Source organism: Amycolatopsis sp. FBCC-B4732 (genome assembly GCF_023008405.1).
Taxonomy (GTDB): domain Bacteria; phylum Actinomycetota; class Actinomycetes; order Mycobacteriales; family Pseudonocardiaceae; genus Amycolatopsis; species Amycolatopsis pretoriensis_A.
Window position 1 is genome coordinate 1,548,102 of the sequence record NZ_CP095376.1, and the last position, 229,737, is coordinate 1,777,838.

The 229,737-nt window shown below is 69.0% G+C and carries 199 protein-coding genes, 1 tRNA gene and 2 pseudogenes (2 of these 202 running past the window's edge); 108 read left to right on the plus strand and 94 right to left on the minus strand.

What is annotated here, in order from left to right; all coding sequences use genetic code 11:
* Positions 1 to 64, minus strand: the 5' portion of a protein-coding gene (locus MUY14_RS06375) for an ABC transporter substrate-binding protein (protein WP_247021773.1). The gene continues 1,223 nt to the left of window position 1, outside the view; only the first 64 of its 1,287 coding nucleotides appear in the window; the start codon lies at positions 62 to 64; its stop codon lies off the left edge, out of view.
* Positions 65 to 193: 129 nt separating this feature from the next.
* Between MUY14_RS06375 and MUY14_RS06380 the strand changes: the two genes are divergently transcribed.
* Positions 194 to 1,216 (plus strand): LacI family DNA-binding transcriptional regulator, encoded by a 1,023-nt coding sequence (locus MUY14_RS06380; protein WP_247021775.1) that lies wholly within the window; start codon positions 194 to 196, stop codon positions 1,214 to 1,216.
* A gap of 102 nt (positions 1,217 to 1,318) precedes the next feature.
* Positions 1,319 to 1,687, plus strand: coding sequence for a DUF742 domain-containing protein (locus MUY14_RS06385; protein ID WP_247021777.1), 369 nt, complete (start codon positions 1,319 to 1,321; stop codon positions 1,685 to 1,687).
* 8 nt (positions 1,688 to 1,695) lie between these two features.
* On the opposite strand, the gene MUY14_RS06390 is transcribed toward MUY14_RS06385, so the two are convergent.
* Entirely contained in the window at positions 1,696 to 2,526 is an 831-nt protein-coding gene (locus MUY14_RS06390; protein ID WP_247021779.1) for an alpha/beta fold hydrolase, read from the minus strand.
* Positions 2,527 to 2,566: 40 nt separating this feature from the next.
* Positions 2,567 to 3,172: a TetR/AcrR family transcriptional regulator gene (locus MUY14_RS06395; RefSeq protein ID WP_247021781.1), complete on the minus strand. Its 606-nt coding sequence runs from the start codon at positions 3,170 to 3,172 to the stop codon at positions 2,567 to 2,569.
* 32 nt (positions 3,173 to 3,204) lie between these two features.
* Between MUY14_RS06395 and MUY14_RS06400 the strand changes: the two genes are divergently transcribed.
* The 8 genes from MUY14_RS06400 to MUY14_RS06435 all read left to right on the plus strand — a co-directional run bounded on the left by MUY14_RS06400 (position 3,205) and on the right by MUY14_RS06435 (position 12,494).
* Positions 3,205 to 4,068, plus strand: coding sequence for an SDR family NAD(P)-dependent oxidoreductase (locus MUY14_RS06400; protein WP_247021783.1), 864 nt, complete (start codon positions 3,205 to 3,207; stop codon positions 4,066 to 4,068).
* Between the two features lie 106 nt (positions 4,069 to 4,174).
* Entirely contained in the window at positions 4,175 to 5,503 is a 1,329-nt protein-coding gene (locus MUY14_RS06405; protein WP_247021785.1) for a cytosine permease, read from the plus strand.
* An 11-nt stretch (positions 5,504 to 5,514) separates the two neighbouring features.
* Entirely contained in the window at positions 5,515 to 7,056 is a 1,542-nt protein-coding gene (locus MUY14_RS06410) for a hydantoinase/oxoprolinase family protein (protein WP_247021787.1), read from the plus strand.
* Complete coding sequence (locus tag MUY14_RS06415; RefSeq protein WP_247021789.1) at positions 7,056 to 8,126, plus strand: DUF917 domain-containing protein; 1,071 nt, start codon at positions 7,056 to 7,058, stop codon at positions 8,124 to 8,126. The genes MUY14_RS06410 and MUY14_RS06415 overlap by 1 nt, the downstream gene beginning before the upstream one ends.
* Entirely contained in the window at positions 8,123 to 9,217 is a 1,095-nt protein-coding gene (locus tag MUY14_RS06420; RefSeq protein ID WP_247021791.1) for a DUF917 domain-containing protein, read from the plus strand. The genes MUY14_RS06415 and MUY14_RS06420 overlap by 4 nt, the downstream gene beginning before the upstream one ends.
* Positions 9,214 to 9,924, plus strand: a complete 711-nt coding sequence (locus tag MUY14_RS06425; RefSeq protein WP_247021792.1) for an SDR family oxidoreductase — start codon at positions 9,214 to 9,216, stop codon at positions 9,922 to 9,924. The genes MUY14_RS06420 and MUY14_RS06425 overlap by 4 nt, the downstream gene beginning before the upstream one ends.
* A gap of 21 nt (positions 9,925 to 9,945) precedes the next feature.
* The gene (locus MUY14_RS06430; protein WP_247021794.1) at positions 9,946 to 11,016 is read left to right on the plus strand and encodes a DUF917 domain-containing protein; all 1,071 of its coding nucleotides are present in this window, start codon (positions 9,946 to 9,948) and stop codon (positions 11,014 to 11,016) included.
* A complete protein-coding gene (locus tag MUY14_RS06435; protein ID WP_247021796.1) occupies positions 11,013 to 12,494 on the plus strand; it encodes a helix-turn-helix domain-containing protein in 1,482 nt (493 codons plus the stop codon). Before MUY14_RS06430 ends, MUY14_RS06435 begins: the two co-directional genes overlap by 4 nt.
* Here MUY14_RS06435 and MUY14_RS46785 read toward each other — a convergent pair whose 3' ends face one another.
* From MUY14_RS46785 to MUY14_RS06460, 3 genes are read right to left on the minus strand one after another with little or no spacing between them, the layout of a single operon-like run.
* Positions 12,495 to 14,210: a WXG100 family type VII secretion target gene (locus MUY14_RS46785; RefSeq protein ID WP_281506262.1), complete on the minus strand. Its 1,716-nt coding sequence runs from the start codon at positions 14,208 to 14,210 to the stop codon at positions 12,495 to 12,497.
* The gene (locus tag MUY14_RS06455; RefSeq protein ID WP_247021799.1) at positions 14,210 to 14,524 is read right to left on the minus strand and encodes a hypothetical protein; all 315 of its coding nucleotides are present in this window, start codon (positions 14,522 to 14,524) and stop codon (positions 14,210 to 14,212) included. Before MUY14_RS06455 ends, MUY14_RS46785 begins: the two co-directional genes overlap by 1 nt.
* A complete protein-coding gene (locus MUY14_RS06460) occupies positions 14,521 to 15,036 on the minus strand; it encodes a YbaB/EbfC family nucleoid-associated protein (RefSeq protein WP_247021801.1) in 516 nt (171 codons plus the stop codon). Before MUY14_RS06460 ends, MUY14_RS06455 begins: the two co-directional genes overlap by 4 nt.
* Positions 15,037 to 15,213: 177 nt before the next feature.
* Here MUY14_RS06460 and MUY14_RS06465 point away from each other — a divergent pair, with 177 nt between their 5' ends.
* Entirely contained in the window at positions 15,214 to 16,224 is a 1,011-nt protein-coding gene (locus tag MUY14_RS06465; RefSeq protein WP_247021803.1) for an aldo/keto reductase, read from the plus strand.
* 55 nt (positions 16,225 to 16,279) lie between these two features.
* On the opposite strand, the gene MUY14_RS06470 is transcribed toward MUY14_RS06465, so the two are convergent.
* Positions 16,280 to 16,747, minus strand: a complete 468-nt coding sequence (locus MUY14_RS06470) for a hypothetical protein (protein WP_247021805.1) — start codon at positions 16,745 to 16,747, stop codon at positions 16,280 to 16,282.
* A gap of 101 nt (positions 16,748 to 16,848) precedes the next feature.
* Here MUY14_RS06470 and MUY14_RS06475 point away from each other — a divergent pair, with 101 nt between their 5' ends.
* The 3 genes from MUY14_RS06475 (at position 16,849) to MUY14_RS06485 (ending at position 19,326) form a co-directional block, all read left to right on the plus strand.
* Positions 16,849 to 17,538, plus strand: coding sequence for a response regulator transcription factor (locus MUY14_RS06475; RefSeq protein WP_247021807.1), 690 nt, complete (start codon positions 16,849 to 16,851; stop codon positions 17,536 to 17,538).
* Positions 17,535 to 18,806 (plus strand): HAMP domain-containing sensor histidine kinase, encoded by a 1,272-nt coding sequence (locus MUY14_RS06480; protein WP_247021809.1) that lies wholly within the window; start codon positions 17,535 to 17,537, stop codon positions 18,804 to 18,806. The genes MUY14_RS06475 and MUY14_RS06480 overlap by 4 nt, the downstream gene beginning before the upstream one ends.
* A gap of 73 nt (positions 18,807 to 18,879) precedes the next feature.
* Positions 18,880 to 19,326, plus strand: a complete 447-nt coding sequence (locus MUY14_RS06485; RefSeq protein ID WP_247021811.1) for a hypothetical protein — start codon at positions 18,880 to 18,882, stop codon at positions 19,324 to 19,326.
* Between the two features lie 112 nt (positions 19,327 to 19,438).
* Here the strand turns inward: MUY14_RS06485 and MUY14_RS06490 are convergent, their stop codons facing one another.
* Positions 19,439 to 22,714, minus strand: coding sequence for a glucodextranase DOMON-like domain-containing protein (locus tag MUY14_RS06490; protein WP_247021813.1), 3,276 nt, complete (start codon positions 22,712 to 22,714; stop codon positions 19,439 to 19,441).
* Positions 22,715 to 22,838: 124 nt separating this feature from the next.
* Between MUY14_RS06490 and MUY14_RS06495 the strand changes: the two genes are divergently transcribed.
* Positions 22,839 to 23,249: an ATP-binding protein gene (locus MUY14_RS06495; RefSeq protein ID WP_247021815.1), complete on the plus strand. Its 411-nt coding sequence runs from the start codon at positions 22,839 to 22,841 to the stop codon at positions 23,247 to 23,249.
* A 3-nt stretch (positions 23,250 to 23,252) separates the two neighbouring features.
* On the opposite strand, the gene MUY14_RS06500 is transcribed toward MUY14_RS06495, so the two are convergent.
* The 6 genes from MUY14_RS06500 to MUY14_RS06525 all read right to left on the minus strand — a co-directional run bounded on the left by MUY14_RS06500 (position 23,253) and on the right by MUY14_RS06525 (position 31,110).
* Positions 23,253 to 23,975, minus strand: a complete 723-nt coding sequence (locus tag MUY14_RS06500) for a GAF and ANTAR domain-containing protein (protein WP_247021817.1) — start codon at positions 23,973 to 23,975, stop codon at positions 23,253 to 23,255.
* Between the two features lie 292 nt (positions 23,976 to 24,267).
* Positions 24,268 to 24,570, minus strand: coding sequence for an STAS domain-containing protein (locus MUY14_RS06505; RefSeq protein WP_247021819.1), 303 nt, complete (start codon positions 24,568 to 24,570; stop codon positions 24,268 to 24,270).
* Positions 24,567 to 28,637 carry a SpoIIE family protein phosphatase gene (locus MUY14_RS06510; RefSeq protein WP_247021821.1) on the minus strand — a complete coding sequence of 1,357 codons (4,071 nt, stop codon included), beginning with the start codon at positions 28,635 to 28,637 and terminating at the stop codon, positions 24,567 to 24,569. The genes MUY14_RS06505 and MUY14_RS06510 overlap by 4 nt, the downstream gene beginning before the upstream one ends.
* Before the next feature lie 96 nt (positions 28,638 to 28,733).
* The gene (locus MUY14_RS06515) at positions 28,734 to 29,156 is read right to left on the minus strand and encodes an ATP-binding protein (RefSeq protein WP_247021823.1); all 423 of its coding nucleotides are present in this window, start codon (positions 29,154 to 29,156) and stop codon (positions 28,734 to 28,736) included.
* Positions 29,153 to 30,730 (minus strand): PP2C family protein-serine/threonine phosphatase, encoded by a 1,578-nt coding sequence (locus MUY14_RS06520; RefSeq protein ID WP_247021825.1) that lies wholly within the window; start codon positions 30,728 to 30,730, stop codon positions 29,153 to 29,155. The genes MUY14_RS06515 and MUY14_RS06520 overlap by 4 nt, the downstream gene beginning before the upstream one ends.
* Positions 30,730 to 31,110, minus strand: a complete 381-nt coding sequence (locus MUY14_RS06525; protein ID WP_247021826.1) for an STAS domain-containing protein — start codon at positions 31,108 to 31,110, stop codon at positions 30,730 to 30,732. The genes MUY14_RS06520 and MUY14_RS06525 overlap by 1 nt, the downstream gene beginning before the upstream one ends.
* A gap of 168 nt (positions 31,111 to 31,278) precedes the next feature.
* On the opposite strand from MUY14_RS06525, the gene MUY14_RS06530 reads away from it, so the two are divergent.
* Positions 31,279 to 31,659 (plus strand): STAS domain-containing protein, encoded by a 381-nt coding sequence (locus tag MUY14_RS06530; protein ID WP_247021828.1) that lies wholly within the window; start codon positions 31,279 to 31,281, stop codon positions 31,657 to 31,659.
* 20 nt (positions 31,660 to 31,679) lie between these two features.
* Here the strand turns inward: MUY14_RS06530 and MUY14_RS06535 are convergent, their stop codons facing one another.
* A complete protein-coding gene (locus MUY14_RS06535) occupies positions 31,680 to 32,903 on the minus strand; it encodes a PP2C family protein-serine/threonine phosphatase (RefSeq protein ID WP_247021830.1) in 1,224 nt (407 codons plus the stop codon).
* A gap of 82 nt (positions 32,904 to 32,985) precedes the next feature.
* Between MUY14_RS06535 and MUY14_RS06540 the strand changes: the two genes are divergently transcribed.
* Complete coding sequence (locus MUY14_RS06540) at positions 32,986 to 33,705, plus strand: histidine phosphatase family protein (RefSeq protein WP_247021832.1); 720 nt, start codon at positions 32,986 to 32,988, stop codon at positions 33,703 to 33,705.
* Between the two features lie 90 nt (positions 33,706 to 33,795).
* Entirely contained in the window at positions 33,796 to 34,551 is a 756-nt protein-coding gene (locus MUY14_RS06545; RefSeq protein ID WP_247021834.1) for an NAD(P)H-hydrate dehydratase, read from the plus strand.
* A gap of 1 nt (position 34,552) precedes the next feature.
* Here the strand turns inward: MUY14_RS06545 and MUY14_RS06550 are convergent, their stop codons facing one another.
* From MUY14_RS06550 to MUY14_RS06565, 4 genes are read right to left on the minus strand one after another with little or no spacing between them, the layout of a single operon-like run.
* Positions 34,553 to 35,272: an SDR family oxidoreductase gene (locus MUY14_RS06550; RefSeq protein ID WP_247021836.1), complete on the minus strand. Its 720-nt coding sequence runs from the start codon at positions 35,270 to 35,272 to the stop codon at positions 34,553 to 34,555.
* Positions 35,269 to 36,120 carry an oxidoreductase gene (locus MUY14_RS06555; protein ID WP_247021838.1) on the minus strand — a complete coding sequence of 284 codons (852 nt, stop codon included), beginning with the start codon at positions 36,118 to 36,120 and terminating at the stop codon, positions 35,269 to 35,271. The genes MUY14_RS06550 and MUY14_RS06555 overlap by 4 nt, the downstream gene beginning before the upstream one ends.
* A gap of 41 nt (positions 36,121 to 36,161) precedes the next feature.
* Positions 36,162 to 36,980, minus strand: coding sequence for a helix-turn-helix transcriptional regulator (locus tag MUY14_RS06560; RefSeq protein ID WP_247021840.1), 819 nt, complete (start codon positions 36,978 to 36,980; stop codon positions 36,162 to 36,164).
* A 54-nt stretch (positions 36,981 to 37,034) separates the two neighbouring features.
* Positions 37,035 to 38,597, minus strand: coding sequence for an alkaline phosphatase D family protein (locus MUY14_RS06565; RefSeq protein ID WP_247021842.1), 1,563 nt, complete (start codon positions 38,595 to 38,597; stop codon positions 37,035 to 37,037).
* Positions 38,598 to 38,734: 137 nt separating this feature from the next.
* Between MUY14_RS06565 and MUY14_RS46790 the strand changes: the two genes are divergently transcribed.
* Complete coding sequence (locus MUY14_RS46790) at positions 38,735 to 40,963, plus strand: PHB depolymerase family esterase (RefSeq protein ID WP_281506263.1); 2,229 nt, start codon at positions 38,735 to 38,737, stop codon at positions 40,961 to 40,963.
* 7 nt (positions 40,964 to 40,970) lie between these two features.
* Here the strand turns inward: MUY14_RS46790 and MUY14_RS06580 are convergent, their stop codons facing one another.
* Together MUY14_RS06580 and MUY14_RS06585 are read right to left on the minus strand one after the other, a co-directional pair.
* Positions 40,971 to 41,465: a methylated-DNA--[protein]-cysteine S-methyltransferase gene (locus MUY14_RS06580; protein ID WP_247021844.1), complete on the minus strand. Its 495-nt coding sequence runs from the start codon at positions 41,463 to 41,465 to the stop codon at positions 40,971 to 40,973.
* Positions 41,466 to 41,482: 17 nt separating this feature from the next.
* Positions 41,483 to 42,379 (minus strand): glycoside hydrolase family 16 protein, encoded by an 897-nt coding sequence (locus MUY14_RS06585; protein WP_247021846.1) that lies wholly within the window; start codon positions 42,377 to 42,379, stop codon positions 41,483 to 41,485.
* Between the two features lie 324 nt (positions 42,380 to 42,703).
* On the opposite strand from MUY14_RS06585, the gene MUY14_RS06590 reads away from it, so the two are divergent.
* Both MUY14_RS06590 and MUY14_RS06595 read left to right on the plus strand, forming a co-directional pair.
* Entirely contained in the window at positions 42,704 to 43,876 is a 1,173-nt protein-coding gene (locus tag MUY14_RS06590; RefSeq protein WP_247021848.1) for a glycoside hydrolase family 64 protein, read from the plus strand.
* A 42-nt stretch (positions 43,877 to 43,918) separates the two neighbouring features.
* A complete protein-coding gene (locus MUY14_RS06595; RefSeq protein WP_247021851.1) occupies positions 43,919 to 44,131 on the plus strand; it encodes a hypothetical protein in 213 nt (70 codons plus the stop codon).
* 726 nt (positions 44,132 to 44,857) lie between these two features.
* On the opposite strand, the gene MUY14_RS06600 is transcribed toward MUY14_RS06595, so the two are convergent.
* A complete protein-coding gene (locus MUY14_RS06600) occupies positions 44,858 to 45,280 on the minus strand; it encodes an ATP-binding protein (RefSeq protein ID WP_247021853.1) in 423 nt (140 codons plus the stop codon).
* Positions 45,281 to 45,623: 343 nt separating this feature from the next.
* Here MUY14_RS06600 and rho point away from each other — a divergent pair, with 343 nt between their 5' ends.
* Complete coding sequence (rho, locus tag MUY14_RS06605; RefSeq protein WP_247021855.1) at positions 45,624 to 46,685, plus strand: transcription termination factor Rho; 1,062 nt, start codon at positions 45,624 to 45,626, stop codon at positions 46,683 to 46,685.
* A 4-nt stretch (positions 46,686 to 46,689) separates the two neighbouring features.
* On the opposite strand, the gene MUY14_RS06610 is transcribed toward rho, so the two are convergent.
* From MUY14_RS06610 to MUY14_RS06630, 5 genes are all read right to left on the minus strand, one after another.
* A complete protein-coding gene (locus MUY14_RS06610) occupies positions 46,690 to 46,872 on the minus strand; it encodes a hypothetical protein (RefSeq protein ID WP_247021857.1) in 183 nt (60 codons plus the stop codon).
* A 6-nt stretch (positions 46,873 to 46,878) separates the two neighbouring features.
* Entirely contained in the window at positions 46,879 to 47,157 is a 279-nt protein-coding gene (locus MUY14_RS06615) for a hypothetical protein (RefSeq protein ID WP_247021859.1), read from the minus strand.
* A gap of 103 nt (positions 47,158 to 47,260) precedes the next feature.
* Positions 47,261 to 47,461, minus strand: coding sequence for a DUF3072 domain-containing protein (locus MUY14_RS06620; protein ID WP_247021861.1), 201 nt, complete (start codon positions 47,459 to 47,461; stop codon positions 47,261 to 47,263).
* Positions 47,462 to 47,519: 58 nt separating this feature from the next.
* Entirely contained in the window at positions 47,520 to 47,942 is a 423-nt protein-coding gene (locus MUY14_RS06625) for a hypothetical protein (RefSeq protein ID WP_247021863.1), read from the minus strand.
* 64 nt (positions 47,943 to 48,006) lie between these two features.
* Entirely contained in the window at positions 48,007 to 49,059 is a 1,053-nt protein-coding gene (locus tag MUY14_RS06630) for a C40 family peptidase (protein ID WP_247021865.1), read from the minus strand.
* A gap of 419 nt (positions 49,060 to 49,478) precedes the next feature.
* Between MUY14_RS06630 and MUY14_RS06635 the strand changes: the two genes are divergently transcribed.
* Both MUY14_RS06635 and MUY14_RS06640 read left to right on the plus strand, forming a co-directional pair.
* Positions 49,479 to 50,309 (plus strand): peptidoglycan-binding protein, encoded by an 831-nt coding sequence (locus MUY14_RS06635; protein ID WP_247021867.1) that lies wholly within the window; start codon positions 49,479 to 49,481, stop codon positions 50,307 to 50,309.
* A 79-nt stretch (positions 50,310 to 50,388) separates the two neighbouring features.
* Positions 50,389 to 51,207, plus strand: a complete 819-nt coding sequence (locus MUY14_RS06640) for an LLM class flavin-dependent oxidoreductase (protein WP_247021869.1) — start codon at positions 50,389 to 50,391, stop codon at positions 51,205 to 51,207.
* Here the strand turns inward: MUY14_RS06640 and MUY14_RS06645 are convergent.
* The gene (locus tag MUY14_RS06645; protein ID WP_247021871.1) at positions 51,161 to 52,105 is read right to left on the minus strand and encodes a threonine/serine dehydratase; all 945 of its coding nucleotides are present in this window, start codon (positions 52,103 to 52,105) and stop codon (positions 51,161 to 51,163) included. The genes MUY14_RS06640 and MUY14_RS06645 overlap by 47 nt on opposite strands.
* Positions 52,106 to 52,190: 85 nt before the next feature.
* Here MUY14_RS06645 and MUY14_RS06650 point away from each other — a divergent pair, with 85 nt between their 5' ends.
* Entirely contained in the window at positions 52,191 to 53,075 is an 885-nt protein-coding gene (locus MUY14_RS06650; RefSeq protein WP_247021872.1) for a LysR family transcriptional regulator, read from the plus strand.
* Positions 53,076 to 53,090: 15 nt separating this feature from the next.
* On the opposite strand, the gene MUY14_RS06655 is transcribed toward MUY14_RS06650, so the two are convergent.
* Positions 53,091 to 54,008 (minus strand): LysR family transcriptional regulator, encoded by a 918-nt coding sequence (locus MUY14_RS06655; protein WP_247021873.1) that lies wholly within the window; start codon positions 54,006 to 54,008, stop codon positions 53,091 to 53,093.
* Positions 54,009 to 54,081: 73 nt separating this feature from the next.
* Here MUY14_RS06655 and MUY14_RS06660 point away from each other — a divergent pair, with 73 nt between their 5' ends.
* The 5 genes from MUY14_RS06660 to MUY14_RS06680 all read left to right on the plus strand — a co-directional run bounded on the left by MUY14_RS06660 (position 54,082) and on the right by MUY14_RS06680 (position 58,996).
* The gene (locus MUY14_RS06660; protein ID WP_247021874.1) at positions 54,082 to 55,011 is read left to right on the plus strand and encodes a DMT family transporter; all 930 of its coding nucleotides are present in this window, start codon (positions 54,082 to 54,084) and stop codon (positions 55,009 to 55,011) included.
* Between the two features lie 10 nt (positions 55,012 to 55,021).
* A complete protein-coding gene (locus MUY14_RS06665) occupies positions 55,022 to 55,918 on the plus strand; it encodes an NAD(P)H-binding protein (protein ID WP_247021875.1) in 897 nt (298 codons plus the stop codon).
* Entirely contained in the window at positions 55,915 to 56,496 is a 582-nt protein-coding gene (locus MUY14_RS06670; protein ID WP_247021876.1) for a CPBP family intramembrane glutamic endopeptidase, read from the plus strand. Before MUY14_RS06665 ends, MUY14_RS06670 begins: the two co-directional genes overlap by 4 nt.
* Positions 56,497 to 56,589: 93 nt before the next feature.
* Entirely contained in the window at positions 56,590 to 58,371 is a 1,782-nt protein-coding gene (locus MUY14_RS06675; RefSeq protein WP_247021877.1) for a glycoside hydrolase family 76 protein, read from the plus strand.
* A gap of 22 nt (positions 58,372 to 58,393) precedes the next feature.
* Positions 58,394 to 58,996, plus strand: a complete 603-nt coding sequence (locus MUY14_RS06680; protein WP_247021878.1) for a SecDF P1 head subdomain-containing protein — start codon at positions 58,394 to 58,396, stop codon at positions 58,994 to 58,996.
* Positions 58,997 to 59,000: 4 nt separating this feature from the next.
* Here the strand turns inward: MUY14_RS06680 and MUY14_RS06685 are convergent, their stop codons facing one another.
* Positions 59,001 to 59,474, minus strand: coding sequence for a MarR family winged helix-turn-helix transcriptional regulator (locus MUY14_RS06685; protein WP_247021879.1), 474 nt, complete (start codon positions 59,472 to 59,474; stop codon positions 59,001 to 59,003).
* A gap of 82 nt (positions 59,475 to 59,556) precedes the next feature.
* On the opposite strand from MUY14_RS06685, the gene MUY14_RS06690 reads away from it, so the two are divergent.
* The 4 genes from MUY14_RS06690 to MUY14_RS06705 all read left to right on the plus strand — a co-directional run bounded on the left by MUY14_RS06690 (position 59,557) and on the right by MUY14_RS06705 (position 62,544).
* A complete protein-coding gene (locus MUY14_RS06690; RefSeq protein ID WP_247021880.1) occupies positions 59,557 to 60,198 on the plus strand; it encodes an FMN-dependent NADH-azoreductase in 642 nt (213 codons plus the stop codon).
* A gap of 186 nt (positions 60,199 to 60,384) precedes the next feature.
* Positions 60,385 to 60,891 (plus strand): ATP-binding protein, encoded by a 507-nt coding sequence (locus tag MUY14_RS06695; RefSeq protein WP_247021881.1) that lies wholly within the window; start codon positions 60,385 to 60,387, stop codon positions 60,889 to 60,891.
* 1 nt (position 60,892) lies between these two features.
* Positions 60,893 to 61,858 carry a GlxA family transcriptional regulator gene (locus MUY14_RS06700; RefSeq protein ID WP_247021882.1) on the plus strand — a complete coding sequence of 322 codons (966 nt, stop codon included), beginning with the start codon at positions 60,893 to 60,895 and terminating at the stop codon, positions 61,856 to 61,858.
* A 65-nt stretch (positions 61,859 to 61,923) separates the two neighbouring features.
* Positions 61,924 to 62,544, plus strand: a complete 621-nt coding sequence (locus MUY14_RS06705) for a response regulator (RefSeq protein ID WP_247025074.1) — start codon at positions 61,924 to 61,926, stop codon at positions 62,542 to 62,544.
* Here MUY14_RS06705 and MUY14_RS06710 read toward each other — a convergent pair.
* Positions 62,525 to 65,917, minus strand: a complete 3,393-nt coding sequence (locus MUY14_RS06710; protein ID WP_247021883.1) for an indolepyruvate ferredoxin oxidoreductase family protein — start codon at positions 65,915 to 65,917, stop codon at positions 62,525 to 62,527. The two genes, MUY14_RS06705 and MUY14_RS06710, sit on opposite strands and share 20 nt — an antisense overlap.
* A 149-nt stretch (positions 65,918 to 66,066) precedes the next feature.
* Here MUY14_RS06710 and MUY14_RS06715 point away from each other — a divergent pair, with 149 nt between their 5' ends.
* Positions 66,067 to 66,513, plus strand: coding sequence for an Lrp/AsnC family transcriptional regulator (locus MUY14_RS06715; protein ID WP_247021884.1), 447 nt, complete (start codon positions 66,067 to 66,069; stop codon positions 66,511 to 66,513).
* Between the two features lie 7 nt (positions 66,514 to 66,520).
* Positions 66,521 to 67,255, plus strand: coding sequence for a GNAT family N-acetyltransferase (locus tag MUY14_RS06720; RefSeq protein ID WP_247021885.1), 735 nt, complete (start codon positions 66,521 to 66,523; stop codon positions 67,253 to 67,255).
* On the opposite strand, the gene MUY14_RS06725 is transcribed toward MUY14_RS06720, so the two are convergent.
* From MUY14_RS06725 to MUY14_RS06735, 3 genes are all read right to left on the minus strand, one after another.
* Positions 67,252 to 68,241, minus strand: a complete 990-nt coding sequence (locus MUY14_RS06725) for a hypothetical protein (RefSeq protein WP_247021886.1) — start codon at positions 68,239 to 68,241, stop codon at positions 67,252 to 67,254. The two genes, MUY14_RS06720 and MUY14_RS06725, sit on opposite strands and share 4 nt — an antisense overlap.
* Positions 68,242 to 68,332: 91 nt before the next feature.
* Positions 68,333 to 69,952: a thiamine pyrophosphate-binding protein gene (locus MUY14_RS06730; RefSeq protein WP_247021887.1), complete on the minus strand. Its 1,620-nt coding sequence runs from the start codon at positions 69,950 to 69,952 to the stop codon at positions 68,333 to 68,335.
* A complete protein-coding gene (locus MUY14_RS06735) occupies positions 69,949 to 70,722 on the minus strand; it encodes a cyclase family protein (RefSeq protein ID WP_247021888.1) in 774 nt (257 codons plus the stop codon). The genes MUY14_RS06730 and MUY14_RS06735 overlap by 4 nt, the downstream gene beginning before the upstream one ends.
* 116 nt (positions 70,723 to 70,838) lie before the next feature.
* Here MUY14_RS06735 and MUY14_RS06740 point away from each other — a divergent pair, with 116 nt between their 5' ends.
* The 5 genes from MUY14_RS06740 (at position 70,839) to MUY14_RS06760 (ending at position 73,805) form a co-directional block, all read left to right on the plus strand.
* Positions 70,839 to 71,228 carry a GntR family transcriptional regulator gene (locus MUY14_RS06740; RefSeq protein ID WP_247021889.1) on the plus strand — a complete coding sequence of 130 codons (390 nt, stop codon included), beginning with the start codon at positions 70,839 to 70,841 and terminating at the stop codon, positions 71,226 to 71,228.
* 13 nt (positions 71,229 to 71,241) lie between these two features.
* Positions 71,242 to 72,102 carry an ABC transporter ATP-binding protein gene (locus tag MUY14_RS06745; RefSeq protein WP_247021890.1) on the plus strand — a complete coding sequence of 287 codons (861 nt, stop codon included), beginning with the start codon at positions 71,242 to 71,244 and terminating at the stop codon, positions 72,100 to 72,102.
* Positions 72,090 to 73,049 carry a transporter gene (locus MUY14_RS06750; RefSeq protein ID WP_247021891.1) on the plus strand — a complete coding sequence of 320 codons (960 nt, stop codon included), beginning with the start codon at positions 72,090 to 72,092 and terminating at the stop codon, positions 73,047 to 73,049. The genes MUY14_RS06745 and MUY14_RS06750 overlap by 13 nt, the downstream gene beginning before the upstream one ends.
* 191 nt (positions 73,050 to 73,240) lie before the next feature.
* The gene (locus tag MUY14_RS06755) at positions 73,241 to 73,423 is read left to right on the plus strand and encodes an RICIN domain-containing protein (protein WP_247021892.1); all 183 of its coding nucleotides are present in this window, start codon (positions 73,241 to 73,243) and stop codon (positions 73,421 to 73,423) included.
* 67 nt (positions 73,424 to 73,490) lie between these two features.
* A complete protein-coding gene (locus MUY14_RS06760; RefSeq protein ID WP_247021893.1) occupies positions 73,491 to 73,805 on the plus strand; it encodes an RICIN domain-containing protein in 315 nt (104 codons plus the stop codon).
* Between the two features lie 73 nt (positions 73,806 to 73,878).
* Here MUY14_RS06760 and MUY14_RS06765 read toward each other — a convergent pair whose 3' ends face one another.
* Complete coding sequence (locus tag MUY14_RS06765; protein WP_247021894.1) at positions 73,879 to 74,724, minus strand: SAM-dependent methyltransferase; 846 nt, start codon at positions 74,722 to 74,724, stop codon at positions 73,879 to 73,881.
* A gap of 77 nt (positions 74,725 to 74,801) precedes the next feature.
* Positions 74,802 to 74,996 carry a hypothetical protein gene (locus tag MUY14_RS06770; protein WP_247021895.1) on the minus strand — a complete coding sequence of 65 codons (195 nt, stop codon included), beginning with the start codon at positions 74,994 to 74,996 and terminating at the stop codon, positions 74,802 to 74,804.
* A 199-nt stretch (positions 74,997 to 75,195) separates the two neighbouring features.
* Between MUY14_RS06770 and MUY14_RS06775 the strand changes: the two genes are divergently transcribed.
* Together MUY14_RS06775 and MUY14_RS06780 are read left to right on the plus strand one after the other, a co-directional pair.
* Entirely contained in the window at positions 75,196 to 75,930 is a 735-nt protein-coding gene (locus tag MUY14_RS06775; RefSeq protein ID WP_247021896.1) for a sugar phosphate isomerase/epimerase, read from the plus strand.
* The gene (locus MUY14_RS06780; protein WP_247021897.1) at positions 75,927 to 77,030 is read left to right on the plus strand and encodes a Gfo/Idh/MocA family protein; all 1,104 of its coding nucleotides are present in this window, start codon (positions 75,927 to 75,929) and stop codon (positions 77,028 to 77,030) included. The genes MUY14_RS06775 and MUY14_RS06780 overlap by 4 nt, the downstream gene beginning before the upstream one ends.
* Here MUY14_RS06780 and MUY14_RS06785 read toward each other — a convergent pair.
* Complete coding sequence (locus MUY14_RS06785) at positions 77,027 to 77,614, minus strand: TetR/AcrR family transcriptional regulator (RefSeq protein ID WP_247021898.1); 588 nt, start codon at positions 77,612 to 77,614, stop codon at positions 77,027 to 77,029. The genes MUY14_RS06780 and MUY14_RS06785 overlap by 4 nt on opposite strands.
* Positions 77,615 to 77,737: 123 nt before the next feature.
* On the opposite strand from MUY14_RS06785, the gene MUY14_RS06790 reads away from it, so the two are divergent.
* Together MUY14_RS06790 and MUY14_RS06795 are read left to right on the plus strand one after the other, a co-directional pair.
* Positions 77,738 to 78,520 (plus strand): DeoR/GlpR family DNA-binding transcription regulator, encoded by a 783-nt coding sequence (locus MUY14_RS06790; protein ID WP_247021899.1) that lies wholly within the window; start codon positions 77,738 to 77,740, stop codon positions 78,518 to 78,520.
* Positions 78,517 to 79,710: an MFS transporter gene (locus tag MUY14_RS06795; protein WP_247021900.1), complete on the plus strand. Its 1,194-nt coding sequence runs from the start codon at positions 78,517 to 78,519 to the stop codon at positions 79,708 to 79,710. The genes MUY14_RS06790 and MUY14_RS06795 overlap by 4 nt, the downstream gene beginning before the upstream one ends.
* Here MUY14_RS06795 and MUY14_RS06800 read toward each other — a convergent pair.
* Complete coding sequence (locus tag MUY14_RS06800; RefSeq protein WP_247021901.1) at positions 79,707 to 80,681, minus strand: cation diffusion facilitator family transporter; 975 nt, start codon at positions 80,679 to 80,681, stop codon at positions 79,707 to 79,709. The two genes, MUY14_RS06795 and MUY14_RS06800, sit on opposite strands and share 4 nt — an antisense overlap.
* A gap of 54 nt (positions 80,682 to 80,735) precedes the next feature.
* On the opposite strand from MUY14_RS06800, the gene MUY14_RS06805 reads away from it, so the two are divergent.
* Positions 80,736 to 81,095, plus strand: coding sequence for a metalloregulator ArsR/SmtB family transcription factor (locus MUY14_RS06805; protein WP_247021902.1), 360 nt, complete (start codon positions 80,736 to 80,738; stop codon positions 81,093 to 81,095).
* Here MUY14_RS06805 and MUY14_RS06810 read toward each other — a convergent pair.
* On the minus strand, positions 81,088 to 81,879 hold the full coding sequence (locus MUY14_RS06810; protein WP_247021903.1) for a MerR family transcriptional regulator: 792 nt from the start codon (positions 81,877 to 81,879) through the stop codon (positions 81,088 to 81,090). The genes MUY14_RS06805 and MUY14_RS06810 overlap by 8 nt on opposite strands.
* A 7-nt stretch (positions 81,880 to 81,886) precedes the next feature.
* A complete protein-coding gene (locus MUY14_RS06815; RefSeq protein ID WP_247021904.1) occupies positions 81,887 to 83,140 on the minus strand; it encodes an amidase family protein in 1,254 nt (417 codons plus the stop codon).
* Positions 83,141 to 83,243: 103 nt separating this feature from the next.
* Between MUY14_RS06815 and MUY14_RS06820 the strand changes: the two genes are divergently transcribed.
* Entirely contained in the window at positions 83,244 to 83,414 is a 171-nt protein-coding gene (locus MUY14_RS06820; RefSeq protein WP_247025558.1) for a hypothetical protein, read from the plus strand.
* A gap of 46 nt (positions 83,415 to 83,460) precedes the next feature.
* Positions 83,461 to 83,907 carry a nitroreductase family deazaflavin-dependent oxidoreductase gene (locus tag MUY14_RS06825; protein ID WP_247021905.1) on the plus strand — a complete coding sequence of 149 codons (447 nt, stop codon included), beginning with the start codon at positions 83,461 to 83,463 and terminating at the stop codon, positions 83,905 to 83,907.
* Here the strand turns inward: MUY14_RS06825 and MUY14_RS06830 are convergent.
* Entirely contained in the window at positions 83,904 to 84,674 is a 771-nt protein-coding gene (locus tag MUY14_RS06830) for an ANTAR domain-containing protein (RefSeq protein ID WP_247021906.1), read from the minus strand. The two genes, MUY14_RS06825 and MUY14_RS06830, sit on opposite strands and share 4 nt — an antisense overlap.
* Positions 84,675 to 84,769: 95 nt before the next feature.
* Between MUY14_RS06830 and MUY14_RS06835 the strand changes: the two genes are divergently transcribed.
* A complete protein-coding gene (locus MUY14_RS06835) occupies positions 84,770 to 85,375 on the plus strand; it encodes an HSP18 transcriptional regulator (RefSeq protein ID WP_247021907.1) in 606 nt (201 codons plus the stop codon).
* A gap of 348 nt (positions 85,376 to 85,723) precedes the next feature.
* On the plus strand, positions 85,724 to 85,894 hold the full coding sequence (locus tag MUY14_RS06840; protein ID WP_247021908.1) for a hypothetical protein: 171 nt from the start codon (positions 85,724 to 85,726) through the stop codon (positions 85,892 to 85,894).
* Here the strand turns inward: MUY14_RS06840 and MUY14_RS06845 are convergent.
* From MUY14_RS06845 to mdlC, 3 genes are read right to left on the minus strand one after another with little or no spacing between them, the layout of a single operon-like run.
* Complete coding sequence (locus tag MUY14_RS06845; RefSeq protein ID WP_247021909.1) at positions 85,891 to 87,102, minus strand: aromatic acid/H+ symport family MFS transporter; 1,212 nt, start codon at positions 87,100 to 87,102, stop codon at positions 85,891 to 85,893. The genes MUY14_RS06840 and MUY14_RS06845 overlap by 4 nt on opposite strands.
* An 11-nt stretch (positions 87,103 to 87,113) precedes the next feature.
* The gene (locus MUY14_RS06850; RefSeq protein WP_247021910.1) at positions 87,114 to 88,541 is read right to left on the minus strand and encodes a benzaldehyde dehydrogenase; all 1,428 of its coding nucleotides are present in this window, start codon (positions 88,539 to 88,541) and stop codon (positions 87,114 to 87,116) included.
* Between the two features lie 2 nt (positions 88,542 to 88,543).
* Positions 88,544 to 90,118, minus strand: a complete 1,575-nt coding sequence (gene mdlC / locus MUY14_RS06855) for a benzoylformate decarboxylase (protein ID WP_247021911.1) — start codon at positions 90,116 to 90,118, stop codon at positions 88,544 to 88,546.
* An 89-nt stretch (positions 90,119 to 90,207) separates the two neighbouring features.
* Here mdlC and MUY14_RS06860 point away from each other — a divergent pair, with 89 nt between their 5' ends.
* Complete coding sequence (locus MUY14_RS06860) at positions 90,208 to 91,110, plus strand: LysR family transcriptional regulator (RefSeq protein ID WP_247021912.1); 903 nt, start codon at positions 90,208 to 90,210, stop codon at positions 91,108 to 91,110.
* Here MUY14_RS06860 and MUY14_RS06865 read toward each other — a convergent pair.
* Positions 91,107 to 91,877, minus strand: coding sequence for a cellulose-binding domain-containing protein (locus MUY14_RS06865; RefSeq protein ID WP_247021913.1), 771 nt, complete (start codon positions 91,875 to 91,877; stop codon positions 91,107 to 91,109). The genes MUY14_RS06860 and MUY14_RS06865 overlap by 4 nt on opposite strands.
* A 165-nt stretch (positions 91,878 to 92,042) precedes the next feature.
* Here MUY14_RS06865 and MUY14_RS06870 point away from each other — a divergent pair, with 165 nt between their 5' ends.
* From MUY14_RS06870 to MUY14_RS06885, 4 genes are all read left to right on the plus strand, one after another.
* Positions 92,043 to 92,987 (plus strand): NmrA/HSCARG family protein, encoded by a 945-nt coding sequence (locus MUY14_RS06870; protein ID WP_247021914.1) that lies wholly within the window; start codon positions 92,043 to 92,045, stop codon positions 92,985 to 92,987.
* Positions 92,987 to 94,003, plus strand: a complete 1,017-nt coding sequence (locus MUY14_RS06875; RefSeq protein WP_247021915.1) for a CE1758 family FMN-dependent luciferase-like monooxygenase — start codon at positions 92,987 to 92,989, stop codon at positions 94,001 to 94,003. Before MUY14_RS06870 ends, MUY14_RS06875 begins: the two co-directional genes overlap by 1 nt.
* A gap of 41 nt (positions 94,004 to 94,044) precedes the next feature.
* Positions 94,045 to 95,715 carry a BTAD domain-containing putative transcriptional regulator gene (locus tag MUY14_RS06880; protein ID WP_247021916.1) on the plus strand — a complete coding sequence of 557 codons (1,671 nt, stop codon included), beginning with the start codon at positions 94,045 to 94,047 and terminating at the stop codon, positions 95,713 to 95,715.
* Between the two features lie 91 nt (positions 95,716 to 95,806).
* A tRNA-Leu gene (locus MUY14_RS06885) sits at positions 95,807 to 95,890 on the plus strand.
* Here the strand turns inward: MUY14_RS06885 and MUY14_RS06890 are convergent.
* Positions 95,855 to 97,525 carry a recombinase family protein gene (locus MUY14_RS06890; protein ID WP_247021917.1) on the minus strand — a complete coding sequence of 557 codons (1,671 nt, stop codon included), beginning with the start codon at positions 97,523 to 97,525 and terminating at the stop codon, positions 95,855 to 95,857. The genes MUY14_RS06885 and MUY14_RS06890 overlap by 36 nt on opposite strands.
* Positions 97,526 to 98,397: 872 nt before the next feature.
* On the opposite strand from MUY14_RS06890, the gene MUY14_RS06895 reads away from it, so the two are divergent.
* Together MUY14_RS06895 and MUY14_RS06900 are read left to right on the plus strand one after the other, a co-directional pair.
* Positions 98,398 to 99,141, plus strand: coding sequence for a PaeR7I family type II restriction endonuclease (locus MUY14_RS06895; protein ID WP_247021918.1), 744 nt, complete (start codon positions 98,398 to 98,400; stop codon positions 99,139 to 99,141).
* A gap of 81 nt (positions 99,142 to 99,222) precedes the next feature.
* Positions 99,223 to 100,929 carry an Eco57I restriction-modification methylase domain-containing protein gene (locus MUY14_RS06900; RefSeq protein ID WP_247021919.1) on the plus strand — a complete coding sequence of 569 codons (1,707 nt, stop codon included), beginning with the start codon at positions 99,223 to 99,225 and terminating at the stop codon, positions 100,927 to 100,929.
* Between the two features lie 27 nt (positions 100,930 to 100,956).
* On the opposite strand, the gene MUY14_RS06905 is transcribed toward MUY14_RS06900, so the two are convergent.
* The 3 genes from MUY14_RS06905 to MUY14_RS06915 form a co-directional block, all read right to left on the minus strand.
* Complete coding sequence (locus tag MUY14_RS06905) at positions 100,957 to 101,853, minus strand: PaeR7I family type II restriction endonuclease (protein WP_247021920.1); 897 nt, start codon at positions 101,851 to 101,853, stop codon at positions 100,957 to 100,959.
* Between the two features lie 375 nt (positions 101,854 to 102,228).
* Positions 102,229 to 103,749 carry a hypothetical protein gene (locus tag MUY14_RS06910; protein ID WP_247021921.1) on the minus strand — a complete coding sequence of 507 codons (1,521 nt, stop codon included), beginning with the start codon at positions 103,747 to 103,749 and terminating at the stop codon, positions 102,229 to 102,231.
* Positions 103,746 to 107,378: an AAA domain-containing protein gene (locus MUY14_RS06915; protein WP_247021922.1), complete on the minus strand. Its 3,633-nt coding sequence runs from the start codon at positions 107,376 to 107,378 to the stop codon at positions 103,746 to 103,748. Before MUY14_RS06915 ends, MUY14_RS06910 begins: the two co-directional genes overlap by 4 nt.
* Positions 107,379 to 108,266: 888 nt before the next feature.
* Between MUY14_RS06915 and fxsT (MUY14_RS06920) the strand changes: the two genes are divergently transcribed.
* From fxsT (MUY14_RS06920) to MUY14_RS06930, 3 genes are all read left to right on the plus strand, one after another.
* On the plus strand, positions 108,267 to 110,852 hold the full coding sequence (fxsT, locus tag MUY14_RS06920; protein WP_247021923.1) for an FxSxx-COOH system tetratricopeptide repeat protein: 2,586 nt from the start codon (positions 108,267 to 108,269) through the stop codon (positions 110,850 to 110,852).
* 100 nt (positions 110,853 to 110,952) lie between these two features.
* Complete coding sequence (locus MUY14_RS06925; RefSeq protein ID WP_247021924.1) at positions 110,953 to 111,372, plus strand: hypothetical protein; 420 nt, start codon at positions 110,953 to 110,955, stop codon at positions 111,370 to 111,372.
* 69 nt (positions 111,373 to 111,441) lie between these two features.
* Positions 111,442 to 114,045, plus strand: a complete 2,604-nt coding sequence (locus MUY14_RS06930; RefSeq protein ID WP_247021925.1) for a tetratricopeptide repeat protein — start codon at positions 111,442 to 111,444, stop codon at positions 114,043 to 114,045.
* 534 nt (positions 114,046 to 114,579) lie between these two features.
* On the opposite strand, the gene MUY14_RS06935 is transcribed toward MUY14_RS06930, so the two are convergent.
* Both MUY14_RS06935 and MUY14_RS06940 read right to left on the minus strand, forming a co-directional pair.
* The gene (locus MUY14_RS06935) at positions 114,580 to 116,283 is read right to left on the minus strand and encodes a pentapeptide repeat-containing protein (protein ID WP_396126758.1); all 1,704 of its coding nucleotides are present in this window, start codon (positions 116,281 to 116,283) and stop codon (positions 114,580 to 114,582) included.
* Between the two features lie 660 nt (positions 116,284 to 116,943).
* Positions 116,944 to 117,144, minus strand: a complete 201-nt coding sequence (locus MUY14_RS06940) for a hypothetical protein (protein WP_247021926.1) — start codon at positions 117,142 to 117,144, stop codon at positions 116,944 to 116,946.
* A gap of 372 nt (positions 117,145 to 117,516) precedes the next feature.
* Between MUY14_RS06940 and MUY14_RS06945 the strand changes: the two genes are divergently transcribed.
* Both MUY14_RS06945 and MUY14_RS47230 read left to right on the plus strand, forming a co-directional pair.
* Positions 117,517 to 118,269, plus strand: coding sequence for a hypothetical protein (locus MUY14_RS06945; protein WP_247021927.1), 753 nt, complete (start codon positions 117,517 to 117,519; stop codon positions 118,267 to 118,269).
* 40 nt (positions 118,270 to 118,309) lie between these two features.
* Entirely contained in the window at positions 118,310 to 119,026 is a 717-nt protein-coding gene (locus MUY14_RS47230) for a GNAT family N-acetyltransferase (protein ID WP_396126759.1), read from the plus strand.
* Here MUY14_RS47230 and MUY14_RS06950 read toward each other — a convergent pair.
* From MUY14_RS06950 to MUY14_RS06965, 4 genes are read right to left on the minus strand one after another with little or no spacing between them, the layout of a single operon-like run.
* The gene (locus MUY14_RS06950) at positions 118,910 to 119,404 is read right to left on the minus strand and encodes an NUDIX hydrolase (RefSeq protein ID WP_247021928.1); all 495 of its coding nucleotides are present in this window, start codon (positions 119,402 to 119,404) and stop codon (positions 118,910 to 118,912) included. The genes MUY14_RS47230 and MUY14_RS06950 overlap by 117 nt on opposite strands.
* A 55-nt stretch (positions 119,405 to 119,459) precedes the next feature.
* Positions 119,460 to 120,275 carry an endonuclease/exonuclease/phosphatase family protein gene (locus tag MUY14_RS06955; RefSeq protein ID WP_247021929.1) on the minus strand — a complete coding sequence of 272 codons (816 nt, stop codon included), beginning with the start codon at positions 120,273 to 120,275 and terminating at the stop codon, positions 119,460 to 119,462.
* A complete protein-coding gene (gene tmk / locus MUY14_RS06960; protein WP_247021930.1) occupies positions 120,266 to 120,898 on the minus strand; it encodes a dTMP kinase in 633 nt (210 codons plus the stop codon). The genes MUY14_RS06955 and tmk overlap by 10 nt, the downstream gene beginning before the upstream one ends.
* Positions 120,895 to 122,001, minus strand: coding sequence for a radical SAM protein (locus MUY14_RS06965; protein ID WP_247021931.1), 1,107 nt, complete (start codon positions 121,999 to 122,001; stop codon positions 120,895 to 120,897). The genes tmk and MUY14_RS06965 overlap by 4 nt, the downstream gene beginning before the upstream one ends.
* Before the next feature lie 121 nt (positions 122,002 to 122,122).
* On the opposite strand from MUY14_RS06965, the gene MUY14_RS06970 reads away from it, so the two are divergent.
* Positions 122,123 to 123,217: a LysR family transcriptional regulator gene (locus MUY14_RS06970; RefSeq protein WP_247021932.1), complete on the plus strand. Its 1,095-nt coding sequence runs from the start codon at positions 122,123 to 122,125 to the stop codon at positions 123,215 to 123,217.
* Here MUY14_RS06970 and MUY14_RS06975 read toward each other — a convergent pair.
* From MUY14_RS06975 to MUY14_RS06985, 3 genes are all read right to left on the minus strand, one after another.
* Positions 123,193 to 123,990 (minus strand): Scr1 family TA system antitoxin-like transcriptional regulator, encoded by a 798-nt coding sequence (locus MUY14_RS06975; protein ID WP_247021933.1) that lies wholly within the window; start codon positions 123,988 to 123,990, stop codon positions 123,193 to 123,195. The genes MUY14_RS06970 and MUY14_RS06975 overlap by 25 nt on opposite strands.
* Positions 123,987 to 124,217, minus strand: a complete 231-nt coding sequence (locus tag MUY14_RS06980) for a hypothetical protein (protein ID WP_247021934.1) — start codon at positions 124,215 to 124,217, stop codon at positions 123,987 to 123,989. The genes MUY14_RS06975 and MUY14_RS06980 overlap by 4 nt, the downstream gene beginning before the upstream one ends.
* A gap of 221 nt (positions 124,218 to 124,438) precedes the next feature.
* Entirely contained in the window at positions 124,439 to 125,023 is a 585-nt protein-coding gene (locus tag MUY14_RS06985; protein ID WP_285459653.1) for an AAA family ATPase, read from the minus strand.
* A gap of 194 nt (positions 125,024 to 125,217) precedes the next feature.
* Between MUY14_RS06985 and MUY14_RS06990 the strand changes: the two genes are divergently transcribed.
* A complete protein-coding gene (locus tag MUY14_RS06990) occupies positions 125,218 to 126,477 on the plus strand; it encodes a helix-turn-helix transcriptional regulator (RefSeq protein WP_247021936.1) in 1,260 nt (419 codons plus the stop codon).
* On the opposite strand, the gene MUY14_RS06995 is transcribed toward MUY14_RS06990, so the two are convergent.
* Positions 126,478 to 127,125, minus strand: coding sequence for an HAD family hydrolase (locus tag MUY14_RS06995; RefSeq protein ID WP_247021937.1), 648 nt, complete (start codon positions 127,123 to 127,125; stop codon positions 126,478 to 126,480).
* A 479-nt stretch (positions 127,126 to 127,604) separates the two neighbouring features.
* Positions 127,605 to 128,057, minus strand: a complete 453-nt coding sequence (locus MUY14_RS07000; protein WP_247021938.1) for a helix-turn-helix domain-containing protein — start codon at positions 128,055 to 128,057, stop codon at positions 127,605 to 127,607.
* A 152-nt stretch (positions 128,058 to 128,209) separates the two neighbouring features.
* Here MUY14_RS07000 and MUY14_RS07005 point away from each other — a divergent pair, with 152 nt between their 5' ends.
* From MUY14_RS07005 to MUY14_RS07035, 7 genes are all read left to right on the plus strand, one after another.
* Positions 128,210 to 128,656 (plus strand): XRE family transcriptional regulator, encoded by a 447-nt coding sequence (locus MUY14_RS07005; RefSeq protein ID WP_247021939.1) that lies wholly within the window; start codon positions 128,210 to 128,212, stop codon positions 128,654 to 128,656.
* Positions 128,653 to 129,204, plus strand: coding sequence for a hypothetical protein (locus MUY14_RS07010; RefSeq protein WP_247021940.1), 552 nt, complete (start codon positions 128,653 to 128,655; stop codon positions 129,202 to 129,204). The genes MUY14_RS07005 and MUY14_RS07010 overlap by 4 nt, the downstream gene beginning before the upstream one ends.
* On the plus strand, positions 129,201 to 130,325 hold the full coding sequence (locus tag MUY14_RS07015) for an MAB_1171c family putative transporter (protein ID WP_247021941.1): 1,125 nt from the start codon (positions 129,201 to 129,203) through the stop codon (positions 130,323 to 130,325). Before MUY14_RS07010 ends, MUY14_RS07015 begins: the two co-directional genes overlap by 4 nt.
* On the plus strand, positions 130,322 to 131,515 hold the full coding sequence (locus MUY14_RS07020; protein WP_247021942.1) for an NAD(P)/FAD-dependent oxidoreductase: 1,194 nt from the start codon (positions 130,322 to 130,324) through the stop codon (positions 131,513 to 131,515). The genes MUY14_RS07015 and MUY14_RS07020 overlap by 4 nt, the downstream gene beginning before the upstream one ends.
* 227 nt (positions 131,516 to 131,742) lie before the next feature.
* Positions 131,743 to 131,916 (plus strand): hypothetical protein, encoded by a 174-nt coding sequence (locus MUY14_RS07025; RefSeq protein WP_247021943.1) that lies wholly within the window; start codon positions 131,743 to 131,745, stop codon positions 131,914 to 131,916.
* A 213-nt stretch (positions 131,917 to 132,129) separates the two neighbouring features.
* Positions 132,130 to 132,348, plus strand: a complete 219-nt coding sequence (locus MUY14_RS07030) for a DUF6355 family natural product biosynthesis protein (RefSeq protein ID WP_247025076.1) — start codon at positions 132,130 to 132,132, stop codon at positions 132,346 to 132,348.
* A gap of 94 nt (positions 132,349 to 132,442) precedes the next feature.
* A complete protein-coding gene (locus MUY14_RS07035) occupies positions 132,443 to 132,721 on the plus strand; it encodes a hypothetical protein (protein WP_247021944.1) in 279 nt (92 codons plus the stop codon).
* Between the two features lie 95 nt (positions 132,722 to 132,816).
* On the opposite strand, the gene MUY14_RS07040 is transcribed toward MUY14_RS07035, so the two are convergent.
* The gene (locus MUY14_RS07040; RefSeq protein WP_247021945.1) at positions 132,817 to 133,443 is read right to left on the minus strand and encodes a prepilin peptidase; all 627 of its coding nucleotides are present in this window, start codon (positions 133,441 to 133,443) and stop codon (positions 132,817 to 132,819) included.
* A 159-nt stretch (positions 133,444 to 133,602) separates the two neighbouring features.
* On the opposite strand from MUY14_RS07040, the gene MUY14_RS07045 reads away from it, so the two are divergent.
* The 17 genes from MUY14_RS07045 to MUY14_RS07125 all read left to right on the plus strand — a co-directional run bounded on the left by MUY14_RS07045 (position 133,603) and on the right by MUY14_RS07125 (position 150,516).
* Complete coding sequence (locus MUY14_RS07045) at positions 133,603 to 134,166, plus strand: hypothetical protein (RefSeq protein ID WP_247021946.1); 564 nt, start codon at positions 133,603 to 133,605, stop codon at positions 134,164 to 134,166.
* On the plus strand, positions 134,154 to 135,137 hold the full coding sequence (locus MUY14_RS07050; protein WP_247021947.1) for a hypothetical protein: 984 nt from the start codon (positions 134,154 to 134,156) through the stop codon (positions 135,135 to 135,137). Before MUY14_RS07045 ends, MUY14_RS07050 begins: the two co-directional genes overlap by 13 nt.
* Before the next feature lie 99 nt (positions 135,138 to 135,236).
* Complete coding sequence (locus MUY14_RS07055) at positions 135,237 to 135,941, plus strand: hypothetical protein (protein ID WP_247021948.1); 705 nt, start codon at positions 135,237 to 135,239, stop codon at positions 135,939 to 135,941.
* Positions 135,941 to 136,795 carry a carbon monoxide dehydrogenase maturation protein gene (locus MUY14_RS07060; protein WP_247021949.1) on the plus strand — a complete coding sequence of 285 codons (855 nt, stop codon included), beginning with the start codon at positions 135,941 to 135,943 and terminating at the stop codon, positions 136,793 to 136,795. Before MUY14_RS07055 ends, MUY14_RS07060 begins: the two co-directional genes overlap by 1 nt.
* Entirely contained in the window at positions 136,792 to 138,144 is a 1,353-nt protein-coding gene (locus MUY14_RS07065; RefSeq protein ID WP_247021950.1) for a CpaF family protein, read from the plus strand. Before MUY14_RS07060 ends, MUY14_RS07065 begins: the two co-directional genes overlap by 4 nt.
* On the plus strand, positions 138,141 to 139,034 hold the full coding sequence (locus tag MUY14_RS07070) for a type II secretion system F family protein (protein WP_247021951.1): 894 nt from the start codon (positions 138,141 to 138,143) through the stop codon (positions 139,032 to 139,034). Before MUY14_RS07065 ends, MUY14_RS07070 begins: the two co-directional genes overlap by 4 nt.
* The gene (locus MUY14_RS07075; RefSeq protein ID WP_247021952.1) at positions 139,031 to 139,921 is read left to right on the plus strand and encodes a type II secretion system F family protein; all 891 of its coding nucleotides are present in this window, start codon (positions 139,031 to 139,033) and stop codon (positions 139,919 to 139,921) included. The genes MUY14_RS07070 and MUY14_RS07075 overlap by 4 nt, the downstream gene beginning before the upstream one ends.
* 20 nt (positions 139,922 to 139,941) lie before the next feature.
* Complete coding sequence (locus MUY14_RS07080) at positions 139,942 to 140,142, plus strand: hypothetical protein (protein WP_247021953.1); 201 nt, start codon at positions 139,942 to 139,944, stop codon at positions 140,140 to 140,142.
* A gap of 85 nt (positions 140,143 to 140,227) precedes the next feature.
* Entirely contained in the window at positions 140,228 to 140,566 is a 339-nt protein-coding gene (locus tag MUY14_RS07085) for a TadE/TadG family type IV pilus assembly protein (protein WP_396126760.1), read from the plus strand.
* A 16-nt stretch (positions 140,567 to 140,582) separates the two neighbouring features.
* The gene (locus tag MUY14_RS07090) at positions 140,583 to 141,458 is read left to right on the plus strand and encodes a hypothetical protein (protein ID WP_247021955.1); all 876 of its coding nucleotides are present in this window, start codon (positions 140,583 to 140,585) and stop codon (positions 141,456 to 141,458) included.
* The gene (locus tag MUY14_RS07095; protein ID WP_247021956.1) at positions 141,455 to 141,901 is read left to right on the plus strand and encodes a TadE/TadG family type IV pilus assembly protein; all 447 of its coding nucleotides are present in this window, start codon (positions 141,455 to 141,457) and stop codon (positions 141,899 to 141,901) included. Before MUY14_RS07090 ends, MUY14_RS07095 begins: the two co-directional genes overlap by 4 nt.
* Positions 141,901 to 142,335 (plus strand): pilus assembly protein TadG-related protein, encoded by a 435-nt coding sequence (locus MUY14_RS07100; RefSeq protein ID WP_247021957.1) that lies wholly within the window; start codon positions 141,901 to 141,903, stop codon positions 142,333 to 142,335. Before MUY14_RS07095 ends, MUY14_RS07100 begins: the two co-directional genes overlap by 1 nt.
* Positions 142,336 to 142,354: 19 nt before the next feature.
* A complete protein-coding gene (locus tag MUY14_RS07105) occupies positions 142,355 to 142,762 on the plus strand; it encodes a hypothetical protein (RefSeq protein WP_247021958.1) in 408 nt (135 codons plus the stop codon).
* An 84-nt stretch (positions 142,763 to 142,846) separates the two neighbouring features.
* Positions 142,847 to 145,330 carry a BTAD domain-containing putative transcriptional regulator gene (locus tag MUY14_RS07110; RefSeq protein WP_247021959.1) on the plus strand — a complete coding sequence of 828 codons (2,484 nt, stop codon included), beginning with the start codon at positions 142,847 to 142,849 and terminating at the stop codon, positions 145,328 to 145,330.
* A 744-nt stretch (positions 145,331 to 146,074) separates the two neighbouring features.
* Positions 146,075 to 149,113 (plus strand): AAA family ATPase, encoded by a 3,039-nt coding sequence (locus tag MUY14_RS47235; RefSeq protein WP_247021960.1) that lies wholly within the window; start codon positions 146,075 to 146,077, stop codon positions 149,111 to 149,113.
* An 84-nt stretch (positions 149,114 to 149,197) separates the two neighbouring features.
* Positions 149,198 to 149,890, plus strand: a complete 693-nt coding sequence (locus MUY14_RS07120) for a hypothetical protein (protein WP_247021961.1) — start codon at positions 149,198 to 149,200, stop codon at positions 149,888 to 149,890.
* Positions 149,891 to 149,925: 35 nt separating this feature from the next.
* Positions 149,926 to 150,516 (plus strand): hypothetical protein, encoded by a 591-nt coding sequence (locus MUY14_RS07125; RefSeq protein ID WP_247021962.1) that lies wholly within the window; start codon positions 149,926 to 149,928, stop codon positions 150,514 to 150,516.
* A gap of 97 nt (positions 150,517 to 150,613) precedes the next feature.
* On the opposite strand, the gene MUY14_RS07130 is transcribed toward MUY14_RS07125, so the two are convergent.
* From MUY14_RS07130 to MUY14_RS07170, 9 genes are all read right to left on the minus strand, one after another.
* Positions 150,614 to 151,258: a hypothetical protein gene (locus tag MUY14_RS07130; protein WP_247021963.1), complete on the minus strand. Its 645-nt coding sequence runs from the start codon at positions 151,256 to 151,258 to the stop codon at positions 150,614 to 150,616.
* Positions 151,259 to 151,437: 179 nt separating this feature from the next.
* The gene (locus tag MUY14_RS07135) at positions 151,438 to 152,400 is read right to left on the minus strand and encodes a C40 family peptidase (protein ID WP_247021964.1); all 963 of its coding nucleotides are present in this window, start codon (positions 152,398 to 152,400) and stop codon (positions 151,438 to 151,440) included.
* Between the two features lie 18 nt (positions 152,401 to 152,418).
* Entirely contained in the window at positions 152,419 to 153,498 is a 1,080-nt protein-coding gene (locus MUY14_RS07140) for a replication-relaxation family protein (RefSeq protein ID WP_247021965.1), read from the minus strand.
* A gap of 20 nt (positions 153,499 to 153,518) precedes the next feature.
* Positions 153,519 to 156,014 carry a type IV secretory system conjugative DNA transfer family protein gene (locus MUY14_RS07145; protein WP_247021966.1) on the minus strand — a complete coding sequence of 832 codons (2,496 nt, stop codon included), beginning with the start codon at positions 156,012 to 156,014 and terminating at the stop codon, positions 153,519 to 153,521.
* Positions 156,011 to 157,837, minus strand: coding sequence for a VirB4 family type IV secretion system protein (locus tag MUY14_RS07150; RefSeq protein ID WP_247021967.1), 1,827 nt, complete (start codon positions 157,835 to 157,837; stop codon positions 156,011 to 156,013). The genes MUY14_RS07145 and MUY14_RS07150 overlap by 4 nt, the downstream gene beginning before the upstream one ends.
* A 5-nt stretch (positions 157,838 to 157,842) precedes the next feature.
* On the minus strand, positions 157,843 to 158,880 hold the full coding sequence (locus MUY14_RS07155) for a PrgI family protein (RefSeq protein WP_247021968.1): 1,038 nt from the start codon (positions 158,878 to 158,880) through the stop codon (positions 157,843 to 157,845).
* A 10-nt stretch (positions 158,881 to 158,890) separates the two neighbouring features.
* Positions 158,891 to 160,585, minus strand: a complete 1,695-nt coding sequence (locus MUY14_RS07160) for a hypothetical protein (RefSeq protein WP_247021969.1) — start codon at positions 160,583 to 160,585, stop codon at positions 158,891 to 158,893.
* Between the two features lie 504 nt (positions 160,586 to 161,089).
* The gene (locus tag MUY14_RS07165) at positions 161,090 to 161,395 is read right to left on the minus strand and encodes a pilin (protein ID WP_247025077.1); all 306 of its coding nucleotides are present in this window, start codon (positions 161,393 to 161,395) and stop codon (positions 161,090 to 161,092) included.
* A gap of 179 nt (positions 161,396 to 161,574) precedes the next feature.
* Positions 161,575 to 162,450 carry a sigma-70 family RNA polymerase sigma factor gene (locus MUY14_RS07170; protein ID WP_247021970.1) on the minus strand — a complete coding sequence of 292 codons (876 nt, stop codon included), beginning with the start codon at positions 162,448 to 162,450 and terminating at the stop codon, positions 161,575 to 161,577.
* A gap of 621 nt (positions 162,451 to 163,071) precedes the next feature.
* Here MUY14_RS07170 and MUY14_RS07175 point away from each other — a divergent pair.
* Positions 163,072 to 163,710, plus strand: coding sequence for a hypothetical protein (locus MUY14_RS07175; protein ID WP_247021971.1), 639 nt, complete (start codon positions 163,072 to 163,074; stop codon positions 163,708 to 163,710).
* The gene (locus tag MUY14_RS07180) at positions 163,707 to 164,831 is read left to right on the plus strand and encodes a TRM11 family SAM-dependent methyltransferase (RefSeq protein ID WP_396126761.1); all 1,125 of its coding nucleotides are present in this window, start codon (positions 163,707 to 163,709) and stop codon (positions 164,829 to 164,831) included. The genes MUY14_RS07175 and MUY14_RS07180 overlap by 4 nt, the downstream gene beginning before the upstream one ends.
* Here MUY14_RS07180 and MUY14_RS07185 read toward each other — a convergent pair.
* Entirely contained in the window at positions 164,778 to 166,301 is a 1,524-nt protein-coding gene (locus MUY14_RS07185) for a recombinase family protein (protein WP_247021973.1), read from the minus strand. The genes MUY14_RS07180 and MUY14_RS07185 overlap by 54 nt on opposite strands.
* A gap of 134 nt (positions 166,302 to 166,435) precedes the next feature.
* On the opposite strand from MUY14_RS07185, the gene MUY14_RS07190 reads away from it, so the two are divergent.
* The gene (locus MUY14_RS07190) at positions 166,436 to 166,726 is read left to right on the plus strand and encodes a hypothetical protein (RefSeq protein WP_247021974.1); all 291 of its coding nucleotides are present in this window, start codon (positions 166,436 to 166,438) and stop codon (positions 166,724 to 166,726) included.
* 99 nt (positions 166,727 to 166,825) lie between these two features.
* On the plus strand, positions 166,826 to 167,119 hold the full coding sequence (locus MUY14_RS07195; protein WP_247021975.1) for a transposase: 294 nt from the start codon (positions 166,826 to 166,828) through the stop codon (positions 167,117 to 167,119).
* Between the two features lie 113 nt (positions 167,120 to 167,232).
* Here the strand turns inward: MUY14_RS07195 and MUY14_RS07200 are convergent, their stop codons facing one another.
* On the minus strand, positions 167,233 to 168,624 hold the full coding sequence (locus MUY14_RS07200) for a HEPN domain-containing protein (protein ID WP_247021976.1): 1,392 nt from the start codon (positions 168,622 to 168,624) through the stop codon (positions 167,233 to 167,235).
* A gap of 562 nt (positions 168,625 to 169,186) precedes the next feature.
* Here MUY14_RS07200 and MUY14_RS07205 point away from each other — a divergent pair.
* From MUY14_RS07205 to MUY14_RS07220, 4 genes are all read left to right on the plus strand, one after another.
* On the plus strand, positions 169,187 to 170,077 hold the full coding sequence (locus tag MUY14_RS07205; protein ID WP_247021977.1) for an isocitrate lyase/phosphoenolpyruvate mutase family protein: 891 nt from the start codon (positions 169,187 to 169,189) through the stop codon (positions 170,075 to 170,077).
* Positions 170,070 to 172,322 carry a phosphonopyruvate decarboxylase gene (gene aepY, locus MUY14_RS07210; RefSeq protein WP_247021978.1) on the plus strand — a complete coding sequence of 751 codons (2,253 nt, stop codon included), beginning with the start codon at positions 170,070 to 170,072 and terminating at the stop codon, positions 172,320 to 172,322. The genes MUY14_RS07205 and aepY overlap by 8 nt, the downstream gene beginning before the upstream one ends.
* A gap of 394 nt (positions 172,323 to 172,716) precedes the next feature.
* Positions 172,717 to 173,283, plus strand: coding sequence for an NUDIX hydrolase (locus tag MUY14_RS07215; protein ID WP_247021979.1), 567 nt, complete (start codon positions 172,717 to 172,719; stop codon positions 173,281 to 173,283).
* Positions 173,284 to 173,311: 28 nt separating this feature from the next.
* Positions 173,312 to 174,295 (plus strand): toll/interleukin-1 receptor domain-containing protein, encoded by a 984-nt coding sequence (locus tag MUY14_RS07220; RefSeq protein WP_247021980.1) that lies wholly within the window; start codon positions 173,312 to 173,314, stop codon positions 174,293 to 174,295.
* A 144-nt stretch (positions 174,296 to 174,439) separates the two neighbouring features.
* Here MUY14_RS07220 and MUY14_RS07225 read toward each other — a convergent pair whose 3' ends face one another.
* Entirely contained in the window at positions 174,440 to 175,561 is a 1,122-nt protein-coding gene (locus tag MUY14_RS07225) for a glycerate kinase (RefSeq protein WP_247021981.1), read from the minus strand.
* A gap of 25 nt (positions 175,562 to 175,586) precedes the next feature.
* Positions 175,587 to 176,453, minus strand: coding sequence for a TauD/TfdA family dioxygenase (locus tag MUY14_RS47240; RefSeq protein WP_396126762.1), 867 nt, complete (start codon positions 176,451 to 176,453; stop codon positions 175,587 to 175,589).
* Between the two features lie 355 nt (positions 176,454 to 176,808).
* Between MUY14_RS47240 and MUY14_RS47245 the strand changes: the two genes are divergently transcribed.
* Positions 176,809 to 177,270 carry a DUF4231 domain-containing protein gene (locus MUY14_RS47245; protein WP_396126840.1) on the plus strand — a complete coding sequence of 154 codons (462 nt, stop codon included), beginning with the start codon at positions 176,809 to 176,811 and terminating at the stop codon, positions 177,268 to 177,270.
* Positions 177,271 to 178,486: 1,216 nt separating this feature from the next.
* Here MUY14_RS47245 and MUY14_RS07230 read toward each other — a convergent pair.
* Together MUY14_RS07230 and MUY14_RS07235 are read right to left on the minus strand one after the other, a co-directional pair.
* Positions 178,487 to 179,809 carry a recombinase family protein gene (locus tag MUY14_RS07230; RefSeq protein WP_247021982.1) on the minus strand — a complete coding sequence of 441 codons (1,323 nt, stop codon included), beginning with the start codon at positions 179,807 to 179,809 and terminating at the stop codon, positions 178,487 to 178,489.
* Positions 179,810 to 180,152: 343 nt separating this feature from the next.
* Positions 180,153 to 180,839, minus strand: coding sequence for a hypothetical protein (locus MUY14_RS07235; protein WP_247021983.1), 687 nt, complete (start codon positions 180,837 to 180,839; stop codon positions 180,153 to 180,155).
* A 554-nt stretch (positions 180,840 to 181,393) separates the two neighbouring features.
* Between MUY14_RS07235 and MUY14_RS07240 the strand changes: the two genes are divergently transcribed.
* Positions 181,394 to 182,068 carry a DUF4190 domain-containing protein gene (locus tag MUY14_RS07240; protein ID WP_315863263.1) on the plus strand — a complete coding sequence of 225 codons (675 nt, stop codon included), beginning with the start codon at positions 181,394 to 181,396 and terminating at the stop codon, positions 182,066 to 182,068.
* A 168-nt stretch (positions 182,069 to 182,236) separates the two neighbouring features.
* On the plus strand, positions 182,237 to 186,742 hold the full coding sequence (locus MUY14_RS07245; protein WP_247021984.1) for an NACHT domain-containing NTPase: 4,506 nt from the start codon (positions 182,237 to 182,239) through the stop codon (positions 186,740 to 186,742).
* 49 nt (positions 186,743 to 186,791) lie between these two features.
* Here MUY14_RS07245 and MUY14_RS07250 read toward each other — a convergent pair whose 3' ends face one another.
* Together MUY14_RS07250 and MUY14_RS07255 are read right to left on the minus strand one after the other, a co-directional pair.
* Positions 186,792 to 189,407, minus strand: a complete 2,616-nt coding sequence (locus tag MUY14_RS07250; protein ID WP_247021985.1) for a hypothetical protein — start codon at positions 189,405 to 189,407, stop codon at positions 186,792 to 186,794.
* Positions 189,404 to 190,897 carry a hypothetical protein gene (locus MUY14_RS07255; protein WP_247021986.1) on the minus strand — a complete coding sequence of 498 codons (1,494 nt, stop codon included), beginning with the start codon at positions 190,895 to 190,897 and terminating at the stop codon, positions 189,404 to 189,406. The genes MUY14_RS07250 and MUY14_RS07255 overlap by 4 nt, the downstream gene beginning before the upstream one ends.
* 353 nt (positions 190,898 to 191,250) lie before the next feature.
* Between MUY14_RS07255 and MUY14_RS07260 the strand changes: the two genes are divergently transcribed.
* Both MUY14_RS07260 and MUY14_RS07265 read left to right on the plus strand, forming a co-directional pair.
* Complete coding sequence (locus MUY14_RS07260) at positions 191,251 to 191,889, plus strand: hypothetical protein (RefSeq protein WP_247021987.1); 639 nt, start codon at positions 191,251 to 191,253, stop codon at positions 191,887 to 191,889.
* 617 nt (positions 191,890 to 192,506) lie between these two features.
* Entirely contained in the window at positions 192,507 to 193,931 is a 1,425-nt protein-coding gene (locus tag MUY14_RS07265; protein WP_247021988.1) for a hypothetical protein, read from the plus strand.
* Positions 193,932 to 194,324: 393 nt separating this feature from the next.
* Here MUY14_RS07265 and MUY14_RS07270 read toward each other — a convergent pair whose 3' ends face one another.
* From MUY14_RS07270 to MUY14_RS07285, 4 genes and pseudogenes are all read right to left on the minus strand, one after another.
* Entirely contained in the window at positions 194,325 to 194,696 is a 372-nt protein-coding gene (locus tag MUY14_RS07270; protein WP_247021989.1) for a hypothetical protein, read from the minus strand.
* 73 nt (positions 194,697 to 194,769) lie between these two features.
* Positions 194,770 to 194,901 (minus strand): annotated as a pseudogene (locus MUY14_RS46805) (recombinase family protein); the annotation flags it as partial.
* Positions 194,902 to 195,144: 243 nt separating this feature from the next.
* Entirely contained in the window at positions 195,145 to 195,519 is a 375-nt protein-coding gene (locus MUY14_RS07280; protein WP_247021990.1) for a hypothetical protein, read from the minus strand.
* 333 nt (positions 195,520 to 195,852) lie between these two features.
* Positions 195,853 to 199,173: an NACHT domain-containing NTPase gene (locus MUY14_RS07285; RefSeq protein ID WP_247021991.1), complete on the minus strand. Its 3,321-nt coding sequence runs from the start codon at positions 199,171 to 199,173 to the stop codon at positions 195,853 to 195,855.
* A gap of 129 nt (positions 199,174 to 199,302) precedes the next feature.
* Between MUY14_RS07285 and MUY14_RS07290 the strand changes: the two are divergent.
* Positions 199,303 to 200,139, plus strand: a pseudogene (locus tag MUY14_RS07290) (IS701 family transposase); the annotation flags it as partial.
* 381 nt (positions 200,140 to 200,520) lie between these two features.
* Here the strand turns inward: MUY14_RS07290 and MUY14_RS07295 are convergent.
* The 5 genes from MUY14_RS07295 to MUY14_RS07315 form a co-directional block, all read right to left on the minus strand.
* Positions 200,521 to 201,075 (minus strand): MOSC domain-containing protein, encoded by a 555-nt coding sequence (locus MUY14_RS07295; RefSeq protein WP_247021992.1) that lies wholly within the window; start codon positions 201,073 to 201,075, stop codon positions 200,521 to 200,523.
* 52 nt (positions 201,076 to 201,127) lie between these two features.
* Entirely contained in the window at positions 201,128 to 201,586 is a 459-nt protein-coding gene (msrB, locus tag MUY14_RS07300; protein WP_247021993.1) for a peptide-methionine (R)-S-oxide reductase MsrB, read from the minus strand.
* Between the two features lie 293 nt (positions 201,587 to 201,879).
* A complete protein-coding gene (locus MUY14_RS07305) occupies positions 201,880 to 202,539 on the minus strand; it encodes a hypothetical protein (RefSeq protein ID WP_247021994.1) in 660 nt (219 codons plus the stop codon).
* A 212-nt stretch (positions 202,540 to 202,751) separates the two neighbouring features.
* The gene (locus MUY14_RS07310; RefSeq protein ID WP_247021995.1) at positions 202,752 to 203,096 is read right to left on the minus strand and encodes a hypothetical protein; all 345 of its coding nucleotides are present in this window, start codon (positions 203,094 to 203,096) and stop codon (positions 202,752 to 202,754) included.
* A 434-nt stretch (positions 203,097 to 203,530) separates the two neighbouring features.
* Positions 203,531 to 204,736 carry a recombinase family protein gene (locus tag MUY14_RS07315; RefSeq protein WP_247021996.1) on the minus strand — a complete coding sequence of 402 codons (1,206 nt, stop codon included), beginning with the start codon at positions 204,734 to 204,736 and terminating at the stop codon, positions 203,531 to 203,533.
* Between the two features lie 52 nt (positions 204,737 to 204,788).
* On the opposite strand from MUY14_RS07315, the gene MUY14_RS07320 reads away from it, so the two are divergent.
* The 3 genes from MUY14_RS07320 (at position 204,789) to MUY14_RS07330 (ending at position 207,607) form a co-directional block, all read left to right on the plus strand.
* Positions 204,789 to 205,310, plus strand: coding sequence for a Crp/Fnr family transcriptional regulator (locus MUY14_RS07320; protein WP_247021997.1), 522 nt, complete (start codon positions 204,789 to 204,791; stop codon positions 205,308 to 205,310).
* Between the two features lie 191 nt (positions 205,311 to 205,501).
* Complete coding sequence (locus tag MUY14_RS07325) at positions 205,502 to 206,503, plus strand: IS481 family transposase (RefSeq protein ID WP_247021998.1); 1,002 nt, start codon at positions 205,502 to 205,504, stop codon at positions 206,501 to 206,503.
* An 84-nt stretch (positions 206,504 to 206,587) separates the two neighbouring features.
* Entirely contained in the window at positions 206,588 to 207,607 is a 1,020-nt protein-coding gene (locus MUY14_RS07330; protein WP_247021999.1) for a hypothetical protein, read from the plus strand.
* Here the strand turns inward: MUY14_RS07330 and MUY14_RS07335 are convergent.
* A complete protein-coding gene (locus MUY14_RS07335; RefSeq protein WP_247022000.1) occupies positions 207,604 to 207,807 on the minus strand; it encodes a hypothetical protein in 204 nt (67 codons plus the stop codon). The two genes, MUY14_RS07330 and MUY14_RS07335, sit on opposite strands and share 4 nt — an antisense overlap.
* 220 nt (positions 207,808 to 208,027) lie before the next feature.
* Here MUY14_RS07335 and MUY14_RS07340 point away from each other — a divergent pair, with 220 nt between their 5' ends.
* Positions 208,028 to 211,006, plus strand: coding sequence for a hypothetical protein (locus MUY14_RS07340; protein ID WP_247022001.1), 2,979 nt, complete (start codon positions 208,028 to 208,030; stop codon positions 211,004 to 211,006).
* Between the two features lie 703 nt (positions 211,007 to 211,709).
* Here the strand turns inward: MUY14_RS07340 and MUY14_RS07345 are convergent.
* The 5 genes from MUY14_RS07345 to MUY14_RS07365 all read right to left on the minus strand — a co-directional run bounded on the left by MUY14_RS07345 (position 211,710) and on the right by MUY14_RS07365 (position 221,429).
* The gene (locus tag MUY14_RS07345; protein WP_247022002.1) at positions 211,710 to 213,761 is read right to left on the minus strand and encodes a hypothetical protein; all 2,052 of its coding nucleotides are present in this window, start codon (positions 213,759 to 213,761) and stop codon (positions 211,710 to 211,712) included.
* The gene (locus MUY14_RS07350) at positions 213,761 to 214,081 is read right to left on the minus strand and encodes a hypothetical protein (RefSeq protein ID WP_247022003.1); all 321 of its coding nucleotides are present in this window, start codon (positions 214,079 to 214,081) and stop codon (positions 213,761 to 213,763) included. Before MUY14_RS07350 ends, MUY14_RS07345 begins: the two co-directional genes overlap by 1 nt.
* Positions 214,078 to 219,129 carry a CHAT domain-containing protein gene (locus tag MUY14_RS07355; RefSeq protein ID WP_247022004.1) on the minus strand — a complete coding sequence of 1,684 codons (5,052 nt, stop codon included), beginning with the start codon at positions 219,127 to 219,129 and terminating at the stop codon, positions 214,078 to 214,080. The genes MUY14_RS07350 and MUY14_RS07355 overlap by 4 nt, the downstream gene beginning before the upstream one ends.
* Positions 219,126 to 219,761, minus strand: coding sequence for a hypothetical protein (locus MUY14_RS07360; protein WP_247022005.1), 636 nt, complete (start codon positions 219,759 to 219,761; stop codon positions 219,126 to 219,128). Before MUY14_RS07360 ends, MUY14_RS07355 begins: the two co-directional genes overlap by 4 nt.
* A gap of 1,464 nt (positions 219,762 to 221,225) precedes the next feature.
* Entirely contained in the window at positions 221,226 to 221,429 is a 204-nt protein-coding gene (locus MUY14_RS07365) for a hypothetical protein (protein WP_247022006.1), read from the minus strand.
* 166 nt (positions 221,430 to 221,595) lie between these two features.
* Here MUY14_RS07365 and fxsT (MUY14_RS07370) point away from each other — a divergent pair, with 166 nt between their 5' ends.
* Complete coding sequence (gene fxsT, locus MUY14_RS07370; protein WP_247022007.1) at positions 221,596 to 224,100, plus strand: FxSxx-COOH system tetratricopeptide repeat protein; 2,505 nt, start codon at positions 221,596 to 221,598, stop codon at positions 224,098 to 224,100.
* 1,200 nt (positions 224,101 to 225,300) lie between these two features.
* Here fxsT (MUY14_RS07370) and MUY14_RS07375 read toward each other — a convergent pair.
* Positions 225,301 to 225,960, minus strand: coding sequence for a hypothetical protein (locus MUY14_RS07375; RefSeq protein WP_247022008.1), 660 nt, complete (start codon positions 225,958 to 225,960; stop codon positions 225,301 to 225,303).
* Positions 225,961 to 226,003: 43 nt separating this feature from the next.
* Here MUY14_RS07375 and MUY14_RS07380 point away from each other — a divergent pair, with 43 nt between their 5' ends.
* A protein-coding gene (locus tag MUY14_RS07380) for a tetratricopeptide repeat protein (RefSeq protein ID WP_247022009.1) crosses the window boundary here: on the plus strand, positions 226,004 to 229,737 show its 5' portion. Its footprint extends 358 nt past the window's final position; 3,734 of the gene's 4,092 nt are visible here — the first part of the coding sequence; the start codon lies at positions 226,004 to 226,006; the stop codon falls past the right edge of the window.

The following is a 229,737-nucleotide window of genomic DNA, read 5'->3' on the forward strand; positions in this document are numbered from 1 at the left end:
AGCACGCGACGAGCGCGGTGCCGGCCAGCACGGCCGCGGCCGTGAGGGGGAGGAGCTGGCGCATGTCGGCCTCCTTATCGGACAGGCGACGCGCGATTGCAAGCGCTTGCATCGATGATTAGCCTTGATCAAGGTAGGTGTCAATGGTGGCAACTCGGATGGTTGCAAGCGCTTGCAGCGAAGGGGGCGGGGCATGCCGGACAAGCTCGACGACGTCGCCCGGGTCGCCGGGGTCTCGGCGGCCACCGTGTCGCGGGCGCTGCGCGGGGTGCCGGGCGTCGCCGAGCGCACGCGGACCCGGGTGCTGGCGGCCGCCGCGCAGCTGGGCTACGCGATCTCGCCCGCGGCGTCGAGCCTGGCCACCGGCCGCACCGGGACGGTCGGCGTGCTCGTCCCCTACGTCGACCGCTGGTACTTCTCGCGCCTCATCTCCGGCGTCGAGCGGGTGCTGCGCGAGGCCGGGATCAGCCTGCTGCTCTACAACCTCGGCGACGACGCGGGCCGCGTGCGGTTCTTCGCCGACCTGCCGCTGCGCCGCCGGGTCGACGCCGTGCTCGTGCTCTCCCTGCCCCTGGCGGCTTCCGAACGCGAGCTGCTGCTGGGGCTCGGCACCCCGCTCGTCACGGTCGGCACCGAGGAACCCGGCGCGGACTCGGTCGGCATCGACGACCACGCCGCCGCCGCGGCCGCGATGCGGCACCTGGTCCAGCTCGGGCACCGCGAAATCGCGTTCATCGGCGAGGACGAGCCCGTCCCGCTCGGCTTCACGACGCCGTTGCGGCGGCTCGCGGCCTACCGCGAGGTCTACCACGCGGTGTGCCGGGAGGACGGCCGCGAGCCGGACCCCGCGTTCGAGACCGGTGGCGGCTTCACCGTCGCGGGCGGGGAGCGGGCGATGGGGACGCTGCTCGGCCTGCCCCGCCGGCCGACCGCGGTGTTCGCGGCGTCCGACGAAATGGCGTTCGGGGCGCTGCGGACGCTGCGCCGGGCCGGGCTGCGGGTGCCGTCGGACGTCTCGGTGGTCGGCTTCGACGACCACGACCTCGCCGATCTGCTCGAACTGAGCACCGTGGCGCAGCCGGTGGCGGAGCTCGGGGAGCGGGCCGGACGGCTGCTGCGCGCGAGGTTGTCCGGCGGAAAAATCGCGACATCGCCCGCGATTGTCGGGACACACCTGGTACTTCGGGGTAGTACTGCGCCGCCGCCGGGGCGTTGATCAGCGGTTTTTCCGGCACTACTCCGTCCGGTCGATTGCGGGTGAGTCGATCACCCGGTCAAATAATCGCCGACAAGGATTAATCGCCGTGAGGAGCTGGCTGTGCACTGGGGGTCCGTGCTCGAAGAAGGCGGAGCGGGGATGGTCCGTCCGTACTTCCGCACTCATGGCCGCACCCGTCCGACCCGGGACCTGCCGGTTGAGACGCTCGTCTCGATCACGCAGCGGGGACGGGCGGTGGTGCGGGGGAGCACGCGGGAGGAGACGGAGATCTGCGCGCTGCTCCGGACTTCGCAGTCGGTCGCGGAGGTCGCCGCGCGGCGCCGGATCCCGCTGGGGGTGGCGCGGGTCCTGCTGTCGGACCTGGCGGACCGCGGGATCGTCGCCGTGCACACCGCCCGGAAGGGTACGGGGAACCGGCCGAGCCTCGAACTGATGGAACGCATCCTGCACGGGCTCAGCCGGATCTGAAAGCGCTCTCACGCGGTGGTGAACTCCTGGACCAGCCGGGCGAACTCCGCGGGCTGGTCGAGTGGCAGCAACGTGTAGCTGTCGTCGACCAGCGCCAGTTTTCCCTTGGGCAGCAACGCGGTCAGCCGTTCGCCGTGCTCCGGCGGCATCACGCGGTCCTCGCGGGCCCAGACCACCAGCGCCGGCCGGTCGAACGCAGGCAGCCGCTCGGCCACCGCCACCAGGATTCCCGGCGCCGCGGCGAACTCCCGCAGGACGCGAACCGTGTCGCGGCGGATGCCGGCGTCGCCGAGCAACGGCCGGATCCAGCGTGCCGCGACGGCGTCACCGCGTTTGGTGAGCCGGCCGAACGCGATCGGCAGCCGGCGCACCGCGCGCAGCCGCATCTGCTGCATGAACACGCCGAACAGCCCTGGTGACAGCTTTCCGGTCAGGAACAACGTCTTTCCGGTCAGCCCGGGCGGGAAGTTGTCGAACGCGTCGCACGAAGCCAGCACCACCCGGCTGACGCGCGCAACGCGGTCGGCCATGAGCAGCTGCACCAGCGCGCCGCCGGTGTCGACGCCGACCAGGGTCACCTCGCGCAGGTCGAGGCCTTCGAGGAACTCCGTCAGCAGCCGGGCGATCCCGGGTAGCGACAGGTCGGCGCCAGGACGCATCGGCTTGCGGTGGGCGCCCAGCGGCAACGCCGGGACCACGCACCGGTGACCGGGCAGCGCGGCGACCGGGCCGTCCCAGAGCGAGCCGTCCATCAGGAGGCCGTGGACGAACACCACGACCGGGCCCGGCCCACCCGTGTCGGTGTACTCGACGGTCCCCGCGGTCAGCTCGATCTGCATGGTTCGAAGTGAACCACGTGGTTCGCAAACTGTCGAGGGCTCAGTGCGCGGCTTCCTCCCGGGCCACCGCGCGCAGCAGCGCCTCGAACCCGGCCTCGGCGCCGGAGCCGTCGTCGCTGGTCAGCAGGTCGACGAGGAAGCCGCGCAGGGTGGCGAGGATCATCGAGGCGACTTCGTGCTTGCGCTGCTCGGGCCAGTCCGCCGGACAGAACGAAAGCAGCGTCGGGAGGTACTGCTGCGACGCTCCGCGGCCGAGCGCCGCGTACCGGCCCGGGTCGTACATCGCCAGGCCCATCGCCTGGTCGAGCACCCGGCGCAGCTCCGACTCCTCGTCGCGCAGGCTCACCCAGGCGGCACGCACGCGGTCGGTCAGTGTCGAGGGTTCCGCCGCGACGGCCGCCAGCGCGTTGCCGATCCGCCGCTCCCGCAACGAAAAGACCACCTGTCGCAGCAGGTCTTCGACGCCGTCGAAGTGGTAGAGCAGCACTTTGTGCGTCGTCCCGGCCGACCGTGCCGCCCGCCGCAGCGAGAAGTCGACGAGACCGTTCTCGGCGACGTCGTCGGTGATCGTCGCCAGCAGCTCCCGGCGCCGGGCCTCGCCGCGGGCCGAGCCGGCCGACCGCCGGTAGCCAGTAGCGTTCTCCATGCGGGACAGCTTGGCACGGGGAGGGGACGTCGATGCGGGTGCTGGTGACCGGAGGCAACGCGGGGATCGGGTATTTCGCCGCGGAGCAGCTGGCTTCGGCGGGCGCGGACGTCGTGCTCGGCAGCCGCGACGCGGCGAAGGCGGAAGCCGCGATCGCGTCGATCCGGTCGCGGGTCGCCGGGGCGGTGGTGACGCACGTCCGGCTCGACCTGGCCGACCTGGCCCAAGTCGCCACCGTCGACACCGGTGAGCTCGACGCCGTCGTCTGCAACGCCGGGGTGCTGCTCGACCACCCGCCCCGCCGCGAGACCGCGGCCGGCCACGAGCTGATGTTCGGCACCAACCACCTCGGCCACTTCGCGCTGATCGCCCGGCTGCTGCCGGTGCTGGCGCCGGACGCGCGCATCGTCACCACCGGCAGCTTCGCCGCGAAGTCCGCGAAGCTCGACTTCGCCGACCTACAGAGCGAAGGCGGCTACGTCCCGAAGCGCGCTTACGAACGCTCCAAGGTCGCCCAGATGCTCTTCGCCGTCGAACTCGACCGGCGGCTGCGGGCAACGGGCTCGAAGCGGCTGAGCGTCATCGCCCACCCCGGTGGCGCCCTGGACTCGCTGACGCCGTCGCGGCCGCCGGTGCACGTCCGCACCACCGGCCAGTGGCTGCGCGGCCTGCCGGCCCGGGTGCTGCTGCACGGCAAGGACGCCGGTGCGCGGCCCGCCGTCCGCGCGGTGCTCGGCCCCGATGTCGCCGGTGGGCAGCTGTGGGGCCCGCGGGTGTTCGGCCTCCGCGGCCGGCCGAAGCTCGAGGAGCGCTGGGCGAACCTGACCGACGAGGCAGCTGCCGAGCGGCTCTGGGCGGAAAGTGCCACGCTGACCGGAGTGGACCCGCTGGCCTGAATGCACAGCGCTGAGGCTCACGCTGTGCACATCGCACGGTGACGCCGCCGGGACCGCTGCTTACGGTGCGGGGAACCGTTTCCCCCGCACGGAGAAGGAGGTCGGCGTGGCCTCAACAGTCGGTGTCGATGACTATGCCCTCACCAGAGTGCCGGACCACGCCCGGTATTCGTGGTGGTCGGTCGCCGTCCAGCGGTTCGGCCAGGTGTCCGCCCTGTCCCAGTTCCTGCTCGGAGCCACCGTCGGCTTCGGGATGAGCTTCTGGAACGCGGTACTGGCGTTCACGCTCGGCTCGGTCATCCTGGAGCTCATCACCATCCTCGTCGGCGTCATCGGCGTCCGCGAGGGCCTCTCGACGTCCATGATCGCCCGCTGGACCGGCTTCGGCCGCGGCGGCTCGGCGCTCATCGGGCTCGCCATCGGGATCAGCCTCATCGGCTGGTTCGGTATCCAGTCGGCAGTATCCGCGCAGGGGCTCGTCGCGCTCATCGGCGGCCTGCCGGAGTGGGGCTGGGCGCTGCTCTTCGGCCTGCTCGTCACCGCGATCGTCGTGCGCGGCTTCCACTCCATGGCCTGGACGGCCTACCTCACCGTGCCGGCCTTCCTGATCCTCGTCGGGTGGTCGGTGATCTCCGAGCTGACCCGCCACGACCTCGGCACGCTCGTGTCCTCGGCCCCGCCCGGCCCGGCACTGAGCCTGTTGCAGGGCACCACGCTGGTGGCGGGCGGCTTCATCGTCGGCGCCGTGATCACCCCGGACATGACCCGCTTCAACCGCACCACCGCCGACGTCGTCAAGCAGACGCTCGTCGGCATCACCCTCGGCGAGTACGTCATCGGCCTGTCCGGCGTCCTGCTCGCGCACGCCGTCGGCAGCGCCGGCATCACCACCATCGTGACGTCGTCGGTCGGCTGGATCGGGCTGCTCATCGTCATCGCGGGCACGATGAAGATCAACGACTGGAACCTGTACTCCTCGGGGCTCGGCGTCGTGAACTTCATCGGCACGGTGTCGGGGCGCAAAGCCCACCGCGGCCTGGTGACGGCGGTGCTCGGCGTCGCGGGCAGCCTGCTCGCCGCGGCCGGGATCCTGGCGAAGTTCACCGACTTCCTCACCGTGCTGGGCGTCGCGTTCCCGCCGATCGCCGGGATCATGGTCGCCGAGTACTTCGTGGTGAAGAAGTGGCGCGGGGACCTGGAATCCGCGCGGGCGCGGGGAACCGTGCCCGAGGACGCGCCGGCGTGGGTGCCCGCCACCCTCGTCGTCTGGGTTGCCGCCGCGTTGTTCGGCGAGTTCGTCGAGTGGGGCCTGCCGAGCATCAACTCGCTCGTCGTGGCCTTCGTCCTGTACGTCGTCGCCGGGAAGCTCGGTCTGGTGCGGGGGATCGGCAGCAGCCGGACCGCCGAGGCCGCTCCCGCCGTCCAGTCTGCTTAAGGAGAACCTTCGTGCGCATCGGCATCGACGTCGGCGGCACCAACACCGACGCTGTCCTGCTCGACGGCCGTCAGGTGCTCGCCTCGGTCAAGACCAGCACGACCGCGGACGTCACCTCGGGCATCGTCGCCGCGATCGACGGCCTGCAGCGGCAACGCGCGTTCGACCCGGCGGCGGTGCGGGCGGTGATGATCGGCACCACGCACTTCATCAACGCCCTCGTCGAGGCCCACCGGCTCGCGCCGACCGCGGCCGTGCGGCTGAGCCTGCCCGCCGGGGCGTCGCTGCCGCCGATGGTCGACTGGCCGCAGCGGCTCGTCGACGCGGTGTCGGGGCGCAGCTACCTGGTCCACGGTGGACACGAGTTCGACGGCCGCCACATCGCGGAGCTCGACGAGAGCGAACTGCGCAAGGCCGCCGACGACATGGGGGCGGCCGGGGTGCGCAGCGTCGCCATCACCTCGGTCTTCTCCCCGGTCAACGCCGAGTTCGAGACCCGCGCGGCCGAGATCATCGGCGGGCAGCTGCCGGACGTCGCGATCTCGCTGTCCCACGAGATCGGCCGGATCGGCCTGCTGGAGCGGGAAAACGCGACGGTGATCAACGCGGCGCTGCGGGAGCTGGCCGCGCACATCGTCGACGGGCTGTCCGCGTCGGTCACCGGCGCGGGCATCACCGCACCGCTGTACCTGAGCCAGAACGACGGCACGCTGATGGACGTCGACTTCGCCCGCCGCTACCCGGTGGCGACCTTCGCCTCCGGGCCGACGAACTCGATGCGCGGCGCGGCGATCCTGTCCGGTTCGGACACGTGCGCGGTGGTCGACGTCGGCGGCACGACGTCGGACGTCGGTGTGCTGCGGCAGGGATTTCCCCGTGAGGCGACCACGGACGTCAGCGTGGCCGGCATCCGCACCAACTTCCGGATGCCGGACGTGCTGTCGATCGGCATCGGCGGCGGCAGCCGGGTGCGCGGGAACGTCACCGTCGGCCCGGATTCCGTCGGCTACGAGCTGACGTCGAAGGCGCTCGTCTTCGGCGGGGACACGCTCACCGCGACCGACATCGCGGTCGCCGCCGGCCGCGCGGAGATCGGCGACCCGTCGCTGGTGTCGCATTTGGACAAGGCGCTGGTCCGGGCGGCGCTGGACCGCATCGCCGCCGAGGTGTCCGATGTGGTCGAACGGATGCGGACGTCCGCCGAGCCGTTGCCGGTCGTGGCGGTCGGCGGTGGTTCGGTGCTGCTGCCGGACGAGCTCGCCGGGTGCGGCGAAGTCCACCGGCCCGAGAACTACGCGGTGGCCAACGCGATCGGCGCGGCCATCGCGCAGATCGGCGGCGAGGTCGACCGCGTCTACGTGATCGAACCCGGCCGCCGCGAAGCGGTCGTCGACGAGGCGAAGCAGGAGGCCGTGGACCGCGCGGTCGCCGCCGGTGCGTCGCCGGCTTCGGTCGGCATCGTCGACTTCGACGAGGTGCCCATCCCGTACCTGCCCGGCAACGCCACGCGCATCCGCGTCAAGGCCGTCGGCGACCTGCAGCTGGGGGCGTGATGCGCGAGATCACCGAGCACGACCTCGACGACATCGCCCGCGGTGCCGCCATCCTCGGCACCGGGGGCGGTGGCGACCCGTACATCGGCAGGCTGCTGGCGCTTTCGGCGGTGCGGGAGCACGGCGCGGTGCCGCTGGTTCCGCTGGCGGAGGTGGGCGACGACGCCGTCGTGCTGCCGGTCGCGATGATGGGCGCGCCGACCGTCATGGTGGAGAAGCTGCCGTCGGCCGAGCAGGTGGGCCTGGCCGCGCGCACGCTCGCCGGCTACCTCGGCAAGGAGCTGACGCACATCGCGTGCGCCGAAGCCGGGGGCGTCAACTCGCTCATCCCGGTCGTCGCGGCCGCGCAGCTCGGCCTGCCGCTGGTCGACGCCGACGGGATGGGGCGAGCGTTCCCCGAGCTGCAGATGGTACTTCCCACACTGTATGGAATCCGGGCCACGCCGATGTCGATCGCCGACGAAAAGGGCAACCGCGGCGTATTGGATACCGTCGACAATCGCTGGGCTGAGCGGCTGGCGCGCTCGGCGACCATCGACATGGGCTGCTCGGCGATGATCAGCAACTACGCCATGTCCGGCGGCCAGGCACGGGAATCCCTGGTGCCGGGCACGCTGAGCCTGTGCGCCGAACTGGGCGCCCTGGTCCGGGCCGCACGTGCCGCGCACGAGGATCCCGTCGCCCGGGTCGTCTCCCGGCTGGGCGGACGGCGGCTGTTCAGCGGCAAGGTCGTAGACGTCGCCCGCCGGACGGTCACCGGGTTCGCCCGCGGCGAAGCGAAACTGTCCGGAATGGACGACGACACCGGCGCGGAACTGGTGCTGCGCTTCCAGAACGAGCACCTGGTGGCCGAGCGCGACGGTGTCGTCCAGGCGTCGGTGCCCGACCTGATCTGCACGCTGGAACGCGAGTCCGGCGAGGCGGTGACGACCGAAGGGCTGCGGTACGGCCAGCGCGTCACGGTGATCGCCGCGCCCGCCGACCCGCGCTGGCACACGCCGGAGGGCATCGCGCTCGCCGGCCCGCGGTACTTCGGCTACGACATCGACCCGATCGGGGTGGCCGGGTGAGCTGGACCCTGACCGAGGACGACCTGCCGGACCTCGCCCGCGGCGCCGCCGTGCTCGGCACCGGCGGCGGCGGCGACCCGTACGTCGGGCGGCTGCTCGTGCGCGAAGCCATCCGCGAGCACGGGCCGATCACGATCCTCGAGCCGTCCGAAGTGGACGACGACGCCCTGGTGATCCCGACCGCGCAGATGGGCGCGCCGACCGTCGTGCACGAGAAGCTGCCCAACGGCGCCGAACCCGTGCTGGCGCTGCGGACGCTGGAGAAGCACCTCGGCAGGCGCGCGGACGCGACCATGCCGATCGAGTGCGGGGGCATCAACTCGATGATCCCGCTGATCGTCGGCGCCCGGCTCGGGCTGCCGGTGGTCGACGCCGACGGCATGGGCCGGGCATTCCCGGAGCTGCAGATGGAAACGTTCGGTGTATACGGTATCCCGGGCTCGCCGATGGCGATCGGCGGCGAACGCGGCGAGACGACGGTGATCGACACAGGCGCGGACAACCGGCGGATGGAGTGGCTGGCCCGCGGGGTCACCATCCGCCTCGGCGGTGTCGCGCACATCGCCGAGTACGCGATGAGCGGCGCCGACGTCAAGCGGACCGCCGTGCCGCGAACGCTTTCGCTGGCGCTGACCGTGGGCCGGACGATCCGGGAAGCGCGGGCGGCCAACGAGGACCCCGTCGACCGGCTCGCTTCGGCGTTGCGCTCGACGCCGTACGAGCACCTGCGGGTGCTGTTCCGCGGCAAGGTGTCCGATGTGGAGCGCCGGACCGAGGCGGGCTTCGCGCGCGGGCGCGCGGCGGCGGTGTCGTTCGACGGTTCGAGCAAGCTGGAGATCCTGTTCCAGAACGAAAACCTGCTGGCCACTGTGGACGGTGAGGTGCGCTGCCTGGTGCCGGACCTGATCTGCGTGCTGGAGTCGGCGACGGCCGAGCCGATCACCACCGAAACCCTGCGCTACGGCCAGCGCGTCACCGTCGTCGGCATCTCGACCCCGCCGCTGATGCGCACGCCGGAAGCCCTGGACACCTTCGGCCCGGGCGCGTTCGGGCTGCCGCACGACTTCGTCCCCGTGGAGGAGATCGGATGAGCTTGGCCGGGAAGCAGGTCGTGATCATCGGTGGTGGTTCGGGCATCGGGCGGGCAGTGGCCCGGCGGGCCGCCGCTTCGGGTGCGTCGGTCCACCTCGGCGGGCGGACGCCGGAGAAGCTGTCGGCGGCGGCGAAGGAGTTCGACGGGACCTGGCAGGTCGTCGACAACACCGACCAGGACTCGCTGGCGGCGTTCTTCGGTGCCCTCGACCGCGTCGACCACCTGTTCACGCCCGCCGCGTCCTACACGGTCGGGCCGCTGCGGGAGCTGAGCGACGAGGACGCCGCCAGCCCGTTCACGACGAAGTTCTGGGGTCAGTACCACGCCGTCAAGCACGCGGTGCCGAAGCTGGCGCCGGACGCGTCGGTCGTGCTGATGTCGGGCGCGGCGAGCGTCCGGCCGCCCGGTGCCGCGCCCGCGTACGTCGCCTGCAACGCCGCCGTCGAAGGGCTCGGGCGGGGGCTGGCGGTCGAGCTGGCGCCGGTCCGGGTGAACGTCGTCGCGCCGGGCACGATCGACGGCGACCTCTGGGCCGGGCGGCCGGCGGACGTCCGGGAGGCGAGCTTCGACCAGTACTCGCGGGACACGCTGCTGCACCGCGTCGGGAAGGAGTCCGAAGTGGCCGATGCGGTGCTGTACCTGTTCGGCAGCACGTACACCACCGGGTCGACGCTGTACCCCGACGGTGGGTACGCGCTGCGCTGACCTCGTCTACTGTGGTCAGTCATGCGCATCACCGCCGGTGACGTGGCCGCCCTCGAGCGCGGGGTGGCCCTGCTCGGGTCCGGCGGTGGCGGGGACACCGTCACCGCCGCCGTGCTGCTGCGCCGGCTGGTCGAAGGCGGCCGCGAACCCGAGGTGTCCGCGATCGGCGAGCTGGCGCCGGACGCGCGGGTCGTGCCGGTCGGGGTCGTCGGCGCGACCGCGGCGTTCACCGAGAAGCTGCCGGGCGGCGACGAGTTCGCGGCCGCGGTGGCCGCCGTCGAACGCTGGACCGGTCAGCGCGCCGACGCGCTGATGTCCATCGAGATCGGCGGCCTCAACGGGCTGCTGCCGCTGGTCGTGGCCCAGCAGCTCGGGCTCGCCTACGCCGACGCCGACCTTTCGGGCCGAGGCCTGCCCCGGCTCGACCAGTTCTCCGTCGCGGCGACCGGCCGCGGGATCGCGCCGGCCGCGCTGGCCGAACCCGGCGGCCAGGTGGTGGTGCTGGCGGCCGGGTCCGACGCCGTCATCGAGCGGGGGACCCGCGCGTTCCTGGCCGGTTCCGGTGGCTGGGCGGCGTTCGCGCTCGCGCCGATCCCGGCCGGGGAGCTGGCGGAGTGCGCGGTGCCGGGGACGACGAGCGGTGCGCTGGCGCTCGGCCGCCGCGTGCTGGCCGTGGGGGAGAGCCCGGCGCGCGCGGCGCTCGAAACGGCGTTGGACGGCTCGGTGCTGGCCCGCGGCCGCGTCCTCGAGGTGGCGCGGCACGTCGGGCCGGGGCAGCACGGCAGCCCGGGCTTCGGCCGCGGCAGCGTCACCCTGGCCGACCACCGCGACGGCTCGTTGCTGCGGCTGGAAATGGAGAACGAATACCTGCTGGCGCTGCGCGACGGCGCTCCGGTGGCGTCGACCCCGGACGTGCTGTCGGTGCTCGACCACCGCACCGGCGTCCCGGTGTCGTGCGACGCGATCCGCGCGGGCGTGGAGGTCGACGTGGTCCGCCTGGCGGCGGCGCCGTTCTGGACCGACCCGCGCTGGCTGCCGGTGGTGCGCCCCCGCGCGTACGGCATCGACTGCGACCCGGTGGGCCTCCCGTGAGCCTGCGGCGGGTGCTCGCGTTGCCCGGCTGGGCCGAGCACGTCCGGTTGCTCGCCGGTGCGGCCGGGCTCGACCGTCCACTCGCGACGGTTCAGGCCACTTTGGATGCTTCGCGGACGCCGGTGGCGGGGGAGCTGACCGTCGTCGTCCGGCCGGTCGCCGGGACCGACTGGCAGATCGACGCGCTCCTGCGCCGGTGCGCCGACGCCGGGGCGGCCGCCGTGCTGCTGCCCGGTGCCGCGCCGCTCACCGCGTCACGGCTGCTCGCCGACCGGCTCGCGGTTCCGTTGCTGGGTACCGGTGCGCCGCCGCTGGACCTGCTCGTCGAGGCCCGGCTCATGCTCGCCGCGCCCGAACTGGACCGCGCCGAACTGCTGCTGGCCACCCACCGCGCGCTCGGCGACCGGCTGCGCCCGCCCGAAGAGGTCGTCGCGGTGCTGGGGCGGCTGCTGCGCTCGCCGGTCGCCGTGCTCGACGACCGCGGGGCGCCGCTGGCCGGTGAGGTCGCCGGGCGCGTCCGGCTCGACGAGCCGGTCCCGCAGCGAACCGAGCTCGACGACGGCGTGCTGCTGGCCCACCCGGTGCTGCTGCAGCGGCCGGCGCTGTGGCTGGCGGCCGAGCTGCGGGGAACCGAAGCCGCACGGGCCGACGTCGTCCCACCCGCGCTCGCAGTGGCGGCCGGGGTGCTGCAGCGCTGGCTGCTGGCCAACCGGCTGGAACTGGAACGGGATGCGCGCTCGCGCACAGCGTTGCTCGGCGACCTGCTGCGCCTGGACACCGAGCCCGGCGCGGACCTGCGCCGCCGCGTCGCGGACGCCGGTTGGCGGCTCGGCGGCTGGCACGTCGGGCTGCACATCGGCGTGCCGGCGGCGGTCGACACGGTGGCCCGCACCCAGGACGTCGTGCGGGCGCTGCGGGCCGGCGACGTCGAGGCGGTGGTCGTCGAGCACGGCGACGGCTGGACCGGCTGGGTCACCTTCGACCACGAGCCGACCGCGGCGCGGGTGCGCTCGCTGGCGACCCGGCTGCAGGCGGCGCACCGCACGCTGCGCCTGGGCGCGCACATGGGCGTCGGCCGGCCGCACGCGCGCCCGGAAGGCCTCGCGGCGACGGTCGCGGAAGCCCGCGACGCGGCCCGGCTCGCCGTGACCCGGCCGGAAACCGGGCACTTCCTGCACGTCGACCAGCTCGGCATGGCCCAGCTGCTGCTGGAGTGGACCCGCACGGACACGTTCGAGCCGGCCGCGCGGGCCCTGATCGCCCCACTGCTGGACGCCCCGGGCGACCTGGTCCGCACCCTGGCGGCCTACCTGGACGCGGAGTCGTCCCTCGCCGAGACGGCCACGGTGCTGGGCGTGCACCGCAACACCGTGGCCGCGCGGGTGGCGCGGATTTCGCAGCTGCTCGGCGTCGACCTGTCCCGCCCGGACGAGAGGCTGGCGCTGCACCTCGCGTCCCGGGCGGTGACGTTGGAGTGACTAGCTGTCGTCCCCGCCGCCGGTGACGTTGCCGATGCTGGCCGGCACGCCCTTGATCATGTCGACGACGGTCTTGCCCGCGAGGCCCGACTTCCCGAACCACGGGTCGGTCATGACCTTGATCGCCGACTCGAACTTCTCGGCGCCTTCCTTGCCGAAGAGCTTGCCGAGCTCGTGCACGGAGAAGTTGCTGATCTTGTCGAACTTCTGCATGATCTCCGGCGTCACACCGTCCACTTGGGACAGCTTGTTCTTGATGACGTCGGTCATCTGATCGGTGAACGGCTTGTGCGGCTTGGGATCCGGGGTGGGGGCGGGCGCCGGGTCCGGCTTCGGTTCGGGCGTGGTGTCGGGTTTGGGGTCGGGTTTGGGTTCCGGGGTTGCCGAGGATGAGGACGGCGCGGGCTCGGGTTTCGGTTCGGGCTTGGGTTCGGGTGTGGTGTCGGGCTTGGGCTCGGGTTTGGGTTCCGGGGTTGCCGAGGATGAGGACGGCGCGGGTTCCGGTTTCGGTTCGGGCTTGGGTTCGGGTGTGGTGTCCGGCTTGGGCTCGGGCTTGGGTTCCGGGGTTGCCGAGGATGAGGACGGCGCGGGCTCGGGTTTCGGTTCGGGCTTGGGTTCGGGTGTGGTGTCCGGCTTGGGCTCGGGCTTGGGTTCCGGGGTTGCCGAGGATGAGGACGGCGCGGGTTCCGGTTTCGGCTCGGGCTTCGGTTCCGGCGTGGCCGAGGACGGGGTGGTGTCCGGCTTGGGCTCGGGCTTCGGTTCCGGCGTGGCCGAGGACGGAGTGGTGTCCGGTTTCGGCTCGGGCTTGGGGTCCGGCGTCGGGTCCGGCTTGGGTTCCGGCGTCGCCGAAGAGGGTTTCGGGTCCGGCTTCGGCGTCGGGGTCGCGTCCGGCTTCGGGGTGGGCTTCGGGGTCGGTGTCGGGGTCAGGCTGCCCGCCGGGGGCTTTGCCGCCGCCAAGTCGTCGCCTGCCTTGCCCATCTTCGTCAGGGCCTGGAGCAGGTCGCCGAGCTTCTTCGCCAGCTGGGCCAGCTTCGCGCCGATCTTGCCCAGGGCCGTGGCCACCGTGCCGATCGTCGTGCCGATGAAGATGGCGATCGACGCGCCGAACGTCACCGGGGCCAGGGCCGCCGCGATCAGGGCGCCCTTGATGATCGTCGCGAGGAGCATCGCGATCAGGTCGCGCAGGATGCCGCGGAAGGCGCCGACGATGCCGCCCGCGATCTTCATGTTCTTGCCGGCCTGGTCGAGGTACCAGCCGAGGGAGCCCAGCTGCTCGGTGACCGCGTCCATGTCCTTCTTGAACTGGTCCGCGGCGTTGCCGCTCCACTCCTTGAGCAGCGTGTCGAGCGCCTGCTGGTGCTGCGTCGACCACTCCTCGAGCTTCTTCTTCTGCGCGGAAAGCGCTTCACTGGCCGCCGCGATGCCGATCGGGTCGCCCATCAGGATGTCCAGCGGCCAGCGGAGGATCGTGATGTGCTCGATGAGCCAGCCGATCCCGGCCGTGAGGAGGCTGCCGATCGGGTCGAGCACGAGGCCGATCGTCTCCAGCGCCATGCCCGCGGAGCCGATGCCGATCGCGACCTTGTCGTTGTCCTTCACGGCTTTGTCCAGGCCGATCGCCGCTTCGAAGAAGCCCGCGCCGGCCGAGGCGTTGTCGCTGTTGAACAGTTCGGAGCCGTGGAGGCTGACGTCCTTGCTCTGGTAGTCGTCGCCCACTAGTCGAACCTCACGATCGAGTTCACGGCGTCCTCTTCACCCGACTGGTAGCGCTTCGCGGCCTCGGTGACCTTGTCGGCGAACTCGCCGATCGTCTTCGAATACGCGTCGAACTGGTGCCGGGCCTTGTCCGTCCACGTGCTCGCGCCCGCGGCCATCAGCTGGCACGCCGGGTTGATCCCGAACATGCCGGGGTCGCAGACCATGCCGCCGACGAGGTCCGAGGTGGCCTTGAGGTTGCTCTGCAGCTCGTCGAGGTGCTTGCCGAAGGTGGCCAGTGGCTCCGAAGAGACCTTGAAGCCGCCGCCGCTCACCAGGGGTTCGATTCGTCGTCGAAGTGGTCGTCGGCCGGGGGACGGCGACGCGGGGCGGACGGCGGTGCGGGCGGAGCCGGCGGACGCGGCGGCGCGGGCGGGGCCGGCGGCGGGGTGGTTTCGGGGGGCTCCGGCGCCGCGAAGTCGCCGTCCGGCGGCGGATCCGGGGGCAGGAAGGAGCGGACCATGTCGGTCGACTCGCCGTCGCCGTTGATGGTCGCGAAGGAGTCGGCGACGGCGCGGGCGGTCTGGCGCTGCGCGTCGCGCACCGCGCCCATGATCGTCGCGGTCAGCCGCGCCGGACCCAGTTCGCACGCGCGGTGGCCGAGCTCGAGGTTCGTCAGGGCGCCGTTCGGGGCGAGCGTCACGGTGACCGCGCCGTCGCGGGTGCGGACCGTCGCCCCGGCCGCGGAAATCGCTTCGGTCAGCGCCGCGGCCTTCGTCTGCATCTCCCGGACCTGCCGTTCGAGCAGCAGCTGGAAGTCTTCACCTGGCCCCAGGTTCGGTTGCACGAAATCGACTCCTCGAGACGGGGATCGGGCCGGCGCCCGTGATCCGGCCAGGCTAGCGCACCCCGGACGTTCATCCAGTGCTAGCCGGGGGTATGCCTGGATGTCTCCCCGAAGTTGCCCGCGAATGCCCCCCGATCGGGTTGACCCGGTCCGCGCTCCGGGTTGCACGATCGGGTCATGACCGAACTGGACGACTACCGGCCGCTGGGCCGCTCCGGGCTGCGCGTCTCGCCGCTGGCGCTGGGCGCGCTGACCTTCGGCTCCGGCCCGCACTGCGCCGACGACGACACCGCCCGCGCGGTCTTCCGCGCCTACACCGGGCGCGGTGGCAACTTCGTCGACACCGCCGACAACTACAGCGCCGGCCGCAGCGAGGAGCTCGTCGGCGAGTTCCTCCGCGACGTCGGCCGCGACGACGTCGTGCTCGCCACCAAGTACTCCGGGCCCGGCTTCGACGGCGGGAAACCGCTTTCCGACCCCCGCCGCCGCAGCAACGGCCGCAAGAACATGGTCGCATCGCTGGAGGCGTCGCTGCGGCGGCTCGGCGTCGACCACGTCGACCTGTACTGGCTGCACATCTGGGACGGCTTCACCCCGGCCGAAGAGGTCATGGCGGCGTTCGGCGACCTCGTGCGCGCCGGCAAGGTCCGCGCCGTGGGCCTCAGCGACGTCCCGGCGTGGTACGCGACGAAGGCGGCGATGCTCGGCGGCCCGCCGGTGACGGCGCTGCAGCTGGAGTACTCCCTGATCGAGCGCGCGATCGAGGCCGAGTTCGTGCCGCTGGCGCGGGAGTTCGGCATCGCGGTCCAGCCGTGGGGCGCGATCGGCGGCGGGTTCCTGTCCGGCAAGTACACCCGCGACGGCGGCGGGGAAGGCCGGCTCGCCGAAGGCGCGCCCTACCGGTCCGCGGCGGAGACCCGCTGGGCGGTGCTGGACGTCGTCCGCGAAGTCGCGGCCGAGGTGGACGCGACTCCGGCCCAGGTGGCGCTGCACTGGGTGACGCGCCGCCCGTCGATGCCGGCGCCGCTGATCGGCGCCCGGTCACCCGGGCAGCTCGCCGAAACCCTGGGCGCGCTGGCGCTGGAGGTGAGTGACGCCCACCTCGACCGGCTGACCGGGGCGAGCGCGCCGGAACTGCCGTTCCCGCACGGCATCCTGGCCCGGCTCAACGCCGGGCTGCCGGGCTAGCCGCGAGTCGCAGGGTGTTCGACGGCCGGGGTCGGCGGAGCTCGGCCGTGCGACGCTAGCCGTGGCCGTGGTGGCCGTCGTCGGCGACCGTTTCCGCGTGCGGCTCGCCGTCGCGGCAGGACACGAGCACCACGTTCTCGGTCCCGTCGTCCTTGAACTTCACCGACGCGGTGGCGGCCGGACCGCGGTCGACGTCGTCGGCGCGGAAGCCGGGGGCCGGGCTCCACGACAGCAGCTCGACCCGATCCCCGGTGCACTTCGCGACGAGGCTGCCGCCGGGAACGGTCAGGCCACGCGGTTCCGGGGCGCCCGGCGCGGTCGTCGTGGCCGGCGGGACCGGCGCGGAAGTGCTGCTCGCGGGCAGCGTTTCCAGGGCGCGGGCCACGTCGCCGGCCGAGAGCGGCTGGTTCTGCGGGCCGAGGATGCCCGCGCCGACGACGTCGAGGGCCACCGTGCCGACGCCCGCGGTCGCGGCGGCGGCCAGCAGCCAGGCCGCCGCCATCAGCACCCCGCGCCTGTTCATCCGTCCACTGTGCCATCCGGGCGGGTTAAAGCGCGGCTAAGCCGTCGTTAGCGTTCGCCTGGAGCCCGGTGAAGCGGCTCCGCGTGTGTAGCCTCCCGGACATGGCGACCGTGCTGCTCGTCGAGGACGACCCGACCATCCGCACGGCCGTGCTGCGCGCGCTGACCGAGCGCGGGCACGCCGTGACGTCCGCGCCGACCGCGATGGCCGGGCTCCAGGCCGCCGTCACCGACCGGCCCGACGTCGTGCTGCTCGACCTGGGCCTGCCCGACCTCGACGGCCGTGAGGTACTGCGGATGGTCCGGGCGGTCAGCGCCGTGCCGATCATCGTGGTCACCGCCCGCGGCGCCGAGGAGGAGATCGTCCGGCTGCTCGACGCGGGCGCCGACGACTACGTGGTCAAGCCCTTCGGCGGCGCCCAGCTCGACGCCCGGATCCGCGCCGTGCTGCGGCGCAGCGAGCCGGAGGAGACGACGGCCCCGGTGGTGGTCGGCGGCCTGAGCGTGGACGCGCGGACCCGGCAGGCGTCCCTCGAGGGCGAGCCGCTCGACCTCACCCCGCGCGAGTTCGACCTCCTGCACTACCTCGCGAGCCGGGCGGGGACCGTGGTGAGCAAGCGCGAGCTGCTCACCGACGTCTGGAAGCTGCCCTACGCCGGCGCCGACAAGACCGTCGACGTCCACCTGTCGTGGCTGCGGCGCAAGCTCGGCGAGACCGCGCAGGAACCGCGGTACCTGCACACCGTGCGGCGGGTCGGCGTCCGGCTGGCCGAGCCGGGGGCCGGCGCGTGAGGAAGCGGCTCGCCGTCCTCGTCGCCGCCGCGATGAGCCTGGTGCTGGTGGCGTTCCTGGTGCCGCTGGCGATCCTGCTGCAGTCGGTCACCGCGGACCGCGCGGTCACCGCCGCCACGGCGAAGGCCCAGTCCCTGACGTCCCTCGTGGCGACGGCGGGGACGGCGGCGCTGCGGCCCGCGGTCGACCAGCTCAACACGACCGCGGGCCACCCGGTGACCGTTTTCCTGCCGGACGGCACGGTGCTCGGCGCGCCCGGCCCGCGCACGCCGGGGGTCATGCTGGCCGCGGCCCAGGGCAGCAGCCTGACCGTCGAAGGCGACGACGGTCGGGAGATCCTGGTCGCCGTCCAGGGTCTGCCGCGGGGGACCGCCGTCGTGCGGGCCTTCGTGGACCGGGCGGAGCTGACCCGCGGGCTGGGCGCGGCCTGGCTGGTCCTGGCCGGGCTGGGGGTGCTGTTGCTGGCGCTCGGGGTGTTCGTCGCCGACCGGCTGGCGCGCTCGATCGTGCGACCGGTCCACGAGCTCGCGGCGGTTTCGCGCCGGCTCGCCGACGGCGACCTCGATGCCCGCGCGCGGCCCGGCGGCCCGGGGGAGGTGCGGTCGGTCGCGGCCGCGTTGAACCTCCTGGCCGCCCGGATCCGCGACCTGGTCCGGCAGGAACGCGAAGCCGTGGCCGACATCTCGCACCGCCTGCGGACGCCGTTGACCGTGCTGCGGCTGGACGCCGAGGCGTTGCGCGACCCCGAGGAAGCGGACCGGATCACCGGCCACGCCGAAAGCCTGGAGCGCCAGGTGACCGCGCTCATCGACCAGGCGCGGGCGCGGGACGCGGCGCCGGGGGCGTGCGACGCGGCGCTGGTCGTCCGCGAACGGGCGGACTTCTGGGCGGTGCTGGCCCAGGACCAGGACCGCGCGGTGACGGTGGCGATCGACCCGGGCCCGCTGCCGGTCGCGGTCGGCGAGCCCGAGCTGGCCGCGTGCCTGGACGCGTTGCTGGGCAACGTCTTCGCGCACACCCCCGAGGGAACGGCCTACGCGATCCGGCTGTCGGCGGCGCCCGCGGGCGCCCGCCTGGAGGTCTCGGACGAGGGCCCGGGCTTCGACGAGGTCCCGCGCGGCGAGAGCGGCGCCGGTTCGACCGGGCTCGGGCTCGACATCGCCCGCCAGACGGCGCGGGCGTCCGGCGGGACGTTCAGCGTGACCCGCGCGCGGCCGCACGGCGTCCGGATCGCACTGGAACTCGGCGCGGCGTTAGGGATGCCTTAAGGTGCGGGCAGCGCGCCGCTAGCGTCCGGTGCGTGAAGCTCCTTTTCGTTGACAGGCAACGAAAGGAACGCACATGCGCAAGATCCTGGTGATCGCCGCGGCCGGTGCCGCGCTCGCGGTGGGCGGCACGACGGCGGCCCTGGCCCAGTCCGGCGCCGACGACGGTCGCCCGACGACCAGCACCCCCGCAAGCGCGGCGACGACCACGGGCTCCCGGCCGAGCAGCACGCACGACCTGGGTGACGACCGCGGTGGCCGCGCCACGCCGAGCACGTCCGCGACCCGCAGCCACGACCTGGGCGACGACCGTGGCGGCCGGACCACGCCGGGCAGCTACCCGACGCGCACGCACGACGTCGCCGACGACCACGGCGGCCGCACGACGCCGGGCAGCTATCCGACGCGCACGCACGACCTCGGCGACGACCACGGCGGCCGCACCGCGGAACCGGGCGACGACCACGGCGGTCACGGCGGTGAGCCGGGTGACGACCACGGCCGCCACGGCCGCGACCACTGACCCCGGCTCGCCGAACGCCGTGAACGACTCTTTCACCACGTCCGACGCGGTGAAAGAGTCGTTCACGACACCCGGACCGTGCTGTCCACAGTGGACCGGCCGGGCGAGACCCTCAGCCCACCGGTACCCCGCGCACCTGGACCGGTCCACGGGTCGGGTCGAGCTCGACCGCCTGCTCCACCCCGGCCGGCGTGAGCACGTCGAACGCCTTCGGCGCCGTCGCCGGGTCCGCCGCGCACACCGGGGCGGTGCCGCCCGCCGCGCACAGGCCGAACGTGTACTGCCCGGCCGTCGGCGTGAACGGCCTCGCCTGGTCGGGGGAGTTGCCGTCCTGCCCGGTCAGCACGACCGCGAACGTCCACCCGGCCGACGGCGTCCCGAACGCGGCCTTCGCCACGCTGATCGTGATGTACCGCGTCGCCTGCGAAGCCTGCACGGACGGCGAAGCGAGCGAAGCACCCGAAGCGTCGACGAGCGCCGGTTCCGCGAACCCTTGGACCTCGAGGCGCCGGCTCCACGCGTCCTGCGGCGCGATCGCGTACGCCCGGCTCGGGAACGGCGGCGCGGTCGACGTCGCCGTCGCGGCCGGGTCGTGCGCGTAGATCGTCAGCAGCTGGGCGCCCAGCGGCGAGCCGAACGTCGGGGACAGGTCGCGGACCTGCGCCCGGAACACCAGGTTCGCGCCCGAGTCGATGACCTGGAAACGCTGCAGGTCGAACGCGCCGGCGTGGAAGTCGCCCGCCGTCGGGTAGGTGAACGTGCCCGGGCCGTTGTCGTCGCCGTCCGGGTCGGCCGTGTCGAGCAGGACCGTGCCGGTGACGAAGTCCGAGCTGATCGTCTTCTGCGCGTACCCGGTGCCCGCGCCGGTCGCGGCCGCCGTGACGACGTTCGCGCCGAGCGGGGTCGGCACCGTCGCGCGGAACGTCCCCGCCGCCGAGGCCCGGGTCGACAGCACCGTTGTCGTTCCCGCGTCGGTGGCCGACACCGCGAGGTCGACCCGGCTGCCGGCCGGCGCGGTGCCGGTGACCTCGGCCGTGGCGGCCGACACGGACGCGGGCGCGTCGAGCGTCACCGCCAGTGCCGCGGGCGGCGCGTGCGAGACGTACCGGGCGCGGACCTCGGCGGGCTGCTCGGGCAGCCGCCCGTCGTCGAGCGCCCTGGTCAGCCGCACCGACTGCGACTGCGCCCAGCTCAGCGGCGCCACCGAGCCGACGGACTGCCCCGGGGTGAAGCCGATCGACGCCGTCCGCGGGTCCGACCCGTACGGCGACGCGGGCAGCGCCGGGTTTTCCCAGATCTGCTCGGGGATCAGCCCGGTGCCGCCGGTCTGCGCCCGCATCGCGCGCAGCAGCGCCGCCGCGCCCGCCCGGTCGCCGGTCTGCACGGCGTGCTCGCCGCGTTCCCCGGCGAGCACCGGCCACAGGTGCCCCGACCCGGTGTTCGTCGACGGCCACGGCGCCCCGGTCGGGCCGCAGTTCGTCGGGTCCGGCTCGTAGCAGTCGCCGTAACCGTCTTCGCTGCCCGCCGCCGAAGTGCCGTAGCGGTACCAGCCCGGCCCGGCGGGAGTGTCCTTTTTGATCACGCGGTCCACGACGGCGAGCGAAGCGGCGACGTCCGGGTCGTTCGCGGGCAGCACGCCGAGACGCGGCAGCTCGAGAAACCCGGCGTCGACGACCGCACGCTGGTCGGCGTCGACCGAACCGTTGCCGAGGTTGTAGATCCACTCCGAGTTCGGATCGCCGTTCTTGGTCAGCCGCAGGAAGTACCGGCCGCCGTACGGGCCGGTCGACGTCACGGTCCAGCCCTTGATGCTGCGCTGGAAGTGGTCCGCGGTGGCCCGGTAGACGTTCGCGCGCGCCGGGTCGCCGTTGCGGTCGGCGATCACGCCCGCGGCGACGAGCCCGGCGATCTCGGCGGCGATGGTCGAGGGGGAGTAGCCGCCCTGTTCTTCCCAGCGCTCCGAACCGAACGCCGGCCCGTGCGCGACGACGAAGTCCGCCGCCGCCCGGATGTGGCCGGTGTAGAGCGTGCGGTCGCGGTCGAGGCCGGCCTGCAGCGCCATCAGGATCGGGTACGCGCTCTCGTCGAGCTGGTCGCCACCGGAGTCGGGCGCCTTCTTGCCGTTGAGCATGGAGTTGCGCGGGAACCGGCCGTCCGGCTGCTGCTGGCGGGTGAACAGCCAGCGCACGCTCGCCCGCGCCGTCTCGCGGTCGCCGGCGGCGAGCAGGCCGGAGAAGCTTTCGTAGAGGTCGCGGGCGAAGATCTCGCGGTAGGAACCGAAGTACACGGGTTTGCCGCCGGGCGCGTCGCCCGCGGAGACCGCCTGGCCCCACGGGCTGCCGAGCGACGCGACCACCGCGCCCGGGAACGTCTTGTCCTCACTGGCCTTCAGCACGTTGACCGACTGGAAGTAGGCAGCGGAGTTTTCGGAGTCCTTGCCGCGCACCGGGATCAGCCCGTTGTCGTAGTCCCGCCACTCACGCGCGTACTGGCGCCGGCTCTGGTCGAACGGCGTGCGCAGGCTCGCCCCGGCAGTGGCGACGGCGGCCCGCGCGTCCGCGCCGAACCCGAGCGCCAGCACGGCGGGCCGGCGTGGCTGCAGGTCCAGCTGCGCGGTCTGCACCACGTTCCCGTTCGCCGCCGACGACGTCGTGTCGGTGAGCCGGTGGTCGCGGTCGAGCTGCGCGAGCCCGTCGCCCGCGGTGCCGGCGAAGCCGCTGGACGTCGCCAGGAACCGGCGGTCGGCGCGCAGCGCGGCGGCCAGCGGCGTGCCGTAGTCACGGGCCGGGGCGCTGGAAACCGTGTTCGCGTCGGCGCTGACCAGCGCGCTCGTCGCCGCGTCGACGGTCGCGGTGTCCCCGCCGCCGTTCGCCGGGCCACCCCCGCCGTTGCCGTTGATGCTCGCGTCGTAGCGGACGTAGACCTTGAGGTCACCGCCGGAGCCGCGCAGCGGATCCAGCCGGGTGCGGATCAGCACGCCGGTCCGGGCCGGATCGGCCAGGTACTCGGTGACCAGCCGGTACTTCCCGCTGCGCGGGGTCGACGTCACCTCGCAGGCCATCCCGCCCGCGCTCGTGCGGACCGTGTAGGTCATGTCGCGCGCCTGCAGGTCGGTGAACGTGCGCCCGTCGGTGACGGCGAACTGCAGCGACTCGACGTTCGTGTTGTCGATCACCGGCGCGTAGACGTCGGACAGCACGCCGCCCGCCACCGTGAACCACGCCTTGCTCTGCGTGTTCCGCGCGGTGCCCAGGCAGTCCTTGCGGGCCAGGCCGAAGTGCGAGACCGCACCGGGCCCCGGTGCGGGTGCCGCGGCGGCCATCGGAACGGACAGCAGGGGCGCGGCCAGCACCGCGCACACCACCACGGACCACGTCGACCGAGTCATCCGCCCATCCGATCACGGCGGGCGCACCACGCACCAGGGCCGAACGCAGCAGGGAAAGTCGTTGCTCGTGATTGAGATGCCGAACCGGTGGGTAGCAAACCAACAGTCCCCCGGGGAGGTGAACGTGGAAGAGCTCGGATCGGACGGCTGGCGGTACCGCGGTACGATTTCTCCGCGCACGTTGCCGAGCCTGCGCCGTCATCTGGTTTCGTGGTTGCGGCGGCGGGCCGGCGAGGAGGTCGGCAGACAGGCCGACGACGTCGTGCTGGCGTGCTGGGAAGCAATGGCCAACGTCCTCGACCACGCCTACCGCGGCCGGCCGGGACTGATCGACGTCCGCGCCCGCGTCGACGACGAGGTGCTCGTCATCACCGTCGCCGACCAGGGCCGCTGGGAGTCGATCGCCGAGCGCGCGGACGGCGGCCGCGGCCTGCGCCTGATCCAGGCGCTCGTCGACGGGCTCGACCTCCGCTCCACCGACGACGGCACTGTGATCACCCTGACCTGGCCGTTCCCGGTGCGCCGCACCGCCTGAGGCTCAGCCGGCGGACAGCTCTTCGACGAACCGGGCCGCGACGTCGCGCAGCTTCACGTTGGTGTGCTGGGATTCCGTGACCAGGCGCTTCATCGCGTCGTCGGCGCCGATCCGGTGCACGGCCATCAGGATGCCCTTGGCCTGCTCGATCACCGCCCGCGTGCGCATCGCCGCTTCGAGGTCGTCGGCCTGGCGGCGGGCTTGGTGGTAGCGCCGGGTGGTGCGCAGCCAGAACGAGACGATCGTCGTGTAGAGCCGCAGCAACCGCGAGTCGGCCTCGGCGAACCCGTGGTCGCCGTAGCCGAACAGGTTGAGCGCGCCGGAGAGGTTTTCGTCCACACGCAGCGGTGCGGCCAGGTAGCTGCCGACACCGAGGCCGCGGGCGTGCTTGGTGAAGTCGGGCCACACGGCGTCCGCGGTGGCCAGCGGCAGCCGCACGATCTCGCCGGTCGCCGCGGCCCGCAGGCACGGCCCTTCGCCCGCCGCGTACTGGACCCGGTCGATCTCGACGGCGCGCTCGTCGGTGGAGGCCATGGTCTCCGGCTCGCCGTCGCGGATCGCGGTGATGCTGGCCATGTCGGCACCGGGCACGGCGCGGACGGCTTCCGCGCAGACGGCGTCCAGGATTTCGGCCTCGGCGGGTTCGGACTCCAGCGCGCCGGTGAGGCCCGCCATCGCGGCGGTCAGCTCGTCGAGGTGCTCCGGCGGGATCGGTTCACCGGTCACGCGATCATCTCCGTCCCGGGGTGGCGGTGGTCGAGCGCACCGCTGCTGTGCAACGGAACGGCGAAACCTTACCCGCGTGCGGTGCGTCTTCCGCAACACCCGGCGCATGGCGACGCGGGTGCCGGGGGACCGGCCGGGATCTCGGGACGGGGGAAAAGCGGTGGTTCCGGCCCGCGCTCGCTGCTGAACGTCGTGGGTTGGCGCCGGGAACCACCTCACGACGGCCGGCGGCACAACCCACCCCGCGCCCGTCGCTTCGAGTGACTTACCCCGTGCGGAGCGAGTCAACCCTTCAGCGGACGGTCACCTTCGCGACTTGGGCCAGCCCGGAAACCCGCAGCACCCGATCCAGCAGCCGCGGGGCGACCAGCCGCAGGTCGTGCTCGCCGGCCCGGTCGAACAGCACGGCGACGCCCGCGCTGTCGAGGTAGTCCACCCCGGTGAGGTCCACGGTGACCGGGTTCCCCGCCGCCAGTTCGCGGTCCAGTGCCGCGCCGAACTCGGCGGCGTTGCTCATGTCGATCTCGCCGGTCGCGCGCACGGTGCGGCCACCGTCCTCGCCCCGCCCGGCGACCAGCGTGAGAGCCGTCGTCACGAACCGATTCTCCATTCCAGCGTGACGGTGGTGCCGTGGGCATCGTGCCGGATCGTGACCGCGTCGGCCAGTGCTTCCATCATCGGCGTGCCGCGGCCGCGGAGCACGTGGTTGTCCGGTGGCGGTTGCTTCCAGCGGCCGTCGTCGGTGACCACGACCACGAGGCGGGGGCCGGCGAACCGGGCGGAAAGGTGCGCGGTGCCGTCGCCTTCACCGCGGTAGGCGTGCTCGACGGCGTTGGCGCAGGCCTCGCCCGCCGCGACGAGCACGTCCTGCGCGACGTCGGGGTCGAGCTCCGCGTTGGCCAGCCACGCGCGCAGCCAGTGGCGGGTCGAAGCGAGGCTGTCCGGGTGCGTTTCGAAATCGAGCACCAGCGCCGGCACCGACCGCCGGTAGAGCAGCAGCGCGACGTCATCTTCGTAGCCGTCGTCGGGCCGGAGCCGGCCCATCAGGGTGGCCGCGAGGTCGGTCAGGTCGGCCTCCCGCACGTCGTGGGCGACTTCGGTGGCCCGGGTGATGCCGTCGTCCAGCGACTCGCGCCGGCGTTCGACGAGCCCGTCGGTGTAGAGCATCAGCAGCGAGCCGATCGGGACGACCGCCGTGGCCTCCGGCCGGTGCGCCGCCACGCGCACGGCGAGCGGCACGCTGCCGCCCGCGTCCAGGAACTCCGACGAGCCGTCGCTGTGCACGAGGGTGGCGGGCGGGTGCCCGGCGCTGCTGTAGGTGAGGGTGCCGGTCGCGGGGTCGAGCACCCCGCAGAAAACGGTGGTGCACAAGGCGCCCGGCAGCCGGTCGGCGAAGCGGTCGAGCGTGGTCAGGGTGTGCGCCGGGCCGTTGGCCTCCAGCAGCAGCGCGCGGCAGGCGCTGCGGAGCTGGCCCATCACCGCGGCCGCCGCGAGGCCCCGGCCGACGCAGTCGCCGACGACGATGCCGATCCGGTCGCCGCCCAGCGCGATGACGTCGTACCAGTCGCCGCCGACCTCCAGGGGCGGGGTCGCCGGCTCGTAGCGCACCGCGAAGCCGTCGGGGAGCAGGGCCGGGCCGAGGATCGAGCGCTGCAGCGCGATCGCGACCTCGCGCTGGCGGTCGTCGCGGTGCGCGCGACGCAGGGCGTGCGCGAGCGTCCCGGCCAGCAACGCCAGCAGGGTCCGGTCTTCGGTGCCGAGCGGACGGCCGGGCGGGGGCTCGACCCAGAGCGTCAGCCGGCCGCCGGGGTGGTCGACGGACGCGCCCGCGCCGCCGTCCGCCGCCGTCGTGTGCAGCGCCGGGACCGAGCGGAGCCGGTCGAGCGTCGCGCGCAGCGGCGCGGCGAGATCGGTCCACCCGCGGTCCCGGGGGTCGGTCGAGGCGACCTCCGGTTCGCCGTCCCGCGGCCAGGTCACCGCGAGGACGCGCTCGGCCTCCCACAGTTCGCACAGCAGCTCCAGCGCGGTGCTCAGGACCTCCGGCACCCCGCTGACGCCGGCCAGGCGCTGGTTCATCGCGGCGAGCGCGTTCTCGCGCTGCACGGCGTAGCGCTCGGCCGTGACGTCGCGGACCGTGCCGACGAGCCGGCGACGGCCCTCGTCGTCCTGCAGCGCGTTGTAGGCGACGGCGGTCCAGACCCGGTGCCCGTCGACGTGCCGCAGCGGCAGCACGAAGCTGCCCGCCTGCTCGTCCCTGGCCCGCTCGAAGGCTTCGGTGACCTGACGGTGGGCGTCGGGGTCGGCGTCGCGGTCCGGCCACCACGGGAACGGCTGGCCGTAGGGCAGCCCGTCCGGACCGGCGCCGAGCACTTCGGTGAACGCCGCGTTGATCTCCACGACCCGTCCTTCGGTGTCACTGACGAAGAAGCCCTCCTGCAGCGACTCGATCATCGCCGCGCGCCACCGGGCGTGCTGCGTCCGCAGCCGCGCCAGCTGGATGGTCGTGCGGACGCGGGCGAGCAGCTCCCGCGCCGAGAACGGCTTCACGAGGTAGTCGTCGGCGCCGGCGGCCAGCCCGTCGACCGCGGCCTCCTGCCCGGCCCTGGCCGACAGCAGCAGCACGGGCACAGCGGCGGTGCGCGGGTCGCCGCGCAGCTCGGCGAGCAGGCCGAGGCCGTCCAGCCGGGGCATCATCACGTCGCTGATGATCAGCTCGGGCGGCTCGGCGCACGCGGCGTCGAACGCCTCGACGCCGTCCCGCACCGAGGTGACCGCGTAGTCGTCCCGCAGCAGCCGCACGAGGTAGTCGCGCATGTCGGCGTTGTCGTCGGCGACCAGGACCCGGGCGCCGGTGGGCGCGGACGGCGCGTTCCGGCCGACGTCCGGCAGCCAGCGCAGGGCTTCCTGCACGTACGGTTCGGCGGAGTCGGCGGCGATCCCGCCGACCGGGGACGCCGCGAAGACGTGGTCGGCGGGCAGGTGCCGGACGCCGAGCGGCAGCCGGATCCGGAACGTCGTCCCGGCGTCGGGCGCGCTCTCCACGGCGACGGTGCCGCCGTGCATGTCGACGAGCTCGCGGACCAGCGCCAAGCCGATCCCGCTGCCCTCGTTGGAACGGGCCCGGGCCGACGGGATCCGGTGGAACCGCTCGAACAGGCGCGGCAGCTCGGCGGCGTCGATTCCGGTGCCGGTGTCGGACACGGCGACCACCGCGTGCTCGCCCTCGAGGGCGGCCGTCACCCGGATCGACCCGTCGAAGGTGAACTTGATCGCGTTCGACAGCAGGTTGTAGACGACCTTCTCCCACATCCCGCGGTCGACGTGCACCGGCTCGCCCAGCGGCGGGCAGTCGACCTCGAACACCAGCCCGGCCCGTTCGGCCGCGGCGCGGAAGACGCTCGCCAGCTCGGCGGTGAACGCCGCGAGGTCCACCGGCTCGAAGCGGGCCTGCATCCGGCCGGCCTCGATCCGGGAGAAGTCGAGCAGGTTGTTGACCAGCCGTCCCAGTCGCAGCGCGTTGCGGTGGATGACGGCCACCTCTTCGCGGATCCGCTCGTCGGCGTCGTCGAGTGCGTCCCGCAGATCGGCCGCCGGGCTCAGGATCAGGGTGAGCGGGGTGCGGAACTCGTGGCTGATGTTGGCGAAGAACGTCGTCTTGGCCGCGTCCAGCGCGGTCAGCTCCTCCGCCCGCTGCTGCTGCCGCCGGTAGGCGAGGGCGCCGTTGACCAGCGCCGCCGTCTGCTGGGCGACGAGGCCGAGGAACGTCCGGTAGGACTCGTCGAGCGCGCGCCCGGCGCTGGCCGCGAGCACGATCACCCCGGCCGCGGGGCTCCCGGGGTCGCCGAGCAGCGGCAGCACCATGGCCTCGGTGGGCGGCGTGGACCAGCCGCCCGGCGGGAGCTCGCCGACCGCCGCGTCCGGCACCGTCCGCGGCACCCCGTCGGCGAGCACTTCCGGCAGCGGCCAGACGGCCGGATCGCCGGCGTCTTCGCCGCCGGGGGTGACCGCGGCGGGCGTGAGTTCGCCTTCGTCGTCGCGGATGTGGATGGCGGCGTACGGGACGTCGTCGCCGGCCCGCCCCAGCACGGAAGCGACCAGCTCACAGGCTTCGCCGACGGTCCGGGCGCTGCCGGCCTGGGCACCGAGCTCGCGCAGCGTCGCCATCCGGCGCTCGCCGATCACGCGCTCGGTGGTTTCGGTGACGGCGGTGAACACGGCCCGGACCACGCCTTCGTCGTCGTGGACCGGGCTGTAGGAGTACGTCCAGTACGTCTCTTCCCAGTAGCCGTGCCGGTTCATCGGCAACAGCAGGTCTTCCGACCAGGTCGCCTCGCCGGTGGTCATCACGCTGTCCAGCATCGGGCCGATGATGTGCCAGATCTCGTCCCAGACCAGCGCACCCGGCTTGTCGAGCGCGGGGTGCTTGGTGCCGAGCAGCGGCAGGTAGGCGTCGTTGTAGAGGAAGCGCAGCTCCGGCCCCCACCAGACGATCATGGGGAAGCGGGAGGTGAGGCAGATGCGGACGGCCGTCGTCAGGCTCGTCGGCCAGCCCGCCGGGTCGCCCAGCGGCGAGGAAGCCCAGTCGAAGTCCCGCATCCGGGCGGCCATCCGGCTGGTCCCGGGAAACACGGCGCGGTGGCCGGACTCTTCCCCGACGCTCATCACACTCCCGGTTCGCGCGGCCCGGGGAGAGCCTACTCGACCCGGGAGGCGGCCGCCGCACGCACGAGCCGACACATCCGGGTGAGCGGGTTCCGGTCAGGTCCCGCCGGTCAGCCAGATCATGGTGACGGTGGTGCCGTCCTCGCGGTGCACCTTGGCGCTGTGGTCGGCGAGGGTGTCGATGAGCAGCAGCCCGCGGCCGCGCAGGCCGTTCGTCTCGGCGGGCGGCTGCCAGGTGCCGTAGTCGGTGACCGTCACCGTCAGCCGGCCGCCCAGCGATTCGGCGCGGACGTCGATCTGGCCCGCCGCACCGTCGCGGTACGCGTGTTCGGCCGAGTTGGCCATCGCCTCGTAGCCGGCCAGGACGACGTCCTCCTGCCGTTCCTCGCTGAGCCCGAGCCGGTTCAGCCAGCCGGCCAATGCCTCGCGCAGGTCGGGCAGCAACCCGGCGATCGCGGCGGTCCGCCGGTGGAACGAGGTCGCGGGACCGGGGGCGCCCGGCGGGCGGGGGTCGGTCATGGGGCGTCCTCTCCGCGGTGGCGCACGTGGATGACCGCGATGTCGTCGTCGTGCCGTCCGCGCGTCAGTTCTTGGACGAGCTTGTCCCAGGCCGTGCCGAGGTCGGCCGCGGTCAGCAGCCCGGGAATACCCGCCAGCAGCCATTCCATGCCGAGCGTGAGGTCGCGGGTGCGGCTCTCGACCAGCCCGTCGGTGTAGAGCACCAGGTCCGCGCCGACCGGGAACCCGGTGGTGCGCTGGGGGAAAACCGAACCGACGCCCAGCGGCTGCGCCAGCGCCTCGCCGATCTGCTCCGGCGGCTCGCCGGGGCGGATCAGGATCGCGGGCAGGTGACCGGCGTTCGCGTAGGTCAGGGTGCCGTGGTCCGGCCGGTGGACCGCGTAGAAGCAGGTCACGAAGCTTTCGCCGAACAGCCCGCCGGTGAGGTCGGAGACGTGGCGCAGGACCTCCGACGGCGGCAGCTCGAGCCGGGCGTAGCTGCGGATGGCGGTGCGGACCTGGCCCATCACCGTCGCGGCCGCGACGCCGTGGCCGACGACGTCGCCGATGACGAACGCCGTCCCGCCGGACGGCAGCCGGATCACGTCGAACCAGTCGCCGCCCACCTTGCTGCCGGTGACCGCGGGCAGGTACCGGGTGAACACGTCGAGACCCGGCGTGACCGGGGCGACCGGGAGCATGCTGCGGGACAGCTCGGTGGCCAGCGTGCGCTCGCGTTCGTAGAGACGCGCGTTGTCGAGCGCGATGGCCGTGTACGCGGCGATGCCTTCGGCGAGGTACTCGTGGCGGGCGGTGAAGCGGTCCGGTTCGGGGTGGCCGAAGAAGAACCCGCCCAGCACCTCACCGGAGGTCGGGCTGAGCACCGGCACGGCCAGGTAGCTGCACACGGGCAGGTGCCCTTCGGGCATCCCGTGGTACGGCGCGTTCTTCCCGAACCGCTCGTCCTTCGTGATGTCGGGGCTGCGCACGGTGCCCTCGCCGTCGAAGGTCGGCGCGAAGACCGCGGTGTTGCGCGGCATCGGGAACCGGGCGAACGCCGCGCGCGGCACGCCCGAAATCGTGTACAGCGTGTAGGACTCGCCGAGCTCGTCGACCAGGTTGTAGAAGAACGCGCCGAAGGCGGCGCCGGTCGCCTTCGTGGCGGCGTCGGTCGCGTCCTGCACGAGCGGGTCGATGTCGAGCTGGGCGGTCAGCTGCCGTCCGGTGGAGTGCAGCGCGTCGAGCACCGCGGCTTCGCCCCGCAGCCGCCGGACGGTGGCGGCCAGGTCCGCGGTTGCGGCGTCCACGGCGGTCGCGACGAGCGTGGGCAGCCCACCGACCTGCTCGGTGGTGTAGACCACGGTGCCCTGTTCGCCGTCGGCGACCGCGATCGCGTGGGTGACTTCCGTGCCCGGCAGCAGTTCCGCCAGCACCTCGGGATCGGTCACGACCGCCGCGGCGCGCCCGGCCAGCACCGCGTCCGCCTCGGCGGGGGTGAGGGGCCGGAGCCCGGTGGCGACCGGCGTTCCGGCGTCCCCGACGAAGGCGCGGCGCACGGCGTCGAGCACCTCGTCGGACCGCGGACCGGGCGCCATCAGCGCGCCAGTGCTTCGGACAGCGAAGAGTAGATGGCGAGTTCGTCGGTCAGCCGGGTCAGCTCCAGCGGGCGCAGGGTGATGCGGCCGCTGGCGACCACCCGCAGCGGAGCGGCCGCGGTCTGCGCGCGGTGCGCCCGGACGAGCTCGGCCATGCCCGCCGACGCCAGGAAGGTGACATCGGTGAGGTCGATGACGAGCGACGCGGGCCGCGACCGGGCGGCGCGTTCCACCAGCCGGCGGAGTTTCGGTGCCAGCGCGAGGTCGAGGGCACCGTCGACGCGCAGCACGGCGGTGCCGTCGCGGTCCTCCAGTGCCACCGAGCCCGCTGAACCAGCCGCGTCGCCGAGTGCGTCCCCGGTTACGTCTCTTTCGGCCATGGCCTTCATTTTGCCTGCTCGGGGAGCCGCCCGAAAGCGGAGGGGGCACTGACACGGCGGTGCGGCGGCGGGACGTGCATGATTGACACCGGTTGAGCAGACAGCCTTCGTGATCACGCACGCCCACCGGGCACCCCGGAGGCGTTGCCGGAGGCAGGAGTACGCGTCATGAGCGAGCACACCCATACTGAAAGCGCGACGACCGCTGTGCCGTTCGGGGAGTTCCGGATCGCCCGAACGGAGCAAGCCGGTGCCGTCGTGGTCGAGGTCGCCGGCGACGTGGACACCACGACCGCGCCCGCTCTCGTGCGGGCCGCGGACGAGGCGCTGGCCGCCGGACCCCCGGTGCTCGTCGTCGACCTGACCCGCGTCGAGTTCCTCGCTTCGCCGGGGCTGACCGCGCTGCTGACGATCCACCGCAACGCCGCCGCGGGGACCGCGGTGCGGATCGTCGCGACCGGCCGGGCCACCCTGCGCCCGATCCAGCTGACCGGTCTCGAGGACAGCCTGTCGCTCTTCCCCACCCGGGAAGCCGCGCTGGCCGGGTGACCGCGCCGTCCCGGTCGCGCTCAGCCGCCGGCCGGGACGGGCAGCCGCCGGATGGCCAGCAGGGCCACGTCGTCCTGGGCCGGCCGGCTGCCGATCATCGCGGTCATGATCTGCGCGCAGAGCCGCTCGGGCTCGCCGGCGTACACCGAGTCGGCCAGCAGCTGCATCCCGGCGTCCACCGGCCGGTCCCGGCGCTCGACCAGACCGTCGGTGTAGAACGTGAGCACGGCGTCCGGTGGGAGGTCGACGACCGTCGTGCGCCGTTCGGGCTCGCCGATGGTCAACCCGATCGGGGGATCCGGGGGCACGTCGACCAGCCGGCCCGTCACACCGGGGGTGACCAGCACCGGCGGCAGGTGCCCGGCCAGCGAGAGCGTCACCGCTTCCCGGTCCGGGCCGATGATCCCGTAGGCCACCGTGGCCATCGCGCCGTGCTCGAAGTGGTTGGCCTTGCGGTCGAGCTTGGCGAGCACGTCGGCCGGGCTTTCGCAGTCGAGGGCGTAGGCGCGCAGGGCGCTGCGCAGGCGTCCCATGATCACGGCCGCGTCGAGGCCGTGGCCCGAAACGTCGCCCATCACGACGCCGAGCCGGTCGCCCGGCAGTGTGAACAGGTCGTACCAGTCCCCGCCGAGGCCGGTCTCCGCGCCGGGTACGTACCGGGCGCCGAACTCCAGCCCGGACACCGCGGGCAGGCTGTTCGGCAGCAGGCTGCGCTGCAGCGCCATGGTGGCGGTGCGGTTCTCTTCCCTGGCCTCCACCTGGATCGTCGCGGCGAGGCGGTCGGCGAGCAGCTGCATCGTGGCCACTTCGGTTTCGCCGAACGGCCGGGGCGTCACCGAGCCGACGTGCAGCACTCCGACGAGCTCGCTGCCGGCGATCATCGGCACGCCGAGCATCGAGTGCAGTCCGCGCTCCCACAGCAGGGAGTTCACGACGGTGGTTTCGTCGACGTGGTCGAGGATCACCGGGGCCCGCTCCAGCGCGACCCGGCCGGCGAACCCGCTGCCGACCGGCACCCGCACGCCCTGGTGGACCTCTTCCTCGATGCCGGCCGCGGCGAACGCCACGAGCTGCCGGGCACTGGGCTGGTAGCGCAGCACGGTCGCGGTGTCGACGCCCATGACCTGGCACAACCGCCGCAACGTCTCGACGAGCACCTCGGCCAGCACGAGGTGACCGGCGGGGGCGCCGATGATCGTCTCCAGTTGCTGCAGCCGGTCGTGGGCGTCGAGACTTCGCGACATGGAACGACCCTAGCCGCAACCCCTTTGCGGGCCTAACCATCCCGCGTTTCGACGGCGGGTCCCCCGGGGTAACCAGCCGGTCGTGAGCGTCGACTTGGAGTGGGTGGCCGTGCTGCGGCACGGGCAGAGCACCGGGAACGTGGCCCGCGAGGAAGCGGAGTCGGCCGGGGCGGACGTGATCGACATCGCCGAGCGCGACGCCGACGTCCCGCTGACGGAACTGGGGGAGGACCAGGCGAAGGCCGCCGGCGGGTTCTTCGCCGAGCGCCCGCCGGACCTCGTGGTCACCTCGACCTACCGCCGGGCCTGGGACACCGCCCGGCTGGCCGCGCCCGACGGCGTCCCGATCGTGCCGGACGAACGGCTGCGCGACCGCGAACTCGGCGTGCTGGACCTGCTGACGTCCCACGGCGTCCGCGAGCGGTGGCCCGACGAACTGCGGCGCAAGCGGCGGCTCGGCAAGTTCTACTACCGGCCGCCGGGCGGCGAATCCTGGGCCGATGTCGTGCTGCGGGTGCGTTCCCTGCTGAACGAGCTGAGCGCCCAGCACGCCGGAAAGCGCGTTCTGCTGGCCGCCCACGAGATGACCGTCTTCGCCCTGCGCTACCTCCTCGAAGGCCTGCCGGAGCCCGATCTGCTCCGCGCGGCCGACGCCACCGAAGTCCCGAACGGCTCGGTGACGGCGTGGGAGCGCGACCACGACCGCGGGTTCACGATGGTGCTCGCCCAGGAGGTCGGGCACCTGCACGCCACCGACACCCCGCCGACGGCGGACGACGATGCCGCGCGACAGCTCTCCTGAGCCGGCGCCGATCAGCCCGGCCCTGTTGCGGGACTGGCGGATCGGCACCGGTGACCGCGGCACGGTCTCGTCGTCGGCGGTGCCCGCGCGGTGCCCGGCGCGCCCGCGTTGTCCGGGACCGCCGCCCTGCGCGCCGGGGCGGGCACCCTCCAGCTGGCGGTCGCCGAACGCCACGCGACGGCCATCGGCGTTTCGGTACCCGAGTCGTCGGTGTCCGGCCTGCCGGAAACCGAATCCGGCGCGATCGCCGCCGACGCCGCCGACCGGCTGGCCGACGTCCTCCCCGGCGCCGGCACCGTCGTGGTCGGTCCGGGCCTGACCGGTGCCGAGGAAACCGAAGAACTGCTGCGGCGGCTGGTGCCCGCCATCGCCCCGGACGCGCGGGTGGTGCTCGACGCGTTCGCGCTCGGCGCGCTGAGCCGGGCACCGGAGCTGGCCGAGCCGCTGGCGGACCGGCTCCTCCTCACCCCGAACCGGGTCGAAGCGGCCTTCCTCGACGGGTGCGAGGAAAAGGACGTCGACGACCTGGAGACGACGGTGCGGATCGCCCGGCGCTACCGCGGCGTGGTGCTGCTGATGGGCGTGGTCGCCACGCCCGGCGGCCGCGTCTGGCGGGACGGCAGCGGCCACGTCGGGCTGGCGACGTCCGGCAGCGGGGACGTGCTGGCCGGGCTGACCGGCGGCTTCCTCGCCCGCGGTGCGGCCGTCGACCAGGCCGCCTGCTGGGCGACGCACGTCCACGCCGTCGCCGGCCAGCGGCTGATCCCGGACACCGGCCGCACCGGGCTGCTGGCGCGGGAGCTCGTCGCCCAGATCCCGCGGGTGATCGCCGAGCTGGAGCGCTGAGTCACCGCTGGGCGGTCGGCCGCACGACGATCTCGTTGACGTCGACGCCGTCCGGCTGCCCGATCGCGTAGGAGATCGCGCCGGCGATGGTGTCCGGCGCCATCGCCACCGCGCGGTAGGTGCGCATCGCCTCCTTCGCCCCCGGATCGGTGATGCTGTCGGCCAGTTCGGACTCGACGACGCCGGGGGAGACGGTCGTGACGCGGATGCCGGGGTCGGCCTCGAGCCGCAGGCCTTCGGTGATCGCGCGGGCCGCGTACTTGGTGGCGCAGTAGACCGCGGCCGTCGGGACTACCTCGTGCGCCCCGGTGGAGGCGACGGTGACGAAGTGCCCGCCGCCTTGGCGCCGGAAGTGCGGCAGGACCGCGGCGATCCCGTGCAGCAGGCCGCGGACGTTGACGTCGATCGTGCGGTCCCACTCCTCGACGAGCAGGGAGTCCAAGCGGGACAACGGCATCACGCCCGCGTTGGCGACGAAGACGTCGAGCCGCCCGTGCGCTTCGACCGCGGCGTCCGCGAACGCGGCGACGTCCGCGCGGTCGGTGACGTCGAGGGGGTGCACGTCGGCGGTGCCGCCGGCGTCGTGGATCTCCTTGGCGAGCGCGGTCAGCCGGTCTTCGCGGCGGGCGCCGAGCACGACGTGGTGGCCTTCGCGGGCCAGGCGCAGCGCGGTGGCGTGCCCGATGCCGCTGCTGGCACCGGTGATGAGGACGGTCTTCACGGGGTTTCCTCTCGGGGGAAGTCGGCGCCGAGGGTGGTCTCGCGCCAGGTGTCGAAAGTGGACTTGAGGGTTTCGAGCCGGGCCGTGGCGATGGTGTAGGCGGCTTCGCCGAGCAGCAGCCGCAGCGGGGGCTCGGCGGCGCCGGCCGCGGCGATGATCGCTTCCGCCGCGCGGACCGGGTCGCCGGGCTGCCTGCCGTAGGTCGCGGTGGTCGCTTCCCGGCGCGCTCCGGCCGTTTCGGCGTAGTCGTCGATGCGGATCGCCGACTGCCGCATCGACGGGCCGGACCAGGCGGTGCGGAACGCGGCGGGCTCCACGATGGTCACCTTGATGCCCAGCGGGGCCACTTCCGCGGCCAGCGACTCCGACAGCCCCTCCACGGCGAACTTCGTCGCGTGGTAGTAGCCGGTGGCGCCGAAAGCGGCGAGCCCGCCGAGCGACGACACGGTCACGACGTGCCCGCTGCGGCGGGCCCGCATGCCGGGCAGCACCGCGCGGGTGACGTCGGCGAGGCCGAACACGTTGGTGTCGAACAGCTTCCGGATCTCGGCGTCCTCGCCTTCCTCGACGGCGGCGAGGTAGCCGTAGCCGGCGTTGCCGACCAGGACGTCGATCCGGCCGAAGGTCGTTTCCGCCTTTTCGACCGCGGCGGTGACCTGAGCGTGGTCGGTGACGTCGAGCGGCAGCGCCAGTGCGCGGTCGCCGTGCGCCTCGACGAGGTCGCGGACCCGCGCCGGGTCGCGGGCGGTGACGACGGCCCGCCACCCGCGGTCGAGCACGGCTTCGGCGAGTGCGCGGCCGAGGCCGCTGGAGCAGCCGGTGATGAACCAGACAGCGTTTTCGGGCACGACGAAGTACTCCGTCCATGGGGGAACAGCGGAAAGGGTTTTCAGGAAGCGGCGAGGCTGCCCAGGAGGGCGAGGGCCGCTTCCGACGGGCTGCCCGGCTCGGCCTGGTAGACGACCAGCTGCTGGCCGGGCGCGCTGTTCACGGTCAGCGCCTCGTAGCTCAGCACGAGCTCACCGACGAGCCGGTGGTGGAACCGCTTGGTTTCGTGCGTCTTCTGCCGGATGTCGTGGCGCGCCCACAACCGGCGGAACTCCGCGCTCTTGACCGACAGCTCGCCGACCGTCTCGATCAGCCGCGGGTCGTCCGGGTCGATCCCGGCGGCCGCCCGCAGGCCACCGACCGTGTTGACGGCGACGCGCTCCCAGTCCGGGTAGAGCTCGCGGGCGTCCGGGTCGAGGAACACCAGCCGGACCAGGTCGCCGCTGTGCTCGTGCCCGCCGAACAACGCCTGGCCCAGCGCGTTGTGCGCGAGCACGTCCAGGCAGCGGCCGAGCACCAGCGCGGGGGTGTCGGGCCAGCCGTCCATCAGGCGCAGCAGGTTCGGGCTGACCTGCTCGCGCCGTGGCCGTCGGCGTCGTCTCGGGGCCGGGCTCGCCAGCCGGTGCAGGTGGGCGGTGGCGTCCTCGTCCAGCGCGAGCCCGTGCGCGAGCGCGTCGACGACCTGCGCCGACGGGTTCCGCTCCCGCCCCTGCTCGAGCCGGACGTAGTAGTCGGTGCTGACCCCGGCCAGCACCGCCACCTCCTCGCGGCGCAGCCCGGCGACCCGGCGCGGCCCGCCCGCGGGCAGGCCGAGGTCCGCCGGGCCCACCTGTTCGCGGCGGGCCCGGAGGAACTCGCCAAGAGCGTTCTCCGCGGCCATGATCCGAGGCTAACCCGGTGGCGCCGGACTTGGGTGGCCGCGCCGCACCCACCCTCAGGTGAGCCGGATCGGCTCCCCTTCGTGGTCCGGCCGCAGGAGCGTGGCGGTGGCTTCGCGCCCGTCGACGTCCAGCGTCATCACGGCGTTGCCGAAGTGCGGCCCCGAAACGCAGCGCCAGGTCAGCGGCGCGGGCGGCACGCCGACGCGGCTGGCCAGGCCTTCGCTCAGCCGCGTCAGGCTCCGCGCCCAGCCCGCGCGGAACAGCCGGTTCATGTACCACGGCACGGTGTTGTGCACCGGCGAGCAGGTGAGCTGGTGCACCGGTGCGCCCGGCAGGTCGGCCCGGGCGACGTACGCGTGGTGGACGTCGCCCGACAGGACGTTCACCGAGGCGATGCCCCGGTCCGCCACCCGCCCGATGAGCTTGCTCAGCCGGTCGAACGACTCGCGGAACGCCGGCCAGTGCTCCAGGTCGGCGAGCTGGCGGAACCACTCGCTGACCCGGCCGACGAGCCCGGGCCGGGTGCAGAGCCGCTCGTTGACCGACTGCGCGGCCGACAGCGCGGTCGGCATCAGCCACGGCAGCGACGTGCCGATCAGCAGGTGCTCGAAGTCGCCGCCGGCCTGCTCCTCGATCCAGCGGAACTCGTCCTCGCCGACCATCGAGCGGGTGCCGCCGGCCAGGATCCGCCCGGCCCGCGAGTCGATGACCAGCAGCCGGACCGGGCCGAAGTCGCGCCGGTAGGACCACCGGGTGCCCTTGGCGCCGTCGGCCTCGCGGTCGGCGCGGTCGGCGAACTCCCGCAGCAGCCCGGCGTTGTCCACGCCCGACTTGACCACCTGCTGGTAGACGTCGTCTTCGGCGAGTTCGTCGGGGCCGAGGTTGCCCAGGTGCTGGTACACCCAGTACGAGACCAGCGCGCCCCGGATCCGCTCCGGCCACCACGACGTCCGGGTCATCTCCTCGCGCCACGCGTGCGACGTGTTCCAGTCGTCGCGCACGTCGTGGTCGTCGAAGATCATCGACGTCGGCACGGTCGACATCAGCCAGCGCACCGCCGGATCGCACCACGCCTCGAAGTACAGGTGGCAGTACTCCTCGAAGTCGGCGACCTCGTTGCCCGGCGGCTCGCTCGTGTCACGCCGCTGCGCGAGCCACTCCTGCGTGGCGTCGGTGGTCTCGTCGGCGTAGACCTGATCACCCAGCAGGAGCAGCGATTCCGGCCATTCGGCCTCGTCGAGCGCGGCCATCCGGTGGGCGTACGCGGCGAGCGCGTCCGGGCCGAGCGCGTCCTGCTCCCGCGGTTTGCGGCAGGACCCGAACACCAGGCGGAACCGGGGGTCGCCGGGGGCCAGCGTCCGGATCCGGCTCGGTGGCAGGGTGCTTTCCGGTTCGGGCCAGGCGAGTTCGCCGTCGAGCCGCACTTCGTACGGCGTGCTGCGCCCCGGCTCGAGCCCGGTCAGCACGACGAGGGCGTAGTGGTGCCCGGCGACCTCGAAGGTCCGGGCGGCCGCCTCGGCGACGCGGACTTCGCACGGGCCGTCCGTCTCCACCCAGATCGTCGCCGAGTCGGCGTTCACGTGCCGCAGCAGCGGTCCCAGGAGCAGCTCGGTCATGCCCGGAATCCTCGCAGCAGTCCGGCCCGGCGGCAGTTCGAAAGGTCGCGAAACATCCCGATAATCGTTGACCGGTCCCGGGCGGCGAACGAACGATCGTCACGAGCTGCGCCCCGCCCCCGGAAAGGATTCGTCGAGTGCGAAGACTCTTCACCGCCCTCCTCGCCGCCGCGCTGTCGATCGCCGCTGCCGTCGTGCTGGTGGTTTCGGCGCAGCCCGCGTCGGCGGCCACCTTGACGCGCGTGACCGATTTCGGCAGCAATCCCAGCAACCTCAACATGTACACCTACGTCCCGGACCGGCTGGCGCCGCAGCCGGCGCTGCTGGTCGCGGTCCACTACTGCACCGGCTCGGCCTCCGCCGTGTTCAACGGCTACGCCCGCGACTACGTCACCGCGGCCGACCAGTACGGCTACGTCATCGTCTTCCCGGAAGCCACGCGCAGCGGGCAGTGCTTCGACGTCTCGTCGCCGCAGGCGCTCACCCGCGGCGGTGGCAGCGACCCGGTCGGCATCCTGTCGATGGTCGACTGGGCCAAGCAGCGTTACCACGTCGACCCGGCACGCGTGTTCGTCACCGGGTTCTCCTCCGGCGCGATGATGACGAACGTGCTCGCCGCGGAGTACCCGGACGTGTTCGCGGCCGGCTCGGCGTTCATGGGCGTGCCCGCCGGCTGCTTCGCCACCACCGACGGGTCGAGCTGGAACAGCCAGTGTTCGGGCGGCCAGCTGATCAAGACCGCCCAGCAGTGGGGTGATCAGGCCCGGCAGATGAGCGGCGGGCGCAGCGGCCCGTACCCGCGGATGCAGCTGTGGCACGGAACCGCCGACGACACGCTGCGCTACCCGAACTTCGGCGAAGAGGTCAAGCAGTGGACGAACCTGCGGGGCGTGAGCCAGACGCCGTCGTCGAGTGATTCCCCGCAGTCGGGCTGGACGCGGTCGCGCTACGGCGGCACCGGCGTGCAGGCGCCGGTCGAGGGCATCAGCGTGCAGGGCGCCGGGCATGCGCTGCCGCAGAACGGGATGGTGGCGTACGCCATCGCGTTCCTCGGCCTGAACAGCGCCGGCACTTCGACGACGACGACGTCCGCGCCGCCCGCCGGGAGCACACTCGGGAGCGCGGCGAGCGGGACCGGCCGGTACTTCGGCACCGCGGTTTCGGCGGGCAGGCTCTCGGACAGCGTCTACACCGGCATCCTGAGCCGCGAGTTCTCCATGATCACGCCGGAGAACGAGATGAAGATCGACGCGACCGAGCCCGCGCAGGGCCAGTTCTCGTACGGCAACGCCGACCGGATCGTCAGCCAGGCGACGAGCCAGGGCGCCCGGATGCGCGGGCACACGCTGGCGTGGTACGCGCAGCAGCCGGGCTGGATGCAGGGCATGGAGGGCTCGTCGCTGCGGTCGGCGATCCTGAACCACATCACCCAGGTCGCGACCCACTACCGCGGCCAGATCTACGCCTGGGACGTCGTCAACGAGGCTTTCGCGGACGGCGGTTCGGGTGCGCGGCGCGACTCCAACCTGCAGCGCACCGGGGACGACTGGATCGAGGCGGCGTTCCGCGCCGCGCGGGCGGCCGACCCGGGCGCGAAGCTCTGCTACAACGACTACAACACCGACGACTGGAACCAGGCGAAGACCCAGGCCGTGTACCGGATGGTGCAGGACTTCAAGTCCCGCGGCGTCCCGATCGACTGCGTCGGCTTCCAGTCGCACTTCAACCCCAACAGCCCGGTGCCGTCGAACTACCGGACCACCCTGCAGAGCTTCGCCGACCTCGGCGTCGACGTGCAGATCACGGAGCTGGACATCGAGGGCTCGGGGACCGCGCAGGCGGACAACTACCGCACGGTGACGAACGCCTGCCTCGCGGTGGCCCGGTGCACCGGGATGACCGTGTGGGGCATCCGGGACACGGACTCGTGGCGGGCGTCCGGCACGCCGTTGCTGTTCGACGGCAACGGCCAGAAGAAGGCCGCCTACACCGCGGTGCTCGACGCGCTGAACGGCGGCACCCCGCCGCCGCCGACCACCACCACGCCGACCACGCCCACCACCCCGCCGCCGACGACGACCACGACCCCGCCGCCGGGTGGGTGCACCGGGACGTACCTCAAGACGGCGGAGTGGAACGTCGGCTTCAACGGCCAGGTGACGGTGACCGGAAGCAACGCCTGGGTGCTCACGATCACCTTCCACTCGCCGCAGAAGGTCATCGGCAGCTGGAACTACACGGGGACGTGGGACAGCACCGGGTACGTGCTGACCGCGCGGCCCAACGGCAGCGGCAACGTCATCGGGTTCACCGTGCAGCACGGCGGGAACCTGACGGCACCGACCGTGACCTGCTCGGCGGGCTAGCGAGTCGTCAAAAGAGCCGGCCGACCTCCGCCGCGGGCGGTTCCTCCAGGCTGAGGAGGAACCGCTTGCGGGTGAGGCCGCCGGCGTACCCGGTCAGGCCGCCGCTGGTGCCGACCACGCGGTGGCAGGGCACGACGACGCTGATCGGGTTCCAGCCGTTGGCGTTCCCGACCGCCTGCGCGGCGCCGGGGTCGCCCAGCTCGGCGGCCAGCTGCCCGTACGTGCGGGTCTCGCCGTACGGGATCTTGGTGAGCAGGGCCCAGACCTGCTTTTCGAACGCGGAGCCGCGCGGCGCGAGTTCGAGGTCGAACTCGCGCCGCGTGCCCGCGAAGTACTCGCCGAGCTGCCGCTTCGCCGCCTCGAAGCCGTCGTCGTCGCGGGGGCCGAGGTCGGTGAGGCGGGGCGTGCGCAGGTGGCCGTCGAAGTACAGGCCGATCAGCGCCTCGCCGTCGCCGACGAGGGTCAGCGGCCCGATCGGGGACGCGATGACGGCGTGCTTCATGGCGCTCAGCGTACGGGTCAGCCCTGGCTGGTCTTGACCGAGAGCGAGTCGACGCTCATCTCGGCGCCGGGCGTGATGTCGGCGGACGGGCTCGTGCAGCCGCACACCTTGTTCGGGTACGAGCCGCCGATGGCGACGTCGAAGATGACGAAGAACCCGTGGTCGACGGCGGCCTTCCAGGTGCCGGCGGAGACCTGGTTCTGCTTCACCGCGAACGTCTGGGTGCCGTCGAGGGAGAAGCGCAGCTCTTCGGCGCCGGCGTTGCGACGGTCGACGACGACGGAGTAGGTGTGGTAGCCGTCCTGGCAGCCGGCGCACTCCTGGAGGTCGCTGGTGATGCCGTCCGGGTCGTGGCACTCGCCCTGCCACTGTCCACAGTGGAACGTCGTGGAGTGCTTGCTGAGCGCGTTGACGTCTTCCATGATGTCGAGCTCGCCGATGCTCGGCCAGTTCGTCGCGCCGACCGGGCGGGCGTCCGCGCCCATCGCCCAGAACGCCGGCCAGTAGCCGAGGCCGCTGGCGGGGGACGGCTGCTTGAGCGTCGCGCTGATCTCCAGCTGGCCGCCTTCGGGGGCGGCGAAGTCGGTGCGCTGGGTCTCGATGCGGCCGGAGGTCCAGTTGCCGGCGGCGTCGCGCAGCGGCTTGATCGCCAGGTGACCCTGGCCGTCGTGGTAGACGTTGGCGGTCGAGTCCGTCGCGGTCTCGAGTTCGCCGGTACCCCAGTTCGCCGCGCCGCCGGGGTAGCCGGTTCCCTTGTCGTAGAGCCAGTCCTGGGTGTTCAGGCCGGTGCCCGAGGCGCCGTCGAAGTCGTCCTGGAAGACGGTGGTCCAGGTTTCCGCGGCGTGCGCCGGAGCGGCCGCGGCGAGGAATGACAACGTTGCCAGCACGGCGGCCAGCCGGGTGGGGGTGCGCATGGGGGTCTCGCTTCCTGAGGGGAACGGGCCGTCCACGACCTGCGAGGCCGTCCACTGTCGCCGCCGGTCCGCGCCCGCGTCAAGGGATGTGCCCGGAAGTACCCGGCACCCGAGACCCGGGGGCACACCGGTGGGCGTCGCGTTTGGAATTCGCGGCGGCCGGGCACCGCGCGGGCCGGGTGAGACGGTGGTCTGGACCTTCTTTCGAAGGGTTGCCAGGTAACGAAACCGGAGTCATAGTTTGTTTACGTCCACAACGAATCCTGCGAACCGCCCTCGGTAGTCCTTTATGGACTCCGCCGTTTCCTCAACGTGGAGGACGCCATGATTTCCCGGCGCTCGTTCCTCAGCCTTTCGGCGGCGACGCTCGCCACGGCCACGGTGCTGCCCCTCGCGCGGCCGGCCTACGCCGCGACACCGGACACGTTCGGCCTGAAGCTCGTCAACAACTCCGGCTCGGGCACCGTGTACGCCTACGTCACGGGCACGACCCCGGACGGCAAGCTGGTGCTGCTGCGCGCCGACGGTACGCCGTACTACCCGGCGTCGCCAGGCGCGCCGACCACCCCGCTGCCGGAAGACTGCGCGATCCCGATCGGCTCGGGCGCGCAGGTATCGGTGCCCAAGATGGGTGGCGCGCGCATCTACGTCGTCACGGACGCGAAGCTGGACTTCTTCCTCGACCCGGGCCCGAACCTGGTCCACCCGAGCTTCCTCAACTCCGGGGATGCGAACTACGGCAAGAACTGGTCGTTCAGCGAGTTCACGTTCAACGACACGCAGCTGTTCGCCAACATCAGCTACGTCGACTTCGTGGGCATCCCGATGGGACTGTCCCTGACGACGGCGGGTTCCGGGACCTCGACGGTCCAGGGTCTGCCGGCAGGCGCGGTGGACCAGATCGCCTCGTCCCTGACGGCGCTGGGCGGCGAGTGGCCGAACCTGGTCCAGACCGGCGGCGGCGCCAACCTGCGCGTGCTGTCCCCGCACCACCACGCGTCCCAGTTCGGTGGCTACCTCGACGGTTACATCGACCAGGTGTGGGCGAAGTACGAGGGCACGGACCTGGTCGTCGACTCGCAGAACCCGGGCATCGGCAAGTTCACCGGCCGCGTCTCAGGTGGCCGGCTGGTCTTCGGTGCGGAATCCTTCGCGAAGCCGGCGACGGCGGACGTGTGGAGCTGCGACAGCGGCCCGTTCGCACTGGCCGCGGACGCGAGCGACGCGCGCAAGGCCATCGTCCCCCGCCTGGCGGCGGCCCTGAACCGCACGACGTTGCTCGACAACCCGAACCAGCCGACCGACGAGGACCCGGCACGCTTCTACGCAGGGGAGACGACCAACCACTACGCGCGCATCGTCCACTCGAAACTCCCGGACAACCGGGGTTACGCGTTCCCCTACGACGACGTGAGCCCCGGCCCGGACTTCAGCGGCGCGGTCTTCGCGGGCGACCCGGACGTGCTCACGGTCACAGTCGGTGCCACGCACGGCTGAGGCAGTGCGAAAACTGTCGGTGGTGGCGGCTAGCCTCACTGCATGAACACGGACGACGCGACGGTCCCGGCGCACCAGCTGACCAAGGGCCAGTGGTTCTGGCACGAGCCGGCGCCGGGGCTGCCCGCGTGGCAACTGCAGGTGACCTCGGCGGAGCTGGTGGAGGATTCCGTCGAGATCTTCACGACGGACGAAGAGCGCGAACTGGTGCTGTACCCGATGAACCGCCTGGTCCGCCTCGCCAGCGCGGCTTGAGGGGAGACCGTTCGGGGGCTTGGGGGGAGTGAGTCGAGGTCGAGCTGCGGGGACGCGGGGTCATCGCGCTGAGCGGCGGCCGTCGGTGGGGGCTTCACGTTGAGCAGCGGCTGTCGGTAGGGGTCTTCGTGTTGGGCGGCGGCCGCTGGGGTTTGCGCTGAGCCGCGGTGGCGCCCGGCGTAGGTGCTGAGCCGCCGACCTGCCCGGCGTTGGCGGTGGGTGGTACCGGAGCTTTGAGGGCTTGGCTGCTCGGCTGGCGTGCGCCGCCGACCGCGAAGACACCGGTGATGGCCGCCCTGTTGCGTGCAATTCCGCCCGTAGTCGGGCGTGCGCTGCGGACCGTGGTGGCGCCGGTTTTGGCTGATTTTCGCCGCGCCGGCCGCTGTACCGTGATACTTCAGTCGGTCGTGCGCGGGGCCGGCTGCCGCTTTGCGGCCGACGCTCGGCCTGCGGTGTCCGGTCGTCTCGAGCGTACGGTGCTTCGGAGTCCACTTTGCGCAGTCCGCCATCGCCGGGCGTGCGCTCCTGGCCGCGATCGCGGCGGTAATGTCCGCCCCTCCTGCGTGCAAATCCGCCCGTAGTCGGGCGTGCGCTGCGGACCGTGGTCGCCGGTTATGGCCGTCCCTGCTGCGTGCAATCCCTCCGTGGCCGGGCACAAGCTCGCCGGCCCGCTTCGGTGCCTGGTCCTTCTCACCTTGGCGAGCCGGCGATGAGCTCTCGGCTTGCTCAGCTTCCGCTTGCGTCGCGCAGCGAAGCCGGGCGCCAGGTCATCCGGATCGTTGTTCCGGTGTCGCCCGTTTCGATTTCCGACTGGTCCGTCACCTTGTCGATCAGCACCAGGCCGCGGCCGCCCGAAGTGCGGAGGCCTGCTGTGCGGGGGCGGGTTGCCGGGATTCCGCAGCCTGTGTCGGTGACCGTCACCGTCACCGTGTCGCCGGTGTGGGTGGCTTGGAGGCGGGCCCAGCCGTGGCCGCTCGGGTAGGCGTGGGCCGCGACGTTCGCCAGCGCTTCGTACGTGGCCAGCGTGATGTCGTGCGTGCTCTCCGCGTCGAGCGGCAGTTCGCCCAGCCAGCGGGTCAGCTTGCGGCGCAGGTCGGCCACCTCGTTCGGCAGGGCCGGCGCCAGTTCTTCGAAGGTCGAGACGACCACGGCATCAGCCTTCCTGCGCTGCGGGGCCGTGGTCCCGGTTTGGTCGGCGTCGGTGCTCTCGCCCGTATCGACGCCGGCTTCCGAGGTATGTCGATACACGATCCGCTCCCATCGTCAGCCGCTTTTCCCCGTTTCGGCGGGCTTCTCCTGTGAGCTACCCATCGCGACGGGGTCTTACCCGTTGTGCTTTGTGAAATGTCTCGCTACAGTGGAAGTGCTCCTCGCGGATGTAGGCCCCTAGGCCGCCCGGAGGAAGCTCCCGGATCCAGGCCGCTCGGCCTCTTTCCTCATTCCCGGTCGGCGCCGTTCTGCGCCCCGACCGACACCTCATCAGGAGACACCCATGCCTTTTCACGGAATCCTCGACCTGTCCGGAAAAACCCCGTTCGTCCGGCACGGCCACGGCCGCACGCCCGACGACGTCGCGATCCCGCTTTCCCTGGTGCGCAAGCACAAGCTGCGCGCCGGGGACGAAATCACCGGCACCGCCGAAGAGATCATCAGCGTCGACGGCGTCGGCCCGGACGAGCCGCGCCCGCACTTCGCCGACCTCGTGCCGGTGCACCCGGATCAGCGGCTGCTGCTCGAAACCACGCCGTCGCGGCTGCTGCCGCGCGTGATCGACCTCGTCACCCCGCTCGGCAAGGGGCAGCGCGCGCTCGTCGTTTCGCCGCCGAAAGCCGGGAAAACCACTGTGCTGCAAGAGATCGGCCACGGTATCGCGGCCAACCACCCGGAGTGCCGGCTGCTCGTGCTGCTCGCCGACGAACGCCCGGAGGAGGTCACCGAGCTGAGCCGCACCGTGCGCGGCGAAGTGATCGCGTCCACCTTCGACCGGCCGCCCGCCGACCACGTCGCCGTGGCCGAGCTCACCATCGAGCGCGCGAAACGCCTCGTGGAGCGCGGCGAAGACGTCGTGCTGCTGCTCGACTCCCTCACCCGCCTCGGCCGCGCGTACAACCTTTCGGCGCGCCCCTCCGGCCGCACCCTCTCGGGTGGCGTCGACGCGGCCGCGTTGCAGCCCATGAAGCGCCTCCTCGGCGCCGCCCGCAACGTCGAAGGCGGCGGCTCCCTCACGATCGTCGCGACGGCCCTGGTGGAAACCGGTTCGCTGGCTGACACGGTGTTCTTCGAAGAGCTCAAGAGCACCGGCAACGCCGAACTCAAGCTCGACCGCAAAGCCGCCGAGCGCCGCATCTTCCCGGCCGTCGACCTCCAGGGATCGGGCACCCGGCGCGAAGAACTCTTGGTGACGTCAGGAGAACTCGCGGCGATGCACGAAGTCCGGCGCGCTTTGTCGGGCCCGCACGCGATCGAGCAGCTGCTGGACCAGCTCCGCAAGACCGGCTCCAACGCGGAGTTCTTGCTCCGCGTGATGGGCGCGGCGGCGCCGAAAGCGGCCTGACAGCTCAGCTTTCGCCTCGCTCCCGTAGTTCGCCGATCACTTTTTGCCCGGCGCCACGTGCTTCTTCGACGCTCTCCGGCGGTTCACCTTCGCCGGAGCGGTAAAGATCGTCCTCCGCCCGGCCGGGATCATCAGTCTCGGCCCGCGCGATTTCGGGCTGCTGTTCGTTCGGTCGGGACACGGTCACCGCCGTTCATCGAGGTGGCTGATAGGGAGTGGCGCGCGGGTAGGACGGCCGCTCGGGCCCGCGGTTGAGCGTGGCGACGAGAAATCCGAGCCCGGCGACGATCACCACGAGCGCTCCCGCCCCGGGCGCGAACGCCCACCACCCGACCCCGGCAGCGGCCACGAGCCACGCCGAGACGAGGGTGCGCTTCGCAGTGAGGGGATACGCCTTCGGCAGCTCCCGGACGGCGGTCGCGCCGAGCACGAGCAGCCCACCCAAGGCCACGATCAGCACGATGACGTACATGGGATGTCCTCCTTCGGGGAGTCGGGCATCTCAATCGGGATTACCCGTGAAGGTGGACGGCATGCCGTGGCCTCGGGCACACGAAGCCGAGACGGCCGCGCGCTCAGCTGCCGCGGCCCGTGGTCTGCTGCAGGGCGTCGATCCGCGCCGAAGCCTCCGCCTTCGTCAAGTTCTCCGGTACCTCTTCCCCCGCCTCGTGCGCCAGCGTCTGCAGGTACGACTTCTGCGGCCCTGTCATCGGTTCGTCACCCGTGGTCCAATCGCTCGGGTCCTTCTCCGGGTTGGGCTCGACCTGATCCGTCATGACTCCTCCATTTCGAACGTCTGTTCGCACTCTAGCGCGAGGGTCCGACACTCGCCGCTCATCGACCGGCCGACGGGGTCGTCGGCGGGCCGGCCTCGTGACCGGCGCGACCGTGGGTCCGGCGGTCGTCCTTCATCTGCTGTTCGTGCAGGTGGCGGCGACCTCCGGTCAACGACTCCAGCAGCGAACGCTCGAGGTCGCGACAGGCCTTGTAGTACCCGTCGTCGTACTCCTCGACGACCTGGAAAGTCCACCGATCGGGTAATACGTTCAGCCCGATGAGCTCCTCGGAGATCCGCTGCGCCCAGTTCGCGTGGCCCGCCTTCTCGAGCTGCTCCACTGCTTCGCCGAGGGCCAGGTCCGCGCTGCCGGTCAGCTGGTGGAACGAATAGAGGTGCCCGCGGGCGCGCTCGATCGTCTCGAGGGCCTCGGTGACCTTGCCGACGGCTTCGACGGTGGCGGCGTCCGGTTTCTCGACCATGACGCGAAAGTGCCCCGTTCCGGGATTTCTACACCTCCCGGAACGGGGCACTCGGCGAAACGACTCACGCCGTCGGGCGCGTGGCTCCCGCGTACTGGCTCATCAGCGGCGAGATCTTCACGACGTCGCCGCTCGTCGGGGCGTGGACCATCTTGCCGTCGCCGATGTACATCCCGATGTGGGACACCGGGGAGTAGTACGCGACCAGGTCGCCCGGCTGCAGCTGGCTGCGCGACACCGCGGTGCCGAAGCCCGCCTGGGCCGACGACGTCCGGGGGAGGCTGATGCCGGCCTGCTTGTACGCCCACTGCATCAGGCCCGAGCAGTCGAACGTGCCCGGCCCGGTGGCGCCCCAGACGTACGCGCTGCCGAGCTTGCTCAGCGCCGCGTTGACGGCCGCCTGGGCCGCGGCGGTCGGCGCCTTGACGTTGGGCGCCGCGCCGCCGGTGTCCTTCTGGGCCGCCTTGTCGGCGGTGCTGAGGGTCCGGCTCTGCGCCTCGATCTGGTCGAGCTGCGCCTGCAGGTTCTTCTTCTTGCCCTCGATGTCCGACGCCAGCTTGGCGGCGGCGTCACGGGCGTCCTGGGCGCGCTTCGCCGCGTCCGCCGCCGCCTTCTCGGCCGTGGTGGCCTTGTCGGCCGCGACGCTGAGGTTGTCCATCGCGGCGTTCTTGTCGGTCGCGATGACCTCGAGCGCGGCCGAGCGGTCCAGGAAGTCCTGGGTGGACGTGCCGGCCAGCAGCGCCGACAGCTTGTTCATCTGGGCGCCGCTGGTGAACGACGCGCCGGCGAACTTGTCCACCTGGGTCTGGTACTTCTGCTTCGCCTCGATCGCCTGGGCGCCGGCGTCCTTCGCGGCGGTGACGTCGGCGTTGGCCTTGTCGAGCTGGCCCTGCTTGGCGGTCAGGTCGTCCTGGGCCTTGAGCAGGTCTTCGTTGAGCTTCTCGGCCTGTCCCGCGAGTTCGCGGTACTTGGCCAGCGCGTCCGAGCCCGCGGGCGGGGCCTGCAGGACGGGGATCGGGGCGGCGGTGGCCGGGGGCTGGGCCATGGTGACGACGGCGATCACCGAGGCCGCGGCGAGGGCACCTGACACCACGCGCTTTACGGGATGCGTACGCATTCTCGCGCGGGTCTCCTTTGCTGTTCGGCCGCCGGCGGGTGCCGGACGGGCGAGTCGGGGGCCTCGCCCGGAGCGCGCTCCATCGCAACAGGAAGAGCGCGCTGTGGGTGTCCGGTACCCGGCAGGGGGGTATCGGCGGCGATCTCGCGTCGCCGTCCATCGACGACCGGGGGCCGCGAGATCTCGAACAGGTTACGAAAAGAACACGGCACCGTCCAGTGTGGGTCAGCCGCAACTCTCCGTGATGATAAGAAACACGGCTGGACCAGTGGTAATGGAAAAGGGTGTGTCGGGGATTACACGTCGTCACCGTCGAGGAGTACCCTACCCCCCAAGGGTATGAGCCCGGTTTGTACGTCCCTTGTATCCCGCCGGGTGATCCTCCTGGCCGAAGAGATTCCGACCAGTGGAGGACAGGGATGTTCACGAAGGCCGCCGTGTTGACGGCGCTCACCGCCGCGGCGTTCGCCGTGGCCGCACCGGCTCAGGCCGAAACCGCGGTCACGACGGCGCTGCCCACGGCGAACATGGAGGCCGTGCTCAAGGCGGCTCAGATCGACCCGCGCCGGGCCGACGACACCCAGACGCCGGGCGCGCACGACAGCGTCCTGCTCGTCGAACAGGCGCTGCAGGCGAAGGGGCTCCTCGCGAGCACCTACGTCGACGGCTACTTCGGCACCACCACGATCACGGCGTACTCCCAGTACCAGAAGTCGCTGGGCTACACCGGGATCGACGCCTCCGGCCTGCCGGGCAAGACGTCGCTGGAGAAGCTGGGCGAAGGCCGCTACACGGTCACCGGCCCGGTGTCCGCGGGCAGCCACGTCACCTACCACGGCGTCACGCTCAACACCCGCACCAAGGCGATGCTCGTGGCCGCCGAAGGCATCTTCGGTTCGTCGGTCAGCCTGACGCAGGGCTCGTACAACCCGGGCGGCGTCGACGCCTCGGCCGGGACCCACGACGGCGGCGGCGCGATGGACATCTCGGTGTCCAGCCTGTCCTCGACCAGCCGGACGAACCTGCTGAAGGCGCTGCGCAAGGTCGGGTTCGCGGCCTGGCTGCGCACTCCGGCCCAGGGCTTCGCCTACCACATCCACGCGATGGCGATCTCCGACCCGGACCTGTCCTCGGGCGCCCAGCACCAGACCGGTGACTACTACCTGGGCATGAACGGCCTGGCCGGTCGCGGCGCCGACGACGGCCCGTCGGTCACCAAGGTGACGTGGGAGGAGTACCAGCGCGGCTGACGCCGGACGCCCGGCCGTGGTGGCACGGCCGGGCTCGCCGGTGGTTTGATCGGGGGACCAACTCTCTGGGGGTGTCCCGATGGCGGGCAAGGCGTTCCGGTTCGGTGTGGTCGCGGCGGCCGGGGAGGGCGGCGCGAAATGGCGCGAGACCGCCCGGCGTGCCGAAGAGCTCGGCTACTCGACGCTGCTCTCGCCGGACAACCTCAACCTGCCGACGCCGACCGCGTCGCTCGCGGCCGCCGCCGCGGTGACCACCGAGCTGCGCGTCGGCTCGTTCGTCCTGGCCAGTCCGCTGCGCACCGCGCGGGCGGCGGCCTGGGAGGCGCACAGCCTGACCGCCGTCACCGACGGCCGGTTCGAACTCGGCCTCGGCACCGGGCTCCCGACGATGCGCCAGCAGGCCGCGGAGCTGGGCCTGCCCTACGGCTCGGGGCAGGAGCGGCTCGACTCGATCTCCGAGACCGTCGACCACGTGCGGCGGCTCGACGGCGACGCGCACACCCCGGTCATGATCGCCGCGGGCGGGCCCAAGGCGCGGGTGCTCGCCGCGAAGAAGGCCGACATCGTCACCCTCGCCGGGGGCGCCCTGACCACCCGCGCGGAAACCGCGGCCTACATCGGCGAAATCCGCGCGGCGGCCGGCGACCGGGACCTCGAGTTCGCGCTCAACATCTGGGTCGTCGGCGAGCAGGTGCCGCCGTGGATCCGCGGGTTCATCGGGGTCGACGCCGAAACGCTGATCGAGCACGACTCGCTCGCCATGCTCCGTGGCGGCACCGACGCCATGGCCGAGGAGCTCGAACGGCGTCGCGAGGAACTCGGCATCTCCTACTTCAGCGTCAACGGGGCGTTCACCGAGGAGTTCGCGCCGCTGGTGGCGCGGCTGGCGGGGAAGTGAGCGTCGCCGGGTCGGTGTTGGCCCCGCAGAGCAGGACGGCGACCCGCTCGCCCGGCGCCGGCCGGTAGGCGCCGGTGCGCAGGGCGGCGAACGCCGTCGCCCCGCCGGGTTCGACGGCGAGGCGGTAGCGGTCCCACAGCGCCGCGCGGGCGTCGAGGATCTCCGCGTCGCCGACCAGCACCGAGCCCACGTCCGTGCGGGTGGCGACCGCGAAGGCGATGTCGCCGAGCCGGGACGCGCCGAGCGAATCGGCGGCGATCCCGGACACCTCGACCGGCACCGGCTCGCCCGCGGCCAGCGCCGCGTTCAGCGTCGGAGCCGTGCGCGGTTCGACACCGATCACCCGGGCACGGCCTTCGACTGCGGCGGCGATGCCCGCCAGCAGCCCGCCGCCGCCGACCGCCACCAGGATCGTGTCCAGCCCGTCGACGTCCGCCAGCAGCTCCAGGCCGATCGTGCCCTGGCCGGCGCAGATCTCCGGCTGGTCGTAGGCGTGGCAGAAGAGCGCGCCCGAGTCCGCCGCGTGCTTGACGGCGGCGTCGTAGGCGTCGGCGTACTTGTCGCCGACCAGCTCGACGGCCGCGCCCAGCGTCCGCAGCTTCGCCACCTTCACCGCGGGCGCGTTCGCGGGGACGTAGACCCGCGCGGCCACCCCGAATTCGCGGGCGGCGTGGGCGACGGCGAGCCCGGCGTTGCCGCCCGAGGCGGCCACCACCCCGGCCGCCGAGAGCTCGCCCGCCGCGATGATCCGGTTGAAGGCGCCGCGGGCCTTGAACGACCCGGTGTGCTGTAGCTGCTCCAGCTTGAACCACACGCCGTCGTCGGCGAGGACGGGCGTCCGGCGGACCCGGCCCCGGATCCGGGTGGCCGCCAGTTCGACATCCGCGGTGCTGATCATGCGCCCAGCATGCGCGCCGGCCGGCCGTAAGCACCAGCGACGTCTCCTATGCTGCCGTTAGCGGAGCTGATGGCCGGAGGTGACCGTGCTCGACGCCCACCGACTCGCCGTGCTGGCCGAGGTCGCGCACGCCGGCTCGATCGCCGGAGCCGCCCAGCGGCTCTCCTTCACCCCTTCGGCCGTCTCGCAGCAGCTGGCCAAGCTCGAGCGCGACGTCGGGGCCCGGCTGCTGCACCGGCACGCCCGCGGCGTCACCCTGACGCCGGTCGGGGAAGCGCTGCTCGGCCACGCGGAGACGATCGTCGGTGAGCTGCGCACCGCCGAGCGGACGGTCCGCGCCCTGCTCGACGAGGAGCCCGCGCAGCTCACCGTGGGCACCTTCGCGAGCGCCGGCAGCACGCTCGTGCCCGCCGCGCTCGCCGACTTCCGCCGGGACCACCCCGCGGTGGCGCTGCGGCTGCTGGACCTGGAACCACCCGACGGCTACGGCCTGGTCAGCTCGCGCGACCTCGACCTGCTGATCACCCACCGCTACCCGGGGGCGCCGCTGCCCGACCCGCGCGGGCTCACGCGGAAGCTGCTGCGCTCCGAGCGGTTCCGCCTGATCCTCCCGGCCGGCCACCCGAAGGCGCGGGCCCGGCGGCTCACCCTGCGCGCGCTGTCCGGCGAGGACTGGATTTCCGGCAGCCCCGGCGCGCCCAACCGCGGCTGCCTCGAGCAGCTCGCCGACGCCGCCGGGGTCGCGCTGCGGGTGGCCTACGAAACCCGGGACTACCAGGTCGTGCTGGCGCTGGTGGAGGCCGGGCTGGGGATCGCGTTCGTGCCCGACGGCGTGCTCGCCCGGCTGGGCCCGGCGCGGATCGAGGTCCGCGACGCGGCCGACGCGCGGCCGGTCCGCGAGATCTTCCTGGTGCACCATCGGCGGCCCGGACCGCTGGTGACCGAGATGGTCGCGCTGCTCAGCCGCTAAGAGAGGCGGTGGCCGTCAGCGCGCGCCGGCGGGCTCGAAGCGCGCCGACGCCGCCCGGAGCGCGTCCAGGCACGCGCGCACCGCGCCGAGGTTCTCCTCGCCCGCCCGGCAGATCGCGAAGATCGTCCGGTTCAGCGCCGGGCGCGTGGTCAGGATCCGGACGCCGTCGGGCAGCCGGTCGCGTGCCAAGCGGGGTACCAGCGCCGCGCCGATGCCGCCCGCCACCAGGGCCAGCTGCGTCGGGTAACTGCCGACCGTGCAGCTGATCCGGGGCTCCAGCCGCTGCTCGCGCAGCACCTGCGTGAGCCACTCGTAACAGCCGGACCCGGCGCTCCACGCGATCCACGCCACGTCGTCCAGCTCGCCCAGGTCGACGGCCTTGCGGTGGGCCAGCCGGTGCCCGGCGGGCAGGGCGAGGTCGGCGACGTCGGCGAACAGCGGGATGCCGGTCGCCGACGGCGGGATCTCCGTGGGGCGGTCGGCCCAGCTCTCCACCACGGCGACGTCGAGTTCGCCGGACACCACCCGCGGGATCGTCTGCTCGGCCTCGCCTTCGTGCAGCGTCACCACCAGCCCCGGGTGCTGCGTCGAGAGCGCGGTGAGCGCGGGCGGCAGCAGCGCGTGCACCGTCGTCGGGATCGCGCCGACCCGCAACGGCCCGAAGACGTCCTCGCGCAGCAGTTCCAGGTCCGCCTTCGCCTCGGCGACCTGCGCCAGGATCCGTTCGGCGTGCCCGGCGAGCACCTGGCCCGCCTTCGTCAGCCGGACGCCGCGGCCGTGGGGTTCCAGCAGGGTCTGGCCCGCTTCGCGCTCCAGCTTGGCCAGCTGCTGCGACACCCCGGAAGGCGTGACGTGCAGCGTGGCGGCCGCCGCGGCGACCGAGCCCTGGGTCGCGACGGCGTGCAGCGCCCGCATCCTCTCGAGTCCGAACACAGTAGGGATGCTACCGAATTCCGGGAAGGAACATTCGCTTGTCCTTGACAGTCGTGGCCCCCACGCTGGAGGGGTGACCACGACCGCGCCCCGTCCGACGACGCCCGCACCGACCTTCACCAGCCGGTTCGACCCCCGGCTGCTGGCCGCGCTCGGCAGTTTCTGCATCTCGCTGTCGTCGGTCTTCATCAAGGTCTCGCACACCAGCGGCAGCACGAGCGCGTTCTGGCGCTGCCTGCTGGCCCTGCCGGTGCTGGTCGTGCTCGCCGCGCGCGAGCGGCGGAAGGCGGGCCCGGTGCACCGCCGCGTGCTCCTGCCGCTGCTGGCCGGCACCGGGCTCGGCCTCGACTTCGTGCTGTGGGGCGAGGCGATCCCGCGGGTCGGCGCCGGCATCGCGACCGTGCTGCTCGCCGTCCAGATGGTCATCGTGCCGGTGCTGGCGTTCGCGTTCCTGCGCGAGCGGCCGTCGAAGCGGTTCCTCGTCGTCGCGCCCGTGCTGCTGGGCGGCGTCGTGCTGGCCGGCGGCTTCGCCGGCACCGGCTCGTTCGGCCCGGACCCGGTGACCGGCGCGGTCGCCGCGTTGCTCGCCGGCGCCGGGTACGCGGTCTACCTGTTCCTGATCCGGCTCAGCGGCGCCAAGGGCACCCAGGCGAACTCGCTCGCGCTGGCGACGGTCTCGGCGGGCGTGGTGGCCTTCGTGGCCGGCGTCCCCACCGGCACGCTCGACCTGACCCCGCCCCCGGCGGCCTTCGGCTGGCTGGTCGCCCTCGCCGTCGTCGGCCAGCTGATCGGGTGGATCCTGATCTCCGCCGCGCTGCCCCGGATGTCGGCCACCACCGGCGCGACGCTGATGCTGCTGCAGCCGGTCGGTGCGGTACTCCTGGGCATCGCCCTGCTGGGTGAGGCGCCGAGCGCGCTGCAGCTGATCGGCTGCGCGGGCGTGGTCGCGGCGGTGTGCATCGCCGGTGGCGGACGATCTGCGCGCGACCGGCGTCCCGGCTAACGTCGCGGGCATGCGGGTACTGGTGGCCGGTGCGTCCGGCTTCGTCGGCAGCCGGTTGTGCCCGGCGCTGGAATCGGCCGGGCACGAGGTGCTGGCGATGACCCGCCACCCCGCGAAGTACGGCGGGGCCGGGAAGGCCGTGCGCGGCGACGTCGCCGACGTCGGCTCCCTGCGTGCCGCGCTCAAGGGCGTCGAAGCGGCTTACTACCTGGTGCATTCACTCGACAGCGCGGACTTCAAGCGCCGTGACGCCGACGCCGCCCGCGCGTTCGCCCGCGCCGCGGCCGATGCCGGCGTGCGCCGGATCGTCTACCTCGGCGGGCTCGGCGACGACGACGACGCGCTGTCGGAGCACCTGACCAGCCGCCGCGAGGTCGAACGGCTGCTGGGGGAGACCGGCGTCCCGGTCACCGTGCTGCGCGCCGGGATCGTGATCGGCCACGGCGGGACGTCGTGGGAGCTGACGCGGCAGCTGGTCGAGCACCTGCCGGCGATGATCACCCCGCGCTGGGTCGGCACGCGCACCCAGCCGATCGCGATCGCCGACGTCGTACGCTACCTGGCCGGCGTCCTCGACCACCCGGAGGCCGAGGGGAAGACGTTCGAGATCGGCGGCCCCGAAGTGCTGGCCTACCGGGACATGCTGCAGCGCGTCGCCGCGATCGAAGGCCGGTCGCTGCTGATCCTGCCGGTGCCGCTGCTCTCCCCGCGCCTGTCGTCGTACTGGCTTTCGTTCGTCACCGACATCGACGTGACGACCGGGCGGGCGCTGATCGACTCGATGACCAACGAGGTCGTCGTCCGCGACGACGCGATCCGCCGGATCGTCGAGTTCGAGCCGCTGGGCTACGACGAGGCCGTGCTGCAGGCGCTGGGCGAACGCGCGAAGAGCAGGCGGCCCGCGTGAGACGAAGGGCGTACCTGGCCGCCGCCACGGCCGCCGGTTCCGGACTGCTCGGCGCGTCGCTGGCCAGCCGGTCCGGTTCGCGCCGGTTCCACGCGCTCACGGCGTCGGTCGCGGCGACCTGGTTCGCCGGGGCGGGCCGGGTGCCGCGCGGCCGCCCGGACGTCGTCCAGCCGCTGGTGGTGGGGGCCGGCGCGTTCGGCGTGTTCTACGGGTTCGCGCTGGTGGCCCGGCACATCCCGCCGCTGCGCCGCGCGATCACCGGCGTGCTCGACCACGCCCACCGGGGTTCTACGCCGTCGGTGGTGGCGACGACGCTGGTCACCGGCGCGGCGGAGGAAGTCTTCTTCCGCGGCGCGCTCCACGACGCCTTCGGGGCGCGCGGCGCCACCGTGGCCTACGTCCTGTCGACCACGGCGACGCGGAACCCCGCGCTGGTCCTGGCCTCCGCGGTGATGGGGACGCTGTTCGCCGTGCAGCGCCACCGCGCGGGCGGCGTGCAGGCCCCGATGCTGACCCACGTGGCGTGGTCCGCGCTGATGCTGGCGGTCATGCCGCGGCTGTTCCCGCCGGAGGACTAGACCACTGTTGTCCGGAACCGGACAGAATCCTTCGCCGGACGGCCCCGGTGTTCCTATGCTGGAACGAACCCCGGTGCGTGGAGAGGGATGTCGATGCGGACATTGCTCGTGCTGCTGCTCGTGTTCGGTTCCCCGGCCCCGATCCCCGCGACCGCGGCGACGACCGCCGTCGCGGTGTGCGTCACCTCGTGCGACACCCTCGACCCGTCGCGGGCCGCGCGGGAGAGCTTTCCGTTGCCCGACAAGGTGCTCAACGGGCGCGTGCTGCGGCTGCACGCGTCCGACCCGGACGGCATGGCCTGGGCGAGCATCGACAACGGCGTCCCCGGCGACGCCGTCTGGCTCGACCGCTCCTGGGACGGCGGCGCCACCTGGGAAGGCTTGCTGGGCAAGGCGAGCGTCCCCGGTTCGTGGACCGGCACCCGTACCCTGATTTACAACCTGACCGACCCGGCGCACCACCGCCGTGGCCTGGTCCGCGCCTGCGGCGACGCGCAAGGCGTCGGCTGCACCGCCTGGATCCACCCGGACGTCTGCGACAGCGCGTGCGACCGGAGCGCCCCGGGCGCCGGGGACAGCCAGCCGGTCGCGCCGGCGACGCTCTTCGGCCGCACGATCCGGCTCCACTTCGACGGCCGCGGGATGGCGTGGGCCGGGATCGAAGCGGGCGGCGCCGGGGACGAGATCTGGCTCGACCGCTCGTGGGACGCCGGCGCGAGCTGGCCGGACGGCTCGTCGCTGGGCCGCACGAGCACCCCCGCGGGCGCGGCCGGCACGCACACGACAGGGTTCGCCACGCGCGATCCCCGCGGCCGGCTCTACGGCGGCGCGGTCCGGGCGTGCGGCCGCGAAGCCACGCACGCGCAGGGCAGCTGCACGGCCTGGGCCCGCCCGGCGACGACCCGCGCGGCCGGCGCGCTCGACGCCCTGATGTGGTCCTCCGAGCCGTACACCGCCTGGTGGCCGTCGAGCTGGTGGAACTCCGCGGTCGCGGTCACGGCGGTCGCGGACGCCGGCGGGTTCGACAGCGCGCTGGCGCGCACCTTCGACGTCAACCGGGTCGCTTTCCCCGCCGGGGCAAGGAGTTCCGACCCGATCGACGGGCACTTCGTCAGCCGGGCGATCGACGACAGCGCGTGGTGGGGCCTGGCCTGGCTCGCCGTCTACGACCGGACGCACGACGCGCGCTACCTGACCGAGGCGACGACGATCGCGAACTACGTCCAGGGGTTCTGGGACACCGGCACCTGCGGCGGCGGGGTGTGGTGGGACCGCGAGCGGACGTACAAGAACGCCGTCACCGCCGGCCTTCACCTGCGGCTGACCGCGTCCCTGCACCTGCGGATCGCCGGTGACACGCTGTGGGGGCAGCGGGCGCGCACCGCGGGTGACTGGTACCTCGGCAGCGGCCTCGTCAACGCGTCCGGGCTGGTGAACGACGGCTTGACGTCCTCCTGCGCCAACAACGGCCAGACGGTCTGGACGTACAACCAGGGGCTCGGGATCGGCGGGCTGCTGGAACTCTGGCGCGGCACCGGCGTCCAGTCCTATTTGGACGCGGCGAAGCGGCTCGCCGACGCGGCGATGACGCGGCTGACGTCCGGTGGCGTGCTCGCCGAGTCCTGCGAGACGGGGTCCTGCGACGACAACCAGAAGCAGTTCAAGGGCATCTTCATGCGGTACTTCGGCGACCTCGCGACCGCGACGGGCTCGGCGGCCTACCGCGCGTTCGCGCGGAAGCAGGCGGACGCGCTGTGGGCGGGCGACCGGGACCCGCTGAACCGGATCGGGCTGCGCTGGACCGGGGCCACGCCGAACGCGGCCGACTGGCGCACGCAGGCGTCCGGGCTGGAAGCGCTGCTGGCGGCCGGGTAGGCGGGCACGCCAGAATGGGCGCGTGCGGATCCTCCTGCTCGCGGCCGTGGCCGTGCTCGCCACCGGGTGCTCGCCCGGGATCGCCGGGCACGCCGTGCCCAAGGGGTTCGTCGTCAAGGACGGGTCGGTGCTGCGGTTCCGGCCGGTGCTGACCGAGGCGCCACCCGGTCCGGCGGCGGGCGCGGCGGCCGAACGGCAGAGCACCGATCCGGCCGCGCAGCAGGCCGCCTTGCTGGGCTTCGACTGCGCGCAGGGCAAGCCGGATCCCCTGGACGGCCGCGACGACCCGGCGTTGCCGCTGGTCAGCTGCGACCGCGCGCAGGGCACGAAGTACGTCCTCGGTCCGGGCTTCCTCAGCGGCGCGGACGTGAGCCGGGTGGACGCCGTCGCCGATCCGGCGACCGGGAGTCCGGTCATCACCCTCAGCTTCACGGCCAAGGGCGCGAAGACCTGGGCCGAGTGGACCGGGCAGAACGTCGGCAAGCAGGTCGCGATGGTGCTGAAGAGCCGCGTGCTGACCGCGCCGTCCGTCCAGTCGGCCATCACCGGCGGGGAAACGCAGATCAGCGGCAGGTTCACCCTGCCGGAGGCCCGGCAGCTGGCGAAGGACATCGCCGGGGGCTGAGCCCTCAGCAGTCCGGGACGGCCTCGGTGCAGGCCTGCGTCTCGGACTTGTTCGTCGCCTGGTGCAGCAGTTCGTAGAGCTGTTCGCGCTGGTCGTCGCTCAGCGCGCTGAACACCTCGTCCTCGACCGCGGCGAGCGCGAATTCGGCCCGGACCAGCAGCTTCACGCCGACGTCGGTGAGCTCGACGACGTGCCGGCGCCGGTCGACGGGGGAGCGGCGGCGCTCGATCAGGTTCTCGGCTTCGAGGTCGTTCAGCAGCCCGACGACGTTCGTGCTGTCCATTTCCAGGATCTTCGCCAGGTCCTGCTGCGAACTGCCGCCCAGGTCGCGCAGGACGGTCAGGGCGATCAGGTGGCGCGGGCGCAGGCCGAGGGGCTTGAGGACCGAATCGCTGCGGGTCTGCAGCCGCCGCGTCAGCTGGCCGAGCAGCGCCCCACAGCGGTGGGGCGGCTGGTTCACGACCGGCAGCGACGTCATGCGCCCAGTATATGGGCGGCTCAACGGTCGGTGTGCTATTAATGGTTTGTCTTACACCAACGATCTATGGACGGCTAACGACATGGCGCACCTCCTCCACATCGACTCGAGCATCCAGGGCGAGCGCTCGGTGAGCCGCCGGCTCAGCGCGCGGGCCGCGGCGGCGTGGCGCGCCGCGCACCCGGACGGCACGGTCACCTACCGCGACCTGGGCGCGCACCCGCTGCCCCACATCGACTCGGCGAGCGGTCTGGCCGGCATGGTGCCGCCGGACCAGCACACGCCGGAGCAGGCGGCCGCGTGGGCGCGCACCGCCGAGCTGGTCGCCGAGATCAAGGCGGCCGACACGGTCCTGCTGGGCCTGCCGCTGTACAACTTCGGCGCACCGAGCAGCGTCAAGACCTGGGTCGACCACCTGATCGCCCCCGGCCTCTCGGTCGACCACGAAACCCGGACGGGCCTGCTGGGCGGCCGCGAGTTCATCGTGCTGGCCTCCCGGGGCGGCGGGTACGGCGAAGGCACGCCCCGCGAGGGCTGGGACCACGCCGAGCAGTGGCTCCCGCACGGCGTCTCGCTGACCGGGCTGGAGCCGCGCTTCATCACGGCGGAGCTGACGCTGGCCCATGTCAACCCGGCGATGGCGGAGCTCATCCCGCTGGCCGACGCGAGCCTGGCGACGGCCGAGCGGACCATCGACGAGCTCTGGGTCCCCGCCCACGTCTGACCGCCCCCGACCACCCCAATGTGGCGTTCGGTGCATCTGATGCACCCAACGCCACATTGGGGCGCATGGGCCTCACCCCTGGACCCGACGGCGGCGGCGCCGGGCGCGGGCGGTACCGTGCCGCCGCGGGCGGGTTGGCAGTTGCGGCACCCCGCGGAGGCCGCACCTGGGTGAGGAAGGTCAGGTTTGAGCGCGCACACCTCCCAGATGGACGACATCAGGCTCGTCGCGCAGCCCAGTGCGCTGCCGGTCACCGAGCTGTTCGTCCGCCTGATTCTCACGGACTGGTCCCTGCGGCCCATGCTGGAGCAGACCACCGCGGCCGCCAGACGGCTGGTCGAAGCCGTGATCGAGGCCGGCAACCCCAAGGCGCCGTCCTTCGTGACGCTGCGGCTGCGGCTGACCGCCGAGGTGCTGGTGGTCGAGGTCGACGACGACGTCCCCGGCCTGCCGGAACCGAAGGCCGGACCCGGCGAGCGTGTGGGCGTCGAACACGGCGTGGGCGGCGCGCGCACGACCTGGTGCGAGCTGGCGCTGCCCGGCGGGATGAGCGCGCGCCAGGTGCGCCTGCCGCGCCGCCAGGACCGCCGGACCCTGGTCGACGAGCCGGTTTCCGGCGACCCGGTCGCCGCCGACCCGCAGGTGCTCGAGCGCCTGCTGACCCGGCTGAGCGGCTGGTCCGCCGACGGCTGACGTGCGCACCCGGCCCGTCCTCGTCGTCCTCTACGACGGCGTCCGCCTGCTCGACGTCTCGGGCCCGCTGGAGGTCTTCGCCGAGGCCAACGAGCACGGCGGCCGCTACGGACTGCGGACGGCGTCGCCCGGCGGCACCGACGTCCGCACCAACACCGGGACGCGGCTGGGTGCCGACCTCGACCTCGCGGCGGCGGATCCGCGCGACGCGACCGTGCTGGTGCCCGGCGGTCCCGAATGGGCCCGCACGATCGCCGACGCCGATCTGATCGCCCAGATCCGCCGGCTCGCCGACGGCGCGGCCCGGACAGCGTCGGTCTGCGCGGGCGCGTTCGCGCTGGCCGCGGCCGGTGTCCTCGACGGCAGGCGCGCCACCACGCACTGGGACCTCACCGACCAGCTCGCCCGCCGCTTCCCCCACGTCCACGTCGACGGCGACGCGATCTTCGTCAAGGACGGCCCGGTCATCACCTCGGCCGGCGTCACCTCCGGCATCGACCTCGCGCTGGCGCTGGTCGAGGAAGACCTCGGCGCGGAGGTGGCCCGGCTGGTGGCCAAGCACCTGGTCGTCTTCCTGCAGCGCCCGGGCGGTCAGTCGCAGTTCAGCGTGCGCCTGGAAACCGGCCGCCCGCGCACGGAGCTGCTCCGCGGTGTCCTGGACGCCGTCGCGGCCGATCCCGCGGGCCCGCACACCCTCGGCGACCTGGCGGCCCGCGCCGGCGTCAGCACCCGGCACCTGACCCGCCTGTTCCGTGACGAGCTCGGCCGCACCCCGGCGCGGTTCGTCGAGCAGGTCCGGCTGGAGGCCGCCCAGCAGCAGCTGGAGCGCACGACCGATCCGCTGGACGTCGTGGCGCGCCGCGCCGGCTTCGGCACCGCGGAGACGTTGCGACGCGCTTTCGTGCGCAACCTCGGGGTGCCGCCGAGCGACTACCGCGCCCGCTTCCGGACCACCGGCATCGCCTGAACGCTTCCGGCCGCGGATCCGTGCACCAGGCAGGGGAAGTGCGTGGACCGGAGGAGGAAGCCGCCGTGCGGATCGTGATCGCGGAGGACGACGCCCTGCTGCGGGAGGGGCTCGTGCTGCTCCTGCGCAGCGAGGGTTTCGACGTCGTCGAGGCCGTCGACCACCCGGGCGACCTGGTGGCGTCGGTCGTCGCGGCGGCGCCGGACCTGGCCGTCGTCGACGTCCGCCTGCCGCCGACGTTCACCGACGAAGGGCTCCGCGCCGCCCTCGAAGCGCGGCGCCGGGTGCCGGGCCTGGCGATCCTCGCGCTGTCGGCGTTCGTCGAAGACGGCTACGCGGGCGACCTCCTGGCCGCGGGCGGGGGCGGCGCCGGTTACCTGCTCAAGGAGCGCGTCGGCAAGCCCGACGAGTTCCTCGACGCCCTCCGGCGGGTCGCGGCCGGAGGCACGGTGCTGGACCGCGACGTCGTGGCGGTCCAGCTGGCCCGGCGGCGGCCCGGCGACCCGGTGGCCGCGCTGACCGACCGCGAGTGCGAGGTCGTCGCGCTGCTGGCTGAAGGGCATTCGGTGCCGACGATCGGGCGCCTGCTCGGCATCGGCACCGCGGCCGCCCGGCAGCACGCCGGGGACGTCAGCGCGAAGCTGCGCGTCCCCGACCACGGCATGCTCAGCTATTTACGAGCGTGAGCAGCTCCGCCTGCTTCTCCCGGTACCGGGCCACGTTGGCCAGCTTGACGTCTTCGTAGCCGCGCACCAGGTCGGGCAGCTCGGCCAGCGCGAGCACCCGCGCCCGGTCGGCGGCACCGGCGTCGAACGCCCGCAGGATCGTGCCGCGGTAGTCCTCGACCAGCTCGCGCTCGACCCGCCGCACCTCGGCGCGGCCGAACGGGTCGAGCCGGGTGCCGCGCAGCTTGCGCAGCGCGTGCAGCAGCCGGAACGCCGGGCGGAACCACGGGCCGAGGCTGATCTTGCGCTTCATGCCGAGCGCGCGCAGCACCGGCGGGTGCAGCCGGTAGGCGTACTTCGTGCCGTCCCCGAACTGCTCCGCCAGGCCACCGGTGAACGCCGGGTCCAGCGACAGCCGCGCGACCTCGTACTCGTCCTTGTACGCCATGAGCTTGTAGAGGTGCTTCGCGACGGCCTCGGTGATCTCCGTCGGCCCGTCCTCCAGGACCCGCACCCGCTCGACGAACTCGGCGTACGCGCGGGCGTAGCGCTTGTCCTGGTAGGCGACCAGGTCCGGGATCCGGACGTCGAGCAGCCGCGCCAATTCGGAGCCGGGCTCGGCGTGCACCAGCTTGCGCGCGGACGGCTGCGTGACCTTGCGCTCCGGCTTCGGAGCCGTCGTGAGGGCTTCGGGTCCGGCTACGAGCTGACGGCCGCGGCGGAACGCCTGCAGGTTCGCGGCCACCGCGGTGCCGTTCAGCTCGATCGCGCGCTCGATCACCGCGGCCGGCAGCGGGATCGCGCCGGTCTGGTACGCGGCGCCGAGCTGGAGGACGTTGGCGAACTGGTCGTCGTCGAAGAGCTCCTCGGCGAGGCCGCGGGCGTCGAGGGAAACCGTGCGCGCGGCCGCGGCCTCCAGCGGGGCGAGGACGCTGCCGGGCGCCGGGAAGGACACGGTCGTGTCGACGACCATCCGGCCGGTCGGGACCTCCGTCGTCGAAACGACCGCGGTGGTCCGCGCGGCGTCGGCCACGGCCAGGTTCGTCGCGTCCGCGCCGACGAGCGCGTCGCACGCCAGGTAGAGGTCGCACTCGCCGGCGGCGAGCTTCGGGGCCTGCTCGACCGGTTCCGCCGTCACCTTGAGGTCGGAGACGACGGCGCCGCCCTTCTGCGCCAGGCCGGTCTGGTCGAGCGTGCGGACGTGGCGCCCGTCGAGCACCGCCGCCGTCGCGAGGATCTGCGTCACGGTGACCACGCCGGTGCCGCCGATGCCGGTGATCCGCACGGTGAAGTCCGTGCCGGCCATCGCGGGCGCGGGGATCGCGTCCGCGGCCAGCTCGGTCAGCTTGCGCCGCTGCTTCTTCCCGGTCGGCACCACGGTGACGAACGACGGGCAGTCGCCGGCGAGGCAGGAGTAGTCGACGTTGCACGACGACTGGTGGATCGTGGTCTTGCGGCCGAACTCGGTCGCCACCGGCTGCACGGACAGGCAGTTCGACTTCGTCCCGCAGTCACCGCAGCCTTCGCAGACGCGCTCGTTGATCACCACGCGGGTCGTCGGGATCGGCTGCTTGCCGCGGCGGCGCTTCCGGCGCTTCTCGGCCGCGCACTCCTGCTCGTGGATCAGCACCGTGACGCCCTTGACGGCGGCGAGTTCCTCTTGCGCGGTCAGGAGTTCGGTGCGGTCGAGCACCTCGACGTCGGCGGGGAGCTTGCGGCGCCGCAGCTTCGCGGGCGCGTCGCTGGTGATCACGACCCGCTTCGCGCCCTCGACGAGGAGCAGTTCGGCGACCTTCTCGACCGGCAGCCCGCCGACCGCGTCCTGGCCGCCGGTCATCGCCACGGCGGAGTTGTAGAGCAGCTTGTAGGTGATGTTGACGCCGGCCGCGACCGCCGCGCGCACCGCGAGGCTGCCGGAGTGGGTGAAGGTGCCGTCGCCGATGTTCTGCACGAAGTGGTCGGCCTCGACGAACGGCGCCATGCCGATCCACTGCGTGCCCTCGCCGCCCATCTGCGTCACGCCGAGGACGGTGCCGACCTGGTCGGGCTCCATGAACAGGGCCATCGTGTGGCAGCCGATGCCGCCGCCGACGAGCGTGCCCTCCGGGACCTTCGTCGACGAGTTGTGCGGGCAGCCCGAGCAGAAGTACGGCGTGCGCGCGAGCAGCGGCACCGAGATGCGCTCGCGGCGACGGCGGCCGCGGTAGGCGTCGACCGGCGGGATGCCCTCGGGCAGCCGCCGGGCCAGCCCGGCCGCGATGCCGTCCGGGTCCAGCTCGCCGAGCTCGGTGAACAGCGTGCGGCCGTCGCGGTCCTTCTTGCCGGTGACCGCGGGGGTGCCGGGAACGCCGTAGAGGACCTCCTTGAGCGCCGTCTCGATGAACGAGCGCTTCTCCTCGAGGACGACGATCTCCTCGAGCCCGTCGGCGAATTCGCGGACGATCGAGGGCTCCAGCGGGTGGATCGCGCCGAGCTTGAGCACGCGGATGCCGTACTTCGCCAGTGCGCCCGCGTCGAGGCCGAGCGCGCGCAGCGCCTGCTGGAGGTCCAGGTAGGACTTGCCGGCGGAGACGATGCCGATCCGGTCGGCGGGCCCGCGCGCGGTGATGCGGTTGATCCCGCTCGCGCGCAGGTACTCGGTGACCAGCGGCAACCGGACGGTGAACAGGCTGCGCTCCAGCTCGGCGAGGCTGGTGCCGAGCAGCCGCGAGGTCGGGGTGTGCCGGTACGCCCGTTCGATTTCCGGCGCGGTCCACTGTGGACTCACGGTGGCGGTGCCCGACGCGTCGGCGACGTTCGCGACGACCTTCAGCGACGTCCACACGCCGGCCGCGCGGGACAGCTCGACCGCGTGCATGCCGAGGTCGAGGACGTCCTGCGAGTCGACCGGGTAGAGGATCGGGATCGCCAGGTCGGCGAGGGCGAGCTCGGACGCGCACGGGACGGTCGAGGACTTCGCGTTCGGGTCGTCGCCGACGAGCGCGACCGCACCGCCGCGCGGGTCGGTCCCGGCGAGGTTGGCGTGGCGCAGCGCGTCGGAGGCCCGGTCGAGGCCGGGGGCCTTGCCGTACCAGAACCCGGTGACGCCGCGCTGCCCGCCGGCGCCCGCGACGAGCTGGCTGCCCATCACCGAGGTCGCGGCCAGCTCCTCGTTGAGGCCGGGCCGGTGCACGACGTCGTGCTTCTCCAGCAGCGTCGAGCGGCGGCCGAGTTCGAGGTCGTACCCGGCCAGCGGCGAGCCCTCGTAGCCCGAGACGAAGACGGCGGGGTCGCCACCCCGGGCGCGGTCGTGGCGGACGCGGTCGAACAGCAGCCGGACCAGGGCCTGCACCCCGGTCAGGTGCACGATTCCCGCTTCCCGCAGATAGCGGTCCTCGAGCGTGAACGTCGCCACGGCGGCTCCTCTCGATGTGCTTCCGGGCACAGTGCGACGCCGGCCACAGCGACGCAACAGGTGTTGGCGTTCCGGGACTCTATACGCAAACTTCGGAGGCCCCGCGCTCCGGCTGGCTCGGAATTTTGCGCGGAGTTAGGCTCCTGCGCATGCCCGAAGAGCTGCTCGACGCGACCGACCACGAGATCCTCGGCCTGCTGCGCGAGGACGCCCGCCGCACGCTGTCCGACATCGCCGGCCGCGTCACGCTCTCGACGGCCGCGGTCAAGCGCCGCATCGATCGGCTGCGCGAGACCGGCGTGATCACGGGCTTCACGGTCCAGGTCGACCACGCGAAGCTGGGCTGGGGCATCGAGGCGTTCACGGAGCTGCGCTTCGTCGGCAACACGAAGGTCGCGGAGATCCTGCGCACGACGACCCGCATGCCGGAGGCCCAGGCGGTGTTCACGATCGCGGGCGACCCGGACGCGCTGGTGTGGCTGCGGGTGCGCGACATGGCGCACCTGCAGAAGACGATCGACGAGATCCGGCGGCACCACCAGGTGACCGGGACGAAGACGTTGATCGCGCTGGAGTCGTGGTCCCGGGGCACCTGAGGTGCTGGTGACGCTGGCCCGGCGGCCGGACCTGGCCGAGGCCGTCTACGCCATCCCGTACCCGCCCGGTTCGCCGGCGTTCATGGCGGGCAGCCTGGCGAGCCTGCTGGTCCGCGGCCGCCGGGTGGCCCGCCGCTGGCCGCACCTGGTCGTGGCGTTGCTCGACGGTGAGCGGCCGATCGCGCGCGGGATCATGGTGCCGTTCCGCGGCCGCGGGGCGCTGCCCGCCCGCGGCTGGGACGAAGTGGCGGTGTGGGCCGCGGAGGACGCGCTCGACGACGTCGTACCGGACACCGCGTGCGCGCTGGAGATCGCGGTGCACCCGGACCACCAGGGCCGCGGCCACTCGGGCACGGTGCTGGCCGCGATGCGCGAAGCCGCGGCGGCGGCCGGGCTGGAATCGCTGGTGATCCCGGTCCGGCCGCCGGACAAGGCAGCGGTGCCCTCGAAGCCGATGCGCGAGTACGCCGCCGAGACCCGCGCGGACGGGTTGCCCGCCGACCGCTGGCTGCGCACCCACGTCCGCGCGGGCGGCCGCATCGAGGCGATCGCCCCCTGTTCGGCGACGGTCCAGGCCCCGCTGGCGGACTGGCGCCGCTGGACCGGCCTGCCGTTCGACCGTGACGGCGTGGTGACGGTCCCGGGCGCACTCGCTCCGGTGTTCGTCTCGGCGGCCGAGGACTTCGCGGTCTACGTCGAGCCGAACGTCTGGGTCTCGCACCGGCCGGCCGCGCGAAGCTAGCCGCGCAGCAGGACGCCGGACGTGCGCTCCCGCTCGAAGAAGAACTCCGGCCACTCCAGTCCGTCCGGCGGTGCCTGGATCGCGGCCGCCCGGCGCCGGAGTTCGTCGAGGTAGTTCGTGTCCAGGATCGCGCGGGCCGACAACGGTTCGCGCAGCAGCGTGTCCGCCGGACCTTCGTACAGGTACGCGTCCACGCCCGGGAAACCCCGGGTGCCCGGCGGGTAGTCGCGGTTCACCGGGAACGTCCTCGTGTCGAGCCCGCCCAGCCAGGAGTCCTTCAGCGGCACCAAAGCGGGCCACGATCCCAGCCGCCGCTCGAGCCGCGCGTTGTCCACGGTGAACCCGCGGTGGTCGGCGACGACGTACGCCGCACCCGGGTGCGCGCGCTCCAGGCGGGCGACCGCGCCGCTGCCGCCGTCGTGCGTCAAGTGCCCCAGGCCGAACAGCATCAGGACCTTCCGGTGCTTCTGCAGCACCTGCGTCTCCACCACCGAGGCGATCGTCGTGTCGCGGTCCAGGAACGGCTCCAGGTCCGCCGGGGCCTGGACGCGGCTCCAGTCGATCGGCGGGTCGCACGCCAGCACCCGGATCTTCTTCGCGGCGGGCAAAGTCGTGTTGACCTGCCGGACCAAGGCGAACAACTGCTCGTAGAACGTCGAGAACCCGCAGCTCGGCTGGGTCGTGTCACGCCAGACCCGGCTCACGTCGGGGACGTCGCCGCCGGCGATGTAGTCGTCCAGCAGCGGCTGCAGCCGCGAATTCCCGCACTCCACGGCGATGTCGTTCACGCGGCCGGGGAAGCGCGGGTCGCGCACGAGGTCGGCCAGGAACGTCCCGACGTCCGGGCTGGACTTCGCGACGATCGAGTGGTCGTCGAACGCGGCCAGGAAGGCGCCCGCGGCGTCGGCGGGCGGGTGGGACTGCCCCGCGTCCGCCGGCGCGGCGAACAGGGTGACGGCCGCCAGAACGGCCAGGAAGAGTCGCATCGAAGCTCCATGACTAGATCCCCCACTGTCCTACGACTGTAGGACAACTCGGTCAGCATTCAGTCCGGCCCCGACGGTTGTCAAGACCGGGTCAGTGCCGGAACGCCTCCGCGAGCCACCACGAACCGCCGTCGTCGGCGATCTTCGCGTCGATCACCAGCGGCGCGGTCCGCGGGCCGGCCAGCCAGTCGCGCACCGCGAACAGGTCCTCGGCCGACCGGACCGTCACGCCCGCGCAGCCGAAACCGCGGCCGATGGCGGCGAGGTCGGAGTCGGGGAAGCGGACCGTCGTCGTGTCGACGTCGCCGAAGTGGTGGATCTCCGCGCCGTACGCGGCATCGTTGTAGACGACGACCACCAGCGGCAGCTCCAGCCGCACCGCGGTGTCCAGTTCGGACAGTGCCATGTGGAACCCGCCGTCGCCGGTGCCCAGCACGGGCAGGCGGTCCGGGCGGGCCAGCGCCGCGCCGATCGCCGTGCCCAGGCCCAGCCCGATGCTCTGGAACGCCTGCGTGAAGCAGAAACCCTGCTCGTCGGGCACGGAGAGGTACGCGCTCGGGTAGCCCATGAAGTTGCCCGAGTCGATCGACACGATCCGCTCGGCCGGCAGCAGGTCGTCGAGGAGCTTGCTCAGCGTCCGCGGGTCGATGCGCCCGCCGCGGGACAGGTCATCGTGCTCGACGTCGTTCCAGCGCCCGGCCGCGATCCGCGCGGCGACGTCCTCGGTGCGGTACCCCTGGCGCTCCTCCGCCACGGCCAGCACCTCTGCCGCGGTGCCGGCGACGTCGCCGACGACGCCGAGGTCGACCGGCCGGTGCGCGCCGAGGGCCGCCTGCTCGACGTCGACCTGCACGAGCTTCGCGTGCGGGCTGAGCAGCTTGCCGTGCCGGGTCGTCCACGTGTTCAGCGCGCAGCCCCAGCCGACGACGAGGTCGGCGCCGAGGATCAGTTCGGCGGTCGTCGGCGACGCGAACCCACCGGAAATGCCCATCGCGAACGGGTCGCCGTGGAAGAGCCCGTGCGCCACGGCGGACGTCGCCAGCAGCGCGCCGCACCGCGAAGCCAGTTCCCGCAAGGGTTCCCGGCTGCCGCGGGCACCGCGGCCGGCGATGAACACCGGCCGCTCGGCCGCCGCGAGGAGGTCCGCGAACCCGGTCACCGAGGCGGTGTCCGGCCGGACCACAGCGGGCCCTGGGATGGCCGGCAGCGCGGGGGACGCGGGCGCGGGTTCGGCCTGGACGTCGAGCGGGAGGTTCAGCACGACCGTCCGCCGCTGCTGCCGCGCGGTCCGGAAGGCCCGCACGGTGTCGGCGACCGCGCTCGCGGCCGAGTGCACGCGCTCCGGCACCGCGCCGACCGCCGCGGCCAGGCCGTCCTGGTCGACGCGGAAGTTCGACAGCACCGACGCCCCCGCGGAGTCGGCGGTCAGCACGAGCATCGGCGTCCGGCTCTTGGCGGCTTCGGTGATCCCGGTGACGGCGTTGGTCAGCCCGCAGCCCTGGTGCAGCGACAGCACCGACACCTTCCCGCTCATCCGGGCGTAGGCGTCGGCCATGCTGGCCGCGCCGCCCTCGTGGCGGGCGGCGACGAACCGGACCCCGCCCGCGCGCAGCGCGTTCGTCACCTCGAAGTTGCCGCTGCCCACCACGCCGAACGCCGTGCCGGCGCCGAGGTTCGCGAGGGTGCGGCCGACGAGCTCGGCGACGTTCACCGCTCCACCAGCGCGAGCACGCGGGCCGGGCTGCCGGAGCCGCCGACGATCGGCAGCGGCGAGACCACCAGCAGCGTCCCGGTCGGCGGCAGCGAGGCCAGGTTCCGCAGCTGCGTCAGGCCGTGCTTGCCCGCGCCCAGCAGGAGCTCGTGGCACGGGAACATCGGCTCGAGGGCGGGCGCCTGCCCCGCGTCGGTCCCGACGGTCTCGACGCCGAGCCCGGTGATGGGCGTTTCCCCGGCGAGCCACCGCGCGCACTCGGGCGAGACGCCGGGGGAGTGCGACCCGGTTTCGTCGGCGTTGAGGAAGCCGGCCTGGTCCTCGCTGCGCGCGTCCCAGCCGGTGCGGTAGAGCAGCCAGCCGCCGTCGGGCAGCGGCCCGTGCTCGGCCGTCCACGCGCGGACGTCGTCGACCGACAGCAGGAAGTCCGGGTCCTGCGCCGCCCGCGCGGAGAAGTCGAGGACGACGGCGGGCGCGACGAGCGTCTTCAGCGGCACCTGCGAGACGTCGTGACCGTCCTTTCCGGACACCCAGTGGACGGGTGCGTCGAGGTGGGTGCCGGTGTGCTCGCCGGTGTGGATGTCGTTCCAGTACCAGCGCGGGCCGCGCTCGTCGTAGCGGCTGATCTCCTCCAGCCGGAACGGGATGGTGTTGGCGAACGGTTCCGGCAGCTGCAGGATCGGCGTGCTCGAGCTCAGGGGCGCGGTGAGGTCGACGATCTCGATCGCCCCCGACGTGATCGCCTCGCCCAGTCCGTCCAACAACGACATGCCTGCCTCCCGGTGCCGGTGTGCGTCTCGGTCGGAACCCTATGCCCGCGGGCGCCCGCTTGACAGCGCCGTGCTTCCCGGTGTTGTCTTACTGACCTAGGACAGTAGGAGGCCCGGTGATCGAGTTCGTCCTGGACGGCCGTTCCCGGGTCGCCACGTACATGCAGCTCGTCGTGCAGGTGAAGCAGGCGCTGCGGGTCGGCCTGCTGCGCCCCGGCGACCAGCTGCCGAAGGTCCGGGACGTCGCGCAGGACCTGGCGATCAACCCGAACACCGTGCTCAAGGCCTACCGCGAGCTGGTCCTCGAGGGTCTGGCCGAGGGCAGGCCGGGGGTCGGCACGTTCGTCACCGGCGATCTGGCCGGCCCGTCGCTGGGCGCACAGGCGCAGCTGCGGGACGAGCTCGTCGGGTGGCTGGAGCGCGCCGAAGCGGCGGGGATGACGCCGGACGACATCGCGGCGCTGATCGAGACGACGATGCGCGGCACAGCGGCACCGCACGGGTGAGTGGGGGCCGAACGTGGAGCTGGCGATCGAAACCCGCGGGCTGGGCAAGCGGTACGGGCGCACGTGGGCGTTGCGCGACTGCGCGCTCGCCGTCCCCGCCGGGCGGATCGTCGCGCTGGCCGGCCCGAACGGCGCCGGCAAGACCACCCTCCTGCACCTGGCCGCCGGGCTGCTGCGGCCGGACTCGGGCGACGTGCGCGTGTTCGGCCACCCACCCGCCGCCGCGCTCCCCGAGATCGGCTTCGTCGCCCAGGACACGCCGCTCTACCGGGACTTCACCGCGGCCGAGCTGATCACCATGGGCGGCAAGCTGAACCCCCGCCGCTGGGACGCCGCGCCGGCCCGCGAGCGGCTCGCCGCGCTCGGCGTCCCGCTCGACCGCCCGGCCGGCAAGCTCTCGGGCGGCCAGCGCGCGCAGGTCGCCCTCGCGCTCGCACTGGCCAAGCGGCCGCGGCTGCTCCTGCTCGACGAGCCCATCGCGAGCCTGGACCCGCTGGCCCGCCGCGAGTTCCTGCGGACGCTGATGGGTGCGGTGGCCGAGGACGGGACCACCGTGCTGCTGTCGTCGCACCTGCTGATCGACCTCGAACGCACCTGCGACCACCTGGTCGTGCTCCAGGACGCCCGCGTCCGGCTGACCGGGCCGGTCGACGAGCTGCTCGACGCGCACCGCACGGTCGTCGGCCCGCGGGCGGGCAGTGACGAGATCGCGGGCGTCGCCCAGGTCATCCGCGCGCACCACTCCGAACGCCAGGCGACGCTGCTGGTGCGCCGCGCCGGTCCGATCGATCCACTGTGGACAGAACACGAGGTCGGCCTGGAAGACCTGGTGCTCGGCCACCTCGCCGCGGAGGTGCCCGCGTGCTCTGGCTGACCTGGCGCCGCCACCGCAAGCCCGCGCTGTTCGCGCTCGTCGCGTCCGGCCTGCTCGCCGCGGTCATGGTGCCGACCGGACTGGCGATGCGCGCGAAGTTCGACGCCTTCGGCCTCGGCTCGTGCCGAGCCGCGCTCGGGACGACGTCGATGATCACGCAGACCGAGGCCGTGGCGCGGTGCGAGAGCCTCGGCCACGAATTCCAGCGGGAGTTCGGGAACCTGCAGTTCGTCGCCGTCCTGTTCGTGGTCCTGCCGGCCCTGGTCGGCGTGTTCTTCGGCGCGCCGCTGGTGGCCCGCGAGATCGAGCAGGGCACCCACCGTCTGGTGTGGACACAGGGCGTGAGCCGGCTGCACTGGGCGCTCACGACGTTCGGCGTGACCGGCGCCATCACGGCCGTGCTGGCGACCGGCTACGCGCTGGGCGTGTCGTGGTGGTTCGAGCCACTGGTCGCCGCGAGCACCGGCCGCCTCGCATTCCTGGCGTTCGACGTCCAGGGGATCGTGCCGGTCGCGTACACGCTGTTCGCGCTCGCACTGGGGATCTTCGCGGGCACGTACCGGCCGCGCGTGGTCCCGTCGATGGCGCTCGCGCTGGCCGGGTACGCCGTGGTCCGCGTCGCGGTGGAGGTCCTCGCCCGCCCGCGCTACCTGCCGGCCGAACTGCTGACGTTCCCGCCGACGGGCACGCAGACCCCGAACCCGGCGTCGGGCGACTGGATCCTGGCCCAGGACGTCCACGACGTCACGGGCCGCCTGGTGCTGCCGGAAGCCCAGATCGGGCCGTGCCCGCCCGGGCAGTGCGCCGCGGGCGACGTGACCAACTGGCTGGAATACCAGCCGGGGGACCGGTTCTGGACGTTCCAGGGCATCGAGACCGCGATCTTCGCGGTGCTGACGGCGGCGCTGGTTTTCTTCGCGATCCGCCGGATCCGCACCATCGCCTGACGCACCGGCACCGACGAACGGCGGATTCACCACGTTGTACCTGACCGGTAGAACGCCGCACCGCTCATGCCCACGGCCTTCCTCGAGCTCCCGCCCGGCGCCGTCACCGCGGGCTGGCTCGCCGGGCAGCTGCGGCTACAGCTCGACTGCCTCTGCGGGCACTACGGATGTCCACAGCGGACAGTGCACGGGTGGTGCAGTTCGCCGACAACGGCACCGCCGACCACGTCTGGCACCTGATCGCGAACGGCGACGGCTGGTACCGGAACCGCAACCACCACTCGGGCAAGGTGCTCGGTGTCGATCGGATGTCCACAGCGGACAGTTCGGTCGTCGTCCCGTTCACCGACAACGGCACGGCGGACCACCTATAGCAGCCCGGTCGACAACGGCGACGGCTGGTGGCGGCTGAAGAACCGCAACTCCGGCAAGGTGCTCGGCGTGGCCGGCATGTCGACCGCGGACAGCGCGCAGTTGGTGCAGTTCGCCGACTCTGGGACGGCCGACCACCTGTGGCGGCTGATGCCCGACGGGCAGGTGCGGATCGAGAACCGCAACTCCGGCAGGGTGCTCGGCGTCGACCGAATGTCCACCGTGGACAGTACGCAGGCGGTGCAGTTCGCCGAAAACGGCACCGCCGACCACCTGTGGACGTTCGAAGCCACGGCAACGGCTCACCCGATCACGAGTGGTGCCTGCGCGACGATGGCAGCGGCTGGTTCCGGATCGGCAACCGCAATTCCGGGGTCGACGTGATGTCCACAACGGACAGTGCACGGGTGGTGCAGTTCGGCGACACCGGGACCGCCGGCCACCTCTGGCGGCTGCGCTAGCGCTTGACGCCGACGATCCCAGCCACGCACTTCGCCGAGCCGGACAGCGGGGTGAGGCGGGGTCCGTCCGGCCACCACTCGTCGCACACGGCCAGGCCCGGCGCCGAAGTGGCGTTGGGCTGGACGAACTCGAGCCCCGGCAGCATGCCTTCGATCTCGGCGCGGGTGCGGAACCGGCCGGCGCCGAGCGGGCCCTGGACCAGGATCTGCTCGATGCGCTTGGCGATCTCGGTCAGCTCTGGCACCTCGGGGTCGAAGAAGTGCGAAAGGACCACGTACGAGCCCGGGGCGAGCGCGTCGATGTACGCGCGCATGACGTCGACCGCGCCGTCGCCCTCGAAGTGGTGCATCGTGCCGACGTGCAGCAGCGCGACCGGCTCGGCGAAGTCGATGTGCTGCCGCACATCCTCGTTCCCCAGCACCGCTTCGGGCTGGAAGATGTCCGCGTCGACCATGTGCGTGAAGTCGTTCTCGACGAGCAGCGCGCGGCCGTGCGCGAGGACCACCGGGTCGTTGTCGACGTAGACGACCGTGTGGTCCTTGTCGATGCGCTGCACTATCTGGTGCGTGTTCTCCGCCGTCGGCAGGCCGGAGCCGCAGTCGAGGAACTGCCGGATACCGGTCTGCGCGGCCAGCATGCGCAGCGCCCGGTTGTGGAAACCACGGTTGCCGCGGGCGATGTCGACCGCTTCGGGGACCGCCGCGCGGATCTTCTCCATCACGACGCGGTCGACTTCGTAGTAGTTGTTGCCGCCGAGGAATCCGTCGTAGATCCGCGCGATGCTCGGCCGGTCGGGGTGGACTCCCACCGGCTTCTGGCTCGGGGACAGCGTCTCGGACATGGCGACCTCGCAGGACTTCGGCGGGTGGCGGTGCGCAACCCAGCGTAGTAGGTCGCGTCCGGGCGGTGAAGGCGAGGTCAGCCGCTCGGGCGCAGCCGCTGGTCCGGGATGTCGTCGCGGGCCCGCGCGGCGCGTTCGCGGCGCAGCCGGGCGAGGTGCTGCTCGATCCGGCGGTCCAGGTCGCGCGCGGCCTCGGACAGTTCTGTCAGGTCGCGGCGTGACCACGGGTAGCCGACGGCCCCTGTGTCCACTTCGTCCCCTGCCCTGTCCACTCCGGCACCTCCCGCGTCGGTTCGTTCCGTCCGCTCACCGGCGTTACTGCCCCGATGGGGCCTTGCCAAAACACGGGCCGTCGTGACGCCGGGCACCTCGTGCCGCCGTCGGAGTGGACCGGGCGCCGATTCCCTGGTGTCAATTCTGACCAGGTGGTAGAAATCTGGGCAGCGCCCACCGTGACTTCAGGAGCTGGGGATGAGCGACCTTTCCGTGCAGCTGTACTCGGTCCGCGACGCCTTCGCGGCCGACCCCGCCGACACCCTGCGGCGGCTCGCCGCGATCGGCTTCACGCAGGTGGAGCCCTACGGTGTCGTCGAGAACGCCGAGGCCCTGCGGGCCGGGCTGCCCGCGAACGGCCTGAGCGCGCCGACCGCGCACGCCCGCCTGCTCGGCGCCGACCAGGCGGCCGTCTTCGCCGCGGCCGCCGAGCTGGGCATCGGCCTGGTGATCGACCCGCTGGTCAAGCCCGAGAAGTGGCAGGACCCGGCGGACATCGCGGCGACGGCGGAGGCGCTCAACGCCGCCGCCAAGCTCGCGGCCGAGCACGGCGTGCGCGTCGGCTACCACAACCACTGGTGGGAGCTGGAGTCCCGGATCGGCGGCCGCAGCGCGTTCGCGGTCTTCGCCGACCAGCTCGACCCGGCCGTGGCGCTGGAGGTCGACACCTACTGGGCCACCGCCGGCGGCGAGGACGCCCCCGCCCTGCTGCGGCGCCTCGGCGACCGGGTCCGCGCGATCCACGTCAAGGACGGCGGCCTGGCCACCGACGCCACCGGTCAGCTCCCCGCCGGGCAGGGCCGGGTGCCGATCGCCGGCGTCCTGGCCGCCGCGCCGGACGCGCTGCGCGTGATCGAGTTCGACGCCTTCGACGGCGACCTGTTCGAAGCCATCGCCGCCAGCCACGCCTTCCTGACCGGCGCCGGCCGGTGACCGGCGGCCCGGTCGGCGTCGGGTTCGTCGGCGCCGGCGTCATCAGCGGCACCTACCTCGAGAACCTCACGAGCTTCCCGGACGTCCGCGTGCTCCGGATCGCCGACCTCGACACGGAGCGGGCGGCGGCCCGCGCGGCCGAGTACGGCGTCCCGCGCTCGGGCACGGTGGCCGAGCTGCTCGACGACCCGGACGTCGAGCTCGTGGTCAACCTGACCGTCCCGGTCGCGCACGTCGACGTCGGGCTGGCCGCGCTGGAAGCGGGCAAGCACGTCTGGGCGGAGAAGCCGCTCGCCCTGGACCGGCAGACCGGCCGCAAGCTCCTCGATCGGGCACGGGAGAAGAACCTGCGCGTCGCCAGCGCGCCCGACACCGTCCTCGGCGCCGGGCTGCAGACCGCGCGCCAGGCCCTCGACGCGGGCCGGATCGGGCGGCCGCTGACCGCGCTGGCGCTGTTCCAGGTGCCCGGGCCGGAGAGCTGGCACCCGGCGCCGGAGTTCCTCTTCCAGGCCGGCGGCGGGCCGCTGCTGGACATGGGCCCGTACTACCTGACGACGCTGGTGCAGCTGCTCGGGCCGATCCGGCGGGTCACCGGCGCCGGCGGGCGGGCGCGCGACACCCGCGTCATCGGGTCCGGGCCGCGCGCCGGGACGGAGTTCCCGGTGACCGTGCCGACCACGGTGACCGCGCTCGTCGAGTTCGCCGCGGGCGGCTCCGCGCAGCTCGTCCTGAGCTTCGACTCGGGCCTCAAGCGCACCGGGTTCGTCGAGCTGACCGGCACGCTCGGCACCGCCGTGCTCCCGGACCCCAACCGGTTCGACGGCTCGACCGTGCTGCACCTGACCGGCCACGCCGAACCCGAGGAACTGGCGCCGGCCGGGCACGCGGCCTCCCGCGGGACGGGCGCGCTGGAGCTGGCGCGGGCGATCCGGGCCGGGGTGCCCGAACGCGCGTCCGGCGACCTGGCCTACCACGTGCTCGACGCGATGCTGGCGATCGAGGAGTCGTTGACGCGCGGGCAGACCGTCGAAGTCGCGAGCACCGTCGAGGTCCCGCCGGCGCTGCCGCCGGGCTGGGACCCGTACGCGAAGACCCTCTAGACCGGGACGGTGAGCAGGTTCTGCAGGTAGAAGCGCAGCGAGCCGACCAGGTCCACGTCGCCGGGCACGGTCAGCCACTGCACCTGGAGCCCGTCCATCAGCGCGATGAACGTCAGCGCCGCCACTGCGGGTTCGACGCCGGCCCGCAGCTGGCCGCGGGCCGCCAGCACCTCGAACGACTCGTGCACGCCCGCGCGGGCGGCCCGGTAGTGGCGCCGGAAGTAGTCGTGCGCGGGGTGGTCCGGCGCGACCGCTTCGGCGGCCAGCCGAGAGTAGAGGTCGACGATCCCGGGGTGGCGGACGTTGTGCTCGGCGAGGGCGACGAAGTGGCGCAGGACCTCCAGCCCGGCCGGCACCCCCAGCTGCTCGCGCTCGGAGTCGTCGGCGTCGCGGCGTTCGAGCACGGCGGCGAGCAGCGCTTCCTTGGTGGGGAAGTGGTAGAGGAGGCCGGCGTGCGAAATGCCGACGCGCTTGGCGATCTCGCGCAGCGACGAACCGTGGTAACCGAGCTCGCCGTACGCCACGGCCGCCGCCGTGATGATGTCCTCGCGGCGGATCCGGCCCTTCAGGTAGCCCCCGGTCACGGGGTCGCGGTGGTCTCGGCGGCGTGCACGGCACCATCATGCCGCAGCGGCGGTTCGCACAAACAGCGTGAGCGTCCGAACAAATCGGTTGTGCGAACGAGCGGGGCTTGCGAGCATCGCGGGGTGAAGAGCGCGGAACGGCAACGGGTGATCGTGGAGCGGCTGCGCGACGCCGACCTGGTGGGTGTCGCCGAGCTGGCTTCGGCGACCGGCGCGTCGGAGATGACCGTGCGCCGCGACCTCGACAACCTGGCCTCGCGCGGCGTGCTGCGCCGGGTACACGGCGGCGCGGTCCCGGCGTCGCCGTCCGGCGTCGAGCCCCCGTTCGCGGCCCGGGCCACGGCGGCGGTCGCGGCGAAGCGGGCCATCGCGGCCGCGGCGGCGGAGCTGATCCGAGACGGCGAGACGATCGTCCTCGACAGCGGCACGACCGCGCTGGAACTGGCACGCCTGCTGCGCGAGCGGCCGGTGACGGTGATGCCGCTGTCCCTGCACGCGGTCCGCGAGCTGGCCGACGCGCCCGGCGTCCGCCTGCTGCTGCCCGGTGGCGAGCCGCGGCCGGGGGAGCAGGCGCTGGTCGGCCCGCTGACGCTGGCTTCGCTGCGGGCGCTGCGGTTCGACGTCGCGGTGCTGAGCCCCTGCGCGTTCGGCGTCGAGGACGGGCTGACCGCGTTCGACCTCGCCGACGCGGAGGTCAAGCGGCAGGCGCTCGCGGTGTCGGCGCGGACGATCGTGCTCGCCGACAGCGCGAAGTGGGGCCGGGCCGCGCTCGCCCACGTCTGCCCCGCCGAGCGCCCGGACGTCGTGATCACCGACCCGGGCGCCCCCGAAGCCCAGCGCGCGGCGCTGACCGAACGCGGCGTGCTGGTGCACGTCGCCGTCCCCACCACCACGGAGAGCCGATGACGACCGCCCCGCCCCGCCCGCGCGCCGCCCGGTTCGCGACCTTCATGTTCTTCGGCCTCAACGGGTTCGGGATGGGCATGTGGGTGGTGCACATCCCGAACGTCGAGCGCGCGACCGGCATTTCGCACACCACGCTGGGCGCGTTGCTGCTCGTGCTCGGCGGCGCCGCGTTCGCGGGCATGCAGGTGGCAGGCCCGCTCGTCGACCGCCTCGGCCACCGGCGGCTCGTGCCCGCCGCGGGGGTGTTCCTCGGCCTCGCGCTGTGCGCGCCCGGCTTCGCGGATTCCTGGTGGACGCTGGGTCTCGGCCTCGTGCTGTTCGGCTTCGGCAACGGCGCCATCGACGTCGGCATGAACGCGCACGCGGTCGTCGTCGAGCGGGCCTACCCGCGCCCGATCATGGCGGCGTTCCACGCGATGTGGTCGATCGGCGGCGCGATCGCCGCGGTCATCGGCGCCGCGACGCTCGGCGCGGGCGTGCCCACCGGCGTCACGCTCACCGGCACCGGCCTGCTGTGCGTGCTGCTTTCCCTGGTGTCCGCGCGGTTCCTGATGGAGCCGTCCGACGCGCCTTCGGCCGTTTCGGAGGAGCCGGAAGCGGCGCCGGCCCGCCGCCGCGCCCCGGGTCGCGTGGTGTGGCTGCTCGGCCTGCTGGCGCTCGCGCTCATGCTGTCCGAGGGCGTGGCGAACGACTGGGCCGCGCTGCACATGGAAAAGGTGCTCGGCACGTCGGCGTCGACCGCGGCGTTCGCGTACGGCGCCTTCGCGGTGGCCATGACGACCGGCCGCTTCCTCACCGACCGCGTCGCGGCCTGGGCGGGCCCGGCGGCGATCGTCCGCTACGGCGCCGCGCTCGCCGCGGTCGGCCTCACGATCGCCGCGGCGGCCCCGTGGGTCCCGGTGTCCCTGGTCGGCTGGGCACTGTTCGGCCTCGGCCTCTCGGGCGGCGTCCCGCAGCTGTTCACGGCGGCGGGCAACCTGGACACTCGCGCGTCGGGCGCCCTGATGGCCCGCGTGGTCGGCCTCGGCTACGTCGGCCTGCTGGCCGGCCCGGCGGTGATCGGCGGCCTGACCCACTGGCTGCCGCTGAACGTGACGTTCGCGCTGCCGGTGATCCTCTGCGTGCTGGCGGCGTTGTTCGCGGGGGTGCTGAGCCCGAAGCCGGAACCGGCGGAGCAACCCGTCGGCTAGTGGCGGTGCGCGACGGCCTCGTGCGCCCGGTCCGCGCCCGCGCTCGGTTCGGTGTGGACGGTGACCGCGGTCAGCCGCGGGATCGTGTGCACCAGGCGGTGTTCCACCTCGTGCGCCAGCGCGTGCGCGGCTTCGACCGTCAGCTCCGCCGCGACGGTGACGGCCAGCTCGGCCCGCAGCTGGTGCCCGATCCACCGCATCCGCAGGTCCCGGGTGCCGAGCACCCCCTCGACGGCCCGCGCGGTGCGTTCGGCCAGCTCGACCGAGGCGGGGTCGACGGCGTCCAGCAACCGCCGGAACACCTCCTTGGCCGCGTCGCGCAGGACGAACAAGATCGCGACGGTGATGCCGAGCCCGACGACCGGGTCCGCGATCGGGAACCCGAGCGCGACACCCGCCGCTCCCGCGACGACCGCGAGCGAGGTGAAGCCGTCCGTACGCGCGTGCAGCCCGTCGGCGACCAGCGCGGCCGAGCCGATCTCGCGGCCGACCTCGATCCGGTAGCGCGCGACCAGCTCGTTGCCGGCGAACCCGACCACCCCGGCCGCGGCGACCACCCACGGGTGTCCGACCGGCGCCGGGTGGAGCAGCCGCACCACGGATTCGTACCCGGCGATGGCCGCCGAAGCGGCGACGACCAGCACGACGACCACTCCGGCCAGGTCCTCGGCGCGCCCGAGCCCGTAGGTGTAGCGCCGGGTGGCGGCCCGGCGGCCGAGCAAGAACGCGGCGCCGAGCGGCACGGCGGTGAGCGCGTCGGCGAAGTTGTGGACGGTGTCGCCCAGCAGCGCCACCGACCCGGTGACCAGCACGAGCCCGAGCTGCACGACGGCGGTGACGAACAGCGCGGCGAAGGACCACACGAGCGTCCGCACCCCACGCCGGCTGGTCTCGAGGGCGTGGTCGACGCGATCGCCGCTGTCGTGGCTGTGCGGGCGCCACCGCGAGTGGCCGTGTCCGTGTCCAGTCATGGCGGAAGTCTATCTGCGCATACACGCAGATACGCAAGTAGTAGGGTTTGCGCCATGCACACGTCGCTGCCGGAGTTCGACATGCCCACCGAAGAGCAGGTCCACCTGGCCGCGGAGTCGTTCCGGCTGCTGGCCGACCCGACTCGCATCAAGGTGCTGTGGGCGTTGCTGCAGGGCGAGTCCTCGGTGGCCTGCCTGGCCGAACTGGCCGGCGCGGCCCCGACCGCGGTGAGCCAGCACCTGGCGAAACTGCGGCTGGCGGGCCTGGTCAAGGGCCGCCGAGAGGGAACGTTCGTCTACTACTCGGCGGCGGACGACCACGTCCGCGGCCTGCTGGCCCAGGCCCTGCACCACGCGGAGCACGTGGACCGGCAGATCCCCGCGGGCGACCACGCCCACCACCCGGCTAGCTGATCGGTTCCTGCAGCTCCGTCACCCAGCCCGCCGGGTCCGCCGGGCAGTCCAGGTACAACTCCCGCTGCGGTCCCGCCGAAGCCGACCCGTGGTCGGCGATCCACCGCACCAGCGCCTGCCAGCTCGGCAGCACCCCGTCGATCGCGCCGTGGTGGACCAGGGTCGCCGCGCGGGTGGCCGGCAGGTCCGCCACCGCGAGGCCGTTCAGGTCGCCCGGGCCGATCGACGCCGGGAGGGCCGCGTGCACCACGACCTCGTCCTCCGCGCGCTGCTCGTAGTAACACGTCAGCCGCCCGGCCGGTGTCACGTCCGCAGTGGACAGCCGGCGGCCCAGTTCCGCGCACAGCGGGCGGACGACCGGGCCGATCGACTCCGGCGCGAACCCCGCCGCGACGCCGGTCAGCTCGACGACCCGCAGCGCCGGCAGCTGCTTGACCACGACGTCGGGCGCGTCGATCGTCCGCAGCCGGGCCTCGACCTGCGCGAGCCGCGCCGCGCCCTCGGCCAGTGCGGTTTCCAGCTCCGCGCGCCGCAGCGCGAGCATGCCGCGCACCTGCTCGGCCGTGACCTCGTCGGCGAGCAGCGTCGCCACCTGCTCCAGCGTGAAGCCGAGGTCCTTCAGCGCGACGATCCGGTTGAGCCGCGCCAGCTGGCCCGCGGTGTAGCTGCGGTACCCGGTCGCGGGGTCGACGCGGGCCGGGCGCAGCAGCCCGAGCGCGTCGTAGTGGCGCAGCATCCGCACCGAAACCCGGCCGTGGCGGGCGAAGTCGCCGATCGAGAACACCGCCCGATCATTCCCCAGGTGCCGCGAAACCGCCGACGACGGCCGCGGCGAGTTCCGCGAACGTGATCGCGGTGCCGTCTTCGTGCGCGGGCCCGATCACCTGCAGCCCCACCGGCAGCGTGCCGCCCGCCGGTGCGCTCACCGCCGGCAGCCCGGGCAGGGACGCCTGCGCAATCCAGAACCCCTGGTCGGCGTAGCGGTCGCCGAGGTCGCGGAACGCCGTCGTGAAGACCGCCGGGCAGAGGAAGACGTCGACGTCCCGGAAGTACCGCTCCCACGCCGCCGTGTACGCCAGCCGCCGCCGCTCCTGCTCGTCGGCGCCGGGGAGGTCGCCGTTCGCGAAGAACAACTCGACCTGGAACCCGAACGCCTCGCCCTGGCCGGCCGGATCCACGCCGTCCGGCCAGCCTTCGCGGACGTCCACGCCGGCACGGGCGAGCGCGTCGACGGCGTCCGAAAGGGCCTTGCCCACCTCACCGGTGACCGGGCAGGCCGGGTCGTCGAGGACCACGCCGGCGCGGAAGTCCGCGAGCCGGTCCCGGCGCGACGGCTTGAGCGGCCGGGCCGCCGTCAAGCCGAGCGCGAGCCGCAGATCGGCGGCCGACCTGGCGATCGGCCCGACCGCGGACGGGAACTCGCGGCTCAGCGCGGCCGTCGCTCCCGGTGGCTGGAACCCTTGCAGCGGAACGGTTCCCGCGGTCGGCTTGAGTCCGTAGACGCCGCAGTAGGCCGCCGGGATCCGGATCGAGCCCGCCAGGTCCGAGCCGTAGTCCAAAAAGGACAACCCGGCGGCCAGTGCCGCCGCCGCGCCACCGCTCGAGCCGCCGGGCGTGCGGGTGCGGTCCCAGGGGTTGAGCGTCCGCCCGTAGACCGGGTTCGCGGTCTGCCCGAAGTCGGCGAGCATGTGGTGCGCGTTGGTCTTGCCCACGACGATCGCGCCCGCGGCCCGCAGCCGTTCGACGACCACCGCGTCCCGGTCCGCGCGGTGACCGGCGAACGCGGGCTCGCCCCACGTCGTGGGCAGCCCGGCCACGTCGAAGGCCTCCTTGACGGTGATCGGCACACCGTGCAGGGGCCCGGTGGCGGTACTCCGATCGGCCGCCGTCGCCGCCTCGAGCGCGGGCTCGCGATCGGTGACGACGACGGCGTTGAGGTCGGTGGCGTCGATGCGGGCGAGCAGCTGCCCGGTGAGCTCGCGGGAAGAAAGCGCGCCGCGGCGGATGCCGTCGGCCACCTCGGTGGCGCTGCGGAAGAACGTCATGGGTCCGGGATAGGACCTGACACGGTGTCAGGGTCAAGGCTTCGGGGTAGTTGGCAGGTGATCGCCGTCCGAACCGCGGACGGCGCGTGGCGGAGGGAACCCGATGCCGATCGCAGCGAGCGCGCCCCCGGTGACACCCGAACCGGTCCGGCCCGACCCCGACCTCCCGGCGCCCGGGGCGGAGCCGTCGCCGGTGCTGCCCGATCCGGAGCCCGGCGTCCCGGTGCCCGACCCGGTGCCGCCCGAAACGGAGCCGGGTCCCGGTCGAACCTGAAACCCAGATCATATGAGAGTCATATGAAATGGTGTACGGTCGGAGCATGACAACAGCGCAGAGCTACCGCCGGATGGTCAACGCCGGCAACAAGATCGTGGTGGGGCTGCAGCGGCTCGGCGTCGCCTTCGGCCCGATGCAGCTGCTCACCGTCCCGGGGCGGCGCACCGGCGTCCCGCGCACGTTCCCCATTGCGGTGCTCCCCATCGACGGGCACCGCTACATCGTCCAGGCCTACCCGAAGGCGGCGTGGGTGGCGAACGTCCGGGCCGCGGGGGAGGTCACGCTCACCCGCGGCCGCCGGACGTCCGCGGCGCGGCTGGCCGAGCTGCCGGTCGAGGAGCGGCGTCCCGTCCTGCGCAAGCTGGTCGAGACGAGCCCGCCGAGCGTGGGCAAGCGGTTCGTGACGACCGGGCTCGCGGAAGCGTCGACGCCCGACGGCGTCGCCGCGGCGGCGGACCGCATCGCGGTCTTCCGCGTCGAAGCGGCCTAACGCCGTTCCAGCTCGCGCAGCAGCTGCGCGGCGGCTTCACGCGCGGCCGCGCCGGGACGGATCACGCGTTCGCCGTCGGGCTGCGTCGCCGGCGCCCCGGCGAGCTGCTCCACCAGCGCGACGGCGAGTTCGCGCACCTTGACGTTCGACTTCTGGCTGGCCTGCCGCAGCGTGGTCCAGGCTTCGTCAGGGTCGCACCGCCGCAGGGCGATGACGATGCCCTTGGCCTCCTCGAGCGCGGCCCGCGACTGCAGGAGGTCCAGCATCTGCGTCATCCGGTCCGGCTGAGCGGCTTCGGTGACGACGAACGCCATCGCGGCGAGCCGTTCGTGGCGCCGCAGGACGTCCAGCGTCTCGTTGGTGGCCGGGCGGTCGAGCGTCACGGACAGCACCAGCGTGCCTTCGGCGTCCCAGGCGACGGGCAGTGCCGCGACGCCGAAGACTCGCGACAAGTCTGCGGCCGAGCCGGGGTCCTGCTCGATCAGCCCGCTCAGGGTGAGCGACGGCCAGCGTTCGTCGGCGCAGACGTCGGCGGTCACGACCGGGAGGCCGGTGCGCCCGGCGGTGGTGACCGGGTCGCCGAAGCCGTCGAGCTGCGCGGGCACCAACACCCCGTGCGCCGCGGCGATCCGGGGCCGTTCGCCGTGGTGGTGCACCGACACCGCCGCGCCGAGCGCGCCCGGCACGTCGGCGGCGATCCGTTCCAGGAGTTCTTCGAGCAGAGCGGTCGCCGGGACTCGCTCGCCCGCCGTCGTTGGGGGACGCAACGCTACCCTCCGCGAAGGGGTCGAACCTCGGTCGAGAATGTTTTACCATGTCGTCTCAGTGACGACAAGAAGAAGGTCGTCGGAAGGATGACGCCATGGAGGACGATCCCGCTGCCGCGGCACGCCGGATCCACGACGTGGTCGCGGCCGCTCGAGCGGGCACTGCGGACCAGGACCAGTTGCTGGCCGCACTGACCGGCCTGCGCCTGCTGCGCGAGGAACTGTCCGGCTGGGAACCGGAGCTGATCACGGCGGCCAGAGGAGCGGGCGCGAGCTGGGTGGCGCTGGCCCCGGCCCTGGGCGTGGCGAGCCGCCAGGCCGCGGAACGGCGTTATCTGCGGCTGCAGCCGTCGGACACGGGCGAGCGGACGGGCGAAGCCCGGGTCGGCGCGGAACGCGACCGCCGCGCGGGCGACCGAGCGGTGGCCGACTGGGCCCGCCGCAACTCGGCGGGCTTGCGCCGCTTGGCGGGCCAGGTCAGCGCGTTGCCCGGCCTGGACCCGGCGGCCCAGGAAACGGCGGACCGCCTCGGTGCGGCCCTGGGCGACGACGACCCGGCGACACTCCTGTCACCCCTGGCCGCGGCCCGGCCCCACTTGGCCGCGGGGCACGCGGGGCTGGCGGAGCAGGTGGGGGAGATTTCGGAGCGCACGGACCAGCTGCGCCGCGACGCCGTCGGGCATCGCCGAGCCCGCGAGTGAGCGCGACCGGCGGCGCGGGACCCGCCCGCCGGCCGAGCCGGCCCAGCCGCGCGGTCCGCAGGCTGAGTCCGCCCGGCTGCGCGGTCCGGCGGCTGAGTCCGCCCGGCTGCGTGGTCCGGCGGCCGAGTCCGCCCGGCTGCGCGGTCCGGCGGCCGAGTCCGCTCAGCCGCGCCGTCCGCCGGTCGAGTCCGCCCGGCCGCTCGGTCCGGCGGGCCCCCGCCAGGAATGCCGCCCGCCGCTTCCCGTGAGGCTCACCCGGCCGCCTGCCGAGCGGCCGGTGCAGCCGCCTTGATCGTTTCGCGGGCTCGCTCGTGTCTGAGACCGCGCCCGAACGGGTACCAGCGACGCATGGACGACACCCCCGACCGCACGGAAACCCGCGCCGAGCTGCTGCCCGAAGAGCAGGCCGTGGAGAGCGAGGACCCCGAAGGCCAGGCCCGCGAGGTCCTGCGCGACTCCGACCGCCGGACCGAGCAGCCGGAGCCCACCATGCGCCGCCGCCCGGAAGAGACGGCCTAGACCGGCACCGGCTCCGCTGTCCGTGACTCCCCGCGCAGCGCCAGCACCGCACCCAGCCCGAGCGCGGCCACCACGGCGAAGAAGTAGAACCCCCACGGGTACGCGACGCCCGCGGTGACCAGCGCGCCGGTCACGAACGGGCCGAGGATCGAGCCCAGCCGCCCGACCGCCGACGTCAGCCCGAGCGCCGTGCCCCGCAGCCGCGCCGGGAACACCTGGGCCACGTACCCGTAGATCAGCACCTGCGCGGAGAACACGAACACGCCGGTCAGCAGCACGACCGCGTTCAGCACGAAAGCGTTCCCGATGCGCAGGCTCAGCGCCGCCAGCAGCACGGCACCGGCGCCGAACCAGATCCGCGCGATCGGCCGGATGCCGAAGCGGTCGGCGATCGTGCCCGCCAGCACCAGCCCGAGCACCGCGCCGATGTTGAGCACCAGCAGCAACGTGATCGACGTCGAGATCGGGTACCCCGCGGTCCGCATCAGCTGTGGCAGCCACGTGTTGAGCCCGTAGACCAGCAGCAGCCCCATGAACGACCCGGCCCAGACCGCGATGCTGACCCGCCGGAACCGCGAACCCAGCAGGTCGCGCAGCCCCACCCGCTCGGCCGCCGCGTCCTCGCGCGAAGCCAGGTAGGCCGCGGATTCCGGCAGCTTCCACCACATCAGCGGCACGGCCAGCAGGCCGACGATCCCGCCGCCGTAGAACAGCAGGTGCCAGTCGTCCTTCGCGTACAGCGCCAGGATCGACGTCAGCACCGCCCCGACGTGGTAGCCGGTCATCGTGAACGTGCTCGCGCTGGCGCGCCGCCGGGCGGGCAGGTTCTCCGACATCACCGTCAGCGCCACCGGCATGCACGCGCCGAGCCCGAGGCCGGCGACGAACCGGAAGATCCCGAACGTCGCCACGTTCGGCGCGATCGGCGTCAGCAGGGTGAACAGCGAAAAGAGCAGCACCGAGCCGATCAGCATGCCGCGGCGGCCGAACCGGTCGGTGAGCGGGCCGAGGCAGGCCGCGCCGACGGCCACGCCGATCAGCGACACCGTCGCAACCAGCGTCGCGCCGGCCGCGGTGAAGCCGAGGTAGCCGCTCTTGAGCAGCGTCGGGATGGTGGCGCCGAGCGCGACCAGGTCGTAGCCCTCGAGCAGGACGGTCAGCCAGCAGAGGACCGCCGTCCACACCGGACGGATGGGAGACGTCGTCATTGCCGTGCTCCTTAGAAGGGGTAGCCCGCGATGTCCGCGCGGACGGTCAGCCACTGGGTTTCGGTGAAGGCCTCGATGTTGGCCTTGGCCCCGCCGAAGCGGGAGCCGTTGCCGGAGTCGCCGACGCCGCCGAACGGGGCAGTGGGCTCGTCGCCGACGGTCTGCTCGTTGATGTGCACCTTGCCCGAGCGGACCTCGTCGGCCAGCGTCATCGCGGTGCCGACGTCGCCGAGGATGCCGACCGACAGCCCGTACTCGGACGCGTTGACCAGCCGCGCGGCCTCGTCGAGATCGCGGTAGGCGCGCACCGGCGCCACTGGGCCGAAGATCTCCTCGCGCCACGCCGGACTGTCGTCCGAGAGTCCGAAGAGGACGGTCGGCGGGTAGTACGGCGCATCCGCCTTGCCACCGGCCACGACGCGGGCACCCGCCGCCACGCTCCGGTCGACGACGTCGGTGACGTGCGCGAGCTGCCGGTCGTCGATGATCGGGCCCAGTGCGACCTCGCCGGTGGCCGGGTTCCCGACCGGCAGGCGCCGCGCCTTCTCCGCCAGCGCCTCGACGTATTCGTCCACCTGGGACTCGTGCACGAGGTGGCGCCCGGTCGTCATGCAGATCTGACCCTGGTGCAGGAACGAGCCGAACGCGCCCGCCGAGGCGGCCTTGGCGACGTCGGCGCCCGGCAGCACGACGAGCGCGTTGTTCCCGCCCAGCTCCAGGTGCACGCGCTTGAGCGAGCGCGCGGCGGCCTCGCCGACCTTCCGCCCGGCCGCGGTGGACCCGGTGAACGACACGACCGAAACCTCGGGCGCGTCGACGACCGCGGCGCCGACGGCGGCGTCACCGGGCAGCAGGTGCAGCAGCCCTTCCGGCAGCCCGGCCGCCTCGAAGATCCGCACGATGCTCACGCCGCCGGACACCGCGGTCCGCAGGTCCGGCTTGAGCAGCACGGCGTTGCCGAGCGCCAGCGCGGGCGCGACCGAGCGGATCGCCAGGATCAGCGGGAAGTTGAACGGCGAAATCACCGAAACCACGCCGCACGGCTGACGTCGCGCGAGCGACCAGCGCGGTTCGCCGGTGCTCAGCACCTCGCCGAGCGGGTGCGTGGGCAGCGCCGCGGCTTCGAAGCAGATCCCGGCCGCCATCTCCGTTTCGATCCCGGCTTTCGGCCGCGTCGAACCGGCTTCGCGGACGATCCAGTCCTGCACCTCGGCGGCGTGGGCCTCCCACAGTTCACCGGCGCGGCGCAGCACCGCGGCGCGCTCGGCGGGCTTGCGCCGCGCCCAGTCGCGCTGGGCCTTCGCCGCCGTGGCTGCGGCTTCCGCGACGTCCGACGGCGTCGCGATGCCCACACCGCCCAGGGTTTCCCCGGTGGCCGGCTCGACGACCTGGTGGGTGCCGCCGCTGCCGCGGCGGAACTCGTGCTCGAACAACGTCATGATCACTCCGGTGTGGTCGGTTCGGTGTCGACCTGGATCAGCCGTGGGCCGTCCGGGGTCGACTTGAGCTGCTCGTGCAGGTCGCCGAGGTCGGTGACGGTGGTGGCGGGCACGCCGTAGCCGGCCGCGATCGCGGCGAAGTCCAGGCCGGGGATCTCCGTGCCCGGCACGTCCGGCGTGCCGAGCAGCTCGCCGAACCACCGCAGGGCGCCGTAGACGCCGTTGCGCAGGATCACGAACGTGACCGGGACGCGGTAGTGCGCCGCGCTCCACAACGCCGTGATGCCGTAGTTCGCCGATCCGTCGCCGATGACGCCGACGACCGGCCGGTCCGGGCTGCCCATGGCGACGCCGACCGCGGCGGGCAGGCCGAACCCGAGCCCGCCGGCGGCCGGGAAGAAGTACGAGCCCTCGCGGCGCAGGTCCAGCTGCCGCCACCAGGCCGAGTTCGTCGACGTCGATTCGACGACGTACCGGGTGTCGTCGGCCTGGGTCTCGCGCAGGGCAGCGAAAACCTGTTCCGGGTGCAGGGCTTTCGCGCCGGTCTTGGGCTCCGGGTTCCCGACGAATTCGCCGGTCGAGGTCCGCGCGGGCACCCGCGCGAGCAGGGCCTCGAGCACCGGCGCCGGGTCCGCCACGAGCGCCTCGCCCATCGGCGCGCGGGCCGCGGCGCCGAAGTCGTCGGTCACCTGGATCAGCCGCGTGCCCTCGGGCAGGTACGCGCCGGGCACGTGCTGGTGGTAGCGGAACACCGGCGCGCCGAGCACGAGCACGAGGTCGTGCCCGGTGAACGCGGCCGAAACCGGGGCGATGCCGGCCGGCAGCACACCGCGGAACAGCGGGTGCCGGTTGGGGAAGGGCAGCCGGTGCGGCGACGGCGCCACCCACGTCGGCAGCCCGAGGTGCTCGGCGAGGGCGACGGCGCGGTCGAACAGCCCGGTGGCGTCGACGTCGCCGCCCAGCACCAGCGCTGGGTTCTTCGCCGCGGCCACGGTCGCGGCGAGCTCGTCGAGCTGGGCCTCCGACGGCGTGAGTCCTCTTCGGACGTTCCGGTCCAGCGTCACGGCCGCGTTCGGTGACAGCTCGGCGGTCCAGTCGTCGTAGGGGACCGAGAGGTAGGTCGGGCGCCGGTGCAGTTCGGCCTCGAACACGGCCTGCGCCAGCGAGCGGGGGACGTCGTCCGCGCAGCTCGGCTCGCCGGCCCAGCCGACCAGGGGCCGCATCAGCTGGGTGGCGTCGACGTTGGCGAGCATCGCCTCCAGGCCGATGGCCGACCGGACCTGCTGGCCGGCGGTCAGCACCAGGGGTGAGCGCGAGTAGACGGCGTTGGTCAGCGCGCCCATCGCGTTGCCCGAGCCGGCGGCGGCGTGCAGGTTGACCAGCACCGGACGGCCGGTCGCCTGGGCGTAGCCGTCGGCCATCCCGACGACGGCGCCTTCGTGCAGGCCGAGGACGTACCGGAAGTTCCCCGGCAGCTCGGCGAGGAACGGCAGCTCGTTGGAGCCGGGGTTGCCGAAGATCGTGGTCAGGCCACGGCGGTCCAGGAACTCGTGGGCGAGCCGGCGGGCGGTGGGCATGGCGCGGGTCCTCCTCGGGCGGGGTTGGACCAGACCCTAGGGAGCCCACCGGCCTGTGCTCCAATAAATGTTGTCGCGTGGGTTCATAGATGGGATCGATGATGCGGGACTTCGACCTCAACCTGGTCCGGACGTTCGTGCTGCTCTACGAGACCCGCAGCGTGACCGCGACGGCGGAGTCCCTGCATGTCACGCAGCCGACGATCAGCTACAGCCTGCAGAAGCTGCGGCGCCGGTTCTCCGACGAGCTGTTCCGCCGCGGCGGCAGCGGCCTGGTGCCGACGACGACCGCCCGCGCGCTCTACGAGCCGCTGCACAGCGCGCTGTCGGGGATCGAAACGGCGGTCAGCGGCGCCTGGTCATTCGACCCCTCGACCGCGCGGGCGGCGTTCACGCTGTGCCTGTCGGACCTGGGGGAGATCTCACTGCTGCCCCGGCTGATGGCCGCGCTGCCTTCGCGCGCGCCCGGCGTGACGCTGACCGTCCGCCCCCTCGACGTCGACCGCGCCGCCGACCAGCTCGGCCGCGGCGAGATCGACGCGTTCATCGCGTCCCCGCTGATCAGCTCCCAGCGCGTCGCGCGGATCCCGCTGTTCTCCGAGGGCTACCTGGGGATGGTGGCGCTGGACCACCCGCGCCTGGAAGCCGAGGTGGACTTCGCCGCGCTGGCGGCCGAGCGCCACGTGACGGTGTTCGGCCCGACCGGCCACGACGGCCCCCGCCGGGCCCTGGAGGCCCACGGGCTCCTGGACCGCGTGGTCCTGGAGGTGACCCGCTTCGCGGCCCTGCCGTACCTGGTCCAGGACAGCGACCTGGTGGCGATGGTCCCGCGCCTGGTGGCGGAGATGTTCGCGGGTGAGCACCGCGTCCGCCTGTTCGACCTGCCGATGGACGTCGAGCCGGCGCAGGTTTCGGTGTACACGCGGCACACACACGCCCGCAGCCCGGCCCAGCACTGGCTGGTGGGCTTCATGCGCGAGGTGCTGGGTTAACCGGCGCCGCAGCGGCTGCCGTTGAGCGTGAACCCCGTCGGCGCCGGGTTGCCGTGGTCGAAGGCGCCGTTGAAGCCGATCTCGACCGTCCCGCCCGGCGCCAGGTCGACGTTGTACGAAACGGCGTCCATCGTGACCCGCCCGCCGCTCTGCGCGAAGTCGCCGTTCCAGCTGTGGGTGACCCGCTGGCCGGCGGTGAAGGTCCAGGTGAGCGTCCACGGCGAGAGCGTCTGACGGCCTCTGTTGGTGACGGCGACGCCCGCGGTGAACCCGGTGTCCCACTGGTCGGTCACGGAGTAGCGCACGGTGCACAGCGCTTCCTGGACCGGTGTGGACGCGGGCGCGGGAGGGGGCGCGGCCGGTGTCGTCGAGGTGGCGGACGCGGTCTGGCGCAGCACGGTGGGGATCGGCGTCGGCGTGGGCTTCGGCGTCGTCGAGCGCGGGGTCGTGGCGGGCGCGAGCGACTCCGCGGCCGTCGCCTGCCGCCCCGGCGAGCTTTCCGACGTCACCGCGATGAGCACGAGGCTGCCGACCACCACGACGGCGCCGCCGAGCGCGGAAATCCACCGGATCCGCCGCCCGGCCCGCTGCTGGTGCGCCGCGGCCTCGCGCGCCCGCTGCTCGAGGCGCTCGCGGTAGCCGTCCCCGGTGTCTTCCTCGCGCACGGCCGCGGTTCCGGGCGCGTCGCCGAGTGATCGCGGGGTCGCCCCGGTCTCCCGGAGCAGCTCGGCGACCGAGATCTCGTCGTCGTTCCGCCGCCGACCCATCCGGAACCTCCCGTTCTGCGGCCCGACCGGCGAATCCTAGGAAGCCGCGGCGACCTTGTAAACCACGTAAACCACGTGCACGCGACGTGCACGAGACGGTGATGCCGGGGGAGTTCTCTGGGGTCGTGGCCGGATCACCCGGCCGGGATCCCCAGGAGGTTTCCGATGTCCGAGAAGAAGATCATCGCCGTCGTCGGCGCGACCGGCCAGCAGGGCGGCGGGCTCGCACGCGCCATCCTCGACGACCCGGAGCGGCGGTTCGCGCTGCGTGCGCTCACCCGCAACCCGGACTCCGAGTCCGCGCGGGCCCTCGCCGCGCGCGGCGCCGAAGTCGTCGCGGCCGACCTCGACGACGAAGCGAGCCTGACGAAGGCGTTCGAAGGCGCGTATGGCGCTTACCTCGTCACGGCGTTCTGGGAGTACAACTCCGTGGAGCGCGAACAGCACCAGGCCCGCGCGATGGCCGCGGCCGCCAAGGCCGCCGGGCTGCGGCACGTGATCTGGTCGACCCTGCCCGACACCCGCCTCCACCTGCGTGACGACGACCGCGCGCCGACGCTGCACGGCCGGTACAAGGTCCCGCACTTCGACAGCAAGGCCGAGGCCGAGGCGTTCTTCGTCGAGGCCGGCGTGCCCACGACGTTCCTCTCGACGACGTTCTACTTCGAAGCCTTCCTCGACTTCTTCCGCCCGGTCCGCGACCCCGACGGCGTCGTCGCGCTGCACCTGCCGATGGCCGGCGGCCGGCTGCCGGGCATCGCGGCCGAGGACATCGGGCGCACGGCGTTCGGCGTCCTCGCCCGCGGCCCGGAGCTGGCGGGGGAGACGATCAGCATCTCCGGCGAGAACCTGACCGGCGAGGAGTACGCGGCGGCGTTCGCGAAGCAGCTCGGCACCGACGTCGCGTACCGGCCGATGGGCGTCGACCAGCTGCGTGCCTCGGGCGCACCGGGCGCCGACGACCTCGCGAACATGTTCTTCTACTACGCCGAGCACGAAGCCGCGTTCGCCGGCGTGCGCGACCCCGAGGCGGTGCGGCGGCTGAACCCGCGGCTGCAGGACTTCACGACCTGGCTCGCCGGCCACCGCGACGCCTTCGGCGAGCTGTGATGGAGTTCGGGATCTTCGGGGTCGGGGACATCGCCACCGACCCCGTGACCGGCCGGGCGCCGACCGAGCACGAGCGGATCGGGCGGATGGTCGAGCTGGCCGTGCGCGCCGAAGAGGCCGGTCTCGACGTCTACGCGACGGGGGAGCACCACAACCCGCCGTTCGTGCCGTCGTCGCCGACCACGCTGCTGGGGTTCATCGCGGCGCGCACGAGCCGGATCACGCTGTCGACGTCGACGACGCTGATCACCACGAACGACCCGGTCAAGATCGCCGAGGACTACGCGATGCTGCAGCACCTCGCCGACGGCCGCGTCGACCTGATGCTCGGGCGTGGCAACACCGGCCCGGTGTACCCGTGGTTCGGCAAGGACATCCGCGACGGCATCGCGCTGGCCGTGGAGAACTACGCGCTGCTGCGGCGGTTGTGGCGGGAGGAGGTCGTGGACTGGTCCGGGCGGTTCCGGACGCCGTTGCAGGGCTTCACGTCGACGCCCCGGCCGCTGGACGGGAAGCCGCCGTTCGTCTGGCACGGGTCGATCCGCAGCCCGCAGATCGCCGAACAGGCCGCGTTCTACGGCGACGGTTTCTTCCACAACAACATCTTCTGGCCGGTCGACCACACCAAGCGGATGGTCGCGTTCTACCGGGAGCGGTTCGAGCACCACGGCCACGGCCCGGCCGGCAGCGCGATCGTCGGCCTCGGCGGCCAGGTGTTCATGCGCCGCCGTTCCCAGGACGCGATCGCGGAGTTCCGCCCGTACTTCGACCATTCGCCGATCTACGGCCACGGCCCGTCGCTCGAGGAGACGATGGCCCAGACACCCCTGGCCGTCGGCAGCCCGCAGCAGGTCATCGACCGCACGATGCGCTTCCGCGAGGACTTCGGCGAGTACCGGCGGCAGCTGTTCAACATCGACGGCATGGGCCTGCCCCATTCGGCGGCGCTGGACCAGATCGACCTACTGGGCGCGGAGGTGGTCCCGGCCCTGCGATCGTCGTCGCGCGCGGCGTGATGCGGGAATACCGGTCCGTCGCCACGGGTTCACCCGGCGTGATGCGGTACGAGCTGCTGGGCCCGGTCCGAGCGTGGCGCGACGACGTCGAGATCGAGCTGGGCCCACCCCAGCAACGAGCGACCCTGGCGGTGCTCCTCCTGCAGGAAGGCACGCCGCTGACCCCGTCCCAGCTGGTATCGGCCCTGTGGAGCGGCGCCGAGCCCCGGGCGGCGATCGGCATGGTCCGCTCGTACGTGTCCCGCCTGCGCCACGCGGGCGTCCCCATCGAATCCGCGTCCGGCGGCTACGCCCTTGCTGCACCGGCCCTGGACCAGACGGAGTTCCAGCGCCTGCTCGCTTCGGCCCGCTCCTCTGCTTCCTTGAGGGCCGCACTGGCCCTATGGCACGGAACCCCGTTGTCCGGCCTTTCGGGCGCCTACGCGGAGGCGGAGCGAGTGCGGCTGGCGGAGCTCCGCCTGACCGCCCGCGAAGACCTGGCGGCAGCGGACATCGCCGAGGGCCGCCACGCGGAGGCATCGACGGCCTTGACCGACCTGATCGCCGAGGAACCGCTGCGCGAGCGCCCCCGCGAGCTGCAGATGCTGGCGCTGTACCGCTCCGGCCGCCAGGCGGAGGCGCTGGCGGTGTTCACCAGCACCCAGCAGCTCCTGGAGTCGGAGCTGGGCCTGTACCCCGGCCCGCAGCTGAAGGAGATGCAACGGCGGATCTTGGCGGCGGACCCGACGTTGACTCCGGTCAAGCCGTCCGGCCCCTCCCAGCTGCCACCCCAACTCCCGGAGTTCACGGGCCGCGCCCCGGAGCTGGCGACGCTGGTCGAGGCCCTGAAGCCCATGGATTCGTCGGTCCCGGTCCAAGGCATCGAAGGCCTGGCGGCGATCGGCAAGACAACCCTGGCCGTCCAAGCGGCGCACAAGGTGTCGGGATCCTTCCCGGACGGCCGCCTGTTCGTGGACCTGGCGGCGTCCCCGGACCCGCTGGCGGAGCTGCTACGCGGAATAGGCGTGACGGCGCTGCCCGGTTCGTCCAGCGAACGCGCGGCTTTGTGGCGAGCCCGGACAACGGGCCTGCGCCTCCTGGTGGTCCTCGACGACGCCCGAAGCGAAGAGGAGATCCGCCCCCTGATCCCAGGCCCAGCCGGCCCGGCGGTACTCATCACGGCCCGCCAGCGCCTGTACGGCCTGGCGCACACGCAGTGGACCAAACTGAGCGGCTTGAGCCCCTCGGACTCGCTGACGCTGCTGGAGCACCTGCTCGGCCCCGCCCGGCTCGCGGAGGACCCAGCAGCGTCCTTGACCTTGGCGACCCGAACAGCGGGCTTCCCCCAGGTCCTCCAGGCGGTGGCGGCGAGGTTGGCCTCCCGCCCGGCGTGGACGATGTCGGAAGCCCTGACCCGGTTGGGACGTCCGGCCCCAGGAGCCTCGGTGACACCCCCGGAGTGCTGGGCGATCGAGAAGCCGTACGAGTCGACCCTGTCCCAGCTGACCCCGACCCAAGCCGAGGCGTTCCGATCCCTGGCCTCCCCAGCCCCGATCTCGGTCCCCACGGCGGCTTCGATCTTGCGAATACCCCTGAGCGACGCGGCGGTGCTGCTGGAGTCCCTGGTGGACGCCCACTTGCTGGAGCCGTTCGGCACGGACCGCTACCGGTACGAGGAGCCGTTGCTGATGTTCGCCCTGGGCCGGCAGGCTGAATCGATGCAGCCTGGCTGAAACTGTGTGATCTTGCCAGAGGGGGCGAGGCGGTGGATGTGCACCCCCCTGAACAAGGGGGAGGGGCGGCCGTATACTCTTTCTTCAGCAGGTCCGAGTGGCGGAATGGCAGACGCGCTAGCTTGAGGTGCTAGTGCCCTTAACGGGCGTGGGGGTTCAAGTCCCCCCTCGGACACTTACCATAACCCCACCTGTGCGGATCGAGATTAGTCTCGATCCGCACTTGTCGTTTACCGGGGTGGTAGGTGGCCTGCAGCTGTAGCTGGCGGTACAGCTCCCGCTTACGGACGGGGGCGGCCGTGGCCAGTACCTTCCGGATGTCACCGAGCCGTTCGACGAGTTCGCGGATCTGGTCCTTGGTCAGCCGCTGCTGCATCGGCTTGGCAGTGACGCGTGCCTTCGCTTCAGCTCGTCGAGCCTGGGTCTCGGCAATCCACCCGGTGACGAGCTGGGCATCGGCCCCGGCCTCGAGAGCGGCGCGGTGGCGTTCGAGCGCTCGGTCGCATTCCGCGATGACCTTCTCGGCTGCTGCAGTGGCGGGGTCGACGTCGAGGTCAGGTTGCGCGGCGCAGAGGGCGTCGATGGTGTCGTGGAGCCGGTGCGGGGCGAAGCTGGTCGCGAGCCAGTCGTCGATGGGGCCGAGAAGGTCACGCTCGGCGAGGTAGACGTTGCGTGGGTGCTCGGTCTTGTTGGCCAACCCGTATTCGATGGGGTAGCGGCAGCGGTAGAACGGCCGTTCATGGTTGCGCTGGCCCTGCATTCGGCGGCTGCAGACCCCGCAGTGGAGCAGACCGCTGAGAACGTAGGGATGGCGGGTGCGGGTCCGTTCCCGTGTCTTGCGGCCAGCACCCTTGGCGGCGGCGATCTCCTGGGCGCGCTGGAAGGTCTCGACGTCGATGATCGGTTCGTGGACGATTTGCTCGGAGAAGATCCACTTGTCGCGGGTGTTCCAGCGCATCTTGGTTTCGTGGCCGAGCCCGACGTCTTCAACGTCGATGAGGACTTCGTCTTTCCGTTGCTTGTTCCAGACCTGACGGCCGGTGTAGCGAGGGTTGGTCAGGATGACCCCGACCGCACCCTTGGCCCAGGCGACGCCGGTGCGGTGCCGGTTGCGGGCGGGGTCGTTGCCTGAGGGGGAGAGGATACCGTCGCGGGTGAGTGCCTCGGCGATGGCGAACTTCCCGCGGCCGGCGACGTACTCTGCATAGATCCGCTGCACGACAAGCGCGGTGACCGGGTCAGGTTCGAGCCGATGCAACCGTTTGCCTTCAGCAGCTTTAGCGGGATTGGGGTGGGGGCCGGCGTCGGCGAGCCGGTAGCCGTATGGCGGTCGGCCACCGAGGAAACGGCCTTCGACGGAGGCCTGGGCGGCCATGGCGGCGCGGACGCGGATCTTGATCCGGTTGCGTTCGCCCTTGCTCATCCCGCCGAAGACGGACATGACCAGGTCGTGGGCTTCGGACTCCGGCTCGATCGCCCCGCCGACCTCGGGCACCCACAGTCCCACGCCGTAGTGGACGAGGACGGGGAAGGTGAGGCCATATTGGTTGCCGTAGAAAGCGCGTTGCGGTTCGCCGATGACTACGGCGTCGAACCCGCGGTCGGCGCTGCGCATCGCCGCCAGCAGCCGGGTCGCCTCGGGCCGGCGCTTCCAGGGGATCGAGCGGGACTGCCCGACGTCGAAGAACTCGGCGACGATCTCACCGTGCTTGTCGATCAGCGCCTTGGCTCGGGCCAGCTGCCAGTTCCGCGATGCCTCTGGGTCTTGCTGGTCCTCAGTGGAGACCCGGCCGTAGAACACGAACCTCATGGTTACGCCGCCTTGTCCGCGTCGATAAGCAGCCGTAGGAGGGCGCCGGCCGCTCCCGTTGGCAACCGGTGCGGAAACGCAGGCAGCAGAACTGTCGGTGAAGCATCACTGCCCCGTCCACTCGACCGCGGCCGGCTACCAGCCGCCTCTCGCCGTGACGGAGGCCGCATACGGCAGGACTCCAGAGTGGATCGTGTCGTTGGCCTTGACGAATTGGTCATATCGTTTCTCCTGCGGCGCGGCGCTGATCGGCGTGCACGGGTCGTCTACGACACCGTTATAGCCATCGGAGGGCAAGTACCCGAACGGGGCGGCTTGGACAATGTCCGTACGCGACTAACTCCGCCAGCTAGTTGCCGGGGAGACAGTGAGGCGTCGCGGCTCACCCACCGTCTCCGTAGAAAGTTTGGCCCGCGGGTCGGAGCGCAGGTGCAGGCCAGCGCGAACGGCAGTGGTTGCCTCCTGTTTGTAGCCGGCGATTAGTCAGGGAAGTCGTCGTCTCTGTGGATCTACACGATCGTGAAGGTCCATTACGCGTACTCGGCGCGTTACCGCTGGTCGCGATGGCCGTCGAGAGTCATGACACGCGGCAAACGGTTGCCATTCAGGAAGGCAACTGCATCCGCAACGCTTCGTCATTGACCGCGTGCCTCTGCCCAGAACACCACCGCTGACCCGGGAGTTGGACACGGGCTGTGACGACGTGCGAGGCCAAGAGCTGCGCACGCACAGACAGAGGCCTACCCGTCGTTGTGGGCCGCCAAGAGTCCCGACATAGCGGATTCACATTGCAACCAACGCCTACAACACGCTCTTGGCCGCCTTGGAGACACGTGCAGCCCTGCCTCTGTAGTGTCTTCGACAAAGACTTGATGCTGAGGGGTGGGCAGGTTCTAGTGGACGCCGCGACACGAGCACGGATCGACAAGGCCTTGCAACTGTGGGTGAGTGTGCGTGCGGAGCAAGCGGAACGCTCGTCCGCTCGTGGGACCCCTCAACAGGGGCGTCGCTCCTCAGTCACTGGAGGGCGGCACCTAGAGGGAGTCTGTGACCTCGTGGTGGAGGAGCTGGAAGCCACGGGTGCCCAAGATCTGGAGCTCCGCCGGAACAAGGGTGCCACCTTGGCTGGCTACTATCGGCCGACCAAGAGCTGGGATCTCCTTGTCCTTCAGCACGGCTCGCCTGTCCTGGCGGTGGAGTTCAAGTCGATGAGCGGAAGCGAGGGCAAGAACCTCAACAACCGTGCAGACGAAGTCTTCGGCATTGCCGAGGATGCGAGGCAAGCTGAGGCGCACGGCTTGCTCCCGCCTAACCTGCGTCGCGCCTACATCTTCGTGATGGGGATCAATGCCGACAGCACGCGTCCCATCGGCCTGAGCGCAGCCCACGGGCATGTGGATGAGGCGTTCAACGAGGTGTCGTACCTTGGTCGGATGGCTACGATGTGTCACCGGATGCGGGAGACAGGTCTCTATCATCTCACGTGGGCAGTTGGGGTCCATGAGGATGTCTTCGACTGGGACGAGCCGAACCCGCAGGTAGGATGGGATCGGTTCGCCGACGACTTGCACCGGGCATTTGCCCGAGGTGAGGCGACCAAGGCGACTCATCCGTAAAGCTGGTGACTTTATGTAATCTTCGCGCAGTCCTGGCGTGGCGTCCCAGCGCCTGGTCGGCGCCGCGTACAGTGCAAGCTTGTGTCCCATGACGTCGCGTTGAAGATCGCTCCCGTCGAGTACGGCGAGGTATTTACCCGTGAGTGGGTTGCTCAGACCATGCTCGATCTGGTCGGTTACACTGCCGCCAAAGATCTCGTACACCTGAGACTCGTCGAGCCGTCCTGCGGTAGCGGTGCCTTCCTGTTGCCGGCAATCTCGCGTCTTCTGCGCAGCTTGGACCGGTCTGATGGGTGGGAAGATGAACAGGCGCTCGAGGATGCTATCCGCGCGTATGACCTGCAGCAGTCAAACGTGGAGCACTGTCAGGTCGCGGCTCAGGCATTGCTGGAGCAACATGGGGTTGACGTAGGACGTGCTCGGCGACTGAGTCGGCTCTGGGTTCAACGACAGGACTACCTCCTTTCGGCTGATGTTGAGCCAAATTTGTTTGTTGATGAAGTTCCTTCCAGTGAAGTTGACGTAGTAATCGGCAATCCACCCTACATTCGGCTAGAGGATGTGGCTGATGATTTAACCGCTGCGTACAGGCTTAGGTGGAAGACAATGTCCGGCCGAGCTGACATCTATGTTGGTTTCTTTGAGAGAGCACTTCGCTCCTTGAGGCCCGGTGGACGATTGGCTTTCATTTGTGCGGACCGGTGGATGCGTAATCAATATGGTTCCGCCCTGCGGCAATTTGTCGGTCAACGTTACAGTGTAGACTGCGTTTGGACTATGCACGACGTCGACGCATTTGAGTCCGTGGTCGCGGCTTATCCTGCAATTACGCTGTTGAGTCGGCGGCCTCAAGGTTTGGCTGTCGTTGCCGATACAACAAGTTCCTTCGGAGAAGAATCGGCGGCCGAGCTTGCGGCATGGTCTATGGATGAGCAAGCGGTGCCGATAGATGAGCAATCGGCGTCGACTTCTGGTGTTGGATATCAGGCGTACCGGTTGCCGCACTGGTTCCCGGGTGACGAGATGTGGCCATCGGGTAGTCCTGCAAGGTTGGCTTTAATTGAACATCTCAATGATAATTTTCGGTCCTTACATGACCCGGCTGGTGGAACTAGGGTTGGAATAGGCATCGCTACTGGTGCTGACAAAGTATATGTGACTGCCGAAGACGATCTTGTTGAGACCGATAGGCTCTTGCCGCTTGCTATGTCGGCAGATACTCGCACCGGAAAGTTTCAGTGGAGTGGCAATTACCTGGTCAATCCTTGGGATGAGGAGGGTGGCCTTGTAGACTTATCGAGGTACCCACGACTGGAAGATTACTACGCTCGAAATATTGATAGCCTCGTGGGGCGCCACACTGCTAAGTCCAAGCCTAGGCAGTGGTATCGAACAATTGACAAGGTCAACAATGACTTGATCGCTAAGCCAAAGTTATTGATTCAAGATATGCGTACGACGATCAATCCGGTGTGGGAGCCGGGCGGCCACTATCCTCATCACAATCTCTACTTCGTGGTGTCTGATCAGTGGGATCTGAAGGTTCTTGGAGGTATTCTGCTGTCGCGTATCGCGCAGGCTTTTATTGAAGCTTACTGCGTCCGGATGCGCGGGAACACTCTGCGCTTTCAGGCTCAGTATCTTAAGCGGATCAGGCTGCCGGAATTTGATACGTTGGAAGCTGACGTTAAGGAATCCCTCGTCGAAGCGTTCGATGCGCGCGACGTTGAGAAGGCGACCGAGGCGGCTCTGCGTGCATACAAACTGGATCGAAATGTCTTGGATTAAGTGCAATGTCTTATGGGCGTGCGCTGGTTACTCGAAGTCGTACAGGGTTGGGGTACTCCTGTCTGGATGTGTCCTGAAGAAAGCTCTCTTATGTCCCGGAGGGTAGTGTTTCCTGATGACTGCCGAGAAAGATTCAATAAAAGCTTCATAGCCGCCTGCTTCTGGATCTAGCTCTCTGAAGCCAAAAGCGTGATCGTGACTAAGATTTTGGAACTTCTTGGCCAGGTAGGGGCACGTATCTTGCGGGCAGTGTGGCCTCGACGTGGTAACCGCCCACGTGGAGTCATACATTTGTTCTTCGACTAAGCGTTGGCAGAGAATTCGAACTCGATCCTGGTAAGAGCTTGATTCGTAAACAGAGTCCTTGGGGTGGAACATTTGCCCAGGCCTTGCTCTGCTGCGCTCGCGTGAGGCCGGATCATCTTCGATGATGTAGACGTAACCTGTCCATGGCTTGTCAGGCAGTAGACCTCTTTCGACGGCCTTTGTCAGGTCGGTTGCCGTGCCGATTGCTTCTTCGGCTCTATTGTTAGCATTGTTTCCATAGGATGGGCCCAATTGACTTTTGAGTTCGATAGCCACCACGGGTTTTCCGTCGGCGCGAACTACAACGTCCCACATTTTTGTTGGTCGATAGAAGCCGGGAAGAGTGAAGCCAGGTGATATCTGTCCGGGCGTGAAAGCGCCGCTATCCACGACGTCCTTTGGTGCTTTGTAGTAAACCTCAGTTGGTGGGGCGCCGGCTGCGATGCATGCCTGGGCAAGCATGTGAGCGACATGATCAAGGTGGCCGCCTCCCGTGACCCCAGCCCGTTCGCCGGGCTCGTTCACGCCACGACTGTTCTGGTCATCGCGTGCCTTGCTGCGTACCTCCCAGTACTTGAGCATTGCTGCTGCTACCTCAACACGCTGCTCTGGTGTCACGCTCGGACCATCCCCAAGGTCTGCCGCCGGTGATTAGACAACTCTACCGAAAGCTGATCGTGTTCGAGGCCTGTTGGCGCAGAGTCTGGAGCAACCGTCGACCGGCATCGGACCCGGCTCACCGGAAAGCGCACCATATGACAGGTGCACGAAGTCGGCCGGGAACGGACGTTCATTACATCTCATGTCCTCGCCGGACTGTGATCGCCGCTGGATAGCAGTCGCGGAATCTGCGCGATCGGCGGCATAGCGGACGTCTGCGGCCCGCTGGCTTTTGGCTTGACGCTCGTCGGCTGCCGATGCGTACGGTCGTCGGATGACCGTCAGAGGCAGTGCCCATCCGGAATCCGGCGGTCCGAGTCCCGCTGACGGGCACTATCCGGGTGGGTCCGGAGTTGCCCGGACAAGCTGGGCGCCGGGGCCACACACGATCAGCTGGACGCCTCTGCGACCGACGTCGCCGCCCGCCGGGTCCGGGACGTACAGGCCAACGGCGGCGTCGGAGGCCTGTACGTCGTCCATGGCCAGGCACTCCTCGTCGACGAGCAGTTCGGCTGTGGTTGCCGTAACGTTCACTGCGGCGTCCAACGAGAGAGCGGCGCGCTCTTCGACTTTGTCGGCAAGATGCCGCCATCTAAGCGGTTCGCCCGTGAAGTCGTCGCCGCTGCGGCCAGTCCACAGTGAGGCGACGGCGCGGGCGAGGTCAGCACATAATGCGGGCGAAAGGACCCTTACGCCCGCGGACTGGGAGCTTCCTTCCGTCTGGCCGACCCACGCGTGGCTGGTCACGACGCCGACGAGCTGGCCGGGCGCACTGTCCCATAGCAGCAGGCTGGCGCCACTGCCCGTGACACGGGTCCGCAGTAGCGCCCGACCATGACGGGCGTCGGCGCCGTAACCGATGCGGTTTGCGATGGCCTTTAGGTCGGCTGGGTCCCCGTCGGTGGAGCCGATCAGCAGGTCTACGCGTACGCCCCGAGCCACGGCGTCGGCGCAGCCAGCGGCCAGGGCCTCAAAGACTTCCGACCCGTCGAGACGGGGAATGGCCAAAGCGACGCTGGTCTGTGCCGACTGGAGTGCCTGGGCTAGAGCGGTGGCGTGCGCATGCCCGCCGCGCAGCACGTCGTCGGCGGCGAGCAGCACGCTGGTGCCGCGTTGGTGCACCCGTTCGTCGTTGGTCACGCCCAGAAAGCGGCGGCGCGCCGGGCGGCCTGTCCCGCGCGGTGTTGCAGGCGTGCGGGGGAAACGGGCGACCGCTGCGGCGGCTGCGGCCAGGGCCGGGGCTGTAAGAGCGTGGCGCCACGGCGGCGGCAGGCCGAGTACCTGCTTGGCATCGATGTCGACGTCGAGGGGGAGCCAGTGCGCGTCGCGGCTGATCTCCTCGATTCGGCCGATTCGGCGCACCCATTCACCGGCTTCACGATGCAAGAGCTTCTGGACCTGTGCCTCGTCGACAGAGTCACGCACGACCCTTGTCCCGATCCTGGAGGCGGCGTCCCAGACTTCGGTCAGGTCGTCGCGACGGTAGGGCCGAGCCTCGGACTGCCGGGCGACCTGACCGGAGTGACGCTCCATCACCACGATGCCGGGGCGGGCTGTCTCGACAATCACTGACACGGGCTCGCGGTTTCCAGTGGCGGCCACGTGGCCAGCTCCGGTGAGTACGAACGACGCTTGCGGCCCTCCTTGAACGGCGACCCAGCCAGCGTTGACGAGCGTAACGACGGCCTGGACGAGAAGCCTGTCGTGCACCCGGAAAGCCTCGGCGAGCGAACGCAGGGTCGCGCCGCCGTCGGCGATGGCGTTAAGCACCATGTGCTCAAGGCGGCTGTAGGGCTTGCCGCGGGCGAGGTCGTATGGGACGCGAAACTTACTCACTGGCAACAGGACGATCATGACAGACCACCAAGGTCGGCGCCGAGCCGAACGGCGCGGCCGGAGGCGAACCAATCGCTTAGGTCGGTGACAATCCGCTTGAGATGCCATAGGGGGTTTGCGGTGTCGTCAAGCTCGACAGTGCGGACCTGCTCCCGGAAGAAGTCCCAGGAGCCGACGAGCACGAGCAACCGCTCAGCGCGGGACAGCAGCACATTGAGCCGGCTCGCGTCGTCCAGGAAGCCCAGGCCATGTCCCGGGTCGTGAAGGTTGTTGCGCACCAGGCTCACCGCGATGACGTCGGCCTGGTTGCCCTGAAAGGAGTCGACGGTGTGGACGCCGCTGGCGCCGCCGGGATCGCCAGGGCGGGCGTTGAGGGCGGGCTTGAGCTCGAGCCCCTCGGGGAGGGTGGTCTTCCTCATCCGGCGTCGCAGCAGAGATGCCTGCTGGTTGTACGGCGACAGGACGGCGAGCTCTGCGGCGCCAGTCGCTTCTCGCCGCAGCGTCGCCAGAAAATTTGCTAGGGCTGTGGTCTCGGCGTCGTTGGTGTAGCGCGGTCGGCCCTGAGCTGGTCCAGTCTCTGCGGTCCTCGGGTCGTCGCGGCACCACGGGACGTCGAGCCAGACGATCGCCTTTCCCCGAATCTCGGGCGGCTCGGTGAAGCCGTGCAACACGCGGGCAATGGGCCTGCCTTCTTCGACGGTCCTGTTCACGAGCCGGTCCTCGTAGTATGCGCGTGAGATCAGCTCGCCGATGTCGGGGTGCATGCGGTGCTGCTCAATGAGTACACCCGCGGCGGCGCCGCCTGCCGAGTCGTCGGTCAAGCGCTGCCCGGCGTCACCTTGTCCGACCGCGACCTGGCAAAGCTCGAACGTCCGTTTGAAGGTCTTGAGCCAGTCCTTCGCGTAGCCCTGAAAGGCAGCGCGTTCTTCGGTGGTCTTGTCCTTCCACGACCAGACCCAGTCCCAATCCAGGACGCCGGGCCCGGTATCGGGCAGCGCTTGCAGTGCCTCGACAACCGCATCGAGGGCGTCGACGCCGCGCAAGTAGTCCTCGTACCGATATGGCGGGAGCTGATTGTGGTCGCCGATCAACAACCACCGGTGGCCCGCCTGCAGGGGCAGCGCGAGGTCGAAGCCGTGCGCCTTCCCGGCTTCCTCGACGATGGACCAGTCGAAGGACTGGTCGCCGGCGATGGCCTCGAGCTCACCGGCACTGGTCGTGCAGTAAGTCAGGTTTGCGCCGCGCTTGACCAGTTCGACGAAGTCGGCGGCGCCGGTCCCTCGTGCCTCATGGCTGGCGAGCTCGTCGGCCATCGCCGTGGCGTGGTCAAGCCAGTCCTGCTGGACGGGCGTGCGGTCAGACAGGGCAGCGAGGGTGCTGCTGCTGTCGCGCAAGACCTGTAAGGCGACGTCCTCGACGGTGTCTTGGGCGGTATCGTCGTCCCTGCGGGACCCGAGCCGGACCGCGAGGGGCCTGCGCTCCGGTGTGACGCCCTCGAAGGCCTCAGTAACCCGTGCTCGGAGGACGTCGACGGCGCCATGTGCCTGGGCTGTGACCAGGACCTGTGAGACGGGGTCGTCGTGGAGGATCTCGCGTAGGAGCCAGGCAACCAGGGTGGTCTTTCCGGTGCCGGGCGGACCCTGTAGTGCGTAGATCGGCCGGACCCGGAGGATGTCCTCGATCGCGCGGCGCTTGGCTTCGTCGACGGTCTCTGGATCAAGCTTGACAGGCAGGTCGGCCGCGCCGGTGTCGATGTACACCTGGCCGGGCGCGGCTAGGCTGCGCAGCAGGTAGCTGTGGCGGTCGAGGGCGTCGATTGCCTGCTTGCGGCGTCGGATGAGCTTGAGTTGGCCGGGCATGCCCGCACCGCGCAGGTAGCCGCGGTCCGGCGGCGGTGGACGATCGGGGTCGAAGGTCGCGCGTCGGAGCGTCGCGGCCCGCGCTGCGTCGTCCACGGCGTGGACGCGCCACTGGTTGTCTTTACCGCCCGCGGGCAGCGCCAGGGCGTCCCCGTTCTCACCGGATAGGATGACGCTGCCGCTGTCAGGCTTGCCGGCCTCGAGTTCGCGCTGCAGGAACCCGGCCAGGTCGTCGTTGTGCAGGAACGCGAGGACCTGCCTGTTCTCAGGGCGTGGCCGCTCACGAACTGTGATTTGCTCGAAGCCGGGGTCGTCAGCAGGGTCCGGCCCGGCTACCAGGTCGATGGGGAAGATCGTCGCGTCGAGCATGAGCAGCTCGATCTGGTGAGTGGCGCGGACGAACTGGTGGAATTGGGCAAGGTCGCGTGCCAGGTCGGCGCCGCGTTCAATGCGGGGAAGCACCGTGTCCCATGTCGCGGACGCCAGGGCCAGGCTCCGGTCATTGTGGGCGGCCCTTGTCGACCGGACTGCGAGGCGGCCGGCGGGCAGACGCACACGGGCCGACCCCCCCTCACTGTTCGTGAGCTGGGCCGGGCCTACACAGAATGCGACCTGCCATGTAGGCGCCTCGTCGCGGTGGGAGTACTTGCGAAGCCGGACTACTGTGCGCCGGCCGACCAGTAGGACGGTCTCCTGTTTCGGCACGGCGTAGAGGGACCCGCCGTCGAGGTCGCGGCGCAGAAATACCATCAAGCCGTCGGTGTGGGCGACGTCCCGCGGGTTGTAGGGCTGGCCGTCATCTAAGCCGAGGTGCTTCCGTAGCCCTCGCTCAAGCAGGTAGTCGTAGAGCTGAGTCTGCTTTGGGTCGACGATGAGCGTGAAGGGTCGATCGTCCGCGCGGGCTGCCGGCGGGGCCGCAAGCAGTGCGACGATCCCGCGAATGGATAGTTGGATGTCGTGCGGGCGGGTCATCCGCTCAAGCGGGTCCGAGTCGATCAGGCGGAGGAGCAGTGCCCGTTCGGGCTCAGTGAGCGTGGTCGTGGCGGTCTCGATGGCCTTGACCACACGGTTGTACCGCTCGGTCGGAGCGTTGTTCGCGAACCGCTCGAGGTTGAGCACCAGGCGCGCGCACAGCATGCCGAAGCCAAACCAGTCGTCGTCAGGGCGCCAGGCTGCGGTGTCGCCGGCGATCCGCTCGGGTGGCGAGGACCAGCTGACCGGCGGGTCGGCGTCCAAGGGGCGGCCGAGCCGGACCGACCACTCGAAGCCACCTAGCCGGATGGACTCGGCGGGCTCGTCGGGCAGGTACAGCAGGGCTGCCGCGCCGACGTCGCGGTGGAGGACGTCCTGGGAGTGCAGCACGGCCAGCCCAGCGGCGACGCGGCCAGCGGCTCGCCAAAGCTCCCGGCGATCGGCGGGGTCGTTGGAGGAGAGCCAGACGTGCTCGGCCCGAGCAGCGAGGGCGTCCGCGACGCTGTCGTAGCCAGGTGCCTGCAGGACCATGACGAAGGACTTCGCGTCGCGGTCGAGACCGGCGTCCTTGAGGACGGCCAGGGTGTTGTCGGCGCCGGGGCTGCTGCCGACCTTGTAGAGAGTGCGTAACTCAGCGTCCCAGAGCGCCCGCTGGACGGGGTCGGGCTCATCGCCGTCGTAGGCCCACGTGCGGGCAAGGTACCGCACGCCGTCCTCGTCGTAGGCGGTCCACGCCTCGGCGTCTCCGGTGGCAGACCTGCGCGTGCCTAGCTCGTAGCGTCCTCGCAGCAGGGCAGCACCCTCGGCTAGCGGCATGTGCCTCCTTCGTCGGCGCGGAAACTCTAACTCACGAGCGCTAGGCGGCGTTGGATGTGGAAAAGATACGCACCAGTGTGTCTGCCGCCCCGTCCGGTATAGCGGGAAGCGCGGCGGCGGCTCACTGGCTCGCCTGTGCGCTCGTGCAGAACGCCCGGAGCGACGATCTGTCCGCGAGGTGAATCGCTGGCGTCGGTACTGTGCACGCCGTCAGGGCAAAGCTGTTCACCCAGGCCGACGCTCACCGCGACTCGTTCACACATCGTGCGCATGACCAGTTTGTCGCTGGATCGAAATCCCGAAGGTCGTTGAGTAGTTGACATTCCGGCCGAAGTGGGCCGTCCACGGTAGCGGGCGCATGTCGCCGGCCACGTACTCGACGTCGACACCGGCGGCCGCCGGCGTCGACGCAGGCCTGGTTCAGGAAGACAGCTGATGAGTTCAGGCTCGTGACATGGCAGCCGCGCGCCGCCAGGCGATTGGTCCAGGTCCCCGCGGCCGCAGGTTAGGTCCACCTGCATGTCCGGGATGCATGTCCAGAAACCGCTAGGTCAGCTATGCCGCGGCTTCGCCCGGCGACGGTTCCTACCCGGCGGGGTCGGTCTTGCGACCGAAGCGAAGAAAAGCAGGTAGTCCTCGTCGTACATCTCGCCGACATTGAACAGATTGGCCATGGGAGGCCCGTGGGCTGCTGACCATCTTGCGCGGCAAGCAGTTACCGTGCGGGCGGCAGTCCTCTAAGCCGGAGCCGGCTGTCCACTCAACGTATGATTGGACAGCCGTGCGACCAACGGCATGAGCGCGTTCGCTGTGAATGCAGGGGGTCGAGGCTGTAGCAGCTTGGCCGACGCTGGTAGCGATGGACGGACGCGGCGAGATGGGGCAGATGTGATCGAGTCGGTGGAGCTGGTGGTCGCCGCATTGGCTGGCGGTGCGGCGGCGGGGGCACGTGAGTCCTCATCAACCGCGTTGAAGGAGGCGTACTCGGGTGTCAAGACGCTGGCTCTGCGCGCGCTGCGCCGTGCGCAGTCGGTGCTGCCTGCGGTGGTGGAGGCAGTGGAGGCTGATGCGGTCACGCTAGCCGACGACGAGCGAGGGGGCGCGTGGCGACGCGAGCTCACGGCCGCGTTGACCGCAGCAGACGCAGGTGCAGACGACGAGCTGGTAACTGCGGCGCTCCAGGTCCTGGAACTCACCGATCCGGCCGGAACTCAGTCGGGGAAGTACCGGGTGCTGCTGCAGAATTACAAAGGTGTGCCGGTGGGCGACCTATCCCTGCCGGAAGATCAGATTCCACATGACATTCACAACAGCCAGGGCGTGCAGGTGGGTACTGGCAACATTCAACACAACTACTACTCGAAGGCTCCGCAGCCTGCGATGGAGTTGACGCCGGCGTTGTCGAGCCTCTCGCGGATCCCCCCTGAGCCAGCAGTATTCGTGGGCCGCTCGGGCGAGCTGAGGCAGCTCAAGAAGGTGCTGAGTACGGCCGGCCGTGCGGCGGTGGTCGCGGTGCACGGCCTGGGCGGCGTGGGCAAAAGCGCGCTGGCAGCCCAGTTCGCCCATCTCAACGCGGACAGGTTTGGCTTCCGATGGTGGCTCACCGCGGACTCACCGACCGCCATCGATACCGGCCTGGCCGCGCTGGCTGTCGCTCTCGCGCCCGCCACCGCGGAGCTGCCCATGGAGCAACGCACCGATCTGGGGATACGGTGGCTGGCCACCCACGACGGCTGGTTGCTGGTGTTGGATAACGTAGTGTCACCCGACCACACCTCGTCGTTGCTGGAGCGCGTGCGGACTGGCACCGTGCTTATGACCAGCCGACAGGCCGTCGGATGGGGGAAGGTAACCAGTGTTCGGGTGGACGTGCTGAGCCACGCTGAGGCGATCGACCTCTTGGCACGGACGGTACAAGCCGAGTGGCCCGATGCAGACCTCACCGACATCGAGCGGTTGTGCGACGAGCTGGGGTACCTGCCGCTTGCGGTGGAACAAGCGGCTGCCTATCTTGCCCAGACCCGAATCAGCCCCACCGCATACCTCGATCTACTGGCCCGTTACCCAGCACGCCTCTACACCGCCACCAGAGAAGGCGGTGACGCACAACGCACCGTGGCCCGGGTTTGGCAGGTCACCCTCAACCAGCTGAGTACCACCCCCTTGTCCGGTCAGTTCTTGTGCCAACTTGCCTGGTACGCCCCGGACAACATTCCCCGCACCTGGCTCGCCGTCAACGCCGATGAACCCGACGTGTTGCACGCCTTGGGTCGGCTCGCCGCTTACAGCATGATCACTCTCAACCGCGAGACCATCAGTGTTCACCGCCTTGTGCAAGCCGTCGCTCGCACCCCCAGGCCAGAAGACCCCCACCATCAGCTAGCCGACATCACCGCAGCACAAGCCACCGCCGTCGCCACCCTTGTCGCAGCGGTCGCTGACAGCCACCCGCGCGACCCCGACGATTGGCCGGCATACGAAGCGGTCCTGCCGCACGCCGCTGCCACGTTCCGTTTCACATCGCCCGACGAATACACTCCCGATCACGCCACCCTGCTGAACGAAATCGGTTACTACCTCCTGAAACAAGGCAGCTTCGACGCTGCCATCAAGTACTTCTCACGCGCTCGGCAGACCCGATTCACTCACTTTGGTGCCGACCACGGCGCTACCCTGACCTCAAGCAGTAATCTCGCCCATGCCTACCAAGCGGCTGGGAATCTGGACCGTGCAATCCCGCTGTTCGAAGAAGCCCTGATCGACAGCGAACGGATCTTTGGTTCTGATCACCCTGGCACCTTGACCGTGCGTAATAGCCTCGGTTACGCCTATCATGCAATACGCGACCTAGACCGCGCGATTCCGCTGTACGAAACCGCTCTCGCTGATCGACAGCGCATCCTCGGCCCTAAGCATCCCGACACCCTGATCTCGCGTAGCAATCTTGCCAGCGCCTACCAGCATGCTGGTGACTTGGAGCGGGCCATCTCGCTACACGAAGCTACGCTCCGCGACAGCGAAGAGGTCCTCGGCCCTAAGCACCCCAGCACCCTGATATCGCGCGGCAATCTCGCCTACATGTACCAGAAGGTCGGCGCTTTTGAACAGGCCACCCTGCTACATGAAGCTACTCTCCGCGACAGTGAAGAGGTCCTCGGTCAAGATCATCCCGATACGGTGGCCTCGCGCGGCAACCTTGCCTCCGTGTACCAGGAGGCTGGTGACTTGGCGCGGGCCGTCACGCTGTACGAAGCTACTCTCCGCGACGGCGAAGAGGTCCTCGGCCCTAAGCATCCCGACACTCTGCTCTGCCGCAACAACCTCGCCGGTGTCTACAAAGCGATGGGGGATCTGGCGCGAGCTATCCCGCTCTATGAAGCTACCCTCATCGACAGCGAACAGGCACTAGGCCCAGATCATTGGCTAACGAATATAATTCGCGACAACCTGCAAGAGATTGCACAGGCAGGATGAGGATAATTTCGCACGAAACTCACGTAGGTCGGCACCCATGTTGTAGCAGACTGGGCCGCTCGGCCGATACAGGTGATAGTTGATGGTACGGACAAGTGAGGTGTTCGGCTTGATCGAGTCGGTTGAATTGGTGGTTGCGGCGCTGGCTGGCGGCGCTGCGACGGGGGCGCGTGAGACAGCGTCTGTTGCGGTGAAGGACGCGTACTCGGGGTTGAAGGCGTTGACTCTGCGTGTGCTGCGCCGTGCGGGATCGCCACCGCCTGCGGTAGTGAAGGCGGTGGAGACCGACGCGGTCAAGCCTATCGATGACGAGGGTGGGGCCGTGCAGCGGCGGGAGCTCGTGGCTGCATTGTCTGCGTCCGACGCCGGGTCGGACGAGGAGCTGGTAGCAGCGGCGCTCAAGGTTTTGGAGCTGACCGATCCTGCCGGGACTCAGTCGGGAAAGTACCGGGTGCTGCTGCAGGACAACAAAGGTGTACAGGTAGGCGACCACAACACCCAAACCAACACCTTCAACTGACGACCATCGATGCCTACCTCCTCACACGGCCCAGGGCGGGCACCTGACCATCCACAGCCGGGAGGTCACATGCCGGTTGCCTACGAGGTGTTCGGCAGCCTGGGAGTGCAGGCGGGCGACCACAACACCCAGTACAACACCTACATCAAGCCTCCGCCGCTCCCGCCGATGGATCAGGTTCAGCCAGCGGCTTCGGCGGTGTTCAACGCGCCGGCTCGGTCTGAGATGTTCGTAGGCCGCGAAGAGGATCTAGCTCGCCTTCATCGGACGATGACCTCGTCAGCGTCGGAGGCTGTGGTGGTGACTGCGGTGCATGGTCTGGGTGGAATCGGGAAGAGCACGCTGGCGGCGCACTACGCCGAAGCTCATCGGGACGAATTATCACTGGTGTGGTGGATCACCGCGGATACTCCGTCGGCGATCGAGTCGGGTCTGGCGAAACTGGCCATCGCGCTTCAGCCCGAGTTGGTGCAGGCGCCGTTCGAACAGCAGGCCGAGTTGGCTCGACAGTGGCTTGCCACCCACACGGGCTGGCTGCTGATCCTGGACAACCTCAACCAGCCCGCCGAAGCTAGGGCCTTGCTGGCGCGGCTACCCGGAGGGCGGATTTTGATCACAAGCCGCCGCGCCGACGGCTGGCACACCATCGCCGCCGCAGTCAATCTGGATGTGTTGGACGAGGGCGACGCGGTCGAGTTGATGACTAAGATCCTGGAGGCGCACGACTCCAAGGCCGGTGCTGAGGGCGCCGCCGACCTGTGTCGAATACTGGGGTGTTTGCCACTGGCGATCGAGCAGGCCAGCGCATACATGGCCGAGACGTCCGCTACTCCCGTCGAGTATCTGGGCCTGCTGGCCCGGTATCCGGCCACAATGTATGGAGAGACCGCAGAGGGGGTAGACGCAGAGCGCACAATGGCACGGGTCTGGCGTGTCACCCTGGATCGTCTCACTGGCACACCTTTGGTCGGGCAGGTGCTGCGGGTGCTGGCCTGGTACGCTCCCGACGACATTCCCGCCAGCCTGCTGACCGGAATCGCCGAAGAACCCCTAGTCCGTAAAGCACTCGGCCGGCTGAGTGCATACAGCATGGTCAACCTCACCGCCGACACGATCGGCGTTCACCGCCTGGTGCAGGCCGTAGCTCGCACACCGGATCGCGCTGACCCACATAGGCTTCCCGAGGACATTGCCGCCGCTCGTACAACCGCCGTTACCGCTCTCGCTCAAGCCATTAGCGACCTTGACCCCCTAGTGCCGTCATCCTGGCCCGTTTACCAAGCGGTGCAATCCCACGTACGTGCGTTGTCTGAGTGCACTGATCCTGCAGTGGACACTGAGGAACTTTGCCTGCTCCTGAACTATATGGGTGTCTACGTGGAGCGCCGAGGTGATGTCACCACCGCTCTTTCGTATCTCACCCGCGCCGCGCAGGGCATGGAAACCCATCGTGGCTCCGATCACTGGACCACTTTAGGTGTACGCACCAATCTGGCAGGCGCCCTCTGTGCTGCAGGTGAACTCGACAGGGCGATCCCGCTACTCGAATCCGCCCTTTCCGACTGCCTCAAAGCATACGGCCCGGACGACAGGGGCACACTGGTCTTGCGACATAACCTGGCCACTGCATACAAAACTGCACGTAATCTCGATCGGGCAATCCCGCTGTTGGAATCGGCGGTCGCCGACCGCGCGCGTCTGTGGGGTGTCGATCATCCGGGCACCTTGACCGCGCGGAATAATTTGGCAAATTCCTACCATGACGCCGAGGATTTTTCTCGCGCAATCGAATTGCACACCGAAGTCGCGTCTGATCGCGCCAGAGTGCTAGGCGTCGACAATCCGGCAACGCTGAATTCTCGGCATAATCTGGCTAACGCCTATCTGGAGGCAGGTGATGTAGATCAGGCAATTTTGCTCTTCGAGTCCATCGTGTCCGACCGCGTCAGGGTTCTTGGTTCTGATCATGTGGACACGCTGCACTCAAGGGCAAAGTTGGCAACCAGCTATAAGGAGTCAGGTGACCTGCTGCGAGCAATTCGCTTACATAGGTCCACCGTCCAAGATGCCCTGAGTGCTCTTGGGGGTGACCATCCGGAGACCTTGCAACTCCAGCGGGGTCTGGCGGAAGCTTACCGAGCCGCAGGCAATCTGGTGAGGGCGACCCGACTCTACGAATCCATAGTCGCGGATTATGAAAGAATACTAGGTGTTGATCACCCAGACGCGTTGCATTCGCGGTTCAGCCTTGCTGCCACACATCATGCTGCGGGCGATCTGAAGCAGGCGATGGAACTCTACGAGTCTGGCGTCGCTGATTGTGCTCGCGTGCTTGGTTCTGATCATCCTAGTACATTGAAAACTCAAAGTCGCCTGGCCGACGCATGTCGCTCGGTGGGCGACTTCGACCGCGCCATCGTACTGCAGCAATCCGTTGCAGCTTCCTGCGCGCGGGTGTTCGGACGTGATCACCGGGCGACCTTGATTGCGCAGAATAACCTGTCCCAAGCGTACGGGGCGGCCGGTGATCGGGAGCAGGCAATTCTGTTGCTGGAATCCGTTGTGGCAGACTCTGCTCGGGCCCTTGGAGTCAAGCATCCCACCACGACCGCGATCCAAAAGAACCTCGAAGCCGCCAAAATATTCTTGCGTCCCCATCCTCGTCGAGGCTAGCCAATTGACGGATAAATTGGATCGACCATCGCCTGGTGCGATCGTCTACTTGCCGATCATGCGCATCCCGTTCTTCGGCGTTTGGGCGCATGCCGATGAGGTGCCAGCTCGGGGAGGCTTGCAGTGGGCAGTTTGGAGTGGTCTAGTTTTGGCAGATTTGCTGATTATGGCTTCGGTCATTTTCGCGACGCCGCCGCAGCGGTCGTTGGCCTAGCAGTTGACCATACTGTGCCCCGGAGACGACGCAACGACAGCGCGCGCCCACAGACTCACGCCACACGCGCAGGCCCTCATCCTCGACGCCCTGCTGGTGCGATCAGCGCCATGGTGAGGACGCTGGAAGTTCGCAAGTTTCGTGGGAAGTTGCCGCCGAATCCGCTACAGGCATGGCTGAATGACTCTTTGACGGGGTAGCTATCGTGACGTTGGGTTCTGGAGTGAGGTGGGTGACCCCAGTCGCAGCAAGAAGTTCAGTCTCCTCTGTCCCCTTGGACAGTGTGCTTCTTTCGGAATTGGGCGCCCTGCCGTCGCGTGTCATCTTTTGACTCGGGCGCGGACGGCGAGAGCTGCTAATGCCAGCAATATTGGGCCGATGAACCGAGCTGCCATTACGGTCCAGACGCCGGGAGTTGTCAGTTTCTGGCTGGCATCCCGAAATACTACCGCTCCTAGCGAAGTGCGTATGGAAGCGTCGATTCGTGTGTGAGTCCACCTGGCTGTGTATCGCTGTAATTGTGGCGCGACATCGGTGGTGCTCGTGACCGTCTGCTGGTCGCCGTTCGATGTTCTATAGCTGAATGTCGATGATTGCGTCGTGGGTCCTGGAGTGGCGAGGCCGCATGTGATTAGAAGAACTGAGGAAATTGTGATTAACACAATAAGTGCGGCAAAGGTGCGCGACGCGCGCTGTCCGTACCCTGCGACTAACCAGTATGACCATAAAAGAATTCGCTCAATTGTCGAAGTTCCACCGGCGCCGCGCCGTGCTTCCTGTTCGCCGTAGTAGAAGTCGCCTGCGCCAGCTTCATTCTTGCCGTCCTCAAGTGCTTTTCGAAGAGATCGGTACAAGGCTGCCAGTCGATCTGCTCCGACCTTCTCCGTATAGTCCAGGCGGTTGTCGAAAGGTGCAAAGTGGAGCCATTTATAATATGGGTGACGACTAGCGCGCCAAGGATGCTCCTCGAATAAAACCTGACGAGAGCTTCGCCATAAACTTTTCGGGGGCCTTGAGAATTCGCTGTCGCCCTCGATGCGCACCTTGTCCAGGTGGTGAGCTCCGGCAAACCTGCACCACTGCAAATTGACATCAGTCAGGGCTAATTCCGATACGTCGGTTCCTTTCAGTGATGTTAATATCGGGCGGTGATCCTTTGCATTTGTGCGTGTGTGCCATTCTTCGATTTGTTCTTCTGTGGCGGACGGGGACCACATCACGCCAGGATCGCTCAGGTAGCCAGTAAACGTAAACTTCCTCGCCGAGGTTGCAACCGATGATGCTGCACCAAGGAATGTTTCAGATAGATCAACGAGACCATGGCGAACTCTGAGCTCCACTCCGCCAGAAAAACGAGCCCTTCGGCAAGATAGTTCGCCGGTCTCTGCCTCGATGAGGATCGCGACTCCTGACTGTGTTCCGCTTAGATCAATCTTGCAAGCAATCAAAGGACCTAATCTCTCGGAGAGTACAAAGTTTGCGCGAGAAAAATTGACAATACGAGCGAATCTTGCTCCGGCGAATTCTGTTGATTCACGAAAAGTTGCACCTGTGAAGATTCCGGTGTCACTAAAGGTGGCACGGGTAAAGTCGGCAGTTGCACCAAAATCCACTCCACTGAAGGTGGAATCCCCTGTGAAAGCCGTATTGACGAAACTGGCGTCACTTGAGAATTTTGAGCGGATGAATGTAGCTTCACGCAAAGTCAATCCGCTAAAATCTGCACTACCAGTAAAGGTTGCTTCAGTGGCATCGATAGCAATTTCGGTGGCTGATTGTGCCAAAGAGCGTAACGTTTGGTTGAGTTGGTCTGATGTAGTCAAGTCAATGATTGTGCCTCGTAGGTCTAGGGTTGATCCCAGGTTCAAAGTTTCCAAGAAGTGGATGATCTCCGTTGATGCGAGATGAGTAAAGCATCGGTCGTAGCCGTCAATCTGCGCTCCACGACACTGGTCGTCCGAACCGTCGGGAACTAACACGCAACGGCGCCAGTCGCTGATTTTGCCACCAGACATCACATTCACGCTCCCCTCTCTCAATGTCGGTGATGCCAATATTTGATGCCGTCACCGTGACAGCGTCTGGCAGGGGCTAATGATGTGTTGATTAGTCGCTGGGCGGCTGACAATTGATACACGTGCCGCTTCGCCGGGAAGTGTCTCGCTCTGCGCCACCCGGGTGATCGAGACCTACTCCCGCATCGCCTCGGGAGGTCCGGCACGCTGCTGGGCGCCTCGAGTGCCGGTGGCACGCCGCGGCATCACCACCACTGCCACCATCGCCGAATGTGGCTGGCAGGTTCTGCCTGGTCCGCCAGCTGCAGATGATGACCTCGGTGGTCTGGATGAGGGCGTGCTTGCACCAGCAGTCCGGTCGTTTACTCGGCACGTATGGGGGCGCGCAGGAGTTTCGCGACCAGGCCCTGGTGCCCGGTGTCGGCGGGGTGGCCGAGCAAGCTCTGTGGGGGTACGGCGGTCGGCAGTCAGCTCGCTGAAGGTGAACTGTGCCGCACGACCGACCCGGAACGGGTCCGGCGTCGCCAGCCGGGCGAGTTGGCCATGGCGCTCCTCATACGGCTCGCGTGGCAGCGACGTGGTGCCGAGCTGGAGCAGGTCGAAGGTGGGGAACCGGACCGGGATGTCGGCGAGCGGCTGGTTGCACAGTGGGGAGCTGTGGTTGTTCTGCTAGGGATCGCGGCGTTCCTGCGGCAGCCCGAAAGTCGATCTGGCCGGCGTCGTTGCAGACGACGATCTCCTTGTCGAGCACCGCTGGCCGACCCATCGATGGGCGGGATCGAGGGCGCCGTTGAGGTCGGCGAACTCGTGGGTGAAGTCGATGCCGTTGTGGCGGGTGAGCGCGGTGGTGCCGTCCGGGGTGATTTGCATGCAGGTCCGGTAGTCGTCCAGCTTGTACTCAATCGCCCACTCCGGGCCGGTGCGCAGCCGGCCGCCGTCGGCCTTGACCAGCGTCGGAGTGATTCAGTCGGGCACGCGGGAGGAGTCACGCGCAGCCATGGCGACGTCCCGGGGTGAGACATCTTCACCTGGCTTCGACGGTAACCCGGCTGGCCTAACCTCGTCGTGTTTGCGCTGGTCACTACTCCGACTGGTGACCGTCCGTGCGAACATGCGTGCTGTGCGCTGCGGGCGTGGTCGCGGCGGGGTGAGCTTGACCGGCTCGGCTTGACAGCGGCGGCATCATCTCACGGTACTCGAACAAGTGTTCGATTGTATCCGGTTCGCTCACAACTTCCCCGCGTGAGCGTCTCCGGCGCGTGTTCGTGGTGCTGGACGGTGCGTGGTGGCGGTGCCGGAGGCGGTCGCCGGGCCCGCGGCGATCTCGGCGTCCGCACGGCTGCCCAGCTCGGCGAGCCGAGCCCGGAGCCCTCGGTATCTGTGGGCGTTTTGCCGGTGGCATCGGCGCTGGCCGGGCTGGTGCCGGGCGGGCTGCGGCGCGGGAGCGCGGTGTCGGCCCGGGGCTCAACGGCACTGGTTCTTGCGTTGCTCGTCGAGGTGAGCCAGGAAGGATCTTGGGTAGCGATCGTCGGCATGCCCGGCATCGGGGTGGTGGCTGCTGCCGAGCTCGGCGTTGAGCTAGAGCGGCTCGCGCTCGTCCCCGATCCCGGAGCCGAGGTCGCTGCGGTGCTATCGGCGTTGATCGACGGGTTCGACCTGGTCGTGCTCGGCCTGGCCGTCGCTCGTCGGATGCACCGCAGCTGGCCCGCCGGCATGGAGGGGCGGGTTCGTTATCGAGGCGCGGTCCTGCTGGCCGCCGGTCCATGGCCAGGCGCCGATCTTGAGCTACGGGGGTTGAAGCGCCGGTGGCACGTTTTCGCCCACGATGGCTTCGGCCATCTAGAGTTCCGCGACGTCGTCGCGACCAGCCGCGGCCGCGGTGTTGCGGCTCGCCCGCGCGACGACCCGCTGCAACTCCCCGGTCTGGCCATCGCCGTCGCCCTCGCCCTCGCCGACGCACCGGCCGGCCGCAAGCTGGCCGAGGTCGCCGGATGACCCGCACAGCGCCACCGTCGCCCTCGAACCCAAGTGTCCGATGATCGACCATGCCCGCGACGCGGTCCGCTCAGGGGTGCACGGCGAGTTCGGCGGGCTGATTCCCGTCCGGCCGGCAACCGGCGCACTCGTCGTCTGCTGCGCGGCCACCGGCTCGACCTGGACCTTTACGACAAGCTCAAGCCCTACAGCCGCTGCTACCGCCTGCACGCCGCTCTTCGAAGTTGCCGCGCTCAGGAAGGCTGCGAGCCTGTGGTCCGGCGCCTCGCCGAATGCGCGCACCTCGACGTCACCGTCCAGCACGGCCCCGAGCGACGGGCTCGCCCTGGTCGCCTACCCACCGGCCGCGGGAACGCTTGCCGGCCGGATCGGACTCCAGCTCGACGGCGCTGAAGTCGGCACTGTCACCGCGAGCCCGTGCGCCGGCTGTCGAACGGCCACCCTCGACTACGTCCACGTCGCCGCCGACTACCGGCGTCTCGGCTTTGGCCGCACGCTCGTGGCGGCTGCGGTAGCGCGGGCGCCGTCCTACAAGTGGACGACGTCGCTGCCGGACAGGCCGGTGGCGCAGTCGTTCCGTGGCCCCGGATCGCGATGCGCCGGCCCGGTCAGCTACGTGCCCACGCCGGTGCAGTTGACGTCACGCAGTGATTACCAGCGGAGCAAGGGGGAGTCGGTCGTCGAGGAGCTCCTGCAGGAGGTGTGGCAGCTCAGGCGGCAGGAGCTTGTCGCAACAGGTCGAGAGCGCCGCGGCTGACCACCAGCGGTGCTCGATGAGGCCGGCGCGTTCGTTGGCGGTGTGCCGGAGGGCGGTGCGCGGTGCGGTGTCGTCCGTGCGGGCGAGGTAGACGTGGTCGAGGCGGTGGTGGTCGCGGCCGCGGTAGGTGAAGCGGCTTTCGCGGGTCCAGAGCTTGCGGCCGATCTGGTCGATGACGAGTCCGGTTTCCTCGGCGATCTCGCGTCGCGCGGTGTCCTCGAGCTCCTCGTCCGGGTCTTGGCCGCCGCCGGGGAGTTCCCACCAGTGGTGGCCGGGGTTGTCCGGATCGCGGGCGTGGATGAGCAGGACCTCGTCGGCGGAGTTGAGGAGCAGGACGCGGGCGCCGACCCTCAGGGCCGGTTCGCTGGCAACGGTCATCCGGTGGGTCCTCGTACTCGGCGGCTGGCGTGGCGACCGGGCACGAGCACCCTAGCTAGAACAGTGTTGCCTCGCGGTCCGCGGCCGGGTCGGACGTTATCAGCGGCGCGGTCGCGGTGAGCGCCAGCGTGACGGCGAGTCCCGAATGGTCTGTCAGCGCGGAGTTACCCGAACGGGCGTCGTGGACGTACGTGCAGCTGGTGAGGTGGGCGAGGAGCGAGGTGGAGGTGTGGGCGTGGTCGTAGCGGTAGCCGAGCTCGGCGCGGCGGGCCCAGCTGTGCTCGATAGCGGTCGGATGCAGCGCGCGGAAGGCATCGGTGAGGCCGTGCCGGTGGGTCAGTGCGATGTAGAAGGAGGTCTCGAACGGCGCGAACTGCCCCGGGTGCGGCGGCACGTGCCCGGGCTCCAGGACGTTGAGGTCACCCAGCAGGAGAACGGCGGCGTCGTCGCTGGTGGCTTCGTACGCCTGGTGGAAGGCCTCGATCCACTCGCGCTTGCGGGTCGTCTTCGCTTCGGTGGCGTCGCGGGAGGGGACGTAGGCGCCGACGATGCGCAGCGGCCCGTCGTCGGTGTCCACCACGATGCCGGCCAGCCGCGCGGGCAGGTAGGACATCGCCGCGCCGATGGGGTCCACCGTGCACTCGAACCGGGATAGCAGCATGACGCCGCGTTCCTTGCCGGGGTGCTCGGAGAACGTGACCGACCAGCCGGCGTCGCGGTAGGACTCGGCGATCAGCTGGGTGCCGGGCCCTGAGCCGGTCTCGGTGAGCACGAAGACGTCCTCGTCGCGGCGGGCGAGCCAGTCGCGTTGGCGGCGGGCTCGCTCCAGGGCGGGGTTGCCGACGTTGAGGGTGAGGACGGTTAGGGGCATGCCGGGCTCTCCGTGCGGGTGCGGTGGATCAGGTCGACGATGGTGCCAGCCGTGGCGCGGGGATCTTCGGCGCACTCGATCATCTCGACGGGCCAGCCCTGGTCGCGCAGGAACGTCATGGCCGCCAGGTAGCCGAGGGTTTCCCGAAAGCTGCTTCCGGGGGTCCGCTCGAAGCGGCTGTGCCCGCCGCGGGCCCGGAGCCGCTGTTCGACGTCCGCGGGTGGAGCTTTCAGCGCGCACACGAGGTCGGGGCGGTACACATCGTGGTTGAGCGCCCAGACGACATCGAACGGGATGTCGTCGAGCCCCTGCAGGACCAGCGACGATGCCGCGTACCGGTCGCAGAGCACGATCTTGCCCTCGGCCAGCGCTGGGAGGATCTCGCTGGCCAGCTGGTGGTGACGGTCGGCCGCGCAGAGGCAGGCCAGAGCCATGTCGCGGTAGGTGTCGGTGCCATGCCGAGCCAGATCACCCAGCGGGGAACGCGACGGCTGGACGGTGGCGTGCACGGGAACGCCGTCCGCCGCGAGGAGCTCGGCGACCAACGCAGTGATCGTCGTCTTGCCGACGCCGCCGGGGCCTTCGAATGCCACCAGCTTGCCCGGCAGCCGCGGCGCGCTCACGCGACGTCCAGGGGCAGCAGCCGGCGGGTCTCGGCGGTGACGGGGCACTGCTCGGCGTCGACGTCGCCGATGCGTCCGCCCGCGGCGACGACCGCGGCCGGGCAGCCCTTGCCGCAGGCGGATTCGAGGCTGCAGGACGTACAGGTCGGATTTGCGCCGACCTGGAACCGCTCGTGGAAGCGGTACGCGTCCAGGCGGGCGGCGAGGTCGCGATCGGTGAAGATGTTGCCGACGATGAAGTCGGTGTCGGGGTGGCGAGAGACTGGGGTGCGGGCGGCGAAGACGAGGTAGGGGCAGACGGTGACCTCGCCCGGGGTGAAGACGTAGATGATCGTTCCGGCTTCGCAGCCGGCGAGGGGTTTGCGGTCGGTGTTGGGGAAGCGGATGTGGGCGATGTCGAGGTCGGGGCCGTCGAACGGCGCGGTCAGCTCGAAGATCTCCTGCATGTGCATAGTGGACTTGGCGAGTTTCCGCTGGGACCTTACGCCGCGGCCCATGCTGCCCAGCGGGTTGAGCAGCACGTAGCGGGCACCGTTCTCGCGCGCGAACTCGCACAGCTGCACGTACTCCTCGTTGGCGGCCAGAGAGTTCGGCGTGCACAACAGTCCTTGCAGGAGTCCGGCCGCGGCGAGCTTGCGGACGTTGGCCACGGTCACGCCGAACGAGGCGCGGTCGCCGCGGAACAGGCCGTGGGAGTCGGCGGCGAACCCGTCGAGCGAGACGTTGACGTGGACTCCGGCCGTCGCGAGCTGCTGGATGAGTTTGTCGTCGAGCTCGGTGGCGTTCGTGCAGATGCCGACGTCGATCCCGGCGTTGCGGAAGGCGTGCACGATGCCGAGGAAGCCCGGGTGAACGGTCGGCTCACCGCCGGTCAGCGTCACCCGGCGTACCCGGGCGTCGGCCAGCCGAGGGACGACCTTCTTCACGACCTCGGTCAGCGGCATGTCCTTGCCGCGCTTGGTCGCGGAGACGAAGCAGTGAGCGCAGCGTAGGTTGCACCGCTCGGTGATCTGGACGAGCGCCTTGCGGTACGGGGTATCGACCGTGGTGCGGAAGTAGCAGCTCGACGCCTGCTCGTCGACGGCGATCGGACGGACGGTCATCTTTCGGACCTCCAAGTCGGGCGAGCGGTGGCGGTGGCACGAGTAGACCACTCGGTGCTCGCTAGAGCAATAAATTGTCTAGTAATGCTCGAAAGAAAACTTCGGAGCATTATGACTACAATTGCTCGAAGTAGAACTGGAACTATCCGGCTGGAAAACAAGCGAGGAGACGCTGGTGAGGGACTCGGAAGTCGCCGAGCTGCTCGGGTTCCCCGCGGAGCTGCTTGACACGAGCCTCGACCAGCTGAGGACGCTGGCCGTCGTGCACGCCACGGGCAGTGCGCAACGCGCGGCCCGGGTTCTGCAACGGTCGCAGTCCAGCGTGCAGAAGCAGCTCGACACACTGAACGATGCGGCGATCCGGTTGATGGGCGAGGCGCTTGTCGCGAAGCAGGGGCGCGGGAAGGACTTCCTGTTCACCAGCTCCGGCGACGAGGTCGTCGCGCTGGCCACGAGCACGCTGCGTGCCTGGACCGAACGCGTCCACGGCGCCCGCCGGCGGGTCGGGTCCACCATCACGGTGGGCACCACCGAATTCACCGTCGAGTTCCTCGGCGAGGTCTGGCCGCAACTGCGCGACACCTTCGAACGCCGAGGCATCCAGCTCAAGATCGAGCATGTCCGGACCCGCGACCTCAAGACCAAGCTGGACGCTGAGCAGGTCGATCTCGTGTGTGGCTCGTTCGCTGCCGAACGCGGCCGCGGTCCGGACGTGCCGCACGACTTCCTCGAGTGGCACCGCGAACGCGTCTCCCTGCTGACCAACCTCAGCACCCGCGAGGTCCCCGACCGGCCGGTGACGCGCGACGCCCTCGCCGACCTGCCGCTGCTCGCGCCGACCGCCGGGCTCCTGGCCGATTTCCTCACCCGCTGGTACGGCCCGGAGTACCGCGGCAAGCTCCACGTGGTCGCCGACATCGACGCCCTCAACTACGGCCTCAACCTGCTCAGCAGCAAGCTGATGTTCGGTTGCCTGCTCACGACCGAGCGGGTCGCCGACGCGGCCATCGAAGGTCGGCTGCCCGGGGCGAACCTCCGCAAGATTCAGCTCGGCACAGGCTACGAACCTGAGCTCGAAATCGTCACGGGAATCTTCGCTCGCGCAGGCGAACGACAGCGATACGCCGCCGATCACCCGCTCAACTTGCTCTGGGACGCCTTCGCGGCTGCCGCCCCGGCAGGCCGTGACGCTCAACATGAGGTCACCGGCTCATAGGCGACAGCTACCCGCTGGAGCGCATCGAACGTCGACTTGTAGCGCCTCACTGTCGTCAGGTCGGACAGGTAGACCGTCGAGTGCTCGTGTCTCAAAACGACGGTGAAGGCCTTCTCCGCGGTCTCGTAGATGACGAAGGACTCGATCGTCGGAGAGATGGCCGCGTCGGCCGGGACGATCCGGGTGTCCACTCGCCACCGGTTCGGTGAGGTGGTGATCTCCTGAAGTTGCGCTTGCACGACCTCCGCCGGGATGCCTTCCAGGGTCAACGCGGCCGAGCCCAGCAGGAGGGTGTGCCGATGCCGGGAATCTCGATCGACCTGTCGGACGCGGCGCGCGAAGATCTCCTGGTCGACGTCGTCGGGCCGGGTGCGCGCTCCGGGAAGGGCGTGAGCGTAGCCGAACGTCTGGAGAAGGTCCGGGACGACCTTCGGCGCCCATTCATAGGTGTGAAGGGTGTATCGGTCGTACGCACGCTGGAGGCTGATCTCGCCGGAGTCGTTTCCTTCGACGTAGCTCGCACGCTCGGATTCTGCGTGAAGTCGGCTGAGGAGATGGCATTCGGCGGCCGGTACTTCAAGCAGGCCGAGCGCCCAGCCCAGCGGTACCGCTGGAATGCGTCGTTCTCCGGTCTCCCAACTCGAAAGGAGACTTGGGCTGGTGCCCATCAGGCGGGCCAGCTTCCGAAGGCTCATGTTCCGAGCCATTCGATGTTCCCGGATCGCGCGGCCGACCACGTAGAAGCCGGGGTAGCGCAACGATGCGTCGGTCATGCCAAGTGCCGTTCTGCGAGAAGGAAGTCGTGCGGAGTCGGCACGATGCCGGCGTCGACGTCCGCGGCGTGAGACTGCAGGATGTCCAGCAGCTCCTCGAGCCCGTCTGCGAACTGCCGCTGATCGTCCGTTGTCGCCGTTCCGTCCTGAAGCTGGTGCACGAGCAGGCTGATTCGGACCTGCGTTGCCAGCAGCGTGTCGACGAGTCGGGTGGTTTCGCGGGACATCGGTGCTCCGGTCGATCGTGGTGGTGATTCCGAAAAGGATGGACGGCGTAGTCCGAGGAGCACGCGGCAAAGAAGCACGTATCCGGCGTCTTCTGCGAGAAGCAAGTCGTCCTCGGAGGGCCATTGGACTTCGTTCGGTGCCATGGTGTTCACCCGGGCCATACCTGTGGTGGGGGCGGCGGAGTTGCGGTCGGGGCAGCAACTCCGCCGCCGGTCTGGGGTTATCCGCGTTCGATCACATAACCGATGGCGAGTTCCAGGGCGGTGCCGTGGTCCGAGGAGGGCACGGGAACGTTGGTGACTTCGAGGCTTTCGGCAACCCGGCGCACCCAGCGATCAGCAAGGCGCCGGAACACCTCGTCGTCGGTTTCTCCATCGGTCGCTGCTGCGTCGAGCGTTGTTCGGAAGAGCAGGTTGTAGTTCGAACTGTGGTTCCGCACCAGGCTCTCGAGCTGATCGAGCTCTGCCTGACCGGGTGCATCGCCGCGGTGCTCCAGGGCGGCGCGGTAGTACGCCAGAGCGTCGGGAACAGCACCGTTGACCAAGATGACGTCAGCGTGGACCCACGCTTCCAGTTCATCGCTGATGCCGCGGGTGATGAACCACATCGTCGATGCCCAGGAGTGGTTGTGCAGGATCGGTATCCCCAGCCGTTGGGCCCGCTCCACAAGCGCCGCGATGGTGGCGACTTGGTATCCGTTGCGTCGAAGCTCCAAGGCCAGGCGGGAGATGAACGTGCTCTTGCCCGTCAGGTGCGGACCCATGATCCCGATGGTCAGCGGCCGCTCGGAGGCCCCGGGCATCATCGAGTCCGCCCTTCGGCGTTCCTCAAATCAGGTAGTGCTTCGCCGGATACCGGCATGGCGGTTGTGTTCACCGGTTCCCTCCTGCATCGTGACGTCGGAACGATCACCATGGGACCCTGGCCAGCGACGATGCCGGAAGGGGGTAAATGACGAACGTGCCGATTTACCCCCTGTGAACGGATCGGGAGAACGACGTGACTGACGAGCAGACGGAGAAGCGGCCGGCCGCCGACCATCTCGTGCGAGAGATCCGGCGCCTTCGATCGGCCGCGGGCCTGAGTCAGTCCGAGCTGGCCCGGCGGATCGGCTACACGCGCAACTACGTGTCGCTGGCCGAGCGGGAAGGGCGGAACCTGCCATCGCGTGAACTGGTCGATGCGCTCGACCGCGGTCTGCACACGGGTGGCGATTTGCGACGGCTTTGGGAGGCGGCGAAGCAGGAGCAGGCGGAGCTGCGGCGCGAAAACCGATCCCCGCGCGCCACTCAGCTCAGGGACGATGCGGTGCGTGTCGGCATGACGGCGCTAAGGCGGGCGCTGTTGGCTTGCGACGAGCCGGACGACGGTCCCGTTCGTCCGGCGCACGCCCTGCGAGCAGCTGTCTCCCAGGTGACAGAGCAGCGTGTCCAGGCGCGTTATGCGCAACTGGTCGTCGATCTGCCGGATCTCCTGATGGAGCTGGGGCGGGCGCGCGACTTGGCGATCGATGAACGGGAACGCAACGACACAACGGAGCTGTTGGTCCTGGCTTACCGGGCAGCTGACGGCTTGGCTTTCAAGTACGGCTACACCGACCTTTCGAGCCAGATCATCACCGCCATGCGATTGGCTGCTTCCCAGATCGATCAACCCTTCCTTGATGCGGCCGTTGCCTATGTGCGTACTGAAATGTTCTTCGCCGTAAGGGATCTGGAAACGGCGCACCGCTCGCTCGTCCGTGCCATCGATCGGGTACCGGCTACCCGTTCCACAGTAGACAGCGAAGCCGCCCGCGGATCGCTGGCGATGCGGGCCGCCGTCGTTTCCGCACGTGCAGGTAAGGCGGAAGAAGCAGGTGATCACCTCGCAGAGGCGTATCGAGCTGCCGAGCACACGCCCGAAGGTGTGTACCTCGGAACGGCCTTTGGTCCCGCTTCGGTCCGGATTCACGAAGTGGCTGTGGCGCAGGAGCTGGGTGACAGCCCGACAGCGGTCCAGCGCGGCACCGGTTGGCACCCGCCTCGCGAGCTTCCGGCCGAGCGCCGATCGCACTTCTACATCGACTTAGCTCCAGCGCAGCTCGAAGTCGGTCGGCCCGACGACGCTTTCGCATCGCTCCAGCTGGCCAAAAGCGTCGCGCCGCTCCACACCCGTGAGCATCCTCGGGTCAAGGCGGCACTGCGGTCGCTCCTGCGCGGGCAACGGACGGTCAGCGACGAGCTGGCGACGTTCGCCGCCTGGGCTGACGTGTCGTGATCAAGTGCTGGCGATCAGGTTGGGCAGTTCGTTCAGCGAGTTGATGACCCAGTCGGCGTTCGCCAGCACTGCCGGGTCGTCAGCCCACAAGTGTCCCCATGGACCGCGACGGATCAGTGCCGTCCAGAGCCCGGCGGCGTGACCGGCGACGGCGTCGTTGTCCCGGTGGTCCCCGACGTAGAGCAGCTCGTTGGGAGCGACGCCGGCCAGCTCGATGACGTGCCGGAAGAAAGCGGGATCCGGCTTGGCGACGCCCCACTCAGCCGAGGTCGCGATGGCATCGACAGGGAGGTCGAGCTTGCGGAGCAGGCTCCCTGCCTTCGCGGTCTGGTTGCCGGCGAGCGCGATCCAGAGTCCGTTCCGCCGAAGCTGGGTTAGAGCGGGCCGGACGTCAGGGTAGAGGTCGCTCTCGTCGATGCGTTCGCCGTTTCCGGCGTCCTCGCGACGCTGCCGCTCGGCCGCGACGTCGAAGTCCGGCTTGAAGTACCGGAACGTCTCGGCGTTGTCCCGGCCGGACGCGGTTACCGCCCCGAGCACGGTCGAGAACGTGTGCCGGCCGACGCCGATCCAGTCCGCCCAGGCGTTCCACTCGCGCGTGTCGTCGAGCACAGTCTCCCCGATGTCGAGGACTACCGCCCTCACCGGCATGGCTCTTCCTTCCGTTGGTGCCGTTCTGCGCCCGAGTCTGTCACTCTGCTGCTGCCGCGGCAGGCCGCCCCCAACAAGGCTGGCTGGAGCTGTCGAGGTGGGCCAGATTGGAGTGGTCGCCTTGTGATGGCCCAACCTGAGGTGACTGGAAGCCGTCGGTCGAACACATGTTCTAGTTGCGTGGTAGGTTCGGGTCGTTCGAGGTCGCGGAGTCCGGGAGGTCGTAGTGGCGTGGTTGCTGCGGGAGCGAGTCACTGGCTGCGAGTGGCGCGTCGGCGACAGTGATCTCGCCTGGGAGGCCGGCGGCTACGACACAGCCAGGTTCGAACTCCATGTTCTCGATGAGGAAGTCATCGGGGCGCCAGACGGCCTCCCTGGCTCTCGTCGACCATCGGAAGCCTGCACCGCGGCCGTGTAGCCGCCGTGCAGATCTCGCGCTCGGCTGCCGTGGTGATCACTGCGGTGGCTGGCTCACCTACTCACGCTGAGCGGCGGGCGCCGTCAGAGTCTTGACTCCGGCGATGCCGTGCCTGGGCGACGATATCCGGGTGCTGGCTCACCCAGTCGGCCAGCGGCTGCATGGCTTCGAGTGCCTCTCGCGTCGCCGGCGCCAGCGAGTAGGTGACTGACGGTGGGAACACGCCTGCCTCCTGGTCGCGCACGATCAAGCGGTCGGCCGTCATCGTCTTCAGCGTGCGCGTCAGCACGCTGGCGTGCAGCACCCGCGGCCGTCCGGACCAGCTGTTTGCCGCTGCGGCGTCGTTGAGCGAGCCGACGAGGTCCAGCAGCTCGGTGTAGTGCTTCGGGCCGCTCTTCAGTGCCAGCAGGATCGCCGTCATCCAGTCGCCGCCAAAGAGCTGCTTCGCGTCGTGCAGCTTGCGCAGGCGCTCGGCGTCCTCGGCTGTGATTGCCTGTGTGCTCGGTCGAGTCATCGTTCCCTCCCCGGTTCGATCACCCCAGGCAGTTGATCTTAAGTTTCCGCAGGTCGTGTCTCAACTATCGGACGGGTGTTCACCTGATCGGGTCTTAATTTCAGTTAAGACGCCTGGTGAGCGGTACCGTCAAGGGGAGCTGAGGAGGGGTGATGGCCGAACCCGGGCGTGACTTCGCGGACAAGCTCAACCACCTGTTCGCCGTCACGAAATCGCCGGACGGCGACGAGTACAGCAACGACTTCGCCGCCGACTCGATCACGGTCGCCGGCACGAAGATCTCCGGCACGTACATCTGGCAGCTGCGCAAGCGCAAGCGGGACAACCCGACGATCAAGCACGTCGAGGGGCTGGCCAGGTTCTTCGGGGTGCCGGTCAACTACTTCTTCGACGATGACGTGACCGACCGCGTCGACCAGCAGCTGCGCGACCTGGCCGCGGAGCAGGAACGCCTCAAGGCGAACGCCGGTGACCAGGAAGCACAGCGGATCGCGATGCGGGCCGGTGAGCTGACGCCGGATCGTCGTCAGCTGGTCATGGACCTGCTCGACGTCGTATACCGCGACCAGCAGGCAGCGCGGGAGCGAGGGGAGCGGTGAACGAGCGGCTGCTGCGCCGCCGGTGCCGGCGGCTGCTGAAGGAGCTGGACATCCGGCCTCCGCTGGACGTCGTCGAGCTGTGCCGGCGCGTCGGTGAGCGCCGTGGCAAGCCGATCAAGCTGCTGGCCCACTCTATTCCGGTGCCCGGCCCCTTCGGCGTTTGGATCAGCACTCGCCCGGCGGACTACATCCTGTACCAGCGTGAGACCAGCAAGCCGCATCAGAACCACATCATTCTCCACGAGCTGGGCCACTTGCTCGCCGGTCACGAGAGCGATCCGTGCGATGACGAGCTGCTGGCCGGGTTGTACCCGGACATGTCGCCGGAGAGCCTGCGTCAGCGGTATCCGGATCTCGAGCCGGACGCCGTCCGCCGGGCGCTGCGGCGCACCTCGTACGACACCGAGCAGGAGCGAGAGGCCGAAACCACGGCGACGATCATCCTGGAGTGGGCGTCGGTCCTGGACCAGGTCGCTGTCGGTGGAAGAGCGAGCGAATCCGCCCAGCAGATGGGAGCCGCGCTTGAAGGCCGTCTGGGGTGGCTGTGACGCCTCTGGTCCTCGCGTACGGGATTGTGTCGGCTGTCCTGCTGCTGTGGCTGGCCGGGAGGTTGGCGCGGAACCCGAGGAACGCCGCGCTTCGCAGCGTGACGGCGCTCGTGGCCTGCCTGGCCGTCGCGTTTCCGTTCGGTGCTGCGGCCGACAAGGGCGCCCACGTGCTGGGCCTGCCGCCGATGATCGCGCGGCTGGTCCAGCACGGTCTTCTGCTGGTCGGCGTGTACAGCCTCGTGTGCTTCTTCCTGTTCTCGGCACGGGAGCGCGCGGCGGCCAGGCGACGCGTCGGTTGGTACGCCGGCCTGCTGCTGGCCGCCGAGACCGTGCTTTTCGTCGCCGCGCTCGCGACGCCGGCGTCCGCCCGGACCAACGACCAGTCGGTGCCCAGCGTCGCGGTCTTCTTCATCGCGGCCGACGTGTTCATGGCGGTCGGCTTCGCCGCAGCGGCGGTCTGGGCTTGGCGGTACGCCCGCGAAGCGGGCGGCAGGCTGGCCCGAGGTCTGCGGATCGCCGCCGTCGGCCTGGTCGCGATCGTCTTGGCGAACTGTGTCTTCGTGCCCGCGATCGTGCTCGGGTTGATCTACCACGTCGGGGTTGCAGATCGCGCCGGTTCCGCCGGCACGGTGGTGGGCGCGCTCGCCGTCACAGTTCTGCTGATGCCGGGGGTCTTGCTCTTCCTGGCCGGTGTCAGTTACCCGGCCGCGATGACCAGGGTGGGTGCGATGCGGATCTGGTGGCGTCACCGCCGTGGGTATCGGCAGCTCGCGCCGCTGTGGACGGTGCTGCACTCGGAGTTTCCCGATGACGCACTGGATCGGGTGCCAGCTGCACCCTGGCGTGACGCACTGCGTCTACGTGGGACGCACCGCCGGTACTACCGCCGGGTCGTCGAGTGCCGCGACGGCTTGGTGCGGATCAGCCCGTATCTGGCGCGAACAGACGCCTCTGCCGACCTGCCGAGTCGTCTGCAGCAGGCGCTCGCAGCTCACGCAGCCGGTGAGCCGGCTCAGACGAAGGCGGTGCCCGTCGCGCTCCCGGAGGGTGACGGACTGGATTCGGACGTTCGCGAGCTGGTGCGGCTGGCTCGTGGCCTGGAGACGAGGGGAGTGGGATGACCAAGGCGCTGATCATCGGTGGAGGTATCGCGGGGCCGGTCACGGCCATGGCCTTGCAGAAGGCGGGCATCGACTCCGTCGTCTACGAGGCCTACCAGACGGGGGCGGACGACGTCGGCGCGTTCATGACGATCATGAACAACGGCTTCGACGCCCTGCACGCCATCGACGCCGACAAGCCGGTGCTGCAGGCGTCGTTCCCGGCCGATCGCGCGCTGTTCTGGAGCGGTTCAGGCAAGCAGCTCGGTGAAGCGCCTATCGGAGGCGGATCTGCCGGCGCGTACGGGCCGCACACCATCAAGCGGGCCGAGTTGTACCGGGTGCTGCACGAGGAGGCCACCTGCCGCGGGATCGAGATCGAGCACGGCGAGCGGCTCGACGACGTGGACACCGACCTCGACCACGGCATAGCGGCCATCTTCGCGGACGGCTCCCGCCGCGATGGCGACCTGCTGATCGGCGCCGACGGCATCCACTCGGCGACCCGGGTGCTGATCGGCCCGGAGGCGCCTGAGCCGCGCTACACCGGAACGGTCGTGCTGTGCGGCTACGCCCGGCAGGCGCCGGTCGACCCGGTGCCCGGGGTATATCGGATGATCTACGGCAAGCGCGTCTTCTTTGCCTACACGACCGCGCCGGACGGCGAGACGTGGTGGTTCGTGAACCTGCCGCGCCCGGAGCTGTCCAAGGCGGAGCTCGCGTCGACATCAGTCGAGGATTGGAAGCGGCAGGCGACGGCGCTGCTCCGGCGTGACCGGTCGCCGGCGGCGGCGATCGTCGAGGCGTCGGAGCAGATTCGCGCGAGCAACGGGTACGACATCGCCTCGACGCCGAGGTGGCATGCCGGCCGGATGATCGTGATCGGCGACGCCGCCCACGCCGCGGCGCCGAACGCCGGGCACGGTGCGTCGATGGCGATGGAGGACGCGGTCGTCTTGGCGAAATGCCTGCGCGATCTGCCCGAGCCTGCGACGGCGTTCCAAGCCTACGAAGCGCAGCGCCGGGAGCGAGTCGAGCGCCTGGTGGCTACCAGCGCCAGGATGGGCGGCACGGCGACGCCTGGCCCGATTAAGCGGATCATCCGAGACCTGGCGATCTCCAAGCGGCTCAAGAGCGGTCCCCGCAACACGGCGGCGTGGCTGACCGGGCACCACATCGACTGGGACCTGCCGGTGTCACATACTGGGTGACACCGGCAGGCCTCCTCGGTGCGCTTGATCGCGTCAGCGCGCCGGTGACTTCGCCCCTCCCTCGCCAGGCGAGCTCAACGGGCCCTCACCTTGGGCGTGACCACCCTCTGGGGCGGCTCGACTGTCGAAATCTCGCGTGCGCAGATCGTCGCGGCTGCCGCTGCGGGTACACCGAGCCCCCCGACCCTCGTTGTGAGAACGGATGGGGGTTCATCCACTCCCAGAGCATGCCCATGCTGCTCATCGAGATCTATTCAACCGGGAAAGTGATTTCCGATCACGCTGAGTGCCCGCCGGGGCAGGCCGGCTTCGGGGTGAGCTTGACCGGACCAGGTGGCGAGCCGGAGGACGGCATCATCGATTTGCGAGTGAATTTGACGGGCGTCGTCATGCGTACTTAAAAGTCCGTGTCATACGCCGTTTGCAGTGCGTGGGACCGTGGCCTGTAGACCGGATTCATAGCAAGAACATGGATCGGTTTGGAGGCCGCGATGAGCAATTCAAAGTATCTCCGCCTGGCGGGCCGGATCACCGCCGCGGGATCAATCATGATCGCTGTGCTCGGTGCTGCGTCGGCGCCCGCTGCGGACGCTACTGTCCGTTACGAGCCGAGGATGTCGTGCGGGTACCAGAGCTGGGGTGAGTACCGGCACTGCGACGGCGGCACCGGTTCGACCGTCATGCTCGACGTCCAGGACATTTGGGGGAACATCTACCACTACTGCGTAGGGCCGGGAGTTACCGATCTTCAACCGGTAATCAGGTGGCGCGTCACGGGCGCCTGGTGGAACGGCGGTGTGGGGTGCAATCCCGGCTACTACGGTCCGGCGTAGCCGCTTCATTCGTGTGATCAAGTCGCAAGCGGTCCATGTGGTGCGGCTTACCCGTTTGATAGATCTGCTCAACGATCGCTGGGGAGGATGAACAATGGTGCAAGGCTGGTTATCGGTGGTGGCGATCATTCTGGTTTCGACGAGTTTGGCCAGCTGTTCAGGAGACACCCGGGAGACGGCGTCCAGCCCGTTGTGTTCCGACGTGTCGCTGCGGCCGGATTCGCAGGTCGGCCGCATCGAAAATGAAGCTGGCCCGGCAGCGTTGGTCGCGATGGCCGACCCGGCGCTGACCGGCCACGTGAACGAGGTCGCTACTGCCTCGGCCCCGAAGCGACAGACCGTCGTGGCCCGGGACTTCGAAGGTCCGCCGTAACCACGGACTCGAGGACGTCTCCCAGTCCTCGGCCAGTCGACGCGGTGGGCGCTCATGCCCCCTCTGCGGCGCCCTCCGCGTCGGCGTTGAGCGGCTCAGCCCGAGATCGTGAGCACGGTGGTCATAGCCGCTAAGAGACACGGCCCGAACGGCACGGCTTTCCGCCGGCTGCCGTGGTGGGGCAGGAGCAGCAGAAGTAGAGCTCCAAGCGACGCAAGCACTAGCGAGCCGGCGAGCTCGGGCCAACCCGACCAGCCGGTCACGAGGCCGACGACGGCGGCGAGGCTCACATCGCCGGAACCGACGCCTCCCTCGACCAGGACGGCGAGCAACAGGTAGAAGCCCGCCGCCGCGAGCGCCGCCCCCAGGGCTCGCAGGCCAGAAGCCAAGTCGAAACGCGTGACGCACAACAAGCCAAGCCCCAAAGCGGCGCCAGCCAGCTGGGGAAGCACGACGATCCGAGGTAACCGATGTTCGACCCAGTCGATGACCGCCAGCGGGACGCCGAGCGTCAGGACATAGGCGTAGACCAGCAGCTCTCCGTGAAAGCCGATGCGCCAGCCGAGGAGGGCCAGCAGCGTTGCGGTGATGACCGCGCCGAGCCACCAGGACTGCGCGAGGTGAGCCGGCCGCCGCAGCAGCGTCCTGGTGATCCAGCTGGCAGCAGCTCCCACCACCAGGCCGACGGCCGCGCTGCCCGCGGTGAGCGAGGCGTTCACCATGCCACCGGCTCTTTGCTTGCGTTGATTGCCGTCCCCACGAAGCCATGCTGGCCAGCGCGGCGGTCCGGCGCATCGCTCGTCCTTCCAACGAGTGAACCTCCGCCGCGGTGGTTTTACAGGCCCGGCGGCCAGCTGATCATCGTAACGGGAGGGGAATCCATGAATCTGCGTCCAGCCGTCCGTACCACCATCGCTTCGTCCGCCGCCGTCGTTCTCCTCGGGGGCTGCAGCGCGACCGAACCGAGGCAGCCGACAGCATCGTCGAGCGCCTCGGCGACCACAAGCGTGGCGCCTCGGCCAGCCGACCTCGCGAAGCAACGCGCGACGGCCGCCTACGTCGGCATGTGGAGCGACATGGCGGACGCCGCGATGACGTCCGACTGGCAGTCGCCCAAACTCGCGCAGAACGCCACCGCCGAGGCATTGCAGACCATCTCGCGCAGCCTTTACGCCGACCACTACAACGGCCTGGTCACCAAGGGGCGACCGGTGAACCACCCGAGCGTCCAGGCAGCGGAGCCTCCAGCAGATCCGACAACCATCACCGTCTCCGATTGCGGTGACTCGACGAACTGGCTGAAGTATCGCGCCGACAACGGGCAACCCGCTGACGACGGCCCCGGTGGACGCCGGCGGATCGAGGCGCTCGTCAAGAAGGCAGTCGACGGCTCCTGGAAGGTTACCACCTTCGCCGTTCACGAGGTCGGGTCATGTTCAGGGTGAAGAAGGCAGCGATATCCGCGGCCACAGCGCTCGGATTCTGCGTGGTGCTGACGTCGTCGGCGCGCGCCGACGGCTGGGGAGAAGTCCATTGCGGACAGAGTGGGAACCCCTCCTGCGACGTCGGTGCCGGCCGTGACGGCGGTAAAGCACCGCAGCCGCCCATAGTTCCCGGAAAGCCGGCGCGTCCCCATCCGACGCCGGGCCAACAGCAGCCTTGGGGCGACAGCATCATCGGCGGCAACGACACGACGGCGAAGTGCTCGTACGTCCGTAGCAACTACCAGCCTCCGGCGAACGGGGTGCAGACCATCGCGCACCACGACGTCCGGCCAACAGGTGTCTGGGCGGCTTTTCTGGGAGTCAGCCGTCAGCAGCCACCTGCCGGCGCGTGGTACGTCTACCGGTGTTCTGGCCCAGGCGTGCATGACGGCCTGTACCGGGCTCCGATCTGGCTGCCGGACGGGCAGGTTCCGGCTGCCGCCGCGTTGCCTTCTCCGCAAGAGCTGGCTGATCAGGCGCGGGCCCGGCTGCGGTTGCCGGCACCCCGGATCGAGGCGAATCCGCCCGGCGACAAGCTCGTGAGCTTGCCGACGTGGATGTGGCTGGATCGCAGCAGCTGGGGTGCGCGGCAGGCCACTGCTGCTGTACCGGGCGTTTCGGTCACCGCGGTGGCCGCGCCGACCACCGTCTCGTGGTCGATGGGCGACGGTGAGGAGGTTACCTGTTCGGGGCCCGGTACTCCCTACTTGGCCGCCGGAGATCCGCAGGCGCCTTCGCCTGACTGCGGCCACACCTATTGGCGCTCGTCAGCTGTGGTGCCAGGGCAGCAATTCGCCGTCAAGGCAACTGTGCACTGGATGGTGACTTGGTCCGGGGCTGGAGCCAACGGCACGTTTCCGGACCTGACGACTACGGCGACCGCGGCTTTCCGCGTCGCCGAAGTGCAGGCGCTCGGTACCGGTCACCGCTGAAACTAACCGGTTCAGCGGTCAAACGAACCTAATTCTTGCTGCGCATCAACCCTTTTCGTGATGCGCGGTGCGGTCGAACCATGCCTGGGGAGGCACGTCATGACCAGCACGAGTCAACGCAGCACGGGAGCCGACGTGGGTTCCGTGGCGTGGTTGGGGAAGACCGGTCGGCTCGCTGCCGTGCCGACCGGTCGCCGGACGCGGCGGCGTCTGCCGCACCTGCTGGCGGGCGTGCTGCTCGTCGTGGTCTGCGTCGGTGGGGCGCTCTGGTGGGCAGCCAGCACTCAAGGCCACATTTCGGTGCTGGCCATTGCGCGGCCCGTGAGCGTCGGACATATCCTCGAGCCAGCCGACGTCCACCAGGTCGAGATCTCCGCGGCCGACGGTGTCGCCACCATTCCGGCCGGCCAAGCGGCCACCGTGCTCGGCAAGCCGATGGCGACCAGCCTCACTGCCGACGCGCTGCTCACACCGGGCAGCATCGGGCCGTCGACGATCCCTGCCGCCGGCCAGGCGGTCGTGGCGGTGGGCCTTAAGGCGGGCCAGTTCCCGCTCGAACTCGCTCCAGGAGCTCCCGTCCTCGTCGTTCTCGCTACGGCGTCATCGCCGACGACGTCGCTCCCGGCCGCGCAAGGCAGTGGCGACGGGCTGACCTGGGTGGCGACGGTGACCGGTGTGGCGCGGGCCGAGAGCGACCAGACGACGGTGATCTCGCTGCAGCTGCCCAGCGCCACCGCGCCGACACTTGCGCGAGTGCCGGCCGGGCAGGTCACGCTGGTCATGCTCGCGGGTGGTGAGCGCTGATGTTGATCGCCCTGTCCAGCGTGAAGGGTTCGCCCGGCGTCACCACCTTCACCGTGGCGCTGGCCGCGAACTGGCCATCCGCCGTTCGCCGGGTCGTGGTCGAGTGCGACCCGGCCGGGGGAGACCTCGGCCGACGCTTCGGGCTCGCACTCTCGCCCGGCCTGCTCAGCCTCGCCGCAGCGGCCCGCCAGCCCATCGAGCCCAGCGCCTTTTGGAACCACACGCAGCTTCTCGCGGATGAGCTACCGGTCGTTCCCGGGCCGGCCGGCGGACCGCAAGCTCGGGCAGCGTTGAGCACCCTGGTGCCGGCCAGCTCGCCTCTTCACCGGGCTGCTCGCGAATCCGGCGTGGTGATGCTTGCCGACTGCGGTCGCATGGACCCAGGGTCGCCGGCGGAGCCGATGATCCGGCAAGCCGATGCGCTACTCCTGATCTCCGGTACGCACAGCGACGAACTCGCGCACTTGGCCGCTCGGCTTCACGAGCTAGGGCAGGTAGCCGCTCGGCCGTCTCTCGTCCTCGCGGGCCGGGGCCACCCGACGAAGGAAGTCGAACAGGAACTCGGCATCCCGGTCATGGCCCGAATCCCTTACGACCCGACCGCGGCCACGAGCCTCACCGGCCACGCGATCCCGGGACGCGCGCGCAAAGGCGGGCTCGTCCGCGCTGCCGTCGAAGTGGCGCGAATCCTCGCGGCCGGAGCGCCGTCGATACAGGCTTCCGGGCCGACCGTCGGGCAGCACGTCCCGGGCGTCCCACCTCAGCGCGTCCCGGCGTACGGCGTTCGGATCGCACCCGAACTGCACAACGGACACCACAACGTCGTGCTGCCTGACGGGGAGGTCTCGCCATGACCGTGCTCGACGAGCATCGCGGCCCATCCGCGGCCAGCCCGGAGGCCCGGCTTCGCGCGGTCCTCCACCACGCACTCGCGACCGAGCTGCCGAACCGGGCCGAAACCGAGAGCACCCCGATCACTGCAGAGCGCCGCCGTGAACTCGCCCGGGAGCTCCTGCGGTCCGCCGCAGCTGCACACAGCGAGGCCGAACTGCAGGCAGGCCGCGTGCTCCTGCCGCCGGACGCCGAGCGGGGGATCGCCGAGGCCGTGCTTGACGAGGTCTTCGGGCTGGGCGGGCTGCAGTCGCTGCTGGCGAATCCGAAGGTCGAGACGATCAACGTCAACCGCTTCGACCGGGTCTTCGTCCAGTACGCCGACGGCTCGCGGGCGCAGGTCGCGCCGGTCGCGGCCTCGAACGACGAGCTGACCGACCTGGTCCGGACGCTCGCGGCTCGCGCGTCGTCGGAGGAACGCCGGTTCGACCGCGGCTCGCCGGCGTTGAACCTTCAGCTGCCCGGTGGCGAGCGGCTCTTCGCGGTGCTCGGGCTCACGGCCGACGGGGTGACGGCGTGCTCGATCCGCCGGCACGGTTACCTGACCACGAGCCTCGCCCAGCTGCGCCGCCGCGGCACGCTCGACGTCGGCCTCGAGCGTTTCCTGCGTGCCCTGGTCAGGGCGCGGAAGAACATCCTCATCACCGGCGGCGCCGGCTTCGGCAAGACGACTTTGCTGCGTGCGATGGCTGCGGAGATGGATCCGCTCGAACGCATCGTCACCGTCGAAGACGCCTTCGAACTCGGCCTCGGGCTCGACCCCGAGCTGCACGCCGACGTCACCGCGCTGCAGGCCCGGGAGGCGAACATCGAAGGCGCCGGCGCGATCAGTCAGGCCGAGCTGGTCCGCTGGGGGCTGCGGATGTCCCCGGACCGGGTCATCGTCGGCGAGATTCGCGGGCCGGAGGTCATCCCGATGTGCAACGCGATGTCCCAGGGCAACGACGGCTCGATGGCGACCTTGCACGCGAGCAGCTCAAGGATCGCGTTCACCCGGCTCGCCTCCTACGCCGCGCAGAGCGCGGAGCGGCTGTCCCTGGAGGCGACCGCGCTGCTGGTGGCCTCCAGCGTGCACTTCGTCGTGCACCTGGACAAAGCCGCTGATCGCGCGACCCGGGTGATCTCCTCGATCCGCGAGGTCGTCGACGCCGACGGCGGCACGGTCGTCTCCAACGAGATCTACCGCCCCGGAGCAGACCGCCGAGCTCGCCCAGCCGCCGGCGCACTCCGCACGGACACCCTCGACGACCTCGTCGAGGCCGGGTTCGACCCCGAGCTGCTGGCCGAGCCCAACGGGTGGTGGGCGACATGACTACCACCGTTGTCGCCGGCCTGGCCGGGCTCGGCACCGCCGTCGGGCTGTTGCTCGTCCTCGTCGGCCTCCGTGGCCCGCAGACGGTTCGCCGCCCGCGGTCGGCCCCGCCCTGGCGAGCCGATCGGACGTGGGGGCTTCGGCTGGCGCTCGCGCTGGGCGCCGGCCTGCTGGCCGGAGCTGCGACCGGGTGGCTCGTTGGGGGAGTGCTCGCTGCCGGGGCCGTGTGGTTCCTGCCGCGGTTGGTCGGTCCTGATCGCGCGCACGTGCGCCGGGTCGCGCGGATCGAGGCGGTCGCGTCGTGGACGGAGATGCTGCGCGACACGCTCTCGGCCGCGGCCGGGCTGGAGCAGGCGATCCTCGCCACCGCTCCGCTGGCGCCCGCCGCGATCCGTGGCGAAGTCGCCGGGCTCGCGTCCCGGCTGCAGAACGGGCACCGGCTCGCGCCGGCGTTGCGGCAGCTGGCGGAGGAGCTGGCCGACCCGACTGCCGACCTGGTCATCGCCGCGCTGGTCCTGGCCGCCGAGCACCAGGCGCGGCAACTCGGCGAACTGCTCGGATCCCTCGCCGAGACCGCGCGGTCCCAGGCGGCGATGCGAATGCGCGTCGAGACCGGCCGCGCTCGCACTCGGACCTCCGTGCGGGTCGTCGTCGCCACCACCATCGCCTTCGCGGTCGGCGTCGTGGTGTTCAACCGCGCCTACCTGACGGCCTACGACAGCGCGCTCGGCCAAGCCGTCCTGCTCGTCATCGGAGGGCTGTTCGGTACCGGGTTCGGCTGGCTGGTCAAGATCGCTGCCGGCCGCGCCACCTCGCGTGTCTTGTCGCTCAGCGAGCCGCTCGAGCCGAGCGCCGCCACCTCGGCTCGGTGGGACGGTGAGCGAGCATGATCCCGTTCATCTGTCTCGGAGGCGGTGCAGGCATCGGCTTGTGGATGCTGTTGACCTGGGCAATCCCGCCACACCCATCCCTTCACGAGCGCCTGCCGACGGCGGGCAGTGGGGCAGCGGCTCCGGTCGTGGACGTGTCGGAGGCCGGCTGGGCGGTGGCCGCTGTGCGCCCACTCGTTCCGGGCCTCCGGAGGCTGGGCCTGCCAGGCGAGAAGCTCGAACGCGACCTGCGAGTCCTTGGTCGCGGGCCCGACACACACGTCGCCATCAAGGTCGTCGTCAGCTGCACCGGCCTGGTGGCACCCCTACTGCTTCAGGGCTTGCTCGCGCTCGCGGACGTGCCGGCCAGCGTCGAAGTCCCCCTGGTCGCCGCCCTCGGCCTCGCCGTGGTCGGGTTCGTCGCGCCCGATCTGGAGGTCCGCGCCAAGGCGGCGCGAGCACGGGCCGACTTCCGCGGCGCGCTCTCGGCCTTTCTTGACCTCGTCTGGATCACCCTCGCAGGTGGCGCCGGAGTTGAGGTCGCGCTCCTGGCGGCCGCCGAGGTGGGACGCGGGCCCGCGTTCACTCAGCTGCGCCGCGCGCTGGACGCCGCCCAGCTGACCCGCAGCACCCCGTGGTCGACTCTTCGCCGGCTCGGCGAGGAACTGGACATCAACGAGCTCGCCGAGCTCGCCGCATCGATTTCTCTCGCCGGCACCGAAGGCGCCAAGATCCGCACCTCATTGGCGGCAAAGGCCAAGGCGTTGCGGACCCACCTGGTCGCCGACGCCGAAGCCGACGCTCAGGCCGCCACCGAGCGCATGGCCTTACCGGTGACGCTGCTGTTCCTCGGCTTCCTCGGATTTATCGCCTACCCGGCCGTCGCCCAAGTCCTCAACGGACTCTGACCATCCACAGGAGACACATCATGCTGACTTTCTGCCGAACACTCTGGACCCTCACAACTGCTCGCATCCTGCTGCTGCGCAGGGATAACGATCGTGGCGAGATCACGACAACCGTCATCGTGACCGCCCTCATGGCGGTGCTGGCCATCGCCCTGATCGCGATCATCGCCGCCAAACTGACCGCGAAAGCCAACAGCATCGACCTCGGCCTCGGCGGCTGACATGCCGGCAAATCCGGTCGTTGCGACTGCTTGGCGCGTTCGGCGAGCGCTGTCGGGAGAGCGCGGCTCGGTCACCGCCGAGCTGGTGATCGCGACACCGCTGCTCCTGCTGGCGCTGTTGGCGATCATCCAGTTCGCCCTCTGGTCGCACGCGGCCCATGTCGCCCAAGCTGCCGCTGCCGAGGCGCTCGCCGCGGCCCGCGTCCAGAACGGCACCGCCACGGCCGGGCACGCCGCCGGCCAGCAGTTGCTCGACGAACTCGCGGAAGGACCGCTGCGGTCCTCACGGATCGACGTCGAGCGGACCCCAACCTCGGTTTCAGTCAGCGTGCAAGGCGAGGTCATTGCGGTATTGCCCGGTATGCACCTGCACGTGCACGCCGAGTCCGCAGGAGAAGTCGAAAGGTTCGTTCCGGACGCCTGAACGGGGGAGGAAAACCATGTCACTGCTGGACAAACCCGATGCGGTTACCGTCGGCCACTTCGCTGACGGGCACGACAGCATGCTGTGGAACCCCGCTCTCACAACGAGACGTTGGCGCGGGTTGGTCAAGCGTGCTTTCTTCACGAGGTTCTTCTCGACTCGCTCGGTGGCAGGGCTTCTGATCCTGGCTGTGGTAGTGGGTACGGGCGCCGCGGAAACCCTCGGCGGTGCGCTGGCGGTCGTCGGCGCCATCGCGCTGCTGCTAAGCGGCCTCTGCGACGCGGGCATCACCGCGGCCTGCCTCGCGACCGATCACCAACACCGACATCTTTGTCTTCTGGAACGGTTTCCCGGTGAGTTTTTCCTCCGAACTGCGGACTTCCTCCACCTCGGCCCAGCGGCGCACCGCACGGCCGGACTCCTGATCGACCTCACCGGCGAGCTGCACGCCACGGCGACACGCGACTGGATCGACCCCGATCTGCCCGGCCGAGCCCACCAAGCGGTATGGGACGCGTTGACCCGCTTGATCGGGACAGCGCCTGCTCGCAAGCACGCCGCACGGCTCGTCGCGATGCCGAGCGAAACCGATCTCGCAGCCACGACCGCCGCGGCGATCGCCGAGTTCGACGGTCTGCTCGACGAGCTGTTGTTCCACCTCCAGGGCTGCGTCACGCTGACCCGAGAGTGGGAAGTCAAGCTTCGGCACGCCGAGCTCGTCGAGCGCACAAGCGCCGTCGAGGCCGAGCTGCACGCCGCCTCGATCGGGCTGATGGTCGAGGTCGTCGAAGAGCTTCCGAAGGCCGTCTTCGCTTACGTCACCGCAGCCCGCGACCTGACCGGCGCTGGCCGGTTCCCGTGGGAACTGCCTGCCGCGGAGCCGACTCCATGATCGCGGCACAGTCTCGCTGGTGGCGCGCCGAGCGCGGATCGGTGACCGTCGAGGCGACCCTGCTCGCGCCGGTTCTGGTCATGCTGCTGGTGTTCGTCGCCGTGGTCGTCCACCGCGGCGTCGACGCCCGGCTGCGGCTCGACGACGCCGCACACCAGGCCGCGCGCGCCGCAAGCCTGCAACGCACCCCGGCTGCGGCCGTCGCCGCGGCCCAAGCGACCGTCACCTCCGCGCTGGTCCACGCCGGACTGGTCTGCGGCGACGCCACGGTCAGCACGACGACCTCGTCGAGCCCGGGCAGCACCGTCGTCGTCAGCGTCCGCTGCACCGTCGACTTCGGCCAGGCCCTGATCCTCGGCGTCCCCGGTAGCCGGACGCTCACCGCCGAGGCCAGCGAGGTCATCGACACCTACCGATCGCAGCCGACTGCCGGAGGCGCGTGATGGACACCCGCCGCGCTGCCTGGTGGCGAGCCGAGGACGGCCAGGTCTCCGCGTTCGTCGTCGTGCTGATGCTCGGGCTCCTGGTCTTGGCCGGCCTCGGGCTCGACGGCGGCCTCGCACTCGCCGCGAAGGTCCGAGCCACCGGTCAGGCCGAGTCCGCCGCCCGCGCCGGCGCGCAAGCCATCGATCTCGCCGCTTACCGGGCCACCGGCACGCTTCGGCTGGTGCCGGCGGACGCCGACGGTCTCGCCAGCCGGTACCTCGCCAGCGTCGGTGCCACCGGCACGGTGACAGCCACTGCCGACACCGTGACCGTCACCGTAACGACCAGCCAGCGCACCCAGCTGCTGTCGCTCATCGGCATCCCGTCGATCGACGCCCACGGCAGCGGCGCGGCCCATCCCCAGCGCGGCGTCGCCGAGCTGGAGCCCTGACCAACAAAGGAGGAGCGCGATGATCACGACCGACGAGATTGAGAGGCGCGTCGAGAAGGTCGACGCGGAGAAGAGCGCGAGGAGGACCGCGGCGGCGCGCGAGGTCGGTGAGCTCGCGCATCGTCGCACCACACTGGTCGAGCAGCTGGCGGACGTCGAGCGCCGGCTCGGCGCGGTTATCGCGGCCGCCGCCGACGTAATCGGTACCGACGAGCTGGCTGAGTTCACCGACGTTCCAGCTGCCGACCTCACCAGCTGGTTGACAGCCGGTAAGCCTCGCGCCCGGCGTGGACGGCCGCCCGGTAGCCGCCGTCCGAAGCCGGAGACTCAGCCGGGGACGTCGTCGACACCTGCACCGGCGGAACCTCGACCGGGGCCGTCCCCGGCCGGTGTGCGGCCCTCGGTTGTCCAGGGCGAGCGACGCTGAGCTGTGCCTGCAGAACGGCAGGCCGGACGGCGGCGACCTCGTCGTGCTCTCGTGCTTGGCGTAGGGCGGCTGCTGCGGGCTGGTGTGGCCCTCGCGCTGCTGACCGGGTTGTGTGCCGGGCTGCCGTGGGCGCTGGTGCGGTTCATCGGCTGGCCCCTGCCAGATCACCTGCTCACCATGGCGGAGCTCGGCGAGGTGCTGGCGGCTCGGCTGTCGACAAGTCTGCTGCTCGACGTGCTCGCGTGCGGCGCGTGGCTGCTTTGGGCTGCATTCCTCGTCGAGCTCGCCCGGTGCACGCGCGACCTCGTCCTCACTACCGGCCAGCCGGACTCGACCTGGCATGGCAGCCCACTTCGCCGGGTCGCGGCGGTGCTCATCACGACCGTTGTCGTGTCGTTCGTCAGCCGTACCGCCCTCGCCGCCTCCGGCGGAAGCGGCGCGATCCCGACCAGTATGAGTTCGTCGGTCACCGCGCCGTCGGATATCGACGGCCGGTCGGACGAGTTCGAGCTGGTGCGTCCACCCCACGACGGTGTCCACGATTCGCTGTACCGGATCGCGCAACGCCGCCTCGGTGACGGCGACCGATGGCCGGAGATCTGGAGCCTGAATGCCGAGAGCACCCAGCCCGGCGGTCGCACCCTGACCTCGCCTCGCCTGATCCATCCTGGCGATCGAATCCGCATACCGCCGACACCCAGGATCGTCGACCCCAAGCCCCCGCAGCAGCCGCCATCAGCGCAGCCCGCGACGGCCTCCCCGCTGATCCCGGCGCCGCCTCCCGCCGCTGCTCCGGTCCCCGGCTCGTCGTGGGAGCCCGGCGTTTACGTCGGCCTCGGGCTGGCGGGCGCGATCAGCGCGGCGCTGCTGGTCGCCCGGCGACGTCACCGTGCCGGCTACCGGCCAGGCAGCGGCCGGCGGGGCGACGACTTGCCCGTCGCCCCGGTCGTCTACCAGCTACACCTGGCACACCAGCACGCCCAGACCGGACTTGACGAGTTCGATGTCGCCGACGCAGAAGCGGCCGGCGACCCTCCCGAGCTGGATGCCAGGCTTGAGCTGGGTGAGGCCGCAGACGAGGCGGCGGCGAAACTGGCGTTGGACCTCGCAGCCACGCACGGCCTCGGTCTCATCGGGCCCGGCAGCCACGCCGCGGCCCGCGCGCTCCTGCTCACGACCATGACCTCCACCCGTCACTCCGAGGTCGTCGCGCCCGCCGCGGACCTGCGTGGCCTGCTCGGCCTCCCGGAGCCCGGCGCCGAACTACCGGCCTGCGTCCACGCTGTCGACGACCTCGCCGCCGCGCTCGCACGCATCGACTACCAGAGACCTCCTCAGAACCTGCGGCGAATCCTCCTGGCCGATGCGCCGGCAGACGAACCCGATCGCACCCGGCTGCGGCACACCCTCGCCGACGGCGCGAGCACAACCGTGCTGCTGCTCGGCCAGTGGCATCCGGGCGTCACGGTCTATGTGGACGCCGCGGGCACTATCACCGCAACTTCACCCGGTCCGGGTGAGTCGCTGCGCGGCCGGCGAGCATTCTCCCTCCCTGAAGCCGCGACCCACGAGCTGTTCGCCCTCTTCGACGCTGCACACGGCGCCCAGGACGAGCACCTCGAACCTGCTCTCGAGCCCACCCGCGGGTTGGAGATCGCAGACCCGCCGTGTCCAGGTCAAGCAGAGGCGCAGGCCGAGCCGGTCACGGAACTGACCGTCGACACCGAGCACGACGCGGCCACGCCGCTGGTGCTGTCGGTGTTCGGGCAGCCGATCTTGAGGTGGCGACCGGACGTCGCGTGCCCCAGCCACACCGTCGAAATCACCGGCCGGCTGTCAGCGCGGCTGTGGGAGCTGCTGCTCTACCTCGCCCTGCATCCGCACGGAGTTCCGCGCGCCGCGATCATCGACACCGTGTGGGCCAGCCGCCCAGCGCAGGACCCGGCCGCGGTGCTGCGCACCGTCTTGTCCCGCCTCCGCAGCACCCTCCACAAAACCACGTCCCCGGACATCGGCGACCTCGTGGTCGCGCAGCACGGCAGGTATCGGCTCGAGCCGGCCGTCGTCGAGGTCGACTACTGGTCCTTCGAAGATGCGGTCGCTCGCCGCCGCACCACGACCGACGACGGGCAGCGCGCGATCGCCAACGCCGCGATCGTCGCCAGCTACGGCGGCGAGGTGGCGGCCGGCGTCGAGGCCGAGTGGCTCACCGCGCTTCGGGAAGGAATACGCCGCGACGCCCTCGACGCCGTAGCCGCCCTCGCTCGCGACCGGGTTCACAGCGATCCCGAGTCCACGCTGGAGTTGCTCGAATCGGCGCGAGACTTCGACCCGCACAATGAGCTGCTCTACCGGGACATCATGCGACTCGAGCACAACCTCGGCCGGCACGACGCGATAGCCAGAACGCTTCGCCTGCTGGAAGCGCGCCTAGCCGAGATAGACGAAACACCGACTCTCGTGACAATCGAGCTCGCCGAGCGTCTCCGAGGACTTCACGTCGGCATCGGCGATCCGGAAAGCGAAAGGCATGCTCGGTACGGTGAGAATATCTCGGCGCAGAAATAGCTGATCAGCCGCGACGGATGTTAGTGTCGACCTACTGATCATGTCGCGCAGAAAAGCCTCCTGGTGTTCTCGTTCGAAGTTGCTGTCATTGGTGGCATAGCCATTGGCTTCGTACTGCGCGGAATGTGGACGGGCGCGGCGCAGCGCCGCTGCCCTGCGAGGCCGTTTCGCGGACGCCCGTCGAGTTGAGATGCGGACCTTTGCCTGCCCGCCGGCCACCGGGGGTTCCCGTGCACCCGCCGATCGCCCTGGCGCTCCATGGGCCGTCTAAGACGGATCCTCCGTGAGCGCGCATATGCCCAGGTCAAACCCTTCATGGAGGGATCCGCGAGTATCCCAGACTCGCTTGGCGACAAGCAGGTGAGCACATCGGGCCCGCATCGTCGGTCACGGCTCCTGTGCGCTCTCGCGCCAATCCGGTCTGATGCTCATCTCGCCAAGTGTTCATAGCTGCTGTCCACTCTTATCTTATTGCAGAAGAAAACCACATGTGCTTCCTTGTCTTGCGGCTCCTGTTGGCCGATTCTCGGCCGTCGACCTGCGCAAACGAATTGGGAAATTGTCTGCGATTCTTTTGCGGGGACGGAATGTGTCACCCGAATGAGGTGGCGAAAAATATTGTGCGCCGTCGGTCTGTCGAGCTACTTTTGATGTGTCGCCGGAATTGGAAAACAAATCCTGGAATTCCTCGATGTGGACCGCGACAACTACCAAACACCTGCCCCGTCTGAAAGGGACACCGCGATGACCACGCCCACACCGCACGCCACGGGACCGACCACCCCGGCGGGCGCGACAGCGACCCGGCTCCGCAACGGCGAACTTCGTGCGATGGTCGCCAAAGTCCTCGCCGACGACCCCGCTGCCGCTCACACCCCCGGCAGCATCGCGAGCGCCCTGAACCGGTCATCGGGCGCGGTCGGGAACGCGTGCCGCGCGTTGACCGACCGGGGGCAAGCCGAAGTCGTCACGGTGGCGCCGGTGACCTATCGGGCCACTGCGACCACGGCATCCGCCGCCGCGCCCGCCGTCACCCCAGGCTCGTCACCTGCACCCCGCCCGCGACGGCCGAAACGCGCCAGCACAGCGCCCGCTGCGCCACTGCCTACACCGGCCCCATCCGCAACCGGCAGCACCACTACGCGACCGGCGCGCAAGGTCACCGGGCCGGTGAAACGTCCGAACGGGATGGATTACCACCCCCGGTTGCTTTCCGGCATGCCGGATGTGACCGCGCTGCAGCGGCTGCGCGACGCTGGGGTGGCTGCCCTGCTGTACGGCCCGCCCGGCACCGGGAAAACCTCGGTCGTCGAGGCGGCGTTCAACGACTGCCTCACGGTTCAGGGCGACGGCGACACCGTGGTCGCCGACCTGGTGGGCGACTACACCAAAACCCCCGACGGCGACTTCGTGTTCGTCCACGGCCCGCTCGTCCGCGCGATGCGCGCCGGGGTGCCGCTGTTCATCGACGACGCGACCCTGATCCCGCCGACGGTGCTCGCCGTGGTGTATCCCGCGATGGACGGGCGCCGCGAAATCATCGTCAAGGCCAACGGCGGCGAAGTCGTCAGGGCCGAGCCGGGGTTCTATGTCGTGGCCGGGCACAACCCCGGCGTGCACGGGGCCATCCTCACCGACGCGCTGTCCTCCCGGTTTCCGTGCACATCCAGGTCTCCAGCGACTATGCCCTCGCCGAACAGCTCGGGGTCGACAAGAAGGCCGTGCGGGTGGCGCGCAACCTCGCGACCCGGCAGGAGAAAGGCGAGATCGGGTGGGCGCCGCAGCTGCGGGAGCTGTTGGCGTTCAAGAAGCTCGCCGACGCGTGGGACCTCGACGCCGCCGCCGGGAACCTGGTCGGGATCGCGCCGGAAGAGGATCGCGTCACCGTCGCCGCCGTGGTGCGCGACGTATTCGGCAAGACCGTCGCCCCACTCGGCCTCGGTGCCCGCATTACCACCAAACCCTGAACCCGCCCCCGCGAACCCGTCGCGAAAGGCCCGCACCATGAGTGCCCATTTCACCGCCGACCCGACCGCCACCGGTGCCGCCGTGTTCCCCGCCCGCCCGGAATGGCTGACCCTGTCCGCCGCGTTCGCCGACGAGGTCCCGGTGATCGCTGACCGCGACGACCTTGTGGTCAGCGTCGCCCCCGGCGCGGGCGGCGGTGCCCCAGCCTGCTTCTACCCGCACCGCGCGCTGATCGAAGTCGACGGCGACCACCTCGGCGTGGACCCCGCCACCGTGGACCCGGCGAACCTGTCCGACCGGGCCCGCTACGCCCCGGCCTGGGGTGCCCTGACCCACGAGTGCGGACACGCCAAACACACCGCGTGGGAACCGCCGGACGGCGCCTCGCCCGCCGTGGTCGCCGCTGCGATGCTGCTGGAAGAGCCCCGGATGGAAGCGGCGCACATCCGCCGCCGCCCGGACGACCGGCACTGGCTCCGGGCGTGCGTGCAGGGCATCGTCGCCACTGACCTGCACCTCTACGCCGACCCCGCGACGGCCCCGAAGATGACCGCCGCCGACGCCGCGCACACTGCCGCGCTCCTGCTGGGACGGGCCGACGGCTGGGTGCTCACGCACGCCGAGGTCTACCCCGTCGCCCGGGTCGTCGAGGACGTGCTCGGCACCGAAGTCCTCGGCAAGCTGCGGGCCGTATGGCGGCAAGCGCTGCGAACCGCGGACGACGCGGGGGAGGAGATGCTCGACCTCGGGCGGCAGTGGTGCGAGATCCTCGGCACCGACCCTGACAGCCCGGACTCGACCTCGTCGCCGGCCTCGCCCGGGACCTCGGACACGTCGGACGGCTCGCCCGGACCCGGCGCACCCGTGAACCCGTCACCGCTTGCGGATGCCATCGCCGCCGTGCTGGGCAGCGTTGCGGCGAACGTCGCGGGCGAGAAGGCGCCCGAGGACCCGGCCGCCGTCGCCGCTGCCGCGAAAGAATGCGAAGACGCCGCCGCGAGGAAAGCCGCACGGGTGGCGCGGGGAGTATTCAGCACCGGCGGTCCCCCCGACGGCGACACCCTGACGGCGGGCACCCGGCCGCCCACACCGGAGGAGCACACCGCTGCGCGGGTACTCGCGCGGGCCCTTGACACCGCCGGAACCCGGGAACGGGTGGCCGTGCGCACCACCTCGCAGGTGCCGCCGGGGCGACTGCGGATGCGTGGGGTGCGTGCCGCCGAAGCCCAGCATGCCGCCGGGGCCGTGGTGACGGCCGAGCCGTTCACCCGCACCATCCGCAAACCGGTCCCCGTGCCGCCGCTGCGGGTCGGGATCGCGTGCGACGTGTCCGGCTCGATGGGCTGGGCACGCGCTCACGTGGCCTCGGCCGCCTGGATCCTGGCCAACGCCGCCCGCCACACCCGCGTACACGCCGACACCGCGAGCGTGATCTTCGGACACCACGTGCGCCCACTGACCCATCCGGGCAAGCCGCCCGCCGAGGTCACCGAATTTTGCTCCCGCGACAACTACGAGGACATCCCCCGAGCGCTGGACGCCCTCGACGGCGCGCTGGGCCTGTCCCGCCCCGGCGCGGCACGGCTCGTGGTCATCGTGTCCGACGGCGAATACCGTGCGACACCCCGCCGCAACGGGCAGAAGAAGCTCGACCGCCTACGCGTGTCCGGGTGCGCGGTGCTGTGGCTGACCACCAGCGACACCGACACCCCGCTCGCCGGGGCCACCGTCCACATCCTGACTGACCCCACCATGGCCGCCCGGGCCATCGGCCACGCTGCCACTACCGCGCTCCGTGCGGCTGCTCACCGGTAGGCGTGTCGGGCGGTGCACCCGCGGTGCACCTGCGTACCTCCGCGACCGCTGACCACCCGAACATCAACGGAAAGGTGAACTGCCATGGCTACCCGCGAAGAGCACATCATCGATGCGGTACTCGATCTGACATCCGAGCTGGCTGGGTCGTGGGGCCTCGTGACCTACGTACGCACCTACGGTTACATGACCAGTTTGTACGGCTGCATGGTGCTGATCGGCCCAGCAGGAGATGCCCTTCGCGTTGATCCGGTGAGGAACCGACGGCCGTGGGCGTACACCATCAAACCCGTCTTGCCGTCTGACGAGGACGAATTCGCAACCGGATGGGACGAGCCGGCCAGGTACGTCCACCACCCTCGTCTGAAGTACCCGCCGAGCTGGTTCATTCCCAGGGATTATCGCCCCCGTCCGTTGGTGGTGGAGACTCGCACGCCGGTCAAGGAAGTGGCCGACCGCCTCGAAGAGGACGTGCTTCCCACTTATCGCTTCTGGGCCGACCGCATCCGGGCACGCAACGCCCGACGCCGTGAGCGACTGGCGCAAGAACGCGCGGCAGCGCTCGACCTGGCGCAAGAATTCGGTGGGCCAGTGCGTCTCGTGTCCGGGCCGCCGAGCGTCACCTCGTGTCGGCTCGACGACGGGCAATCGCGCATCCAGCTGGACACTCGTTCGCCGTACGTGGAGATGTCGTTCTTCGTCCCTTGTGATCGCGCTGCCGTGATCGCGCCGGAGTTGGCTCGGCTGCTGGGTTTCGCCTCGACCACGGCGACCTGAAAGTACTTCGAAGGAACAGCACCAGCCCGCCCGAAATGAAGGAGAACATGATGAATGCCTCGATGACCGAACGCGATGAAGCCACCGGCGCTACGGCCACCAGTTACCACCACACTCGCGTCGTCGAGTTCGTCGGACGCACGCTCCGAGCGCGCGTCGAGCGCGACTGCTACATCAACCAGAGCTTCGCTGTCGCGGAGGTGCTCAGCGACCAGATGACGTGGACAAGCCTCGCCGCCGATGCTCCCAGCAACTGGTGGCACGGCACCCCGCGACCGAGCGCAGACGTCCACGCTGCCAGCGCTCTCGGCCCGCTGACCGAGCGTCTTCTCAGCAGGGCCGCCGAAGTCCTCGCCGCCCCACCGACCACACAGACCATTTCACCCCATGTCCACGGCGCGATCAGCGCGCTGCTGGCTACAACTTACGGCTTCGATGGCGAGAAGTGCATCGACCCGGACGACATCATGTGGGCGTACCGCCATGGCGGCGCATTGCGCATACTCGAGCACCCTGACGGCAGCGTCACCTCCACAAGGCCCACCGAGACGACTGTCCGTTCATCGGCACCACTGGCGAGCACGACTGCGACGGCAAGTGCGGTTTTCCGCATCCGGCCGATGTGAGCCAGCAGGCGACAGGGTGATCTCGTTGCCCGGTCTCCAGAATCCAGCGGGGGCGGATCGCCGCGATGGCGATCCGCCCCTGTTGAGTGTGTCGCGGTCAGATGGAAGTGAAGCGCTTCGGCGCTTCGCACGTTTTCGTTGCCATGCCGTTGGCGACGAGCTTCTCCAGGGCGTTGTTCACTGCGCCGCTTGACCGGACGAGCTCCGCGCCGATCTTGGCGGGTCCGAATTCCTCGCCGGGATGCGCCTGCAGGAATGCCAGCACCATGTCGTACAGCGCGCCTTTGGGCAGTCGTTCCTTCTTCGGTGCGTCCGCCGTTGCGGCTTCTGACGTTGCCGGGGCGCAGGGGGTGCCGACGTCGGAGTCGGGCACGGGCACGGGCACGGGCGAAGGATCGCCTTCTCGCGCGTCGGTTTCAGCGGTCGGTTCCTCCGTGCGCTGATCTGCCATGTCGGCCGCCGGTTCTTCGGTCGTGGCAACTTCGGCGGCCTTGTCGTTCTGGTCGTCGTCGCGCAGCGTCCAGGTGACGGGGACCGACTGGTCTTTGCCTGCGGTCCGGGTCACCATTCCCTCGGCAGCCCAGCGGGAGAGGAGCTTCGACGCCGTGGAGCGTCCGACTCCGGCCGCGCTGGCCAGGGCCGCGGTTGTCGCGCCGGGATTGGCTTCCAGTGCGCGTCGTACCTTCGGTTCCGCGGTTTCCGGCTGGGCGTCGGTCGCTGAGGTGTTCTTGGTTTCGGGCATGACAAGCTCCGTTTCGGAAGAAGCGGTGGATGGTCATGCCCCGGCCGGGGCGTTCGCCCGCCGGTGCGCGTCCGGTGGTTCGGGCTACACATCTATGGACGCTCCGTGCACCGCTTCATGTCAAGCGTTTGTCCAAACAAGACACGTGTATCGCCCGGAAGTGCTTGATTGTGTCAGTTTCAGTGCTGCGTGGTCGGTCTGGTTGCGCCGATGTAGTCGTCACCAGGATGGCGATACGGCTCCACCTTCACGGCTTGTCCGAAATCGGGGGCGTCGATCATGTTGCCGCCGCCGATGTACAGCCCGACGTGGTGGACGCGTCCGGCTGTCGCGTAGAAGACGAGGTCGCCGGGCAGAAGCGGCGCGCCGGCGGGCACGCGCGGCCCGGCAGCGTACTGCTCGCGTGACGTCCGCGGCAACGCGATGCCGGCCGCGCCGTAGGCGGCTCGGGTGAGACCGCTGCAGTCGAAGCCTGTGTCGCCGGCAAGTGGCCCGTTGCCGCCCCAGACGTAGGGCAGCCCGCGTTGCCCGCAGGCGTAGTTGATGGCGGTGAGTGCGGCGGACGTCGGCGCGGTGATGGTTCCGCAGTCCCCGCCGCCGGTGTGCTCGCAGGTCACTCCCGCGACCGCGGCCACGATGGCTTCGGCGTCCGTCTGGTGCTGGCCGTAGGCGTCTGGTGTCCCGGAGTGCTGGACGGCTTGGGCGGCGTGGTTGATGCTCATCTGCTGCCATCCGGGGACGGCCTGCAGATGCCGGTAGAACTGTGTCGCCGCGTAGGTGGGGTTCATGATCTGCTGGGGCGTGCCCCAGTCTTGGGACGGGCGTTGCTGGAAGAGGCCGAGGCTGTCCCGGTCGCCGTGGTCGAGGTTGCGCAGCGTGGATTCCTGGATGGCGACGGCGATCGCGATGACCCACCCGGGCTCGGGGACCTGCAGCTGCTTGCCGACCGAGGTGATGATCGCCGCGTTGGCGAGCTGGTCGGTCCCGTAGCCGGGCACTCCGTCGGAGTTTGTGCCGCTGGGTGTGCAGGTTGTGCTTTCGGTGCCGGTGAGCGAGGTGACGACGGCTGGCGGCACGGCGCCGAGCAGCACCGGGAGCATCGCGAGCACGGCGGCGACGCCGACCGCGATCTTCGATCCCATGACGCCCTCCTCGCGTGATCAGGCCCCGGGCCGGCGAGTGCGGCTGGGTGTGGCGTCCGGCGGCACTGGGGACGGCGGCGGTAGCCGGTAGGCGACGGCTTGGCCGGACGTCGGGCCGGTCGCGTCGTCGGGGCCGGAGGACGTCGTCGGCGCGAGGGCCGGCCAGGCATGTGTCAGCTCGCTGAGCGCGTGCCGCGGCGAGGTAGCGCGGTTCGATGACCTCGCGTTGAGCGGGAGCCAGACCTCGTCGGCCGGGCTCGGGCACGCCGTGCTCGAGTCGAGGAGGTCGGCGGCCGCGGTGGCGACGGGGACGTCGGCGCTGTGGTCGAGGTCGGCGTGGACACGGGCGAGTGCGGTGCGGGCGCCGGCTTCGCGGCGGCTGGTCGGCAGCCAGAAGAGGACCGGGGTGGCGATGCCGGTGGAGTCGGCGAGCCGGGCGTAGGCGAGCAGCTTGCGGGCGAGCTTGGTCAGCGACTCGCTGCCGGTGTCGTACTCGAGGAAGAACTCCAGCTCGCCGCCGATGCCGGCCCAGCGGCCGTAAGCGTCGGGGATGACGAGGTCGCCGAAATGGCGGGCGCAGCGGGTCTCCGACCACCAGGCCGTGACCCCCTCACCAGTTCGAACAGGGTCACGACGTCGGCTGCGTGCGATCAGGGAAGTGAAGAAGTCACCGACGCCGACGGTGTGGGCGAGGCGCTGGTTGTGGGCGATCGCCATCGCACGGTCGTGGCGGTAGCCGAGGTCTTTGACGTCGAGGCCGTGTTCGGCGGCCAGCACGGCGGCGCCGGCGGGCCCGAGGACGTAGTGCATCGGCGCGGAGCCGAGCTGGCGGAAGGGCTGGAATCGGCTGACGGCGCGCCAGAGGTACAGCTCGCGCAGTCGCTGGCGGGTCGAGCGGCTGGAGGGGAATGCGGCGTCCTGGATCTGGGCCGAGGTCAGGACGCGGTGTTCGAAGAGCAGGGCCAGCAGCCATTTGTCCCGCGCGGTGAGGCGGGCCGCGAGCGCAGCCTGGTGCTCGACGGAGCCGGCCGCGCGGGCGGCCACTCGGCCGGGGAGATGCTGCCGAAGCTGGTGCTGGCGTGTCGTCGTGGTAATCAAGGGGACCTCCGAAGGGGGCGTCAGAGCGGGGCGCGGCGCGGGTCGGTCTTGCGGTCTCGCGTCGGCCGGCTCGGCGGAGCCGGGGCGCCGGCGGGCCTCGACGGCGAAGGCCTGCTCTTGTGGAGGGCAGCGCGAATTTCTTTGGCGCGGCCGGGGACGGCGGGGCGCATCGGGGTGGTGGTCATGGTGAACGGCTCGGTCCCGGCGCCGTGGGCCACGAGCCGGGCGGCGACGTGGTAGACGCCGAGGTGGGCGAGGTCGTGTTCGGACAGCCGTGGCGTGGTGTGGCGGGCGAGTTCGCGGGCGTCCTCGGGGGAGGCGTTGAAGAAGATCTTCGACCTGGCGTTGGTGGAGATGCCTTCCTTGAGCTCGCGGGGAAGCTGGCCGAGGTGCTGGTGGGCGAGCGTCATCGAGAGCCGGAAGCCGCGGGCTTCGGCGAGCATGTCCTCGATCGGGTAGGGCAGGTTGAGGAAGTTGTGGCACTCATCGATGACCAGCGAGGCGTCCGGGCGTTCGCGCTGGGGGACGCGGGCGCGGCCGGTGGTGGCCTGCCAGGTCCGGGCCACGACCAACGAGCCGACAAGCCGGGTCGTCTCATCCCCGAGTGAACCTTTCGGTATCCGAACCAAGCAGATGCCGCCCTCGTTCAGGATCTGGTTCATGTCGACGGTGGAGCGGCCGCCGGCGATGGCGTCCTTGACGAACGGCCGCAGCAGAAAGGCGCGCAGCTTGTTCATCAGCGGGGAGATGACCTGGCTGCGGCTGGAGTCGGTCAGCTCGTCGTACCACTCCCAGAACCCGGCCAACACTGGGTCGGTGAGCCCGCCGGTGATCCGGGCGCGGAAGGCTTCGCTGGTCAGCAGCTTGGGCAGGTCGGCGAGGGTCGGCACGCCGTCCTGGGCGCGCAGGGTGAGGCAGGCAGCGCGCATGAGGTCGTCGGTGCGCGGACCCCAGAACGCGGAGTAGACGCGGCGGAACACCGAAACAAGGTTGTCGACCTCACGGTCGGTCTCGCCGCCTTCAAGGGGATTAAGGCAGGGCGGGCGTTGCCTGGAGTCGGCGTCGAACAGCACGACCCGGTCCGCAGCCTCGCGGGGGAGCCGGGAGAGGACGTCGGTGACCAGGTCGCCCTTGGGGTCGATGAGCACGACGCCGCGGCCGGCATCCGCGTCGTCGAGAATCAGGTTCCCGAGCAGGGTCGACTTCCCGGAGCCGGTAGCGCCGAGGACGTGCAGGTGGTGGCGGGCGTCGGGTACGCGTAACCCGATGGGGCGGGCGTGGCCGGTGTCGGCGATGCCGAGCGGCTTGACCTCGGGGCCGGGTACCGCGATGCCCGGCGGTGGCGCGACGGCTTTGGCTCCGGCGCGCTCGATGCCCGGGATTTCGGCGTCGACAGGTAGGTGCGCGATCGCGGCCAGCTCGGGGACGGACAGCAGGTCGCCGCGGTCGAGACGGCGAATGCCGAGCGTGCGAGATGGGTGGTGAAGGCGGGCTCGGTGGAAGTGGTTGTGCTCGGTGTAGGCGGCGAAGCTCGCGGCGAGTGCGTGGGCGCGGCCGCGGGCGGTGTCCCGGGTCCGCCGGACGTCGGCCTCGGTGGCGTCGGCCGGGAGGTGGGTGGTGACGGCGTAGCGGACGACGACCTCGTACTGGGAGCCGCGCTGCTTGCCGACGATTGCCCGGTTCTGCGCGGAGTACTCCAGCGACAGCTGCGGGTCCTGGCTGATCCGCCGCGCGTCACGAGTCCGCCCGGGACGAGTTGCCGCCGCGCCCGGTGTGACGAGGTCGAGCACGCGGCCGCCGAGCCGACCCGACGCGCCGGCATGCACCCGCCGGGCGGCGCGACGCGCTCGGCTGACCCGTCGGCCGGTGACCGGTCGTGCAAGGACCTGCACACTTGCGTACTCGCCGCGTCCGAGGCCGACGGGCGCGCCGAGCAAGCCGCGGATCGGGTCGGCGTCGAACCCGGTCCGGATCGGCAACGCCTCCGGCCGCGCGAGCCGCAGCTGACCGCCGACGATGATCGCCCGCAGACCAGCCTTCGGCTCGGGCAACGGTGGGTCGGCCACGACCGCGCGGGTGTGGGCGCCGGGCCAGGCGGCTTCGACCGCCCGCTCGACCAGCCCCGGCGGGATGACACCGGGAACCCACAACCGCAGGCTGACGCCGTGCTCGGAAAACCGGTACTCCCACGTGAGGTGCGGCTGGCCGGTGAACCACCGCCGCCAGCGCGGCCGCAGCAGGCCGACGAGGTTGGACCACAGCAGGACGCCGCCGGCAGGATCGACAGTCGGCGGGGCGAGCACGGTGACGCACCGCGCGTCAGCCAGCAGCGCGGCATGGCACCTGCCTCGCCACCAGCGCCGACCCACCACCTGGCCCGCTACGGCGATCATCAGCACCGGAAGCGCAACCGGCGTCCACCGCAATGCCTCGTCGAGGGCGCCGGCGAGCAGCTGGTGCGTCGCGCTCCACGGATCGGTCAGGTAGTCGCCGATCCACCCCTCCTGCCAGATCATGGTGCGACCTCCGACCCGGCTGGGCCGAGGTCGATGACATCCCCGACTGTGGGGTCCCCGAAGTCGTAGGCGATCTCGGCGAGTTCGGTGGGATCGGTCGTGACCAGGACGTTCTCTGTCGGTGACGCGAGCGCTTGGAAGGCGACCCATTCGGTGCCGGAGCCGAGCAGGCCTTGGCCGCGGTCGGCGGTGAGTAGGAACTGGCGCTGTCCTTCGGAGAGGTTGAAGGTGGCTGCGATCTGGTCGATCGCCTGCGGGGATTGGCGCAGCAGCACGCTGGTGGCGGCGTTAGTCACGATCGCGCGGCCGAGCTCGCTGCGCAGGAAGTCCTCGATGTCCTGGCTGGCGACGGTGAGTCCGGCCCAGTGCTTGCGGAACGTCTTTGCCATCCGGTGCAGGAACTTCGCACCCTCCGGTGACTGCATCAGCAGCCACGCCTCGTCGACGACCACCAGCCGCCGGCGCCGGTCGGCCGGGTTGGAGACCCGTCGCCAGACCGCGTCGAGGGTAAGCAGGGTGCCGATTGCCTTGAGCTCGTCGGGTAGGTCCCGCAGGGAGAACACGACGAGGTGGCCGTCGGGGGTGGTGGTCGTGGGGCTCGAGAACAGGTCGGCGAAGGCGCCGTCGACGAACGGGTGCAGCCGAGCGGCGAGGTCCGCGGCGACGGCATCGCCGGCAGCGGCGAGGACGTCGCGCAGGTCGCGCATCATCGGTGCTGGTCGGGTCCAGGTGCGCGGGTCGGTGGTGATGCCGGTGTTGGCGTAGGTGGTGATGAGGGCGGTGTCGAGGACGGCGCGTTCGCCGGCGGTCAGCTCGGCGCCGAGGCACACGGCGAGCACGGTCTGCAGGAACAACGCCCGCCGGGTCAGCGCGTCCTGCGGCGCGGTCCGGCGTCCGGTGGCGGTGGTGTGGATGGGCAGGTCGAAGGGGTTGAGCCGGACGCCGCCGGCGCCGAGGTGGACGTAGGCGCCGCCGACCTGGTCGGCGAGTCGGGCGTATTCGTCTTCGGGGTCGATGACGAATGCCTGGATGTCGCGGTACAGGCTGCGCAGGGTTTCGAGTTTGACCAGGTAGGACTTGCCGGAGCCGGATCGGCCGAGGACGACGGAGTTGTGGTTGTCGCAGGTGAAGCGGTCCCAGTGGACCAGGCCTTGGGAGCCGACGTTGTAGCCGTAGAGCACGCCGCTGGGCGAGCTCGACGTCGGATCCGTCGCGGGCAGGTCCGGTGATGTGAAAGGAAACGCGGCGGACGCGGCGGCAGTGTCGAACGTCCTTTTCAGACCGAGGGAGTCCAGCCCGAGCGGAAGCGTGGTGACCCAGCCCTGCAGCGACCGGTAGGTGGCGGGTTTGGCGTCCAGCAGCAGCGACGCGCACAGCGACCGCAGCGCCGACACCTCCTCGGCCAGCGCCTGCTCGTCGGGGGCGTGGATGGTCAGGTAGAGGCCGAACTTGAACAGCCGGCCTTCGCCGCGGGCGATGCGGCGGGACAGGTCGGCGGCGTCGTCGGCTGCCGCGTCGAGGTCCGGGTCGTCGAGCTGGTCGTGGCGGGCGTGGTGACGGCGGGAGGACTCCAGCCGCGCCCGTTGCTTCTTCAGGCCGCTGGCGGCGGTGACCGGGTCGACGGGCTGGACGTGGACGGAGACGTCGAGGCGGGCGGGGTAGGTCAGCAGCGGGGCGAGCCAGCCGGGGTAGACCTCCTGCGGGTAGCCGGTGACGCCGAAGGAGGCGACCCATTCGTTGCCGACCTCAAGATGCCGTGCGCCGATCGACAGCGAGTCCGGCGTGAACGCCGCCGCCGAGCGGGGTGGCTGGGTGCGGGACATGCTGCTCACCTGTCTTCGAAGTCGTCGTAGAAGTCGGCGGCGGTGACGACGTCGCCGGCGCCGGCCAGTGCGGCCGAGGGCGGGAGGAAGGTGTCGGGGTTGCACGCCGCGGCCAGCACGCCGGTCGCGGTCGCCGCGTCCAGCGCGGTGACGACGATCCCGGCCGCGGTGAGCAGCTCGACCGCCTCGTTGAGCCGCCGGGCGAGACGCTGTTCGCCGGCCTGGCGCGTCGCGTGATCGACCGTGGGTGCTGCGGGCCGTCGCCGGAGGCGGCCGAGGGTCGAGCTGACGCTGTCGACGACGGCGGAGCGGGTGGGCTCGCGGAGAACGAGCAGCACTTGGCGGCGCAGTAAGTCGGCGTGCTGGCCGAGCTGGGCGAGGTAGTCCGCGTGATCGAGCGCGGCGGCTTCGAGGGCGGGGTGGGGGAGTCCGCCGGCGCGGTCGCGCAGCTGGTCGATCTGCGGGGCGAGGTCGAGCCGTTCGGCGCGCACGAGGAACTGTACGGGTGCGGTCAGCGAGTGCAGGTAGCGGGCGAACGAGCTGACGAGCGCTTCCTGTTCGGCGGCCGTGCGCAGCGAGAAGTTGACCGTCGAGCACGCGGCGATCACCGCGAGCCCGTCATCGCCGAGGTCGACGACCCCGGCGGTCGTCCCGTCGTCGACCCCGCGGGCGGGCAGCTCCAGCGGCGTCGGCGCCACGTCGTCCTCCTCCGACTCGGCAGCCAGCCAGGCCGGCACCGGCCCGACACCTTCCGGCGCGGAGACCTGGCGGCGCGGGGTGAACCGCTGTCGGACCGCGGCCAGCAATAGACGGTCGAGCGGGACGCCGTCGCGGCGGCCGAGCGCGACGACGGCGACGGCGAGTCCGATCGGGATCGCGACGAGCAGAAACAGCGGCAGCGGCAGGAAGCTACGGGTGGCGCCGTAGAGGGCGTAGAGCAGCAGTCCGGTGACGCCGAGGATCGTCAGCTGCCGCGCGGTGAGCGGGCCGAGCACGCGGTCGGGGCGGTCGACGTCGGCGGGAATGCGCACGGGACGGGACATGAGCGCTACCTCACTTCGACTTGGGGCGGCGTCGCCGCGGCGGCAGATTCAGCGGCAGAGGCAGCTGGTTCCCGGTGCGCTTGCGCACTGGTGCCGGTGCTGCTGGCAATTCGGGTTTCGGCTGGCGGCGGAGACCGAGGGGGAGTGGGTACTGCCCGGACGCGAGTGACCGGTTCCCGCTGAAGGCATCGGGCGCAGGACGACGGTGGGCGCGTGCCGCACGGTTGATCTGACCGGAGGGTGTGATCAGGCCGGGCCCGGTCTGCGGTACGCGGTTGGTTCGGCCTGGGTTGCCGAGTTCGTCGGCGAGGCTGCGTCGTGCGGGCCGCGGTGTTTGCGGCGGGAGGTGGATCGGCAGCATGCCCGCGCTCGGCGCGATCAGCGCGTTCGGCAGCTTCGCCGGCGGGCGCGCGTTGCGGCTGATCCGCCCGTCCGGCGTCAGCAGTCCCGGCTGACGCGCTGGCCGAGCGGTGGGAGTGGGCGCGGCGAGGTCGTCGGCGAGCGTGCGCCGCGGGGTTCGGTCGGGATCGCGGCGCACGGTGATCGGCAACCCGAGCTGGTCGGCGGGCAGCGCGTTCGGCAGGTCCTTCAGCGGCAGCGCGCGCGGGTTGGCCCGGACCGTCGAGTCGCCGGTGCGCGTCGTGAACAACGACAGCTGACCCGGCCCCGGCGTTCCGTCGAGCGCACCGGCGCGGGGGAGCTCGTCCCACCCGCGGCGCGGGTTCAGGCGCGAGCGGGTGGCGCGTCGCAATTTCATCGGCAGCATGAACTGTCCGGACCGAGTCGCCGGCGGATCCGGCGGCGCGCTCGGCCCGGCGACGCGAGCTCGCGAGGTGGCGCGGCTGGCTGCTGCGCCGGAGAGCAGGCCCATCGTCTTGTAGGCGATGACGCCGCGCGCGATCCGGCCGAGCAGGGAAGGGCGGCCGGAGCGGAGCGGGGCGAGGAACCAGAACGGGATTTTGATGAGCACGTACATCAGCGCGATGCACAGCAGCAGGTTCATCAGCGACGAGAGCGACGGCCCGAAGAGGGTGAACCCGCCGGGTGCGAAGAACACCCGCACGGTGACCACGAGCGTCAACGACTGTCCGACCTGGATGGCCAGCACGCCGCCGGAGCCTTTCCACCAGAGGTAGGCGATGCCTTCGGTGTGGGGGAGGGCGTGGAACATCAGCGCGATCGGCGCGGCGGCGACCAGCAGGATCGTCACCATCACCCGCACGACGAAGACCACCAGCAGGACCAGCAGCATCGCCACCAGGACGAGCCCGAGAATGCCGAGGAAGATGCCGCCGCCGTGCAGGGAGCCCTGAACCATCGTGATCAAGCTACGCGTCATCTGCGCTGGGTCGACGCCCTCGCCGAGCACCGTGGCCGAGAGCGCGTTGGCGACCTGGACGCCTTTGGTCATCAGGAACAGCGACAGCGTCCCGGCGAGAAAACCCACGACGAGCCGCGGGGCGAGTTCTTTGACGGTGTAGCGGGCGTGCAGTGTCTGGTAGCCCATGATGATCAGCCCGGCCAGCAGCACGAGGATCACGTAGGCGGTGAGCAGGATGTGCCACGAGCCGACCCAAATTGCGCCGAGCCCGGGCAGCTGATCCGGCTCCGGCGTGGTGAGCAGCGTCTTGCCGAGCAGGTCCAGCAGAGGGTTCATCCCGGCGGCGACGACCGCGGCGAGCAATGCGCTCGCGGCGACGACCATGCAGCTGGTGAGGTCGGTCAGCCCGCACTCCGCAGCGTCGCCGCCGGGGCCATCTGGCACCTGGGCCGACGGTAGCGTGCTCGGCACGAGCGTGGACGGCTGCGGGATGCAGTTCGGTCCCTGACACGGCGAGCTGGTGGCTGGCGCGCAGCCGGGATCCAACGAGCCGGGGAAGCATGATGGCGGCGCGGGCAGCGCGGTGATCGGCGGCAGGGGAGTCGCCGGAATCGACGGGACCGAACTCGCGCTCGGAAGGTGGCATGCCGGTTCCGCGGAACCCGGCTCGCACGCCGGGTTGGGTGGCAGCGGCAACGGCGGCTGTGCCGGAGCGAGCTGGGCGGCGCCGGTGTGTCGTGGGCCGGCGGTGGCTGCGCTGGACGCGCCGCCGCCGAGCACGGTCGTGAGCAATGCCGCCAGGGCGATGAGCCAGAACGAGCGGCGTCGACGAGACCGGACGGGGTGCCCCGGTGCGAGCATGCAACGTGAGGCGTGGGCGGACATCGTCTACACCCCGCCGACGATGGTCTTGAGAATTTCGACGACGAGCGGCGCGAGGGCGGCGAGACCGAACCCGATGCCGGCGGCCTTGAACGCGCCTTTGGCCTTCTCGATTTCGCCGGGGTCGTTGGACGCCATCAGGTAGCGGAGCCCGCCGATGGTCAGGAAGACGAGCGCGACGCCGGCGAGGATGCCCATGATCCACGAGCGGATGTTGGACAGGACCTGATCGACGGACTGGGCGAGCGCGACGTACTGCACAGTCTCCGCGTGCGCGGCGGAACTACCGAGGAGCAGCGCCGCGGCGGCCAGCGTGCAGCCGAGCTCGACGACCGGGCGACGACGCGATCGTGTTGGAGAGATCGGAGCTTTCGGCACAGAACCGGGCCGGCGGCAGTGCATTGCGCGAGCGGGAACTCGAGCTGTTGTGCGGTGGCTGTGCCGGTTCGGTGGTCGGCGGGTGGGTGTGCGGTGACCGGGGTGGTGGGTGATCAGTCGCATGAGGACGCCTCCTGAACGGCGCCCGGTTCCGACGTGGACCGGGATGGGCGAGGGCGGGCGGGCACTCGCGTCCCGCGGTCACCAACTCCGGATTTCGGTGATCGGGGAGACACCGGACGCCGCGTCTTCTCCGGTTCGCGGGCGACGCCGCGCTGTGACTTCGGGCGCGTTGCCGTGTCGCTCTCGCTGAGGTATTCGGCGAGCTTGCGTTCGGCGCGGTGCCGGGCCTGTTGCGTTGCCTTGTACGTCTGGCCGCGGGCCTGCGCCGCCTCGGCGAGTGACAGCTCGCCGAACCTGGTGTCGCCGATGAGCGCGGCTTCGGCGGCGGTGAGGACACCGGCATAGACGGCGGCGAGCAGAACGAAATCGGGGTGTCCGCCGGCGTGCTCGGGCCCGGGTGCGCGTGCGCCGAGGTCGGCGACCGGGGCTGCTGCGTCGAGCGCCTCGCGCAGGGCGCGGTGGCCGGCGCGGTAGGCGGCCCAGCGCAGCCGGACGAGGATCGCGGGCCGGGTGAGGTCGACGTCGACCAGGGCTTCGAGGAAGCCGGTGAGCACCGCGGCGTGGATGTCGTGGACTTCGCCGCGGAACCGGTTGGTCAGCTTGGCCGCGATCGGCAGCAGCACCGGCAGTGCCAGCCCGACGCACGCGACCGTCCACGTGCCGCCCTCGGCACGGGACCGCGTCACGAGTGCCGTCCACACCGCGTCCCGGGTCTGCTGTGGACATCCTTTCGCGACGGTCAGCCGACCGACTTCGTCCAGCGGCACCAGCCGCGGCGGCAGCCCGCCGACTTGGCGGCCGTCGAGGGCGACCGGATGTGGTCCGGTGACCAGCCAGGCGAAGGCGGTGCGGGCGGTATCGAACACACCAGGCTCGCCACGCGGACGCGTCGTCGGACTGGCGGGGTGTTTCGGTGACGAGGGCTGGTCCATGGCGGCACTCCTGAACGAGCGGAAAGTAACGTCGCCAGGAAGCCCGCCGGAGCGCCTCAAAACCGCTTCAAGACCAGGTCAGAGGCGTGATAAAGCCGCTTCAAAGCCGTTTCACACGCGTACCCCGACCTCGAAATCAGGGGCCGATCCGGCAGCTGACCAGCTCGGAATCCGCCACAGAGGTTCGGCCGCCGGACAAAAAATGGGGGTCCGACGTGATGGTGTCTCTTGGCGGCCTCGTTGCCGGAGTTAGCCGGCGACCGCGCAGAAGCCACCGACTCGATCGGTCGGTGGCCCGCCCCGGAGGTTCCGCTCGTGACTCGACGCCCGCCGTCCTCGACCAATCGGCCGTCCAATCGAGACGACTCGACCCGCCCGCAACGCACCCGGCCCGTCAACGGCATCCCGTACCCGGGCGCTCCGGATCCAGTCGCCTCGAGCGCGCGCACTCGCCGCTCCCCGAACCGAGCGGCCACCAGCCGCGAACTCGCGCCGATTCCGCCGACGGCGTGGACAGCCGGGCCCGACCCGATCGACCCGGCAGCCGCCTGGCCGGTGCCGATCATCGAGACCATTACGTCTAGCTTTTCGGCACCCGGCGCTCGGGTTCTGCTCGCGCCATGGCCGGCCGTTGAGGAGGTCGCGAGCCGCGCAGCCAGCGTCGGCGAACTGGATGCTGCGCTCGACGCCGTGGACGCGCTCGGTCGCCATGCCGCGATCACGAAGCTCGAACTGCTGACCGCGATCGAGGTGTCCGTCAGCGGCGAGGCGGCGTTGGCTTGGTTATCGGCCGACGAGCGAGTGGACTTGGTCATCACGTCGCTGCCGCCGGACCACGGAGCCGACGGCTCTGCGGAGACACTGGCGATCACGGCCAGCCGGGCGCTCGCCTTCGGCGGAATTCTCGCGGTCTACACCCACAGCGACTGGTCGAGTGGCCGGCTGATCGACCCGTCAGGACTGATGATCGCCGCCGCGCAAAACGCCGACCTGCTCTACCTCCAGCACATCGTCACCCTCCACACCCCCATCCGGAACTGCCGACTGCAGCCACCCGCTGCGACAGCCCCAACCGACCTCGTACCCGGCGGCCGAGAGCTCGCCGCACCGATGACGCACGCGCGGGCGCACGGCGACGTCCTCGTCTTCGCCCAAGCCCACGCCGACGCCGCGCAGCCGGAAGACCTCCGATGACCAGCCAACCGAAAGGCACGGGCACCGCCATGACCACCACCCAGCCGAACACCACGCCGTCAACGGCCGACGAGCCGACCATGCCGCTGTCCCGCGCGTTCATCGACGCCCTCGACACCACCCCGCCCGCCGACGCCCCGACGAACTTCGGCCAGCTGCCGGTGTCGGTGTGGGCGACTGCGCAGACGTCGCCGGCCGCGCAACGCAAGGGCCGGTACGTGCCGGAGTCGACCGCGCACCCGGCCAAGATGCTGCCCGCCGTCGCCGCGCACGCTATCGAGCACTACACGAAGCCGGGCGAGGTGGTGCTGGATCCGATGTGCGGAATCGGCACCACGCTGGTCGAGGCGATCGACCGCGGCCGCCGCGCGGTCGGCGTCGAGTACGAGCAACACTGGGCCGACATCGCCCGCGCGAACCTCCGCTTCGCCCGCAAGCGCGGCCACGACCACGACGGTCAGGTCATCCGCGGCGACGCCCGCCAGCTCGAAGCCCTCCTGCCCGTCGAGTACGTCGGCCAGGTTGCGCTGGTGGTGACGTCGCCGCCGTACGGGCCGTCGGTGCACGGCCTGGTCAGCACGAACCGGGAGGCAGGTGTCGACAAGGTCAGCAAGCGCCACTACCGCTACGGCAGTGCGCTCGACCGCGGCAACCTCGCCAACATTGGCCACCACCGCCTGCTGGCCGGCTTCACCCGCATCCTCACCGCATGCTCCCGTGTCCTGCGCCCTGGTGGCCACGTGGCGATCACGGTCCGGCCGTGGCGCGAGCACGCCGAGCTGATCGACCTGCCCTCGCAGGTCATCGCCTGCGGCGTCGCGGCCGGACTGGTCCAGGTCGAGCGGTGCGTCGCCCTTCTCGCCCGCGTCGCCGACACCGAGCTGGTCGCACGCGGCAGCTTCTTCCAACGCGACTTCATCCGCAAGCAACGCGAGGCCGGACTGCCACTGCACCTGATCGCGCACGAGGACGTCGTCGTGCTCCGCAGGCCAGTCGAGCGATCTGCTGCCGATGCGACTCGTAAGGGCGATGTCATCGCGGCAAACGGTGGCTGCGATCCTGGTCCCTCACAGCTGGGCGCTGCTGTGCAGCCGCGTGTCGGCTCTGGAGGACCGAACTGATATGTCAAGAATCGCGGTGCGATAGTCGTAGATAACAATCAAGTCAAGATCGCGGTATGGCTTGGTCATGTCGCCGCAGTCGCGAGTCGCCACCGTAGTGACGCGGGGGCACTCTGTACTACTAGCTGTCGCGATGAAGATGCCGAGTTCCGCCAGCCATGTGTTCACGGCTCTGAGCACGCTGTCTTCTCTGACTGAGATCGAGTGGAGATGGGTAGCCGGCTTGGTCGGCGAGCGGGGAACACAGCGGTAGTAGTGGTGCGGGCCAGTTGTTGAGCTCGCCATCTTGCGGTCACAGACGGCGCATCGGATCAGGCCCTGCAATGAGTAGGCGTGGCGGGTGCGGCGTCCGTGACGTTCGGTCTTGCTTCGTCCCGCAAGGGTCTTCGCGCGCCGGAGCAGCTGTACCTGGGTGAACTCCTGGACAGTGATGATCGGGGGGTGTCCTGGCAGCCGGGAGCGGACCACTCGGTCGGGCGGCGCTCGCCGGAATCGCACGGTGTGGCCAGCGGAGACGTCATCTGGGTCGAGGAGAACTTCGGTCTTGGTCCAGCGGCCGAAGACGGCGTAGCGGGTATATCGAGGGTTCTCAAGAATCGACCGGATGGTGCTTCCGAGCCAGCCGTCGCCGCGGCGGTGTGGGTTCTGTTCTGGGTGGCGGGCAGAGGGGCATGGGATGTGGTCGCGGTTGAGTCCGGTGGCAATGGCTTGGTCACCAAGTCCGCGGAGGTAGTCGGCGAAGATACGCCGGACTATCGTAGCTGCTTCCTCGTCGATGTGGAGGATGCGTAGTTGAAGGCCGTCGGCGGCTTTGCGGGGGTGGGGGTGGGGTCCGCCGTCGACGACGATGTAGCCGTATGGTGCGCGTCCACCTTCGTGGCGGCCTTCGCTGATGACTTGAGCGTCCATGGATGCGCGGACGCGGGCTTGTACGTGTTGGCGTTCGGATTCGCTGATGCCGCCGAGAAGGCTCATCAGCATGGTGTGGGAAGGGTTGCGAGGCTGGTAGGGGCCGCCAAGTTCGGGGACCCAGAGTTCGACATTGTAGGCGGCCATACGGGGTGCGGTGAGAGAGAACTGGTTGCCGAACCAGCAGCGGGTGCCTTCGCCGACGACTACCGCCGTCCATCGACGGGAAGTGGCCTTGAGTGTGTCGAGCAGGCTACCCGCCTCGGGGCGGCGATGCCACGGGACAGATCGGGACTGGCCGATGTCGAAGTACTCCTCGACGACTTGGCCTCCGAGCGGTTCGACGAACCGGCATGCGTTGCGCAACTGCCAGCTGCGGGAGGTTGCTGGGTCTTGTTGGTCCTCGGTGGAGCATCTGCCGTAAAACGCGAACGATTGGATGCTCGGTTCCGTGGTCGAGGCTTGCGTGTTCCCCCAGAGGGCGTCGAGCTCTGCCCAGGGATCAGCAGGACGCCTATGGCGCTGCGCTCGATCCTCAGCAGCTATGCCTTTGCCAGCCATAGTCACCAGGATCTGTGACGCGGAATCCCGTGGCTAGAGAGGTACCTCTTTCGAGGCGGTAGGCGGCTAGAGGTCAAGCCTTTGGCAATGTCAGCGCTTATTTCACGTCCCCCCGATCGATCACCGTCAGCGCTGTGAGGTATCTGGTTGTAGTGGACCGCGGACGGGACCTGGACCGAATCCTGGAGCACGTGATCGTAAAAGACGACTCCCTGGATACGCTGGAGGACAACGTCGAGTTCGTGATCAGCGTCGATTCCACTAGCGTCCGGGCGCATCAGCACGCGGCCGGCGCCCGGAAAAAAGGGCTGCGCGGACTGGATCGAAGACCTCGCCATCGACGGGGAATGCGTCGGACGTTCCGGGGAGGGCTGACCACCAAGCTTCACCTGGCCGTCGATGCGGCGGGCTGCCTTTGGCGGTGATCCTCACCCCGGGCAGGCGGGGGACAACCCGCAGCTGCTGCCACTGCTGGACGAAATCCGGGATCTCGAGGTGGATGGGCAGCGGTGAGGGTCGGACCGGTGCTGGCCGACAAGGCCTACACCCATCCGAGCACCCGGCAGGCGTTACGGTCGCGCAGGATCAAGGCCACCCTTCCCGAACGCGCCGACCAGATCGCCCGCCGCAAGGCCAAGAGCTCAGCTGGTGGCCGGCCGCCGGCTTTCGACTCCGGGCTTTACAAGCTCCGCAACGTTGTCGAGCGTTGCTTCAACCGGCTCAAGCAGTTCCGCGGTTTGGCAACCCGATACGCCAAACGAGCTGCCTATCACCGGGCCGAAATCGTCCTTGCCTGCATCATCCTTCATCTCCGATGAAGATCCCCAGGACACGCCCTAGAGCGCCAGCTACCCTCCGGCGGCCTCGTCTGTAGCGGGAAGTACATGCAGTGAGCTGGAGGGTTGGACTTCTCGGGTGGGACTGACACCCGTTACGAACTTTCCGGGTCGGGCTTTAGCGGCTCTAGGAACTTGGCGACCGGTTCCTCGATGCGCTGTCGTCGCACCTGTGTTGAGAGCAGCGCCTCGTCGAAAACGACATCCGGGTTCAGGTGTGGTCCGAGGATGATGGTCCTCACGAGGGCGCGGCGGACGATGGGCCGTAGGTGGTTGACGGCAGGATGGAGCTGGCTCTCCTTCACTTCGCTGCCGTGAGCCACCGCACTGCGTACCTTGTAAGCCGCGTCGACGTGGTTGTAAATCTCTAGACGCTCTGTGTCATGTCGGCCGACCAGTACAGCAGTCCGCTGGGCTGTTCGTCGTTTCAAGTCGTTGCGGTCCTCGCTCGCCGATACCAGGCGCTCTAGCGCAACGACATAGTCGAATATCACCTCACTGGCGTCAACCCCGATGTTGACCTCGGTGTCGTAGGCGATCTTGTCGCACGTCTCGAGAAATCTGGTGGCGATTGGCGGTAGGCGCTTACTCGCCTTGACGGTCGCCATTGCGGCGATCCATTCGTCCAGCTTGCAAGACAGCCCAGAGAGGAAACGGGGTAGCCATCCTGCCTCGTCCTCATCCACAGCCAGGGGGCCGAGTAGAGGGACTTCGTAGTCGCCTTCAGGACCGAGATAATTAACGGGGATCGACTCTTGATAGGTGACTACAGATCGACCAGGCTCGACTAGGTAATCGGCAACCGGCACAACGGGGGTGTCGTGCGCGAGGTTGAGGCATAGCAACGACGCCCACGCAGGCGACTGTTGGCCGCGAGGTTGAAACAGGCGCCAGAAGATCCTGTTATCGGCCGGCTGGGCATCTGGATCTTCGGCTGAGAGCACTAAGTGCTCTCCGAAATCCAATATAGGATCGAATGCTGGCTTCGCGGCGAAGCCAGCGGCGAGTGGTACCGGTCTCAGCTCGTTCCAGTCCGCCTGGTTTGGTCGCCACAACCGCCATCCCACGAGATTGAGCGGGGCGGCGAGGTTCCAGTCAACGTTGAGGACCAGATGCCGTTGTAGCGTGATAACCGGTCCTGCTAAATACGCTGCCGTCTGAGCGGCGAGTACAGGCATGTCGACGGGTTCGTCGGAGCGCAGCAAGCCAGCGAGCCCGAGACGGTGTAGCGCGGGTCCGGAGAGCTCACGTCCAGCCGCGGCGATCGGGTCGCTGCCGCCTGCTCGTCGGCCATCCTCGTCGGTCAAGTAGCGGTTGGCGATAGCGGTGGTCAGGGCGATCTCGCGCACGCGGCCGGCACCGGGTAGCGCCCACATCGCCTCGGCGGCGTCGCGGTCGGCCAAGCTGACGAAGTCCCCGGACCGCTGACGGACCTCTTCGAAGAACGATATCAAGGCCGTCTCAAGTTCGCTGGGCGGTTCTGTCATCTGCACACGATATCGCCACCGCGGGCGGTTCCGTCGCAAATACCAGGTGCCTGTCCGGTGGGACGAGAGCACCGCACCTCTTTCGTTCAGCTGGCATCCCAGTCTTGCGGCACAGCGATCTCGCTGGAGACCGACGTCGGCCAGCACAGTATTGTACCGGTTGCCATTGCGCGAGTTACCGGTTAGCGGCCGGCCGGGCCGTGCTTGTCATAGCCGAGATGGTCAGTGACTACGCTCAGTCGCGACCGATCGTTGCGTGGCTGACGCTGGAAGTCGTATAACGACCTATGCGGTAGGACTGGCGAATTGCAAGGCACTCACGATCTAAGCAGCTGTGGCGAACGGGGGCGGACTTAGCTGGTAACGGACAGAAACTGGACATGTCGGGCCTCACCTTGTACGGCCGACACCGGCCACACGATCATCGAAGCGGAGAAGGCCCACTGCAGTCTTGGCAGGCAACCACCGAAGCGCACGCCGACGCGGTTGCTGACCGAGGAAGACAGTTGGCTGGTCCACGGACTCGCCAGAGAAAATTGGCTTGAGGGAAGAGAAGGGCCCTATGACAAGTGCTCCGCATGACGCCCGACGCACAGCTAGGGGGGCCTCCGCGCTTCGGGAGGCATTCGTCACCGGCAAGCTGGTACGGACTGCCGGTGCGCACGACGGCCTGTCGGCCCGTCTCGCCCAGGAGGCGGGCTTCGATGCCGTGTGGGCCTCCGGGCTGGAGATCTCCGCGGCGCACGGCCTGCCGGATGTCAGCCTGCTCGGTTTGGCCGAATACGTCGCCGCAGCGCTCATCATCCGCCGATCGGTCGACATCCCGGTGGTCGCCGACTGCGACACCGGGTTCGGCGGCAACCTTAACGCGGCCTACACGATGACGCGCTACGAGGAGGCCGGCGCCGCGGGCATCTGCATCGAGGACAAGCTGTTTCCCAAGCGGAACAGCTTTGTCAACTCGGGGCAGAAGCTCCTGGAAACGGACGAATTCTGCCGGAAGCTGGAAGTGGCCAAGCGGGCCCAGGCGCATCTCGACACGGTGCTGGTCGCCCGGACCGAGGCGTTCATCTGCGGTATGGGCTTGCAGGAGGCATTGACCAGGTGTCACCGATACGTGGATGCCGGCGCAGATGCCGTTCTGGTGCACTCCAAGGATTCCACGTGCAAGCAGATCGTCTCGTTCATGCGGTCGTGGGGCAGGCGCGCGCCGGTCGTCATCGTCCCCACCACCTACACCGCCTTCTCCATGGACGAAGCGCGGGAGGCGGGTGTTTCTATGATCATCTACGCGAACCAGGGGATGCGCACCGCGATAGCCGCGATGCGGCGTGCTTGGGCCACGGTCCTCGCCGAGGGGTCCACGGAGAGCCTGGAAATGCAGATCGCATCGATCGACGACTTATTCGCCATTTCCGGCATGCACGAGTGGCTGGAGAGGGCCGGTGAGTGAGCTCATTCCCGCCGTCGACTTCGTCGCGGGGCTGCACCGCTACGGCGTCCGGAAGCTGACCGGCGTTCCCTGCGGTCACCTCGGCGGTCCGTGGATGCTCTTCGAAGAGGCGGGCGAGCTGATGCCGGCGGCGTCGGAGGGGGCGGCGCTCGCGATCGCCGCCGGCTGGGAACTGGCCGGACGCAAAGCCGCGGTGCTCTGCCAAAACTCCGGCTTCGGCAACCTGATCAATCCGCTGACGTCACTGCTGCTGCCCTACGGCATCCCCACTCTGGTTGTCATGACCTTGCGTGGCTGGCCCGACGCGGATGACGACGAACCGCAGCACTCGGTCATGGGTGGCACGACCGTCGACCTGCTGCGCACCCTCGACGTGCCGCACCAGGTCCTGGAACGGGGGAACCTGGACGAGTCGCTGGCCCGCGCCGAGGCGGCGCGGGCGCAGCGGCGGCCGTTCTTCCTGCTGGTGCCCCGCGGCTCGATCGGCAAGGCCCCCGAGGCGGCACAGCAGGCAGTGCCGCCCGGGGAAACCGTGCTCACCCGGGGGCTAGTGGTGTCCGCTCTGATGTCCGAGCTCACCACCGAGTTCCTAGTGAGCACCACCGGATACCTGTCCCGGCAGGTCCACCACGAGCACGACCGGCCACGCAACTTCTACATGCAGGGCTCCATGGGACATGCCGCGGCCATCGGCATCGGCCTCGCGACGGCGGACCCGCTGCGCCGAGTCGTCGTCCTCGACGGCGACGGCGCCTTCTTGATGCACCTGGGTATCGGGTCCACCATCGGAACTAGCGGCGCGCGCAACCTCGTGCACGTGGTCGTGGACAACGGCTGCTACGAGTCGACCGGCTGCCAGCGGACCACATCCGGACAGATAGACTGGCAGGCGGTGGGCCGAGGGCTCGGCTACGGCCGTGTGTTGGCGTGCGACTCCCGAGCGGACCTGGTCCCGGCCCTGCGTGAGGCGCTCTCTGTCGACGGGCCAGTGCTGCTCGCGTTGACCGTGCGGCCGACGCCGGACGAGGTGCACCCGCGCGCGACCTCGGCCATCAGCCCGCTAGAGAATGCCGAGCGATTCCGCGCCGCGTTGGCGGGTGGCGGCAGCCGGGCCAGCGGCGATGCTACGTTCGTGTCGGGCCGGGGCAGTGCCGCCGAGGTCGCGGGGCTGTGCGCCGGACGGCGCGTCTTCGCGGTTGCCAGCGTCGGCGCCCTGCGCCGGACCGCCGTGACGGACTGGCTGCCCAACACCGCCGAGGTGTTCAGCGACTTTCACTCCAACCCAACCGTCGAGCATGCCATGGCGGCCGCCAAGAGGTGCCAGGCTTTCGGCGCTGACCTGATCATCGGGCTCGGAGGGGGCTCGGCGCTGGATGTCGCAAAAGCCGCGTGTGTGTTGCCCGCCGAGGTCAACACCGCCGAGGATGTAATCACCGACCGCATCGCGCCGCGCGCCAAGCAGGCTCAGCTCTTACTAATTCCGACGACCGCTGGTACAGGTAGCGAGGTCACGCAGTTCGCAACCCTTTACCGCGGCAGCATGAAAGTGTCGCTAGATACCCCGGCGGCGCGCGCTGACATGGCCGTGGTTGACCCAGCTTTGACTGACACCTGTTCGGCTGAGCTGACCTGGGCATGCGCATTCGACGCCTTCAGCCACGCGGTCGAGTCCCTGTGGTCGACCCGGTCTACTTGGCCGAGCCGCAGACTGGCTACCAAGGCACTTCAGTTGGTCGTGCCGGTGATCGCTGAGGCCAGATCCGTACCCCTACCCAGCGAGCGGGATGTTCTGAGTCAGGCGGCGACACTGGCTGGCCGGGCGATCGACATCACCCGAACCACCGCCGCGCACGCACTCGCCTACCCGATGACAGCACATCTCGGCGTGCCCCACGGCACGGCTTGCGCAATGAACCTAACGTGGCTGGTGCAACTTGTGGCGAATGCAAGCCCAGAACAGATTGTAGATAGTCGTGGTCCGGTCGTTGTGCGTGACGCCATCGCAACGGTGTGCGACGTCTTGAACGCACCGTGGAACAGCCTCGGCGAGGCTATATGGTCAATGCTGCTGCGGCGTTTCTCTCGGCCGCTACTCGACCAGGTGCCGGCCGACGACATCATCGGCAAGCTGGTAGCCGACGGCATGTCCTCCGAACGGATCGCCGGCACACCGATTCAACTGCGTCAGCGCGATGTCCGTGCGAAGATGCAAGAACTCCTACGCGACGCGGTCTTGCTCGGTTGACAGGACACCGTGTCCTTCATCAATTTTTCAACAGAGTTGGCAGAGCATGGCAAGTAGGTCATAGAAAGCTTTGGTTCCCAGAAGCAGGCCTCGCAGCTATCTTTTCCGGCTTGTGAGGCATCATCATGACTAACCACAGGAATCCTTGACTTTCGCTGAACGTCCACGGTCCCTGGCTGGCTCCGGGAGCGTGGCAGGTTTGCAGTCTGGTCGCCCGGTGGCCGCGCCTGCCGGTCCACGGCGCCGTTGGTGTAGTCTCTGTCACACTATGAAGACACGCAACGTAGGCACGATCGCTTTGTCGACAAGTTTCGGAAGTGGTCAAGTGGAAGTTGAGAGCGAAAGGTGACATGATCACAGCAACGTTACGCCGGAGACTAGCGAAAGGTGTTTGATGATGAGTGTCCCAGACGATTTTGTTGAGCAGATTATCGAAGAGGAAGTGACGTATCGAGGCGATACAATAAGCGTTCGGCGGCTTGATGTCGAAACCGCTCCGGGGGTGCTCAACAAATTTGAAGTCGTCGAGAAAGGAGGTGATAGCGTAGCAATTTTGCCAATCAATACGCAAGATGACAATATTTACCTAATCAAAGAGTATTACCCTGCTGCCGACGCGAGGCTTTACAGCTTACCAAAAGGAACAATAGAGCGCGGTGAAACGTCGGAGGCGGCTGCGCAGCGAGAAATGCAAGAGGAAGTCGGCTTATCTGGCCGCTTGGTGCCATTGGCAACCTTTCATGTGAGTCCGGGTTACCTTCGTCAGCGAACATTCGTCTTTTTGGCGTTCGATCTCAAAGAGGCCGAAGCGGTAGGGGATGAACGAACTTTCATTGCGCCCATACGACTGAAGTTTGATGACGCCCTGGAAATGGTTAAGAGTGGTGAAATAACCGAGGCGCGTTTGGTCGCCGCCTTGTTGATGGCGAAATCGCATGTGGCGGAAAAGAATAGAACATAATTAACAATCTCACTTTGACGGGAAGACGATGTCGCACCAGAATGACCAAGAAGTATCCAGTTGGCTTCAACCGTTATCTTCGGATGCGCGACAGGTGTTTATTTCACATGCTGCTGAAGATGTTGAAATCGCATTCAAGGTTGCAGCGTTGCTGAAACGCTACTTGGATATCAACGCATATGTCGATCAATCTTTCCTTCGCGTTGGAAGCAAATGGCGCCCCGACATCGAGGGTAAAATAAAATCATCGGAAGTGGTTATCGTACTCCGGTCAAGAGTGGTGGCTGCAGAAGCCTCGCCCGGCGTAATTAATGAGGTTGAATACGCCCGTCAGATGAATATACCTGTAGTTTTTGGCGCGATCAGAGGTGCTAAGCTTTCGGATGTTCATCACGAGATTGACTTTGGAGAAGATGGTTCTAGGGTTGGAGCCGTCTGGGATTTGGCAAAGTTCTTGTTGTCAGAGTCCCATCCGTACCGGGCCTTAGGGCTGGGGTCCGTCTGTGTGGGCACTGCGTCGGTGTCAGCGACGCTAGGGGACCCCGAGATCATTGCTTCGCGCGAAGGGATGATTACTGTTCTAGGTCATACAATGAAGCAATGGCTGGGAAATTACGGAAATGCTATCCGCCACGCACGGTCAAAAATACGCATGTACTTCCCTGCGACAGATGCTATCGGTATGGACCTACTGATTGCTTCGCATCGTAATGAGCATCTAGTTTTGAGCGAAATCGAAAAGTCGAAGGCAGCTGCGCTGGAACTCCAGGTAGAAATTGACGATCCTGAGAAGTTTGCGGCGTACTTAGTCCCAGTTAAGCCGATGTTTAGCGCAACCATCGTTGAGCCTAGTGGTGCAGAGGCCGTTATTGTCGTAGATCCGTACTCGTTTAAGGTTGGCGCCGAGCTTCGACCTAAGTTTATTGTGCGAGGTAAACATACTGACCTGTTTTCTTATTATCATAAGGTCGTATCAAACATAATTGCGAAAAGTGAACCACTTAGACTGTAGGTGATCACTTGTGTATGCGGTGGGCTGCAGCTGATGTGCCCTCTATCAGGAGTCCGGCAGCGTGCGGTTCGCCGACAGGCGGGGACGCGCCCGAATATATACATGGTCACGGTTAGTTGGGTTCTAAATGTGCGGTAAAACAAATCAAAAAAGGTTCTTGATCAGTCTCAGCGTTCCTCGATTAAGTGCTTCATGCAGGGCTGGCCCAGAGATCATTTTGGAGTTATCTGAACGCTCGGAACCTAGGGGATAGTAGTCTATCAATGAGCTGGGGTGTGTGTAGTCTATATTTACGGCGAGTACAGCTGTCCGTTTACCTGTTCTGGCTCGCTCGGCGGCGATCGTCCCGGGCAGTTTCCCATGCCATGTGGAGCGGTCTACTCGCCCTTCGCCTGTAATTGTTAGGTCGGCGGTCAGTACTTTGTTTTCAGGGTCGGCCAACCTTATCAATTCGTTGGCGCCTGACATAGCGGTGGTACGTGCGATGGATGCCAGGCCAAAACCAATTCCGCCACCTGCGCCGAACCACGCCTCATTGAACAATTTCTCATGCCCGCTGCCGGCTTTGTTTGCTCCAAGCAACTGCGAAAGGTGACGTAAAGCTTGCAACGCCACTGCTTGTTCTCTGACTAGCAGTCCTTTCTGTTGGCCGAACATCTCTACTGCTTGTGAAAGTGGAGTGTTGACATCGGATAGGAGTTGCAGCTCGGTCTGTTGTAGGAAGCGGCGAGCAGGGGTTAAGTCGACTTGCGTGACAGAACACAGGGTCGCAAGCGATGGCTCGACGCACGTACCTGTCGCGGTGTAGAAGCGTACGCCAAGTGCGTGAAGAGCGCCGGCGCCACCGTCCGCTACGGACGTACCTCCAAGGCCGACGATCAGGGTCTTGGCCCCTTTGCGAACTGCTGCAGCTATGACCTCGCCGACTCCTTTCGAACTGGCAAGCAGAGGGTTCACTTCCTTTGAGTTTCGATCACGGAAGCCGCATATATCGGCAGTCTCGATGACTGCGGTACTTTGATCGAAAGTTAGCCATTCGGTCTTCCTGCGTACACCGGATGGAGTGCTTGCGAATGTCGTCTTGTTGCGTCCACCTCGGGTGGATTTTATGACGGACAGAGTTCCGTCGCCACCGTCTGCTAAAGGAATGTTAATAATTTCGCTTTCCGGTAAAGCAGTTGAAACGACGGTTGAAATTGAACTCGCCAGTTCGGCGGCTGTGGCGGATCCTCGAAAACAGTTGGGCGCGATGACAATTGTTTTCATCTATATTCCTGTCGCATTAGACCATCTACCTTCGGCGAATCCATGTCCGTAGTAGCAGTCGAGTTCTTCTGGGGTTGTCGACGAAGGTCGTTCGTGCGTGCAAGCAGGTCAAGTTGTTGAAGATCGCTAGTTCGCCTTCATTGAGTTTCCCGACGTTAACAAGCTGTGTATTCGATGTGGCATTGTCGAGCGCGTCTAGTGCTTCAATCTGGAAGCGCGTCAGGGGGGGTGAAGAGGGAAACTGGTGCCCGCGCTCGATATACTTGCGCAAGTATGTAATTGCCGCGTGACCATTGTGCCTATATAGAACAGGTTTTCGGATCGTCGGCGCGTCATAAGAATTGCCAATTCTTCGATCAAAGTAAAAATAACCCTGTAATGTTGCTAGTAGTCCGCGCGTGCGCGGCAAATTCGCGATGACGTCATTTAAACGTGCATATTGGAGTTCGCCTCCGATTCTTGACTGACGGACGCATAGTAGAGTGAAAAAATCTGGCGCTGGAAGTGGTAATTCGGCGCCGTCTGTGTGGAAGTTGCCACCGAACCTCGACTCGGAGTACTTTGCTTCGGCGCCTTCGCCGATTAGCGTTCCTCGGTCTCGTACTTCTTTAATAATTGTGCCATTTCGATCTTGCGTTAAGACCTGACCCAGAAGTCCTGTGAATTTAAGTATCATATCTCTTGTTGTGCTCGGGTCGTCGATGGGCACACCCGTCAGAACTAAAACTCCCGGGGGATTGTCTAGAAAAGTATGGACGAGAGATAACAGCTGTTTTTTTGCATGGGCTTCAAGACGAGAGTCTTGCCGCTCGTATTGTAGAAAATCCCTCAAACTCTTCGGCGGGAGTACACGTGATTGATCTAGTGCGTCATATGGGTGCAATGGATCCACGGCCCTCGCCTCCGGGTCTTCGTCGCCTAGGAATGATGGTACTGGTCCCGCAAACTGAGATTGTGACTGCAAGTGTGGACTGAATTCGCCAAGCTTAATTTGGGCCTTAATTATTGTCAAGCGAACTCGTTTGCGCGCGGGCGGCTAGCCCCTTTGGTGCAAGGTGCGTGAGGCGAATGGTCTATTCGCGCTTCGGGATTTAGCCTGTTTTCCCTCTGGATCTCTCCAGTCGCGTCTAGGTTGTCCCAGGTATGTGACGGCTTCAATGAGATTAGTCTGCTCGTCAGCTTTGACGGGTATGCTGAGTTTTGCGTAATAGAATTCGGGTGTTCGGGAAGGTGGGAGCTGAGTGACGGTGTCAGTCGATGGAGAAGGTGACGACGGGTACGCATCGCGTATTGCGAACGAGTCCTATGAGTGGTATCGAAATCGTGCAATTCTTACACGTCGGGCATATAGGCTCTCGGAGATGATGCTTCTAGTAATCTCGGCTAGTATTCCGGTTGTTGCTGTTTTTTTCCCGCACAGCTCAACCATTTCGGCGGTTTTAGGTGGCGTGATCGTAATTACCTCTGGATCGCAATCGCTATTTCATTGGCACGAGAACTATTTGAGGTTTAGCCAAGCGCGCGAAGCGGTTGAGTCAGAGAGGAGACTGTATAATACTTGGACAGCTCCGTACAATTTGGAGGAGTCTAGGTCTCAGGTTCTCGTATCGGCGATCTCGCGTATCGAACAGCAGGAGATGCAGAGATGGATCACTGTCGTATCACGCTCGAAAGAAACAAGAGTTACTCAGTCGTCGTCGAAACAGTGAGTTTGAGGAACCTCGGGCCGCTCTGGTCATTGGCAAGTGACTTCCTTGATGGTTAGGAAACTGGACTGGGGGTATGCCGAACATTGGAGGTCGAGTCTTGGAGGTCGAGTCTTGGAAGTCGATGCGCACGCCGCCTCGATAGTCCGGATTGTGATTTTACGGCGACGGCCGTAAGCACTGGTTGTTGTTGGCTGCGGGTGCGGGTATAGGGCGGCGACTCATTCCCGGTTGGCTGCTCCCACGGCTGGCTGGTCGGTCATAACCGTCCTCGCGCATACGAAGACTTCGAAAAACCTCGGCAGACTCAGCTTGTGCAGTGGTTCCTTTACTGGTTCTCGACGCAGTTGTAGCTGTCGACGTTACTGTCTTCGCTGTGCCTTATCACCTCGTCGAAGAACCGCGTTGTGCTGGCGATCAAGCCGGCCGAAAACTTGGCAGCGAAGATCACCAGGACGTGCAGGGGAACGACGGACCTGACGCACTCCCTTCGCGGTAGCGGTCGCACAGCCGAACGGCGCCGGCTGCGACGGCGACGCCGGGTTCAGTCATTCGAGCCTTGGTGGTCCAGTCGGGAGGCGGTGCAGTCGGAAAGCCGGCTGCTCGCGTGCCGCGTGGGCTGCGCACAGCCTCGCGGTCACGCCGTCCTGGTCGGTCACGACCGCGGTGACCGGCTCGGCACAGGGTGTGGAGCCGGGTCGTAGTCCCACGCGCCGGCGCAGCCGGGTCGGTGCACCAGGCGCGTCCTCCGCTCGAGTGCAGCGTGACGCCGTGGTCGGGGCAGACGCCCCACGGGATGTCGCACAGGCCGGGGTCGCGGGCCACCCGGACCCGGGCCAGGTCTTCGGCCGTCCGGGAGACCTCGTCGGTGTAGTCGCTCAGGTCGTGGGTTGCCTTCGCGATGGGCTGGGCGAGGCGCTGCAGGTGATCGTCGGGCGCGGCCTGCAGCCGGGCGGCCACCTCGGCGGTGCGCGCCGCGAGCGCTTCGGCGTCGGCGGCCGGCGCCCGCAGCTCGGCCGGCCAGACCCCGTATGAGAGGCTCCTACAGAAGACCCAAACCTCATCCCAGGGTGTCAACGACCAGAAGCAGCAGCACAGGGTCATTCAAGCTGCAGGTCGGTGGCGAATCTCAGCGTGGGGTTATAGATCAACTCGGTCTCGGACACAGTATTACCCCACAGATCGCGAACCGCGATCTTGAAGCTGGGTCGATCGTAGCTCAGCTCGAATCGATGTTCTGTAGTCGCCATTCTGCGCTGCCGCAGACGATGAACTGTCCCGAGCCTCGTAGCGCTGTCGCGACGCGGCTGCTTCGTGTCCAAGCGGACTCCAGCGTGGCGTGGCCGTCATCGTCTTGAACGCCGAGCCGGACATGGATCTCGTCCACGAGGTGGTCTTCACGGATGTAGAGCGTCTTCGGCCGCGGCTGGCCCGCGCGCTGGGTGCTGGTGTGGCCGTGGCGGCAGCGGTACGTCGGTCGCCCGTGGTTCCAGTGCGAGTCCAGCCGCCGGTTGCAAACGCCGCAGTGAATTAGCCCGGCGAGGGCGAATCGGCGAGTCTGACCGTCGCCAGCGGGGCGCGCCGCCCGGACTTGCTGCGCGGCGACGAAGTCCTGCTCCGAGATCAGCGCCGGATGGGCAGCCTTCGCCGACAGTGCGGGCGTTGAGGCTGGGCCTTCGGTGCCGGTGGCGCGGCGGTTCCAGGTCTGGCGACCGGTGTAGCGCGGGTTCGCCAGGATGACGGCGACGGTGCGTAGGATCCAGGAGCCGCGGGTTCGGTGGCGGTTGCGGTCGGGGTCGGCGCTGGACGGGCAGGGGATGCCGCGTTCGTTGAGGTGTCGGGCGATGCTGGCGACGCTGTGCCCGGCGAGACGCTGGCGGAACATCCAGGCGACGTGGGGTGCGGTTCCTGGATCGGGTGCGAGGCGCTGGAGGCGTCGGCCCCAGCGGGCGTCGGCGGGGTTGGGGTGGGGGCCGGCGTCGACGAGCTGGTAGCCGTAGGGTGGTCGTCCGCCGAGGTAGCGGCCTTGCTGGGTGGCCTGGTTGTGCATCGCCGCCAGGACGCGGTGGCGAGCGCGGAGTACTTCGCGTTGTGACTGGGTGGCCAGCAAGGCCAGCAGTGCCCGGTGGTCGCGGTTTCCCAGATCGACCGGGCCTCCTGTCTCGGGTAACCACAGCTGGATGCCGTGGCGGTTGCACCAGGTGTAGAGGGTGGTGAACTGGGTGCCGGTGAAGGCGCGCTCGTACTCGCCGACCACGATCGCATCGATCACGGATCCTGGACCCGAGACTGCGGCCATGAGCTGGGCACCCTGCGGTCGCTGTCGCCACGGGATGCGGCGTGAGGTGCCGGCGTCGAAGTAGGCGGCGACGACCCGGCCGTGGCCCGCGACCAGCTCATCGGCCATGTCGCGTTGCCAGCCCTGCGACGACACGCGATCTTGATGTCGGACGGTCGAGGTGCGGCCGTAGAAGGCGAACCGCAAGCCACTGCCATGGTCGGGGCGGGTAGAGGTGGTGGTTGCCGGCTTCTTGCCGTTCATCCACTGCGCCAGCAGGTCGGCCGTGCCGGCAAGTGGTGCGGCCACCTGAGGCGAGGGCGGGTGCGGTGGGATCTCGCTGGACGGATGTCGCGGCCGTCGGGTTATGACGGCGCGCTCCGAGCGGTTCATCCGATCAGCGCAGTCAACGCGTCATCTAGGCGCCTCAAGCGTCGTCTCCGCCTGCGATCGGGCCGAATCGCTCTGCGAGCGGCGCAGCGAGGCACATCTTCGTCTCACCCGCCGTCCACTGGCCGACGCGCTTAGCCCGCATGGCGACGGAGGTCGAAGGGGTAGTCAGAGGGTTTTACGTCAACAAACGACGGCAGCTGCAAGACTGGGTCGATTACTTGACGAACTGCATCTTGGGGCAGCCTTGAAATGTGACGCTGCCGTCGCCTCTTCCGACAGTGACGATCAAGGTGGTCGCATGGGTCACGAACTTATTGTCGATGATGTCGCCTGCCGCGCTGGTGCGTTCCCAGTAGCAGTCGCTGGCGGCCCGGGCTGCCTTCCACTTGCCAGGTGCGATCTTTCCGGGGCCTCGCCCGACTTCGTAGGTGCCGTTCGACTTCGTCGCGAGGCCCGTGAGGGCCGCGTCGATGTCCTTGGCGAACGTGGGGCAGAGGATGGGAATCCCGACCTGGTAGACGCGTGCGCCGTTGGCGTCACTGGTCGCGTTTCCGTCGAGCCATTCACTCGGATCCACGCCGCCATCCGTCGCCTTGCTCAGAGAGGGAAAGGTATCGCAGGCAGCCTTTACGAACAGGTGCGCGTACGGATATTCACTGACGGCCAACCCTGCGGCCTTGACCTTTGCGTCGACTTCCCGCTCTTGGGGCGTCGCCTCGTCACTTTGCGCAGTAGGCTCGGTGCTGGGGGATGGCGTGTAAGCGGGGGCGTAGATAGCCGAGGTTGTCGGTAGCGCTGCCGTGACGCTCGAGGTCAACTTCTGCGGTGCAGTGCTTGCCGCACACGAAGTGAGTACGACAGCAGCAACCGCGATTGGTACCGTCACTGCTGCCTTCTTCATCGGTTCGTCCTTCGTCGAGTTGATCGGTCGCGGGGTACTGATCGCGCGACGGTGACGCACTGTTACAAGCGGACCAGTCAAGCGGCTGGACTGTTGTCAGCCCCATGCGTGGATCTTTTGACGGCCTGCTTTAGACGGGGCGCGGCGGATAGCCGACGGAGTTCCCGGCGCTCCGCGTTTTCGCAGCCCAGGAGGTGAGGTTAGGTCGTCGTCTCGCAGGCTTGTCGCCAGCCAGCCAGCCAGCCAGCCAGCCAGTCAGCCAGCCAGCCAGTACTCACGTCGCAACTTAACTCTGGGTGACCTCGTTTCACGTCTCCACGCTCTGCTCCGAACGAGTGAACTTGAAGTTTCAATGTCTTACCGTAGGTAACGGTGGTGAGTCAGTCGCTTACCGGGGCCACCAGCGGAAATGATCGTGAATGGTGTCGCTTGAGTCCGTTCCGTGACCTGAAGAGGCTTTCGGGGCCTGTTACGTACGCGGCCCGGGAGGCGACGGATGGCGCAGAGCGTGACGCGTTCGGTTGCGTCGCCGCTGGACTGAAAGAGGCAGCCCCGTGTCTTACGCCCCCATGCCGCCGTCGGCGCCGATGCCGGTGCCGAACCAGTGCAGAAACGGCCTCGGCACCGCCGGGTTCGTCCTCGGCCTGGTCGGGCTGATCTTCGCGTTCATCCCGATCATCGGTGTCATCGCGTGGCCGCTGACGATCCTCGGGCTGATCTTCGGCATCGTCGGGACGCTGCGCGCCAACCGGGGCCAGGCGAGCAACAAGGGGCTGGCCATCACCGCCGTCGTGCTGTCGGCGATCGGGCTGGTCATCTGCGTCCTCTGGACGGCGGCCTTCGGCAAGGCCGTCAACGACGCCGCGAACAACCTGCCGACGGCAGCCGCGCCGGCTGCCGTCGCGGACGCCGGATCTCAGCCCGCCGCGGCAGCCCCGACCGCGGCCGCGTCGGCCAAGCACACCGTCGTCCTCGAGGTCACGACGGCGGCGAAGTCCAATCTGCAGTGGAGCAGCGGGTTCAGCGCGAACTCCCAGGAGGTCCTGGAGAAGGGCAAGACGTGGAGCCAGACCCTGACGATGGACGATCTCGTGTTCACTTCGGTCAGCGCCACCCCGGTCGAGTTCAAGATGGGCAGCAAGGACAACACCTGCAAGATCACTGTCGACGGCAAGGTCGTCGTCGAACAGCACAACAGCATCGGCGCCATCTGCACCTACCAGCCCTGAATCTCGAGTTGCACACCGCTGTGCGGCCGACCAGCGCTCGGCACAAGACTTCACCGAGTAGATGATGACCGACATGCATCACGGCGGGGAGCTAGCTCGGCTCCTTCCGCTGGTCGGATACAGCTTCATGCCGGGCAATCGGTCACCAGCATGGACTAAAGGATGGGCATGGCCGGAGACCTCGAATTCGCCGAACCCGTACGCCGTTGGCTGCGTGTCCGCAGCGGAGAGGACCAGGACGACCCGCCGTTCGAGCTGGACGACGAAGGGTTCCTGCCGGATCCCACTGCCGATGAGCCGCTCCGGATGGGGGCGGGAATGGTGCGCCCCGAGGACGCCGTTGTCGAACGAGGCGCCCTGGTCCTGCTCGGGGAACCCGGAGCCGGCAAGACGACCACCTTCGCCCGGTTGACCGACGCCGACCGCAGCGCCGGGGAGCCCGAACCGGGATATCCCGGCACGGTATGGATCAACGGTTCGGAACTCGGTGATAGCACCTCTTTCAACGAGGTCTTGGGCGAACACCTCGCGGCGCTGCCGCCGGCCGGAGCCGCGGAACCGCTGACTGCGACGCTGACCATTGTCCTCGATCAACTCGATGAAGCGGCGAACTTATTCCGGTTGCCGGCGCGATTGAAACGCGCACTCAATGACAAGGACACCCGTGCACTGCGGTTCCTCATCGCTTGCCGGACCGCGGACTATCCCGAAGGCCTGACTCGAGTGCTGGAGCAAGCACTCGGCGCGTGCGTCGTCGCTGATCTGGCGCCGCTCACTCGCGACGACGTCGCCACGCTTGCCGCCAGCACTGACGTGGACGCAACAGCGTTTGTCGACGCCGTCGTCCGGGCTGGCGTCGGAACGCTTGCCAACACGCCCCTGACTCTGAAGGTCTTGCTCGCGGCGTTCCGGCAGGAGGCGGACGCTCTGAGCAGGACACCCCGAGAGCTGTTCGAAACGGGGGTCACGCAGCTGGTCGACGAGCACGACCGCGGACGGGCCATCAAACCGTTCGCTACCACCACAGTCGAAGAGCGGCTGGTGATCGCAGGACGGATCGCCACCCGCATGCTGCTGTGTGGCCAGCGCACAATCTGGTGTGGCGAAGCCGCTCAAGCCGGCCCGGAGGACATCACCGAAGGGATGCTGGCGCGCGGCCGCGAGACAGCGGCTGGCTCCTTCGAGGTGTCACCGCCAGCGGTAGGGGAGACCCTCAGAACGGCGCTGTTCTCCCGCAGCGGCAAGAATCGCGTCGCGTTCGCCCACTCGTCGTTCGCTGCGTTCCTAGCCGCTCGGTACCTGACCGCCCGCTCCGGCGCCGACCTCGACGCACAGCGGGGAATAACTGGCGTGTTCCTCGTCGCAGCACCCGATGAGGAAACCGCCAGCATCCCGATACACCTGCGGGAGACTGCGGCGTGGATGCTCGCTCACGCCCCCGGGGAACATCTCTGGCTGGCTACAGCCGATCCCGAAGGCCTGATCGCGCACGGCGCGTATATCACCGATCTCGCGACACGTGCTGCGATGGTGGGCGGGCTTCTCCGCCGCGCGGGGGAGGTCGAGCTCAGTGAGGGGTCATGGCACCGGACCTGGTGGAGACTGGCGCACCCAGGATTAGCAGGGCAGCTGACCGCCGTGCTGTCTAGCGTACTGACCACGGGTTCCGAGGAGTGGCAGGACTTCGCTGCGGCAAGCCTGGCGATCCGCTTTGCTCTCGACGGCGAGGTTGGGGAGGTCGCCGAACTACTTTTGGAGGTTGCCGAGGCCTCGAAACTCGCTCCAGCACTCCGTAATCGCGCGATTAAGGCGTCGATGGCGACCAATCCGAGGATGGCTGCTCCTCGGCTGCGGAGCCTGCTGGCCTCGCTCACTCCTGAAACTGACGCCGACGATGACAGCGAAGAACTTGTCGGGACAATCCTCTCCGAACTGTGGCCCGACCATCTTGACCTTGCCGATGTGCTACCGCATCTTCGCCCTGTGCGCGCGGATTCGGTGATCGGCATGTACCGATGGCATCTGTGGCGTCTCCCCGGAGACGTCGCTGAATCCGATCTTTCGGCCTTGCTGACCCATGGCACCCGCCTCGTCGATCAACTTCTGGCACCCCCTGCTGGTTCCGACACGTCCGAGCTGACCAACTTCAGCCCAGACCTCGCGCGCAGCCCGACATTGGACGATGTGCTCGCGCCGATCTTTGATCGCATCACGGTGTCACCGAACGTCGAGGAATACCTGCCGGTACTCGCGCGGCAGGTGTCTCGGCTGCTTCTGGCGTCGGCCAGGGTGCCGGTACCGCTGGGAGCCGATCTTGTCGATGAGAGCGGGAAAGTCACGACATCCAGCATCGATGTCAGGCGTTCATTCGCTGAGGCGGTGATCCTGGCGCTCACTGCCGAGGTCGCCGAATTCGATCTATACCACGCGCACCTGGTCCTATGGGAATGGAAGTCCGCCCGCCACGGACCGGCTGCTCCGCAAGGACTTCGACGCGGCGACCGGACGCACTTGCTCGACGACAGTGACTTCGCCTGGTTGCTCGCGCGAGTCGACAACCTGCGCAGCAGCGGCGAGCACAAGCAGGCAGATGCCGTGGGGCTGGTCGCTGCCAGCGTCGCTGACCTCTACAACCCGTCGACTTTTGAGCTTGCCTACGCTCGGTGTGGCACGCCGGAAGGTGAACACTTTGCGTGGGCGTTCGACGGCGTCCCGCTCGACAGCAAACTCGCGGAAGCGATGCGTCGCAACGGTTCGAAGGAGAAACCGTGGGAGCACGCGGACGCGTTCGCCAGCCGGCAGCGCGACCGACTGCAGTCGGCCATGGCCGGAGACGCCAATGCCTTCTGGCGCCTCACGCGTGATCTGCGAGCCGATGTCGCGACCGGACAGTTCGATGCCCTCGACTCCGATGATCCACGAGTCCTGCCCGGTGCTTCCCTGTGGGCACCCGAAGAATTCATCGCCGCGTTCAGCGTCGCCGCGCGTCAGTTCTTGGATGCCGAGAACGACCACCGAGACGAGTGGCTGGGTACGCAGACCAGGGACTACCGTGCCGAGGCTGGCTACGCTGCGCTCGTCGTTCTCCGCGACAATGGCAACCTAGACGACATATCGGACAGGTGGGCAGGGTGGGTCGGCGCAGTACTGGACAAAGCGCATCGCGCCGCGACGACCAGAGACTCTTCGCTTATCCGCGATCTGATGTCCCGAGTCGGGACCCATGCGGCAACGGAGCTTGTCGCCGCGATCCGCACACTGGTTCGTGGTTCGCTTGCGCGCGGGGAAGCGCCCTGGGCGCTGGCTGAGATCATGTCATCGGTGCCGGCCACCGTGCATCCCGCCCTCGTCGAACTCGCCCGCGACCTGCGCGCCGCGCTGGACGGCTCCGATGACTCCGGCAGTCCGTTCACAGTTCCTGACACACTCGAAGCCAGACGCAGTGCAACCAACACGTGGGCCACCTTGCTGCACGAGCCCCTTCTCGCCGGCAACGATGCCGCCCTGAAACAGGCGGAAAACGCACTTGATCACGAAGTGATCGAGGACCACGCCCTGTGGACGGCCGCAGCAGGGCGTCTTCTCCTGCTCTCCGACCCGGAACGTTTCTGGTCTCGGATACATCAGGCCTTGACCGCCTCGCCGGCGTTCTCGAAGGACCTCGCATTCGCGAGCGCTCAGACATACCGCCTCAATGAGGTCGCCGAGTCACTGCCCGACCGCGAACTTGTGGAAGCGTGGCGATGGTTGGCCGACGTGTGCCCACCGGAGACCGACGTCTTCCGCGAAGGCTGGGTTCCTCCCGAAAGGTCAGTCCACGATTGGCGCAACGCGATGCTCAACGTACTGTCGAGGCGTGGCACCCAGGAATCAGTCCTGGGCATACGAAGTCTCGTGAACAGCTTCCCGAACGACCTCCGGCTTCAAGCCGCACTGGTCTCAGCCCGGCGCCAAGCGCAGGCGCGAGCGACCGTCCTGCTGAAGCCGCAACAGGTGGTCGAGTTGCTGGCCGATCCGGGACGACGGGTGGTCCGGACCCCGCTGCAACTGGCGGAACTGCTCATCGAAGTGCTGATCGAGATCGAACGTGACCTGCCGACTCACTCGAACCTTTTGTGGGACTGCGAACGTGAGCCGAAGCCTGTCGATGCTCCGAGTTGGGCGCGCCGTCCGCTGGTGTGGCGCCCCAAGCTCGAGGGAACTCTCGCCGCTTACCTTGCTCATGAGTTGACGATCCGGCTCGCTCGCCGAGCTGTGGTGATCAATCGCGAGGTCGTCGTCAAGCCCACCGATGCGGGCGACTCAGGTGAACGACCGGACCTCCTTGTGCACGCGATCGCATTTGAGGGCGAACTCGACGCTGCCGAAGTAGTGAGCGTCCCGGTGGAGATCAAGGGTTCCTGGCATGCTGCGGTGTCAACGGCTCAACGCGATCAGCTCGCCAATCGATATCTGCCAGCCGAAAAGACTGACGCGGGCGTGTACGTCGTCGGCTGGTATCCCATCGACTTGTGGAGCGCGAAGGACCGCAACCCGAAGGCCAACGCAAGAAAGCTCGTCGGCCCCGAGCCCTTGTTGGAGATCCTGCTCAGTCAGGCAGACGAGATCTTCGAAGAGTCTGGGCGACGAACCCTGCCGTATGTCCTGACGATCACGAGGGCGGCCCCAAGCTGACGTGGAGCGACATGGACAGGTAACGCCCGGCATCGCGTCGAGGGGCAGGTTACGTGAGAAGTGCGGCTTGGAGCAGCTGCTCGTTGATTCGGACTGTCTCGGTAAGTGTGCGGACCGCCACCGGGAAGGGGCGGAGTGGATATGTCTTGCCACCGGCGGGCAGCCCTTCATCGCCGGTCAGTAGAGAGAAGGGTGTGCTCATCGGAGACAGCCTGTAGACACGCCAGCGGGGGGCGGTCGACTCAGCAATCGCGAGCGTCCGACCGTCGCTCAGGACGATGGTCGTCTTTGCTGCGTTCCGGGCGACTACCGCGGACGGAGACGCGACGAGAGTCGCCACGCGGGCAGCCACGCGGCGCGGGTTGCGAAATTCTCCGTCGATGACCCACACACCGTCCATCATGCGGGCCGGCAGGCCCTCGCTCTCGAGTGTGGCGCGGTCTACGGCGTGGGGGTCGTCGGCTGCGGCGGCGGCGAGGTCGATGATCGTTTCGACCTCGCTCCAGGCGGGCACGCGCGCGTACGGCTTGTCGGGAACATAGAGGTACTCCTCGGCGAGTTTCGGGTCGGCGCAGGCGGCGAGTTCGGCGGCGCTGGTCCAGGCTGCTTTGGCGATGATGTCGTGCTCTCCACCGCCGTGGAGGCTGGCGTCCTGCAGGAGCAGGGCGAGACAGACGGCGACCAGCGAGCTGACGAAGTCGAGCGCTTGACCGGGCACGTCCTCCTCATCGGCGGCATCCGGCACCAGCGAGCGCGTCAGGTCGCTGAGGTCGGAGCGCCACGCCTCGTCGGTGCCCCATACCGCGGCGGCAAGCAGCACCAGGTAGGTGCGGGTGACGAGCATCCGTAGTTCGAGAGGTGGGCGCGGTGTGGCGGTCGCGGCGCGTGTCCACCGGCGGGCCCAGGACCGATACTGAGCCCGCTGTGACGAGGGAATGTCGGGTGCGAGCCGCGCAGACTGGGCTGAGGCGGCTTCGGTCAAGTCTTCGACCGCGTCGTCGCTCTCGCCGTCCGCGAGCTCTGTTTCGTCGACGTCGGTATCGACGGACCAGCCGGTGGTTGCCAGGCCCGGGGCGGCGAGAACTCCGGGAAACAGCAGTCCGGTGAGGTGCGGGCCGAGGCTGCGTTCCACGGACTCCAGCCATACGCTCCAGCGGTCGTCGGGAGGGACGGCGGCTGCGGTGGCACCGGTGCCTGCGCGCAAGGCCGAGGCCCCGGTGGCCGGCTTGTGCTCCTGGACGTGACTGAGCAGCCGGAGCAGGTCGGCGTTGAACCGGCGCGCGAGAACCTTGTCGGTCAAGACGGTGTCGTCCTCGGCGATGAACGTCATCCGCGGCTGGTTGGTGGTGTCGTCGCGGGGCCGGCATCGGGCTGTGTCGGTGAGGAAGACGACGGGGGAGACGAGACGCTCGCCTGGTTGTTCGGCTCGGGCGCGGACCGCTCCGCCGAGCGCTCCCGGTGCGGCGAAGCTGAGGACTTGGGTGGCTGTGCTGGTGGCGGTGAAGACGTGCAGGGGTGTCCAGGTGCCGGGGGTGCCGTCGGGTGAGGATTCGATGGTGATCGGCACGCTTGTGGTGGTGACGAGCTCGACGAGGATCGTGTGCTGTATTCGTCGCGCGCCGAGCACGACGAGCGTGTGCTTCTGCGCGCGTGAGTCAACGGGGATCGTGTTGTTTCGGACAATGGTCGCGCGGTCGACGGCTGTGCCTTCTGGCAGCAGGGATGCGGGCACCGGCATGGTAGTGACGAGTTCGCAGTTGCCGCCGTCTGCGGTGGTGGCGAGAAGGGCGGCGGCGCTGAGGTTGGCGCTGCCGATCATGGCGATCGTCGTGCCGTCGATGGTCCATTCGACGAGCTTGCCGTGCCGGGTATGTCCCTCATCCAGGTAGCGGAACCGGGTTAGACCGACGGATGCGGTGGCCGCGACGAGGGCTTCCCCCGAGTACTGGGAGTCTCGTTCCTGGAGTGCCAGGTCGACCTCGCGCGGCTGCAGTCTGTTGATCAGGGCCTGAATGCCGCGGCCTTGTGCGTCGAAGAAGGGCGCTGTCATGCGCAGCGAGCGCACCGGCCCGGCCGGCAGCTGCCCGACCAGGGAATGTCGCAGGTTCCCGAAGATCCGCAGGTCAGGTCGGGAGCCGTCGGCCTCGTCCGGGGTGATCCAGTGTCCGACGTGCGTCAGGGTGTCCGCGATCCAGGACGGCACCTTGACCACCCGGGGCAACTCGGTAAGCCATGCACCGAGGTCATGTAAAGCCGCAGGCCCTCGGTGCCGGGAAGCCCGCAGGACGAGCCACAACTCGTGGTTGTGACCCCAGCCGGACATGGTCGGGTTCCCGGAGCCGATCGCCGCCCAGACGTCGTCGTCACCGGCCAAGATCACGACCTTCGGATGAAACGCCCCGCCGCAGCTGACCTGGGCGTGCTGATAGGCCCGGCCCGCCTGCCGGACGTCGACCGCCTCGTGCACGGCGTTGCCCGCATCGCCCAGAACGGTGACACGAGCACCCAGCGCGCGAGCGGTCGGCACGCAGTGCCGCTCGAAGAAGACCAGGTCGAGGGTGTAGCCGGTGACGAGGCATTCGCGCAGTGGTGCGCCGTCGGCTCGACCGTCCCACTCCTGCAGCAACGACAGCGGGGAATGGAACTGGTAGGCGACCTGAGTCATGCCGCCAGCTCCAGTATCTGCACTGCCAGTGGTGTGATCACGAGACCGGTGTCGCTGCGCTCGGCAAGACCGAGCTGGCGGGTGATGAACTCGAACTGATCGACGCGCAACCCGACGTTGCCGGCACCTTCCGTGCCGGCCGCGTAGTACTGGCCGTTGCGTTCGTGCAGCTTGGTGAACAGCTTCATCCGCCCCTGAGCGTCGAGCCGGAGTTTGCGTAGCGCGACTCGCTGGGACTGCGCGAGCATGTCGTCGACGAAGGCCCGCGCAAGCTCGGCCATCGGCTGACCTTCGTGCTCACGGTGCCGGTAGGCCACCCAGTGCGGATCGAGGAACTGCTTCCGTTCGGGGTAACGGCCGAGGAAGGTGGCTTGGCTACGGCCGGTGAGCTGGTTCTTGCGCTGACCCCCGAAGAGCAGCGCGGCCAGGTCGGCCGTGACGGCGGTGTGGCCGTCGCGCACTTGCCGTTCGGCCGGGTTCGGCTCTCCTTCTGCGTCGACGAGGCTCGGGCACCCTGCCAGGAAGGCTCGCACTGTCATGGCCGGCACTTCGGCGGATATCCACTGGTAGAGGTCGTCCTTGGTCGCCGAGCCGTGCGTGGTGACCTGCTCGACCAGTGCTGCCCATAACCGCCGCCAGGCTCCGACGGACAGTCGCCGCAAGAGTGTGCCGCGCCACGCTTGCGCTCGGTCTTCGGCCGACAGGACAGGGTCGGTTCGGATCCGGTTATCGTAGGCGACGCAGTCGTGAAGGGCCTCCGACCAGCTGGAAGCGCCTGGTTGGAGCATGGCTGAGCGAGCCAGGATCCGTAGCGTGGATCGTCGGGTTCGGTCGTTGCCCGTCCATTCCTGCGGGTCGTGCCGGCCGTCGTGGGAGGCGGTGATGAGGTCACGGAGCGGCTCGAGGTCCGCGGCTTCGTTCGCGTCCATGGCCAGTCCAGAGAGGTGAGCGACGTCGTCGGGGTGGACTGGACGGTCGTGTGCCAGCTCCAGCAGGGGCCGGAACATCTCCCTGACGGCGGGGGGACACTCGCGGGTGCCGGGCCGCAGGGCGCCGCTGTCCACGGTGACCGTGCCCAAGACGGCGCTGGGCCCGTTGTATTGCGACCAGAAACCCCACGGACGGGGTGAGTAGGAGGCGCGGCCGATTTCGGCGAGTTCGTCGATCTGTCCTCGGACGAGCGTGGCTTCCACCCGGTCGGCTCCATGCGCGGGGATCGTCTTGCCGCGGGAAACCAGCGCAAGAGCAACTTCCGACCGTCGGAGAACCGTCTGGCACGTGCTGGCATCCCACTCCCGGCGCCCTGCGACGTCGGCGAGTGCCCAGTAGAGGGAGTAGTACCGAGCCAGTGTGGTCAGCGTCGACACGCCCGGTACCAGCGTGTCCACCATGCCCATGACCGACGACTCGACCGAGAGCGGGTACCGCCCCGCCTTCAGGTCCAGCCCTGGCTCGCACCAGACCGGGCCGACAACCTCGGCCGACATCATCGGAGCCACGGCATCAGCTCGGATCGACGTTTCCTGAACATGATCCTCCTGTCGCCGTTCGTCGCCGTTGTGTTTCAGCGAGGGGTCTTTGTCGTGATCACGAGAAGGACCCTGGGCAGCTCCTGGGGCACCGTGCTGCAGCGGGCGTAGGTAGCAGATCCGGACTGCGCACCCGTCGCCGACGGTGGATTCGTGGCGATCGGCGGGCCGGGCTTCAACGTCGGGCCTGCGCCGCGGTCGCCTCGCGGCCGGAAGAGCTGGCTGACCGAATCACTGCGACGGTTGGGTGACAGGAGAACGGCGCGCTGGCAGGGCGCGCGGCCAACGGCAGATCAGTGGGACGATGTCAGGCCATGACCAACGGAATGTCTCGTCGCGTCGAGCTTCAGATCGGCACGCACCAGTTCCCGCGCATGGTGGAAGTCCAGGCGCAGTGGTCACGGACCGACGACGTCCGATGGTTGATCGACACCGAGGCCATGCAGTGGCTGTTCGACCGGGTCGCCGCCGGCGAGATCGACTCCGCCCAAGCTCAGGAGTGGATGCGTTCGGTCACCGGCTGGGAGTCGGGGTGCTGCACCTACTGCGATTCGGCCGCACCGAGCCACGCCGAGGCTGTGCGGCGCATGGACGAGCTGATCGCGCGGTGGAACCGCGAACAGGAAACCGTCACGCCGGAGTCGCACCCCTACCTACTGAACAAGAGCCGGATCCACGCGTGGAACTGCTCGATCGTAAACCCAATCAAACCGGACAACCGGCTCACGACGCTGCACGAGTACGCGATTGAGCTCGACGACTGGGGAAGCATCGACGCGATGCTGAAACGATACTGGGAGAACTGGATGACGACCCGCCGGATAACCGCTGCCAACCTCGCGGCCAGGCTCGAGCGCCGCAATCCGAACGCCCGGGACCCACGCTGCAAGCGGTGCTCACCACCTTTGCCGGGCGCGTACCTATCGGAAGCGTCCGACGTCCAGAGCCGGTGACAACCCGACTTCAAGCCTCGCCCGTCGCCACGATTTGAGCTCCACGACCCGCCGGCTGGTCGTGGAGCTGCTCGACCGCCGGATTTGACGCCCTGACCGAGCGGACTGTCGAGATCCGCCGCGCTGAGTCCGCCCACCCCGGGTAGGGCCCGACGGCCGAACAGGTCGCCGGACAGGTCTAGGGGCTGCACCAGTGAGCGCCTGGCGGCCTCCGCGCCGTCGCATAGCCCCGGCCCCAGCCGGAGGGTCATCCACCAGCTCATCTCCACCGCCGGCAGGCCGAGGCCCGACTCCGCGGCGAACCAGCGACACCACGCCGTCGAAGAAACCGGGAGCCGCGGACACCGCGAACCGGCCGAAGTCGGGCGCAGTCAGATGCCAGAGCAAGCGCGCGAAGTTGTGGGGCACCTCGCTGGCCCGCGGCTGATCCGACATGACCGGAGTCGGTGCGTAACGGCTGCATACGTCGCCGCGACTCCCCTGTGCGCGGAAGGTCATTCGAGCGGAGAATCTCGGTCGCTGACGACGACCGCGGCTGGTGCATGCACACACAAACGTGGTCGACGAGCGGCCAGCGCAGTGTGAGGAAAAGCGCATTGGCGGGAAGGGGGAGGTTCGTGATCATGCCCAGACGCCCGGTCCTGACAACCGGCGCCTTGTTCGCGGCGTCTCTGGCAGCCCCGTGGCTCGCCGAAGGCCGGGCGTCGGCAGCAGTGCCGATGGCCGTCGCGGTCGGCAAGATCGACATCACCCCGGAAGCGGGTATCCCGCTTGCGGGCTATGCGACAGACACCCCACGGCTCGCCGCCGGTGTGCGTCGTCCGCTCCACGCGCGATGCACCGTGTTCTGGGACAACGGGACTCCCAACGTGATCGTCACCGCGGACGTCTTGGCGTTTCCCCGCATCATCCACCAGGCAATCAGGTCCCGGATCGTCACCCTCGGGGTGGCGTCCCCGGATTTCGTGCTCACCGCAACCCACACCCACAACGGGCCCGTCCTCAACCCCGATATCACCGCCTACATCCTCTACAACATCGTCGACCCCTCCTCCCACTTGGACACGGTCCGCGGCTACGCCGCCTGGGTGCAGGACCAGATCGTCGACCTCGTCCAGGCGACGCTCGCGGCCAACGCGGTTCCCTGCACGTTGGACTATCAGGTCGCTGATGAGGCGTTCTCCTACAACCGGGAGGGAATGGCGGTCGTCGAGCGGGATGTGCCGATTCTGGCAGCCCGCGCTCTCGACGGGGCGCCGCTCGCGGTGTTGTTCGGTTACGGATGTCACCCCGTCGTCGGTCCGGGGGACACGCTCATCGACCCGGACTACCCGGGGCTCGCGGTGGAGGTGGTCGAGCAGCAGACCGGGGGCTTTGCACAGTTCCTCACCGGCGCGGCCGGGGATCAAGATCCGGTGGCTCCCGGCGGCTGGCAGGCCCTCGAGGACCGCGGCCGCGACCTCGGCCAGACGGTCATCAGCGCGATCGCCGTTGCCGGCCGGCCGGTCACCGGGCCGATCCTGACTGCCTACCGTGATGTCGAGGTTCGGCTCGACATCACCGACACCCCCGGCAACCTCGCGGCGGCTCGCGCGAACTTCGCCGTTCGGCAGGCCACCGCGGCGGGGTGGATCAGCCGCCACGCCGAAGTCATGATCGACCAGATCGACGCGCACAGCTTTGCGTTCACGACCCCGGTCCCGGTGCAAGCCTGGCGCTTCGACGGCGGCACCCCGCTGCGGCTGGCCTTCCTCGGCGGGGAACCGGTGTCCGGCTACGCCGCCTACTGCCGCAGCCACTATGGCGGGACTAACGGGATCTGGTTCTCCGGATATGCCGGTGAGGTACCCGCCTACTTGCCGACCGACGAGCTGCTGATCACCGGCGGTGCCTGGCGCTACGCCTGCGGGTGGTCCAATGACTTCCCAGGCATGGGCGGCGGCGCGATGTGTGCGTACGGCATCATCGCGCACTACCTGCGCAACGCCCAAGGTAACGGAGTAGAAGACACCCTGATCGCGGCGTTGAACGCTGTTCTTTGAGCTGTCTGCTCCGCTGCGTCCTTATGTCCTGACGCGGACTTCCGGATGGGCATTCGTGCAGCCTAGTGACCTCGATGGCCGTCAGGCCGCACGCACGTGGCTGCGAGCAGGTGTACGCCACGAATGCTCGGACAACCACAGAAGCGATACTGGTCCGATCGACTGAATCGGCGCTCGCAGTGTGCGTTGGCCACACCCCAGGGCGACCGGGGTTGCGTCGGGCTTCGTGGCAAGGTGGAGGGTGTCGTGGGGCGAGTACGGCTACTGTTTGCGCTGGTGATCGCCGTTCTCCTGGGCGTGGGGGCCGCTCCGGCGGCATCGGCCTGGACGGTCGACTACGCTTCGCGATGGCGTACCCGCCGCCCAGCGTTCAACGCCGGATTCGTGGGGCTACTACAACCGGGAGTGCACGAGTTTCGTGGCGTGGCGCCTGCACGCCCGCAACGGGTTCGAGATGCCAAGGGCGATCGGCGAACCCCGTGCGCGACGGGGATCAGCTGGTCGCGAGCCAGCCGCTCGGACAGTTGCTTTTCGGGCACCACCGTTTCGAAGCGTTTGAGAAAGGCGGGCGTGAGCGGTGACGTCCATGCCGGCGTCGACGGCGGCCTTGGCCGTACGCAGCGCGTCGTCGGGGAGTTTGCGTGGCCGGCCAGGTGAGCCGCCGCGGGCTTCGAGAGCGGCACGGGCATCGGCGGCGCGTTCGAGCATGAACGTGCGTTCCATCTGGGCGAACAGCGCGAGCATCGCGACGGTGATCTGCGCCATCGGTTGAGGCACGCGCGATGTTGCGCCGGGCCGGGCAGGTTCGAGGCGGTGATGGTGTCGCCGGGCGGGCGTAGGCCAGCAGCCGCTGCAGGCCGTCGCGGTCGGCGTTCGCGCCGGTGCGCTTGTCCACGTAGATCCGCTCGTCGGGGACGCCGGCGGCTAGGGCGTCGAGCTGGCGGGGCAGGTCCTGCTTCTTGGTGGAGACGCGGGCGTAGCCGAGCTCGAGCCCGGCAGGGCGTGGCGGTCCTGGGTCGGACGTCGTGGGTGGCCGGCGGAGGGGTGGTCTTCTTGTCGCGGGTGGTCAACGGGAACCTCCGGTCACGACTTCGGGAGCAAGGTGACGCTGAGCTGGCCGTCGACGCCCCCGGTGACGGCCAGCGGCCCGGGGCCGCGGACAGTGGCGCTCTTCCCGTCGTCCGCGATGTCCAGGTGCCACCCGGCGCGGGGGTCATGGGGTGGCTGAGGCCGGTCTCGCAGCAGCTTGACTTTCTTCACTGGGTCGTCGCTGGGCTGCCAGCTGAACCGGCGGTCGCCGATGACGTGCTGCCATTCCGGAGCGGGGGTCAGCTCGAAACACGATGGTGTCGCCGGCGCTCCGGTCCAGGCTCCACGTTTTGACGTCGAACACCCCCTTGATGACGCCGTCGGCCACCGCCACCACGACCTTGCCGAACTTCTCCATCACGGCATCTACACCCCGCTGCCGGATCTTCCAGCCTTTCGCGGTGACAGCGCGGACATCGTCCCGCTCGCTGTAGCGGGAGCTGATGTTGATCGCGAGCACGTTCACGAAGTCCGGCTGTGACTGGTCGTCGGTGGTCATCGCGGGTTCCCTCCTCGAGGAGCCGTGTCGGTGCGCTGGTCGTGCAGTTCGTCGGACAGAATCGGCGGTAGTGGTCACGGTAGACGCCACCGCGACGCGGCGGCGCAGGTCTTCGCAGACGTCGTAGAGGTAGATGTTGACGGCCGGGGCGTTGCGCCGCGCCTCCCCATCCTTGGCGGCGCGTCGAAGGCGACCTCGACCTCGCCGCGGTGCAGCGCTGCCGACTCCAACTACCTCGGCCCCGTCTGCTCTGCCCCTGATTGAACACGCGGAGGGATAGCTGCGGGTGCTTGTCGGCACCCGGACTTCCTGTTTAAGTGCTAGAAGCCGCGATTATCCAAGATTATCGTTGATTTCCGGTATACCTTCGACAAAGCCACCAACTTCAGTGAGATACGAATTGACTATCGCCTCGATTGGCCAAATATGCGCCCTCCAGAGCTGTTCGACTTCCCGGAGATTGATCGGCTCGTCAACCACTACGCCTCGATATTGAGTCACGCTATCCAATAGTGCGTCAATATTCTTGTTTCTCGTACCTGCGACAGGGAGAAATAGTCTCAGTATCAGATTGACGCCGTCCTCGAGGAACCACTTCGGATCTGTTAAGCTTGGAATTTCTTCCAAAATGTCAGGATGGGCAATAACGGTTGCCGCGAGTGCGAATCCGCATGGCTTATGGACGTCATTGTGGCTCAAAAGAAACTCAACGAGACTCTTTGCTTGGTCAATTGTTGTGGCTGCAACTCTGAGCTTGAGTAGCATTTCAATATGGATAAGTGCGGATTCAAGCTCCTTCGGCTCGACACTCGATGTATCCTTGATGAGGAGGACGTTTAATCCATCGTTGCGTCCGTTTGCTGCACCGTGCGCTAGCCACGGCCTAATCACGTCTGACCAATTGTCATGGGGGCCCGCCCAAAAGGAGCTATTGACGAACGCTTCGCCGAATCGGTGAATCAGCTCCAGGTTGCGGTCATTTGATAGCCTCGCTTGTTGAGTCGAGGGATCGAGCCCGTAAGAGGGATAAGCGCCGAGCTTGACGCAGTCACCGATACGGTCCAGGAACGAGATTGTGGCGTGCCAAGCACTGACGGATAAGCCAGCCTGCCATAGTGCCAGCAATGACCGCCACGGTCCAAAGGGGTCGTTATTGGGGCCGACGACGATCCGGATTATCGAGTTCTGCTGGTTCGGGCTGAGCGCCAGTCGAAGGAAGACAAGGTTGGCGGAGTACGCCGCTAGTCGCGCAATCTGGTCGTCGTCGTCGGAAAGGTAGGCGCGGTAGCGCTCAGATTGGGGCCGGACGCGGTGGCGGTCGATAAGCAGGTCCAACACCTCCAACATCTGCTCAACCTCGATTTGCGAAAGTTGCCTCCCGAGCTGCGTGACGAAGGTCAGCGCAGGACGCAATTGCGCCAAGGGCTGATGTGAAAGCAGCGCAAAGAACAGATCGTCGTTGGGTGTCCGCATCTCACCTCGGTGTGAACTAAAAGCTGCTCTTGTTACCTCATGGAGCTCATCGATCACCCGGCTTGCAACGAGGTAATCCCCAAAAGTTGAATGCAGGAACTCGTAGCGCTGATCGCGTTCTCCTGAGACACGGGACTCACTCGCGTAGACAAAAAAGAATTCTCCGAGTGCTCTTTCATTGATATCAATCGCTTTGCGTCCACCAGTGAGTGCCTTCAGGTCGTCCTCGAGTTGGCGCGCCGTGATGTCCTGAGTACCCCTGTTGAACATGCCTAGCGACGCTGTCGACAGTCTCGCGAGGTGTTTGTCGACGCGCCTTCGCATCTCTTGAGGCGGGAGTGTTCCAGAAGACTTCTCTGCCTCTCGCTCGGCGAAATGTTCCAGCAGGCGGCGGTATAGCTCAGCGGAAGAGATTCGCTCATCTATCGTTGTTACCTCGGGATTGGAGACGTAAATAGCCATCATTAGAAGGAGCAGTGGTTGGGCAATGAGCTTCCGCTGACTTAGGGCGACTTCCGGTGGAAACTGCCGAACGGTGCCTGCAACGATACCCGCAGCGTTGGCGCGGTGCCACGACGTAAGCCAGGACTGGATTCGGTCGTCGGTGAAGTCCTCCAGCTTGATCATTGTGGTGCCGGGAGCGATGTCTACACGATCGCACGCGAGAGTGCGGCTGGTCACGATGACAGAAACGGGGTGGCCTTGATCAGCTTCCCGTCGTTGGAAGTCGGCCACCGCCTCAAGGTAGCCGTACAGCCTGGTGTGGGTCTGCTGCAGCAGCTCGTCCAGGCCGTCGAGGATGACTACTTTCACAGTGTCCACGCTCTGATCCACCAATTGCGTCCATATGACGCGCTCGCCCGTGATGTAATCGAGCGCTTGTTGAATCTGTGCTAGAACCGAGCTGTGCCCATCGGTCCTCCGCAACGGCACTCTGACGACTGTGTAACCGCTTGCGGGTAGTCTGCTAGCCAGTACTTTGCTCAGCATGCTCTTGCCCGCCCCTGGATGACCAAGCAGTAACAGCGGCCTACTGGTTGATTCTGTGGAGGCCAGATGTGCCATCAGTCGGATGTGAAGGTCGTTGTGCAATGGCTGCTCGGACCACCAAGTGTCGTCTGCGGGGCGCGAAGCGTCATCGACGACAGCAAAACGGTAGTCAGGGGTAAGAAAAGCTTGCTTGACGCTCGGAAACATGAGGTGCTTGCCGTATCGGGCTCCGGTCGACTTACGCAGTATCGGATCGTCGAGAACCGATCGGTTGGCCCTGGCGACTCGGTCTGGTTGGTCAGCCAATCTTCGCTCGCCTGGGTCAACGAAGGTTGATAAGGCTCGCTCGAGCCGGGAGAGTGCAGAGTCATTGCCGTAGAGCAGGTCGTCGCGAAGTGCGCGAACCTCTGAACGTGTGGCAGCATGCTCAGTGACAACTGCCCACGCCTGGAACTCTGGGATCTCCGCCATTAGCGCTACGTAATGCGACTCGTATCGTCGGGAAGCGTTCTCGGGTATTTGGGATGAGTGAGTGAAGCTAGATTTATTTGTTGTAGTGAGTAGGTGGCCAAATGAACGCACCACCTCGCGGTGCAGTAATCTCTGCCATTTATTTACGTCTTCTATGTTTTCGGAGAAACCGTGATGCACGCTGGGTGTGGGGACGTTACTCATGTAGAGCTGACTGATGCTAACTTGGGCAATATTCGCTTTATCGACTTCGGATAGTTTCAAGAGATCGTAATCATCGCCCAGGGCTTCGCGTAGCGCCTCGAAATAGGCCGACACCACCAACACAGTGTGAGCGGCGGTCATCTGCTCGACCCGTTCCGGGAAGGGGATATTTTTCCGCCTGCTAGGTAACCCTGCCAGAGCTTGAGAAACCAGTCGGACAGCCTCGTTCTTCTGGTCGACCCAGCCCCACAGCGCTGTGAAAAAGACCACGGGGGCAGTCGCCGGGTTGCTCAGTAACGCCCCGATGCCTGCGCCTAAGACGACGCCGCCAAGGAGAAGGTCGATTCTCTTGATCCACTTATGGTCATGCTTTCCAAGCAGCCGTAGGGCGCCCTCGTAGGTCAAAGCCTGATCCGAAGCCATACGCCATTTTACCGCATTACATCCAAGTGGCACGACGCTCGTCGCAACGATGACGCGAACCGCAGCATAACGTGTCACTTCGTTGAACGGCACATAACAGCCCGCTCAGCAGCATGGCGGGACCCGGCGGAGCCTCCTGTACGGCGAGGCGAGCCTTACCCCATGCCGGACGGAGCCTTGGTACTGCAACGGCAGTTGGTGGTGCTGTGGTAGATCTCCGTTGTGGTGGTCGATGTCGTGATGGATCAACTGGACCGGGTGCATGAGCGGATTGCGGGTCGGTTCGCGCGGTCGGAACCGCAGGATCGGGCGCGGAGTATGTGTCCGGCCTGGTGGCAGGACTGGAGCGAAAGAACGGCTGGACGCTGGCCGAGCAGGTCGGTGAGGTGTCCCCGGACGGGATGCAACGGTTGCTGCGCTGGGCGGACTGGGACATCGACGGCGTCCGCGACGACCTGCGGAACTACGTATCGAGCACCTCGGCGGACCCGGTGGAGTGCTTATCATCGACGACACCGGGTTCTTGAAGAAAGGCACCCGTTCGGCCGGGGTGCAGCGGCAGTACTCCGGCACCGCCGGACGGATCGAGAACTGCCAGATCGGCACCTTCCTGGCCTATGCCGGTGTTCGCGGGCATGCGCTGATCGACCGCGAGCTCTATCTGCCCGAGCCGTGGATCGCCGACCCGGATCGGTGCCGGCGGGCAGGGATCCCGGAGGGCACCGAGTTCGAGACCAAGCCGCGGCAGGCCATGGCGATGCTGGCCGGGCGTTCGCCGCGAAGGTGCCGTTCTCGGGGGTCACCGCTGATGAGGACTACGGGCAGGTCAGGTACCTGCGCTTGTGGCTGGAAGCCCAGGACGCCGCGCACGTGCTGGCCACCAGGGTCAACGATATTCTGGTCACCATCGACGGCCGCGAAACCCGAACCGACGAGCTGATCACGGACGTGCCCGCCCGACCGTGGCGACGGCTATCGGTCGGCGCCGGAGCGCACGGGCCGCGGGAGTATGACTGGGCGCGGGTGCCGATCCGGATCGGCTGGCAGCCTGGGCGCGGGCTGCCGGTAGGTCCGCCTCAGCGCGGGGCATGTGTGGTCGCGGTGACTTTGCGCTATCATGAGCGCATGATTTCCCCGAACCTGGGAGATCTCCCCCGTGTGGGGGTTCAAGTCCCCCTTTGAGCACGCAAAGGTGGGAAATCTCCCGCGCAGTCGCGGGTTACTCAAGCTGCAGGTCGGTGGCGAACTGAACATGTTGCACTCGGGGCGTGGTCAGCTGGCCTTGGCGGAAGTCGAAGTGCTGGGTTGGGCACCGGTGCACGTCGGCCAAGGTGATGCAGTTCTGGAAGAACGGGTCCCACCGGGTGGGGTAGTGCATGCCGCGGGCGAGTTCAATTTCGCTCTCGCCGTCTTGGGTTCCGCGCCGCGGTGGGGGCTGCGTCAGGCCGCGGGGGAGCGCATCACGGTGAGGGTCGCGGGACCGATCCGCAGGGTTCCGTCGTCGAGCGGGGCGCAGCGTACGCCGCCGCGCCCGCGCAGGCCGCGGAACGCGCCGGGTGCCAGCACCACGTCCATCCAGGCGCAGGGGTGGGCCGGGCGGTAGGCCTGGAACCGGACTGGGCCCGTGCCGGAGTCGAGGTCGAAGACGGCGCCGGTTCCGCCTCGCGGCGCGGCCAGCTCGTCGGCGGGAAAGCCGCGGACGACGATGTTGCGCCGCGGCAGGTGCGGGTCCGGCACGGCGGCCAGATCGAGGTCCCGCGCGAGGACGTCGAGTGACTCGGCGGCGAAGAGGGTGACGGCGGCCCGGCGGTGGGCGGGCTGGTTGAAGTACCGGTCACCGACGAGCCCGTGCCCGGCGCGCACGGTCACCTCGTCGCGTTCGACGGGTTCGGGGTCGGGCCGCGGGCCGTCCGCCGGACGGCTTTCGAAGGCGTGCGCGGGGGAGACCAGGAGCGCGACGATCTCCACCGGGATCGTCCGGTGCGGTTCCGGCATGGCTCTCCTCGAACGCGCCGGCGCGCGAACCGGAGTTCGCGCGCTGGGGGCCTCACTGGCCGCTGGTGAACAGGGTGCGGTAGTCGCCGTAGCCGGCGTCTTCCAGGTCGTCGAGGTGGATGAACCGCAACGACGCGGAGTTGATGCAGTAGCGCATGCCGCCCTTGTCGAGCGGGCCGTCGTTGAAGACGTGGCCGAGGTGGCTGTCCGCGTGCAGTGAGCGGACCTCGGCCCGGATCATCCCGTGGCTGAAGTCTTCGCGCTCGACGACGTTCGCCTTGTCGATCGGCTTGGTGAAGCTCGGCCACCCGGACCGGCTGTCGTACTTGTCGACCGAAGCGAACAGCGGCTCGCCGGAGACGACGTCGACGTAGATGCCCGGCTCGTGGTTGTCCCAGTACGCGTTCGCGAAGGGACGCTCCGTGCCGTCCTGCTGGGTCACGCGGTACTGCTCCGGATCCAGCTGGGACACGGCTTCCGGATTCTTGTGGAACTTGGCCTGCTGAGGCACAGCTCTCCCTTCCCCGCCTTGCGGCGCGAAGCTGGGGCACCAGGTGAAACGCACCTGGACGTGCAGGGGTACAGACGTGCGGCGCACCCGCGCTATTCCGTCGGAGGTCCGGTCGGCCCGGGCGCGTTCTTCTTTCGTAAGGACTGGGTGGACGCGGCCGACAGAGTGACTGTGCCGTCCCTGAAACGGACGCCACTTGAATGGAAACCACGGCCAGCACTGTGAAGGTGAAGGACAAAACGACACTCCGGCCCAGCAAGGTGCGCCGGTCGGACCTGGTCGACAGGCGACGATCAGACGTCGACCCGGAAGTAGAGACCGTAGCGGGTCTCGAACTCGAGGAGGCTCAGTTCGGGGTGCAGGCGCAGCCGATCGTCTGCGTGCTCGCGACGCAGACGATCGACGACGCCTTCGACGAGGTCACCGATCTTCCGGAGGTTGACCAGCGTCTCGTGGCCTCGGACAACGCTGTAGTCGTTGGCCCATGGCTCCTCCGGGAACGCCACCAACGGGGTGTGCTCGTCGTGGGCGAGTCTGAAGAGGTGCGTCCGCTCCGGACGTTTGGACGGGCTCGCCAGCGAGTAATCGTGCGCCAGCGAGCATCGCAGCGCGTAGAGCGCTTCGATCGACGCCGAATCAAGGTCGGTGAAGCAGGCGAGTGCCTGATTGATAGCAGGACGGGGCTGGGCGATGGAAAAGTCGGCGAGCGTGAAGGTCTTGCCGATCTGGTCGAGCAGCACGAGGTAGGCGGTCGCTCCCAGCCACAACGTCGCGCTCTGCCTCACCAGGGTTCCCGTGGTGTCACGTCCGGCCGCGTGCCGGGCGTCTCCGAGAAGAGCGTTGAAACTCGAGCGGTACTGCCGGCCGTCCACTGCGGGTACGTCGACCAGATGCCTGGTGATGGCTGCTCGGGTTTTGTCGGTCTGGGACTGCGTGGTGGAGCCTGTACTCATGAGGATTCCTTCCTGCTTCAGCCTGAGCGGAGCCGAACAGGTCAGGATACGAGTACGCCGCAAGTCGGTTTCCGCAACGGCGTAACACGGCCCGGGTGCCCCGGTCTGTTGGCTGCGATCGGCCCACTCGGCTGAGCCCCACGGGGAACGCTCATCGGGACTCGGAGCCGGTGATTCCCTCGTCCGGGTGGGTCGCCGCGGCGGCCGACGAGCTAAGATTTTCGTTCGAAACGCTCCAGGAACTGACCTGCGAGTTCCTGCCAGCCGATCAGGGGCACGTCGCTGCTGATCATCTGCAGCGCGTAGTCGAGGTCGTCGGTGCTCTCCGGTGTCCAGTCGTGCTGTCGCGGACGAATGTGCAAGATGGTTCCTTCTTGGGTCCAGTACAGGGCAAATACCTGCTTGTCGACGTCAGCCCGTGTCATGACGTGCACGCTGGCCAGGCCCTTGGCCAAGTCGGTGTTGACTTGCGGGAACTGAGTTCGGTACGACCACGACCGCCACGCGCCAGCGAATACCAGGTCGATCCTGACTTTGTCGTATGGCAGCGCGCACATCCAGTTCTTACCCTTGGCGAAGAAGCCCTCGACGTCGAGGCCGAACGGCCGAAGTGCATCGGGGAGCCGAGGCCGTCAAAGGGACTCCAATCGTCCGGGTACTTGAGCAATCTCTGCCGCCGCGCTGGACCGACCTCAGGTCGTGGCGTCAGCGGTACCGAACGAGCCCCTTGCAGCTGTCCGTCATCTGTCGGTTTGGGACGTACACCTGGACCCACGTCATCGATCTTGAGCTGCCCGCGACAGTCGCAGACAGACCGGAGATCTGACACCAACGGCACCGTCAACAGACGATCGCCGAGACGACCGCCCACAGTTTCACTCAGTCGTGAATCACGGCAGCTGCAGGTCGGTGGCGTACTTGAGGGTGGGGTTATAGATCAACTCGGTCTCGGACACTCAATTACCCCATAGAACCGCGCGTCGCGGCCAGGTCAGAGTAACAGCAGCTGGTCGCCGACGGTCTCGTCCATCGTGGCAATTGCGCGTGATGGACCGCATGCCTTGACTTTACGAGTCGGGCCGCCGCACGTGATCGTGAGGTCGTTCGATCTCAGGTAGTCGGCGATCGCCGACCTGTCATCGCCTACGGTCTCGGCGAATCGCGCGCGGAATTCGTTGAGTAGGTGGTCTTCGCGGACGTAGACGTTTTTGGTGAGTTCTGGTGGGCGGGTGTGGGCGCTGGTGTGGCCGTGGCGGCAGCGGTAGCCGGGGCGGCCCTTCACCCAGTGTGAGTCCAGTCGGCGGCCGCACAGCTGACATTGCACAAGTCCCGCCAGCAGATACGCCCTGGTATGGCCGTGCTGTGTGGGTCGGGCCGCGCGCATGCCCTGGACCGTCAGGAATGTCGCCTCGTCCACGAGCGCCGGATGTGTCACCTTGTCCGACTCGGCCCAGCCTCGTGCCGCTGACGGTCGGGTGGGAGCACCGTCGTGCGGCGGGCCGGTTGTTCTGGCGCCGTGTCGGTTCCACACCTGCCGCCCGGTGTAGCGAGGGTTCTCGAGGATCCCGACGACGGTCCGGACGATCCACTCGTGCTTCGTCCGGTGTCGGTTGCGAACCCGGCCGGCGCTCGACGGGCACGGGATGCCCCGGTCGTTCAGCTCCCGCGCGATCCCGGCCACACTGCGTCCGGTGGCTCGTTGCTGGAAGATCCACCGCACCCACGGTGCGGTGGCCGAGTCGGGTTCCAGGCGGTGCAGTCGGCGGCCCCAGCTCGCGTGGCCCCGGTTCGGGTGCGGGCCGGCGTCGGCGAGACGGTAGCCGTAGGGTGGCCGGCCGCCGAGGAACCTGCCCTGCACGCGGGCCTGAATGTGCATTGCGGCCAGCACTCGGTGCCGGGCCCGCAGCACCTCGCGGCGTGACTGGGATCCGAGGAGCAGCATTAGCGCCTGGTGCACGGGGTCGTCGAGGTTCACCGGACCGTCCGCTTCGGGGAGCCACAGGTGGATGCCTTGCTGCTGAAGCATGGTTAGCACGGTGTTGAATTGGTCTCCGTAGAACGCGCGCTCGTACTCTCCGATGACGACGGCATCAAACGGACGGTTCGGTTGTGCTGCGGCTGCCATTAGTTGTGCCGCGGCCGGCCGTTTACGCCAGGGAAGCCGACGTGAACATCCTTCGTCGAAGTACTCCGCCACGATCACACCGTGTCCGCGGATCGTCTCCTCGGCAACCTCGCGCTGCCACGCGATGTACCCGCCAGCGGCCGCCGCGCATCTGATCGGCATGACACCGGAGGAGGCCGCGAGGGTGATACAGGATCTGCCGCCCGACAAGAGCCGGGCCATCATCCGCGAGATCGACAAGCTGGTCGGCAAGGCCACCGTGGACGCCGAGGGTGCCACCACCAGGGCCGAGGCCGACCGGCTCAAGAACGCCGTGGGCGGCGACGGGACCGTGGTGGCGATGAACGCGGAACGGCGACGACCGCCGGGCCCGGCCGGTCCGGTGGACTCGGCCGCCTTCGACGTCAGCCGCCGCGTGGCCGTGCAGTTGGTCCGGCTGGCTGAGGAACACGGCCGGCGCGTGCCGGAGGGTGTGGTCATCGAGGCCGCGTTGTCGCAGGAGGACATCGCCGGGCAGGTCGGCGCCGCCCGACGCACGGTCGCGCGAGCCCTGCGCGTCCTGCGGGAGCGGGGGATCATCGAGACTGGCCGCCGCCGGATCCTCATCCGTGAGCCGCGCGTCCTGCGCGCCTTCGCCCACGATTAGTCAGGCACGGAAGCAGCAATACGACTCCCGGACCAACGTAGTCGGCGGCGTCGCCCGGTCCGACGGCGACGTCTAGCTGTTGCGGGTCATTACGTTGGTGACGTGGGCGAAGGCCTAAGACGAGGGACGGGTCTTTCGACGGCAGGATGAGAAGTGCGACCAACACATCCGCCGAGGAGAAAGACCCGTCCGTGCACCACCGTAATGCCCCACTGTCCCTCGAGGGCCGCCGCCGGCTCGTCGCGCGTTGCCAGACCCGCCCGATCGCCCACGTCGCCGCCGAAATGGGCATCTCCCGGCAATGCGCCTCCAAATGGGTCAACCGCTGGCGCCGCTATGGCGAGACCGGCCTGCTCGACCAGCCCAGCGTCCCGCACCACCAGCCCACCGCCACCCCCGCCGAGGTCGTGGCCCGGATCGAGCAGCTGCGCAGGCAACGCAAGTACTCCGCCCGCCGCATCGCCACCGAACTCACCACCGAAGGCATCACCCTCTCCGTCCGCACCGTCGGCCGGCACCTGCTGCACCTCGGGCTCAACCGGCGCCGCTTTATCGACCCCACCGGCGCCACCAACCGGGAACCCCGCAAGATCATCGCCCGCTGGCCCGGGCACATGGTCCACCTGGACGTGAAGAAGACCGGCCGGATCCCCGACGGCGGCGGCTGGCGCATCCACGGCAAAGGCAGCGACCAGGACAAACGCGCCCGCCGCGGCAAGACCCGAGGCCAGCGGGCCCGCTACACCTACCTGCACTCCGCCGTCGACGGCTACTCACGCCTGGCCTACACCGAAGCCCTGCCCGACGAAACCGCCCGGACCGCGATCGGGTTCGTCCACCGCGCCCGAGCCTTCTTCGCCCGCCACGGCATCACCCACATCCACCGCCTGGTCACCGACAACGGCGCCTGCTACCGCGCGAACGACTTCGCCACCGTCCTGCGCGGAGCCCGGCATCAGCGGATCACGCCCTACACCCCACGCCACAACGGGAAAGTCGAGCGCTACAACCGGATCCTGGCCGAAGAGTTCCTCTACGCCCATGTCTGGCTCAGTGAAGAACACCGCACCGCAGCCCTGGCCGTCTGGAACATCCACTACAACTACCATCGACCACACACTGCCGCTGGGAACCAGCCACCGGTCACCCGGCTCCACACCGGCGTCACCAACGTCATGGCCTCATACATCTAGCGCCAAGGCGATGTCGATCTCGTAACAAGCGACCGGGTCGTGCCGACCCTCTGGAGCGTGAAAGGGAAGTCAAGGCTTCGATGCTTGCTGGCCGCTGCGCTGCTGACTGCCGGTTGCGGGCCGTTCGACGGAACTCCGACGACCCTCTCGGGTGCCGAGCAATCGGCGTGTGCGCGGCCGTCCGTGCCTGCGGGTACCGAAACGCCCGTCGTGACGCCAGGTTTCGTCCAGTACGCCGCCGTTGCCGGCCGGGCTGTGTGGGTAGCGCTGCGGGAGGGGCTGATCGCCAAGCTGGATCCGTTCTGCGGCACCGCCACAGAAACCGTGAAAGTCGCGACGGAGCTGTGGCCGACGCTCCCGAACGGCTCGAGGCCGAGTTTCGCGGCGCTGGTTTCCGATGGTCACGACACTCTCTGGGCGATCGCCGAAGTCGTCGATCAGGCCGGTGACGTGACGCGCTCGACTGTGGTCCGCATTGACACCGTCAGCGCGGCAATGACCGCGCGCCTCGCACTGGCCCCGATCAGCTACGGCCGCACGTCGGGAGCGCTCGCGGCAAGCGGCGACCGCGTCTGGCTCGCCGACGCGATGACCGAAGGCACGGCGGCCCGGCTCGACCCCAGAACGGCGGTCGTCATCGCCACGGTGTCCACCCCTGAGGGAGGGCAGAGCACTAATCAGCAGGTAGGCGTGGCGCCCGACGGGGCCGTGTGGGTTCCGGGAGGGCCCCACTCGGTACGGGTGCTGAACTCGGATGGGGGTACACGGACGGACGTCGTGCTGCCCGGGACCGACATCAGCAACGCGAGCATTCTGCCGCTGGGCACCACGGCGTGGATCGGCGGCAGCCCAGCGCACCGCGTCTCTACAACGGACTACACCGTCACTGCGGTCGGCGCGGCCCGTCTCGATTCGCTCACGCCAGCCTCCCGAGGAGTCTGGGGTGCGGTGAATTCTCCGGAACACGCGATTGTCCACGTCGGGGAGGACGCCAAGGTTGTCGCGACGTATCCGGTAGCCAACCAGACGATTTCGCTCGCCTCCACTGGTGATGACGTCTGGCGAGTCGATTTCGGTGGGGTGCTGTACCACGTCGCGGGCTAGGCTGGTTCGAGCCGGACGGTCGTCGTGGCCGCCGTCTCGGCGACTATCGGCTCCAGTGCGCTGGCCTGGCTGCGGCACTTCTCGGTGTAGGCGGCATCGACGGCCGCGTTGGTGTCCGCGTCCGTGGCGGGCTGCAGCTCGCGGTGCTCCGGCTTGTCGCCACCTGACGTGTAGCCGCGGGTGAAGATTAAGTAGATCACCGCGAGGACGACAGAGAGCCGCTCGGGCGAGAGTCGGTCGGCGTGGACTGCGACGTTGATTCCGCGTCGCGGATTTTGCGGCGAGCCGCGCTGGCCAGCAGGGTCACTCGAACGTGTGAACCAAAGCCGGGTGCGATGGCACGCAGCATGTGGCATCCTGTTCTGTTCGCCACCGGCGGCCATCAGCTTGATGCCACATCTCGCAACACGGAGACACGCCATGCTTTGCCGCCGACCAGAGCTGTACGACGCGCTCAAGGCCTTGACGGGCGCCGCCCTCAACGATCTCCTCCAACATGACGATGCTCCTGTGATCGGGCCACTCCCGGACTTGCGTCACTGGCGGCGGTTTTCACAGTCGTCGTTCGTGGCCCTGCGAGCCACCGCTTGGCACATGCCAGAACGGGCCTCGACGGTTGCTTGGCTCGACACCTTCCCCGAGATGACCGCGGTTCGGGAGATCATCAACGCCGATCCGGTCATCCGTTCCCGCGTCGACACCGTGGTCGGAACCGAGTTCGCCAAACAATTCCGGCGCCTCAGCTGGCTACTCGTCGAGCATCTGCTGGAACCGATCGTCCTGGCCACGGGCACCTACCAGGTGGACGAGGACGCATTCGAAGCGTCCTACGCGCGCCTGGAAAGAGGCCTTCTCGCCGCGGAAATCAGGATGGTCGAGTATGTGCCGCTCAACGCGTTCATCACTCCGGGACTCGACAGCATCGCACTGGCCGACGGTCTCGAGCTGCAGCCGATGACGGACCAGCAGCTCAGCACAGCCATCCGAGTCCACGCCGTACCCGGAGAGTTCGGTGGCGGCCCAACATCGTTCGAGGTCTCCTGGCTCAACCAGTGGGCGCTGGTCGTGGAGCGGTCCTTCCCGGTGCGTTCCGGCGCAGATGAGCTGTCCGGTATCCCGGTCGCGGGGCCGTTCCCATCCTTGTCCGGGCCAGCCGAGCAGCTCGTCAGGGCTCTGCGGATCGTGTGCGGCGGCTCGGTAAGCGCGACGCGCCCGATCCACATCCAGCACGACGAGGACTTTCCCTTCGACCTCGGATCGAGCGCGATACTCTCGCCGGTCGGGCTCGCCGACCTGGACCGACCGACCCGAATGGACAGCGATCAGCTAGGCGATCTTCGTGAAGTCTTCCGCCTCCTCGCAGACCCTGATGTCCAGAGCAACCGCGCGCTGCAGACCGCACTGCGTCGTCTGGTCGCCTCCGGCTCACGAAGCGTGACCGAGGATCGCTTGGTCGACCTCATGACCAGCGCGGAGGCGTTGTTCATCAAGCTCGACGGTGTCAAGAGCAAGACAAAGGGAGCCGTGATCGCTGGAGGCGCCGCGGCATTACTGGCTGAGGACGTCGTGCTGGCGACCAGCCCGGACAAGATCAGAGCCTTCATGTCCCTGGCCTACCAGCTACGTAACGACGAGATCCATGGTGATGACCCGGCGCGGCGGCCGGCGCATCTCCTGGACGGGACACCGACGACCAGCCTAGAGGCAATCGTGGACGACGTTGAACGGGTCATGCGGCGTGCGGCACACCTCATCTTGCGAGGAGTTGTTTACCCTCGAGTGACGGGACAGGGAATGGGTGTCTCCGATCAGGAGACGATCGAGCGGTTCGTGCTCCGAGCGCGACGGGTTGCCGCACATTCCCTGATGCAAGACCGTGAGTCGTTCACGAAGCTGATGCAGGACAACTTCACGCTGCGAATGGCGTTGGACGGCACGGCCACCCTCAGCCGCTCGCTGCCTGCCGACCAGGAGATCTTCGAATCGCTGGCAGCGAGGGTTCGGCCGTTGACGCTCGAATCAGAATCGATCTTCTATAAGAAGGTGCTCGCCGCCTTGAAACGCATGATCAAGGCTGCGTCAACACCGGGGAGCCGTGAACTCGAGCAGCTGACCGAGCTGACCTCAGAGTGGACAGCCATGTCGCTCGGACGAGACGTCCAGGTCTACGAGATGTGGCTGAGCAACGCCGACGACACGGAGACCACGGGGCGGGCGACGGACAATCAGCTGGCCGCCGGCTGGATCTACGCCGACCTGGTCCATGCCGACGCGACAGGCTGGAAGCAGGACGCCCTGGCCTTCTCATTGGAGGAGCGGTACGCCGCCGCGGTCAGCGTGATCTCCCGGCTCGCGTCGCTGAGCTCCCGCACGCTCGAGTTCGTCCGGCAACTGCACGACTCAAACACGATCGAGCTTGAACGGACGGTTTGGGACACGGCCGTCGTTGTGGCTTCGACAGAGCTCGTGTTGGCGTCCGCGACCGCGTATGTGGGACCGGTGGGCACCGTGCCTGACTGGAATCAACCTCTGACGGAACTCGGTGAGCAGTGGCAGCAGGTCACACTCACCAGCCAACTGCGTCGCGACCGGACCAGCCACGTGCAGGTCGACCTGACCGACACTGCCGGCGGCATCGTTGCGTCGTACGACGCCGCCGTCCTGGACCGTCACCAAGAAGACGACATTTTGCACTGGCGGGTGCTGCTGGCAGACAGCGTGATCTCGCACGTCCAACTTCGCGTCGAGGACGAAGGCGCGCGGCCGATCGCCATCGACCATTCCATCGTTGGCGACTCGAATCGAGTCCGTCTGGCAGCGCACCGCGCGCTACAGAACATGCAGCGAGCTCACACGATGACCTACCTCGTCCAGGGGACGACAGTGGTGTCCTGCCAGACGGCACCGAGCCGGCCGGAAGCAGTCGATCAGCTGCAGCAGCTCATCGAGACGCTTGAGGATGTTGTCGCGATCGAGGAGCTCAGCGGTCGCAACATCGAACCGGCAACGGAGCCGATAACGTTCTTCCAACGAGTCCGACTGCGACAGATGCGATTGCTGTGGCAAGGGAAAATCGTGCAGTGGGATCGAGTCCTGCCCGACGCAGTCTTGCCAGAGGGAAAGGTGCCGAGCTGGATCCGCGTCGAAGCAGATTTGATCCCCATTGGCGGCGCCCAGGTCCCAACTCCAGAGGTCCTGATCGGACATCCTGACGCGACTTGGATCGACCAAGGACCGGTGGCGGAGTCAGAGCCAGCCCGCCGGTTCTCCGCATCACCGCCCGAAGGGCAGCGCTTCTTAGCATGGGCCCCTTCTCGGAAAGGTGAGCCGGATCAGGAGCAGTGGGAAAGCGTACGGTGGAACCTCGCGGGAATCACCGAGGACACGTGCCCCTTCTGACTTTCATGTGCTTCGGAGAATTGTCAATCCATCTGCGGTCGGCGCCTCTGAGGCGGTACTGATTTGCGATAATGACTCTTATCGCAACTCGGCATCTCCGCATGTCCGTGCTCAAAGGTGTCGTGCTCACCGAGGGTGGCTACACCTTTGGACCCGACGCTGACTCTGGGTGACAGGAGAAGAAGGCGGGCTCCGGGTGCCACCTCGGTCGACCAGGGGGAGGGCCCGTGGACAGCGATCCGGAGGCCAGGCTGAGAATGGAGCTATGCCAGCCCGGAAACGGCCGCCGATCGTGCACCCCAAGCCGGGCGAGTCGACGATCAAGGAGCTCTACGTAACAGCGTGGCGGTGCGGTCACCCTGATTGCCTCAAGCCGCTGTATCGGGTGAGCGACACCGGTGAGACGATCTTGAACATCGTCTCCCGGTCCTGGAACTCGACCGTGGACATTCGCCCGTAGAACGCGAATCGCAGCCCGGAGTCGCCAGCAGCGCGCTGGCCGACGTCGGGTGCCGGCGCGACGTGGGGACGCACCATGCGTCATGGTGGCTCGGCGGGCGGTATTGCTCATCGTGTACCTCGGTGCTTGCGGCGAATTCAGGCCGAGGGCGGAACGCAGTCGGTCGGCGTCGATGACGTGCCGAGGGCTGATCTGCACTCGAATGGCCGCATTGCCGCCCGCATCCGGGTGGTGGGTTCGTGCTCAGACAAACCGTAAGTCGTTCGAGCAGTATGCGGTATACGCAAGCCCGAGCAGGTTACCCTTGGCAAGCAGGCGCGAACGCATCTGATGAAGGGCCTGGCCGACCGGAAGCCGCCGACTGATGAGACCCTCGAGCAACAACTCTACGGCTTCGCCGGCTAGGCGCTGTGACACCGTAATCTCCGTCCCGACTATGCCGGCTGCACCCGCGCTGGACAGACCGTCGACGAAGTTAACGGGCGAATTTGGGGTGAGCTCGGCCGTGTGGCAGCCGTTAAGGATCACCAGCGGCCGCGTGGTGGACCAGTGCTCGTCACGCGGCACCCAGTCGGCGACGGCCCACGTCGCGATGTCCTGTGGGTAGATGGCCTCGTTGCGCCCCACCTCGATCCAAGCGTCGTCGGGTGTCCCCCGGCCATGGCAATAGAAGTACGCCAGGCCGAGGGCGTGCTCGCCGAGCGCCTCGCAGACCTCGTCGGCTGAGCTGGCCTCCCGGACACTGAACCCGGGCAACGAGGAAACCACCGCGGCAAGATGGGTGTCCGCCATCTCCCGGTCGAGCGCGAGGCTCTGTGCGATGGTGGCCGCCGGTGCGGACGGGAGGAGGATCTGCAACGGCAGCGACCTACCGCGTGTCGAGGCCGGCTGTTCTATCGCGAAGCGAAACCCCCAGAAGCCGAAGGGGCACAGCATGTTCTTCCGGGCGTGCTCGGCTTCACGCGGGCATCGCGTCGGAGAGCCGTCGATCAACGGTGCTCGATCGTCCCACTCCTCGACGAGGGGGCACAGGTCGTAGTGGCCGGACCGCCTGCGCTCGAGCGGAAGGTCGTAGATCCCTGCCCACGGGAAGACGAACCGGCTGCTCTCGACGCGAGCGATCTGCATCCCGTCGCCCTGTGCTTCGGCGAACGCGGGCAGTGCCTCAGGGGCATGCGGATACAACGCCGCCCAGTGTTTGGCTCCCACGCGCGCGAGCCGGGCGAGGTCCTTCACCAGCCCCAGCCGTGACTTTTCGTTGGCAGGACCGAGGAGGCTGCGGCGCTGGGTGCCGTCCTGCTTAAGGTGAGCCCTCAGCAGCGCCGCACGGAAGGCGTCCATCGCCGTCAGCAGCGTCCCCTCGCTGAAATCGACGGTGATAATGCCGTCGTCCGCGCCATTGAGGACCAGCGTGTGGCTGCCGCCGCGCTCGTTGACCAGGACGCCGGCCGCTCGCGCTCGAAGGGATTCGACGTCGCTGAGATTTTGGGTGAGCGTGAAGTCGACGTGCGCATGTTGACGTCCCGGGTCCCGCTCCAGTGCCACCACGTCGACTTCAACCAGCACGGACTGGACGACGTTGCGGCTGTGCCACAGCGCGACGCGGAGGCGGCCGAGGCCTGGTTCCAGGGGAGCCGTCACCGTGAGGAACGCGTAGTCATCACGGTCGCGAACATTGCAGGTGTGTGTGCCTCCGGGATGGCACGGACACGTGAAGCTGGCGCCCTGTCTGGGGAGGTAAAGGTGGGTCGGCTCCGTCGGCACGCGGAAGCCTTCGCTGGTGACGGTCAGCTCCAGCCAGTGTCCCTGCTGTGTTGGAGGCAGCCACTTCTCCGACACGGGCGGACTGTTGCGGTCCATGATCGACTCTGGTGAGAACTCGCCGACGTCGACCCGCAGCTGGTAGCCGCCTCCGGCGCGCAGGCCCTGGGTCGCCGGGACGCGGGTGAAGTCCTCTTGACGGACGAACGCGAGGTTCATGTAGCGAGGCGGCCGCCGAGGTTCGACCTTCGGCGGGCCGTCGCCCTTACGGCGCACGTCCTTCGGCGCCGGGGGCTCGGTGTCTGGGCTCTCGGGCTCCGCCGTGCCCGTGACCAAGCCGTAGACCTGCGGGTAGCCCGCCACGGCGACGCGGATGCGCGTTGCGGCGACCAGCGGCGCCAGGCGACCGAACTCGCCCTCTTCTATGAGCCGCGTGAGCTGCCGCTCCAGCTCTGGCCAGCCCGGCCCGGCGAGCGCGGGCAACCTGACCCAGTTGCGTCGCAAGTTGGCGACAAGGTCGTCGAAGTCTGCCATCAGTCGTCCATGAACTCGTCGCGCTTGCGGGGCTCACCGAGCCATTCGTCGACCTTCTTCCTGTCCTTCACCAGGAGCGCTGCAGTGAAGAGGTAGCCGAAGAATCCGACCGCGAGCCCGATGGAGTAGGCGGCGAAGACGTCCGGGTCCTTGAACGGGATCGCAGTCACGGCACCGCCGCTCACTGCCCCGATCACCGCCGCGAGGTCCGAGAGCTGGGCGGGATCCTCGCGACGACGCAGGGTCCGATAGGTGATCCAGCCGACCACGACTCCGAAGGCGACTGCGCCGATGATCGTGAGTGTTGTCGCTTCCATCATGCCGCTCCAGTCACAGTAAAGGCCGCCCAGCTCAGCTCGTCGGCGAACGCCGGCGAGTCGTCGCCCCGGCGTGCGGCCCACTCGTCGCGCGCGGCCCGCAGGCGCTCGTCGTCCGGTGCCTCGCGTGCTAACGAGTCCGTGAGCCGAGCCACGTCGTCATAGCTGACCTCTTCACGCAGCCACGCCTGCGCCTGCGCGAGCGCGCGGGCAGGATGAACCGCGCCCCAGTTCCAGCGCCGGAAGAACTCCGGCACGAGGAGCGACGTCGCAATGTCGCCGACCTCCCACAGAGAGCCGACGACCCAGCGTGTGCCCGTGGCGAGGAGAATGCCCGGCAGGCCGACGAGCTCGTCGAACGGGTCGTCCGGGGTGAACGAGGATGATTCACATGCCGCGAGGACCACGACATCGGGAGGAGTAGCGACCTCGCCCAGCGTCCGCGTCACCGTCAGCCGCCCATGGTCGTCACGTGAGGGCGCGCATCGCAGGAAGGAGCGCACCGGGTCGTCGACGTCGAAGGCGGCGTGCCCGGCAAAAAGCAGCACGTCGGCAGAACGCATCAGCTCGAGAACGGCGTCCGGCGTCGCAGCAGGGCCGGGGCATACGGTGGTAGGACCGTCATGGAGGGCCGCAACGGCACGCGCTTCGAAGCGGCTGAACGGCAGATCGCCCGTGGGGTCGACGACCTGGCCAAGCAGCCCTGTCGCAGGTCGCGACGTCCGATCGGAGATCAGCGAGAGGCTGGGAGCGAACGTGAGGCAGAACCGCTCGGCCGCCCGCCGTCCCTCCGGCAACGTGGCCGCGCCGAGCGGCAGGCCCGCCAACCGGGCAGACGGAAGCACCACCAGCCGCGACGTGTCGGCGGTCAGTCGCTCCAGCACGGCTGGCCACAGCTGCCGGCCCAGCGTCCGGCACAGCCGCGCCAGCGTTGTGGGGTCGCGGAGCTGCTCGGGGTCGGGCAGGTCAGCGCGTGTCATGCGCGGATCGAGTGCCGCCTCCGACCAGAGCGCTCCGGTCGCGTCCCGACCGGCGCATACCAGCTGGATGCCGTCCTCCACGACGTCGACCGCCACGACAGCCACCTCGGCCGGCAACGGGCGAAGCAGGTCCTCAAAGCGCGGGAACGGCGAGCGGGTCTTGTCGGGCTGGTGCTCGCCGAAAACCGCGGCGGTCGCATGCGCGAGCTCGCGCTCCGCCTCCGACGACTCGCGCGCGAGCTCAGGGTCGGGTAACAGCAGGTCGTTGCGTCGCCGCACGCGCAGCTCGGCCAGTGCGTCCGCAGCGCGCTCGTAGCGCAGCCAGTCCGCGTCGGACGTTCCGGCGGGACGGCTGCGTCGGCGCTCCATCACCGTGCGCAAGAACCGGGCCCGCCCCGATTCGACGATCTCCAGAGCGAACTTACCGTCGTCGGCACGGACCGCCGCGTTAGTCGCCAGCCGGTGGACGCGTTCCTCCCTGCGCAGACGCTGGCGTGCGGACCCGGCTGCGCCCGAGAGGTCCGAGCCGTGGAGGAGCTCGAACGAGGTGCGGAGCGCTTCGCGCGCCGCCGGCCACTGCCCCTTGTCGGCCATCACAAGCGCTGAGAGGAGGTGCGCGTTCCAGAGCATGGCCGGCGCACTGGTGTCGTCCAGCAACGAGTCGATTTCGACCAGCGTCTCCTCCGCGCCATAGGGGTCGCGCGCGCAGTAGCGCGCCTCGGCGAGGTTGAGTAGTGCGACCAGTTCGTCGCGTGGCGAGTCGGCCGCTCGGAAGGACCGCACCGCGGCCGCGTGGTCCTGGGCGGCCTGGTCGAAGCGGCCTTCGAGGCGCTCGACGGTGCCAACCAGGTCGACTGCTGTCGCCTCCGCGTGGCGGTCGCTGACGCTCGTTGCCAAATCGCGTGCCGTCTGTGCGTAGTCGAGCGCGCTGTGGAGGTCGCCGCGCTGGATCGCCACGTTTGCGCGGATGCAGAGGGCTCGGGCGAGCCGGGTGTCGTCGCCGTTTGCCGTGGCCCGCTCGGCGATGCGCGCCAGCACTGCGTCGGCGCCCGTCGCGTCGCCCATCGCGCTGAGCGTCTGTGCGGTCTCCAGCCCGACCAGCCGCTCCGGGTCCTCGACGCCGGCGTTGTGCAGGCGGCTCGTCACCGACTCCAGGACCGTGAGCGCCTCGCTTACCGCGCCGTCCTCCAGCAACGCGAACGCGAGCGCCCGTGACCCGAAGCATGAGGTCGGATCCAGCTCCGCCTGATGCTCGAGCTCGAGTGCGTAAGCGGTCCGCAGCTCCACCAGGGCGGCGATGCGGTCTCCGCGTTCCGCGAGCGCATTGGCACGTGCGGCGCGCTGCAGCACGCGGCTGGCAGGCTCGACCGACTCGGCATCGACCTCGTCGAGCTGTGCGAGCGCCTCGTCTGGCCGACGGGCGCGTGCGAGCGCGTCGCCGAGCATGATCCTGACCTTGGGATCGTCATCGAGCTTCAGGGCAGTGCTCAACGCGTCGACCGCGGAAGCGAACTGCTGGCCCTCGTGCTGGAGCGCGCCGAGGACGGCGTACGCATGCGCTCGCACGCGCGGGTCTCCTGAGGCGTTCGCTGCGCGCACCGCGCGCTCGGCGTAGCCGCGAGCCCGCAGGGGCTGGGTGCTGACGGCTGTGACCATGCGCCCGAGGGTCTGGGCGGCGAGTGCCGGGTTGTCGTGTTCGTAGCGACGGGCGACGGCGTCCAGCTGGTCCAGGGCGGCGTCGACGCGTCCGAGCGCGTGGAGGGCGATCGCGTAGTTGGCGCGTGCACCCCACTCCGTGGCGGAGGGCTGGCCCGACTTGATCTGCGAAAACGCGCGCTCGAACAGCTTTACGGCCGCGTAGGGCTCGCCCTGGCGCGTCAATAGTGCGGCTCGTTGCAGAATCTCGTCCGGGTCGTCGCTCTCAGCCGCGAACTGCTCGTCTGACCCGGCGGCCGCGCGGGCAGCTCGCAGGTTGTAGCGCGTCAGCTCGAGCTGGTCCAGCTCGCCACGCCGCTCCTGGTCGCGTTCGAGCTGCTCGAAGACCGGGATGGCCTCGTCCGCGCGACCAAGCTGGAGCAACGACGAGGCGAGGTTACCGAGGGCCATGCCCTCGATCTGCTCGAGCCCCAGGCGTCCGGCCGCATCGGCCGCGGCCTGCGCCGCCGCCATCGCCTCTTCCGCACGGCCTAGCTGTTGCAGGTTCACCGACGTCTCGTTGAGGAGGTCTGCTCGTATCTCGATGTCAGCGTCCCCGAGCAGCTCAACACCGCGACGAGCATGCGCCAGCGCCGCCGCCGAGCCGGGAGCGCTTAGCATCAGGAACCGGCACAGGCACGCCGCCAGCGGCGCACTGTCCGTGGTCTTCACGACCAGCTGCACCAGCGCTGACTGGGTGCCGCGTTCGACGTTCTCATGACGCGCGACATAGGCAACGAGTGCGGTCGCGTCGTCGGTCGTGACCGCCAGAGACCGTGTGGCCGCCTCCGCGTCGGAAGCCGAGACGTGGCCTTGCGCCAGCAGCTCTGCCACCTGCAGCAGTCCGCCCGGGCCGCCGGCCGATGCGCCGTCCACAGTCGTGGCCACGCCGCTGTCCATGCGCTCGGCCAGGTAGTCGAAAAGGTCGAGCAGCGACGTGACTGCGCGCGGCTGGACGGGCGAGGCCCGCCAGCGGCTCAGCATCCCGTCCAGGCGCGGATCGGTCGCCGCGCACAGCGCGTCCACGTCCAGCGCCGCGACCGCCGGTGTGACCGGCAGGTCAGGCAACTCCATTCCTCCCGCTCTGCCCAGCCGCAGCGCCAGCGCCAACTCATCGGCCTCCAGCAGTCGCGTAGCCGCCTCCGCCACCTCCGGCAGCAGCAGCTCGCGGTCATCGGCGTCGAGATCACTTTCCTCCAGGAGGCGGGCGGCCTCGGTAAACGCGGCGACGGCGGCCGTCCAGTCGTGTTGAGCGTCGACGGCGACGCGGCCGCTCAGCAGGTAGGCCAGCAGCCGATGGTCGACGCGGGCCGTCGCGGAGATCTCGACGCACCGCTGTGCCAGTGCGACCGCTCGTCCCGTCTCACCCATCTCGAGGATTGGCACGACGAAGTTGAGGCTCAGCACCAGCTCGCGTCGCCGGTCAGCTCGTGCCCGGAGCCTGGGGATCGTCTCGTCGAATGCGGTCAGCGCGTCGCCCAGGTCGTGCTGCAACAGCGTCGCGGCGTAGTTCACGCGCGCCGAGAGCTCCGCTTCGACGTCGTGACTGTCCAGCGCCGCGTCGATCTCGGCTCTGAACTTCTCCGGGGCGAGTGCGCTGGTTCGCAGTCCGCTACTGGGCTCGGCGTCCAACGTCTGCGTCATGGCAGTGACTATCTCGTCGTAGCCGAGACGACGGGCGATGTCCACCGCGGCTCGGAGGTCGTTCCGAGCGCGATGGGGATCGCCCGCGCGCTCCGCGAGGCTTCCGCGCAGCATAAGCGCGCGCAGCATGAGGTCGTCGCTTGCAGGGGGATCGGCGAAAAAGCGTCCGAGCACTGCGGACGCGTCTGTCGCGCGGTTTTGGGCGAATGCCGCATCGGCGAGCGCGAGGCGCACGGTGGCGAGGTTGTCGCGCAGCAGCGCTTCGATCTCCGGCGGGCCGGACGCGGTCTCCAGGCCGTGGGCGAACCACTCCTCGGCTTCCGCGAATCGCTGCTGCTCGGCGAAGTACTGCCCGGCCGTGGACGCCGCGGCGCCCACTTGGCGAGCGTCACCGGTCGCCTCAGCGGCCTCGAGCATCTGGGGGAGCAGGTTCTCGGCCTGCTCGTTCGCGCCGCGTGAGATCAGCAGCGCGACGAGGTTGGTGGTCCAGCGGCTCAGGTTGAGTGCGTCCCCGTAGCGCTGGCAGAGCGCGATCGCGCGTTCGTACGTCGCGATCGCCTTCTGGGGATTGCCGATCCGGTTGTAGGCGACGGCCATGTCGCCGAGGGCCCCGCACATTGCGGGGTCGTCCCCATTCATCGCCTCGGCGCGCGTGTACGCCTCGAGGGAGCGCACGGCATCTCCCGACTCGAGGAAGTTGCTGCCCTTGCGTAGGAGTTCGGTGAATTTCATCCCAGCAGCACCTCCCGGAGCTCGCCCAGCCGGTCAGCCTGTCCCAGCAGCTGCAGAGCGGTCGCCATTGTCTTCGCGACGTCGAAGTCGCCGTCGCGAACCGAGAGCGTGGCGACGTTCACCATGACGTCGACCAGCCGGGTGACGTAGACGGGATCCTCTACCGCCATCGCGTTCAGTTGGTTGGCGCACGCGAGGAACCGATCCCTCGCTTCGGTGATGCGCTCGTCCCTGAGAGCCAGATCACCGTCGAGCAGCTCGAAGTACAGTGCGGCGCGCGGGTCCTGGAGGTCCTGCGCGAGCGCCTTGCCGGCGTCAATCTCCTCGCGCGTCGCGTGCGCGACGTCGCGGCTGGCGATCGCGTCGTGCAACCGGAAGATCTCGAGCGCGAGCACCGAATCCGGAGCGCCGCCGAGGTGCGCCGCGACCGCGTCGTACGCACTGCTGGGTGCCATGCCTGGTCCCTGATAGGCCTCCAGCAGTGCGTACACCGCGGCACCCTCTTCGTAGGAGACCCCTCCGTACGGCGGCGACCCGCCGACCGACCACACCGCATCCATCCACGCCTCCTGGCCGTTGGCGAGGATCGCCCGAGTGAGCCAGTAAGGCCAGGACAGCGACTGCTCATCCACGGTCAGGATCTCCGTGCTTGCCGGAGAAATTGCGGTCGACCGCTGCCATCACGAACCGGTGCGCCAACGACACTTGGTCCTGCCGGAGATGTCTGTTCATCTCCAACTCGTTGCCGGACTGTTCGCAGCGATTTGCCCGTTGCCGCTGGCGGACGGTGGGCCGGGCGAGGTGGATGCGGATATTCGGCCGTCTCCACAGCTCACCGGCGGGCCGAGGGCTGCCAGCAACATCCCGTTGGCGAGAGAGGTGCACCGTGCTGCGTCGGCTGGCAGAGCATGCCGTCTCACACGAGAACAAACGTCTGAACATGGCGATGCGCTCCTCGCCTGCGAGCGCCCGCCGCGCGAAGGTCCTGCAGGGGCAGTCTGTGCACCGGAGGTGCTGCTCCAACCGCTCGCCGTGCTTTGGGCAAGCATGCACATTGCAGCCGTAGCACGTACCGAACTCGTCGGTGGACTGCGCCGCCGGACTGGTCATCGCGCTGACGGCCCCCACAGTGCACAAAAAGCACGTATCCACCATGGCAACCACCCGTCATTCCGTGCTGAGTAGTCGCCGCAACCCCGGCAGGTGTTTCAGTGGAGACACAACGGGTGGGTATCGGAGCGGCAGCTCGCGCGCTACTGATGGTCGCGGTCGTGCGGGACCTGCGGTTCGGGGCGGTCGGATGGGTGCCCAGCGGCGGATCGACGACACCAACTCGTGACCCCCGACGACGGTTACGACGGCGAGCGGCGGGTGGCTGTCGACGCCCAGCACGGTGTCCGGATCACCGACGCCGAGCGAATGGGGGCAGCGACACTTTCGTTGGCTGCTTGACCTGCCACGCCCCCTGGCGCGGGGCGAGACCCATACCTACTCGCTGGCGTTCCGGGTACGGGACGGCGCATCCATCCGGCCGTCATACATATTCGTGCCGCTGATGACGTGCGAGTCGCTCAGCGTGCGGGTCCGGTTCGACCCTCGGCGACCGCCGGAAATGGTGTGGCTGGTGGATCGGGTGCCGCACTCCGTGCTCGCCGATCCGTCGCCGCCGGGCCCGCCGCTGGCGCTGGATGATGCGTGTGAGGTGGCGCAGGAGTTCGCTGGCCCGCAGCAGGGATATGCCTACGGGCTCCGGTGGCTGAACCACGACGTTCCGTAACGCGACACTGCAGGCGTGACCCAGCGAACCGGATTTCGCCGCGGTTGAACGGCCGACTCGGCGGCCGTCGCCAGCTCGGCGGTCGTGGAGTGGTGTTGCCGGCTTTCCTCGGCGAGACTAGTGAGGGGACTGGCCGCGTCCATGTCGTATATCCAGTGCAACGGCGACATCTCGAGTTGGACTCGGGGGTGCGGGACCAGATTAGCGGTGTCCTGCTTTCGGACTGTAGCCATGAGCGACCTCGGTTGCGCGCTCGCAGGTTGAGTTGCCACTGAGCGACGCCCGACGGGTAACGTGCTATCCGCGGCAGAAGAGTGCGTTAGTCATTCTTGGTGGAGTCGAGCGGGTCATCATCGACCTTGTCTGCTTCCCGGGAGACCTCGAACCCGAGGAACCGCAGTCGGACCCACATGGGGTGCGCGGAGGTCTTCACCATCCGCGTGATGACCAGCACCGTTCCCATCGTGACGACCAGCACGGCCACCACGACGTACGGCGACGCTCCTGCGAGGAACCCCCACATCACGACCCCATTCCCGGCCTCAGGCCGTGGCCCGTGTCCGACCCGTGTGATCCAGACCCTGAGACGGTACGATCGCTGCTCGTCATCCGGCGTCGGCGTGAGGGCATTCACGCAGGTCAGGCGGAGGCAAGTCGTTACATCAAGTGACATCCAGGACGGAGGCCCGGTGGCCAAGCGTCTCCCCGGCCAGCCGAGGCGATGGGCTCGCTTCATCGGCGGCACCGCTGAGACCCCTGAGACCCGTGCCTTGGCGCAGTTCCTGCGGGAACTCCTGGATCGCTGCCCCGAACCGCTTGGGGAAGTCGGCCGGCGTCTGAACGTGTCCGCTCAGACCCTGTCGAACCGGGTCAACGCGCAGAAGCGACCGGACTGGGACTTCGTGCGGAACGTGGTGCATCTGGCATACGGCGCTGGCGACATTGCAGGCCGGTTGACGAAGCTGCACGAGGCCGAACAGTTGTGGCGTCGAGCCAGCCCGGCCAACACAACGTCTCCTGCGTACCCCGGGGTCGCCCAGCCGGTGCCGGTCGAGGACGACCTACGCAGCGGCGGTACTGACGGTTCGGGCGTGCCGGCGATGGAGTCGCTCCCAGCCGTTGCGGGCGTGGGTCGTGTCCCGGCCGAGCCGGACGTGTTCGTCGGCAGAGTCCAGGAGCTGGAGCAGCTGGAGTCGGTGGTGGCCGGATCGGGTGGTCGTGCGGTGGTGGTTGCGGTGCACGGTTTGGGCGGGGTCGGCAAGAGCACCCTGGCCGCTCGGTTCGCGGGGCTGCACACCGGCCGGTTCTCACCAGTGTGGTGGGTAGCAGCGGACTCGCCGGCAGCGGTAGAGAGGGGGTTGGGAGAGCTGGCCGCCGCGCTGGCGCCGGAGACGGCGACACTGCCCACCGAACAGCGCGTGGAGCTGTGCCTGCGATGGCTGGCGACCCACGAGGACTGGTTGCTGGTGTTGGACAACGTATCCGGCCCGCAGGATGTGGCGGGGTTGCTGAGCCGGGTGCGGACAGGCACGGTCGTGATCACCAGCCGCCAACGCTCAGGATGGCGGGCTACGAAGACAGTGCCGTTGGATATGCTCACCGAGGACGAAGCGGTAGCACTGCTGGCCCGGATCGTGCAGTCGGAGTGGCCGGACGCGAACCTGGCCGGCGCGAACCGGTTGTGCGCTGAGCTGGGGTGGCTGCCACTGGCGGTCGAGCAGGCAGGCGCCTACTTAGCTCAGACACGTACCAGCCCTGCCGCTTATCTGGACCTGCTGGCGCGGTTTCCGGCGCGGATGTTCACCGCGACGGCGGAGGGCGGTGACGCGCAAAGGACGATGGCCAGAGTTTGGCACGTCACCCTCGACCGCCTCGCCGACACTCCGGCTGCGGGGCAGGTGCTGCGGCAGCTGGCCTGGTTCGCAGCGGACGGCATTCCCCGGAACTTGTTGGCTGGTGCTTTGGGGGAACCGGACCTGTCTGAGGCGCTGGGCCGTCTGGCGGCTTACAGCATGGTCACTCTGACCGGAGACACTGTGGCAGTGCATCGTCTCGTTCAGGCGGTCACCCGCACACCCGACCCCGCTGACCCGCACCGTCAGCCCGCCGACATCGCGGCCGCCCGAAACAGCGCCGCAACCTTTCTCGCGGCCGCCCTCTCCGATCTTGACCCGGACTCTCCCGCTGACTGGCCTGTCTATCGGATGGTCCTGCATCATGCGCAGGCTCTTCTGGAACACACCAAGCCCGACGTCCACACTACGCAAACCGGCCGGTTGCTCAACGAGCTGGGCCTCTACCTCAAAGGGCAAGGCGAGGTCGGCACCTCCATTGACTACCTCACCCGCGCCCGTGACAGCTACCAGCGCCTCAACGGTCCCGACCATCCCGACACGCTGAACTCGCGGAACAACCTGGCGGTCGCCTACGAATCGGCGGGTAATTTGGGGCGGGCGATTCCACTGTTTGAGGCCACGCTCGCCGACTGCGAGCGGGTGCTGGGACCTGACGACCCGTACACGCTCACTTCGCGGAACAACTTGGCGAGCGCCTACGAGTCGACGGGCGATTTGCGGCAGGCGATTCCACTGTATGAGGTTACTCTTGCCGATTTTGAGCGGGTACTGGGACCGGGCCACCCTGACACGCTGAGCTTGCGGAACAACCTGGCTTACGTCTACCGGGCGGCGGGTTATCCGAGCCGGGCGATTCCGCTATACGAGGCCACCCTCGCCGATCGGGAGCGGGTGCTGGGAGTTGACCATCCCGATACGCTGAGCTCGCGGAACAATCTGGCCTACGCCTACCAGTCGGCGGGTGATCTGGAGCGAGCGATTCCGCTATACGAGGCTACCCTCACCGACCGGGAGCGGGTGCAGGGACCTGACTACCCCGACACGCTGACCTCGCGGAACAATCTGGCCTACGCCTATGATTCGACGGGCGATTTGGGGCGCGCGATTCCGCTGTATGAGGTCACTCTCGCCGATCGGGAGCGGGTGCTGGGAGTTGACCATCCCGACACGCTGCTCTCGCGGAACAACTTGGCGAGCGCGTACGAGGCGATGGGTGATTTGGAGCGGGCGATTCCGCTGTACGAGGCTACCCTCGCCCGCTGGGAGGGGGTGCTGGGAACCGACCACCCCACGACCAAGACCATCCGGTCGCTCATCGACGGAATGCGATCGACATGAAGTTGCCGCCAGGCGGTCGTTTACGAAGCGGGGCAGACGGCGACGCGTAGAACGTCCGCTCGTCGGCAAGACAGTGCGTTGGGTGTGAGGTTGCGGATGCCATGTGCGCCGCGAGGATGTAGTTCGGGTGCCGGTCGAGGTTCTTGGCGTGGCGAGCTGCGATCTGGACGTCGCGGAGGTCGACGTCGGCATGGAGCGTGGTGGTGACGAAGGCGTATCGCACATGTGTGGGTGCATCCGGGGGAGCTGCACGACTGACGCTTCGGCCAGTCGGCGTAGCCGTCGGGTGGCGCAGTGTCGGTCCGTGCGGGCGTCTCGTCGGATGAGCAGGATGGGACCGTGATCGCGGTTGCCGACGGCTCGGTCGATCGCCCGGCCGACGCTGGCGGCAATGGCACCAGCATGACCTTGCCGGCCTTGCCGCGTCTTAACCAGCGGGTTCGGGGTTCAAGTCCCTGATGGCGCACAGTCGGAAAGCAAAGCCCACCAACTTCCCGGCCGGGAAGCTGTATCTGGTCTGCGACAACTGTGAGGACCCCACGGCAAGGCCGAGGTCGTCACGTGGTGCGCGGCCAACGACATCGAGCTGGTCTACACACCCACCAACGCCTCCTGGCTGAACTGGATCGAGTGCGAATTCACCGCGGTCCGCTACTTCACCCTCGCCGGCAGCGACTACCCCAGCCACGCCGCCCAGGAGGGTGCGATCGCCGGCTACCTGCGCTGGCGCAACCGCCACGGCCACCCCAAACGCCGCTTCGCCGTCAACTCCAAGATCCGCCGACCGGATTGCCTACCCAACGTTGCTTGATGCGGCACTAGGCCTGTTCAAGTACCGGCGGCGATCATCGCGATGTTGAGCCAATCGGGTGACCGGCGTTGCGTCACCAGAACCCGGCAGAGGTTGGTGTGACGTTCTCCACCGGACCGGACTGGCCGACCCCAAATCAAGATCCATTAACGGAGTTTCTGCCATGATCATCGAATTTTGGAGACCGAGGCTAGTTGTCGTGGGCCTGGTTCTCCTCGCCTTGCCCGCTCTCCTTATAATCAGTTCGCCGCCGAAACGATTGGGTCGCCTTCTCGCGCATCGACTTGATCAGCTCGACGGCGGTCAGCCTGTCGGGGCGCGGGCAGAGAGGGCACTTGTGCTGCGGAACCTGATGGACGCACATCTCAGTGAGCCGAGGATCGCTCCGTTCACTGTCCACGTCGCTCCTCTCCCCTCCTGGTGAAACCAGCAGCCACTTCGTCGTAGGCGATCCAGACCAGCTCCAGCAGCGTGCCCAGGATCGCGACGCCGGAACCGATCCACCGGCAGACCGCCTCTGACGTCGTCAACGCTTGATCCGGTGAGTACTTCAACGGCGGCGCCAAGAGGAGTGCCAGGCCCACGCCTAAGACCACGATCCCCAAGTTGAAGGTCAGCCGTGACCGCCGGTGCCATCGGCGCCACTCGGCCATGTCCCGGGCCTGGACGTGGGCTCGAAGCCGCTCGTCCGCCGCCGGCCCGAGTGCTGACAGCGGGCCCCACGCCTGCACGTCACTCTTGGAGTAGAGGACCGCCCTGCCCCGGAACCCGAACTGCACGCACGCCACCAGGATTATGACTACGACGGTCAGCACCGTCAGCGTCGCGCCGGGCCATCGGAAGGAGCTCGGGGCCTGGGCCACCACGCCAAGGAGGGCCAGGGAGAAGCCAGCCAGCAAGGGTGCCGCGGACCCGGTCTTGGCGTCGAAGGCCGCCGGTTGCCCGAAGTCTCCCGGGCCGGTCCAGGTGATCGGCCCGCCGGAACCACCCGCTCGTCCGTCTGAGTCTGCTTGGGCTGCTGATTCGCCACCGAAGATACTTTGACTCATGACACAATTATGCGCCAACCCGTCAGTCTGAACGTGAGGGATCATGGGTGATGCCGTCCTGCTCCAACTGGATGTCAGAGCCAACGTCGTCCAGCTGATCGGCCCGGGTCTCGACGTGAGCGAACGCCACAACGGCGTAACCCAGGAACTGCTGGACTCAATCTCCGACGTCCAGCGCGCCCGTCGCCGGTCCGTTAACCGGGTTGCCGACCCGGGCGCGGTTCCGTCCCTGCGTGCGGTGGGCCGCCTGCTCGGCGACGCCCTGCTCCCGGGCCGCGTCGCCGCCGGTCTGATCGCCCAGCTTGGTGAGTCGCGCCGAGTCAACGTCGCCCTGACGTCGGAGACCTATGCCGGGCTGCCCTGGGAGGCCGTGACCCTCCCTGGAACCGAGGTGCCCTTGGTGCTCCAGCCTGGGGTGCAGGTGTTTCGCACGGTCAAGTCGCCCCAGCCGCGCCCCACCCTCCGAGGCGGCCCATTGCGCATCGCCTTCGCCGTGGCCGCCCCCACCGAGAACGGCGGTGCTCTGCTGAACTACGAGCGTGAGCTTCGAGACATCGAGGAAGCGGTCCGGCCGGCGCGCGCGGCTGGCCTGGAGCTGACCTTGGTGCGCTACGCCACCCTTGGTTCCCTGCGTTCCTGTGTAGAGAACGTGCAGCCACATGTCCTGCATGTGTCGACGCACGGCGGCGTTGGGTCGCTGACCCTGGAGGACGACGAAGGGCGGCCCCGGCCCGTCGGGGCGGACGAATTCGTCACCGAAGTTCTCGGCGCCGGTCCCGTACCCGACCTCATCTGCCTCGCTGCCTGCTTCACCTCGGCCGAGGCCGCGCCCGGCCTGCCATCGTTTGCCGCCCGGCTCGTGCACAGCGGCGTGAAGGCAGTCGTCGGAACCCAGACCTCCGTCACCGACAGGTATTCAACGCTCTTCTTCACGCGGCTTTACAACATACTCGCCACCGGCTCGACCGACCTCGCGGCCGCGACCGCCGATGCCCGGCGCGCCGTGCAGGAGCAGCTCAGCGGCCCGGGCGAACCCCGGCAGCAACAGATCGCCAGGCTGGACGAGTGGGCCATCGTCACGCTCAGCACCACCGACGAGACGCCGACCCTCATCTCCGGCACCCCGGTCGAGGGCGCCCCGGCCGTTCGAGTGGAACCGGACGGGTCCGAGTTCATCGGCCGCCGCGGAGAGCAACGGCTGATCGCCAGACTCCTGTTGGAGGAGAGCGTCAGCCTCCACGGCCTGGGCGGGGCCGGCAAGACGGCTCTCGCGTGGCAGGTGATTGCGAGCCTCGAAGAGAGGATGGACCTGACCGCCATGGTCAGCGGGACGGCGACCGCGGCGGAGACATTCGCCGTGGCAGCACGATGCGCATCAGCCGACGTCCGGGATGACAACGCCGGATTGCCGTGGGCCGAACGCCTGCGCCGCCTCGCATCCCGCCTTCCGAGCGGGCGGAGCCTGGTCCTGGTCGTCGACGGGAGTTGTGAGTCAGAAGGTCTGCGTGAACTCATGACCGTCTGGGCCGCGACGCCCGGGTTGCGACTGTTACATACCTCCCGCGTTCCCGAGATCCCGGGCACCACCAAGGTTTCGCTGCCGCAGCTCAGCCTTCCCGAGACCGTGAAGCTGGCGTGGTCCCTCCCCGCCGTGGGCCGCTGGACGGACAACTCCATCGAAGCCGCGTTCGATCTTCTCGGAGGCCATCCGGCAGCGTGGTTCTCGCTGGACCGCTCGCTCTCACTTTCGTCGTCCGTCCCCGACTCGCTCGTCACCCGATTCGCGGAGATCACCTGGTCCGCGTCCGGCGCCGCCGACCGCGTGCGGGAGCTCGCAGACGGGAACGCCTACCTCACCCTGCTGGCTGCGTCAATCTTTAATTCACCATTTCCGGCCGAAGGCTTGGACAAGGCCCTGCTAGGCGCGAACGTGGGCACCGGCGTTCGCCCGGAGACTGAGAGACTCATCCACCTCGGCCTCCTGGCCGTGCGGCTAGACGGGCTCCTGGACTGCCCTCGCTGGTTGCGGGTGATTCTGCAGGCGAACGCATCCGACGACTTCCAGAGAGAAACACTCAACCGATTCGAGTTCATGGCCGGCGAGTTCTTTATGAATCGGGTGCTATCGACGGCCGACCAGCAGGATCCATACAACATTAGAAGCGACTCGGACATTCACGACTTCACCGAGGCCAACCAGCATTTCCTGGCTGCTGGCGCCCTGCCGCAGGCGGCAGCAGCAGCCGTCCTGGCAGCGCAGGCGTTGCGACGCGAGGGTGCGTGGGTCGCCCGAGACCAGATCCTCCGGCAGAACTTGAGCGTCCCCGGCTGGGACGAGCGATCGAGGATACATCTCTTGCAAGCTCTCGGCGAGTTGGCCCTCGACTCGGGAGACTATGACGAGGCCCTAAGTGCCTTCGACGAAGCCTACGACCTCAGCCGAGGACTGAGTGCGGAATCCGAGTACGACGCCCACCAGCGAAGCCGGATTCAGGGACACATCGCGCTGGTCTACAAAGCTCGCGGCCAGCTCGACGACGCCGAGCGTGCCTTCACGAACGTCCTGGAGAGCGCCCGGGCCGACGGTGACGAGATCGTCGAGGCCTCTGCCTTATACAACCTGGCCGAGCTGTTCGAGCGTCAGGGTGCGCTGGATAAGGCTGAACCGCTGTACTTGGATGCACTGACGCTGAAGGAGAGCCAAGGAGACCGCCTCGGAGCGGCGAACTGCATCCACCAGCTGGGAATGCTTAACCAGTTCCGTGGTCAGTTTCAGGAGGCGTTCGAGTACTACCAGGCCGCCGCCCGGATCCGGGCCGAGGTCGGTGACGCACATGAATCGACGATCTCAGTCGCCCAGCTCGGCATTCTGCTGACCCTGGTCGGCGAATGGAGCGGAGCTAGGCGCCTACTGTCGCAGGCACTGGGAACCTTCGAGGCCGTGGGCGACGTATCTATGATGGCGGTCTGCTACGAGAAGCTGGGCATCGTCGCGACGGCCTATCGTGAGTTCGACCTGGCCGAACGGTACCTGGCGCGATCCGTGCGGATCCACAGTGAACTTGGTGAGCGCGAGGGGCTCCAGTCAGCCGGCAAAAGCCGGGCCGAGCTCTTGGTCGCGCGGGGTGACTACGCGGCTGCCACCGATGCCTACGAGAAGCTCGGAGCGAGCGGACGGCTGCAGGCGTTCAGGGATCTGGAGCGAATCGACGCGGCCCGAGGCGACTTCATGAGCCTGGTTCGTCATCGTGAACAACTCAAGGTCGTCATAGCGGCCCAGAACGAGGGCGAGCGGGTCGTAGTCGGCGACCTGTTTCAGATGTCTGCCCTGGCGGGGGACTTCGAGCGCGCCGACCGCACCTTGACCGAATACCTCGACGTCATGCGGCCGCCTGAGCAGTCGATCGAATTCGATCAGTGGGCGAACATCCAGAGGGAAAAAATCGAGCGCTGCCGTCGAGACCTTGCTGTAGAACGTCGCGAATTCCTGAAAAGTCATGAGTTTGGCGCACGGGATACGGCGAAGGAAGCGATCTCCAAACGCCAGTACGCTAAGGCAGGCCAATACCGCCGGTTGGCCGCCTCCATCGCGGAGCAAATCGTGGCACTCGATTCCAGAAACTTCGACGATGTTCTGAACGTCGCCGGCGACTACGACGACCTAGGTGACCTTGCCCTCCACGTTAACCGCCTCGCCGAGGCTGAAGAATGGTTCGCCCGGGCCCTGCAGCTGCGCACGGAGATCCTTTCGTCGGTTCCCGACCACGAGCGCGTCCT

Coding starts and splice junctions, on each gene's coding strand:
- MUY14_RS06380 (WP_247021775.1), top strand. CDS start 194: ATGCCGGACAAGCTCGACGACGTCGCCCGGGTCGCCGGGGTCTCGGCG.
- MUY14_RS06390 (WP_247021779.1), bottom strand. CDS start 2,526: ATGCAGATCGAGCTGACCGCGGGGACCGTCGAGTACACCGACACGGGT.
- MUY14_RS06395 (WP_247021781.1), bottom strand. CDS start 3,172: ATGGAGAACGCTACTGGCTACCGGCGGTCGGCCGGCTCGGCCCGCGGC.
- MUY14_RS06400 (WP_247021783.1), top strand. CDS start 3,205: ATGCGGGTGCTGGTGACCGGAGGCAACGCGGGGATCGGGTATTTCGCC.
- MUY14_RS06415 (WP_247021789.1), top strand. CDS start 7,056: ATGCGCGAGATCACCGAGCACGACCTCGACGACATCGCCCGCGGTGCC.
- MUY14_RS06425 (WP_247021792.1), top strand. CDS start 9,214: ATGAGCTTGGCCGGGAAGCAGGTCGTGATCATCGGTGGTGGTTCGGGC.
- MUY14_RS06430 (WP_247021794.1), top strand. CDS start 9,946: ATGCGCATCACCGCCGGTGACGTGGCCGCCCTCGAGCGCGGGGTGGCC.
- MUY14_RS06465 (WP_247021803.1), top strand. CDS start 15,214: ATGACCGAACTGGACGACTACCGGCCGCTGGGCCGCTCCGGGCTGCGC.
- MUY14_RS06470 (WP_247021805.1), bottom strand. CDS start 16,747: ATGAACAGGCGCGGGGTGCTGATGGCGGCGGCCTGGCTGCTGGCCGCC.
- MUY14_RS06475 (WP_247021807.1), top strand. CDS start 16,849: ATGGCGACCGTGCTGCTCGTCGAGGACGACCCGACCATCCGCACGGCC.
- MUY14_RS06485 (WP_247021811.1), top strand. CDS start 18,880: ATGCGCAAGATCCTGGTGATCGCCGCGGCCGGTGCCGCGCTCGCGGTG.
- MUY14_RS06490 (WP_247021813.1), bottom strand. CDS start 22,714: ATGACTCGGTCGACGTGGTCCGTGGTGGTGTGCGCGGTGCTGGCCGCG.
- MUY14_RS06510 (WP_247021821.1), bottom strand. CDS start 28,637: ATGAGCGTCGGGGAAGAGTCCGGCCACCGCGCCGTGTTTCCCGGGACC.
- MUY14_RS06515 (WP_247021823.1), bottom strand. CDS start 29,156: ATGACCGACCCCCGCCCGCCGGGCGCCCCCGGTCCCGCGACCTCGTTC.
- MUY14_RS06520 (WP_247021825.1), bottom strand. CDS start 30,730: ATGGCGCCCGGTCCGCGGTCCGACGAGGTGCTCGACGCCGTGCGCCGC.
- MUY14_RS06525 (WP_247021826.1), bottom strand. CDS start 31,110: ATGGCCGAAAGAGACGTAACCGGGGACGCACTCGGCGACGCGGCTGGT.
- MUY14_RS06530 (WP_247021828.1), top strand. CDS start 31,279: ATGAGCGAGCACACCCATACTGAAAGCGCGACGACCGCTGTGCCGTTC.
- MUY14_RS06535 (WP_247021830.1), bottom strand. CDS start 32,903: ATGTCGCGAAGTCTCGACGCCCACGACCGGCTGCAGCAACTGGAGACG.
- MUY14_RS06560 (WP_247021840.1), bottom strand. CDS start 36,980: ATGGCCGCGGAGAACGCTCTTGGCGAGTTCCTCCGGGCCCGCCGCGAA.
- MUY14_RS06565 (WP_247021842.1), bottom strand. CDS start 38,597: ATGACCGAGCTGCTCCTGGGACCGCTGCTGCGGCACGTGAACGCCGAC.
- MUY14_RS06580 (WP_247021844.1), bottom strand. CDS start 41,465: ATGAAGCACGCCGTCATCGCGTCCCCGATCGGGCCGCTGACCCTCGTC.
- MUY14_RS06585 (WP_247021846.1), bottom strand. CDS start 42,379: ATGCGCACCCCCACCCGGCTGGCCGCCGTGCTGGCAACGTTGTCATTC.
- MUY14_RS06590 (WP_247021848.1), top strand. CDS start 42,704: ATGATTTCCCGGCGCTCGTTCCTCAGCCTTTCGGCGGCGACGCTCGCC.
- MUY14_RS06595 (WP_247021851.1), top strand. CDS start 43,919: ATGAACACGGACGACGCGACGGTCCCGGCGCACCAGCTGACCAAGGGC.
- rho (WP_247021855.1), top strand. CDS start 45,624: ATGCCTTTTCACGGAATCCTCGACCTGTCCGGAAAAACCCCGTTCGTC.
- MUY14_RS06615 (WP_247021859.1), bottom strand. CDS start 47,157: ATGTACGTCATCGTGCTGATCGTGGCCTTGGGTGGGCTGCTCGTGCTC.
- MUY14_RS06620 (WP_247021861.1), bottom strand. CDS start 47,461: ATGACGGATCAGGTCGAGCCCAACCCGGAGAAGGACCCGAGCGATTGG.
- MUY14_RS06625 (WP_247021863.1), bottom strand. CDS start 47,942: ATGGTCGAGAAACCGGACGCCGCCACCGTCGAAGCCGTCGGCAAGGTC.
- MUY14_RS06630 (WP_247021865.1), bottom strand. CDS start 49,059: ATGCGTACGCATCCCGTAAAGCGCGTGGTGTCAGGTGCCCTCGCCGCG.
- MUY14_RS06635 (WP_247021867.1), top strand. CDS start 49,479: ATGTTCACGAAGGCCGCCGTGTTGACGGCGCTCACCGCCGCGGCGTTC.
- MUY14_RS06640 (WP_247021869.1), top strand. CDS start 50,389: ATGGCGGGCAAGGCGTTCCGGTTCGGTGTGGTCGCGGCGGCCGGGGAG.
- MUY14_RS06645 (WP_247021871.1), bottom strand. CDS start 52,105: ATGATCAGCACCGCGGATGTCGAACTGGCGGCCACCCGGATCCGGGGC.
- MUY14_RS06665 (WP_247021875.1), top strand. CDS start 55,022: ATGCGGGTACTGGTGGCCGGTGCGTCCGGCTTCGTCGGCAGCCGGTTG.
- MUY14_RS06675 (WP_247021877.1), top strand. CDS start 56,590: ATGCGGACATTGCTCGTGCTGCTGCTCGTGTTCGGTTCCCCGGCCCCG.
- MUY14_RS06685 (WP_247021879.1), bottom strand. CDS start 59,474: ATGACGTCGCTGCCGGTCGTGAACCAGCCGCCCCACCGCTGTGGGGCG.
- MUY14_RS06690 (WP_247021880.1), top strand. CDS start 59,557: ATGGCGCACCTCCTCCACATCGACTCGAGCATCCAGGGCGAGCGCTCG.
- MUY14_RS06715 (WP_247021884.1), top strand. CDS start 66,067: ATGCCCGAAGAGCTGCTCGACGCGACCGACCACGAGATCCTCGGCCTG.
- MUY14_RS06725 (WP_247021886.1), bottom strand. CDS start 68,241: ATGCGACTCTTCCTGGCCGTTCTGGCGGCCGTCACCCTGTTCGCCGCG.
- MUY14_RS06735 (WP_247021888.1), bottom strand. CDS start 70,722: ATGTCGTTGTTGGACGGACTGGGCGAGGCGATCACGTCGGGGGCGATC.
- MUY14_RS06765 (WP_247021894.1), bottom strand. CDS start 74,724: ATGTCCGAGACGCTGTCCCCGAGCCAGAAGCCGGTGGGAGTCCACCCC.
- MUY14_RS06775 (WP_247021896.1), top strand. CDS start 75,196: ATGAGCGACCTTTCCGTGCAGCTGTACTCGGTCCGCGACGCCTTCGCG.
- MUY14_RS06795 (WP_247021900.1), top strand. CDS start 78,517: ATGACGACCGCCCCGCCCCGCCCGCGCGCCGCCCGGTTCGCGACCTTC.
- MUY14_RS06800 (WP_247021901.1), bottom strand. CDS start 80,681: ATGACTGGACACGGACACGGCCACTCGCGGTGGCGCCCGCACAGCCAC.
- MUY14_RS06805 (WP_247021902.1), top strand. CDS start 80,736: ATGCACACGTCGCTGCCGGAGTTCGACATGCCCACCGAAGAGCAGGTC.
- MUY14_RS06815 (WP_247021904.1), bottom strand. CDS start 83,140: ATGACGTTCTTCCGCAGCGCCACCGAGGTGGCCGACGGCATCCGCCGC.
- MUY14_RS06820 (WP_247025558.1), top strand. CDS start 83,244: ATGCCGATCGCAGCGAGCGCGCCCCCGGTGACACCCGAACCGGTCCGG.
- MUY14_RS06825 (WP_247021905.1), top strand. CDS start 83,461: ATGACAACAGCGCAGAGCTACCGCCGGATGGTCAACGCCGGCAACAAG.
- MUY14_RS06835 (WP_247021907.1), top strand. CDS start 84,770: ATGGAGGACGATCCCGCTGCCGCGGCACGCCGGATCCACGACGTGGTC.
- MUY14_RS06840 (WP_247021908.1), top strand. CDS start 85,724: ATGGACGACACCCCCGACCGCACGGAAACCCGCGCCGAGCTGCTGCCC.
- MUY14_RS06845 (WP_247021909.1), bottom strand. CDS start 87,102: ATGACGACGTCTCCCATCCGTCCGGTGTGGACGGCGGTCCTCTGCTGG.
- MUY14_RS06850 (WP_247021910.1), bottom strand. CDS start 88,541: ATGACGTTGTTCGAGCACGAGTTCCGCCGCGGCAGCGGCGGCACCCAC.
- mdlC (WP_247021911.1), bottom strand. CDS start 90,118: ATGCCCACCGCCCGCCGGCTCGCCCACGAGTTCCTGGACCGCCGTGGC.
- MUY14_RS06860 (WP_247021912.1), top strand. CDS start 90,208: ATGGGATCGATGATGCGGGACTTCGACCTCAACCTGGTCCGGACGTTC.
- MUY14_RS06865 (WP_247021913.1), bottom strand. CDS start 91,877: ATGGGTCGGCGGCGGAACGACGACGAGATCTCGGTCGCCGAGCTGCTC.
- MUY14_RS06870 (WP_247021914.1), top strand. CDS start 92,043: ATGTCCGAGAAGAAGATCATCGCCGTCGTCGGCGCGACCGGCCAGCAG.
- MUY14_RS06875 (WP_247021915.1), top strand. CDS start 92,987: ATGGAGTTCGGGATCTTCGGGGTCGGGGACATCGCCACCGACCCCGTG.
- MUY14_RS06880 (WP_247021916.1), top strand. CDS start 94,045: ATGCGGTACGAGCTGCTGGGCCCGGTCCGAGCGTGGCGCGACGACGTC.
- MUY14_RS06890 (WP_247021917.1), bottom strand. CDS start 97,525: ATGAGGTTCGTGTTCTACGGCCGGGTCTCCACTGAGGACCAGCAAGAC.
- MUY14_RS06895 (WP_247021918.1), top strand. CDS start 98,398: ATGCTGAGGGGTGGGCAGGTTCTAGTGGACGCCGCGACACGAGCACGG.
- MUY14_RS06910 (WP_247021921.1), bottom strand. CDS start 103,749: ATGATCGTCCTGTTGCCAGTGAGTAAGTTTCGCGTCCCATACGACCTC.
- MUY14_RS06915 (WP_247021922.1), bottom strand. CDS start 107,378: ATGCCGCTAGCCGAGGGTGCTGCCCTGCTGCGAGGACGCTACGAGCTA.
- MUY14_RS06930 (WP_247021925.1), top strand. CDS start 111,442: ATGCCGGTTGCCTACGAGGTGTTCGGCAGCCTGGGAGTGCAGGCGGGC.
- MUY14_RS06940 (WP_247021926.1), bottom strand. CDS start 117,144: ATGCAAATCACCCCGGACGGCACCACCGCGCTCACCCGCCACAACGGC.
- MUY14_RS47230 (WP_396126759.1), top strand. CDS start 118,310: ATGATCGACCATGCCCGCGACGCGGTCCGCTCAGGGGTGCACGGCGAG.
- MUY14_RS06950 (WP_247021928.1), bottom strand. CDS start 119,404: ATGACCGTTGCCAGCGAACCGGCCCTGAGGGTCGGCGCCCGCGTCCTG.
- MUY14_RS06955 (WP_247021929.1), bottom strand. CDS start 120,275: ATGCCCCTAACCGTCCTCACCCTCAACGTCGGCAACCCCGCCCTGGAG.
- MUY14_RS06965 (WP_247021931.1), bottom strand. CDS start 122,001: ATGACCGTCCGTCCGATCGCCGTCGACGAGCAGGCGTCGAGCTGCTAC.
- MUY14_RS06975 (WP_247021933.1), bottom strand. CDS start 123,990: ATGACCGACGCATCGTTGCGCTACCCCGGCTTCTACGTGGTCGGCCGC.
- MUY14_RS06980 (WP_247021934.1), bottom strand. CDS start 124,217: ATGTCCCGCGAAACCACCCGACTCGTCGACACGCTGCTGGCAACGCAG.
- MUY14_RS06985 (WP_285459653.1), bottom strand. CDS start 125,023: ATGATGCCCGGGGCCTCCGAGCGGCCGCTGACCATCGGGATCATGGGT.
- MUY14_RS06995 (WP_247021937.1), bottom strand. CDS start 127,125: ATGCCGGTGAGGGCGGTAGTCCTCGACATCGGGGAGACTGTGCTCGAC.
- MUY14_RS07000 (WP_247021938.1), bottom strand. CDS start 128,057: ATGACTCGACCGAGCACACAGGCAATCACAGCCGAGGACGCCGAGCGC.
- MUY14_RS07005 (WP_247021939.1), top strand. CDS start 128,210: ATGGCCGAACCCGGGCGTGACTTCGCGGACAAGCTCAACCACCTGTTC.
- MUY14_RS07020 (WP_247021942.1), top strand. CDS start 130,322: ATGACCAAGGCGCTGATCATCGGTGGAGGTATCGCGGGGCCGGTCACG.
- MUY14_RS07025 (WP_247021943.1), top strand. CDS start 131,743: ATGCCCATGCTGCTCATCGAGATCTATTCAACCGGGAAAGTGATTTCC.
- MUY14_RS07030 (WP_247025076.1), top strand. CDS start 132,130: ATGTCGTGCGGGTACCAGAGCTGGGGTGAGTACCGGCACTGCGACGGC.
- MUY14_RS07035 (WP_247021944.1), top strand. CDS start 132,443: ATGGTGCAAGGCTGGTTATCGGTGGTGGCGATCATTCTGGTTTCGACG.
- MUY14_RS07040 (WP_247021945.1), bottom strand. CDS start 133,443: ATGGTGAACGCCTCGCTCACCGCGGGCAGCGCGGCCGTCGGCCTGGTG.
- MUY14_RS07045 (WP_247021946.1), top strand. CDS start 133,603: ATGAATCTGCGTCCAGCCGTCCGTACCACCATCGCTTCGTCCGCCGCC.
- MUY14_RS07050 (WP_247021947.1), top strand. CDS start 134,154: ATGTTCAGGGTGAAGAAGGCAGCGATATCCGCGGCCACAGCGCTCGGA.
- MUY14_RS07055 (WP_247021948.1), top strand. CDS start 135,237: ATGACCAGCACGAGTCAACGCAGCACGGGAGCCGACGTGGGTTCCGTG.
- MUY14_RS07060 (WP_247021949.1), top strand. CDS start 135,941: ATGTTGATCGCCCTGTCCAGCGTGAAGGGTTCGCCCGGCGTCACCACC.
- MUY14_RS07065 (WP_247021950.1), top strand. CDS start 136,792: ATGACCGTGCTCGACGAGCATCGCGGCCCATCCGCGGCCAGCCCGGAG.
- MUY14_RS07070 (WP_247021951.1), top strand. CDS start 138,141: ATGACTACCACCGTTGTCGCCGGCCTGGCCGGGCTCGGCACCGCCGTC.
- MUY14_RS07075 (WP_247021952.1), top strand. CDS start 139,031: ATGATCCCGTTCATCTGTCTCGGAGGCGGTGCAGGCATCGGCTTGTGG.
- MUY14_RS07080 (WP_247021953.1), top strand. CDS start 139,942: ATGCTGACTTTCTGCCGAACACTCTGGACCCTCACAACTGCTCGCATC.
- MUY14_RS07090 (WP_247021955.1), top strand. CDS start 140,583: ATGTCACTGCTGGACAAACCCGATGCGGTTACCGTCGGCCACTTCGCT.
- MUY14_RS07095 (WP_247021956.1), top strand. CDS start 141,455: ATGATCGCGGCACAGTCTCGCTGGTGGCGCGCCGAGCGCGGATCGGTG.
- MUY14_RS07100 (WP_247021957.1), top strand. CDS start 141,901: ATGGACACCCGCCGCGCTGCCTGGTGGCGAGCCGAGGACGGCCAGGTC.
- MUY14_RS07105 (WP_247021958.1), top strand. CDS start 142,355: ATGATCACGACCGACGAGATTGAGAGGCGCGTCGAGAAGGTCGACGCG.
- MUY14_RS47235 (WP_247021960.1), top strand. CDS start 146,075: ATGACCACGCCCACACCGCACGCCACGGGACCGACCACCCCGGCGGGC.
- MUY14_RS07120 (WP_247021961.1), top strand. CDS start 149,198: ATGGCTACCCGCGAAGAGCACATCATCGATGCGGTACTCGATCTGACA.
- MUY14_RS07125 (WP_247021962.1), top strand. CDS start 149,926: ATGAAGGAGAACATGATGAATGCCTCGATGACCGAACGCGATGAAGCC.
- MUY14_RS07130 (WP_247021963.1), bottom strand. CDS start 151,258: ATGCCCGAAACCAAGAACACCTCAGCGACCGACGCCCAGCCGGAAACC.
- MUY14_RS07135 (WP_247021964.1), bottom strand. CDS start 152,400: ATGGGATCGAAGATCGCGGTCGGCGTCGCCGCCGTGCTCGCGATGCTC.
- MUY14_RS07145 (WP_247021966.1), bottom strand. CDS start 156,014: ATGATCTGGCAGGAGGGGTGGATCGGCGACTACCTGACCGATCCGTGG.
- MUY14_RS07150 (WP_247021967.1), bottom strand. CDS start 157,837: ATGTCCCGCACCCAGCCACCCCGCTCGGCGGCGGCGTTCACGCCGGAC.
- MUY14_RS07155 (WP_247021968.1), bottom strand. CDS start 158,880: ATGTCCCGTCCCGTGCGCATTCCCGCCGACGTCGACCGCCCCGACCGC.
- MUY14_RS07160 (WP_247021969.1), bottom strand. CDS start 160,585: ATGGTCGTCGCCGCGAGCGCATTGCTCGCCGCGGTCGTCGCCGCCGGG.
- MUY14_RS07180 (WP_396126761.1), top strand. CDS start 163,707: ATGACCAGCCAACCGAAAGGCACGGGCACCGCCATGACCACCACCCAG.
- MUY14_RS07185 (WP_247021973.1), bottom strand. CDS start 166,301: ATGGCTGGCAAAGGCATAGCTGCTGAGGATCGAGCGCAGCGCCATAGG.
- MUY14_RS07200 (WP_247021976.1), bottom strand. CDS start 168,624: ATGACAGAACCGCCCAGCGAACTTGAGACGGCCTTGATATCGTTCTTC.
- MUY14_RS07205 (WP_247021977.1), top strand. CDS start 169,187: ATGACAAGTGCTCCGCATGACGCCCGACGCACAGCTAGGGGGGCCTCC.
- MUY14_RS07215 (WP_247021979.1), top strand. CDS start 172,717: ATGATGAGTGTCCCAGACGATTTTGTTGAGCAGATTATCGAAGAGGAA.
- MUY14_RS07220 (WP_247021980.1), top strand. CDS start 173,312: ATGTCGCACCAGAATGACCAAGAAGTATCCAGTTGGCTTCAACCGTTA.
- MUY14_RS07225 (WP_247021981.1), bottom strand. CDS start 175,561: ATGAAAACAATTGTCATCGCGCCCAACTGTTTTCGAGGATCCGCCACA.
- MUY14_RS07230 (WP_247021982.1), bottom strand. CDS start 179,809: ATGAACGGCAAGAAGCCGGCAACCACCACCTCTACCCGCCCCGACCAT.
- MUY14_RS07235 (WP_247021983.1), bottom strand. CDS start 180,839: ATGAAGAAGGCAGCAGTGACGGTACCAATCGCGGTTGCTGCTGTCGTA.
- MUY14_RS07245 (WP_247021984.1), top strand. CDS start 182,237: ATGGCCGGAGACCTCGAATTCGCCGAACCCGTACGCCGTTGGCTGCGT.
- MUY14_RS07250 (WP_247021985.1), bottom strand. CDS start 189,407: ATGACTCAGGTCGCCTACCAGTTCCATTCCCCGCTGTCGTTGCTGCAG.
- MUY14_RS07255 (WP_247021986.1), bottom strand. CDS start 190,897: ATGATGTCGGCCGAGGTTGTCGGCCCGGTCTGGTGCGAGCCAGGGCTG.
- MUY14_RS07260 (WP_247021987.1), top strand. CDS start 191,251: ATGACCAACGGAATGTCTCGTCGCGTCGAGCTTCAGATCGGCACGCAC.
- MUY14_RS07270 (WP_247021989.1), bottom strand. CDS start 194,696: ATGGCGCAGATCACCGTCGCGATGCTCGCGCTGTTCGCCCAGATGGAA.
- MUY14_RS07280 (WP_247021990.1), bottom strand. CDS start 195,519: ATGACCACCGACGACCAGTCACAGCCGGACTTCGTGAACGTGCTCGCG.
- MUY14_RS07295 (WP_247021992.1), bottom strand. CDS start 201,075: ATGCCGGAACCGCACCGGACGATCCCGGTGGAGATCGTCGCGCTCCTG.
- MUY14_RS07305 (WP_247021994.1), bottom strand. CDS start 202,539: ATGAGTACAGGCTCCACCACGCAGTCCCAGACCGACAAAACCCGAGCA.
- MUY14_RS07310 (WP_247021995.1), bottom strand. CDS start 203,096: ATGTGCGCGCTGCCATACGACAAAGTCAGGATCGACCTGGTATTCGCT.
- MUY14_RS07320 (WP_247021997.1), top strand. CDS start 204,789: ATGTACCCGCCAGCGGCCGCCGCGCATCTGATCGGCATGACACCGGAG.
- MUY14_RS07340 (WP_247022001.1), top strand. CDS start 208,028: ATGCTTTGCCGCCGACCAGAGCTGTACGACGCGCTCAAGGCCTTGACG.
- MUY14_RS07345 (WP_247022002.1), bottom strand. CDS start 213,761: ATGGCAGACTTCGACGACCTTGTCGCCAACTTGCGACGCAACTGGGTC.
- MUY14_RS07350 (WP_247022003.1), bottom strand. CDS start 214,081: ATGATGGAAGCGACAACACTCACGATCATCGGCGCAGTCGCCTTCGGA.
- MUY14_RS07355 (WP_247022004.1), bottom strand. CDS start 219,129: ATGAAATTCACCGAACTCCTACGCAAGGGCAGCAACTTCCTCGAGTCG.
- MUY14_RS07365 (WP_247022006.1), bottom strand. CDS start 221,429: ATGTGGGGGTTCCTCGCAGGAGCGTCGCCGTACGTCGTGGTGGCCGTG.
- MUY14_RS07375 (WP_247022008.1), bottom strand. CDS start 225,960: ATGAGTCAAAGTATCTTCGGTGGCGAATCAGCAGCCCAAGCAGACTCA.